Annotated in this window: 210 protein-coding genes and 1 pseudogene (2 of these 211 cut by a window edge); 83 read left to right on the top strand and 128 right to left on the bottom strand. The window is 61.8% G+C overall.

Annotated elements, in window-relative coordinates; translation table 11 throughout:
- Positions 1-932, top strand: the 3' end of a protein-coding gene (gene hutW / locus FBAL_RS19725) for a heme anaerobic degradation radical SAM methyltransferase ChuW/HutW (protein ID WP_013346844.1). It extends 1,114 nt beyond the left edge of the window; the window shows 932 of its 2,046 coding nt (coding positions 1,115-2,046); the start codon falls outside the window, past its left edge; the stop codon is at positions 930-932.
- A 72-nt stretch (positions 933-1,004) separates the two neighbouring features.
- Positions 1,005-1,358: a hypothetical protein gene (locus FBAL_RS17100; protein WP_041251351.1), complete on the top strand. Its 354-nt coding sequence runs from the start codon at positions 1,005-1,007 to the stop codon at positions 1,356-1,358.
- Positions 1,359-1,360: 2 nt separating this feature from the next.
- On the opposite strand, the gene FBAL_RS17105 is transcribed toward FBAL_RS17100, so the two are convergent.
- The 3 genes and pseudogenes from FBAL_RS17105 to FBAL_RS17115 form a co-directional block, all read right to left on the bottom strand.
- On the bottom strand, positions 1,361-1,759 hold the full coding sequence (locus FBAL_RS17105) for a YbaN family protein (protein WP_013346846.1): 399 nt from the start codon (positions 1,757-1,759) through the stop codon (positions 1,361-1,363).
- Positions 1,756-5,469, bottom strand: a pseudogene (locus FBAL_RS17110) (response regulator). Before FBAL_RS17110 ends, FBAL_RS17105 begins: the two are co-directional and overlap by 4 nt.
- A 168-nt stretch (positions 5,470-5,637) precedes the next feature.
- Positions 5,638-7,032 carry a PhoH family protein gene (locus FBAL_RS17115; RefSeq protein WP_013346847.1) on the bottom strand — a complete coding sequence of 465 codons (1,395 nt, stop codon included), beginning with the start codon at positions 7,030-7,032 and terminating at the stop codon, positions 5,638-5,640.
- 237 nt (positions 7,033-7,269) lie between these two features.
- Here FBAL_RS17115 and rapA point away from each other — a divergent pair, with 237 nt between their 5' ends.
- From rapA to FBAL_RS17130, 3 genes are all read left to right on the top strand, one after another.
- Positions 7,270-10,140 (top strand): RNA polymerase-associated protein RapA, encoded by a 2,871-nt coding sequence (gene rapA, locus FBAL_RS17120; protein WP_013346848.1) that lies wholly within the window; start codon positions 7,270-7,272, stop codon positions 10,138-10,140.
- A 92-nt stretch (positions 10,141-10,232) separates the two neighbouring features.
- Positions 10,233-10,847 carry a DUF3530 family protein gene (locus tag FBAL_RS17125; protein WP_013346849.1) on the top strand — a complete coding sequence of 205 codons (615 nt, stop codon included), beginning with the start codon at positions 10,233-10,235 and terminating at the stop codon, positions 10,845-10,847.
- Between the two features lie 234 nt (positions 10,848-11,081).
- Positions 11,082-12,065, top strand: coding sequence for a cytochrome-c peroxidase (locus FBAL_RS17130; protein ID WP_013346850.1), 984 nt, complete (start codon positions 11,082-11,084; stop codon positions 12,063-12,065).
- A gap of 52 nt (positions 12,066-12,117) precedes the next feature.
- Here FBAL_RS17130 and FBAL_RS17135 read toward each other — a convergent pair whose 3' ends face one another.
- Positions 12,118-12,738 (bottom strand): hypothetical protein, encoded by a 621-nt coding sequence (locus FBAL_RS17135; RefSeq protein ID WP_013346851.1) that lies wholly within the window; start codon positions 12,736-12,738, stop codon positions 12,118-12,120.
- A gap of 310 nt (positions 12,739-13,048) precedes the next feature.
- Here FBAL_RS17135 and mgtE point away from each other — a divergent pair, with 310 nt between their 5' ends.
- Positions 13,049-14,398: a magnesium transporter gene (gene mgtE / locus FBAL_RS17140; protein WP_013346852.1), complete on the top strand. Its 1,350-nt coding sequence runs from the start codon at positions 13,049-13,051 to the stop codon at positions 14,396-14,398.
- Positions 14,399-14,453: 55 nt separating this feature from the next.
- Here mgtE and FBAL_RS17145 read toward each other — a convergent pair whose 3' ends face one another.
- The 5 genes from FBAL_RS17145 to FBAL_RS17165 all read right to left on the bottom strand — a co-directional run bounded on the left by FBAL_RS17145 (position 14,454) and on the right by FBAL_RS17165 (position 18,719).
- Positions 14,454-14,843, bottom strand: coding sequence for a glycine zipper family protein (locus FBAL_RS17145; protein ID WP_013346853.1), 390 nt, complete (start codon positions 14,841-14,843; stop codon positions 14,454-14,456).
- Between the two features lie 152 nt (positions 14,844-14,995).
- Positions 14,996-16,954, bottom strand: a complete 1,959-nt coding sequence (locus FBAL_RS17150) for an exoribonuclease II (protein WP_013346854.1) — start codon at positions 16,952-16,954, stop codon at positions 14,996-14,998.
- Between the two features lie 127 nt (positions 16,955-17,081).
- Complete coding sequence (locus FBAL_RS17155; protein ID WP_013346855.1) at positions 17,082-17,297, bottom strand: hypothetical protein; 216 nt, start codon at positions 17,295-17,297, stop codon at positions 17,082-17,084.
- 69 nt (positions 17,298-17,366) lie between these two features.
- The gene (locus FBAL_RS17160) at positions 17,367-18,320 is read right to left on the bottom strand and encodes a D-2-hydroxyacid dehydrogenase (protein WP_013346856.1); all 954 of its coding nucleotides are present in this window, start codon (positions 18,318-18,320) and stop codon (positions 17,367-17,369) included.
- A gap of 12 nt (positions 18,321-18,332) precedes the next feature.
- Positions 18,333-18,719: a hypothetical protein gene (locus FBAL_RS17165; RefSeq protein WP_013346857.1), complete on the bottom strand. Its 387-nt coding sequence runs from the start codon at positions 18,717-18,719 to the stop codon at positions 18,333-18,335.
- 127 nt (positions 18,720-18,846) lie between these two features.
- On the opposite strand from FBAL_RS17165, the gene FBAL_RS17170 reads away from it, so the two are divergent.
- Positions 18,847-19,473 (top strand): class I SAM-dependent methyltransferase, encoded by a 627-nt coding sequence (locus tag FBAL_RS17170; protein ID WP_013346858.1) that lies wholly within the window; start codon positions 18,847-18,849, stop codon positions 19,471-19,473.
- A 9-nt stretch (positions 19,474-19,482) separates the two neighbouring features.
- Here the strand turns inward: FBAL_RS17170 and FBAL_RS17175 are convergent, their stop codons facing one another.
- The 4 genes from FBAL_RS17175 to FBAL_RS17190 are packed head-to-tail and all read right to left on the bottom strand — an operon-like array spanning position 19,483 to position 22,521.
- Complete coding sequence (locus FBAL_RS17175) at positions 19,483-20,121, bottom strand: outer membrane beta-barrel protein (protein WP_013346859.1); 639 nt, start codon at positions 20,119-20,121, stop codon at positions 19,483-19,485.
- A 9-nt stretch (positions 20,122-20,130) separates the two neighbouring features.
- The gene (gene djlA, locus FBAL_RS17180; RefSeq protein WP_013346860.1) at positions 20,131-20,865 is read right to left on the bottom strand and encodes a co-chaperone DjlA; all 735 of its coding nucleotides are present in this window, start codon (positions 20,863-20,865) and stop codon (positions 20,131-20,133) included.
- Positions 20,855-21,523 carry an N-acetylmuramate alpha-1-phosphate uridylyltransferase MurU gene (gene murU, locus FBAL_RS17185; RefSeq protein ID WP_013346861.1) on the bottom strand — a complete coding sequence of 223 codons (669 nt, stop codon included), beginning with the start codon at positions 21,521-21,523 and terminating at the stop codon, positions 20,855-20,857. The genes djlA and murU overlap by 11 nt, the downstream gene beginning before the upstream one ends.
- Positions 21,511-22,521, bottom strand: coding sequence for an aminoglycoside phosphotransferase family protein (locus tag FBAL_RS17190; RefSeq protein WP_013346862.1), 1,011 nt, complete (start codon positions 22,519-22,521; stop codon positions 21,511-21,513). The genes murU and FBAL_RS17190 overlap by 13 nt, the downstream gene beginning before the upstream one ends.
- A 159-nt stretch (positions 22,522-22,680) precedes the next feature.
- Here FBAL_RS17190 and lptD point away from each other — a divergent pair, with 159 nt between their 5' ends.
- The 7 genes from lptD (at position 22,681) to FBAL_RS17225 (ending at position 31,469) form a co-directional block, all read left to right on the top strand.
- Positions 22,681-24,966, top strand: coding sequence for an LPS assembly protein LptD (gene lptD, locus FBAL_RS17195; RefSeq protein ID WP_013346863.1), 2,286 nt, complete (start codon positions 22,681-22,683; stop codon positions 24,964-24,966).
- A gap of 91 nt (positions 24,967-25,057) precedes the next feature.
- Positions 25,058-26,344 (top strand): peptidylprolyl isomerase SurA, encoded by a 1,287-nt coding sequence (gene surA, locus FBAL_RS17200; RefSeq protein ID WP_013346864.1) that lies wholly within the window; start codon positions 25,058-25,060, stop codon positions 26,342-26,344.
- Entirely contained in the window at positions 26,341-27,327 is a 987-nt protein-coding gene (gene pdxA, locus FBAL_RS17205; protein ID WP_013346865.1) for a 4-hydroxythreonine-4-phosphate dehydrogenase PdxA, read from the top strand. The genes surA and pdxA overlap by 4 nt, the downstream gene beginning before the upstream one ends.
- Complete coding sequence (gene rsmA / locus FBAL_RS17210; protein WP_013346866.1) at positions 27,324-28,133, top strand: 16S rRNA (adenine(1518)-N(6)/adenine(1519)-N(6))-dimethyltransferase RsmA; 810 nt, start codon at positions 27,324-27,326, stop codon at positions 28,131-28,133. Before pdxA ends, rsmA begins: the two co-directional genes overlap by 4 nt.
- Positions 28,123-28,497: a Co2+/Mg2+ efflux protein ApaG gene (apaG, locus tag FBAL_RS17215; RefSeq protein ID WP_013346867.1), complete on the top strand. Its 375-nt coding sequence runs from the start codon at positions 28,123-28,125 to the stop codon at positions 28,495-28,497. Before rsmA ends, apaG begins: the two co-directional genes overlap by 11 nt.
- On the top strand, positions 28,498-29,310 hold the full coding sequence (locus FBAL_RS17220; protein ID WP_013346868.1) for a symmetrical bis(5'-nucleosyl)-tetraphosphatase: 813 nt from the start codon (positions 28,498-28,500) through the stop codon (positions 29,308-29,310).
- 128 nt (positions 29,311-29,438) lie between these two features.
- Positions 29,439-31,469: a methyl-accepting chemotaxis protein gene (locus FBAL_RS17225; protein WP_013346869.1), complete on the top strand. Its 2,031-nt coding sequence runs from the start codon at positions 29,439-29,441 to the stop codon at positions 31,467-31,469.
- A gap of 66 nt (positions 31,470-31,535) precedes the next feature.
- Here FBAL_RS17225 and FBAL_RS17230 read toward each other — a convergent pair whose 3' ends face one another.
- The 7 genes from FBAL_RS17230 to rplU all read right to left on the bottom strand — a co-directional run bounded on the left by FBAL_RS17230 (position 31,536) and on the right by rplU (position 35,750).
- Positions 31,536-31,928 (bottom strand): DUF3718 domain-containing protein, encoded by a 393-nt coding sequence (locus tag FBAL_RS17230; protein WP_245544361.1) that lies wholly within the window; start codon positions 31,926-31,928, stop codon positions 31,536-31,538.
- A gap of 88 nt (positions 31,929-32,016) precedes the next feature.
- Positions 32,017-32,508 carry a type 3 dihydrofolate reductase gene (gene folA, locus FBAL_RS17235; RefSeq protein WP_013346871.1) on the bottom strand — a complete coding sequence of 164 codons (492 nt, stop codon included), beginning with the start codon at positions 32,506-32,508 and terminating at the stop codon, positions 32,017-32,019.
- 22 nt (positions 32,509-32,530) lie between these two features.
- Complete coding sequence (locus FBAL_RS17240; RefSeq protein ID WP_013346872.1) at positions 32,531-32,992, bottom strand: threonine/serine exporter family protein; 462 nt, start codon at positions 32,990-32,992, stop codon at positions 32,531-32,533.
- The gene (locus tag FBAL_RS17245) at positions 32,992-33,756 is read right to left on the bottom strand and encodes a threonine/serine exporter family protein (protein WP_013346873.1); all 765 of its coding nucleotides are present in this window, start codon (positions 33,754-33,756) and stop codon (positions 32,992-32,994) included. Before FBAL_RS17245 ends, FBAL_RS17240 begins: the two co-directional genes overlap by 1 nt.
- A gap of 68 nt (positions 33,757-33,824) precedes the next feature.
- Positions 33,825-34,991, bottom strand: coding sequence for an Obg family GTPase CgtA (gene cgtA / locus FBAL_RS17250; RefSeq protein ID WP_013346874.1), 1,167 nt, complete (start codon positions 34,989-34,991; stop codon positions 33,825-33,827).
- A 172-nt stretch (positions 34,992-35,163) separates the two neighbouring features.
- A complete protein-coding gene (gene rpmA / locus FBAL_RS17255) occupies positions 35,164-35,421 on the bottom strand; it encodes a 50S ribosomal protein L27 (RefSeq protein ID WP_013346875.1) in 258 nt (85 codons plus the stop codon).
- A 17-nt stretch (positions 35,422-35,438) separates the two neighbouring features.
- The gene (rplU, locus tag FBAL_RS17260) at positions 35,439-35,750 is read right to left on the bottom strand and encodes a 50S ribosomal protein L21 (protein ID WP_013346876.1); all 312 of its coding nucleotides are present in this window, start codon (positions 35,748-35,750) and stop codon (positions 35,439-35,441) included.
- Between the two features lie 265 nt (positions 35,751-36,015).
- Here rplU and ispB point away from each other — a divergent pair, with 265 nt between their 5' ends.
- On the top strand, positions 36,016-36,984 hold the full coding sequence (gene ispB / locus FBAL_RS17265; RefSeq protein WP_013346877.1) for an octaprenyl diphosphate synthase: 969 nt from the start codon (positions 36,016-36,018) through the stop codon (positions 36,982-36,984).
- Positions 36,985-37,044: 60 nt separating this feature from the next.
- Here the strand turns inward: ispB and mdh are convergent, their stop codons facing one another.
- Complete coding sequence (gene mdh / locus FBAL_RS17270) at positions 37,045-37,983, bottom strand: malate dehydrogenase (protein WP_013346878.1); 939 nt, start codon at positions 37,981-37,983, stop codon at positions 37,045-37,047.
- 248 nt (positions 37,984-38,231) lie between these two features.
- On the opposite strand from mdh, the gene argR reads away from it, so the two are divergent.
- Positions 38,232-38,702 carry a transcriptional regulator ArgR gene (gene argR / locus FBAL_RS17275; RefSeq protein ID WP_013346879.1) on the top strand — a complete coding sequence of 157 codons (471 nt, stop codon included), beginning with the start codon at positions 38,232-38,234 and terminating at the stop codon, positions 38,700-38,702.
- Positions 38,703-38,761: 59 nt separating this feature from the next.
- Here the strand turns inward: argR and FBAL_RS17280 are convergent, their stop codons facing one another.
- From FBAL_RS17280 to nrfA, 8 genes are all read right to left on the bottom strand, one after another.
- On the bottom strand, positions 38,762-39,682 hold the full coding sequence (locus tag FBAL_RS17280; protein WP_013346880.1) for a Dyp-type peroxidase: 921 nt from the start codon (positions 39,680-39,682) through the stop codon (positions 38,762-38,764).
- 128 nt (positions 39,683-39,810) lie between these two features.
- The gene (locus FBAL_RS17285; protein ID WP_425357364.1) at positions 39,811-40,842 is read right to left on the bottom strand and encodes an ABC transporter ATP-binding protein; all 1,032 of its coding nucleotides are present in this window, start codon (positions 40,840-40,842) and stop codon (positions 39,811-39,813) included.
- Complete coding sequence (locus FBAL_RS17290) at positions 40,839-42,470, bottom strand: ABC transporter permease (protein WP_013346882.1); 1,632 nt, start codon at positions 42,468-42,470, stop codon at positions 40,839-40,841. Before FBAL_RS17290 ends, FBAL_RS17285 begins: the two co-directional genes overlap by 4 nt.
- A 3-nt stretch (positions 42,471-42,473) precedes the next feature.
- The gene (locus FBAL_RS17295; RefSeq protein WP_371877176.1) at positions 42,474-43,445 is read right to left on the bottom strand and encodes a Fe(3+) ABC transporter substrate-binding protein; all 972 of its coding nucleotides are present in this window, start codon (positions 43,443-43,445) and stop codon (positions 42,474-42,476) included.
- Between the two features lie 174 nt (positions 43,446-43,619).
- Positions 43,620-44,873, bottom strand: a complete 1,254-nt coding sequence (locus tag FBAL_RS17300) for an ammonium transporter (protein ID WP_013346884.1) — start codon at positions 44,871-44,873, stop codon at positions 43,620-43,622.
- 12 nt (positions 44,874-44,885) lie between these two features.
- Positions 44,886-45,224 carry a P-II family nitrogen regulator gene (locus FBAL_RS17305; RefSeq protein WP_013346885.1) on the bottom strand — a complete coding sequence of 113 codons (339 nt, stop codon included), beginning with the start codon at positions 45,222-45,224 and terminating at the stop codon, positions 44,886-44,888.
- A 664-nt stretch (positions 45,225-45,888) separates the two neighbouring features.
- Positions 45,889-46,137 carry a GlsB/YeaQ/YmgE family stress response membrane protein gene (locus FBAL_RS17310; RefSeq protein ID WP_013346886.1) on the bottom strand — a complete coding sequence of 83 codons (249 nt, stop codon included), beginning with the start codon at positions 46,135-46,137 and terminating at the stop codon, positions 45,889-45,891.
- Between the two features lie 92 nt (positions 46,138-46,229).
- On the bottom strand, positions 46,230-47,615 hold the full coding sequence (gene nrfA, locus FBAL_RS17315; protein WP_013346887.1) for an ammonia-forming cytochrome c nitrite reductase: 1,386 nt from the start codon (positions 47,613-47,615) through the stop codon (positions 46,230-46,232).
- A gap of 284 nt (positions 47,616-47,899) precedes the next feature.
- On the opposite strand from nrfA, the gene FBAL_RS17320 reads away from it, so the two are divergent.
- Complete coding sequence (locus FBAL_RS17320; protein WP_013346888.1) at positions 47,900-49,582, top strand: type IV pili methyl-accepting chemotaxis transducer N-terminal domain-containing protein; 1,683 nt, start codon at positions 47,900-47,902, stop codon at positions 49,580-49,582.
- A complete protein-coding gene (locus FBAL_RS17325; RefSeq protein ID WP_013346889.1) occupies positions 49,575-50,189 on the top strand; it encodes a response regulator in 615 nt (204 codons plus the stop codon). The genes FBAL_RS17320 and FBAL_RS17325 overlap by 8 nt, the downstream gene beginning before the upstream one ends.
- A 6-nt stretch (positions 50,190-50,195) precedes the next feature.
- Here the strand turns inward: FBAL_RS17325 and FBAL_RS17330 are convergent, their stop codons facing one another.
- Positions 50,196-50,561: a YacL family protein gene (locus tag FBAL_RS17330; RefSeq protein WP_013346890.1), complete on the bottom strand. Its 366-nt coding sequence runs from the start codon at positions 50,559-50,561 to the stop codon at positions 50,196-50,198.
- A 172-nt stretch (positions 50,562-50,733) separates the two neighbouring features.
- Here FBAL_RS17330 and acuI point away from each other — a divergent pair, with 172 nt between their 5' ends.
- Genes acuI through lpoB form a run of 5 tightly spaced genes read left to right on the top strand, consistent with a single transcriptional unit; the run spans position 50,734 to position 54,442 of the window.
- Positions 50,734-51,714 carry an acrylyl-CoA reductase (NADPH) gene (acuI, locus tag FBAL_RS17335; RefSeq protein ID WP_013346891.1) on the top strand — a complete coding sequence of 327 codons (981 nt, stop codon included), beginning with the start codon at positions 50,734-50,736 and terminating at the stop codon, positions 51,712-51,714.
- 25 nt (positions 51,715-51,739) lie between these two features.
- Entirely contained in the window at positions 51,740-51,952 is a 213-nt protein-coding gene (locus FBAL_RS17340) for a SlyX family protein (protein ID WP_013346892.1), read from the top strand.
- A 20-nt stretch (positions 51,953-51,972) separates the two neighbouring features.
- A complete protein-coding gene (def, locus tag FBAL_RS17345) occupies positions 51,973-52,491 on the top strand; it encodes a peptide deformylase (RefSeq protein ID WP_041251353.1) in 519 nt (172 codons plus the stop codon).
- On the top strand, positions 52,476-53,819 hold the full coding sequence (locus FBAL_RS17350) for a COG3014 family protein (RefSeq protein WP_013346894.1): 1,344 nt from the start codon (positions 52,476-52,478) through the stop codon (positions 53,817-53,819). Before def ends, FBAL_RS17350 begins: the two co-directional genes overlap by 16 nt.
- A gap of 23 nt (positions 53,820-53,842) precedes the next feature.
- Complete coding sequence (lpoB, locus tag FBAL_RS17355; RefSeq protein ID WP_013346895.1) at positions 53,843-54,442, top strand: penicillin-binding protein activator LpoB; 600 nt, start codon at positions 53,843-53,845, stop codon at positions 54,440-54,442.
- Between the two features lie 45 nt (positions 54,443-54,487).
- Here the strand turns inward: lpoB and FBAL_RS17360 are convergent, their stop codons facing one another.
- Positions 54,488-54,682 (bottom strand): YheV family putative zinc ribbon protein, encoded by a 195-nt coding sequence (locus tag FBAL_RS17360; RefSeq protein WP_041251355.1) that lies wholly within the window; start codon positions 54,680-54,682, stop codon positions 54,488-54,490.
- Positions 54,683-54,751: 69 nt separating this feature from the next.
- Between FBAL_RS17360 and FBAL_RS17365 the strand changes: the two genes are divergently transcribed.
- Together FBAL_RS17365 and FBAL_RS17370 are read left to right on the top strand one after the other, a co-directional pair.
- On the top strand, positions 54,752-56,650 hold the full coding sequence (locus FBAL_RS17365) for an ATP-binding cassette domain-containing protein (RefSeq protein WP_013346897.1): 1,899 nt from the start codon (positions 54,752-54,754) through the stop codon (positions 56,648-56,650).
- Complete coding sequence (locus FBAL_RS17370; RefSeq protein ID WP_013346898.1) at positions 56,650-57,144, top strand: TIGR02444 family protein; 495 nt, start codon at positions 56,650-56,652, stop codon at positions 57,142-57,144. The genes FBAL_RS17365 and FBAL_RS17370 overlap by 1 nt, the downstream gene beginning before the upstream one ends.
- 54 nt (positions 57,145-57,198) lie before the next feature.
- Here FBAL_RS17370 and FBAL_RS17375 read toward each other — a convergent pair whose 3' ends face one another.
- Together FBAL_RS17375 and FBAL_RS17380 are read right to left on the bottom strand one after the other, a co-directional pair.
- Entirely contained in the window at positions 57,199-58,776 is a 1,578-nt protein-coding gene (locus tag FBAL_RS17375) for a GMC family oxidoreductase (protein ID WP_013346899.1), read from the bottom strand.
- Entirely contained in the window at positions 58,773-59,276 is a 504-nt protein-coding gene (locus tag FBAL_RS17380; RefSeq protein ID WP_013346900.1) for a twin-arginine translocation signal domain-containing protein, read from the bottom strand. Before FBAL_RS17380 ends, FBAL_RS17375 begins: the two co-directional genes overlap by 4 nt.
- Positions 59,277-59,380: 104 nt before the next feature.
- Here FBAL_RS17380 and FBAL_RS17385 point away from each other — a divergent pair, with 104 nt between their 5' ends.
- The 5 genes from FBAL_RS17385 to crp all read left to right on the top strand — a co-directional run bounded on the left by FBAL_RS17385 (position 59,381) and on the right by crp (position 63,415).
- Positions 59,381-60,346 carry a hydrolase gene (locus FBAL_RS17385; protein WP_013346901.1) on the top strand — a complete coding sequence of 322 codons (966 nt, stop codon included), beginning with the start codon at positions 59,381-59,383 and terminating at the stop codon, positions 60,344-60,346.
- Positions 60,347-60,397: 51 nt separating this feature from the next.
- Positions 60,398-61,417, top strand: a complete 1,020-nt coding sequence (locus tag FBAL_RS17390) for a DUF3187 family protein (protein WP_013346902.1) — start codon at positions 60,398-60,400, stop codon at positions 61,415-61,417.
- The gene (locus tag FBAL_RS17395; RefSeq protein WP_013346903.1) at positions 61,407-61,673 is read left to right on the top strand and encodes a YheU family protein; all 267 of its coding nucleotides are present in this window, start codon (positions 61,407-61,409) and stop codon (positions 61,671-61,673) included. The genes FBAL_RS17390 and FBAL_RS17395 overlap by 11 nt, the downstream gene beginning before the upstream one ends.
- A gap of 36 nt (positions 61,674-61,709) precedes the next feature.
- A complete protein-coding gene (locus FBAL_RS17400; RefSeq protein WP_013346904.1) occupies positions 61,710-62,633 on the top strand; it encodes a phosphoribulokinase in 924 nt (307 codons plus the stop codon).
- A gap of 146 nt (positions 62,634-62,779) precedes the next feature.
- Positions 62,780-63,415: a cAMP-activated global transcriptional regulator CRP gene (crp, locus tag FBAL_RS17405; RefSeq protein ID WP_013346905.1), complete on the top strand. Its 636-nt coding sequence runs from the start codon at positions 62,780-62,782 to the stop codon at positions 63,413-63,415.
- Between the two features lie 166 nt (positions 63,416-63,581).
- Here the strand turns inward: crp and FBAL_RS17410 are convergent, their stop codons facing one another.
- The 11 genes from FBAL_RS17410 to FBAL_RS19730 all read right to left on the bottom strand — a co-directional run bounded on the left by FBAL_RS17410 (position 63,582) and on the right by FBAL_RS19730 (position 77,708).
- Positions 63,582-64,385, bottom strand: a complete 804-nt coding sequence (locus tag FBAL_RS17410; protein ID WP_013346906.1) for a DUF1338 domain-containing protein — start codon at positions 64,383-64,385, stop codon at positions 63,582-63,584.
- A 23-nt stretch (positions 64,386-64,408) separates the two neighbouring features.
- Entirely contained in the window at positions 64,409-65,869 is a 1,461-nt protein-coding gene (gene astD, locus FBAL_RS17415) for a succinylglutamate-semialdehyde dehydrogenase (RefSeq protein ID WP_013346907.1), read from the bottom strand.
- Positions 65,870-65,882: 13 nt separating this feature from the next.
- On the bottom strand, positions 65,883-66,899 hold the full coding sequence (gene astA, locus FBAL_RS17420; protein ID WP_013346908.1) for an arginine N-succinyltransferase: 1,017 nt from the start codon (positions 66,897-66,899) through the stop codon (positions 65,883-65,885).
- A gap of 47 nt (positions 66,900-66,946) precedes the next feature.
- On the bottom strand, positions 66,947-68,164 hold the full coding sequence (locus tag FBAL_RS17425; RefSeq protein ID WP_013346909.1) for an aspartate aminotransferase family protein: 1,218 nt from the start codon (positions 68,162-68,164) through the stop codon (positions 66,947-66,949).
- 312 nt (positions 68,165-68,476) lie between these two features.
- A complete protein-coding gene (locus FBAL_RS17430) occupies positions 68,477-69,562 on the bottom strand; it encodes a hypothetical protein (protein WP_013346910.1) in 1,086 nt (361 codons plus the stop codon).
- Positions 69,563-69,654: 92 nt separating this feature from the next.
- Entirely contained in the window at positions 69,655-72,096 is a 2,442-nt protein-coding gene (locus FBAL_RS17435; RefSeq protein WP_013346911.1) for a prolyl oligopeptidase family serine peptidase, read from the bottom strand.
- 85 nt (positions 72,097-72,181) lie between these two features.
- A complete protein-coding gene (locus FBAL_RS17440; RefSeq protein ID WP_013346912.1) occupies positions 72,182-72,760 on the bottom strand; it encodes an anthranilate synthase component II in 579 nt (192 codons plus the stop codon).
- A 99-nt stretch (positions 72,761-72,859) separates the two neighbouring features.
- Complete coding sequence (locus tag FBAL_RS17445; protein ID WP_013346913.1) at positions 72,860-73,450, bottom strand: hypothetical protein; 591 nt, start codon at positions 73,448-73,450, stop codon at positions 72,860-72,862.
- A gap of 204 nt (positions 73,451-73,654) precedes the next feature.
- Positions 73,655-76,021, bottom strand: coding sequence for a phosphoketolase family protein (locus tag FBAL_RS17450; protein WP_013346914.1), 2,367 nt, complete (start codon positions 76,019-76,021; stop codon positions 73,655-73,657).
- Between the two features lie 192 nt (positions 76,022-76,213).
- On the bottom strand, positions 76,214-76,639 hold the full coding sequence (gene grcA / locus FBAL_RS17455) for an autonomous glycyl radical cofactor GrcA (RefSeq protein ID WP_013346915.1): 426 nt from the start codon (positions 76,637-76,639) through the stop codon (positions 76,214-76,216).
- A 118-nt stretch (positions 76,640-76,757) separates the two neighbouring features.
- Complete coding sequence (locus tag FBAL_RS19730; protein ID WP_013346916.1) at positions 76,758-77,708, bottom strand: LysR family transcriptional regulator; 951 nt, start codon at positions 77,706-77,708, stop codon at positions 76,758-76,760.
- 393 nt (positions 77,709-78,101) lie between these two features.
- On the opposite strand from FBAL_RS19730, the gene FBAL_RS20760 reads away from it, so the two are divergent.
- The gene (locus tag FBAL_RS20760; RefSeq protein ID WP_013346917.1) at positions 78,102-83,516 is read left to right on the top strand and encodes a S8 family peptidase; all 5,415 of its coding nucleotides are present in this window, start codon (positions 78,102-78,104) and stop codon (positions 83,514-83,516) included.
- Between the two features lie 50 nt (positions 83,517-83,566).
- Here the strand turns inward: FBAL_RS20760 and FBAL_RS17470 are convergent, their stop codons facing one another.
- From FBAL_RS17470 to zapE, 11 genes are all read right to left on the bottom strand, one after another.
- Positions 83,567-84,244: an SDR family NAD(P)-dependent oxidoreductase gene (locus tag FBAL_RS17470; RefSeq protein ID WP_013346918.1), complete on the bottom strand. Its 678-nt coding sequence runs from the start codon at positions 84,242-84,244 to the stop codon at positions 83,567-83,569.
- 24 nt (positions 84,245-84,268) lie between these two features.
- The gene (locus FBAL_RS17475) at positions 84,269-85,225 is read right to left on the bottom strand and encodes a LysR family transcriptional regulator (protein ID WP_013346919.1); all 957 of its coding nucleotides are present in this window, start codon (positions 85,223-85,225) and stop codon (positions 84,269-84,271) included.
- Between the two features lie 222 nt (positions 85,226-85,447).
- A complete protein-coding gene (locus FBAL_RS17480) occupies positions 85,448-90,418 on the bottom strand; it encodes a S8 family serine peptidase (protein WP_013346920.1) in 4,971 nt (1,656 codons plus the stop codon).
- A 490-nt stretch (positions 90,419-90,908) separates the two neighbouring features.
- Positions 90,909-91,337 (bottom strand): ClpXP protease specificity-enhancing factor, encoded by a 429-nt coding sequence (sspB, locus tag FBAL_RS17485; protein ID WP_013346921.1) that lies wholly within the window; start codon positions 91,335-91,337, stop codon positions 90,909-90,911.
- Entirely contained in the window at positions 91,334-91,963 is a 630-nt protein-coding gene (gene sspA / locus FBAL_RS17490; RefSeq protein ID WP_013346922.1) for a stringent starvation protein SspA, read from the bottom strand. The genes sspB and sspA overlap by 4 nt, the downstream gene beginning before the upstream one ends.
- 96 nt (positions 91,964-92,059) lie before the next feature.
- On the bottom strand, positions 92,060-92,755 hold the full coding sequence (locus tag FBAL_RS17495; RefSeq protein ID WP_013346923.1) for a cytochrome c1: 696 nt from the start codon (positions 92,753-92,755) through the stop codon (positions 92,060-92,062).
- Complete coding sequence (locus tag FBAL_RS17500; RefSeq protein WP_013346924.1) at positions 92,755-93,966, bottom strand: cytochrome b; 1,212 nt, start codon at positions 93,964-93,966, stop codon at positions 92,755-92,757. The genes FBAL_RS17495 and FBAL_RS17500 overlap by 1 nt, the downstream gene beginning before the upstream one ends.
- Positions 93,967-93,968: 2 nt before the next feature.
- Complete coding sequence (gene petA, locus FBAL_RS17505; RefSeq protein ID WP_013346925.1) at positions 93,969-94,559, bottom strand: ubiquinol-cytochrome c reductase iron-sulfur subunit; 591 nt, start codon at positions 94,557-94,559, stop codon at positions 93,969-93,971.
- 298 nt (positions 94,560-94,857) lie between these two features.
- On the bottom strand, positions 94,858-95,244 hold the full coding sequence (gene rpsI, locus FBAL_RS17510) for a 30S ribosomal protein S9 (RefSeq protein WP_013346926.1): 387 nt from the start codon (positions 95,242-95,244) through the stop codon (positions 94,858-94,860).
- A 13-nt stretch (positions 95,245-95,257) separates the two neighbouring features.
- Positions 95,258-95,686: a 50S ribosomal protein L13 gene (rplM, locus tag FBAL_RS17515; protein WP_013346927.1), complete on the bottom strand. Its 429-nt coding sequence runs from the start codon at positions 95,684-95,686 to the stop codon at positions 95,258-95,260.
- A 206-nt stretch (positions 95,687-95,892) separates the two neighbouring features.
- Complete coding sequence (zapE, locus tag FBAL_RS17520; protein ID WP_041251358.1) at positions 95,893-97,005, bottom strand: cell division protein ZapE; 1,113 nt, start codon at positions 97,003-97,005, stop codon at positions 95,893-95,895.
- 146 nt (positions 97,006-97,151) lie between these two features.
- Between zapE and FBAL_RS17525 the strand changes: the two genes are divergently transcribed.
- The 4 genes from FBAL_RS17525 (at position 97,152) to FBAL_RS17540 (ending at position 100,887) form a co-directional block, all read left to right on the top strand.
- A complete protein-coding gene (locus FBAL_RS17525; RefSeq protein WP_013346929.1) occupies positions 97,152-97,538 on the top strand; it encodes a Z-ring associated ZapG family protein in 387 nt (128 codons plus the stop codon).
- Between the two features lie 81 nt (positions 97,539-97,619).
- Positions 97,620-98,987: a DegQ family serine endoprotease gene (locus tag FBAL_RS17530; RefSeq protein ID WP_013346930.1), complete on the top strand. Its 1,368-nt coding sequence runs from the start codon at positions 97,620-97,622 to the stop codon at positions 98,985-98,987.
- A gap of 108 nt (positions 98,988-99,095) precedes the next feature.
- Complete coding sequence (degS, locus tag FBAL_RS17535) at positions 99,096-100,178, top strand: outer membrane-stress sensor serine endopeptidase DegS (RefSeq protein ID WP_013346931.1); 1,083 nt, start codon at positions 99,096-99,098, stop codon at positions 100,176-100,178.
- Between the two features lie 61 nt (positions 100,179-100,239).
- Positions 100,240-100,887 (top strand): ParA family protein, encoded by a 648-nt coding sequence (locus FBAL_RS17540; protein ID WP_013346932.1) that lies wholly within the window; start codon positions 100,240-100,242, stop codon positions 100,885-100,887.
- A gap of 63 nt (positions 100,888-100,950) precedes the next feature.
- Here FBAL_RS17540 and murA read toward each other — a convergent pair whose 3' ends face one another.
- Genes murA through FBAL_RS17575 form a run of 7 tightly spaced genes read right to left on the bottom strand, consistent with a single transcriptional unit; the run spans position 100,951 to position 105,531 of the window.
- Positions 100,951-102,219 (bottom strand): UDP-N-acetylglucosamine 1-carboxyvinyltransferase, encoded by a 1,269-nt coding sequence (murA, locus tag FBAL_RS17545; RefSeq protein ID WP_013346933.1) that lies wholly within the window; start codon positions 102,217-102,219, stop codon positions 100,951-100,953.
- A 15-nt stretch (positions 102,220-102,234) separates the two neighbouring features.
- A complete protein-coding gene (locus tag FBAL_RS17550) occupies positions 102,235-102,486 on the bottom strand; it encodes a BolA family protein (RefSeq protein ID WP_013346934.1) in 252 nt (83 codons plus the stop codon).
- Between the two features lie 20 nt (positions 102,487-102,506).
- Positions 102,507-102,806 (bottom strand): STAS domain-containing protein, encoded by a 300-nt coding sequence (locus FBAL_RS17555; RefSeq protein ID WP_013346935.1) that lies wholly within the window; start codon positions 102,804-102,806, stop codon positions 102,507-102,509.
- Positions 102,803-103,441: an MlaC/ttg2D family ABC transporter substrate-binding protein gene (locus FBAL_RS17560; protein WP_013346936.1), complete on the bottom strand. Its 639-nt coding sequence runs from the start codon at positions 103,439-103,441 to the stop codon at positions 102,803-102,805. The genes FBAL_RS17555 and FBAL_RS17560 overlap by 4 nt, the downstream gene beginning before the upstream one ends.
- 10 nt (positions 103,442-103,451) lie before the next feature.
- Positions 103,452-103,919 carry an outer membrane lipid asymmetry maintenance protein MlaD gene (gene mlaD, locus FBAL_RS17565; RefSeq protein WP_013346937.1) on the bottom strand — a complete coding sequence of 156 codons (468 nt, stop codon included), beginning with the start codon at positions 103,917-103,919 and terminating at the stop codon, positions 103,452-103,454.
- Between the two features lie 2 nt (positions 103,920-103,921).
- The gene (gene mlaE / locus FBAL_RS17570) at positions 103,922-104,704 is read right to left on the bottom strand and encodes a lipid asymmetry maintenance ABC transporter permease subunit MlaE (protein WP_013346938.1); all 783 of its coding nucleotides are present in this window, start codon (positions 104,702-104,704) and stop codon (positions 103,922-103,924) included.
- Positions 104,701-105,531: an ATP-binding cassette domain-containing protein gene (locus tag FBAL_RS17575; protein WP_049779582.1), complete on the bottom strand. Its 831-nt coding sequence runs from the start codon at positions 105,529-105,531 to the stop codon at positions 104,701-104,703. Before FBAL_RS17575 ends, mlaE begins: the two co-directional genes overlap by 4 nt.
- A gap of 138 nt (positions 105,532-105,669) precedes the next feature.
- Here FBAL_RS17575 and FBAL_RS17580 point away from each other — a divergent pair, with 138 nt between their 5' ends.
- From FBAL_RS17580 to FBAL_RS17630, 11 genes are all read left to right on the top strand, one after another.
- A complete protein-coding gene (locus FBAL_RS17580) occupies positions 105,670-106,638 on the top strand; it encodes a calcium/sodium antiporter (RefSeq protein WP_013346940.1) in 969 nt (322 codons plus the stop codon).
- Between the two features lie 13 nt (positions 106,639-106,651).
- Positions 106,652-107,626: a KpsF/GutQ family sugar-phosphate isomerase gene (locus tag FBAL_RS17585; protein WP_013346941.1), complete on the top strand. Its 975-nt coding sequence runs from the start codon at positions 106,652-106,654 to the stop codon at positions 107,624-107,626.
- Complete coding sequence (gene kdsC / locus FBAL_RS17590; protein ID WP_013346942.1) at positions 107,626-108,174, top strand: 3-deoxy-manno-octulosonate-8-phosphatase KdsC; 549 nt, start codon at positions 107,626-107,628, stop codon at positions 108,172-108,174. Before FBAL_RS17585 ends, kdsC begins: the two co-directional genes overlap by 1 nt.
- On the top strand, positions 108,171-108,722 hold the full coding sequence (gene lptC / locus FBAL_RS17595; RefSeq protein WP_013346943.1) for an LPS export ABC transporter periplasmic protein LptC: 552 nt from the start codon (positions 108,171-108,173) through the stop codon (positions 108,720-108,722). Before kdsC ends, lptC begins: the two co-directional genes overlap by 4 nt.
- Positions 108,709-109,260 carry a lipopolysaccharide transport periplasmic protein LptA gene (lptA, locus tag FBAL_RS17600; RefSeq protein ID WP_013346944.1) on the top strand — a complete coding sequence of 184 codons (552 nt, stop codon included), beginning with the start codon at positions 108,709-108,711 and terminating at the stop codon, positions 109,258-109,260. The genes lptC and lptA overlap by 14 nt, the downstream gene beginning before the upstream one ends.
- On the top strand, positions 109,257-109,988 hold the full coding sequence (gene lptB, locus FBAL_RS17605) for an LPS export ABC transporter ATP-binding protein (protein WP_013346945.1): 732 nt from the start codon (positions 109,257-109,259) through the stop codon (positions 109,986-109,988). Before lptA ends, lptB begins: the two co-directional genes overlap by 4 nt.
- A gap of 90 nt (positions 109,989-110,078) precedes the next feature.
- The gene (locus tag FBAL_RS17610; protein ID WP_013346946.1) at positions 110,079-111,536 is read left to right on the top strand and encodes an RNA polymerase factor sigma-54; all 1,458 of its coding nucleotides are present in this window, start codon (positions 110,079-110,081) and stop codon (positions 111,534-111,536) included.
- A gap of 26 nt (positions 111,537-111,562) precedes the next feature.
- Positions 111,563-111,850, top strand: coding sequence for a ribosome hibernation promoting factor (gene hpf, locus FBAL_RS17615; protein WP_013346947.1), 288 nt, complete (start codon positions 111,563-111,565; stop codon positions 111,848-111,850).
- Entirely contained in the window at positions 111,850-112,296 is a 447-nt protein-coding gene (ptsN, locus tag FBAL_RS17620; protein ID WP_013346948.1) for a PTS IIA-like nitrogen regulatory protein PtsN, read from the top strand. Before hpf ends, ptsN begins: the two co-directional genes overlap by 1 nt.
- Positions 112,293-113,141, top strand: coding sequence for an RNase adapter RapZ (gene rapZ, locus FBAL_RS17625; RefSeq protein ID WP_013346949.1), 849 nt, complete (start codon positions 112,293-112,295; stop codon positions 113,139-113,141). Before ptsN ends, rapZ begins: the two co-directional genes overlap by 4 nt.
- Positions 113,142-113,144: 3 nt before the next feature.
- Positions 113,145-113,414: an HPr family phosphocarrier protein gene (locus tag FBAL_RS17630; RefSeq protein ID WP_013346950.1), complete on the top strand. Its 270-nt coding sequence runs from the start codon at positions 113,145-113,147 to the stop codon at positions 113,412-113,414.
- Between the two features lie 3 nt (positions 113,415-113,417).
- Here FBAL_RS17630 and FBAL_RS17635 read toward each other — a convergent pair whose 3' ends face one another.
- Complete coding sequence (locus FBAL_RS17635) at positions 113,418-113,888, bottom strand: DUF4174 domain-containing protein (protein WP_013346951.1); 471 nt, start codon at positions 113,886-113,888, stop codon at positions 113,418-113,420.
- Positions 113,889-113,947: 59 nt separating this feature from the next.
- Positions 113,948-114,604 (bottom strand): hypothetical protein, encoded by a 657-nt coding sequence (locus FBAL_RS17640; RefSeq protein WP_013346952.1) that lies wholly within the window; start codon positions 114,602-114,604, stop codon positions 113,948-113,950.
- 82 nt (positions 114,605-114,686) lie between these two features.
- On the opposite strand from FBAL_RS17640, the gene FBAL_RS17645 reads away from it, so the two are divergent.
- Both FBAL_RS17645 and FBAL_RS17650 read left to right on the top strand, forming a co-directional pair.
- Complete coding sequence (locus FBAL_RS17645; protein ID WP_013346953.1) at positions 114,687-114,941, top strand: DUF2845 domain-containing protein; 255 nt, start codon at positions 114,687-114,689, stop codon at positions 114,939-114,941.
- 53 nt (positions 114,942-114,994) lie between these two features.
- The gene (locus tag FBAL_RS17650; protein ID WP_013346954.1) at positions 114,995-116,599 is read left to right on the top strand and encodes a Na/Pi cotransporter family protein; all 1,605 of its coding nucleotides are present in this window, start codon (positions 114,995-114,997) and stop codon (positions 116,597-116,599) included.
- Positions 116,600-116,657: 58 nt separating this feature from the next.
- On the opposite strand, the gene pmbA is transcribed toward FBAL_RS17650, so the two are convergent.
- A complete protein-coding gene (pmbA, locus tag FBAL_RS17655) occupies positions 116,658-117,995 on the bottom strand; it encodes a metalloprotease PmbA (RefSeq protein WP_013346955.1) in 1,338 nt (445 codons plus the stop codon).
- Positions 117,996-118,127: 132 nt separating this feature from the next.
- On the opposite strand from pmbA, the gene yjgA reads away from it, so the two are divergent.
- The gene (yjgA, locus tag FBAL_RS17660; protein WP_013346956.1) at positions 118,128-118,643 is read left to right on the top strand and encodes a ribosome biogenesis factor YjgA; all 516 of its coding nucleotides are present in this window, start codon (positions 118,128-118,130) and stop codon (positions 118,641-118,643) included.
- 36 nt (positions 118,644-118,679) lie between these two features.
- Here the strand turns inward: yjgA and FBAL_RS17665 are convergent, their stop codons facing one another.
- The 32 genes from FBAL_RS17665 to FBAL_RS17820 form a co-directional block, all read right to left on the bottom strand.
- Positions 118,680-119,828: an ABC transporter permease gene (locus tag FBAL_RS17665; protein WP_013346957.1), complete on the bottom strand. Its 1,149-nt coding sequence runs from the start codon at positions 119,826-119,828 to the stop codon at positions 118,680-118,682.
- Positions 119,825-120,895, bottom strand: a complete 1,071-nt coding sequence (locus FBAL_RS17670; protein ID WP_013346958.1) for an ABC transporter permease — start codon at positions 120,893-120,895, stop codon at positions 119,825-119,827. The genes FBAL_RS17665 and FBAL_RS17670 overlap by 4 nt, the downstream gene beginning before the upstream one ends.
- 3 nt (positions 120,896-120,898) lie before the next feature.
- Positions 120,899-121,873 (bottom strand): HlyD family secretion protein, encoded by a 975-nt coding sequence (locus tag FBAL_RS17675; protein ID WP_013346959.1) that lies wholly within the window; start codon positions 121,871-121,873, stop codon positions 120,899-120,901.
- A complete protein-coding gene (locus FBAL_RS17680) occupies positions 121,873-123,195 on the bottom strand; it encodes a TolC family protein (protein WP_013346960.1) in 1,323 nt (440 codons plus the stop codon). Before FBAL_RS17680 ends, FBAL_RS17675 begins: the two co-directional genes overlap by 1 nt.
- Before the next feature lie 148 nt (positions 123,196-123,343).
- On the bottom strand, positions 123,344-124,792 hold the full coding sequence (tldD, locus tag FBAL_RS17685) for a metalloprotease TldD (RefSeq protein ID WP_013346961.1): 1,449 nt from the start codon (positions 124,790-124,792) through the stop codon (positions 123,344-123,346).
- Positions 124,793-124,819: 27 nt separating this feature from the next.
- Complete coding sequence (locus FBAL_RS17690; protein WP_013346962.1) at positions 124,820-125,644, bottom strand: carbon-nitrogen hydrolase family protein; 825 nt, start codon at positions 125,642-125,644, stop codon at positions 124,820-124,822.
- Positions 125,547-129,566 carry a YhdP family protein gene (locus FBAL_RS17695; RefSeq protein WP_013346963.1) on the bottom strand — a complete coding sequence of 1,340 codons (4,020 nt, stop codon included), beginning with the start codon at positions 129,564-129,566 and terminating at the stop codon, positions 125,547-125,549. Before FBAL_RS17695 ends, FBAL_RS17690 begins: the two co-directional genes overlap by 98 nt.
- Positions 129,563-131,050 carry a ribonuclease G gene (rng, locus tag FBAL_RS17700; RefSeq protein WP_013346964.1) on the bottom strand — a complete coding sequence of 496 codons (1,488 nt, stop codon included), beginning with the start codon at positions 131,048-131,050 and terminating at the stop codon, positions 129,563-129,565. The genes FBAL_RS17695 and rng overlap by 4 nt, the downstream gene beginning before the upstream one ends.
- Before the next feature lie 39 nt (positions 131,051-131,089).
- The gene (locus FBAL_RS17705) at positions 131,090-131,647 is read right to left on the bottom strand and encodes a Maf family protein (protein ID WP_013346965.1); all 558 of its coding nucleotides are present in this window, start codon (positions 131,645-131,647) and stop codon (positions 131,090-131,092) included.
- Position 131,648: 1 nt separating this feature from the next.
- Entirely contained in the window at positions 131,649-132,140 is a 492-nt protein-coding gene (mreD, locus tag FBAL_RS17710) for a rod shape-determining protein MreD (protein WP_013346966.1), read from the bottom strand.
- Positions 132,137-132,958 (bottom strand): rod shape-determining protein MreC, encoded by an 822-nt coding sequence (mreC, locus tag FBAL_RS17715; protein ID WP_013346967.1) that lies wholly within the window; start codon positions 132,956-132,958, stop codon positions 132,137-132,139. The genes mreD and mreC overlap by 4 nt, the downstream gene beginning before the upstream one ends.
- A gap of 10 nt (positions 132,959-132,968) precedes the next feature.
- Entirely contained in the window at positions 132,969-134,012 is a 1,044-nt protein-coding gene (locus FBAL_RS17720) for a rod shape-determining protein (protein ID WP_013346968.1), read from the bottom strand.
- Between the two features lie 177 nt (positions 134,013-134,189).
- Positions 134,190-137,717, bottom strand: coding sequence for a DUF6701 domain-containing protein (locus tag FBAL_RS17725; RefSeq protein WP_013346969.1), 3,528 nt, complete (start codon positions 137,715-137,717; stop codon positions 134,190-134,192).
- Complete coding sequence (locus tag FBAL_RS19735) at positions 137,710-138,141, bottom strand: hypothetical protein (protein ID WP_049779586.1); 432 nt, start codon at positions 138,139-138,141, stop codon at positions 137,710-137,712. Before FBAL_RS19735 ends, FBAL_RS17725 begins: the two co-directional genes overlap by 8 nt.
- Positions 138,131-138,907, bottom strand: a complete 777-nt coding sequence (locus tag FBAL_RS19740; RefSeq protein ID WP_013346971.1) for a PilW family protein — start codon at positions 138,905-138,907, stop codon at positions 138,131-138,133. Before FBAL_RS19740 ends, FBAL_RS19735 begins: the two co-directional genes overlap by 11 nt.
- Positions 138,907-139,428, bottom strand: coding sequence for a type IV pilus modification PilV family protein (locus FBAL_RS17740; RefSeq protein WP_013346972.1), 522 nt, complete (start codon positions 139,426-139,428; stop codon positions 138,907-138,909). Before FBAL_RS17740 ends, FBAL_RS19740 begins: the two co-directional genes overlap by 1 nt.
- Positions 139,418-139,855, bottom strand: a complete 438-nt coding sequence (locus tag FBAL_RS20330) for a type II secretion system protein (RefSeq protein ID WP_013346973.1) — start codon at positions 139,853-139,855, stop codon at positions 139,418-139,420. The genes FBAL_RS17740 and FBAL_RS20330 overlap by 11 nt, the downstream gene beginning before the upstream one ends.
- Positions 139,855-140,331, bottom strand: coding sequence for a prepilin-type N-terminal cleavage/methylation domain-containing protein (locus FBAL_RS20765; protein WP_013346974.1), 477 nt, complete (start codon positions 140,329-140,331; stop codon positions 139,855-139,857). Before FBAL_RS20765 ends, FBAL_RS20330 begins: the two co-directional genes overlap by 1 nt.
- A gap of 245 nt (positions 140,332-140,576) precedes the next feature.
- Positions 140,577-141,158 (bottom strand): type II secretion system protein, encoded by a 582-nt coding sequence (locus FBAL_RS17755; RefSeq protein WP_013346975.1) that lies wholly within the window; start codon positions 141,156-141,158, stop codon positions 140,577-140,579.
- A gap of 68 nt (positions 141,159-141,226) precedes the next feature.
- Positions 141,227-141,682, bottom strand: coding sequence for a hypothetical protein (locus tag FBAL_RS17760; RefSeq protein WP_013346976.1), 456 nt, complete (start codon positions 141,680-141,682; stop codon positions 141,227-141,229).
- Entirely contained in the window at positions 141,682-142,899 is a 1,218-nt protein-coding gene (locus FBAL_RS17765; RefSeq protein ID WP_013346977.1) for a type II secretion system F family protein, read from the bottom strand. Before FBAL_RS17765 ends, FBAL_RS17760 begins: the two co-directional genes overlap by 1 nt.
- Position 142,900: 1 nt before the next feature.
- Positions 142,901-144,655 (bottom strand): GspE/PulE family protein, encoded by a 1,755-nt coding sequence (locus FBAL_RS17770; RefSeq protein ID WP_013346978.1) that lies wholly within the window; start codon positions 144,653-144,655, stop codon positions 142,901-142,903.
- The gene (locus FBAL_RS20490; protein ID WP_013346979.1) at positions 144,652-145,737 is read right to left on the bottom strand and encodes a tetratricopeptide repeat protein; all 1,086 of its coding nucleotides are present in this window, start codon (positions 145,735-145,737) and stop codon (positions 144,652-144,654) included. Before FBAL_RS20490 ends, FBAL_RS17770 begins: the two co-directional genes overlap by 4 nt.
- Positions 145,734-146,648 (bottom strand): ExeA family protein, encoded by a 915-nt coding sequence (locus FBAL_RS17780; protein ID WP_013346980.1) that lies wholly within the window; start codon positions 146,646-146,648, stop codon positions 145,734-145,736. Before FBAL_RS17780 ends, FBAL_RS20490 begins: the two co-directional genes overlap by 4 nt.
- Before the next feature lie 3 nt (positions 146,649-146,651).
- Complete coding sequence (gene mshL / locus FBAL_RS17785; protein ID WP_013346981.1) at positions 146,652-148,307, bottom strand: pilus (MSHA type) biogenesis protein MshL; 1,656 nt, start codon at positions 148,305-148,307, stop codon at positions 146,652-146,654.
- Entirely contained in the window at positions 148,298-148,609 is a 312-nt protein-coding gene (locus FBAL_RS17790; protein ID WP_013346982.1) for a hypothetical protein, read from the bottom strand. The genes mshL and FBAL_RS17790 overlap by 10 nt, the downstream gene beginning before the upstream one ends.
- On the bottom strand, positions 148,563-149,231 hold the full coding sequence (gene gspM / locus FBAL_RS17795) for a type II secretion system protein GspM (RefSeq protein ID WP_013346983.1): 669 nt from the start codon (positions 149,229-149,231) through the stop codon (positions 148,563-148,565). The genes FBAL_RS17790 and gspM overlap by 47 nt, the downstream gene beginning before the upstream one ends.
- Positions 149,232-149,233: 2 nt before the next feature.
- Complete coding sequence (locus FBAL_RS17800; RefSeq protein ID WP_013346984.1) at positions 149,234-149,833, bottom strand: PilN domain-containing protein; 600 nt, start codon at positions 149,831-149,833, stop codon at positions 149,234-149,236.
- Positions 149,817-150,575 carry a hypothetical protein gene (locus FBAL_RS17805; protein WP_148226779.1) on the bottom strand — a complete coding sequence of 253 codons (759 nt, stop codon included), beginning with the start codon at positions 150,573-150,575 and terminating at the stop codon, positions 149,817-149,819. Before FBAL_RS17805 ends, FBAL_RS17800 begins: the two co-directional genes overlap by 17 nt.
- 291 nt (positions 150,576-150,866) lie before the next feature.
- Positions 150,867-152,777, bottom strand: a complete 1,911-nt coding sequence (locus FBAL_RS17810) for an EAL domain-containing protein (RefSeq protein WP_013346986.1) — start codon at positions 152,775-152,777, stop codon at positions 150,867-150,869.
- A 250-nt stretch (positions 152,778-153,027) separates the two neighbouring features.
- On the bottom strand, positions 153,028-153,723 hold the full coding sequence (gene ssb / locus FBAL_RS17815) for a single-stranded DNA-binding protein (RefSeq protein WP_013346987.1): 696 nt from the start codon (positions 153,721-153,723) through the stop codon (positions 153,028-153,030).
- 93 nt (positions 153,724-153,816) lie between these two features.
- Entirely contained in the window at positions 153,817-155,175 is a 1,359-nt protein-coding gene (locus tag FBAL_RS17820) for an MFS transporter (RefSeq protein WP_013346988.1), read from the bottom strand.
- Positions 155,176-155,448: 273 nt separating this feature from the next.
- Here FBAL_RS17820 and uvrA point away from each other — a divergent pair, with 273 nt between their 5' ends.
- Positions 155,449-158,271 (top strand): excinuclease ABC subunit UvrA, encoded by a 2,823-nt coding sequence (gene uvrA / locus FBAL_RS17825; RefSeq protein WP_013346989.1) that lies wholly within the window; start codon positions 155,449-155,451, stop codon positions 158,269-158,271.
- 193 nt (positions 158,272-158,464) lie between these two features.
- Here the strand turns inward: uvrA and FBAL_RS20340 are convergent, their stop codons facing one another.
- The 5 genes from FBAL_RS20340 to FBAL_RS17850 all read right to left on the bottom strand — a co-directional run bounded on the left by FBAL_RS20340 (position 158,465) and on the right by FBAL_RS17850 (position 164,746).
- The gene (locus tag FBAL_RS20340) at positions 158,465-159,535 is read right to left on the bottom strand and encodes a hypothetical protein (protein ID WP_013346990.1); all 1,071 of its coding nucleotides are present in this window, start codon (positions 159,533-159,535) and stop codon (positions 158,465-158,467) included.
- 23 nt (positions 159,536-159,558) lie between these two features.
- On the bottom strand, positions 159,559-160,035 hold the full coding sequence (locus FBAL_RS20345) for a hypothetical protein (RefSeq protein WP_148226780.1): 477 nt from the start codon (positions 160,033-160,035) through the stop codon (positions 159,559-159,561).
- Between the two features lie 733 nt (positions 160,036-160,768).
- Complete coding sequence (locus tag FBAL_RS17840) at positions 160,769-161,326, bottom strand: hypothetical protein (RefSeq protein WP_148226781.1); 558 nt, start codon at positions 161,324-161,326, stop codon at positions 160,769-160,771.
- 382 nt (positions 161,327-161,708) lie between these two features.
- Entirely contained in the window at positions 161,709-163,697 is a 1,989-nt protein-coding gene (locus FBAL_RS17845) for a multiheme c-type cytochrome (RefSeq protein ID WP_013346992.1), read from the bottom strand.
- Between the two features lie 440 nt (positions 163,698-164,137).
- On the bottom strand, positions 164,138-164,746 hold the full coding sequence (locus FBAL_RS17850; RefSeq protein WP_013346993.1) for a LysE family translocator: 609 nt from the start codon (positions 164,744-164,746) through the stop codon (positions 164,138-164,140).
- A 115-nt stretch (positions 164,747-164,861) separates the two neighbouring features.
- Between FBAL_RS17850 and FBAL_RS17855 the strand changes: the two genes are divergently transcribed.
- A complete protein-coding gene (locus FBAL_RS17855) occupies positions 164,862-165,848 on the top strand; it encodes a GlxA family transcriptional regulator (RefSeq protein ID WP_013346994.1) in 987 nt (328 codons plus the stop codon).
- A 74-nt stretch (positions 165,849-165,922) separates the two neighbouring features.
- On the opposite strand, the gene FBAL_RS17860 is transcribed toward FBAL_RS17855, so the two are convergent.
- On the bottom strand, positions 165,923-167,047 hold the full coding sequence (locus FBAL_RS17860) for an aminotransferase class V-fold PLP-dependent enzyme (protein WP_013346995.1): 1,125 nt from the start codon (positions 167,045-167,047) through the stop codon (positions 165,923-165,925).
- A gap of 4 nt (positions 167,048-167,051) precedes the next feature.
- A complete protein-coding gene (locus FBAL_RS17865) occupies positions 167,052-168,224 on the bottom strand; it encodes a PrnB family protein (protein ID WP_013346996.1) in 1,173 nt (390 codons plus the stop codon).
- A gap of 246 nt (positions 168,225-168,470) precedes the next feature.
- On the opposite strand from FBAL_RS17865, the gene FBAL_RS17870 reads away from it, so the two are divergent.
- Complete coding sequence (locus tag FBAL_RS17870) at positions 168,471-168,821, top strand: DMT family protein (RefSeq protein WP_013346997.1); 351 nt, start codon at positions 168,471-168,473, stop codon at positions 168,819-168,821.
- A gap of 1 nt (position 168,822) precedes the next feature.
- On the opposite strand, the gene FBAL_RS17875 is transcribed toward FBAL_RS17870, so the two are convergent.
- Entirely contained in the window at positions 168,823-170,088 is a 1,266-nt protein-coding gene (locus tag FBAL_RS17875) for a cation:proton antiporter (RefSeq protein WP_013346998.1), read from the bottom strand.
- A 202-nt stretch (positions 170,089-170,290) separates the two neighbouring features.
- On the opposite strand from FBAL_RS17875, the gene FBAL_RS17880 reads away from it, so the two are divergent.
- Positions 170,291-170,581: a hypothetical protein gene (locus tag FBAL_RS17880; RefSeq protein ID WP_013346999.1), complete on the top strand. Its 291-nt coding sequence runs from the start codon at positions 170,291-170,293 to the stop codon at positions 170,579-170,581.
- A gap of 40 nt (positions 170,582-170,621) precedes the next feature.
- Here the strand turns inward: FBAL_RS17880 and FBAL_RS17885 are convergent, their stop codons facing one another.
- Complete coding sequence (locus FBAL_RS17885; protein WP_013347000.1) at positions 170,622-172,265, bottom strand: phosphoethanolamine transferase; 1,644 nt, start codon at positions 172,263-172,265, stop codon at positions 170,622-170,624.
- A 42-nt stretch (positions 172,266-172,307) separates the two neighbouring features.
- Positions 172,308-172,937: a trimeric intracellular cation channel family protein gene (locus FBAL_RS17890; RefSeq protein WP_013347001.1), complete on the bottom strand. Its 630-nt coding sequence runs from the start codon at positions 172,935-172,937 to the stop codon at positions 172,308-172,310.
- 276 nt (positions 172,938-173,213) lie between these two features.
- On the opposite strand from FBAL_RS17890, the gene FBAL_RS17895 reads away from it, so the two are divergent.
- Positions 173,214-174,635, top strand: coding sequence for a multiheme c-type cytochrome (locus FBAL_RS17895; RefSeq protein WP_245544362.1), 1,422 nt, complete (start codon positions 173,214-173,216; stop codon positions 174,633-174,635).
- A gap of 870 nt (positions 174,636-175,505) precedes the next feature.
- Here the strand turns inward: FBAL_RS17895 and FBAL_RS17900 are convergent.
- Positions 175,506-176,612, bottom strand: coding sequence for an AAA family ATPase (locus tag FBAL_RS17900; protein WP_013347003.1), 1,107 nt, complete (start codon positions 176,610-176,612; stop codon positions 175,506-175,508).
- Between the two features lie 6 nt (positions 176,613-176,618).
- On the bottom strand, positions 176,619-177,788 hold the full coding sequence (locus FBAL_RS17905) for a vWA domain-containing protein (protein ID WP_013347004.1): 1,170 nt from the start codon (positions 177,786-177,788) through the stop codon (positions 176,619-176,621).
- A gap of 151 nt (positions 177,789-177,939) precedes the next feature.
- On the opposite strand from FBAL_RS17905, the gene FBAL_RS17910 reads away from it, so the two are divergent.
- Genes FBAL_RS17910 through FBAL_RS17925 form a run of 4 tightly spaced genes read left to right on the top strand, consistent with a single transcriptional unit; the run spans position 177,940 to position 184,931 of the window.
- Positions 177,940-180,753 carry a leucine rich repeat protein gene (locus FBAL_RS17910; RefSeq protein ID WP_013347005.1) on the top strand — a complete coding sequence of 938 codons (2,814 nt, stop codon included), beginning with the start codon at positions 177,940-177,942 and terminating at the stop codon, positions 180,751-180,753.
- A 17-nt stretch (positions 180,754-180,770) separates the two neighbouring features.
- The gene (locus FBAL_RS17915; RefSeq protein ID WP_013347006.1) at positions 180,771-183,629 is read left to right on the top strand and encodes a BRCT domain-containing protein; all 2,859 of its coding nucleotides are present in this window, start codon (positions 180,771-180,773) and stop codon (positions 183,627-183,629) included.
- Entirely contained in the window at positions 183,622-184,476 is an 855-nt protein-coding gene (locus FBAL_RS17920) for a hypothetical protein (protein WP_013347007.1), read from the top strand. Before FBAL_RS17915 ends, FBAL_RS17920 begins: the two co-directional genes overlap by 8 nt.
- Positions 184,476-184,931 carry a GNAT family N-acetyltransferase gene (locus tag FBAL_RS17925; protein WP_013347008.1) on the top strand — a complete coding sequence of 152 codons (456 nt, stop codon included), beginning with the start codon at positions 184,476-184,478 and terminating at the stop codon, positions 184,929-184,931. The genes FBAL_RS17920 and FBAL_RS17925 overlap by 1 nt, the downstream gene beginning before the upstream one ends.
- A 533-nt stretch (positions 184,932-185,464) precedes the next feature.
- Here FBAL_RS17925 and FBAL_RS17930 read toward each other — a convergent pair.
- The 8 genes from FBAL_RS17930 to metB all read right to left on the bottom strand — a co-directional run bounded on the left by FBAL_RS17930 (position 185,465) and on the right by metB (position 196,263).
- Positions 185,465-186,034, bottom strand: coding sequence for a LemA family protein (locus FBAL_RS17930; RefSeq protein ID WP_013347009.1), 570 nt, complete (start codon positions 186,032-186,034; stop codon positions 185,465-185,467).
- A 26-nt stretch (positions 186,035-186,060) separates the two neighbouring features.
- A complete protein-coding gene (locus FBAL_RS17935; protein WP_013347010.1) occupies positions 186,061-187,320 on the bottom strand; it encodes a DUF3137 domain-containing protein in 1,260 nt (419 codons plus the stop codon).
- A 320-nt stretch (positions 187,321-187,640) separates the two neighbouring features.
- Complete coding sequence (locus FBAL_RS20020) at positions 187,641-189,092, bottom strand: ATP-dependent nuclease (protein WP_013347011.1); 1,452 nt, start codon at positions 189,090-189,092, stop codon at positions 187,641-187,643.
- A gap of 392 nt (positions 189,093-189,484) precedes the next feature.
- Positions 189,485-189,946 carry a DUF2059 domain-containing protein gene (locus tag FBAL_RS17940; protein WP_013347012.1) on the bottom strand — a complete coding sequence of 154 codons (462 nt, stop codon included), beginning with the start codon at positions 189,944-189,946 and terminating at the stop codon, positions 189,485-189,487.
- A 104-nt stretch (positions 189,947-190,050) separates the two neighbouring features.
- Entirely contained in the window at positions 190,051-191,625 is a 1,575-nt protein-coding gene (locus tag FBAL_RS17945) for a methyl-accepting chemotaxis protein (protein WP_013347013.1), read from the bottom strand.
- 185 nt (positions 191,626-191,810) lie between these two features.
- A complete protein-coding gene (gene metF, locus FBAL_RS17950) occupies positions 191,811-192,704 on the bottom strand; it encodes a methylenetetrahydrofolate reductase (RefSeq protein ID WP_013347014.1) in 894 nt (297 codons plus the stop codon).
- Between the two features lie 30 nt (positions 192,705-192,734).
- Positions 192,735-195,095, bottom strand: a complete 2,361-nt coding sequence (gene metL / locus FBAL_RS17955) for a bifunctional aspartate kinase/homoserine dehydrogenase II (RefSeq protein WP_013347015.1) — start codon at positions 195,093-195,095, stop codon at positions 192,735-192,737.
- A 22-nt stretch (positions 195,096-195,117) separates the two neighbouring features.
- Positions 195,118-196,263, bottom strand: coding sequence for a cystathionine gamma-synthase (gene metB / locus FBAL_RS17960; RefSeq protein WP_013347016.1), 1,146 nt, complete (start codon positions 196,261-196,263; stop codon positions 195,118-195,120).
- A gap of 184 nt (positions 196,264-196,447) precedes the next feature.
- On the opposite strand from metB, the gene metJ reads away from it, so the two are divergent.
- Together metJ and FBAL_RS17970 are read left to right on the top strand one after the other, a co-directional pair.
- Positions 196,448-196,768, top strand: coding sequence for a met regulon transcriptional regulator MetJ (gene metJ, locus FBAL_RS17965; protein ID WP_013347017.1), 321 nt, complete (start codon positions 196,448-196,450; stop codon positions 196,766-196,768).
- A gap of 66 nt (positions 196,769-196,834) precedes the next feature.
- A complete protein-coding gene (locus FBAL_RS17970) occupies positions 196,835-197,569 on the top strand; it encodes a sulfite exporter TauE/SafE family protein (RefSeq protein WP_013347018.1) in 735 nt (244 codons plus the stop codon).
- A gap of 833 nt (positions 197,570-198,402) precedes the next feature.
- On the opposite strand, the gene FBAL_RS17975 is transcribed toward FBAL_RS17970, so the two are convergent.
- From FBAL_RS17975 to rpmE, 5 genes are all read right to left on the bottom strand, one after another.
- A complete protein-coding gene (locus tag FBAL_RS17975; protein WP_013347019.1) occupies positions 198,403-198,894 on the bottom strand; it encodes a GNAT family N-acetyltransferase in 492 nt (163 codons plus the stop codon).
- Between the two features lie 15 nt (positions 198,895-198,909).
- Positions 198,910-199,383 (bottom strand): nuclear transport factor 2 family protein, encoded by a 474-nt coding sequence (locus FBAL_RS17980; protein ID WP_013347020.1) that lies wholly within the window; start codon positions 199,381-199,383, stop codon positions 198,910-198,912.
- A 68-nt stretch (positions 199,384-199,451) separates the two neighbouring features.
- The gene (locus tag FBAL_RS17985) at positions 199,452-200,747 is read right to left on the bottom strand and encodes a MipA/OmpV family protein (protein WP_013347021.1); all 1,296 of its coding nucleotides are present in this window, start codon (positions 200,745-200,747) and stop codon (positions 199,452-199,454) included.
- Positions 200,748-200,866: 119 nt separating this feature from the next.
- Entirely contained in the window at positions 200,867-202,117 is a 1,251-nt protein-coding gene (locus FBAL_RS17990) for a malic enzyme-like NAD(P)-binding protein (protein WP_041251369.1), read from the bottom strand.
- Between the two features lie 319 nt (positions 202,118-202,436).
- Positions 202,437-202,652: a 50S ribosomal protein L31 gene (rpmE, locus tag FBAL_RS17995; RefSeq protein ID WP_013347023.1), complete on the bottom strand. Its 216-nt coding sequence runs from the start codon at positions 202,650-202,652 to the stop codon at positions 202,437-202,439.
- Positions 202,653-202,878: 226 nt separating this feature from the next.
- On the opposite strand from rpmE, the gene priA reads away from it, so the two are divergent.
- The 5 genes from priA to FBAL_RS18020 all read left to right on the top strand — a co-directional run bounded on the left by priA (position 202,879) and on the right by FBAL_RS18020 (position 208,406).
- Positions 202,879-205,065, top strand: coding sequence for a primosomal protein N' (gene priA, locus FBAL_RS18000; RefSeq protein WP_013347024.1), 2,187 nt, complete (start codon positions 202,879-202,881; stop codon positions 205,063-205,065).
- A 107-nt stretch (positions 205,066-205,172) separates the two neighbouring features.
- Positions 205,173-206,921 carry an arginine--tRNA ligase gene (gene argS, locus FBAL_RS18005; RefSeq protein ID WP_013347025.1) on the top strand — a complete coding sequence of 583 codons (1,749 nt, stop codon included), beginning with the start codon at positions 205,173-205,175 and terminating at the stop codon, positions 206,919-206,921.
- 4 nt (positions 206,922-206,925) lie between these two features.
- Complete coding sequence (locus FBAL_RS18010) at positions 206,926-207,486, top strand: SPOR domain-containing protein (RefSeq protein ID WP_013347026.1); 561 nt, start codon at positions 206,926-206,928, stop codon at positions 207,484-207,486.
- A 25-nt stretch (positions 207,487-207,511) separates the two neighbouring features.
- Positions 207,512-208,102, top strand: a complete 591-nt coding sequence (locus tag FBAL_RS18015) for a tRNA-uridine aminocarboxypropyltransferase (RefSeq protein WP_013347027.1) — start codon at positions 207,512-207,514, stop codon at positions 208,100-208,102.
- Positions 208,103-208,211: 109 nt separating this feature from the next.
- Positions 208,212-208,406: a hypothetical protein gene (locus FBAL_RS18020; protein ID WP_013347028.1), complete on the top strand. Its 195-nt coding sequence runs from the start codon at positions 208,212-208,214 to the stop codon at positions 208,404-208,406.
- Here FBAL_RS18020 and phbB read toward each other — a convergent pair.
- Complete coding sequence (gene phbB / locus FBAL_RS18025) at positions 208,381-209,121, bottom strand: acetoacetyl-CoA reductase (RefSeq protein WP_013347029.1); 741 nt, start codon at positions 209,119-209,121, stop codon at positions 208,381-208,383. The two genes, FBAL_RS18020 and phbB, sit on opposite strands and share 26 nt — an antisense overlap.
- Before the next feature lie 250 nt (positions 209,122-209,371).
- Between phbB and FBAL_RS18030 the strand changes: the two genes are divergently transcribed.
- The 13 genes from FBAL_RS18030 to FBAL_RS18085 all read left to right on the top strand — a co-directional run bounded on the left by FBAL_RS18030 (position 209,372) and on the right by FBAL_RS18085 (position 220,439).
- On the top strand, positions 209,372-211,390 hold the full coding sequence (locus tag FBAL_RS18030; RefSeq protein ID WP_085949572.1) for a methyl-accepting chemotaxis protein: 2,019 nt from the start codon (positions 209,372-209,374) through the stop codon (positions 211,388-211,390).
- A gap of 76 nt (positions 211,391-211,466) precedes the next feature.
- On the top strand, positions 211,467-211,985 hold the full coding sequence (locus FBAL_RS18035) for a cytochrome b (RefSeq protein WP_041251371.1): 519 nt from the start codon (positions 211,467-211,469) through the stop codon (positions 211,983-211,985).
- Between the two features lie 142 nt (positions 211,986-212,127).
- The gene (hslV, locus tag FBAL_RS18040; RefSeq protein ID WP_013347032.1) at positions 212,128-212,664 is read left to right on the top strand and encodes an ATP-dependent protease subunit HslV; all 537 of its coding nucleotides are present in this window, start codon (positions 212,128-212,130) and stop codon (positions 212,662-212,664) included.
- Positions 212,664-213,992 carry an ATP-dependent protease ATPase subunit HslU gene (gene hslU, locus FBAL_RS18045; RefSeq protein ID WP_013347033.1) on the top strand — a complete coding sequence of 443 codons (1,329 nt, stop codon included), beginning with the start codon at positions 212,664-212,666 and terminating at the stop codon, positions 213,990-213,992. The genes hslV and hslU overlap by 1 nt, the downstream gene beginning before the upstream one ends.
- 9 nt (positions 213,993-214,001) lie before the next feature.
- The gene (locus tag FBAL_RS18050; RefSeq protein WP_013347034.1) at positions 214,002-214,394 is read left to right on the top strand and encodes a gamma-butyrobetaine hydroxylase family protein; all 393 of its coding nucleotides are present in this window, start codon (positions 214,002-214,004) and stop codon (positions 214,392-214,394) included.
- Between the two features lie 103 nt (positions 214,395-214,497).
- The gene (locus FBAL_RS18055) at positions 214,498-215,511 is read left to right on the top strand and encodes an XdhC family protein (protein ID WP_013347035.1); all 1,014 of its coding nucleotides are present in this window, start codon (positions 214,498-214,500) and stop codon (positions 215,509-215,511) included.
- 8 nt (positions 215,512-215,519) lie between these two features.
- On the top strand, positions 215,520-216,137 hold the full coding sequence (locus tag FBAL_RS18060) for a nucleotidyltransferase family protein (protein ID WP_171814284.1): 618 nt from the start codon (positions 215,520-215,522) through the stop codon (positions 216,135-216,137).
- Positions 216,134-216,595 carry a (2Fe-2S)-binding protein gene (locus FBAL_RS18065; protein WP_216086848.1) on the top strand — a complete coding sequence of 154 codons (462 nt, stop codon included), beginning with the start codon at positions 216,134-216,136 and terminating at the stop codon, positions 216,593-216,595. Before FBAL_RS18060 ends, FBAL_RS18065 begins: the two co-directional genes overlap by 4 nt.
- A 10-nt stretch (positions 216,596-216,605) precedes the next feature.
- Positions 216,606-218,762: a xanthine dehydrogenase family protein molybdopterin-binding subunit gene (locus FBAL_RS18070; RefSeq protein ID WP_013347038.1), complete on the top strand. Its 2,157-nt coding sequence runs from the start codon at positions 216,606-216,608 to the stop codon at positions 218,760-218,762.
- A gap of 56 nt (positions 218,763-218,818) precedes the next feature.
- Entirely contained in the window at positions 218,819-218,986 is a 168-nt protein-coding gene (locus FBAL_RS20495; protein ID WP_013347039.1) for a hypothetical protein, read from the top strand.
- Positions 218,983-219,444, top strand: a complete 462-nt coding sequence (locus FBAL_RS18075) for a methyltransferase family protein (protein ID WP_013347040.1) — start codon at positions 218,983-218,985, stop codon at positions 219,442-219,444. The genes FBAL_RS20495 and FBAL_RS18075 overlap by 4 nt, the downstream gene beginning before the upstream one ends.
- Positions 219,445-219,497: 53 nt before the next feature.
- Entirely contained in the window at positions 219,498-220,190 is a 693-nt protein-coding gene (gene aqpZ, locus FBAL_RS18080) for an aquaporin Z (protein ID WP_013347041.1), read from the top strand.
- Between the two features lie 9 nt (positions 220,191-220,199).
- Positions 220,200-220,439 (top strand): DUF2164 domain-containing protein, encoded by a 240-nt coding sequence (locus tag FBAL_RS18085; RefSeq protein WP_013347042.1) that lies wholly within the window; start codon positions 220,200-220,202, stop codon positions 220,437-220,439.
- A 1-nt stretch (position 220,440) separates the two neighbouring features.
- Here the strand turns inward: FBAL_RS18085 and FBAL_RS18090 are convergent, their stop codons facing one another.
- The 3 genes from FBAL_RS18090 to FBAL_RS18100 form a co-directional block, all read right to left on the bottom strand.
- Positions 220,441-221,898: a DUF2867 domain-containing protein gene (locus FBAL_RS18090; RefSeq protein WP_013347043.1), complete on the bottom strand. Its 1,458-nt coding sequence runs from the start codon at positions 221,896-221,898 to the stop codon at positions 220,441-220,443.
- Between the two features lie 99 nt (positions 221,899-221,997).
- The gene (locus FBAL_RS18095; RefSeq protein WP_013347044.1) at positions 221,998-223,059 is read right to left on the bottom strand and encodes an MJ1255/VC2487 family glycosyltransferase; all 1,062 of its coding nucleotides are present in this window, start codon (positions 223,057-223,059) and stop codon (positions 221,998-222,000) included.
- A gap of 31 nt (positions 223,060-223,090) precedes the next feature.
- Entirely contained in the window at positions 223,091-223,609 is a 519-nt protein-coding gene (locus tag FBAL_RS18100) for a phosphatase PAP2 family protein (protein WP_013347045.1), read from the bottom strand.
- Between the two features lie 223 nt (positions 223,610-223,832).
- Between FBAL_RS18100 and rraA the strand changes: the two genes are divergently transcribed.
- Both rraA and FBAL_RS18110 read left to right on the top strand, forming a co-directional pair.
- Positions 223,833-224,318 carry a ribonuclease E activity regulator RraA gene (gene rraA / locus FBAL_RS18105; protein WP_013347046.1) on the top strand — a complete coding sequence of 162 codons (486 nt, stop codon included), beginning with the start codon at positions 223,833-223,835 and terminating at the stop codon, positions 224,316-224,318.
- On the top strand, positions 224,315-225,367 hold the full coding sequence (locus tag FBAL_RS18110) for a formimidoylglutamase (RefSeq protein WP_013347047.1): 1,053 nt from the start codon (positions 224,315-224,317) through the stop codon (positions 225,365-225,367). Before rraA ends, FBAL_RS18110 begins: the two co-directional genes overlap by 4 nt.
- A gap of 2 nt (positions 225,368-225,369) precedes the next feature.
- Here FBAL_RS18110 and FBAL_RS18115 read toward each other — a convergent pair whose 3' ends face one another.
- Positions 225,370-227,289: a bifunctional diguanylate cyclase/phosphodiesterase gene (locus tag FBAL_RS18115; RefSeq protein ID WP_013347048.1), complete on the bottom strand. Its 1,920-nt coding sequence runs from the start codon at positions 227,287-227,289 to the stop codon at positions 225,370-225,372.
- An 8-nt stretch (positions 227,290-227,297) separates the two neighbouring features.
- A complete protein-coding gene (locus FBAL_RS18120; protein ID WP_013347049.1) occupies positions 227,298-227,960 on the bottom strand; it encodes a transglutaminase-like cysteine peptidase in 663 nt (220 codons plus the stop codon).
- A gap of 154 nt (positions 227,961-228,114) precedes the next feature.
- On the opposite strand from FBAL_RS18120, the gene ubiE reads away from it, so the two are divergent.
- The 3 genes in view from ubiE to ubiB are tightly spaced (at most 5 nt apart) and all read left to right on the top strand, a layout consistent with a single transcriptional unit that may run on beyond the window.
- A complete protein-coding gene (ubiE, locus tag FBAL_RS18125) occupies positions 228,115-228,870 on the top strand; it encodes a bifunctional demethylmenaquinone methyltransferase/2-methoxy-6-polyprenyl-1,4-benzoquinol methylase UbiE (RefSeq protein ID WP_013347050.1) in 756 nt (251 codons plus the stop codon).
- A 5-nt stretch (positions 228,871-228,875) separates the two neighbouring features.
- On the top strand, positions 228,876-229,478 hold the full coding sequence (locus FBAL_RS18130) for a ubiquinone biosynthesis accessory factor UbiJ (protein WP_013347051.1): 603 nt from the start codon (positions 228,876-228,878) through the stop codon (positions 229,476-229,478).
- Positions 229,475-230,686, top strand: partial view of a ubiquinone biosynthesis regulatory protein kinase UbiB gene (ubiB, locus tag FBAL_RS18135; RefSeq protein WP_013347052.1) — the 5' portion only. 423 nt of this gene lie beyond the right edge of the window; the window shows 1,212 of its 1,635 coding nt (coding positions 1-1,212); the start codon lies at positions 229,475-229,477; the stop codon falls past the right edge of the window. Before FBAL_RS18130 ends, ubiB begins: the two co-directional genes overlap by 4 nt.

The following is a 230,686-nucleotide window of genomic DNA, read 5'->3' on the forward strand; positions in this document are numbered from 1 at the left end:
GCGCTGGCTTTGACCTGGGCTATCTCGATCTGGATCGCCTCTACCAACGCTCGGACCGGGACCTGGCGGATGACGCCGCGCCCCTGTTCCAGGCCTGGCAAAACCACGGACTGGTGGAACGCGATGGCCGTTACCTGAACCTGACCAAAGCGGGTCAGTTCTGGCACATCAATCTGCAGCAGGGCCTCAATCGATACCTCGACGCCCTCAATGAGCAACAGCAACAGGCGAGACTCAACACCATGTCCGATCTCTACCAACGCATTCATACCCTGAGCCAGGAGCAGCCCATGGCGTCGCTGGCACAGGTGGGTCGCCAACTGGGCCTGAGCGAACTGGCCACGGTACAGGCGTTGCCACAGGACCAGGCCCGACTGGTGGATGGCCGACACTTTGATCGGCTGATGGCCGCCCTGACCGACTTCGGCCCCACCACCACGGTGATCGAGGTGGCGGGCCAGATCCTGGAGTACAAGGGCGGCTTCCCGGAGGGGCGTTACGGCCATGGCTTCTACAACCTGCAGGGCGAACACCTGCGTGGCCATCTGGATCCGAAAGCGGTCAGCCACATCGCCTTTGTCCGCCGCCCCTTTATGCGCCTGGAAACCCGGTCTCTGTGGCTACTCAACGGTGAGGGCCAGTGCAGCTTCAAGATCTATCTGGGCCGGGACGACAAGCGCCAGCTGCTGACTGAGCAGGTGGCGAAGTTTGACGCCCTGGAAGCGGAGCTGTTGGCGCTGGACGCCGAGATGCCGCCGGCGGTTGCGCCCGCGGCGGAAGCCATTGCCATCGAGGTGGTGGAATGCGATGCCGTACCACGGGCCTGCCCCATCAGTGGCATTCAGCTGAAGCCCGGACAACAGCTGAGCCCGGAGCAGGACGCTCAGGTGCGCCAGAGCCGCTGCCCGATGAAACGCCTGCTCGGCCGATAATCCAAACCGAGCCTTGCGATGGTGCCCACTTTACGTCAGCGTAGAGTGGGCACTTTTCATTCGGGGGCACGGATGCACAAACCCATCCTTTTGCTGACACTGCTGCTGGCCGGTTGCGCCAGTGGCTATCGCGGTCATGTGGTTTACGGCACGGAGTCGATGCAGTTTGTCGATTGTCGAACCGGAGAGTGGTATTGGCTGGGACGCCAGGAGGGGGATCCTGAGCAGTGGCAGGCGGTGCATGCCATCGTCAATGACCGCAGTGGTTGCGAACAGAGCTGGAACTGCCCCACCCCCTGGGCGCCGGTGGCGGTGCTGGGCAAACGCTCTGCGCCCGGGGCGTACGGCCCCTTTGGTCAGGAGGGGCGCAAACTGGATATTGTGCAGATTACCCTGCTGACAGCGCCCCCCTGCGCCGAGCCCTGAGGCTACTCGACCTCGCCGGGCAGCAGGCGCTTCATCCGGATCAGGTGAATGCTGACCGCCACACCGATGGCCACCAGCCCCCACTTCACCGCCACCACCGGTGCAATCAGGATGGCGATGCTCATCCCCACCCACATGCTGACCAGTGACGAGATGAGCTGACGCTTGGTCAGCCCTTTGCGCTCGAGGTAGTTACGCAGATAGGGGCCCAACAGCCGGTTGTTGTAGAGCCACACCTGCATCCGCGCCGACGAACGGCTGAAGCAGAAGGTGGCCAGCAGCAGGAAGGGCACGGTTGGGATCAGGGGCATAAACACCCCTATCGTGGCCGCCGCCACTGCCAGGCAACCGAGGCCAATCAACAGGTATTTCAGCGGGCCCCGTACCGGTTTCGGGCTCATCCGGCACGGCTCCCCTGCTCAAGAAAACGTTTCACGGTCTCAAACAACTCAGGCAGTACGATGGGTTTGGTGATGTGGTCGTTCATGCCCGCCGCCAGACTCTTCTCCTTGTCGCCGGCCATAGCGTGCGCCGTCATGGCGATAATGGGCAGATGCGGATGGGTCTGGCGCAGGGTACGGGTGGCCTCAAGGCCATCCATCACCGGCATCTGGATATCCATCAACACCAGGTCGTAGTCCGAGGCCGCCACCAGATCGACCGCCTCCTGGCCGTTACCGGCCACGGTCACCTGATAGCCCGCGCTCTTCAGCAGCTCGGTGGCCACCTGCTGGTTAATCAGGTTGTCCTCCACCAGCAGAATGTGGGCGCCGTCGGAAGTCTCTTCCTCCGGGCTCAGGTCCGCCAGCGGCTGGGCATCCACCTGGCCATTAAAGGCGTCCACCACCTCGTCATACAGCATCGAGGCTTTGAAGGGCTTCTGCAGCACCGCCTGGATACGGCCATCCCGCACCTCGTCCATCAACGGATGGCCACTGTAGGCGGTCATCATGATCACGGTGGGGCGACGCTCCAGGCGGCCACTGGCCACCAGATCATCGATGCCGTCCAGCACTTCGGTGCCGTCCATCCCCGGCATCATCCAGTCCAGCAGCACCAGGTCCGGTTGCTGCCGCACCATCTCGCGCAGCGCCGCCGCGCCGCTCTCGACCGTCTCCACCCGACTGAAGCTGAAATCGCGCAGGTAGGTGGAGTAGATCTGCAGGGCGGTGTGGTTGTCGTCCACCACCAACGCTTTCAGGCCAGCGATGCCATCGGGCAGGCTGCGGCCCTTGCGGTCCGGTTCCGCCACCCGTGGGGCGTCAATGGTAAAGCTGAAGGTGGTGCCGACACCCGGCTGGCTCTCCACTTCGATATCGCCGCCCATCATCGCCACCAGGTGCTTGGAGATGGAGAGGCCAAGGCCGGTTCCGCCGAACTGGCGGGTGGTGGAGCCATCGGCCTGGCTGAAGGCGTCAAACAGGTGATGCTGCTGATGCTCGGAGATGCCGATGCCGGTATCCCGCACCCAGAACTTCAGGGTGATGCGGCCATCGCGCTCCTTGAAGTCCTCGCATCCGAGCTCCACCTCTCCCTGCTCGGTAAACTTGACCGCGTTGGAGAGCAGGTTGACCAGCACCTGACCGAGCCGCAGCGGGTCGCCCATCAGGTGCAGCCCGGCACTGACCGGCGCGTACAGCAGCAGCTCGACGCCCTTCTCCTGGGCCTTGAGGCTGTTGATGGAGATGGCGTGCTCCAGCACCTTGTCGAGGGCAAATTCGGTTTGCTCCAGCTCCAGCTTACCGGCCTCGATCTTGGAGAAGTCGAGGATGTCGTTGATGATCCGCAGCAACGACTCGGCACTGACGCGGGCCTTGTCGAGGTAATCCTTCTGGCGCGGATCCACATCGGTGCGCAGTGCCAGATGCAGCATCCCCAGCACGGCGTTCATCGGCGTGCGGATCTCGTGGCTCATATTGGCCAGGAACTCACTCTTGGTGGTGTTGGCCAGCTCCGCGTCCTGCTTGGCTTCCAGCAGCGCCACTTCATTCTCTTTCTGACGGGTGATGTCCTTGTGGGTGCCGAGCAGACGGGTCGGCTCACCCAGATCATCAAACTCCACCGCCCGGCCCCGGGACAGAATCCAGTGGTACTGGCCGTTCTTGCCCCGCAGACGGAACTCCATGCTGAAGGACTGATCCGGCTTATCCAGATAGTCGTCGATGTAGCGCTCTACCCGCTGACGATCATCCGGGTGCATCAGTTCGTAGTAGGTTTCGATCAGCAGCGGGAACTCATCCGGCTGATAGCCCAACATGGTGTAGTAGGCGGGATTACAGATCAGCTGATTGGAGTCGAGGTACCAGTCCCACAGGCCATCTTCCACCGCGTCCATCGCCAGGTGGTAACGCTCCTCGGAGCGCTTAATCTGCTCCTGCTGCTCCGACTCGCGGGTGATGTCGCGCCAGACCGCGATCATCCCCAACAGTTCGCCACGGCGGGTGTAGAACGGCAGGCGCAGGGCATCCAGCAGCTTGCTCTTGCCCTCGATCATCACCCGCTCCTGGTAGCGCAGTGGCACCCGGTCACGCAGCACCCGAACATCCTCTTCGCGGATGCGGCGGCCACGCTCGGACGGGTCGGTTTCGGTCACCAGGGCGCCGATGATCTCCGATTCGCTTTGTCCCAGAACCCGCTCGGCGGCTTTATTGCAGCCGAGGTAACGGCCCTCAGTGTCCTTAAACACGATGGCCTCGGGAATGGCGTCAATCAGTGAGCGCAGCAGTGAGAAGTCTCGCTCACGGCGCTCATTGGCCAGACGCAGGCGTTCGGTACGCTTGGCCACCAGCTTATCCAGTCGACGATTCTGCTCAGCCAGATGGTGGGTGTACTGCTGGTTCTCTTCAAAGATGCGGGTGATCAGCTCAAACCAGGGCTCCCAGCCAGGGGCGATGCGCTTAGGCAGCGGCCGCGGTTGCTGGGCCGACTGCTCGAGGTGGTTAAGCAGTTTTGCCGCCGGGCTGACGAAGGCGCGACGAGTCAGGTAGTGCACCGCCGTGATCAGGATCGAGAGCGCCAGAATCACCATCAGGAAGGTGATCTCCAGCTTGTCCCAGGCTTCCGCCACCAGTTCATGCTCCGGCTGCAGGTAAAGCAAGCGCCAGGGGGCGTTCTTCAGCACCACCGAGCGCACGTAGTAGCCGTTGATGATCTTGCCGTCGGTGGCGCTCATCAGCTCCTCCTGCGGCAGGCTGTGAAGCTGGGCCGGGATCTTCTGACTGAGCTGGTAGGAGCGCGGGTTGGGGTCCGTGTGCATATCCGGATAGGTCAGCAGGTTGTTCTGCTCATCCAGCAGCAGCACCGTACCGGGCACATCAAAATAGTGATCAATCTGGCGCGACAGCGTGGTCAGCTGCAGGTCGAGCATCACCGCGGCAATAAACTCATTGTCGAGGTAGACCGGGATCCCCATGGTGGTGATCAACTCACCCCGTTGGTTGCGGTTCACGCCGCTCCAGAACACCTTACGCTGCGGGTTGTTCTCCGGCAGCGCCAGCTTAAACAGCGGTGAATTCAGAATGCGGCGATTGAAGTTGTCTTCACTCTCAGGCCAGGGGTACACCGACATCATCCGGTGCTTGGAGATGTAGTAGATCTGCGACGCCTTGGGGGCCATCTGCTGGGCCACCGGGAAGGTCACCGACATCTAGTAAAGCATATCCAGTTCGCGGTAGAAGGCGTCACTGCGCCCGGCCAGGCGGCCAAAGCCACTGATGCGGCCCATCCCCTCAAACGCGGTGTTGGTGTCTTTGTAGGTGGGCTCCAGGGCGAAGAACTGGCCACTGGCATCAAACCGGCCGATGTCCGGGAAGCGGTCGATGCGGGCCAGTTCCCCCATCTTGATGTGGGTCGCGGCGAAGTCACGCAGGGAGCGTAGCGCGTGGATACTGTTGTCCATCAACAGCTCAACCTGCTGGCTGTGCTGGGTGATCTCCTCCATCTTCTGGTCAAGAAGCTGGCTACGCTGACGGCCATACTCAAGCCAGGCCACAAACAGCGCCAGCAACACCACCGCCAGGTAGGTATAAAAGACGGCTTTATTGTAGCGACGCAGAATCGGTGCTTTCACGTGTAGGAGATCCCCGGAACAATCTGTGGTGGAGTCTACCAGAAGCCCCCCGCTGACGGCAGAGGAAGCCTGCAACGGCAGAGGCTTAGGTAACCTGCACAATCCGACCGCAAGCGCTTGGAATTGTTGCCTCGACCCTGAAGTCTTTACCTTTCTTTAACTTGAACGGGACACCCTTCACTCAAAGGGTGTCCCGTTTTGTGGTGGGCGTCAGAGGTTTTCTTCAGCGAAGGAGGCCAGGCGCGAGCGCACCACACCGTTCAGGTAGACGTTGGCGCTGCCTTCGAAATCCTTAAATCGTTCGACGATGTAGGTCAGCCCCGAGGTGACGGCGCTGAGGTAGTTGGAATCGATCTGCGCCAGGTTACCGGAGCAAACCAGTTTGGTGCCCTCCCCCATGCGGGTAATGATGGTTTTGATCTGAGAGGCGGTGAGGTTCTGACACTCATCCAGCAGCACAAAGCTGTTCTGAATCGAACGACCGCGCATAAAGTTGACCGACTTAAACTGGATGTTGGCCTTATCCATGATGTACTGCAGGCTGGAGCTGGGACTCTCATCGTGCTTATGAAGCACCTCCAGCGTGTCCGTCACCGCCGCCAGCCAGGGCATCATCTTCTCCTCCTCCGTGCCCGGGAGGAAGCCAATGGACTCGGCAATTTCCGGCGTATTACGGGTCACCAGTACCCGGTCGTAACGCCGCTGCTCCACCACCTGTTCCAGCGCGGCGGCCAACGCCAGCAGGGTTTTACCGGAGCCGGCCGGGCCAGTCAGGATCACCAGGTCAACGTCAGGGTCCATCAACGCCTGCAGCGCCATGCCCTGATAGACGTTTTTGGGCGAGATGCCCCAGGCGTGGTAGCCCATCAGACGGTCGCGGCCCAGATCCTTGATGGTGACGCTGTGCTCATCCAGCCCCTTGACCTGGCCACAGAACGTTTCACTGTCGTCCACCAGGTACTGGTTCTGGTAGAGGCTGTCGACCCCCAGCGCCTCACGGTCCAGAGTGTGATAAACGAAGCGACCCGCCTGATGGCTGTGGACGTCCCCCACCCGATCCCAGAGTTTGCCGTCAATCTGGGCAAAACCGGTGGCGAGAAAACGGATGTCCTCCACCAGCTGGTCACTGCGGTAGTCCTCCACCTTGCGCAGCCCGGCGCCCTTGGCCTTGAGCCGCATATTGATGTCTTTGGTGACCAACACCACCTCAACATCGGTACGGGTTTGCTGCAGGTAGAGTGCGGAGTTGATGATTTGGTTGTCGTTGTGGTCGCCCGGCAGGGCAATGGGAGTGTCGAACTGGACTTGGTGGTCAGGGAAGATGGCCAGGGTTCCGGCGCTGTCGGGGTGGCTCTCGCGGGGCAGTAAGGGCACCCCGGCCACCAGTTGTTCAGGTGGGGCCCCGCCGACACAGTCTTCCAGGGCTCTGATGGCGATTCGGGCATCGCGAGACACGTCTTTTTTACGGTCTTTGATCTGGTCCAACTCCTCCAACACGGTCATGGGGACCACCACGTCGTGCTCTTTAAATGAATAGATGGCGAGGGGTTCGTGCAGTAACACATTGGTGTCGAGCACAAAGAGCTTCTTCTCCGCCTGGACCATGGCACCTCCGCTATGCTTTACAGGTTTTTCCCGGTACTGAGCGGGGCGCAGGTTATCGCCGTACACACGCCTTACGAGTGCGGCGAACTCCACGCCTCACAAGACCTACCATGACAGATAGGCTGGCCTTTGACCAGCCTTAAAAGGAGCCGGCTTGGCGGGTGATCACTGCCATAAACTCATGTAAGATACGCGCCTTTTTCCGCCCCCTCACCCACATCAGGAGTAGCGCAATTCATGTCCTTTGCTCTGGGTCAACGCTGGATCAGCGACACCGAATCGGATCTGGGCCTGGGTACCATCGTGGCCATCGAAGGCCGCATGGTGACTCTGCTGTTCCCCGCCACCGGCGAGAACCGAATGTTTGCCATTCAGGACGCGCCCCTCACCCGGGTTATTTTTAACCAGGGTGACGAAGTCACCAGCCATGAAGGCTGGGCACTGACCGTCACGGAATTGACCGAGCAGAACGGCCTGGTGACCTACCACGGCACCCGGACCGACACCGACGAACCCGTTACCCTGCGGGAAACCCTGCTGGACCACCAGATCCGCTTTAACAAGCCTCAGGATCGCCTGTTTGCCGGTCAGCTGGACCGCATGGAACACTACGTCACCCGCTTCCTGTGCCAGCATCAGCGCCACGCCATGCAGCAGAATCCGCTGCGCGCCCTGCAGGGCCCCCGTGCCGGCCTGATTGCCCACCAGCTCTACATCGCCAACGAAGTGGGTCGTCGTCACGCCCCGCGGGTTCTGCTGGCGGATGAAGTGGGTTTGGGTAAAACCATTGAGGCGGGCCATATCCTGCATCAGCAACTGCTGTCCGGCCGTGCCGAGCGGGTGCTGATCCTGGTGCCGGAGTCACTGCAACACCAGTGGCTGGTGGAGATGCTGCGCCGCTTCAACCTGCGTTTCGCCCTGTTTGATGAGGAGCGCTGCATCGAAGCACTGGCGGATTGCGACAACCCGTTCGAAACCGAGCAGCTGGTGATCTGCTCCATCGACCTGCTGCGCAAGAAGAAGCGTTTTGAACAAGCGCTGGAAGCGCCGTGGGACCTGTTGGTGGTGGACGAAGCCCATCACCTGGAGTGGAGCGAAGACCAGCCCAGCCGCGCCTATCAGGTAGTGGAAGCGCTGGCCGAGGCGATCGCCGGTGTGCTGCTGCTGACCGCCACCCCGGACCAGCTGGGCCACCAGAGCCACTTTGCCCGACTGCGCCTGCTCGACCCGGACCGCTTCTACGACTACGACGCGTTCCTGAAAGAGGAAACCGAGTACCAGAGCGTGGCCGCTGCCGCGGAAGCGCTGCTGGCCGAGCGCCCGCTGACCGACGAAGAGCGTACCGCCCTGGCCGCCATGCTGCCGGAGCAAGCGCTGCAGACCGACAGCGCCGAAGGCCGCGAAGCCCTGCTGCGCCAGCTGCTTGACCGCCACGGCACCGGCCGGGTGCTGTTCCGTAACACCCGTGGTGGTGTCAGCGGCTTTACCCAACGCCATCTCAATGCCCATCCGGTCGCTCTGCCGAGCCAGTACGCCACCGCCGTCCGCGTCTCCAAGATGCTGGGCAACAACGGCTCCCTCGAGCAGAAAGTGCTGAACAACCTGTACCCGGAGAAGCTCTACCAGGAGTTTGAAGGGGAGGGCAGCAGCGCCAGCTGGTGGACCTTCGACACCCGGGTCAACTGGATGCTGGAGTTCCTTAAAGCCAAACGCTCCAAAAAGGTGCTGGTGATCACCGCCAAAGCTTCCACCGCACTGCAGCTGGAGGAAGCCCTGCGCAGCCGCGAAGGGATCATGGCGGGCGTATTCCACGAAGGGATGTCCATCCTGGAGCGCGATAAGGCCGCGGCGTTCTTCGCCCAGCAGGAGGGCGGTGCCCAGGTGCTGATCTGTTCCGAGATCGGTTCCGAAGGCCGTAACTTCCAGTTTGCCCATCACCTGATCATGTTCGATCTGCCGCAGAACCCGGACCTGCTGGAGCAGCGTATCGGTCGTCTCGACCGCATCGGCCAGACTCAGGATGTGCAGATCCATGTGCCCTACATCGAAGGCAGCGCCCAGCAACAGCTGCTGGATTGGTACCACCAGGGCCTCAACGCCTTTGAGCAGACCTGCCCCGGTGGCCACCTGATCCACGCCGAATTCGGTGAAGACCTGCTGCAGGTGCTGGCGGGTGAAAACGAAGACCTGGCTGACCTCATCACCCGCACCGCTGAGCGCGCTGGCGAGCACAAAGCGGCCATGGAAGCGGGCCGCGATAAGCTGCTGGAGATCCACTCCAACGGTGGTAAGCAGGCTGACGCCCTGGTGGCGGCTCTGGAGAAAGAGGACGACGACACCGACTTTGTCAGCTTTATGCTGAAGCTGTGGGATGTGATCGGCGTACAACAGGATGACCGTGGTGAGAATGCGGTGGTACTGACGCCGACCGAGCACATGCTGTACCCCAGCTACCCGGGTCTGCCGGAAGATGGCCTGTCGGTCACCTTCGACCGTGACACCGCCCTGTCCCGTGACGACTTCCAGTTCATCACCCCGGCCCACCCGCTGGTCAGCTCCGGCATCGATATGGTGACCAGCAGCGAAACCGGCTGTGCCGCGGTCTCCCTGATGAAGAACAAGGCCCTGCCCGCAGGCACCCTGTTCCTGGAGATGATCTACATGGTGGAAGCGGTGGCCCCGGCCGAAGTGCAGCTGGGTCGATTCCTGCCGCCCACCCCGATCCGCCTGCTGCTGGATAAGAGCGGCAAGGATCTGGGCCAGAACGTCGACTTCGAGACCTTCAACCGCCAGCTGATCCCGATCAACCGTCACACCGGCTCCAAGCTGGTGAACGCGTCCCAGTCTGCCCTGCACCCGCTGATCGCCAAGGCGGAACAGCATGTCGCTGGCCAGCTGGCTGAACTGGTGGCTCAGGCGGAAGAGAAGATGACGGCTGAGCTCGGTGGCGAGCTCGCCCGCCTCGAAGCGCTCAAAGCGGTTAACCCCAACATCCGGGGCGCCGAGCTGGACGCCATCCGCGAACAGATGAACATGGTGAAGGCCCACCTCGGCCGGGCCCAGGTTCAACTGGATGCCATCCGCCTGATTGTGGTGACCCCGCAGTAACGGCAAACGACAACGCCCGGCCATTGGCCGGGCGTTGTGTATTTGGCCGGGTTGCGCCACACTGGCGCCATCGTTCACCACCCTGCATCGCCATGTTTCGCTGTCTGTTTCTGCTTCTGCTGATTGCCCTGCCCTGCCACGCCATTGAACGCAAAGCCTTTCCCGCGGAAGCGCCCGGCAGCAAGGGCACGGTGATCGTACTGGCCGACGCCGGAGCCGTGGTCGACAGTGGCCACTGGCAACGCACGCTGCTGCGCACCCTGCCCCGCCATGGCTGGCGCGCGCTGTCTGTGGCTCAGTACGATGGCCTCAGCAGCCTGCCTGAAGCCCTGCAAAGCGAACCCGAGCCCCACTACTGGGTGGTCAGTGGCGCAACCGCCGGTGAGGCCGTTAATGCCATGGCGACGCAGCAACTGCCTCTGCCTGCGGGACTGGTGGTGTTGGGCCCCTTTCGCCAGACTCCAGCCGAGAATGACGCCCTGCCAGCGCAACTGGCTGAATTGGGCATTGCGGTGCTGGATATGAGCGGCCCTGGCGATCATCCACTGGCACAAGCCACCACCGAGGCCCGTCAACAGGCCAACCGACGCACTGCCAACCCCCATTATCGGGCCATGGACTGGGCACTGGACTGGGACCAGAGTGCCGACACCCTGGCTCAGCGCATCCGTGGCTGGCTGAAACAGCAGAAAACCTCGCCACAATGAAACATTTTTTCAAGCCCTCCTCGCGACCTGCGAGCCAGCTCACCCATTGGCCCTTACCCTGCCACAAGTTGCTGTAACCACAAGGAAACCCTTCACACTTTTGGCATCTAAGATGGCGATAGGCGCTATCTTCTCTATCCGTTTTTCCGATGACTTAACCCTACGTACTCTGTGGGCATTCACTGCACAGAGATTGGCCCGCTCCGGGCCACACATTACACAGGGAGAACCATCATGCGCCGCACCATCGTTGCCACCACCCTTCTTGCCGTTACCGGCCTGGCCCATGCCGCTGAACCGATCCAGGTGATCGAGCCGGCCACCATCACCAACCCGGAGATGGTGGAACTGGGTAAGAAGTTGTTCTTCGAGCCGCGCCTGTCCAAGTCCGGTTTTCTCTCCTGTAACAGCTGCCACAACCTGAGCCTGGGTGGCGTGGATATCCTGCCGACCTCCATCGGCCACAACTGGCAGGAAGGTCCCATCAACGCGCCGACCGTACTCAACGCCAAGTACATGCTGGCCCAGTTCTGGGATGGCCGTGCCGCGACCCTGCAGGAGCAGGCAGCCGGCCCCATCGCCAACCCGAAAGAGATGGCGCTGGAACATGAACTGGCGCTGGACGTACTGCGCGCCATCCCGGGCTACCAGGCCGAGTTCTCTGAAGTGTTTGGCGACAAGGGCATCACCCTGGACACCGTCACCGAAGCGATCGCCACCTTTGAAGAGACACTGGTGACCCCCAACAGCCGTTTCGACCAGTACCTCAATGGCGACAAAGAGGCCCTGAGCACCGCTGAGCAGGAGGGCTACGCCCTGTTTAAGAGCAAGGGTTGTGCCGCCTGCCACAACGGTCCGGCCGTGGGCGGCACCATGTACCAGAAGATGGGGCTGATGCAGCCGTTCGTCACCAGCAACCCGGCCCAGGGTCGCGTCGACGTGACCGGCAAGGAGCACGACCGCATGGTGTTCAAGGTGCCGACCCTGCGCAACATCGAGCTGACCTACCCCTACTTCCACGATGGCTCCACCTACGACCTGAAAGAGGCCGTTATCGTGATGCAGCGTGTGCAGCTGGGCCAGGAGCTGACCGACCAGGAAGCGGACCGCATTACCGACTTCCTCAAAACCCTGACCGGCGAGCAGCCGCAGATCACCCTGCCGATTCTGCCGCCGTCCGTAGCCGGCACGCCGAAGCCGCAGCCGTTCGCCAAGTAACGGTGGCCAGATAACAAAACGCCCCGCAATCGCGGGGCGTTTCTGTTGGGGCTCACTCCGGGGTGGGCAGGTAGCGCCTCAGAATGCGCCACTGTTCATGGTTGAGGTCCTGCGGAGAGGCGGCGCCATAGAGCAGCGGGCGCTCACCAGGAATCGGCAACAGCTCCAGATAGAGGGTTTGCGGCTTGCCGGTCACAAAGGGTTCCACCCAATTCAATTCCGCCAGGTAGCCACCCAGCACCGTGGTGATGGTCAGGCTCACCTGCTCGGGGTCACAATCAAACTCGTTGTCGGCGGCCACGGTGTCACACAGGCCCCGATAATAGACCGAGAGCAATTCCTGAATGCTGGCTTTGTTGAGGGCATGGCCCGGCTCCAGCGAAAAGGCGAACAGGTAGCTGAAGAAGTCACTGGCCTGGGGGTCAAACATCCCCGGCGCAAAACGCATCTCTTCCACCCCCTTAAAGGGCAACTCCGGCGCAAACTCCGGCGGCAGCGCTATGCGTTCACCTCGCCAGCCGGCAGGCTTGGTCAGCAAGGTCATGGCCACCGCTTCGGTTACCGGTGGGTCCACCGGGTCCGGACTGGCGGGTTCCTGAGTCACCGTGGGCTCCTCCTGAGCCAGCACACTGACGCTGAACAGTGCGGCCAACAGCCAAACTTTGCCTTTCATAGCGGGGTTCCTTGTTATTGCCACTAGACTGATATGCTTGAGATTTGATGAAAAAGCAACCTTTCACTGCGGTTTACTCATCCGCCCCACTCCTGGGCAGGGAATTGCCGGTTCGGGGTTGCCTACCAGGTCCTAAGCGCCTAAAATCGCGGCGCGAATCCCATTGAGCGAAGCCAATATGGACCCCATTCCCAGTCCCAGGTGGGACATGAAAACGAACCTGAATCAACAACCTGCCTAGGTCTGCGGAGTCCACGCCTGATAGGGATCTCATCCCTGCCACTCCGCCGCCGGGTACCGGAGGTGGAGTATGCAAAAAGACACCCTTTTTGCCACCCTTAGCGAAGCACTCGCTGCTCATGATAAGCGCGCCGTTCGGGCTCAGCTTGAGCAGATGCACGTCGCCGATTTTGCCGCAGCGGTCGGCGATTTTAATGCCGGACTGGCCGCTCAGCTGCTGGACCTGCTGTCCCTGCCGGATCACGCAGAAGTGTTCGGCTACCTTGATCCCCAGCTGCAAGCCGACATCGCCTGCCGTATGCCGCGTAACGAGCTGGCCGCGCTGTTCTCACAGATGGAGTCCGATGAACGGGCTGACCTCTACAACCGCCTGAGCGAAGACCAGCAGCAAACCCTGCTGCCGGGCCTGGCCCAGGCTGAACGCGAAGACGTGCGTCGCCTGGCCTCCTACCCGGAGAAAACCGCCGGGGCGATGATGAGTTCGGACTACGCCACCCTGCGCAGTCACTGGACCGTACGCAAAGCACTGCAGCGCCTGCGTCTGGAAGCGCCAGACAAAGAAACGATCTACCAAACCTACGTGATCGATGGCGACCGCCACCTGGTGGGCACCATCTCTTTGCGTGAGCTGATCCTCTCCAACCCGGAAGCGCTGATCGCCGACATCATGCTGACCGAGGTGGTGGCCGTTCGGGTCGATGAGGACCAGGAAGATGTGTCGGAAAAGATCCGTCACTACGACCTGCTGGCCCTGCCGGTTCTGGACAGCGCCGAGCGTCTGGTGGGCATCGTCACCTACGATGACGCCATGGACGCGGTGGTGGAAGAAGCCACCGAGGACGCCCAGAAGATCGCGTCCGTTGCCGCGCTGGAAGCGCCGATGAACCAGGTCAGTTCCTGGGAGCTGTACCGCAAGCGCGTCGGCTGGCTGGTGCTGCTGGTGTTCGGTGCCCTGCTCTCCGGTGCAGGCATCGCCCACTTTGAAGCGATCATCGAATCCAATGTGGCGCTGGTGTTCTTTATGCCGCTGCTGGTGGGCAGTGGCGGTAACGCCGGCTCCCAGTCCGCTGCACTGATGGTACGCGCCCTGGCGACTGGCGAAGTCGATCTGAAGGACTGGGCCAAGGTACTGGCGCGGGAGGTCTTTGTCGCCGGTGCGCTGGGCCTGACCATGGCCGCGGCGGTATTTGGCCTGGGCATGTTCCGCGGCGGCATGGAGATCGCCATTGTGGTGGCCTCCGCCATGGTCTGCGTGGTGCTGGCCGGCTCCCTGATTGGCCTGAGCCTGCCCTTTATCCTGTCACGGGTGAAGATGGACCCGGCAACGGCCTCCGGCCCGCTGGTGACCACCATCGTCGACGCCACCGGGGTACTCATCTATCTGGGCTTTGCCAGCATGATGCTCGACCTGGCGGTCTGATTGACCTCGCAGCAAAAACGCCGCCCTCTCGGGCGGCGTTTTTCATTGCCGGTGTTCAGGTTTCCAGATCGTAAACGTGGTAGCCCATCTCACTGAGGCAACGCCGAAGCACCTGCCCCTGCACCCGTGTCGCCTCCAGAGCACCGTCGGCAGATCCACCGGCAGCGCCCAGTGAAGCCCCGACCAGCATCCCCACCAAAGCCCCGCTCCAGCCGTTATCCACGGCCCCCGCGATCGCACCCGCTCCGCCCAGGGAGAGACTCCCATTAACGGCTCCCACCTTAGCCGCCTCACCCTTATCCACTTGTTCCGCATAGGTTTCGCAGTAGGCCAGATCGTTCTGGTAGTCGCTGGGATCCACATTGGTCATATCCACCACGGGTGCCTGATTGTACGCACACCCTGTCATCAGTAGCGCAAAAGCGGCTGCCAGTTGCGTCCTCATACGTACTCCCTCCTCGATTGTTCTCTGGGATACCAATCGGTCAATTATTAAGCACGAGAGGTGGCATACCAATGGCTTGGAGCGAGTCGGGGCAACCTAAGCGGGGCACAAAAAAGCCGCCCGATGGGCGGCTTTTTTATTCGGCGTTCACCTTACTGGTCGAAGCGCTTGGCCGGTTTGGCCACCACGTTGCGCTGGTCAACGCGCACTTCAGCAATCAACACCGTCAGGTCGTCGGCAACGCGCAGCACCGGCTCACCGTCGAACTTGGCAATGCCGGTGTCACCGCTGCACTCCAGACGCTTCTTGTCTTCGCACAGGAATGGTGCCGGCACAAAGGCGACCGCACCGATCTCTTTCAGGCGCACACGAACGCCACCGCGGTTAATGTCGATCACCTCGGCGTCATACTCGCGCTCGCCGCCTTCCTGCGCTTTCAGGTAGCGGGCGTACAGCCAGTCACCCACGTCACGCTCACACATGCGGTGCAGCTTACGCTTCTCCGCCAGGTGGGCCAGCAGGTCGTCATCCAGCTCATTCAGTGCGCCGGGCTGACCAATGATCGCCTTCAGCAGACGGTGGTTGATCATGTCGCCGTACTTACGGATTGGTGAGGTCCAGGTGGCGTAGCCGGTCAGGCCCATACCGAAGTGCGGCTTCGGCTCCGCCGCCATCTCGGCGTAAGCCTGCATGCGACGGATGCGGGCATCCAGGTAGCCGGTGGGCTGAGCGTCGAGGTCACGACGCAGCTGGCAATAGCCCTCCAGAGTGGTCACCTTCTCAGCGCAGTGGGTCAGGCCATGCTCAGACAGCAGCTCAATGGCCGCCGGGATCTTCTCCGGATCCAGACCCGCGTGGCTGTTGAAGATGCCTTTGCCCAGTTTGGCACCCAGCAGGGCACCACAGGCGGAGTTGGCCAGGATCATGCACTCTTCCACAATGCGGTTAGCGGTGCGGCGGTACTCGGCGTGAATCGCCAGAACGTTACCGGCATCGTCCACCTCAAAGCGGTAGTCCGGGCGGTCCGGGAACACCAGCGCGTGCTCATGACGCCAGGCGGTGCGGGCGTTGGCCAGGGCGTGCAGGGTGTTGACCTGCTCCGCAATGGCATCACTTTCCGGTTGCCAGGCGCCTTCAACGCCCTCCAGCAGATCGGACACCTTGTCGTAGGCCAGCTTACCCTGTGAGCGGATGGTGGCGAGGAAGAACTCGGCTTCCCCTTGCAGTGCGCCATCGGCCGCGACCTGAATACGGGCCGCCACGGCGGGGCGGTCTTCGCCTTCAACCAGTGAGCACAGCTCATCGGCCAGCTGACGCGGCAGCATCGGCACGTTAAAGCCCGGCAGGTACTGGGTAAAGGAGCGCTTCTTGGCTTCCAGATCCACCTCATCGCCCATCGCCACATAGGCGGTCGGGTCGGCGATGGCCACCGTCAGCTGCCAGCCACCTTCGGCCTTGGCTTCCACGTACAGGGCATCATCCATATCCTTGGTGGACTCTGCATCGATGGTGACGAACGGCAGTTCGGTCAGATCTGTGCGCTCGGCGGCGTCCGCCAGCTGCCACTGGGCCGGATCGGCCGGTTCCACCTTGGCCAGGTCGTGCTTGGCCAGGATCACCCACCACGGCACGTGCGGGTCATCGGTCTTGGCCACCAGTTCGGAGACTTCGGCCAGGAAGGTGTTGTCATCAGGACGCAGCGGGTGACGCTTCAGGTGTGCCACCACGTAATCGCCGTCCTGCAGGCTCTCTTCGTCCACGCTCTTTTTCACGCGGGCACGGATGGCGTCTTTGATCAGCGGATGGTCCGGCACCACATTCACGCGGCCCTTGATCCGTTTCACCCGCGCCACAAAGCGGGTCAGGAACGGTTCCAGCAGGGTTTCCGGCTCGGCGCTGGTTTTCTCCCCTTCGGTACGCAACACGGCGGTGACCTTATCCCCGTGCATCACCTTTTTCATGTACGGAGGCGGCACGAAGTGGCTCTCGCCCTTCTCGGTTTCGATAAAGCCAAAACCCTTTTCGGTCCCTTTTACGGTGCCTTCCACCGTCGGCAGGGATTCCCGGATCTGTGCTTTAAGCTGTTGCAACAAGGGGTTGTCTTGGAACATCCGTCGTCTCTTGAATCGAGGTAAGGGACGCCCCCGCACCAGGGTGGGGACGGCCAGAAAAACGGCAATTGTACGGGATCTGACGGGTGGGGCCAATGGCCTTGAAGCGCGCATGGCGCAAGGGGATTCAGGGGGCTGGCAAGCGCTTGTTTTTCATTGTCAGCAAAATAAGGTAAAGCCACAGCATCGGGGGCACCACGCCGAGAAACACCCCGAGTGAGATTCCGGTTTTGGGGTGTTCAAGCCGGGTTGGACACAGCACCAACAGCATTGGCAGGGTGATGGTCAGCTGCAGCATCAGCAGCAGTACCGGACTGACCAACAAGGCACTTAACGACGCCACACGTACCACTCCCCGGTAAACGTGGGAACCGCCGACTTAAGCGGCCATTCCCGGACCACACCATTGGCATCAGTTAACCTGGTTGGTGGGGCTTCCCGCCTGCCAGGCCCGCAGGTTATCCAGCACAATGGCGAGCAGATTGCTGCGCGCCTCATAGGTGGCCCAGGCGTTGTGCGGGGTAATCACGCAGTTGCGGGCGCCAATCAGCGGGTTATCCGGCTGCGGCGGCTCGCTGCTCAGCACATCCAGCCCGGCCCCGGCAATCACCCCCCGGTTGAGGGCGTCCGCCAGCTCCCTCTCATTGACCAGGCCACCGCGGGCGGTGTTGATCAGCAGGGCGTTGGGTTTCATGGTGGCCAGCAGCTCAGCGTTAATAAAGCCGGTATTGGCCTCGGTTTGCGGACAGTGCAGGCTGACCACATCGGACTCGGCAAACAGGGTGGACTGATCGACCCAGCGGTAGCCGTCCGGCAGGCCTTCGATCGGGGTGCGGGTGTGCACCAGAATGGTCATGTTGAAGCCGCGGGCCATCCGTGCAGCCGCCTGGCCAATGGCACCAAAGCCCATCACCCCGAAGGTTTTTCCGGACAGGGCCATCAGCGGGCGGTTCCAGAAGCAGAACTGCGGTGCCGAGGCCCATTGGCCCTGCTGCACCGCATGATGGTGTTCGGCCACAGCGCTGGCGTGGTGCAGCAGGTGGGCAATCGCCATCTGCGCCACGGATTCCGGGCCATAGGCCGGGGTGTTGGTGACCACGATGCCGCGCTCAGCAGCGGCAGCCAGGTCCACCACATTGACGCCGGTGGCGGTCACGCCGATGTAGCGCAGCGCCGGCAACGCCTCGAGGGTGGCGCGATCCAGCACCACCTTGTTGGTGAGCAGGATGGCAGCCCCGGCGGCCCTCTCCAGCAGTTGCTCCGGTGTGGTCTGGTCGTGGCAGTGCAGTTCACCGAAAGCCGCCAGCGGCGACCAGTCCAGATCCCCGGGATTCAACGTTGCGCCATCGAGTACCACGACCTTCATTACTGCTGCTCCTTAAAACCAGATCCTCAGGCCCAGGGCGTAGTCCACATCCACATCCCCGGCATCACCAAAGGTCACATTGGGCACCACTTCACCGAACAATTCAACCATGTCGGCGCGGGCGCTCAGGCCCACTTTGGTGCGCAGCCCAACCGGGGCATTACTGTCTTCGGACACCTGGCCACCGAGGCCAAAGTAGAGCGCCGGAAACTCCTTGGTGTGGAAACGGCGGTCAACATTCACCACAAAGCGCTCGGTGCCGACGCTCAGGTCCCAACGACCTACGCCGATGGCCACCGCACTTTCGGTACCGACCTGGTAGCCCACCGCCACGCCATGGGCGGCCTGAGCCGACAACGGCAAGCTCAGCAGACCAAGCAACATCAGAATCCGTTTCATTACTCCTCCGAACCGGGCACAGCGGCCCGCTGGCCATAAAAATGCGGCCAAAAAACTGAACTGAATTGAGTTCGGCATTGTAGAGAGGGATACGAAATGTCGTACAGGCCAACGCCGAGGATCTGTGGTGAAGCTCAACATTGTCGAAAAAGTACTGGTTAACAATCCGTTGCGGGCCTTGGCGCAGCGACATTTTGAAGTGCCCCGCCTCAAGGCACTGGGGGGCCCCTGCCCCGGCGCGGTGGCATTGGAGATTGGTGGCGGCCAGGGAGAGGGCGCGCGCCTGATCCAAAGTGAGTTTGGCGCCCAACAGGTGATCAGCCTGGATCTGGATTTCGATATGGTCAGCCGCGCGCGGCAACGCCTTGGCGAACGTGACGACATCCTCTGCCTGCAGGCGGACTGCACCGCCCTGCCGCTGGCGGACGCCAGCGTCGATGCCCTGTTCGATTTTGGGGTGGTGCACCACGTCCCCCACTGGCCCGCTGCCATCGTGGAGCTGAATCGGGTCGCCCGGCCCGGCGCCACGCTCTATGCCATGGAGGTGTATCGCAGCCTGATCTGCCACCCCCTGTGGAAACGGGTACTGGAGCACCCGCAGCACAACCGGTTCGATCAGGACGAGTTTATTGCGGCCTGGCAGGCCCACGGCTGGACCCTGCTGGGCCAGAAGCGACTGGGCAGTGGCCTTGGCTGGCTGGCGATGCAAAAAGAGCGGCACCCGGCCGCTCTTGATAAGGCGCAGTGCGCCTGATTCGATCGTTCAGAAACGCGCCCGCAGGCCGATGTTGAACTGCGACTGGATCATGGTATCGCCCTCCACCCGCAACGCGCAGCTGCCGTTGCACACCAGGGTGCTGGAGCTGTCCACCGCGGTCACCATGGCGCGGTAGTCCGCGGTCACGGCCAGGTGTTCAAACAGCAGGTACTCAGCGCCCAGTCCAAAGCCCATGGAGAAAAAGGTCTCATTGGAGTAGACGGTTTGCGGCTTGACTCGGGTGGCCCCGACGCTGGCGGTGATGTAGGGGCGGAAATCGCCACGGGGGTAATAGAGTGAGCCCCCCACGTGGTAGAACTCGACATCCACATCGATGCCGGAGGTGGGGGCAAAGCTGCCCTCTTTAAAGGCGCTGCCCTGCTTGGAGTAATACAGGTAGATGTTGCCCGGGTCGTGGGTTTCCACCCCCAGCATCAGGCCAACGTGACTGCCTTCGTCAAACTTCAGCTCGCCTACGGTGTCCCGCGAACTGTTGCCATCCTCATCGGTGGTTTTCTCAGTCACATCCAGGGTGCCACCGACGGTGTATCCATACATCGGGGCGATAAAGTAGGTGCGCTCCGCCATGGCCGGGGCCGCAACCAGACTCACCATCAACCCGATCGGGGCCAATAACCTTTTCATGCTCTCTCCTCAGCCTTCTTTTGCCCGACGCAGCACTTCCCACGCCGCTTGAATGTCTCGACTCTTCTGTTGCGCCACTTCCGCCATCTCCGGTGGCAGGCCCTGACTGGCCAGCTTGTCGGGATGGTGTTGCGCCATCAGCTTGCGGTAGGCCCGCTTAATGGTGCGCAGGTCATCTCCCGGTTGCACGCCCAACACACGACAAGCGTCGTCGTTGGAGAAACCTTGCCGCTGCGCTCCGCGCTGGCCTTGCCACATCGCCACCAGCTGCGCCAGCTCCTCAGCGGAGAAGCCCAGTTGGCTGGCGATGCGCGCCAGGATCTGACGCTCCCGGGGATTCAGGTCACCGTCCGCCAGCGCGGCCTGGATCTGGATCTCCAGGAACACCCGGGCCAGATCGCGGCGCCAGCTTAACGCGCCTTTCAGCCGCGCCAGTGCCGCATCCAGCGGGAAATCCGCCGCCTTGCCTTCGCGGTAGGCGGCCTGCGCCGCCTGACGCGCCCGCCCCTGCAACCGCATCCGGTCCATCAACGCGGTGGCCAGGGCGATGTCCGCCTCGGTCACCCGGCCACTGCTCTTGGCAATGTGCCCCATGACGGAAAAGGTAGTATGGAAGAAGGGGTTAGTTCTAGTCTGACGACGATCCCAGAGCACATGGCCAAGATACGCCCCCAGCAGGGCACCAAACAAGCGACCAAACAGAAAGCCGATCAGGGCACCAAACAGTTTGCCTTTAAATGCCACGCAGTCGGGTCTCCAGGCTGGCCAATCGCTCCGGGGTGCCAACATCGCACCACAGGCCGTCATAACGCTCGCCACTGACCCGTCCCTCGGCCATCGCGGCCTTCAGCAGCGGCACCAGTGAGAAGTGGCCGGGGCGGCACAGTGCAAACAGGGCCGGGTGAAACAGGGCCATGCCGGCGTAGGTCAGTTTGTCGGCACCGTCGACCACCACCCGGCCATGCTCCAGCGCAAAATCCCCCGCCGGATTGTGTTCCGGGTTCGGCACCAGATAGAGGTGGGCCAGATCGCCCTCGGCCAGTGTCGGTAGAGGGGGCCAGTCCAGGTCACAGAAGATGTCACCATTCATCAGCAGGAAGGGGGCGTCGCCCAGCAACGGCAGGGCTTTGTGGATGCCGCCGCCGGTTTCCAGCGCGCTATCCCCCTCATCGCTGTAGTGCAGCGCCAGGTTCCAGTCGCTGCCATCGCCCAGAGCGGCGGGGATCTGTGCCCCCAGCCAGGCGTGGTTCACCACCACATCGGCAACACCAGCCCGGGCCAGTCGCTCAAGGTGATACACCAGCAGCGGTTTGCCCGCCACCGGCAGCAACGGCTTGGGGGTGTGGTCGGTGAGTGGACGCATCCGCTCACCACGACCGGCGGCCAGGATCATCGCGCGCATGCGGCCTCCCAGGCGGGTTTTACCCGCGTTGCCAGCCACTGGGCCAGAGCCTGGGTTTCCGGATAGCGGGCACCGATATCGATCAGGTAATCCAGCACCCGCGGCACGTCAGCCAGGTAGCCGGATTTGCCATCGCGCTGGTGCAACCGGGCAAAGATCCCGGCGGCTTTGAGGTGACGCTGCATCCCCATCAGGTCCATCCAGCGCTGAAACTGGCTGAATTCGACCGTGGCGTCGAGCAGACCAGCCTGCTGCAGTGCCTGGAAGTGCTCACGGGCATACGCTTCCACCTCAGCTTCGTCGATGCGCCAGTAGCAGTCCCGCAGCAGCGACACCGGGTCATAGCTGATGGGACCCAGCAACGCACCCTGATAATCGATCAGCGCCAACTCGTCGCCCACCACCATCAGGTTGCGGCTGTGGAAGTCCCGGTGGATCCCCACCTGAGGCTGGGCCAGGGCATTGCCCACCAGCACCTCGCAGGCCTCCTGCCACAGGGTTTGCTCCTGTTCATTCAGGCTCAGGCCGAGGTGGGCCTGCAGCAACCACTCGGGAAAGATCGCCAGCTCCCGCTCCAGCAACGCACGGTCATAAAGGGGTAATGACCCCAGTTCACTGTCACGAATGGTGGCGATGGTGGGGAGGAAGGCCAGGGCCTTGCGATACCAGTACGGGGCATCGTTCCCTTTGAGCGGCCCGGCCAGATGTTGGTCACCCAGATCGGACAGGCACAGAAATCCCTGCTCCAGGTCCTGCGCCAGCACCTGCGGCACCGGTAAGCCAACGTGCTGATAAGCTTGAGTCATGGCCAGAAAAGGGCGGCAATCTTCCAGCGCCGGAGGGGCATCCATCGCAATCTCGTTGCGACCGTCGCGCTGGTAGCGGAAATAGCGGCGAAAACTGGCATCGCCGAAGATCAGGACGGGGTCGGAAGCGGCGCCGGCCCAGACGGTGTCAAGCCAGCGAGCCAGGGCTTGCTGACGGCTATCATTGTGCATCCGTCATCCAATGGTCGAGAGGGTAAATTTGCTTTATCATACCAAGGTTTCGGCCCATGACAGGAACCCCGATGTGGGCTTTCGGTCTGATGAAGGGATGATCAGGCCCGCTCACCGTTTTTGGGCCACACTATCTACATTCACGTTTTTAGGGACACGATGCGCTTTCCCCTTGTCATTGCCTGCTGCTGCCTGCCACTGAACGCCTGGGCCGAATCCCTTTCGGTTTCCCGCTGCGTAGTGCATCCGCCGATGGAACTGCTCCCCACTGAGCCGGAGCAGGCCGAGGCTGGCATCGCCCCCAACCAGTTACCCATTAAAGTCAACGCCGACCGCAGTGAAGCGGTGGCCGGTGACTCTGCGCGCTTTGAAGGCAACGTCAAGCTGCGCCAGGGCATGCGCCAAATCAGCGCACAAAGTGCCGAAGTCAGTCAGCTCGAGGGCAGTTTCAGCGCCCAGGGCGAGCTGGTGTACCAGGATCCTGCGGTGGCCATCAGTGCCGACTCACTGAACGCCGACATGGACGATTACAACGCCGAACTCAACCGCGCCCAGTACTGGCTGCGTGGTCAGCAGGTGCACGGCAAAGCGGAACAGCTCAAGATCGAAGGCGAAAACAACCTTCTGCTGTCCAGCGCCACCTTCACCACCTGCCCCCAGGACGACCCGGATTGGCTGCTGGAAGCCAAAGAGATCAACATCGACGCCAACGAGGAGTGGGGTGAGATCTGGCACGCCAAGGTCAAACTGTTCGATGTGCCGGTGTTCTACGTGCCCTACATGACGGTGCCGGTCTCCAGCAAACGCAAGAGCGGCTTCCTGTTCCCCGAGTTCAGCACCAGCACCAAAAACGGTGTCGATGTGGCGGTACCCTACTACTGGAACATCGCCCCCAATCTGGACGCCACCCTGACCACTCAGTACATGTCCAGCCGTGGCCTGTTCCTGCGCGGTGAAGGGCGCTACCTGCAGCCCTACGGCGCCGGCCAGGTCAACCTTGAGTACATCAGTGGTGACCGCCTGCTGGATGACAGTCCGGACCGTTACCTGATCCACTTCGAACACGCCGGTAAGCTGGAGAACAATTGGCGCCTGTACGGTAACTTCACCACCGTCAGTGACGACAACTACTTCAACGATTTTGATTCCGACGTCAGTGCCTCCACCGACAACCAGATCACCCGTGAAGGGGAAGCGTCCTACTTCACCGACAAGTGGGATTTTGCCGTACGGGTGCAGGACATCGAGGTGCTGGGTGACAGCAGCAAGCCGTTCCAGGTGATGCCTTCACTGTCGTTCGACTACCGCAACCCCAACCTGTGGGGGCCGCTGGACTTCACCTTCGGGACCGAGTTGACCCACTTTGCCCATAAAGAGAGTGATCACCTCACCGCGACCCGCTGGCACATGGAGCCCACCCTGACCCTGCCCTACCAGACTCCGGCGGGCAGTTTGACCACTGAGGTCAAGCTGATGCAGACCTTCTACGAGCAGCGCGACCCCAGCGACCAGCTGGAGGATTTCGTCAGCCGTACCCTGCCCCAGTTCCGTCTGCACGGTCAGGTCAATTTCGAGCGCAACAGCCGCTTCGGCGACGGCAGCTACACCCAGACGCTGGAGCCGCAGTTCCAGTACCTGTACGTGCCCAAGGTGGACCAGTCCGACATCGGCCTGTATGACACCGCGCTGCTGCAGGAAGATTACTACGGCCTGTTCCGTGACCGTCGCTTCTCCGGTCTGGACCGCATCGCCGACGCCAACCAGTTAACCCTGGGGGTGTCGTCACGCTTCTTTGATGGCAACCACGCCGAGCGGGCCCAGGTGTCCGTGGGCCAGATCCTCTACTTCGACGATTCCGAAGTGGGCCTGGGCGATGACCAGAGCCAGATCCGCAGTTCCAATTCGGCGCTGGCGGCGGAGCTGGAACTGCAGGCCTCCCGACGCTGGTTCCTCAGCGGCAGCCTGCAGTTCGACACCCAGTCCGGCGACACCAACAAGAGCGAAGTGCTGGTGGATTACCGGGCCAATGCCGATAAGCTGATCCAGCTGTCGCACCGCTATGTGCCGAACCTGGGCACCGACACCGAAGGTAACCCCATCGACATCAACCAGGCCGGTATCCGTACCACCTGGCCGCTGAGTGACGAGCTCTACTTCGTGGGTAACTACTACTACGACTTGAACTTGAGCCGCTCGGTGGAATCTTATGCAGGACTGCAGTATGAATCCTGCTGCTGGGCCATCCGCCTGGCCTACTACCGCCACCTCAACACCAACTATGAGGATGGCGACTTCAGCACCATCAGCCCGCGCGATGATTTCGACAGCGGCGTCACGCTGAAGTTTGTCCTCAAGGGGCTGGGCTCTTCCGGTCCGCTGGGGGTACAGGACATGCTGGATGAAGGGGTATTCAACTACCGCCGGCCTTACTACCTGCGTAACTGATGCTGGCGACTGTGGTAGAGTGCCACATCCCTGCGGGCGCATTATTTGATTCGCGAACCGAAACGCGAACATCGACAACATGGACTTGAGTATGATTTTACGACAGCTGCTGATGGGCGCGATGGCCGCTCTGATGTTCGGTCAGGCCCTGGCCCAACCCCAGCCTCTGGATGAGGTGGCGGTGCTGGTCAACGATGGCGTGATCCTGAAAAGCGAAATTGACGAGCGCATGACCTCCGTAAAACGGGGTGCCCTGCAGGCTGGCCAGCAGCTGCCCTCCGACGCGGCACTGCGCACCCAGGTGATCGACCGTCTGATTGCAGAAAGCCTGCAACTTCAGATGGCGGAGCGCATGGGCCTGGTGATCAGCGATATCCAGCTCGACCAGACGCTGGAAAACATGGCCCGCGAACAGGGCATGACCCTGCAGGGCCTGCGCCAGGAGATTGAATCCGACGGCACCAACTACGCCGCTTACCGCGAGCAGATCCGTCGTGAGATCACCATCGGCCAGGTGCAGCGCATCCAGGTTCAGCGCCGTGTCCAGATCTCCCCGCAGGAGATCAACACCCTGGTGGAGATGATCAACGAGCAGGGCCTGCAGGACGCTGAGTTCCATGTCGGCCACATCCTGATCGACTTTGGTGGCGATGAAACCGCCGCCCGTGCACGCGCCGACAAAGTCCTGGAGCTGCTGGAAGGCGGCGCCGACTTTGCCCAGACCGCACTGGCTGCCTCCTCTGGCCCGAAAGCGCTGGAAGGCGGCGACTGGGGCTTTATGAACATCAACGAGATGCCGACCCTGTTCGCCGAAGTGGTGAAAGACGCCAAGAAGGGCGACATCATCGGCCCGATTAAGAGTGGCGCCGGCTTCCACATCATCACCATCTATGACACCCGCGGTCAGGAGGTGCAGGAGGTGGCCGAGGTCAACGCGCGTCATATCCTGCTCAAGCCCTCTCCGATCCTGAGTGAAGATATGGCCAAGACCCTGCTGGACGAATTTATGGCCGACGTCAAAGACGGTAAGGCCGACTTTGGCGAACTGGCCCGCGAGCACTCCGACGACCCCGGTTCTGCCGCCCGCGGTGGTGACCTGGGCTGGGCTGATCCGAACATGTACGTACCGGCGTTCCGCGACACTCTGGCCCGCCTCAAGGTGGGTGAGTATTCCGAACCGTTCCGCTCCAGCCACGGCTGGCACGTGGTGCAGCTGCTGGACCGCCGCGTCACCGATGCCACCGACCAGGCCAACAGCGACCGCGCCTACCAGCTGCTGTTCCGCCGTAAGTTCGGCGAGCAGGTGAACGCCTGGCAGGAAGAGATGCGTGCTGCGGCCTACATCGAAGTGTTGGATCGCAGCGGACGTCGCTCATGATCCCGCGTATCGCCATCACCCCTGGTGAACCGGCCGGCATCGGCCCGGATCTGGTGATCACCCTGGCCCAGCAGGACTGGTCGGTGGAACTGGTGGTGTGCGCTGACCCGGAGCTGATGACCCAGCGTGCCAAGATGCTGGGTCTGCCGCTGAGCCTGCGGCCCTACCAGCCCAGCCAGCCCGCCCGGGAACAGCAAGCCGGTACCCTGACCATCGCCCCGGCCAGGATGGCGGTGACCAGCAAGCCCGGCGTGCTGGACGAGAACAACAGCGCCTACGTGGTGGATACCCTGCGCTTTGCCTGCGAACACAACCTCAGTGGCGAGTTCGCGGCGGTGGTGACCGGCCCGGTCCATAAGGGCATCATCAACCAGGCAGGCATCAGCTTTTCCGGCCATACCGAGTTTTTCGCTCAGCAGGCCGGTTGTCAGGATGTGGTGATGATGCTGGCCACCGAGGGGCTGCAGGTCGCTCTGGTCACCACCCACATTCCACTGGCCTACGTGGCCAAAGCGATCACCCCGGCACGGCTGGAGAAGGTGATCCGGATTCTGCATCAGGATCTGCGGGAGAAGTTCGCGCTCGAACAGCCCCGTATCCTGGTGTGCGGCCTCAACCCCCATGCCGGGGAAGGGGGCCACCTTGGCCGGGAAGAGCTCGAAGTGATCGAGCCCACCCTGGCCACCCTGCGCAGCGAAGGGATGTTGCTCACAGGCCCTCTGCCGGCCGATACCCTGTTTCAACCCAAGTACCTGGACCAGGCCGATGTCGTTCTGGCCATGTACCATGACCAGGGATTGCCGGTGCTAAAATACAAGGGATTTGGGCGTGCCCTTAACATCACCCTGGGGCTGCCCTTTATCCGCACCTCCGTCGACCACGGCACTGCACTCGAACTGGCTGGTACCGGCCAGGCCGATTGTGGCAGCTTCCGGGTCGCCCTTAGCAAAGCGATAGAGCTGGCAACACATCAGAATTCATGAGCAACAATGTGCACCTGGGTCACCGAGCCCGTAAACGCTTCGGCCAAAACTTCCTCCACGACATGTCGGTTATCGACCGCATCGTCGCGGCCATTCGTCCCGATAACGACCACATCATGGTCGAGATCGGCCCGGGTCTGGGCGCGCTGACCGAGCCGGTGGCCGATCAGGTTGAGCACCTCAACGTCGTGGAACTCGACCGTGACCTGGCCGAACGCCTGCGTCACCAGCCCCGCTGGGGCCAGAAACTGACCATCCACGAAGGCGATGCGCTCAAGTTCGACTTCAACCAGCTGGCCGAACCGGGCAAGCGGATGAAGGTGTTCGGCAACCTGCCCTACAACATCTCCACCCCGCTGATGTTCCACCTGTTCGAGACCGTGGACAGCGTTGAGTCGATGCACTTTATGCTGCAGAAAGAGGTGGTAGAACGCCTCTGTGCTGGCCCGGGTCACAAGAACTACGGTCGCCTCAGCGTCATGGCGCAGTACTACTGCCAGTGCATTCCGGTGCTGGAAGTGCCGCCCGGCTGCTTTACCCCGCCGCCGAAGGTGGACTCCGCCGTGGTGCGTCTGGTGCCGCACGTTGAAAAGCCCTACCCGGCCACCAACGTCGCGACGCTGGAGAAGGTGGTTGCCACCGCATTCACCATGCGTCGCAAAACCCTGCGCAACAACTTTAAGGGCCAGCTGAACGACGACGATTTCGCCGCACTGGGCATCGACCCGACGCTGCGTCCGGAGCGCATCAGCCTGCCCGAATATGTTGCCATGGCCAACTACATCAGTGAGCGCAATGCCAGCTGATATGCCCCTGGCCATCGAGGTAGTGACCCAGTACATCGAGGAGCAATCCGAGCCCTCGAAGGGTCGCTACCTGTTCCACTACAGTCTGTCGCTGACTAACGTCAGCCACCATACCCTGACCCTGAAACGCCGTAACTGGCAGATCACCGACGGCAACGGTGAACAGATGCAGGTGGAAGGCGCTGGCGTGGTGGGCGAAACCCCCACGCTGGTACCGGGCCAGACCTTTCGCTACACCAGTTCCGTGGTGCTGGCGACCCCCCTTGGCAGCATGACCGGCTACTACACCCTTGAGGGTGACCACGGTGCCCTGAAAGCCGCTATCCCCCGATTCCAACTGTCCGTTCCGGGAGCACTGCACTGAATGGCAAATTACTTTGTCGGCGATATCCAGGGCTGTTATGACGAACTGCGCCGCCTGCTGGATAAGGTCCACTTCGACCCCAGCCAGGACACCCTGTGGGCCTGTGGCGATCTGATCGCCCGTGGTCCGGATTCGCTGTCAGTACTGCGCCTGATGCGGGAGATGGGCCCGGCCGGACAAACCGTGCTGGGTAACCACGACCTGCACCTGTTGGCCGTGGCGGCGGGGATCAAAAAGTACAAGCCCCGTGACCGGGTTGACCCGCTGCTGGCCGCCCCGGACCTGCCGGAACTGGTGGACTGGCTGCGCCAGCAACCCCTGCTCCATGAGTTGCCGCAACAGAAGCTGCTGCTGACCCACGCCGGCCTGCCACCGCACTGGGATCTGGACACCGCCCGGGCCCGCGCCAAAGCGGTATCGAAAACCCTCAAAGGCAAGCGTTACCTCGACTTTATCGGCCAGATGTATGGCGAAAAGCCCGACGATGACCGCGACCTCGACGACGAGGTGCAGCGCCAGACCTACACCGTCAACGCCCTGACCCGGATGCGCTTTCTGCATCTGGACGGTCGTCTCGACTTCGCCAGTAAGCTGGGCCCGGACGACGAGCGCGAGTTGGTGCCCTGGTTCCGCTTCCCCGGCCACACCCTGCTCCAGACCCACCGCCTGGTGTTTGGCCATTGGGCCGCACTGATGGGCCGCACCCAGAACGCGAACGCCATCGCCCTCGATACCGGCTGCTGCTGGGGCAACCATATGACCCTCTGGTGTCTCGAGGACAATCAGCGCCACTACCAGACCGCACTGGACTGATCTCCCACCCATTTGCTCAAGTTTTGTTCACAGGGGCCGATCAATATGATTGGCCCCTGTGCTTTTGGCATCAGACTGATAACATGTGGGCAAAAATGGAACAAAAACAATAATTCAGGGAGAGGGTTATGAAAATTACGGTTGCCATGCGCATCATCGGTGGCTTCACGCTGGTCACCCTGCTGCTGCTTCTGCTTGGCGGCATGTCACTGGTCAGCATCGGCACGGTCAGTACCCAGACTCAAAGCTTCAACACCTTCTCTCTGCCCGCCAAAGATGGCACCGGTGCCCTCGAACGCCTCCTCAACGCCCAGCAACTGGCCGTGGTGAATGCCTACTACAGCACCGACGACGCCACCCTCAGTCAGCATCAGGACACCCTGAATTCACTGCAGCAAGCCTGGACCCAAACCCGCAGCGAACTGACCCGCGTGGTCAGTGGCCGGGACAGCCTCACCAAACCACTGAACACCATTGGCCAGCAGCACGATGACTACTGGCAGCAGGTGGAACAACTGGTGGATGCCCAGGGTCGGGCACTGCTGGAACGCCAACAGCTGGCCCAGCGCCTCACTTCACTGGAAGAGCTGGTGGATGACACCAGTTCCATGCTGCTGGACGTGATGGACCTGGAGTATTCCGACAACGCCGGCGACCAGACCCTCGCCGGCCACGCCAACACCCTCGAAACCAGCCTGGTGGGACTGATCTCCATCGCGCTGGAGTTGCCCAAAGCGGAAAACCTGACTCTAGTGGACACGCTGGAGGGGGAGTTGAGCTACCTGCTCAGCAATCTGGAGTATCTGCAGAGCAACCTGATCTGGACCCGCCCGGATGGCAGCGATCGCATCGATCCCGACCTGGGTGCCGAGATCGATGACAGTCTGACCGCCATTCTGGCGATGTTTGCCGAACAAACCGGTGTCGTGGCAGACCAGCAGTCCATCCTGCGGGCTCAGTCCGAAGCGGATGCCGCCCTGGCCCAGGCCCGCGCCCTGCAAAGCACCCTGCAAACCCAGATTAACCAACTTCACGATCAGGTTGTGGCCATCAGCAATCGCGCAGGCGAGCTGACTCAACAGGCACTGGACAGCAGTGGCAGCCGAACCATGGTGGTGATGGTGCTGTCCATTCTGGTGGCAGCCAGCATCGGCATCGTGACCATTCGCGCCATCACCCGCCCGCTGGGCCAGGTTAACGATGCGCTGGCGGTGCTGGCTCAGGGCGACCTGACCCAGAAGCTCAGCTACCACCGCGACGACGAGTTTGGCCAACTGGTGAATAACACCAACCGACTGGTCGACAGCCTGCGCAGCCTGATCCAGTCCATTATCGACCGGGCCAACCAACTGGCCGCCGCCGCCGAGGAAACCTCTGCGGTCACCGCCCAGACCACCTCCGGCATTCAGGAGCAGAAAAGCCAGGTAGACCAGGTGGCCAGTGCCACCACCGAGTTGTCGGTCTCCGCCACTCAGGTGGCCACCGGGGCCAGTGATGCTCTGGGTGAGATCAAGCTGGCCGACGATGAGGCCAAGCAGGTCAAAGCGATCTCTGACGCCAATGGCGCGGCCATTCAGGCCCTGGCGGATGAAGTGGAACGTGCCGCCGGCGTGATCCATCAGCTGGATGAGAACAGCGCCGCCATTGGTGGCATTCTCGATGTGATTCGGGGCGTCGCGGAACAAACCAATCTGCTGGCACTGAACGCGGCCATTGAAGCCGCCCGGGCCGGCGAGCAGGGTCGTGGTTTTGCCGTGGTGGCGGATGAAGTACGCTCCCTGGCGTCACGCACCCAGCAGTCCACCACCGAGATCCAGCAGATGATCGAAGCGCTTCAGCACGGCGCCAAAGAAGCGGTATCGGTGATGCAGCAAGGACAGACCCAGGCTCAGCAAAGTGTGGCCAAAACCGAGGAAGCCAACCGGATGCTGGATGCCATCGCCACAGCGGTGGACCGGGTCTATGCCGCCGGACACCAGATCGCCCAGGCGGCCCAGGAGCAGGATCAGGTGGCGCAAACCATCTCCAGCCGACTGGAGCAGATCGCTGGGATCGCTGAGGAGACCAGCTCCGGCGCAGTCCAAACCGCCACCTCAAGCCAACAGGTGGCCCAGCTGGCCGAGGAGCTTCAGCTTCAGGTGCGGGAGTTTAAGGTGTAACCCCCTCGCTGAACCCACCATAAAAAAACCGCCCTTCCGGGCGGTTTTTTCAGTTTCGGTACACCGTCAGTTGGCGCGTGAGCTGATCTCAGCGGCAATGGCGCTGTTCGCCAGCCCCTGGGCCTCGGCCCATTGCAGCACGGTCTGGCCATCGGCCTCCGCACTGCTCAGACTTTTGCGCGGCAACTGTTTGACCAGAAACACCCCCACATCCTGGGCGTCGGCCAACATGGCGGTGCGCAACAGGCTGTTGCCGTTGCAGCTGACGCCATCGTAGACCGAACGCAACTTAATGCGGGCGTCTTTCAGCTTCTTGCGCAGACGGTTTTTGTCATCGGCTGCGACGTAGTCGCACATGCTGGCCACCAGTTGTTCAACGTTGGCGTGGCTGGAGGGGCTGTAGGTGAGGCTGCCGGCGACGAGGCCGGCCGCCATCAGGCAAGCGGTAAAGCGCATCATTTCACTCCCTGTAATGGAACTGCAGTTACAGACTTCTAACGAGTCATTAACCGGAGCTTATAACAGGCGGAAAAATAACGGTATATCTTTAACCGACTCGTCGGTCCAGGGTGCGGAAAGTGAGGGTGTAAAGATTTCGTTCATCGGGCTGATAAACGGTTCGCTCAACTTCATCCCACCCCAGCGCCTGATAATCCGGGAAGTGCGTATCGCCCTCCACGTCCAGATCAACGTCGGTAATGTAGAGTCGGTCCGCTCGCGGCAGCATCGCCGCATACAACTCTCCGCCACCGATGATCATCAGCTCCTCAACGGCACCGGCGGCCGCGATGGCTGCCTCAATGCTGGCCACCACGGTAACGCCTTCCCGGGCGTAATCCGCCTGGCGGGTGATCACGATGTTGTGGCGGCCCGGCAGCGGGCGCCCAATGGACTCGAAGGTGCGGCGGCCCATCACCACGGGTTTCCCCAGGGTTACGGCCTTAAAGTGTTTCAGGTCCGCCGGCAGGTGCCAGGGCATCTGGTTGTCCTTGCCGATAACCCGGTTACGGGCCATGCAGGCGATCAGCGCAATGCGCATCAACTCGGCTCCTTGTGTCAGCTCAGATGATTGAGCGGTTACGGTAATACAGCAGTCCCGGCAGGGCCAGACCGACGCTCAGGGCGCCGACGATAAACACGGTTTTGACGCCATTGACCAGCACCTGCTCCATCAGCGGCTCGCTGGCCCCCACGGCACTCATCTCGACCAGCCCAATCACGGTGTTAAAGGCGTAGCTGCCCGGAATCATCGGGATGATGGCGGCCACCCCGTAAAGTTGCATCGGCGCCAGGGTACGGCGCGACCAGTGCACCGTCAGCCACCCCACCGAGGCGGCGGCGACAAAGGTGGCCCACTCGATAGGGGCCCCCAGAGCCATCAGGAGGCCACGGATGGCAAACCCCATGGCACCGGCACACCCACACCGCCACAAGTAGCGTCCGGGCACGTTAAAGGCCATAGCGAAGCCCACCGCAGGTATGGAGGCGACCAAGGCATTGAAGGTCAGACTGATCAGGTCCATTACAGCCACCCCAGTCCGGTCAGTTGCATCGCCAGGGTGATGCCGATGGCGGCGGCAATGGTCATCAGCGTGGCCTGGCCCCAACGTGCCATACCAACGTTGTAGTGGCCCTTCACCATGTCGGCGACGGCATTGATCATGGGGAAGCCCGGCACCAGCATCAGCACGCAGGCGGCGGTGGCGATCTCCGGCGTGTCGGTCCACTCCAACAGGCCGCCAAAGCGGGTCAGCAGCGTGGTAACAAAGGCGGTTACCGCCCAGTTGACCAGCACGTTGTAGTGACGACGGGCCAGCGACTGCCGCACCGCCATGCCGGCGGAGGAGGCCAGCGCCGTCACCAGGCAGCCCGCCAGATCGGCGCCAAAGAAGTGGGCAAATGCGGCGCAGGAGGGGCCGATAATGGCCACCACGGCCCATCGGTTCCAGGTCCAGGGGGTCAGACGGGCCAGACGACGGCCGGCGAGGGTGAGGTCAACGATGCCCTTTTCCGCCTGCACGCAGATCCGCTGCACCTCGCACACCATGTGCATATTGAGGCCATGCTCGCGCAGGCGGCGGGTGGTGGTGACGCAGCGGCCCTGGTACAGGGTGGTCATCACCAGGGCATTGGCCGAGATAGAGAGTTCGACGCTGTCGACACCAAAGGCGCGGCCCATGCGCTGGCCAACGTCCTCGACCAGCTCACTCTCCGCGCCCCAGGCCAGCATCTGCTGGGCAGCGCGCACCGCCACCCGGGTGATCTCGTTTTGGGTTTGAACGTCCATTTCGTGTTGTTGTTCTTATCGTCATCAAAAGGGGACCCTAAGGTCCCCATATGATACGGCAATGCCGTTTATTTCTGATACACGACCTCAACGTCGTAATCGTCGTCGTCCCAGTCGTCCCAGTCGTCGTCATCCTCTTCAACGACGGCATCGCGCATCTGCTGAGCGTGGTAGTGCTCCCACTTAAAGGTCACCTCTTCCTCGGCCTGCTCCTCAACCATATCGTGCGGCAGAGTGTCGAGCAGTTGCATCAGCTGCTTGCACAACACTTCGGTGCCCTGCTTGCTGATGGCGGCGATGGTGTGCACCTCGCCCTCCCACTCCAGCGCTTCGACGATGGCGTTGATGCGGGCCTCGCGCTCCTCCTCGGGCACCAGGTCCAGCTTGTTCAGCACCAGCCAGCGCGGCTTGTCGAACAGCTTCGGAGAGTAGGCTTTCAGCTCGCCCAGGATCGCCTTGGCGCCTTCCGCCGGATCGCTCTCGTCAAACGGTGCCATATCGATGATGTGCAGCAGCACACGGCAACGCTCAAGGTGCTTGAGGAAGCGGATGCCCAGACCGGCACCATCAGAGGCCCCTTCAATCAGGCCCGGGATGTCGGCAATCACAAAGCTCTTGGACGGCTCAGGACGCACCACACCGAGGTTCGGCACCAGAGTGGTAAAGGGGTAGTCCGCCACCTTCGGCTTGGCCGCAGAGACCGAGCGGATAAAGGTGGATTTACCGGCGTTAGGCAGACCCAGCAGGCCCACGTCCGCCAGCAGCATCAGCTCCAGGCGCACTTCGCGGTGCTCACCCTTGGTGCCCAGGGTCTTCTGACGCGGGGCACGGTTTACGGAGCTTTTAAAGCGGGTGTTGCCCAGGCCGTGGAAACCGCCTTTGGCCACCAGCAGTTTCTGGTTGTGCTGGGTCAGGTCACCAATCACCTCACCGGTGTCGGCGTCCACGGCACGGGTGCCCACCGGCACCTTCAGGATGCGGTCGTCACCACGTTTACCGGTACAGTTACCGCCGCGGCCGTTCTCGCCACGCACGGCCCGGTGGCAACGCTCAAAGCGGTAGTCCACCAGGGTGTTGAGGTTTTCGTCGGCCACCAGGAATACGTCGCCGCCATCACCGCCGTCACCGCCGTCCGGTCCCCCTTTCGGGATGTATTTTTCACGACGGAAGCTGACTACGCCGCTGCCGCCGTCGCCCGCTTCCACCCGAATGGTGACTTCATCTACAAACTTCATGATCCAGCCCCTTTCAAACCCAATTCATTGGCCCCTCTTCCAGGCCTGGCGTCGCGCCATTAAGTCGCGGGAACGCAAGCGAACCAATGAATTGGGGATCGGTTAATAAGTATACCCTTAGTACGCAAAAAGCCCCGCCAGGTGCGGGGCTTTTCCATCCGGTCAGTCCGGCTTACTCGGCAACGATGCTCACGAATTTACGGTTTTGCTTGCCTTTCACTTCGAACTTCACCTTGCCGTCGGCGGTGGCGAACAGGGTGTGGTCTTTACCAACACCTACGTTGTCACCGGCGTGGAACTTGGTGCCACGCTGACGAACGATGATGTTACCCGCCAGAACGGATTCACCGCCGAAGCGCTTAACACCCAGGCGTTTGCTTTCAGAATCGCGGCCGTTACGAGTAGAACCGCCAGCTTTCTTGTGTGCCATCTCTCAGAACTCCTCGATTAACCGTTGATACCGGTGATCTTAACTTCGGTGAACCACTGACGGTGGCCCATCTGCTTGCGGTGGTGCTTACGGCGACGGAACTTAACGATCTTCACCTTATCGGCACGACCGTGGTTCACAACCTCAGCTACAACTTTACCGCCTTCTACCAGAGGGGCACCTACTTTGATTTCTTCACCGTTGGCGATCAGCAGAACCTGGTCGAATTCGATGGTCGCGCCGGTTTCTACGTCCAGTTTCTCCAGACGCAGGGTTTGGCCTTCGGCGACACGGTGTTGCTTACCGCCACTTTGGAAAACCGCGTACATAATAACTCCGCTATTTCACACGCTGTCACCACCGCACAAGGGGGGTCAGGGTGCGACTAAAACTGTTTGACAATGGGCGCGCATTCTACGGCATGGACACTAAACAGGCAAGGGGCCATTGAAAAAAGATCGCCAGAAGGATCGAGACCGTCCCAACGAAGAGCCAATGGCACTGTTAACCCGGGGGAATTGCGGTAGAATTGGGCGCCGCCGTACCTCAATAATAGTAGGCTTGTGCCTGCAGAATCCAGACCTTGGGATCAATATGGACTTGAACGCCATCCGCGACCTGGCCGACCACGATATGAAGATGGTCAACCAGATGATCTACGATCAGCTCCACTCCGACGTGGTACTGATCAACCAGCTTTCCTTCTACATCATTAATGGTGGTGGAAAGCGGATGCGACCCTTGCTGGCAGTGCTGGCTGCGCGCGCGGTGGATTATCAGGGCGATGACCACGTCAAACTGGCCGCCATCATTGAGTTCATCCACACCGCAACCCTGCTGCACGACGACGTGGTGGACGAGTCCACCATGCGCCGGGGTCGCGAAACCGCCAACGCCCTGTTCGGCAACCAGGCCAGCGTGCTGGTTGGTGACTTCCTCTACACCCGCTCGTTCCAGATGATGACGGAACTGAAGCGCCCCCGTGTACTGGAAGACCTGGCCGACGCCACCAACGTGCTGGCGGAAGGGGAAGTGCTGCAGTTGATGAACTGCAACGACCCCAACACCACCGAAGAAAGCTACATGCAGGTGATCTACTGCAAGACCGCCCGCCTGTTTGAAGCCGCCACACACCTGGCGGCGGTTATCGCCGACCAGCCCACCGAAGTGTGTGACGCCCTGTCCGACTACGGCCGTTATCTGGGCACCGCCTTCCAGCTGGTGGACGACGTGCTCGACTACACCGCCGACGCCGAAGAGCTGGGCAAGAACCTGGGTGACGACCTGGCCGAGGGCAAACCGACCCTGCCGCTGATCCACGCCATCGCTCACGCTCCGGAAGCCCAGAGCCAGCAGATCCGCAGCGCCATCGAAAACGGCGGCTGTGACGAGGTGGACGAGGTGGTGGCCACCCTGAATCAGGTCGGCTCACTGGAGTACACCATGCAGCGCGCCGTGGAAGAGGCCGACAAGGCCATTGCCGCCCTCGACGTACTGCCGGAGACGCCGTTTAGGGAAGCGCTGGCCTCCCTGGCCCGCATCGCGGTCGAACGCCGTAACTGAGGCTCCGCTTCAGCCACAAAAAAAGCGCCCCTGAGGGCGCTTTTTTTTATCCCGGCCTTATCAGCCGTTAACGAAGGCTTCGCCTTTGCTGATGTCGCCGCTGAGGGTCTCCAGCATGCCATCCAGCGCCTGCTTCTCGAAGTCGCTCAGGGCACCGTAGGAGAGAATGTTCTCAACGCCGTTTACGCCCAGCTCAACCGGCTGCGCGAAGAAGCGGGTATGTTCACCGGCGCCTTCCACGTAGGCACACTCAACCACGCCTTTCTCACCCTGCAGGGCACGCACCACCGACAGACCGAAGCGGCAGGCGGCCTGGGCCATGGAGAGGGTTGCGCTGCCACCACCGGCCTTGGCTTCCACCACTTCGGTACCGGCGTTCTGGATGCGGTGAGTCAGGCTGGCAATCTCTTCGTCGGTGAAGGAGACGCCTTCCACCTGGGACAGCAGCGGCAGGATGGTCACGCCGCTGTGGCCGCCAATCACGTTGATCTTCACCTGCTCCGGGCTCAGGCCCTTGGCTTCGGCGATGAAGGTTTCAGAGCGGATGACATCCAGAGTGGTCACACCGAACAGCTTGTTCTTGTCGTAGACACCGGCGTTCTTCAGCACCTCGGCAGCGATGGCCACGGTGGTGTTTACCGGGTTGGTGATCACACCGATGCAGGCGGTGGGCGCCACTTCGGCAACCTTGCCAACCAGGTTACGGATGATGCCCGCGTTGACGTTAAACAGGTCAGCACGGTCCATGCCCGGCTTACGGGCCACACCGGCGGAGATCAGCACCAGGTCAGCGCCTTCCAGGGCGGGAGTCGGGTCTTCGCCAGCGTAACCTTTGGCGTTGACGGCGGTAGGAATGTGGCTGATGTCGACGGCCACACCAGGAGTGACCGGAGCGATATCATAAAGGGCCAGATCGCTGCCCTTGGGCAGATTCAGCTTCAACAACAGGGCCAGAGCCTGACCAATGCCACCAGCGGCACCCAGTACTGCAACTTTCATCGTATTCTCCATCTTTCCATTGATGTGACGTGGATCATCTTTCCAACTGGCGCCCACAATACCCAAAGCCAATTCTGATGGCAATGCGACCAATGACGGTTGTCTAGCCTGTCATCACTAACGGCTATCAAAGGGGCACAATGAAGGGCAATCGATGCATTTTTATTCCCAAGATGTGAATATCACTTGCTTTTTAAGCAGACCTTATTCAAAGTGGCCCAGTCCAAACGGCAGAATCGATTACCACAATGAGAAACGCCAACGCACAAGAAGAACTGGTACGCGCTTTTAAGTCCTTACTGAAGGAGGAGCGCTTTGGCTCGCAGGGGGAGATTGTTGCCGCCCTGCAGGCAGCCGGGTTCAACAACATCAACCAGTCCAAAGTGTCCCGGATGCTGAGCAAATTCGGCGCTGTACGCACCCGTAATGCCAAGCAGGAGATGGTCTACTGCCTGCCGGCGGAGCTGGGCGTGCCCACCGCCAATGCGCAGCTGCGCAACCTGGTGCTGGATGTCGACAACAATGGCGCCATGATCGTGGTCCGCACCAGCCCCGGTGCCGCCCAGCTGATCGCCCGCCTGCTCGACTCCATGGGCAAAGCGGAAGGGATCCTCGGCACCATCGCCGGTGACGACACCATCTTTATCGCCCCCAGCCAGATCAGTGCCATGGCGGAAACCCAGGACACCGTTAAAGCGCTGTTCAACTACCACGACTGAGGTGGTGGCATAAAAAAACGCCCGGCATTGGCCGGGCGTTTTTGTGTCTGGGGCTGACCTTACAGGCCGGCAGCCTGCTCCATAAAATCGATGGAGGGGGCAAAGTACGCCGCACCACTGACCGCCTGGGTAAACTTGAGCAGGTGGTCGTAATGCTCGCCATCACCGTGAATCATCGACTTCAGCTGCGCGGTGAAGTGCAGCGGGGTCTTGCAGCAGGCGATAAAGAACAGGCCCTGCTCCTGCATGTTGCCGTAAGGCATGCTCTGGCGCAGAAGCTCCATGCTGGTGCCGTCTTCGTACTTCAGGTTAACCCGCTTGATGTGGGCAAAGCCCGGCTTGGCGGCACTGGGGTACTCCACGTTCTCCACCTTGGTGCGGCCAATGGTGTCTTCCTGAGTTTTCAGGGATTGGCGCTCCCACAGCGGCATGTTGTGCACGTAGCGCTGGGTATGGATGTAGCTGCCACCGGCAAACGCGGCGTCTTCCGCACCCACCAGAGCCACCTCACGACGGTGCGCGCCGGTGGGGTTCTCGGTACCATCGACAAAGCCGGTCAGGTCACGGGCGTCCAGGTAACGGAAGCTGCGTACCTCTTCCACCAACTCCGCCAGGCCCGCCAGGCGGCGGCACACTTCAGTGGCGGCAATGTGGTTAACGTCGAGCCGGTCGCTGCGGATATGCACAAACAGGTCAACCGGCTGGCTCGGGGCACTGCGGTCTTCCGCTTCAAAGCTCGGGAAGGGGGCCAGTTCCGCCGGGCGACCCTGCGGATACAGGCTGTCCCAGTAGTTGGCCCCAATGGCGACAAAGCCGTTAAAGGCGCAATCGGCGTTGCGGTCTGCCGAGGTTTGCAGCCAGGCGGCCAAACCCGCGATCACGCGCGGCAATGTGGATTCCGCGCCTTCGCTGGCATTAAACATCAAATAGATGCCGTGCAGGTTGCCCTCTGCACAGATCCCACCCTGTTCCCTGGGCATGCGTCCTTCCTTGTTGGTGATATCAACGGACATGGTCAGTACCGACAGATCTGAGTTTCAATCCCACAGTCTGCGCAGCCCGGCCGGGACTGGCAAGTGGCGTAAAGGAAAAGATTGATTTACCCCAATTAAAACAGCACCAGAGCGTGGGGCAAAGCCGCCACCGCCACGCGCTGTCCCTGTTCCAGACCGATATGGCCGGAGCGCACCGCCAGCTCCACTGGGCCAACGCTGACCTGGTAATCGCAGTAGGTGCCCTTAAAGCGACGAGCGGTGATCACCCCACTGCCATGCGCGTCCGGCTCCAGCGCCAGCTGTTGTGGCCGCAGCAGCAGCTCACCGCGATGGGTGGGCGGGAAGCACAACGGGCTGATGCTGTGGATGGCACCCAGCGGCGTTTCCACTTCGTGTTCGCTGGCCACAATGGCATCCAGATAGTTGCCACCGCCCAGGAAATCCGCCACAAAACGGCTCACCGGACGGTAGTACAGCTCTTCCGCCGGACCGGTCTGCACCACCTTGCCCTCATGCAGCAACGCCAGCCGGTCGGCAAAGGCGAAGGCCTCCTCCTTGGAGTGGGTCACGAAGATGGCACTCACGCCCTGCGAACGCAGAATGGCGCGGATCTCTGCCATCAGCTCACCACGCACCTGGCTGTCGATGTTGGAGAAGGGCTCATCCAACAGCAGCAGCTTCGGTTTGTAGGCCAGCGCGCGGGCGATCGCCACCCGTTGCTGCTGGCCGCCGGAGAGTTCATGAATGTAGCGATCGCCCAGGCCATCGAGCTTAACCAGGCGGATCATCTCTTCCACCCGCGCACGGGCTTCCGCTTTGGGCCAGTGGCGCAGGCCAAAGCCAATATTGCGGGCCACGGTCAGGTGCGGGAACAGGGCGTAATCCTGGAAGATCACGCCGATGCCGCGTTGTTCAGCAGGCACCAGCTGGTCGGCAGAGGAGATCACCTCACCGTCGAGGCTGACCTGGCCGCCGTGCACCGGCATCAGGCCGGCAATGGCGCGCAGCAGCGTGGTTTTGCCACAGCCACTGGGGCCCAGCAGCGCCAGGATTTCGTTTTCAGCCAATGACAGCGCCAGGTCAGACAGGATGCGCTTACCATCGTATTCACACACCAGGGCGTCGATGCGAAGTTTCGACATCAGTGGACATGCTCCAAACTGCGGTTGAGATACAGCACCGGCAGCAGCCCCACCAACACAATCACCAGTGCCGGCAGTGCGCCCAGTTCCAGCGCCTCATCGGAGACGAATTGATACACGTAAGTCGCCAGGGTTTCAAAGCCAATGGGCTTCAGCAGCAGCGCCGCGGGCAGCTCTTTCATCGCCTCGATAAAGACGATCAGGGCCGCCGCCAGCATGCCGCGCCGCACCAAAGGCAGGTGAATATGGCGCAACACCCCGGCAGGGCCGTAGCCCATGGTGGCACCCGCCATATCCAACGACGGACTCACCCGCTTAAAGCTGGACTCAATGCTGCCCAGCGCGACCGCCAGGAAGCGGACGGTGTAGCCAAACACAATGGCCACCATTGAGCCAGAGAGTATGAGGCCGGGTAAGCCCATCCCCATCGCCTCCGCCAGGTCATTGATGGCGAAATCGGCGCGGGTCAGCGGGATCAGGATGCCGATGGCCAGAACCGTGCCCGGCAACGCATAGCCAAAACCGGCGATGCGGCTGGGCCAGCGGTCCCAGCGCCGCGGGCTGACCCGAGCCAGGAACTGCAGCCCCAGCGCGATCACCACCGTCAGCGCCGCCACCAAAGCGGAAACCATCAGGCTGTTGGCGCTGTACTGCCAGAACTGGCTCAGCGAGTCCGGGTCGAAATATTCCACCGCGTAGTCCAGCAGGATCAGCGCCGGCAGGATAAAGGAGAGGAACAGCAGCAAAGTGCAGTAACCGGTAGCCACCACGGCGCGCCAGCCGGTCAGGGTGTAACCATAATCGGCGCTCTTACCCTCCGCTTTCTGGAACTGCTGCTGACGCCGGCGGGCCATGCGCTCACCGAACATCAGCACCGCGATGCCCAACAGCATCAGGGTAGAGAGACGGGCGGCACTGCTCATGCTGCCATGGCCCTGCCAGATGTCGTACACCCCGGTGGTCAACGTGTTGACGGCGAAGTAGCTGACCGTGGCAAAGTCCGCCAGGGTCTCCATCGCGACCAGGGACAGGCCCACCGCAATGGCCGGACGGGCCAGTGGCAGGCTCAGTCGCCAGAAGCTTTGCCAGGGGGTACAACCCAGGGTTCGGCTGGCCTGGATCAGGTTACTGGCCTGCTCCAGAAAGGCGGTACGCGCCAGCATAAACACGTAGGGGAACAGCACCAGGGACAGCATGATGGCGGCGCCACCGAGGGAACGAACCGGCGGGAAGTAGTAATCCATCGGGCCCTGGAATCCGGCCACATCCCGGAGCAGGCGCTGAATCGGTCCGGCATAGTCAAGCAGGTCGGTATAGACGTAGGCCACGATGTAGGCGGGCATTGCCAAGGGCAACAGCATCGCCCACTGGAATACCCGTTGGCCGGGGAACCGGCACATCGCCACCAGCCAGGCAGAAGGGAGCCCCAGCAGCAAGCTGCCGAGACAGACCAGTAAGATCAACGACACCGTGTTGGCCACATAGGCATTCAACACGGTGTTGGTCAGGTGTTGGAACGCATCCTGATCGGGCTGCAGTGACTGCAGCACCAGCGCGAACAGGGGTAACGTCAGGGCGGCTGCCGTCAGGAAGCCGCCCACACTCCAACGTCGCGAAAGCGTCAGAATCATCGTTTAGAGATCGAACTTCACCTCGTCGAGCAGCTTCACTGCTGCCGCGTGATGTTCAGCAAGTTTGGCCACCGGCAGTACGTCCGCTTTGTACTGCCCCCAGGACGCCACCAGCTCAGAGGGGGCGACCTTCGGATTTACCGGGTATTCGTAGTTCAGTTCGGCATACAGGCCCTGGGCCTGTTCGCTGGAGAGGAACTCCAGCAGGCGCTGGGCCCCTTCCGGGTTCTTGGCGTGTTTCGCCATGGCACCGCCGGACACGTTCATGTGCGCACCGCGGTCATTCTGGTTGGGGAAGTTGATCACAACCGCTTCGGCCCAGCCACGCTGGTTGTCGTCTTCCAGCATCTTACCGTAGTAGTAGCTGTTACCGATGGCGTAATCACAGGCGCCTTCAGCCACCGCACGCACCTGCGCACGGTCGTTACCCTGCGGCTTACGGGCCAGGTTGGCCTTCACGCCTTCCAGCCAGGCTTTGGTCTCGGCTTCGCCGTGGTGGGCAATCATGGAAGCCACCAGCGCGATGTTGTAGGCGTTTTTACCAGAGCGCATGCAGATCTTGCCCTTGAACGGGGCGGTCGCCAGGTCTTCATAACGGATGTCGGCAGCCGGGCCAACGCGGTCCTTGGCGCTGTAGATGTTGCGCACGCGCAGGGTCAGGGCAAACCACTGGTTGTTGGGGTCGCGGTACTGGCTCGGCAGGTTCTCGTTCAGCACATCGCTGTTCACCGGCTGAGTCAGGCCCATGTCTACCAAAGTCGCCAGGCGGGAGATGTCGGTGGTCAGTACCACGTCTGCCGGAGAGAGGCGCCCTTCACGCTTGAGGCGCTCTTCGAGGCCGGTTTGGGCAAACACCACCTGGGTCGGAATGCCGGTTTCCTTGGTGAACATGTCGAGCATCGGCTCCACCAGGAACGGCTGGCGATATGAGTAAACAGTAACCGGCTGCGCTGCGGAGGCCAGCGAGCTGACCATCAGTAGCAGGGCGGAAAACGCGTAACGACCCATGTGGTGAACTCCTTTCTTGAATAGGAGTAATTCTCTTTTACGTTAAGATAACCCTTAACCCCATAGGGAGCAATGACCGACATCAAAAAAAGCCCCCTGAGATAGGGGGCTTTGCTGTTTGTTTGTCGATTATGTGAGCGGTCAGCCTGCGGTTTTCACCGAGACAAATTCCGGATAGGCGTCGATACCACAGTCGGACAGATCCATCCCGTCGTACTCCTCCTCTTCGGTGACCCGAATGCCCATGGTGGCTTTGAGCACGCCCCAGGTCACCAGGCTGGCACCAAATACCCAGGCGAAGATCACCGCGGCACCGGCCAGCTGGCCCATCAGGGTGGCGTCCGCGTTGGACACCGGCACCACCAGAAGACCAAACAGGCCGCACACGCCGTGGACAGAGATGGCCCCCACCGGGTCATCAATCTTGACCTTATCCATGCCAACGATGGAGAACACCACCAAACCACCGGATACCGCACCAATCGCAGCCGCCAGTACCAGGGACGGCGACAGCGGGTCTGCGGTGATGGCCACCAGGCCCGCCAGCGCACCGTTGAGGATCATGGTCAGGTCGGCCTTGCCCCAGGTCAGTTTGCACACCAGCAGCGCAGCGATGGCACCAAAGGCGGCAGCGGAGTTGGTGTTGACGAAGATCTTGGCCACCGCACTGGCGTTCTCAGCGTCAGACACCATCAGCTGCGACCCCCCGTTAAAGCCGAACCAACCCAACCACAGGATAAAGGTACCCAGGGTCGCCAGCGGCAGGTTGGAACCCGGGATGGGGTTCACCGAACCATCCGGGTTGTACTTGCCCCGACGGGCACCAAGAAGAAGCACCCCGGCAATTGCCGCAGCGGCGCCAGCCATATGCACGATGCCGGAACCGGCAAAGTCCACAAAACCCAGTTTCTCGGAGACAAAGCCACCCCCCCAGGTCCAATATCCCTCAACTGGATAGATAAAGCCGGTCAACACTACGGCAAAGGCCAGGAATGCCCAAAGCTTCATGCGCTCAGCCACTGCCCCGGAGACAATGGACATCGCGGTTGCCACAAACACCACCTGGAAGAAGAAATCGGACTCCAGAGCGTGGTCAGCGTCTGCCGCCTGGCTGCCAATCAGGCCACCAATGCTGGGCAACCAGCCGCCCTCACCGTTGTCCACGTACATGATGTGGTAACCCACCAGCAGGTACATGGCGCAAGCGATGGCATACAGGCACATGTTCTTGGTCAGGATCTCGGTGGTGTTTTTGGAGCGGACCAGGCCCGCCTCCAGCATGGCGAAACCGGCCGCCATCCACATCACCAAGGCACCAGAAATCAGAAAATAGAAGGTGTCCAGGGCAAAGCGCAGTTCCGCTACCGTGGCACCCAAAGCCGTTACTTGTTCCATACCCTCTCTCCCTTAAATCGCTTCAGCGTCCATTTCGCCGGTGCGGATCCGCACCACACGCTCAAGATCGATAACGAAGATCTTGCCGTCGCCAATCTTGCCGGTGCCCGCCGCCGCGGAGATCACCTCGATGAGTCGCTCCACGTTCTCGGTCGCGGTGGCGATCTCCAGTTTTACCTTGGGCAGAAAATCCACCTGGTATTCAGCACCACGGTACAGCTCGGTGTGGCCCTTCTGACGACCGAATCCCTTCACTTCTGTCACTGTCAGTCCCTCGACCCCCAGCTCGGCAATCGCCTCACGGACGTCGTCGAGCTTAAAAGGCTTGATGATCGCGCTAACCAATTTCATGCCGTTCTCCTAATCCCTGCAGTCGCTGGTGCCAACGCTATTACAACCCTCGTGCCATAATTTTTTATTCATTATTTTCAGCGGCTTATTCAAATGCATGTTAAGGGATGGTGAAAAAACGCACCGTTTTGAACCGGCGTTTCCAGGGGAGGCACCAACTTGGTGCAGCCCCCTGCAGCCCATAAAAAAGTCTTCGCGGACGAGCGGGGAAAGAAGACCGTAGCGACTTCTCCAAGAAAATACCTTTTCATGGCCTCTGCTCGCCTTGAGGGAATGATGCTGTTTCCGAATAAGAATGAGCACCCAGCTATCACGGCGCAGCCGTCCACCAAATGCCGACTCGCGGCGCTGAGCGGGAGCGACTGAGAGTGAAGCCGAGGGCCAGGGATGGCCCGAGTGCCAGTCGAGCAAGGATGCGAGTCTGGCCAGTGCTGAACGGGAAGGAGTGGGAGCGAAGGGCTTTCGCCGCGCCGGAGGCAGGGGTGTCAAGAGCGGGGCGCGCAGCCGGGCAACGCCCTTCTGGTGCCCGCCGGGGCACCCCGGCAATGGCTCGGTAGGTGGCAACGGGCTCGGAGCCAAGGTTCCCACGGAAGTATGCGATGAATCATAAAAACGCCCACCCGGTGAACCGGATGGGCGTTGATTTAGCCTTCGTCAGGCGAGGTCAGCTGCTGACTTTGTTATAGACAAACAGCACCACCAGCGCCCCGAGAACCGCCAGCGCCAATGAGCCGACATCAAAGCCGGAGACTCCGCCCCAGCCCAGCATCTGGCCGATGTAGCCGCCGACAAAGGCCCCGGCGATACCGAGCAGGATGGTCATGATCCAGCCACCGCCGTCTTTACCCGGCATGATCCATTTCGCCAGTGCACCGACGATCAAACCGAGAATAATCCAGCTGATGAAACCCATATTCAGCTCCTAGGTAGTTAACAGACACCAGATAACCCTAGACCAGGCATAAAAAAACGCCCCCTTAGAGGAGGCGTTTTTGTCCGGTCGCGTTACTGAGCGTCAGAGCCGTACTTGGCCTGGTACTCTTTATCCCACTCGGGGACAACCGTCTCGAGGAACTCGTCCTTGGCTTTCTGCATGGCCGGCTCATCCAGGCCGACAGCCACCTGGGCCGCCGCCTTGGTGGAGATGTCCGGCAAGGCAATCGGCTCCAACTGGCCGTGCTTGGCCAATACCCGGGCCAGAGAAACACGGGCGTCGCTGCTGCGCTCCAGTGAAGACGCCAGCAGACGCAGGGCCTCTTCCGGGTTATGGGCGTGGATGCCGTGGGAAGCGATGGACATATCCCAACGCCACTGAGCGTGGCGGATGGCGGTGAGCGCCTCCTTCATCTCGGCTTCGGTGGCACCGGCATCCCAGGCTGCCTTCGCTTCAAAGTGGGCATGCACCAACTGCTTCTCAGCCTTCAGCTTGGCCTCTGTCACCATCTCTTTGTAGTGCTTGGTGACCGCTTCCAGCTCCTCTTTGGACTGCTCATGGCAACGGGCACAGGTGAACTCGAACTGGTCAAACGGGTTGCCAACGTTATGGTCGGTGTACTTCCGGCCCTCAGCGTTGGTCACGCGCGGCATATGGCAATCGGTGCAGGACACGTCGTTGCGGCCGTGGGTGCCGGTTTTCCAGGTTTCGAAACCGGGGTGCTGTGCTTTCAGCATCGGCGCCTTGGACAATCCGTGGGTCCAGTCGGAGAACTGGATCGCGTCGTAGTACTTCTCCATCTCGTCGGCGCTCAGGCCGTTATCCCAGGGGAATTTGACGAACTTCTTGTCCGGCGTGAAGTAGTACTCTACGTGGCACTGGCCACACACCATGGACTGACGGTCAGACTTGCTGGCCTTATCCCAGGGCATGCCAATGGTCTCCATCGCGCGGTCTGCAAAGGGCACCGAAACGCGCAGGCGGGCATTGTTGTCGTGGCAGTTGCCGCAACCGATCTCATGGGTGATCTCGTTACCGCCCCGGGCCCACTTGCCCTTGAAGTAGGCGTCCTCGCCATTGGCCTCGATGTAACGGGGCACGTCCGGCGACTTACAGGACCAGCATGCCATCGGCATCGGGCCATCGTCCGGCCCTTTCGGCGCGCCGGTACGCAGGGTCGCGCGCAGATCGGTAATGGTGTAATGGTGACCCCGGGCCTTGTTGTAGTCCTTGGCAAAACCATAACCGGCCCACAGCACCACCAACATTGGGTCCTCTGCCAGCGCGTCCACCACCTCGCTGCTGTCCTTGGTTTGCTGCCAGGTCTCGTACTGATGCTTAAATTTGGCAAACTGACTGCTGTCTGCCTCAGTGATCTTTCCCGCGCCAGCAGCGGCTGTACTCACGGCCATCAACGCCGCCACGCTGAAAACACGCCATCGCAATGTGCTCACCATTGCTTTTCTCCTTGTATTTGTGAACTCGCCAGTGAAAACCATTCACCAAACCTAGACTAGCGTGGATTGATAAGCACCCCAAGTCACCAAAAGTCCAATGTCGGCCCGAGTTGATTGTGATCAAGGTGTTAACGCCATCGTCCTGCCAACCACCATTCCCTCGTCGCTTCCCGGGCAGATGTGATCAGCTTGTCACTCCAACTGGCTCACACTCTTGGCCACCGTGGCTTTGCCTTCCTGACAACTCTGGGCACAATGTCGCCATCCCCCTGCCTGGAGCGGTTATGGCCCGAACCACCCGACTTACCACCAGCGTCATCCATACCATGTTGCTGGTGACGCTGCTGTTCTGCCTGCAAGGCGGCATCAGCCTGATCACCGCGCTCTACAGCACCGGTGACGCTCAGGCCATCAATGACTCCGGCTCACTGCGGATGCGCTCCTACCAGCTGCTGTTTCTGGCCAATTCCGAGGGACGCCATCTGGAACAGAAACTGGAGGAGTTTGAAACCATCCTCTACTCCCCCGCTCTGGCCCGCTCTGAAGCCTGGTATATGCCCGCCGCCAGTGGCCACACCTACCGCCTGGTGAAGGAGCGCTGGACCCTGATGAAGGAGTACGCCCAGGAGGGCAACTCGCGCCGCTATGTCCGAGAAGTGAAACGCTTTGTCGACGAGATTGATGCCTTTGTGGATTCACTGGAGAAGTTCAGCGCGTTAAAACTGCGGGTGCTGATGATCTCGCAGATCCTCACCCTGGCCCTGATGGGGGCCCTGACGGTGTACGCCCTGTTTTTTGTCCGGCGTCAATTCGCCCAGCCATTGGAGCGGCTGGAGCGGGGTGCAGAAGCGATTGCCGCGCGCAATTTTGCCTTTACCCCCCAGCCCAGCCGTTACCGCGAGCTCAATACCCTGGGCCAGACCCTGGCCAGCACCGCCCGGGATCTCGACACCCTCTATCAGCAACTGGAGAGCAAGGTGGTCAGCCAGGATCTGGCGTTGCGCCAGGCCCACGAACGACTGACCTTCCTCTACGATGCCGCCCAGACCCTAAGCAGCACCGGCCTGGAGAGCAGCGTGCTGACCCGCCTGATGACCGCGCTGCAGCAACACCTGGACGCCGATGGCGTGTGTCTGCAGCTGGACGGTGAACGGCCACTCTGTCTCGGCTGTAACGAGGGCGAACCGGCCCGGGCCTCCCTGAATGAAGGCGGTGACGCACTGGGCGAGATCCGGCTCTACCCAGCGGACCGCGCAGACCGGGACCTGCTTAAGAACTTTGCCCTGCTGTTGGGCCGCGCGGTACAACAGCACCGCGACCTGCTGATGCAGGAGCGGCTCGGCCTGATGGAGGAGCGGGCGGTGATTGCCCGGGAGCTGCACGATTCGCTCGGCCAATTGCTGGCGTATATGAAGATCCAGCTGACCCTGCTGAACCGGGCCACTCAGGCAGGCAGCCCCGAAGGCATCGAAGAGGCCCGGCAAGCCCTGAAAGTCTCGGTCGACAACGCCTACCGCCAGCTGCGTGAGCTGCTGGCCACCTTCCGCCTTAAGGTGGAAGCCCCGGACCTGCCCAGCGCTCTGGAGTGCATCCTCAATGAACTGGAGGAGCGCAGCGATGCGACGCTGACCCTGGATTACCGGCTGCCCCCCATGACCCTGTCTGCCACCCAGCAGGTGCACCTGTTGCAGCTGATGCGGGAAGCGGTGGTGAACGCCATCAAGCACGCCGGGGCCGGTCACATTCAGTTGCGCTGTATGGCCGAAGACGACAAATTAGTGATGAGCGTCGAAGACGACGGCATCGGCATGACCACACCGGACAACCCGGAAAATCATTTTGGCCTGAACATCATGCAGGAGCGCGCCCGCCAGATGGGCGGCACCCTGCGCATCGACCAGTCCCCCCTGGGCGGTGTCCGGGTTCAGGTCGCAGTCACCATTCCTTCGGAGGATTCTCATGGCTGAACCCTGGCAACTGCTGCTGGTGGACGATCACCCCATGCTGCGACGTGGCTTATGCCAGCTGCTGGCGGGGGATCCCCGTTTTCTCTCACCCTGGGAGGCCGCCAATGGCCCCGAGGCTCTGGCATTACTGGCCCGTCAGCAGCCCGATCTGGTCCTGTTGGATCTCAATATGCGACCGCTCAGCGGTCTTGATACCCTGCGGGCGATCCGTCGGGACTTTCCCCGCCTGAAGGTGGTGATGTTCACGGTGTCGGACCACCCCCGCGACGTGCAGGCGGTGCTGGATGCGGGCGCCAACGGCTATCTGGTCAAAGACAGCGAGCCGGAGGAGCTGGTGGAAGGTCTGGCCGAAGTGATGGCTGGCCAGGCAGTGCTGACGCCCCGACTGGAGGGCGCATTGGCTGAAGCGGAGGAGAACTGGGCAGCGCAACTGACGCCCCGGGAGCGCCAGATTGCTGAATTGATTGCCGAGGGCAAAAGCAACAAGGCCATTGGCGAGGCCCTGTTTATCAGCGAGGGCACCGCCAAAGTGCATGTCAAAAACCTGATGCGCAAAACCGACTGCCACTCGCGGGTCGAACTGGCGCTCAAGGTGCGGGAAGGGTAACCGGACTCAGCGTCCGGCCAGGAAAGACTGCCAGCTGTCCAGCAGCAGCTCGAAATCCTCCAGCCCGCACAGCGCTTCGCTTTCGGCATCGTAGAAGTCCAGGTCCGGCTCCAGCTCGATGCCGTTGGCCTGGCCCAAGGCGTGGTCCCGCACCCGCACCCAATCCTCCGTGATGTGCAACGCCTGCTCGGCGCCGTTGAGTATCCATTCACGGCGCTGGCCATGGCGGATCTCAGCCAGCGCATTGCGGATCCGCATCAGCGCTTCCGCCTCCTGGCACTCTTCGGTCAGGTAGCGCCCCAGCGCCTCATGACCCATCGACATCAACACCAGGGGCTGGCCCCCCAGCTCACGGCGAAACTCGTACTCCATACATCCTCGAGGTGATCTCCGCCCCATGGCGGCAATTCCAAAATGCGGCGCTGGCGACAAATCCGCATATGCATCTAAGGTCGCCTTGTGCAAGCCAAAGCGCCGCTATACAACTAGGATCCATTGTAACCCAGCGCCTTTGCTGGCGCCCCACCTAAACCGGGAGCCTCCCATGTTCAAAGCTCTGCAACTGCATCAGGATGAGTCAGGTAAAACCCTGGCCCAGATCGTTGAACTCGATAACCACCACCTGCCGGAAGGCAACGTCACCGTCGACGTGGAGTACAGCTCGCTGAACTACAAAGATGGCCTGGCCATCACCGGTACCGGCAAGATCATCCGCGATTTCCCGATGGTGCCGGGCATCGACTTCGTTGGCACCGTGTCTGACTCCGAAGACGACCGCTACCAGGTGGGCGATAAGGTGATCCTGACCGGCTGGGGCGTGGGCGAGCGCCACTGGGGTGGCATGAGTCAACGTGCCCGCGTTAAGGGCGACTGGCTGGTGCCGCTGCCGGCGGAGCTAAGCCCGGAACAAGCGATGGCTATCGGCACCGCAGGTCTGACCGCCATGCTGTGTGTGCAAGCCCTGGAACAGGCTGGCGTGAAGCCGGAACAGGGCCCGGTACTGGTGACCGGCGCCAGCGGTGGCGTAGGCTCCGTTGCCGTTACCCTGCTGGCCAAAGCCGGTTTTGAAGTGCACGCCGTGACCGGCCGTGCCGACAACGCCGACTGGCTGAAATCCCTCGGCGCCCACACCATTGTGGCCCGCAGCGAACTGGAAGGTCAGTCCCGCCCGCTCGACAAAGCGATCTGGGCCGGTGCCGTCGACACCGTTGGTGGTGATATCCTCGCCAAAGTACTGAGTCAGATGGCCTATGACGGTGCAGTTGCCGCCTGTGGCCTGGCCGCCAGCTTCCAGCTGCCGACAACAGTGATGCCTTTTATCCTGCGTGGGGTAAAATTGCTCGGCGTCGATTCCGTGATGTGCCCCTATGAGCGTCGCCTGGCCGCCTGGCAGCGCCTCTGCAACGACCTGGGTCACGAGCACTACGACGCCTTCAGCACCGTGGCTCAGCTCGAGCAGGTGCCGGAACTGGCCCAACAGATCATCAAAGGGCAGGTTCGCGGCCGGGTGCTGATCCAACCCTAACTGCCGTATTGGAGAAGCGCTCGGAATGACCGACACCCACACCAGGATCATGGAACTGGAAACCAAGATCGCCTATCAAGACAGTACCATCGAACAACTGAACGAAACGGTGGTCGAATTGAGCGCGAAGGTTCACAAGCAGGCGGAACAGATCCGCCTGCTGGCCGAACGCCTCAAGTCGCTGCCCAACAGTTCGGTGGCGGATCTCAGTGAGGAAACCCCACCGCCCCACTACTGATAGGAGTTCTGATGACGCCAATGGCCATAGCCCAGCTGGGTGAGCCGATTCTGCGCCAGCGCGCCCGCCCGGTCAGTGATGCGACCGCGGCGGAGATTCAGACTCTGTGGCAGCGTATGCTGGTCACCATGGAAGCCGCCGGGGGCGTTGGCATTGCCGCGCCCCAGGTGTTTGAACCGCTGCGTCTGATGATCATCGCGTCCCGTCCCAACGCCCGCTATCCCGATGCGCCGCAGATGGACCCGGTGGTGCTGATCAACCCGGAAATCCTCAACACCAGCGGTGAGCTGGTCAGCTTCGTGGAAGGCTGCCTGTCGGTCCCCGGCATCCGCGGCACCGTACGCCGCCCCGATAACGTCGAGGTGCGCTACCTCGATACCCAGGGCCAACCGCAGCAACTCAGCCTCAGCGGGTTTCCCGCCCGCATCTTCCTGCATGAATTCGACCACCTCGAGGGCCGCACCTTCCTCGACCAGGTGGACAGCCCCGCCGACCTTATCGCCCAATCCGTCTGGGAGCAGCAATGCCAAAGCGCTTAATGGTGATGGCTCTGGTGATGGTGCTGGCCGGCTGTGCCGGCAGCAGTCTGTTCCAGCCCTACCCCGCCCGTATGGCGCCGGTTAAACAAGCTCTGGAACAGGGCAACAGCCAGGCTGCACTCAAGCAACTGGAGCCGGGCCTGTCCGGCAGTGATGCCCTGCTCTATGCCCAGGAGGCAGGCCGGGTGGCAGCGTTGGGCGGCGACTATGCCGCCAGCCAGAACTACTACCGCGAAGCGATGGCGGAGTACAGCCGCTACGACTGGAAAGCGCTGGTCTCCCTCAGTGACATCACTGCGCAGGTTGGTGGTTCTACCGTCTCCGACAATCTGATCCCCTATCACGGCCAGGCCTACGAACGGGTACTGGTGCACCAGCAGCAGTCGCTCAACTACCTGTGGCAGGGCGACCTTGAGGGTGCCATGGTGGAGGTAAGACGGGCCGATCAGGCCCAGACGGAGTCCCTCAGGGCCTATCAGGATGCCCTCAAATCCACCCGTGCTCTGGAGAACGCTGCGGTGGATGCGGAACTCAATGAGCTGGACCGTCAGGCGGGCAAGGCCCCCAACTCCTTTATCAACGCCTACGTGCTGCTCAGCAACGCCGCCATCTATGAGGCCAACGGCCAGCCCAATGACGCCCTGATCGACATCCGCAAAGCGTTGCAGGTCTATCCGAACAACCGGATGCTGCAGCGCGAGCTGGTGCGCCTCTCCTGCCAGCTCAGCATCGACTGTGACGCGCTGTCCCGCCGCTACGGCGACCCGGTGATGCCCAAACCGGACCAGGGCCGACTGGTGGTGCTGTATGAAACCGGGTTCCTGCCCGCCCGCAGCAGTGTCTTTATCCCCTTTACCTGGGATGGCCTGTACCAGCAGGTGTCCCTGCCCACCTACCGCGCCGGTGGCCCGGAACCCGCTCCGCTGACCCTCACCGTTGGCACCGAACACCTGACCACCGAAGCGGTGGCGGACCTGGACGCCATGGCGGCTCGCGCCCTGCGTGAACAGTACCCCTTTATCCTGCTGCGTCAGGGCATTAGACTGACCGCCAAGCACAACGCCAATCGCTGGGCCGAGCGCAAAGGCGGCGATCTGGGCGCCATCACCATGGAGGTGTTCAACGCCCTGACCGAGCAGGCGGATAAGCGCAGCTGGCTGACCCTGCCCCGCCAGGCCCAGGCCTGGGCCGGTTTTCTCGACGCCGGGGAATACCCGGTCAATGTCGGCAGCGAGCGCACCACCCTTACCCTGAGCCCGGGCCGCACCACCGTGCTCTGGGTCGCCCGCCAGGGCGGCCTGACCCGAATTCAGTCCATACTCATCTAAGAAAACGCCTAAGGAACCGAACCATGACGATCACCAGCCCGAAAATTCTCCTGTCGCTGATGCTGGCCCTGGTACTGGCCGGCTGTCAGTCCAAGGTGGAGTATCGTGATGCCACCGAAGTGGAAACTGTCGACATCAGCTTTGGCAGCTCCGATCTGCAGGCCGTGGCCAGCAAGATGGTGGACTCCATGCTGACCACCCCGTCGGTGGTGCGCCTGACCGCCAACGACCGCCCCATCCTGTTTGTTGACCGCGTTACCAACAAAACCTCCGAGCACATCGACACCGAGTCCATCACCGACACCATCAGCACCCGCCTGCTGCGCAGCGGTGAGTTCCGCTTTATCGACATGACCCGGGTGGATGCGGTGCGCAAACAGCTGGATTACCAGAACAACTCCGGCATGGTGGACCCGGCCAAAGCGATCCAGTTCGGCCGCCAGGTGGGCGCCCAATACATGCTGTATGGCAACCTCTCCAGCATCGTCAAACGTGATGGTTCCACCCAGGACGTCTACTACAAGATGACCATGCGCCTGATGGACCTGGAAACCGGCCTGATCGAATGGGCCGACGAGAAGGAGCTGCGCAAGCAGCAGTCACGCTCCTTCCTGGGGCTGTAAAACCAGAACGGGGGCCGATGGCCCCCGCTCTTTCTCTGTGCGCCGTTACTCCGGCTTAAACACGCCGATCACCTCGCCGCCGGCTTTCTGCTCCGCCGCATCCGGCGCCTGGTGTTTGCGGTAACCACAGGCCACACACTCCATCACCTCAACACCGGACTCGGCGTACAACATCACGCTGTCCTGTTCCTGACATTCGGGACACTGTGCCCCAGCGATAAACCGCTTCTTGGTCGCCATCTGTTTCCTTTCCTGCTGGGCAGCGAAATACGCTATCATCCCGCCACTTTTCCACGTTCTGAGCACCCTATGATAACCCTGGACAAGGTACAACTCATCCGCGGTGGCAAACGTCTGCTCGACGACGCCAGCCTGACCATCTATCCCGGCCACAAACTGGCTCTGGTGGGGGCCAACGGTGTGGGCAAGTCGAGCCTGCTCGGACTGCTGATGAACGAGTACGGGGTCGACGCTGGTGAATGCCATGTGCCCGGCCACTGGCGCCAGGCCAGCGTGGCCCAGGACACCCCGGCGCTGGACTGCTCCGCGCTGGATTACGTGCTCGACGGCGACAGTCGCTACCGCGCCCTGGAGCAGGAGCTGGCGGATGCCCAGCACAGCGGCGACGGCACCCGCATCGGCCATGCCCACGACGCCTTCGAGGCGTACCACGGTTACCAGGTGCCCGCCCGCGCCGCCGAGCTGCTGGACGGCCTGGGTTTCTCCCAGACCGCGCAGGGCCAGAGCGTCAAATCCTTCTCTGGTGGCTGGCGCATGCGCCTCAACCTGGCCCGCGCCCTGCTGATCCCCTCTGACCTGCTGCTGCTGGACGAACCCACCAACCACCTGGATCTGGATACCCTGATCTGGCTGGAAGGCTGGCTCAAGCGCTACGACGGCACCCTGATCCTGATCAGTCACGACCGCGACTTCCTCGATGCGGTGGTGGGTGAAGTGGTGCACGTTGAGCACCTCAAACTCAACCACTATCAGGGCAACTACAGTCAGTTTGAGCGCCAGCGCGCCGCCCGCCTGGCCCAGCAACAGGCCAGCTTCGAGAAGCAGGAGCGCCAGCGCGCCCACATGCAGTCCTTTGTTGACCGCTTCCGGGCCAAAGCCAGCAAAGCGCGACAGGCCCAGAGTCGCCTGAAAGCGTTGGAAAAGCTGATGGTGGAAGCACCCGCCCACAGCGACTCTGGCTTCCAGATGGCGTTCCGTGAGCCGTTGTCCCTGCCCTCCCCGCTGCTGCGGATGGATGAGGTGCAGGGGGGCTACGGTGAGGTCACCATCCTGCGCCATATCCGCCTGAATCTGGTGCCGGGCAGCCGCATCGGCCTGCTGGGGCGAAATGGGGCCGGTAAGTCTACCCTTATCAAGATGTTGAGCGGCGACCTGAAGCCTCAGGCGGGCGAATTGCTGCTCAGTCAGGGGGTTAAGATTGGCTACTTTGCCCAGCATCAGCTGGAGTCTCTGGACCCGCGCCACTCGCCGCTGGATCACCTGGTCCAGATCGCACCGGAAGCCAAGGAACAGGAGCTGCGTAACTTCCTCGGCGGTTATGGCTTCGGTGGCGACAAAGCGCTGAGCCCGGTGGCCCCGTTCTCCGGTGGTGAGAAGGCTCGCCTGGTGCTGGCCCTGCTGGTGTGGCAACGCCCCAACCTGTTGCTGTTGGACGAACCCACCAACCACCTTGACCTGGAGATGCGCCATGCCCTGACCGTGGCCCTGCAGGGCTTCGAGGGGGCGATGGTGATCGTGTCGCACGACCGTCACCTGCTGCGCGCCACCTGCAGCGATTTCTATCTGGTGGATGGCGGCCAGGTGGCGCCCTTTGATGGCGACCTGGAGGACTACCACCGCTGGCTGCTCAAGGGCGATGAACAGAACGCGCCTGCCGAAACCGCCAAACCGGTGGACGACAAAAAAGCGCGCAAACGGGCGGAAGCAGCCCTGCGCCAAGTGCTGTCGCCGTTAAAGAAACAGCAGGAAAAGGTCGATCGACAGATGGCACAGGACCAGCAACGCTGGGATGAACTGGAGCAGCTGCTGTCTGACAGCGCCCTGTATCAGGACGACAAAAAGGCCGAGCTGACTGCGCTGCTGAAAGAGCGTGGTGACTTACAGAACCGGCTGGAAGAGCTGGAGATGGAGTGGCTGGAACTCCAGGAACAGATCGAGCAAATGACGCAATCCCATCAGGAGGGGTAATGCAGATCACCGCCGAGCAGTATTGGCAATTCAGCGAACGGGTCTGGCAGCAACATGGGGCCCGGCAAACCGCACTTGAGCTGCAGGACCAGCATGGACTGGAACCGAACCTGCTGCTGTTGGCCCTGCTGCTGGAGCAGCACGGCCAGTTTCTTGAAGAGGGCCAGTTCCGCCTGCTGCGGGACGCTCAGGCCCAGTGGTGCGAGAAGATGCTGGCCCCCTATCGCCAGTTGCGCCGCCTGGCCCGCAACAACCTGCCCACCGAAAGCTACCAGCAGATGCTGGAGGTGGAGCTGGTGATGGAGAAACGCAGCCAGCAGCTGATGCTCAAGGCACTGAATCACCTGCGGGTGCAAAGCAGCGGCGACAACCTCACCGCCTGCCTGCGGGCTCAGGACATTGATCCCCTGGCCCTGCCCGGACCGATGCTGGAACAGCTGACCCACCTGTTCCGCTCCAGCGAGCCGGACCTGCCGGACACGCTGGCAGGCTGACCCCCAAAACCGAAAAGGGAGCGCATTGGCGCTCCCTTTTTTGATCCTGTATGCCTACCCCTTAAGCTGCTCTGCCAAACGAGTGGCGTTGCGGCCGACGATGCCATACAGGGTCAGCTGCGGGTTGGCGCCCAGGCTGGTGGGCAGCATCGAGCCGTCCATCACCGACAGGTTCGTCAGGTGATGGTGCTGGCCATAACTGTTGACGATGCCCTGGGTCGGGTCATCACTCATGGCACTGCCGCCCATGATGTGGGCCGAGGCGACGGTGGTCTTCAGCGGCGCCATGCGCAGGTCACGGATCCCTTGCTTGGCCTGGGCCCAGCTGGACCACCAGGGCAGTTCATCATCCACCGTCAGCACCCGCCTGGCCCCGGCAGCAAACTGCGCTTCAGCCATCGCCAGGTGGGCACGACGGGCCGCGTCCCAGAAGGCGTCATTCAGCGGGTAATCCAGCACCGGATCACCGTGGTCATCCAGCGTCATCACCCCGCCCGGGCTCGCCTCGGAAAAGCCATCACGCACCAGGGCGATGGTGCCCTGGACATGGTCGAAGCGGGTCATCAGCTGGGCGTGAGCCGGGCCAAATCCGGGCACCTTGGTGGCGGTCAGCACCGGGTGCAGCGGCGCCACTTCCAGCTTGAATCCCAGGCCCTGCTCCGGCCAGACGAACTGATCGGAATAGACACTTTGCGGGGCACCGGCGTGGGCACTGACCGGCTGTTCAAAGTCCGCCACCGACAGCAGCGAGGGGTGCAGAAAGGTGCGCTTGCCAACCAGACCCTGCGGGTCCGGCAACGCCGAACGCAGCATCAGGGCCGGGCTGTGCAGGGCGCCGCCGCACAACAGGTAATGGCGGGCCCGCACGGTCACCGTGATATCCCGGCGCTGGTGCTGGGGGTCACGGGTGCGGCAGACCAGCGCAGTGATGGCGTCGCCCTGTTGTTGCAGCTGCCAGGCTTCGGTGCGGCTCAGCAGGGTCGCGCCGCCATCCAGTGCCGCAGGAATGGTGCTGACCAGCATCGACTGTTTGGCATTGATGGGACAGCCCATGCCGCAGTATCCGAGGTTGGCGCAGCCTTTCACATTGCGCCGAATCACCGTGTACTCCCAACCCAGCGCACGGCAGCCTTGCGCCAGCACGTCGTTATTGCGGTTGGGCGGCACCGGCCAGGGGTGGATATTGAGTCGCTGTTCGGCCCGCTCAAACCAGGGGTCAAGCTCAGCGCGGCTCAGGCCCTTAACCGCGTGGTGGTTCGCCCAGTGCGCCAGGGTGTTTTCCGGGGTGCGGATCGAGGTGGTCCAGTTCACGGTGGTGGAACCGCCCACACTGCGCCCCTGCAGCATGCCGATGGCGCCGTCACGGGTCTTCATTGCGGCGGACTGTTGATAGAGATCCGGGTAGGCCACCCGCTCCTCCATCACGAAGTGGGAGGAGGAGCGCAGCGGTCCGGCCTCCAGCATCACCACCTTAAGGCCAGCCTGGGTCAGGATCTCAGCCGCCGTGCCGCCTCCCGCCCCGGTGCCGACGATCACCACGTCCGCTTCCAGCGTCAGTGGCGCGTCCAGTGCTGCGCCGTCGATGTGGTGCCAGCCCCGCGCCAGCCCCTGTTTAATGGGATCGGTAATCATGCACTCACCTTTGGCCACTGCGGCTTTTGATAGGCCAGTGACGGCCAGTGGGCGGGGTCGGCGTACCAGGCCGCCTGGATCAGCTCTTTCAGGCCCTGATAGGCGATCACCAGGGTGTCAAGAAAGTGCTGGCGCCACTGCTCCAGCATCGCGGCCAGTTGCTCCGGCTGTCGGGCCAGCAGGGGGGTCAGGCTGCCGGTCAGCGCCAGCGCACCCAGTCGGTTCTCCAGCAGGTCAAACAGCTGGTTCAGTTGGGCCTGGCTGCCCTCGGGCAGGGTGGCAATGGTGTGGGCCACATTGGCCACAATGGTATCGGCCTGCGCGTCCAGTTGCGCCGTGGGGGCCGCGCCCTCCAACACCGGCACCACCAAAGCCCGCAACACACGGGCCTGGGGGTCGGTCAGCCCCGGCATCGGCTTTTCCACCGGCCAAAGCACCACCCCGGTAGCCACCGCGGCGGTACCGACCAAGCCGGCCAGCAAAAATTGGCGTCGATCCATGCTTCCTCCCTGGAACGCGTTACAGCCTCCCCTGATGGGATGACTCTGATCGGTGCTCAAGCTAGAGTATCAAAACCCTAACGCATTTAAACACTCGTTTAACGATGAACAGCGCCGACCAGTATCAACCCAGCCGGTGGTGGCGTAACCGGCACCTGCAAACCATCTGGCCCCTGTTGACCAAACCCCGTCGCCGGCCGCCACTGACCCGCCAGCGCATTGAGCTGGACGATGGCGACTTTATCGATCTGGACTGGCTGTGGCGACCCAAGCCGGAGCAGCCGATTCTGCTGATCCTGCACGGTCTGGAGGGCAGCGCCGATTCCCACTACATCCGACGCCTGCTGCTTGACTGCCACACGGAGGGGCGTGCCGCGGTGGTGATGCACCAGCGCTCCTGTTCCGGTGAGCCCAACCGTTTGCCGCGCAGCTACCACAGCGGTGAAACCCAGGACCTGGGCACAGTACTGGCCACCCTGAGCCAGGCACACCCGGGCCATGAGATCCACGCGGTGGGCTATTCACTGGGCGGCAACGTCCTGACTAAGTACCTCGGAGAGCAGGGCCGTGACAGCCTGATCCACCGGGCTGCGGTGGTCTCCGCCCCCCTCGACCTGGCCCGCTGCGCCGAAGCGATGAGTCAGGGCTTTGCCCGGGTCTACCAGAATCACCTGGTGTCGCGCCTGAAGCAGAAAACCGCCGCTAAGCTGGCTGGCCCCGGCCTGGGCGATCTCCCTCTGGCGGCCGGGGAGCTGGAGAAGCTCAACACCTTCTACCACTTCGATGACGCCGTCACCGCGCCACTTCACGGCTTTGCCGGCGCGGAGGACTACTACCAGCGCGCCAGCGGCAAAGGGTTCCTGGCCAACATCACGGTACCGACCCTGCTGCTGCACGCGCTGGATGACCCCTTTATGACCCACGACGTGGTGCCTCCGGTCGAGCAGATCAGCCCCAGCGTGCAGCTGGAGCTGTGCGACTATGGCGGCCATGTCGGCTTTATCGAGGGCGGCTGGCCCTGGGCGCCCCGGTTCTATCTGGAGCGTCGCTTGCTGCACCATTTCCGCTAACCCCCTAAAAAACCGCCTACACTTTTTCCTGATCACCGGTCAGGAGCCCCTATGGCAGAGCAGGCAGTGCGGTGGAGCAGGATACGAGGGATTGTGGCCGTGGCGCTGTGCGCCCCTTTACTTACCCTCCCCCTGTTTTGCCGGGCTGCGGAGACGGATCCGCTGTGGGCGCGCTCCCAGGCTCCGGTAAAAAGCCTGATGCTCAGCCCCATCGCCCGCCCCACCGAGTTTCATCCCGGCGAATGGCAGTTGGCGTTGTCGGTCAACCCGGCCAGCATCTTTGCCACCGATAAAGACCCCAATAACCCCGAGCTGCCCTACCAGTTTGAGCTGGACTACTACACCGTGGAGTACCGGGTGGACCTGCGCTACAACCCCAGTGAGCGCTGGCAGATCAGTGGATCCTACGCCCACCGCACCACCGACGACGCTCACCTCGACCAGCTCACTCTCAGTTTTCACAAGCTGTTCGGGCTGGACCAAAACGGCCGAACCAAAGTGCCCAAACACCGCTACCTGATCGACCTGATCGAGTCAGGTCAGCGACTGGAGGATTTCGGCGGAGAGACCTTTGCCCACCAGTTTGAACTGGCCGCCAGCTTTCTGGCCTACCGTTATTTTCGCCACCAGCTGGCGGTCACCCTTTCCGCCCAGTACAACGACCAACGCTACCTGCAGCGTCGGGGCAGCGAATGGGATGGCGGCCTGCAGCTGGATTACAGCTACGAGTGGCGGGACCACCGGCTCAATGCCCTGATGGCCTACACCCATACCGGCGCGGATCAACTGCTGGGTTCCGCCACCCGCAAAGACCTCGGCCACTTTGGACTGGGCTATCGCTACCGGATCACCCCACGCCATTTCCTGTTTACCGAGTACCTGATCTCCCAGGGTGCGCTGCGTGACCTTGGCGCTTTCAACGACCCCGTGCATGAGGCCAACCTGGGTTACCGCTATCAACGGGGCGAGCTGGGGCTGGATTTTGTTATGATGCAGAACGCGCTGAACGCGGATAACAGCGCCGACATCGCCTTCAACTTCCGACTGAGCTACCGATTCGATGCTGATTGACTACGCCACCCTGAAAAGCACCCTTGATCCCGACACCCTGAACAACCTGTGCCGGGAGTTCCTGATCCGCCAGATTGGCGACGAAGGCTTTGACCATACCGACAGCGCCGGGCTGGCCGATGGCATCACCAAAGTGCAGCTGGCTTTGGCCCGTGGCGAGCTGGTGGTGGAGTACTCCGAAGCCGAAGAGAGCGTGGCGATCCGGCGTCGGGAGGAGCTGGTGTCACTTGACCAAAACGGGAGTTGCCCCGTATAACTCCTTCAACTTGGACATTTATCGGGCACAGGGATCATGTCGGCCAAACACCCCATTATCGCGGTCACCGGCTCTTCCGGCGCCGGTACCACCACCACCACCACCGCGTTTAAGCACATCTTCCGTCAGCTGGAGATCGACGCCGCCTTCGCCGAGGGGGACAGCTTTCACCGCTACACCCGGGCGGAGATGGAGGTGGCCATCCGCAAGGGCCGGGAAGAGGGCCGCACCATCAGCTACTTCGGCCCCGAAGCCAATGACTTCGGCGCACTGGAGCAGTTCTTCAGCCGCTACGGCCAGAGCGGTGAGGGCGAGATCCGCCACTACCTGCACACCTTCGATGAAGCGGTGCCGTTCAACCAGATGCCCGGCACCTTCACCCCCTTCCAACCGCTGCCGGAGGGCAGTGACCTGCTCTATTACGAAGGGCTGCATGGCGGGGTGGTCACCGATGAGGTGAACGTGGCCCAGCATGTCGACCTGCTGATCGGCATGGTGCCCATCGTCAACCTGGAGTGGATTCAGAAGATCATCCGCGACACCGGCGAACGCGGCCACAGCCGTGAAAAGGTGATGGACTCCATCGTCCGCTCAATGGATGACTACATCGCCCACATGACGCCGCAGTTCTCACGGACTCACATCAATTTCCAGCGGGTACCGACGGTGGACACCTCCAACCCCTTTTCCGCCAAGGACATCCCCAGCCTCGATGAGAGCTTTGTGGTGATCCGCTTCCGCGGCATTCAGGACGTTGATTTTCCCTATTATCTGCGGATGATCTCCGGTAGCTTTATGTCCCGCATCGATACCCTGGTGGTACCCGGTGGCAAAATGACCCTGGCGATGGAATTGATCCTCACTCCGCTCATCCGCAACCTGAAATCGAAGCGTCAGGAGGCGCTGCTGGCGGACCAGGCCAGCGCCAGCGTAGGCGCGGCAAAGTCGGCTGAGTCATAATTTTTTTTGCGGAAATGAGACGAAGTCGCCTTAGGATGGTGAAACTTCGATCTGGCTCATGGCCACTTACCCTTTACCCGTTTAACATTTGCTCTTAGAATTTCGAGTAATATCCAGTTTCTTATCCTACTGAAGGGAAAAAGACTATGGTGCTTATTGGCAAGCCCAAACCCGATCCGACCCTGGAGTGGTTCCTGTCCCACTGCCACATTCACAAGTACCCGGCAAAGAGTACCCTGATCCACGCCGGCGAAGAGGCTGATACCCTGTACTACATCGTTAAGGGTTCCGTGGCAGTTCTGATTAAGGACGAAGAGGGCAAGGAGATGATCCTGTCCTACCTGAACCAGGGCGACTTTATCGGTGAGCTGGGCCTGTTCGAAGAGCAGCCCGAGCGCACTGCCTGGGTACGCGCCAAGGCGCCGTGCGAGATCGCTGAGATCTCCTACAAAAAGTTCCGTCAGCTGATCCAGGTCAACCCGGACATCCTGATGAAGCTGTCTGCCCAGATGGCCAATCGTCTGCAGACCACTTCTCAAAAAGTGGGTGATCTGGCGTTCCTCGACGTGGCAGGTCGCATTGCCCAGACTCTGCTGAACCTGGCCAAGCAGCCTGATGCGATGACCCACCCGGACGGTATGCAGATCAAGATCACCCGTCAGGAGATCGGTCAGATCGTTGGTTGCTCCCGCGAAACCGTGGGCCGCATCCTGAAGATGCTGGAAGAGCAGAACCTGATCCAGGCCCATGGCAAAACCATCGTGGTCTACGGCACTCGCTAAGCGAAAGCCGAATCAAAAAAGGCACCCGAATGGGTGCCTTTTTGTTTCCATGGTCTGTTTGGCTTAGGTTCAGGCGAAACGCCCTAGACTGGCTTCAGACCTCTGGTTCAGATCATGAATCTGATACTGCTTAGCCGCCCTCCCCGGGCGGCATTTTTTTGCCTGCTCAGCGGGCGTCGGTGGACTCGAAGATCTTATCCGCCGATGCGGCCACAAAGCCGGTGTACAGCTCACCATCCGGCTTGGGATAGCGCAGGGCAAACTCGTAGAAGCAGCTGGGGATCACCACTTCAGCATCCGAGAACGACACCGCCACCTTGTCCGCCAGGGTTGAGGACTGCTCCAGCAGCACCTCGGGAGAACCTTTGATCTCGCCGCCACTGACATTCAGCGCAAAGCCCGCGTCTTTCAGCGCCTGGTTCACCGACGCCAGGGTCGGGTAATCAGCCAGCTCGTTGACGTTGACGGTGAAGTGGTTGGCCCGATAGCCAAATGCCGCCAGCCAGGCCGCGTACTCGCTCTCCGCCAGCAACGCCCGGTACTGGGCCTCGCTGACCCGCCACTGGGCACCAGAGTAGAGGAAATCCGGTTGTTCAGCGGCGCCGGCAGACAGCTGTGCCACCATCGCTTCAACCGTGGCCTTCAGCTCAGCGCTGCACTCCTCCAGCAGCAGCTCGGAGATGAACACCTTGGGGGCGGTCGGGTCCGGATGCTCGAAGTGTCGTGCGGCCAGCTTCTTCTGCTCAAAGCGGTATTCGCCCTTGGGCTCATACCCCAGTGCCAGGAAGTGTGCCGCCAGCTTCTCCAGCCCCACCTCGGGCAGGTTGAAGGTGCGGAACGCCACATGGTCATTGATGATGGCAGCGCCCCCACCCAGCAACCGGTGGATGGCGGTGGCGGACGGACACTGCTGCTGATAGTCCCGCCAGAGGGCGTCAAACAGCGACGTTACCGTGTGTGCCTTGCTCATATCCCTATCTCTCCTTGATTCGCTTACAGCTCCAGCCCCGGGGCCAGGCTCGCAGGCATGGTGACCACGTCGGACTCGACCGAGGCCACCGGGTAGGCGCAATAGTCCGCCGCGTAGTACGCGCTGGCACGGTGGTTACCACTGGCACCGATGCCACCAAACGGGGCAGACCCCGCGGCACCGGTGATCTGGCGGTTCCAGTTCACGATGCCGGCCCGGCTGCGAGGCAGGAAGTAATCCCAGTCCGCACGGCTGTCCGACAGCAGACCGGCAGAGAGGCCGTAGCGGGTCTGGTTGGCCAGGGCGATGGCCTCATCAAAGCCGTCGTAACGCACCACCTGCAGCAGCGGGCCGAAGTATTCTTCATCCGGCAGCTCAGCAATGGCAGTGACATCGAGGATACCGGGGCTGACCAGGCCGGTACCGGCTTTCAGGTGGGTCATCGGCAGCAGCGCTTCGGCCCCCAGGCCAATCAGGTTCTCCTGTGCGGCCAGCATGCCTTTGGCTGCGGCTTCAGAGATCATGCTGCCCATAAAGGGGGCGGGGTCAGCGGTTTGCTCGCCCACCCGGATCCGGGCGGTGGCTTCGAGCAAACTGGCCAGAATGCGATCGCCCTGCTCAGTACGCGGCAGGTAGAGGCGACGGGCACAGGTGCAACGCTGGCCGCTGGAGATAAAGGCCGACTGGATGATGTCATGCACCGCCGCGCGTTCGTCCGCCACGTCACGTACGATCAGCGGGTTGTTGCCGCCCATCTCCAGCGCCAGGATCTTACCGGGCTGACCGGCAAACTGCTGATGCAGCAGGTGGCCGGTGCGGGAGCTGCCGGTAAAGAACAGGCCATCAATGTCGCCATGACCCGCCAGGGCTTTACCGGTTTCCAGCTCACCCTGAACCAGGTTGATCACGCCATCAGGCAAGCCCGCGGCCTGCCACAGCTTGAGCACCACTTCCGACACCTTGGGGGTCAGCTCTGACGGCTTCAGTACCACGGTGTTACCGGCGATCAGAGCCGGTACGATGTGGCCATTGGGCAGGTGGCCCGGGAAGTTGTAGGGGCCAAACACCGCCACCACACCGTGCGGCTTATGACGCAGCACGGCCCGACCGGCCGGTGCGTCGTTCTCGCTGACTCCGGTACGCTCGTTGTAGGCCTTCAGGGACAAGCCAATCTTGCCGATCATGGCCGCGGCTTCGGTGCGGGTTTCCCACAGCGGCTTGCCGGTCTCCTCGGCAATCACGCTGGCGATCATCTCTTTGTTCTCTTCCAGCTGCGCCTTGAACGCTTCAATCACGCCCACCCGCTTACCCAGGCCGCCGAGGAACCACGGCAACTGGGCCGCACGGGCCGCCTGAATCGCTTGTTCGACCTGCTCGGCACTGGCACCACGGCCCTGCCAGATAACCTCGTTGGCGGCGGGATTCAGGGAACGGAACTCCGGCCCCTGGCCTTCACACCATTGGCCATTGATAAAATGGGTCATATCGCTTTCCTTGTTACAACGGCAGGGTCCAGACGGAAGCCCCGGCCTCAACCATCAGCGCTTTGGCCGCGGCGGCGGTCATACGGATCTCGCCACGGTCTTCATCCACCTGCACCAGGGTGCGCAGGGCCCGGTAGTCCGGCATGCGTCCATTGCAGATGATGTACTCATCGCCCTCAATGATCTCCTCCACCACCACGCTCAGCTGTTGGCTGGCCTGGACGGAGCGGATCTGGTCACGGGCGCACTCTACGGTGGGGCCCGCATCAAAGATGTCGACGTAGCCCCGGCAGCGGAACCCTTCGGCTTCCAGCAACGCCAGAGCCGGGCGGGTGTTGTTATGCACCTGGCCGACAACCGCCTGGGCCTCAGGGCTCAGCAGATTGACGTAGATGGGGTTACGCGGCATCAACTCAGCCACAAACACCTTGTCGCCGATGCCGGTCAGATAGTCGGCGGTGGGGAAGTCGATGCCGAAGAAGTGCTCCTCCAGCCATTGCCAGAACGGCGAGTTACCCTGCTCATCAGAGACACCGCGCATCTCGGCGATCACGGTATCGCCAAAGCGGCCAGGGAACGCCGCCAGCATCAGGAACCGGCTGCGTGACAGCACCCGGCCAATGTTGTCACGGCGCCATTCATTGCGCAGGAACAGGGTGCAGAGTTCCGATGCACCGGTGTAATCGTTACACAGGGTCAGGGTCTGCACTTCGCGGCGGATGCCGAGCTTGTCAGAGACGTGGACGTCGGTGCCCAGGCGGTAGTGGTAGAACGCGTCCTGGCTGCCTACGGCAGCTTCCAGAGCGCAGGTGCCCACCACCTCACCGGAGCGCACATCCTCCAGCACCATCAGGTAGCCCTCGTCACCGGGCTGCTCAACACTCTTGTGGAAACTGGCGATGGAGCGGGCGATCTTGTTCTTCAGCAGGGTTTCGTCCACCGGCAGGGAGGTAAAGCCGTGGCCCGACTCCTTGGCGATGGTCAGCAGTGCCAGATAGTCGCTTTCGCGGATCGGCCTGATCAGCAACATAGGGTTCTCCTTGTCAGAGTAAGCCCGGCTCACGCCGGGCCCAGCCATCAGCCGTTAACGACTTTGGCAACCGCACGCTCAAAGCGTGCCAGACCTTCCGCCAGATCCGCTTCCGGGATCACCAGTGACGGAGTAAAGCGCACCACGTTGGCACCTGCCACCAGGCACATCAGCCCTTCGTCAACGCTGGCCACCAGGAAGTCTCGGGCCTTGCCCTTGTATTGCTCGTTGAGTACCGCGCCCATCAGCAGGCCCTTGCCGCGCACTTCGCTGAACACGTCGAACTTGGCGTTGATCGCTTCCAGGCCAGCGCGCAGCTGCGCTTCACGCTGCGCTACGCCGTTCAGTACGGCGTCGGTGTTGACCACATCCAGCACCGCATTGGCAACGGCACAGGCCAGCGGGTTGCCACCGTAAGTGGAGCCGTGGGTGCCCACCTTCAGGCTGGCTGCCACTTTCGCGGTGGTCAGCATGGCGGCAATGGGGAAACCGCCGCCCAGTGCTTTGGCAGTGGTGAGAATGTCGGGGGCGATGCCGTAGTGCTCGTAGGCGTACAGCTTGCCGGTACGGCCAACACCGGTTTGCACCTCATCGAAGATCAGCAGGGCGTTGTGCTGGTCACACAGCTCACGCACCTGGCGCAGGAACTCAGCGTCGGCCGGCACGATGCCGCCCTCACCCTGGATCGGCTCCAGCATCACCGCACAGGTGCGGTCGGAGATCAGCGCTTTAAAGCCTTCGATGTCGTTGTAGGCAAGGTGGTCGATGCCACCGGGCTTAGGACCGAAACCGTCGGAGTAGGCCGGCTGGCCACCGACGCTGACGGTGAAGAAGGTGCGACCGTGGAAACCCTGAGTGAAGGCGATGATCTGGTCTTTCTCTTCGCCGTGGTGCTCCAGGGCGTAACGACGGGCCAGTTTCAGGGCCGCTTCGTTGGCTTCAGCGCCAGAGTTGGCAAAGTAGACCCGCTCGGCAAAGGTGCTGTCCACCAGCGTCTTGGCCAGCTGCAGCGCCGGCTCATTGGTCATCACGTTGGACAGGTGCCAAAGCTTGTTGCCCTGTTCGTTCAGCGCCTTAACCAGCGCCGGATGGCAATGGCCCAGGCAGTTCACCGCGATGCCACCGGCAAAGTCGATGAATTCGCGACCGGACTGATCCCAGACGCGGCTGCCTTCACCCCGTACCGGGATGATCGCTGCCGGGTTGTAATTGGGTACCATCACGTCGTCAAACAGGGCGCGATTCAGGGTGTCTGATCCACTCATTGCTTCTTCCTCAGTTACCGGTCGCTTTAGCATTGCCGGCTTGTTATTAGCATTCCTATAACGCCGAACAGTATAAAAACGTACAACCCGAGTCAAAAAATGACTGACAGGCGTATTTTTCGACGTTTTGCACTTCTATTCAGGACTTTAAGCCTGTCAACGTCACAGGACAATAAGGTAGCAGAGGAAATAAACAGCGGATTTACTGGGCAAAATTATGACCGCGATCGCGTTCGAACAGATTTCGAACTCAAAGCGGTATACAAAAACAGACTGGCTTATGCTGATTTGGTGCGCTTCTATGCAGCGAAATTATTCGCTTCGCCACTGGCTATGACGTGATAACTGGTGCTGAGACAGCCATTGATTGAGCTCTTCCGGCGACGCCAGCCGACGCGTCAGCAGGGCGTGATGGATGGCAATGGCTTCGGCCTGGACCACCGCTTTCGACAGCGGGTCGTTGGGCGACTCGTTCAGGCGACACAGGGCATGATAGAGCGCCAGATCGTTCAGCTGCCAATGTTCCAGCAGTCGCTGGCTCCAGTCGTTGCGCAGCTTCATCAACTGCAGCAGCGGCTTACCCGGCAGTTGCAGAGGCAACAGCGCCTGGTGAACCACTTTGGCGCCATCCGCACGCGCCTGACTCAGCCAGTGATTCTTCATCGCGGTAAATTCACGGGCCCCAATCTGCAGCAGCAAGGCCGCATTGAGGCATTGCATCAGGGCCAGGATACGGGCCTTATTGGGAGACAGCTTCTGGCGCCGGGCCAGCGCCGCCGCCGCATCACTTTGCTGGCGCGCAAAGCGCCATAGCTTGCGTTGGCGCAGTCCCAGCCCCTCTTTCCGGGCCAGGCCCCAGTGCTGGAAGATGAGCCAGGGCAGGATCCGCTGCAACGGCTCCATCCCCAGGTAGTGGAACACCAGCCGATAGTCGTTGAACTCCACGTCGCGGCGCTGCTCCCGTCGCTTGGGGTTGTTCATAAAACGCAGCAACGCGTCACCCAGCCAGCTCAGGTTGGCCATATGGCCGAGGATGCGTTCCCGGTCGGGATTGTCCGACATCAGCAGGTCCAGCAACTCAAAATGCTCGGGGCGGATCGGGGTGTCCTGCTGCAGCTGCTCCGGAGCCGCCAGCACGTGGGTCAGGTGATGGCTGAAGTGGTTAAGAAACTGATTCTGAGCCAGCAGGCGCTCTTCATACTCGGCCCGCTGAGCCTGCCAGCGCGCCAACAGGGCGTCCTGCTCCACCGCCAGTTTGTGGCGCCATAACGTTTCGTCCACCTGCTCATGGGGGGCGTTCAGATTGGGCACGGCACGCTCCAGCATCAGATACTGGAAAAACCGGCCCTTAATGTCCGGTTTCTGCTGGGATTGGCTCGGCTCAGCCACGTTATCCATATTCAATCCGAAAATAGCCCTAACTCATTGCATTGTAAGCATAGTATCTGCAGGCAGAGAAAAAACAGGAGGCCTTTCGACCTCCTGTTATGTCACTTGAGTGTGTCCTCAAACAATCGGTGGATACGGCGATATTCATCCAACCAGCTGGAGGGCTCACGGAAGCCGTGGGGTTCAACCGGGTAGATGGCGGTTTCGAACATCGGCTTCTCCAGTTCAATCAGGCGCTGCACCAGGCGGACGCTGTCCTGGAAGAACACGTTATCGTCCAGCACCCCGGACATGATCAGCAGCGGTTTCTCCAGCCCTTCGGCGTGCTCAATCGGCGAGCTGCGCTGATAGGCGATGGGGTCCACCTGCGGGGTGTTGAGGATGTTGGAGGTGTAGGGGTGGTTGTAGTGGGCCCAGTCGGTTACCGGACGCAGCGCCGCACCGGACTGGAACAGCTCCGGCTGGGTAAACAGCGCCATAAAGGTCATAAAGCCGCCGTAGCTGCCACCGTAGGTGCCCACCCGATTACGGTCAACCGAGACGTTTTCGGCCATCCAGGCCACACCATCGGCCAGATCCTGCACCTCCGGGGTGCCCATCTGGCGGTAGATGGCGGTACGCCAGTCACGGCCGTAGCCCTTGGACCCCCGGTAATCCATGTCCATCACCACGTAGCCCTGCTGGGCCAACAGGTTGTGGAACATAAACTCACGGAAGTAGCCGGACCAGCCGTAGTGGGCGTTCTGCAGGTAGCCCGCACCGTGGTTGAAGATCACCGCCGGGTAGCGCTGGGCCGGGTCAAAGTCCTTGGGCAGGTAAACGCGGGCGTAGACCGGGTCGGACTGGTGGCTGGAGGGCACAGCCACCACCTGAGGCGCCTGCCAGTCGTAGGCCAGGAACGCCTCTTTGGTGGTTTGGGTCAGTTGACGGGCCTCGCCGCCGATGGCCTGAACGTACAGTTCCACCGGACGGGTGCGGCTGGAGTATTCCAGCAGCAGCTGTTGCTCATCCGGGCTCAGCTGGTATTCCAGCATCCCTTTCAGGTCCGTGAGCTGCTCCACCTGACCACTGGCCAGGGCCACGCGGAACACTTCGTACTGACCCGGGTGGTGGGGATTGGCTTTGTAGTAGAGGTGCTGGCCGTCGTTGGACAGGGTCAGGCTGCTGACCACCTGGCGGCCGCTCACCAGGGCATCGGCTTTGCCGCCCAGGGGCTTGAGGTAGAGGTTGGAGTAACCGCTCTGCTCAGACAGGAAGTAAAGCTTATCGCCCGCCCAGCCAAACTCGTTGTGGGTGTAGTTAACCCAGGCATCGTCATGCAGGCGGTGCTCGGTACGCAGCTTACCTTTGGCCAGATCAACCGACGCGATCCAGCGATCCTTGTTGTCCGCCGCTTCCAGCATCACCACCAGCTTGTCTTCGCCGGGGTGCCAGGCCATGGCGCTCTGGTTCCAGCCCCAATCCTCCATCAGACGGATGGTGCGCAGGGCGTTTTCGCTGTCATAGCGTTCGCCACGGGCCTCGGCATTTTCCCGCTTAACCGCCGCCAGCACGTCCTCGTCGTAGCCTTCCAGCCCTTCCCAGGTCACGTTGACCTGCTGCTGGGTCCGGGTATCCAGCACCACCAGGCGGTGGGGCTTCACTTCGGCTTCCGCCACCCGGGCACGGGCCGGCACCGCATCCACGTAGCCGCGCTTGTCCAGGTAGTTGGGCATGATGTCGTGGTCGCTGCGCCAGCTGGCTTTGCTGTCGGTGACCGCCACCATCAGGTAACGGCCTGAGGGGGACACGGACAGCTCAACCAGCCGCTCATCGCCGCCCAGATAGAAGGGCTTGGGCGCCAGCGTGGCATCACTGGCCTGACGTTCGTTTTGCTGGGCGTGCTTCTGTTCGGCGTCACGATACTGCTGAGCCACGTAGTCGATCAGGCGAGCCTGCTGCTCAGCCAGAAAACCCTCTGCGGTTTCCGGCTCCGGCGCCGCTTCAAATTTCAGCTCCGCCAGCAGGGTGCGGGCTCCGGTGGCCGGGTCGATCAGTTCGATCCGCTCACCGGCCCAGGCCGCAATGCGACCGTCTTTCAGAAAACGGAAATCCTGCCAGCCTTTGCTGTCCCGGGTCAGCTGACGCACGGTGCCGGTGGCCAGGTCACGGACAAACAGGTTGCCCTCGTACAGCCAGGCTTTCCGGTTGCCGCTGGCATCGGTTTGGCCCGGCTGGGATACCGCGCCCCACTGGCCCAGCGCCAGCTTTTGCGGGGCGCCATCCAGCGCATGCTGGTAGCGATCGCGCAGCTTACTGCCGTCCTGCTTACGCTGATAAAACACGCTTTGGCTGTCGTCGTTCCAGTAGGCGCCCATGGGGGCGTTACCGATCCAGTCCGGATCGGCCATCACCTGCTTCAGGGTGAGGGGCTGGCCCGGCAGTACCGGCGCCGCCAGGGAAAGTTGCGGGGAGGCTTGAGTGTCGGCCAGGGGGGCCTCAGGGTTCGAGGCACAGGCGCTCAGCAGGGAAACCAGGCTGCACGCGACCATCCATCTTTTCATTGTTATCGTCCTTGCTCGTGGCAGAGCGTGCGTTATACCACGTTGGCAAAGAGTCACACAAAGGCGTGCAACATTTGCTTACTTTTCAGCAACCAGAGAGGAAGTTATCGAGCAACTGCAGGCCCTGCTCGGTGAGGATCGATTCCGGATGAAACTGCACCCCCTGCACCGGCAGTTCACGGTGGCGCAGCCCCATGATCTCAATGGCACCGGAGGGGGCCTGGCACCATGCGGTCACCTCCAGGCAGTCCGGCACCGAGTCCGGGTCCACCACCAGCGAGTGGTAACGGGTGACCGTCAGCGGCTGCGGCAAACCATGAAAGACGCCCTGGTTGCGGTGTTCGATGGCGCTGGTTTTTCCGTGCATCACCCGTTCCGCCCGCACCACGTCGGCGCCAAAGTGTTGCGCCAGGGTCTGGTGGCCCAGGCAGACACCGAGGATCGGCACTTCACCGGCAAAACGGGCCACCGCCGCCAGGCTGATGCCCGCTTCGTCCGGGCTTTTGGGGCCGGGTGAGATCACCAGGTGGTCCGGCTGCAGCGCGGCGATGCCATCGAGGTCGATCTCATCATGACGACGCACCACCACCTCCTGCCCCAGTTGCTGAAAATACTGCACCAGGTTGAAGGTAAAGGAGTCGTAGTTGTCGATCATCAACAGCATGAGGGGATCCGCGCCAGTTTCGAGGCTGCGGATAATAGCAGGGCGGGACCAACATGGGGAACCGGTGGCCCCGCCCGGTTACGGGCGGGGGTGTAAAACTTACTGGTAGCCCCAGGGCACCGGCGGCAGGTCAACCGGTTGGGTCAGGTCGAAGTCCACTTTGAAGTCACGACCTTCCCGGGTCAGCTGGTAGGTGAACACCTCGGGATAGATGTACATGTGCCAGGTGTTGCCGTTGGACTGGGGGAAGCCAAGGCGGGTAAACAGGTCTTTGGAGTAGTCGTCAGCCGGGAACGACTGCGCGTTGGCCCAGCCTCGATGCTGGGTATGCCCGCCGTACATGGTGGACTCATCGTTGCTGCCATCTTTATGGCGATGGTCATGCTTAAGCAGGATGCCGGCCCCGGTTTTGGTCAGGATCCAGGTTCGGGAGTGGTTGTCCCCGACATGGAAGGGGATTTTGATCTGGTCATCCGTGCACTCGCGCACGTGCATCACCAGGCGCTGGTCACTAAAGCCGTCACCGGCGCGCCCGCCGGAGACCACGGTGCCCTGGTAAGCCTTGCCACAGTGGGCACGGATAAGGTCGAAAAACGCGTCCTGTTCAGGCACGGAGGTGGTAAAGGCACCCAGGCTGCTGGTGCTCAGCAGCAACCCCAGGGCGCCGCTGATGGCGGTGAAGATTTTCATTGTTATTCTCCTGTTGGCCCCCGGACTATAAAGAGCCATCCCGGCCCCTGGCAAACCGCCAGTCCGGCAGGAGATCGGGAAGATATCGATAACCGCAGGGGGATCCACCCAGCCGGATCCCAGCCAGGTGAGTATCCTCTTTGGTCATGGGGTTATACCGATGATCCTCCCGGATCCATCATGCCGCCAGTGCCACTGCCAGCCTTAGCGGGACCACACCCAGTCGGTGATCTCCTGAGGGTCCACCCCATGCGCCTTGATGTAACTGCGGTGGTCCACCAGGCGCTGCAGCATATCGGTGGTGATCTCAATGTGCTGGGCATCGGTGATCACCCCCTGCTGGAACGCCTTGTAGGCCATATCAACCACCAGGTGGTAACGGCTGGTGCCGTTACGAACGCCCATATCAAACGGCGTGGTGGTGGAGCCCTCCTCGACATACCCTTTGACCCGGCAACGCTTGATGCCCGGGTAGTTGAACAGCAGCTTATGGATGGTGTTGGGATAGCCGTGGTAGTTGATCACCACCCCTTTGTCTGACGTGAAGAACTGGTCGAGCAGCTTGGGCTTACGGCCATACTTGAGGCTGCCGATGCCGTCGGAGGTCAACTCTGAGATGTTGACGAAACGGATCCTCAGCTCCGGCAACAGTTGGCGGATGATCACCAGCGCCGCCATGCACTCCTGGGTCACGTAGTCACCGCAGGAGGCCAGCACCACGTCCGGCTCTTCATCCGAGGCAAAGTCCCAGATCATGATGCCCTCTTCACTCTGGCGCCGCGCCTCCTCGAGGGTCAGCCACTGGGGCAGGGTTTTCTTGCCCGCCACAATCACATTGAGCTTGTCCCGGTCATCAAACGCCTTCTCCGTGTAGCACAGGGTGCTGTTGCCGTCTGCCGGCAGATAGGCGGAGATGATGGTGGGGTGCTTCTCCAGCATCGCCCCCAGCAGAGAGGGGTTCTGGTGGGAGTACCCGTTGTGGTCCTGCCGCTCCAGCAGTGAGGAGAGCACCACATTGCAGGCTGGAACCGGCTTACGGAACGGCACCCCCTGGCTGGCGTAGACGTATTTGCAGTATTGGTCGCACATGGAGGAGACCACCTGGGCGAAGGCTTCGTAGGTGGGGAACATGCCGTGGCGTCCCGTCACCGTGTAGCCATGAAGCATGCCAAACAGCAGGTTTTCGGAGAGCAGCTCCATCACCCGGCCATCCCGGGCCATGTCCTGATCCCAGGGTTCTATCGGCCACTGCCAGGCCCGATCCGTCTCCTCAAAGACCGCCTGCAGTTGGTTTGAGTAGGTTTCGTCCGGGCTGAAAATCCGCAGATTGCGCTGCTTTGAGTTCAACCGGAACGCGTCCCGCATCCACTCGCCCATCTTGTTCATGGAGACCCCACGCTGACCTCGTGGCGTCTCCGGACCATAACTGAGCTGACGCAGGTCCGGCTTATTCAGTGGCCGGACAATCTCGCCGCCATAGGAGAGGATCTGGCGACCAATCCGCAGATGCTCGGGAGGGATTAAAGAGCGGATCTCTTTATCAAACTTCACCTCCCCTTCATTGGTGATCTTGTAGAGGTCATCAAACTGGTAACTCTCCAACCACTGGTTCAGCAGGGACAGGTGCTGCGGGTTGCTGGCCGCCTGGTTGATGATCACCTGGTGAGAGTCGCAGTTGCCCTCCAGTTTCTTGCCATCCGCCTCTTTGATCCCGGTCCAGCCTTTGGCGGTTCGCATGGCGATAAGAGGCCAGCGGGGCTTGCTGACATCCTCGCCGCTGCGGGCCCGGGTCTGGATCTCATCGATCGCTTCCATCGCCCGGTCCATGGCGTCCGCCATCTGGGCGTAGACGTCCTCCTTACGCTGATCGTCAACGATCAGCACTTCGTAGCCCAGCCCGGTAAACTCCATCCGGATCTCGTCATCATCCATCCGGCCCAGTCGGGTGGGCCCGGAGATCTTGTAGCCGTTGATGTGCAGAATCGGCAGCACCGCGCCACAGGTTGCCGGGTTGACCAGACGATTGGCATACCAGGAGGCCGCCAGGGGTCCGGTTTCCGACTCCCCGTCACCGACCAGCACCACGTTGATCAGGTCCGGATTATCCAGCGCGGCCCCCCACCCCACCGCCAGGGAGTAGCCCAGCTCACCCCCTTCCAGGATCTGCCCGGGGGCCTCCGGGTTAGCGTGGGAGGGGTAGCCGTAAGCGGCGGAGAACTTCTCACAGATGTTGCGCATCCCCGCCTCGGAATAGGGGATGGTATTGGGATAGAAGTGGGACAGAGAGCCCTCAATAAACAGATTGGCCTGCACAGCGGGGAAGCCGTGACCCGGCCCCACCAGATAGAGGAAGGGGCGCTGATGCTGACAAATAAGTCGGTTGATATGGGCGTAGACAAAGGCGATGCCGGGACAGGTTCCCCAATGCCCCAGCAGCCGGGGCTTGATGTCATCGTGCTGCAGCGGGCGCTTCAACAACACATTCTGCTTCAGGTAAATCTGTGCAACGGAGAGAAAATTGCTGGCGCGCACCATCTTTTTCAGAGCGCTTAACTCTTTCTTGCTGGCCATGTCTGCCTCGCTTTCACGATCGGAAGTGGGAGAGAACTTAGGCCGTTAAGGGTAGTTGGCTGGTCGCTGATTTGCGTGGAGGGACGGGGGGGAATCGCCAGATTCGATGGCGGGGCAGCTGTCCGCGGAGAGTGACGCCCCGACAGGCATAAAAAAAGGGAGCCGATGGCTCCCTTTTTTGCGCCCTGACGCTTACAGGCTCTGGGTGAAGGTACGAGTGATAACGTCCTTCTGCTGCTCCAGAGTCAGAGAGTTAAAGCGCACGGCGTAACCGGATACACGGATGGTCAGCTGGGCGTTTTCGGACAGCACGTTGTAGTCGTCGTTGGACGCCTCACCGGCTTCGATACGCTCACGAGCCTGCATCACTTTTTCCAGAGTCTCACGCTTCAGAACGTTCACGTTCAGGTGCTGACCACCTTCACGCACCGGCGGAGCCTGTACGTTCAGTTCACGGGACTCGTACTCGCCCAGTTCGGCCAGGGCAACCACCTGATCGGCCTCGTACTGAGACGCCGCTGCCAGGCAACGAGCCTGTTCGCTGGCGTCGTCGATCAGCCAGATGCTGTTGACCAGGTTGGGGTTCGCGGATTGGGTGATTTGAATGCCTTTAACCATGGGGTACCTCTGGGCAAGCCAAATTGTGTGATAACTGTCACACACCCTACCTGAATCCGGCCCATTTTTCTCGCGATCAATTCCCCCGCAAGCATGAGCAACCCTAATCCGAATGGGGTTATAAAATGCTGCTGGCAGAGTCCACAATACGCTGTGCTTCGGCCACAATGGCATTCACCAGTTTTTCCGACGCCGGCGGCTGGGTTCGGCCCTTCAGCGAAACAATACCAAAGGTGGCCTGAATCTCATCCAGATCCCCCACCCGAAGGACACCCAGTTTCTGATCCACCAACTCCTGGTGGACACTGGCCAAGGGCGTCAGTGCCACCAGATGGCTGTCAAACAGCGCCGGTTTCACGGACAGGAACTGGTCAAAGCGAACAATGCGTCGTCCGGCCACCATCGGCCCAAGGGTTAACCCCGGAATGTGGCGTTCCAGAAATGCATCGGGCAAGTTCCGCGGCAATGCCAGCGGGTATTGCAGCAGGTCGCTCAGTTGCAGGTCACGGCGGGCCAGCAACGGGTGTTGAGGGTTGCAGCACATCAACGCTGGCTGGGGCGCCAGAGGCACCACTTCCAGTGCCTCATGGTGGTCGAGCCCAGTGGCGGCCACCTCATCGATAAAGTAGTTGAGTTCACCCGCCTCCAGCCAGGCCAGAGAGCGACGCCAGTTGTCCACCCGCAGCTCCAGATTCAGGGTGGGGTGCTCACGGGTGAGCTCACCCACCACCGGGCCGATCAGAGTCTGAGCCGGAATGGGACTGGCCCCAAGGGCGATCTCACTCCAGTCACCGCTTTGCATCAGCTCCAGCTCCATATTGAGCTGCCTGACGTCCCGCAGGATCCGTTCACCGTGTCGCAATACCGACTCGCCATAAGGGGTTAACGCCACCCCACCCCGCTGACGGTCCAGCAGGCGAGCCTCCAGCAGCTCTTCCATCCGTTGAATGCTGCGGCTCAGACTCGGTTGACTCAAATGCAGCGCTTCCGCTGCGGCGCTAAAACTGCCTTTTCGGCACAGCATCAGGAAATGACGCAGGTGCCGGATCTCCATGGTATTCGTGCGCATCGTCGTCCTCTACTTCCCACTTCCCCATCGCACCAGGCGATAGCCGGGACATGCTCAGTTCTTGTTATCTATGCCCTCTATACATTTCCGTGAGGCATTTTGTGTCTTCTGCATCGAATGGTAACAGAGCCATATGCACCAGTAACCTTTTTTTAACCTACCAAAAAACCCAGTTTGCTCGGGATTACCGTGGTAAGTGGCCCGCAATCAAAGTATGCACAATACGCATAATTGTTACACGAATTTTGCATTGGATTGATAATTGTTAATTCCGCAACATCAGATGCAGAGCAGTAAAACTGCCGGCTCTGGAGTCCCGTTGTTGCCACTTGGCAGGGAGAGCAATAACGACATGACCAGGGAACGCCCCACTCGGGGCAAGAGGGTTTAACCATGCAACTGAAGAAAGCGACTCTGATGACGCTGGCGGCGATCTACGCCGGTGGCGTCGGCACCATTGCCGCCGCCCCTTCGGGCCATCAGAACCAGTACAACGGCAGCGACCTGCGCGCCGTCAATCTCGCCGAAGCGATGATTGAACAAACCGAACAGGTACGCCGCCATGACGGGATGGAAGAAGCGATGCGCCCCGGCGCCATCGGTCTCAACGTCCACCGTGCCATCGCCCCGATTGGCGCCAAGGTTCCGTTCGAGTGGGAGCAGGACCTTGATGCTGGCGATCACACCTACATCATTCAAATGACCGACGCCCCGGTGGCACTCTATCAGGGCGAGCGGGCCGGCTTTGAAGCCACCTCTCCCCGTGTCAATCAGCCGGCCATGCGCAGCAGCCAGCGTTACGGCGCATTGAACGTCAACACCACCGCCGTGAAGAGCTACCGCAGCTTCCTGACCGAGCAGCAGGATCTCACCGCCAACCGCATCCAGTCTGTGGCCCCGGGCGCGCAGATTGAGCGACGCTTTAGCATCGCCCTGAACGGCATGACCATGCGCCTGAGCCAGGCCCAGGCCGCCGAAGTGGCGAAGATGCCCGGCGTAAAAGCCGTGACCCGCGCCAAGGAGTACCAGCTGTTCACCGATGTTGGCCCCGAGCACATCGGTGCCGACAAGCTGTGGCAGGGCCAGGGTGTGCCGAACAACCTGAACATCAAGGGTGAAGGCATCATCGCCGGTATCATCGACACCGGCATCAACAGCGACCACCCCTCTTTCGCCGACATCGCCGGTGACGGCTATGACCACACCAACCCGTTTGGTGAAGGCAACTACGTGGGTGATTGTGCCGAAGACGCTTACGCCCACATGTGTAACGACAAGCTGATCGGTATCCGCTCCTACGACATCATCACCGACACCTTCAAAGACCCGATCTTCCAGCCGGAGCTGGGCCCCTGGGATTACGCCGACTACAAGCGTCCGCCCAACGGTGAAGACTACAACGGCCACGGTTCGCACACCGCCGGCACCGTTGCCGGTAACCTGCTGTATGACGTGCCCTTTAAGCTGGGTGGCACCGAAGAGGTCCACGATGGTTTCGATACCCCGCTGATCTTCCCCGAGGTCTCCGGTGTGGCCCCCCGTGCCAATATCATCGCCTACCAGGTGTGTTACCCCGGTGGCGGTTCCTATGGTGAGTCCTACGGTGGTTGTCCCGGCGACGCCCTGGTGGCCGCCATTGAAGACGCCATCCTCGACGGCGTGGATGTCATCAACTTCTCCATTGGTGGCCTGGAAAGCCTGCCTTGGTATGACGCCATCGAGATGGCCTTCCTGGCCGCCCGTGAAGCGGGCATCTCCGTGGCCGCGTCTGCCGGTAACTTCGGTTCCTACGGGCCGAGCCTGATCGACCACGTATCGCCCTGGCTGACCTCCGTGGCCGCCAGCACCCACGGCCGTGAGATCACCGCAGAAGCCGGTTCTCTGGGCAGCTTTGTCGGCGCGGATGCACCGGCTGAAATCGTGGGTCAGGGCATCACCGGTAACTTTACCGGCACTCTGGTGGACGCCGCTGACTTTGGCGACGGACTCTGTCTGGAGCCCTTCCCGGCCGGCACCTTTGAAGCCGACCAGATCGTTCTGTGTAAGCGCGGCGACATCGCCCGTGTGGCCAAAGGCGTTAACGTTGCCGAGGGGGGCGCAGGCGGTGTGATCCTGTACAACGCCCTCTCCTGGGACGATGGCACCGGCAGCAACAGTCTGAACCTGAACCCCTTCCCGATCCCGGGCCTGCACGTGGATTACGCGGCCGGCCAGGCACTGGTGAACTGGGTTGCTGCCACGGATGCCCCGCAGGCCACCATCACCGAGTCGGTGCTGATCACCGCTGAGCGTGAAGCTGACGTACTGGCGGGCTTCTCCTCCCGTGGCCCGTCCATCTCCAACCCGAACGTGATGGTACCGAACGTCTCCGCCCCGGGTGTGGACGTCTTTGCCGCCTACGCGGACGAGATGCCCTTCAGCAAGTACCCGTCTCCGACCGACTACGCCGCCATCAGCGGTACCTCCATGTCCGGCCCCCACGTTGCCGGTGCCCTGGCTCTGCTGACCCAGGCTCACCCCAACTGGACCCCGGCCATGATTCAGTCCGCGCTGATGACCACCGCGCTGCCGGGTAAGTCATACGACTACAGCTACCCGCCGAAACTGGTGGATGCGAGCTTCTACGAGATGGGCAGCGGCGTGATCAACGTGGCCCGTGCCGTTAAGGCTGGCCTGGTGATGGACGAGAACGGTGACAACTACCGTGCCGCCAACCCGGAGCTGGGTGGCGACGTGACCGCGCTGAACGTGCCCTATCTGGTCAACAACGACTGTCAGGGTACCTGCACCTGGATGCGGACCTTTACCGCCACCACCGATGGCACCTGGACCGTCACCGCCGAAGAGCTTGAGGCCGATGGCGCCCCCTTCCTGGAACTGTCCGCCACCCCGAGTGAGTTCACCCTGAAAGCGGGCGAAAGCCAGAGCATCATGGTGACCGCCAACATCCTTGATGTGGAAACCGTTAACGTCACCTCCGCCAGCAACGAGGTGTTCGGTAAAGTGCACCTGACCCCGGCCGACGACAGCCTGCCGGATCAGTACCTGCCGATGATGGCGCGCTTTGGTAACGACAGCCTGCCGCAGATCGTACAGGGCAACATTCACCGTGATGCCGGCACCATGCTGACGCCGCCGCTGATGACCCGTGAAATCACCGAGCTGGGTGTGAGCGTCAGTGGCCTGGTGGCCGGTGAGATGATGTCGTTCCAGCTGCCCAAGGCGATGGACTACAACTTCCGCGACCCGGACTCCCTGGCTGCCGCCGATGGCATCGCCATCCACTTCTTCGATGTGCCGGAAGGCACCCGCCGCCTGGTGTGGGAAGTGGCCGAAGAAGACCGCCTGGTGAAGTCTCAGATCGACATCGGTATGGATCTGAACGACAACGGCAAAGTGGAGTGGTACGACGAAGCGATCTGTTACTCCTTCACTGACCTGAACGACTACTGCACCATCAACGACCCGACTCCGGGCCGCTACTGGGTGATGGTAGGTAACTACAAGGACGCCTACGACGGCAGTGCAGAGGTTGCCGACAACATCACCATGAGCCTGGCCATGGTTGGCTCGGACGACGATCAGAACCTGATGGTGTCCGGCCCGTCCAGCACCGACGGTCTGAGCCCCTACCAGCTGCAGATGGACTGGAACCTCGACAGCGTTGAGGAAGGCCAGCGTTTCTATGGCCTGATTGAGGTGGGCAACACCCCCGAGAACATCGGCAACATCGGTAAGATGGGCATCAACCTGACCTACGCCGGCGATGATGTGATGGTTTCCTCCAACAAGCCGCAAGCCGGTGAAGGCGATATCGTGACCTTCGAGGTCGAGGTTCTGCCGAATCTGCTGGGCCTGGAGCGTGACGTCACCCTTGATGTGGAACTGAGCAGTGGCCTGCAGCTGCTGGAAGGCTCCCTGAGCGCCATCAGCAGCAATCAGGATCTGGCCAGCCAGCTGGTGATTGAAGGCAACAAGATCGGCCTGAACACCACCCAGATGGCCAGCAACGCCGTTGACCGCCAGTACCTGTTCACCACCAGCGTGGACGACGCGACCTGTCGCATTCCGATCGGCTCTGACCCGTACTACCTGGACCTGTATGACGAAGCCTACATTGAGCCGGATCCGGCCATCCAGGGTGCCGCCAACCAGACCGTGATGGCCTCTCTGTCCATGTTCGGCCTGAAGGAGATCCCGCTGTACGGTAACGCCGAGCACATGGAGCGCGACATCATCCAGTTCTCGCCGGGTGGCTTTATCCAGGTCGACTCCCTGCCGCTGTTCTGGGGTGCGCACTATCCGATGGACGCGGACTTCTTCCCGGACACCGTGATTGGTCCGCTGTGGCGTGGTGACGGTAACACCCTGTACGAGTTCAACATGGAGACTGAGTCCTACGATGGTGTGTCCATTGCGACCACCACCGACGGCCGCTACCTGGTTGTGGAGTGGGATAACATGCGTCAGGGCTTTGCCTGGGGCATCAACTTCGACCCGGATCCGGATGCGCGTTACAGCTTCGAGCTGATCGCCTCCACCGAGTTGGACTTCACCCCGGGTGAGCACGAGTTCATCTACGCCTACGACAAGATCACCGGCGCCAAGTCCAACCTGGGCTCCATCGGTCTGCACGGCTACTACGGCCCCCGTGGCACCTTTGGCCCGGCCTACGGCTACCTGGGTGACAGCTACGCCTTTAACGACGTGGATGAGATGGTCGAAGAGGGCATGGTGCTGTGTGCCAACTACCAGGGCCCGGAGCAGTCCGCCATCACCCTGAGCTTCGCCGCTCGTGTCAGCGCCGCTGCCACCGGTCAGGCCCAGTCCGTGACCGTGACCAGCGCCTACACCGGCAGCGACGCTCTGGTGTCCACCACCGTAGTCGACGTACCGGGCAACCTGAGCATTGGCGCCCTGTCCGACATGACCGTTGAAGAGAATGGCAGCATCAGCTTCGACGTCATGGTTCAGGACCGCGAAAACACCGCCAACGGCATCAGCATCAGTGCTGACCACGTTGACGCCACTGTAGAAGGCCATCGGGTTACCCTGACGCCGGAAGCGATGTGGCACGGTGACACCATGGTGACCGTGACCGCCTACGACCTGGCTCACCCCAACGATGCCGCCAGCACCGAGTTTATGCTGACGGTGCTGTCCGATGGCGAAGCTGAGGCTGTGCTGAAGAGCGTTAACGCCTCCGCGACCGTAAGCGGTAACACCATCATGCTGAGCGCAGACCCGGTAATCGAAGGCACTCAGGGGATGGACAGCCTGACCGAAGCCTGGACCCAGCTGTCCGGTCCGGAAGTCACTCCCGCAGCTTCCATCATGGACGCCGAGGTGGGTGAGTACCGCTTCGAAGTGACTTACAACCTGAACGGCAAGTCCATCAGTGCCGAAGTCACCGCCACCGTCAGCGATGCCGTAGCAACTCTGGTAAGCATCAACGCCTCAGCCAGTGTCGATGGCGATACCATCACTCTGTCTGCAGAGCCGATGATTGATGGCACCCTTGGCCTGGATACCCTGGCTGAAAGCTGGACTCAGGTGTCCGGTCCGGAAGTCACTCCGGCCGCCACCATCAGCGGAGCCCCGGTTGGTGACTACGTATTCGCGGTGACCTACACCCTCAACGAGGAGAGCATGAGTGCTGAAGTATCGGTCTCCGTAGATCCTGCGCCGGCACCGGTTCCGCTTCCGACTCCTGAGCCGGAAGAGGAAGAGAGCTCCAGCAGCGGCTCACTGGGCACCCTGGCCCTGATGATGCTGGCTCTGCTGGGCTGGCGCCGCCGCACCGCCTAACGACTCTCAGCCAGTCCAAGCCGCCCTTCGGGGCGGCTTTTTTGTGCCGGTCAGAAGCGGCCGATGCTCATCTCGATGACGTAGCAACTGGACTTGGCCGACAGGGCGTCAACGATGTATGCCGCCGCCTCTTCCGGGGCCATAAAACCGCTGCTGTCCACGTGGTCAGAGCCGGCCCAGAAAGCGCTGCGGATGCCACTGGGATAGAGGTTGACCAGGCGAAGGGGCTGCCCTTTCAGCTCCGCCCTCATCGACTCCAGAAACCCGCGCATCCCCCACTTCGTGGCGCAATACACCGCTTCATGAGCCTTGCCCGTCTGGGCTGCCGACGACAACACATTGGCCAGCACCGCTTCCCGATCCCCCCAGCGACGCACCACTTCCTGCGCCACCCAAATGGTGCTGTACAGATTGCTGTTCAGCATCGCTTCTACCGCTTCGCGACTGAGGCCGGACAGGGCACCAAACTGCCCCACCCCGGCACAATGCACCACCCACTGTGGCGCCCCGCCCCACGCTTCGGCGTAATCAAACGCCTGATGCACGGCCTGAGGGTCCGACAGCTCAACGCTGATCGGCAACACCCGATCCCCCAGGGACTCCGCCAGCGCAGCCAACTTTTCGGGGGTGCGTCCCATCATGGCGACCCGGTGGCCGTCCGCCACCAGTTTCAGGGTTAAGGCGCGCCCCAGCCCTGAGCCCGCACCGGTTACGATCTGCATGGACATCCTGCTCTCCTCTCTCCTGCTCTGTTAACAAGGATAGAGTTCCGGCTCCTCCCGCACGACCACTTTTGCCTGCTGCTCAATCGCGGCCAGCAGTTGTTGTGCGGCTGGCGGCGCGGTGCGGCCTTTCAGCGAGAGGATGCCGTAGTGGGCCTGGATCGGCTCCATATCCACCACCCGCAACAGCGCAAGCTGCCCCGCCACCAACTCGCGGTGAACACTCAGCTGCGGGGTTAGCGCCAGCACCTGTCCGCCCTGGATCGCCGGTTTCACCGCCAGGAAGTGATCAAACCGGATAAACCGCCGACCCGCCACCATCGGGCCCTCCGTCAACATCGGGAAGTGTCGTTGCCAGAAGGGACGAGGCAGATTGCGAGGCAGGGCCAGGGGATACTGCAACAGGTCCGCCAGGGTGACCTCCTGCCGGGCCATCAACGGGTGCTTCGGGCTGCAGCAGAACACCACAGGCTGAGGCGGTAAGGGTTGCACGGCCAGTCCTTCCCGGTGAGCCAACCCCGTCGCCTCAATCTCCTCCACCAGGTAGTGCAGTTCGCCGGACTCGAGCAGCCGAAGCAAACGCTCCCACCCCTCCACTCTCAACTCCAGATTCAGAGTGGGGAAGCGCTCTGTCATCGAACCCAACACCGGGCCGATCAAGGTCTCTGCCGGTATCGGGCCCGCTCCGATGGTGAGCTCAACCCAATCCTTTTGGTGAATAAACTCCAGCTCCTGACTCATTTGCCGCACGTCGCGAACAATGCGCTCGCCGTGGCGCAGTACGGCTTCGCCATAGGGCGTCAGCACCACTCCGCTGCGACGACGGTCCAGCAGCTTGACCTCCAGCAACTCTTCCATGCGCTGAATGCTGCGGGTGAGTGTGGGCTGGCTGATTCTGAGCAGCTCCGCCGCGGCTCTGAAACTGCCCTTGCGACAAAGCATCTGAAAATGACGCAGATGACGGATCTCAATCATGTTGGTGCGCATCGTTACCCCTCTGTTCCGTTCACCTGAAGTCGGGCCCCCTTCCGCTGGTCACCACAAAATGAGGCATCGGGCCTTCTGAACGCTCGATGCACTTCCGATTGATGCGCCAAAAAGGAGAGTAAGAACAGTTAATTGATTCTTAAGTTGACAGCTTTCACTGGGTGGGGCGAAGCATCAGGGCCCTGAAACCAGGGCCCTGTTTTCTCGCAGACTGGCGATGGCTCAGTGACGTCGGCGTCCGGCCAGAAGACCAAGCAACAGCAGACTAAACCAGCCGAAGCTGCCGCTGTCCGACTTGGGTGCTTCGGGCTCCGGTTCCGGTGCCGGATCCACGCCATCAGACAGCACCGTCAGGGTGAAGCTGACGCTGTGCTGGTCATTGGGGTTAACCTGGTCACTGACGGTGACGGTGACTTCGGTTTCGCCATACCAATCCGGCGCCGGGACCAGGTCGAAGGTGTCGCCGGAGCGATGCCCATGCACCACGGCAGTGATGTGCTCCCCGGTGACGCTGATGGTGTTCGGAGACACACCGCCGTCGCTGTCGCTGTAGTGCACCGGGATCCCTTCTACCACGCCATTTTCTTCAACCTCCTGGTCGGAGATCGCCTTAACCAGAATGTTGGCGGCCACCGCGATGGTCGTCGACTCGGTCAGCAGGCCGACGCCCCCCACCTCGGCCTCAACATCAACGCGCTGCTCACTGCCGTAGGCCGCGTCGGTCACCTCAACCTGGAACGCCAACTGCACCTGACTGGTGGCGTCATTGACGATGTCATAGCAGACCACCAGACCGTCACTCAGAGCGGCTTTCAGATTGTCCTCCGCGAACGCCACGCCACTGTGGCCATAGAGAGGGTTGTAGCCAGCTCTCGGGCCCCAGTAACCGCGCAGACCAATCACGCCGTTGCCATCCTGACTGCCGAAGTCGAGGTTGTCGTAGGCCATGATCACCTCGAACTGACCCTCGTCGTGGCTGCTGTGTTCACGCATAAACATCTGGAAGTCGTAGCGGTCATCGCGGGGCGTCACCACCTCATTCCAGTCCATGTCCCAGGACTTGTCGTGGGTCTGTGCGCCCTTCCAGCTCAGCAGGGTGTAGTGGTCGTAGTAGGCGATGTAAACGCCGCTGGAGAGCGCGGGATCCCAGTGCGGGGCATACATCGACAGCGTCCACTCCTGCTCCCAGGTGAGGGGATCCAGCCGGGCGTTATGCCAGGGGGCCAGAACGAAATCGGGCGGAGTGCCGTAATCCTCCCCGGGCATCGGCATCTGCACCTGGTGCAGCCCGATGTCCCAGGGGTTGTACTGCAGGTAGTCCGCCTGAACCCAGCCGCGCGAACTCAACACCACCTTGTCGGTTCGGAAGTAGTCGCCGTTATCGAAAGGCTGGAAGTCATTGGCAAAGGTCGGGATCTCCACATCATGAACCCAACTGCCCCAGCCCCACTCATTCTCCTCGTAGAAAGTGCCCCAGCTTGGCGCAAAGCCAAATCGGGTCAGGTCCACGAACTTGCCATCCAGCGGCTCACCATCGGGATAGTCGATGGCCCACGGCGTCCGGCACTGCGGATTATCCAGGTTGGTGCTGACCTGGTAGTGCGCCTGCGTTGCGGAAGTGTCCGCCTGAACGTCCTGCCACTGGAGGCCGGTCTCGGTGGTGACCAAACCTTCGAGGTCCGGCAGGGAGCCGGGAATCAGCGCCAGCCCATCCGGCAGGGTGACCGCCAGATCCACCATCCGATCCTGGCCGGTCCGGTTGGCCTGAGTGAGCACCGACAGCTCAACGATCTCTCCGACCCGAGCCGCGCTCTGGGACGCGTCGGCGGTCAGCAGCGGCTCTCCTCCGTGCAGGTTCACCGGCATCATGATGACCGACCCCGGCTCAGCCCCCTCAACCTGCACCGCGACGGCGCTGTAGAGGGTCTGGCCCGGCTCCGGTGCCTGGTGCCACTCAATGGTGATGTCGGAGTGTTTGGGGTTGGCGGCGTTGCTGTCAAAGCGGGTGGTCAGTGTCTGGCCCGGCGTTTTGCCCAGCGTCACAATGCCAAACTCGTAAGTATCCACGTTCTCCCATGGGTACAGTATGTAGTTCGCCAGCAGCACCTTGTAGGTACCGGGTTCGGGGTGCTCAATGCTGCAGTACTCCCCCTTGGAGGTTTGCGGCAGCTGAGAAGCGCAGATGGCTTCGGACAGGTGCAGGCGACCATCGCCGTCGTAATCGCGCAGTACCCAGAGGTCGACATCGGCGTAATGGTTGAGCGGGTCATCGATACTGGAACTCAGGCGGCCGAACACCTCTGCCCGCAGCAGCGCCGTATCCTCGGCAACGGTGACATCAAACACCCGAACGTTATCCAGTTCGGTGTTCCAGAACCCCTCGCTGTCCACCATGGCAACGCCGGACTGCAAGCGCGGCAGCGCCACCTGATGCACCTCGGCGGGTACCGGCTCATACGCCTCAGCGGTCAGTGCACCGGCTGGCACGCCAAGGGACACATCCGGCACCACCTGCTGCCCCTGATCGGAGTGCGTCAGCACCTCAATGCTGTTTGGCAGCGCTTTGCCCGCATAACTGGCCAGATAGGGCCAATAAGCACCGGGGCTACGGCCATCAGTGCTGTTGAACTGAATCTCCCCGAAGGCGTGGTGATAGGCCCCGTCATACCAGGCCAGATCGATGTCGGAAAAGGCGACGGAGACCGTCAGGTCGACCGACTCTCCCGCTTTCAGGGTGAACTGGTTTGGCGTGATGGTGACCTTGGCGGTGGGGTCCAGCGCGTAATCCCAGAACAGCGGGTGCTCTTCCCCTGCCACCGACTCCACGGCCCAACTGCCATCCCGGGTCGCCCGAACGGTTCGGGTCCAGGAGCACACCCGGCCACAGTCGTTGTTGATCATCTGCGGCAGGTTCAGGTCACGAACACGGCCGCCGTTGTGGGGGTTGGCCCGGCGGAAGTTGTCCGCTGATTCATCCATCACCAGCCCGGCGTTAACCGCCCGCTCCACGTTTGCCAAACCATGGCCAGCGCGGAATATGCCCGCCACCTTGATGGGGTAGGGATAGATCGGATAGGGCGTCTTGATCGCCTGGCTGTCCGCCGTCATCTGCAGTGCCGATTGAACCTCAGCAGCAGTCCACTGCGGATTGGCCTGACGGATCAGGGTCATCATCCCGGCAACGTGTGGGCTCGCCATGGAGGTTCCGCTGATGGCATTGAACGCCCGGGTGTCACCATAGGGGTCAAAGGGGTTGGTTTCGGTCCAGGCCGCAAAGATGTCGACACCCGGTGCCGCGATACCCGGAGAGAACAGCTCCTCAACGGTACTGGAGGGCCCGCGGGAGGAGAAGGAAGCCAGCCAGTCTGCGTCCTCCGGATTCACCACCCGGTCTACCTGGGACGCACTGATGGTGCCGGTCAAGCCGGTACCGGATTGCAGCCAGGGCAGCAGGCCGGGGGTATTCCAGTCGCCATAGTACTGCTCAGCGGTCAGGTGGATACCGGGGATCACATAGGTGTCATCCGCCACCTCGTCCCCTTCGTCCCAGGTGTTGTAGAGGACAAACCCGCCCGCGCCGCCGTCACGAACATTCACCGCCTTCTCGATGCGGGCGATGTCGCCCCGCTCACAAACGACGATGTGGTTTTCCAGAAAAGTGCCGGGGGCAAAAGGGCTGTTACAACGGGCGTCGCCAAAATCGGCGGCCAGCACAAATTCGCCGGTAAAGGCGGGCGAAATCCCGGCGCCCTCAATGGTGCCGGGATTGAGGCTCTCATCCCCACCGCTCAATCCCTCGAGCGCTTTGCCACTGATGGCGATGCTGCGGGCATGTGTGGTGGCGGCCACGTTCAACACCCAGGGGGAGGTATGGTCAACGGTATAGATCGAGTCAGTGCCTCGCGATGCCCCTGCGTTACCGGCCGACAGCGCCACGGCAACCCCCGCCTCACGGGCAGAGAGGAACGCCATCTCAAAGGCGTCATCCCAGGGGAAGCTCTCACTGCCACCGATGGACATGTTGATCACGTCCACGCCATCCTTGATCGCCTGCTCAATGGCGAACAGCATCGCCTCCCCCGGACAGCCACCGACCGGGTGGCACACCTGATAGGAGATCAGGTTCGCGTGGGGCGCCACCCCTGAGATGCGCGGCATCGCCACCCCCATTGGGATGCCAGCACCGCCGCCAAACTCCGGCGCCACCACATCAACGTCATAGAGCACGTTACCAGCAACCGTACTCGCCACATGACTGCCATGCCCGTTGTAGTCCTCGCCGACCGGCTCGGCCCCCGATGCCGCACCGTACTCACCCGTAATTGAGTCGTGGGTATACAGGCCAATCAATTTATCGTTACAGCGGTCGGCATACTCGGCCAGGGCGCAGTCGCCCAGGTAGTTGCCTGTGCCACGGGGGTTGGTGTGGACATAGCCATCGCCCCCCACTGCCGCAAAGGAGGGATGACGGGTATTGATGCCGGTGTCGATAATGCCCACCACCATACCGGCGCCGGTGTAACGCCCACCGTCATGGCTGGTGGTGCCCTCCCAGATGCCCGGAGCGCCTACGTGCTCCGGCCCAATGTCGGTGTGCAGCTCATAGTTTCGAGAGCGCTGAACGAACGCCACTTCGGGCATCTGAGCCAGCCGCATCGCTTCCTGCTGGGTCATCTCGATAGAGAGGGCGTTAATGGCGGTAGTAAACTGGCGCCGTACCTGCCCCTGAACCTGCTGAATCAGCTCCTGCTGGGCACTTAAAAGATGATTGGTGTAGGCGCTGATCGCCGCGCCGGAGGTTCCGGCTGTCCCCGTCCCAAAGAGCTTCTGCCCCTGCTGCTGACGCTGCAGTGCTGGCCTGGTGGCAGCCAGGCCGGGTAAGCGGCCGTCATAAGTGGCGACGGGAGCATCCTGAAGCTGCACGATATAGACGGCCGTACCATCAAATCGCTCCTCCGGCGCAAACTTTTCCTTCGCGGATTTTGGCACCATCGGGATGTTGGCCAGACCATCCCGTCGTAAGGGGCTCAGCTGTTGTTCTGCTTTCTGTGCCTGAGCCTGCTGTTGATGTTGATAGAGCGCCATCGCATCGATGGTTGTTGGAACCTGCTCATCGGTTCCCTGCGCTCCGGCCAGTGTGCCCGCACTGTACAGTGCGCTGGCAACCATCATGGCTACGGATTTTATATTCACAACTCTTCTCCCTGTTATTATCGCGCCGCGGAAATGTTGCTTACTCCGGCACACTTATATTTCACAAGGATTAATTTTTATTCAAACACATTGTTTTCATCACTTTGATAGCCAACAGTAATATCAACAGCCCGATTAAAATCCTTTTGCCGAATGCAATCTGCATCACCGTGACACGAATTAGCCAGAACGCATCGTCGCCATGCGGCCCCCGCAAGGCAGCCCATATAGGGCGTGTGTAAGAGAGTGAGAGAAAATGGGGAAAAGATGAAGATAAAGTGAAGAGGGAAGACTTTTAATGCAGATGGCTCATCTTTTCGATAGCGATAAAACAATAAGAGTATTAAAGGTTGGAAGTAAATATTGGTTGGTTGATATTAGACTTCATTAACAACCTAATGCATTCACCCGCGGATTATATTTCTGACCTTGTATATCGCGGGCACAAAAAAAGCGACCCCATGGGGTCGCTTAATCAATTGGTGGTGACTCACTTAATCACTTTCAGGGTCGGACGTCCCTTGGGACGCTCAGCCACCGGCTCGTCAGCCACCGGAATATCGGCTTCATTCGGCACGCCTTCGGCCTGCTCGTACGCAGCTTCCGGCTGGAAGACGGTACCTGCGCCGTTTTCACGGGCGTAGATGGCCGCCACCGCATACATCGGCACGCGCAGGGCATGAGGCTGGCCGCCAAAGCGAGCGTTGAAGGTCACTTCCTCGTTGCCCATCTGCAGATTGCCCACCGCATGGGGGGCGATATTGAGGACGATCTGGCCATCCTCAACAAACTGCCGGGGTACCTGGACACCGGGCATCTCTGCCTCCACCACCAGATGGGGAGTCAGGTCGTTGTCCAGCAACCATTCGTAGAAGGCCCGCAGCAGGTACGGCCGGCTGGGGCTCAACACTTTGCTCATACGCCGATGCGCATCTCGCGCTCAGCTTCGGTCAGAGAAGCCTTGAAAGACTCACGCTCGAACAGACGGGTCATGTAACCCTTCACTTCGGCGCTGCCACGACCGGTCAGTTCGATACCCAGGGACGGCAGACGCCAGAACAGCGGCGCCAGGTAGCAATCCACCAGGGTGAACTCTTCGCTCATAAAGTACGGCGCTTCAGCAAATACCGGGCCCAGGGCCAGGATGCTTTCAGCCAGCTCTTTACGGGCTGCGGTGACACCGTCGTTGTTCTGAATGCGTTCGGCCAGGGTGTACCAGTCGTGCTGGATGCGATGCATCATCAGACGGCTTTGGCCACGGGAAACCGGATAAACGGGCATCAGCGGCGGGTGAGGGAAACGCTCATCAAGGTACTCCATAATGATGCGTGCGTTGTAAAGCACCAGTTCCCGATCCACCAGAGTGGGTACGCTGTTGTACGGGTTCAGCTCAGCCAGATCCTGCGGCAGTTGGTCCGGATCCACTTGGATCACTTCAACCCCTACACCCTTCTCGGCCAGAACGATACGAACCTGGTGGCTGTAGAGATCGCTGGCACCGGAATACAGGGCCATGACAGAGCGTTTGTTGGCAGCGACAGCCATTGATACCCTCCGAAAAAGTTCAGATAGCAGAAACAGCAACGGGGGGCACAGGGCCCCCAGTTGCGCAAAGGACAGATTGTAACCTTTTATCGGCGATTAGTGTACATCCCGCCAGTACTCCCGCTTAAGCAGGTAGGCCAGCACGAAGAACACTGCCAGGAATCCCAGCACCCATTTACCCATCCGCTCACGTTCAAGACGAACCGGTTCGGCGGAGTAAGTCAGGAAGTTGGTGATATCCAGCACCAGTTGGTCATACTCTTCCGCGTTCATGGTACCGCCGGAAGCGACCACAGTGCCGTCTTCCTGCAGAACCGGTTTACCCTGGTAGGTTTCCAGAACGTGGGGCATACCCACGGACGGGAACACCAGGTTATTCACGCCGAACGGACGGTCCGGATCAACGTAGAACGCTTTCAGGTAGGAGTAGACCCAGTCGGAACCGCGCACGCGGGCCACCATGGTCAGGTCCGGCGGCGCCGCACCAAACCACTTCTCAGCATCCGCCTGCGGGATGGCGCTGACCATCAGGTCACCGATCTTGGCGTCGGTGTAGATCAGTTCGCGCATCTGCTCCTTGGTGAAGCCGATGTCATCGGCAACACGCTCGTAGCGCTGATACTGGGTGCTGTGACAGCCGGAGCAGTTCTCCATAAAGGCCACGGCACCGCGCTGCAGGGAAGCCTGGTCAGCCAGATCGATGTTGGCCGGAACCACGTGCTCGTTGTTACCGCCAGCGGCGTAGCTCAGTGCCGGCAGGGCGGCAATGATTGCGATGATGAACTTCTTCATTAGCCTGTCACCCTTTCCGGAACCGGTTTGCATTTCTCGTTCTTGCTGTAGAGGAACAGCAGGGCAAAGAAGCCGAAGTAACCTACCGAGAAGATCCGCGCCAGCAGTGTGTACAGCGGGGTCGCCGGCAGGGCACCGAGGATACCCAGGGCAATAAAGCAGACCACGAACTGGGCAATGTTCAGCTTGTGGATGCCACTGCGGTAGCGGATCGACTTCACCTTACAACGGTCCAGCCAGGGCAGAACGAACAGCACAGCGATGGCGGCGCCCATGGCAACCACACCCAGCAGCTTGTCCGGAACCGCACGCAGAATGGCGTAGAACGGGGTGAAGTACCATACCGGAGCGATGTGCTCAGGGGTCTTCAGCGGGTTAGCGGCTTCGAAGTTCGGCGGCTCAAGGAAGTAACCACCGCCTTCCGGCATAAAGAAGATCACGTAGCAGAACAGGATCAGGAAGCCAGCCACGCCTACGATGTCCTTAACGGTGTAGTAGGGGTGGAACGGAATCGCATCCAGCGGCCAGCCATCCGGGCCTTTGTTCTTCTTCACTTCGATGCCGTCCGGGTTGTTGGAACCCACTTCGTGCAGGGCGATGATGTGCAGGAACACCAGCACCACCAGCACCAGCGGCAACGCGATAACGTGCAGGGCGAAGAAGCGGTTCAGGGTTGCACCGGACACCACGTAGTCACCACGGATCCACAGGGTCAGGTCGTCACCAATCACCGGAATGGCACCAAACAGCGAGATGATCACCTGGGCGCCCCAGTAGGACATCTGGCCCCACGGCAGCAGGTAGCCCATAAAGGCTTCGGCCATCAGCACCAGGAAGATCAGCATACCGAAGATCCACAGCAGCTCACGGGGCTTCTGGTAGGAGCCGTAGATCAGGCCGCGGAACATGTGCAGGTAGATCACCACGAAGAACGCGGAGGCACCGGTGGAGTGCATGTAACGCAGCAACCAACCGTACTCCACATCACGCATGATGTATTCGATGGAGGCAAAGGCCCCTTCCGCGCTGGGTACGTAGTTCATGGTCAGCCAGATACCGGTCAGGATCTGGTTCACCAGTACCAGCATGGCCAGGGAGCCAAAGAAGTACCAGAAGTTGAAGTTTTTCGGTGCCGGATACTGACCCACATGCTTGTTGTAGGTCGCCGTCATCGGGATCCGGGCGTCAATCCAATCGACAAGCTTTTTCATGATTAAGCCGCTCCCTCGTCAACGCCGATCAGCACGGTGGCATCGTCCACATAGGTATGCGGCGGAATCACCAGGTTCAGCGGGGCCGGAACACCGGCGAATACCCGGCCAGCCATATCGAACTTGGAGCCGTGGCAGGGGCAGAAGAAACCGGACTCGACCCCTTCCACCTGCTGTTCAAACGACTTAGGCAGGTAAGTCGGGGAACAACCGAGGTGGGTACAGAGGCCAACGGCGATGAAGTACTCGTCCTTGATGGAACGGTACGGATTTTTGGCGTACTCCGGCTGCTGAGGCTCGTCAGAGGCGGGATCCCGCAACTGATCGGCCAGCGTGTCCAGGTTGGCCAGAACTTTATCGGTGCGACGTACAATCCAAACCGGCTTGCCGCGCCACTCGACGCGCAACATTTGGCCTGGTTCCAGTTTGCTGATGTTTACTTCTACTGGTGCGCCAGCGGCTTTTGCCTTAGCGCTCGGGTTCCAAGACTTAATGAAGGGAACCGCAACAGCAGCAGCGCCAGCTCCGCCAACCACAGCCGTGGCAACGGTCAGGAATCTGCGACGTCCAGTATCGACAGGCGCATTGCTCATCCACTTATCTCCCGTAGGGGTTCTGCTTTTTAGATTAATTTGGTGGCTTTTTAACCAAAACCGCCATTTTGCGCAGCATAGCGGTTTGGAAGCGGGGCCATTATATAGAAAAACCAGACACAGGTCATACTTTCGCAATGAGATTGAACCAAATCACGGCAGCATGGGGAGTGAGGGAGACTCAGGAGGGGGAAATGAAGAAATTTATCGAACGGTAAGGCTCAGAAAAGCCACAGAACATAAAGAAAAACCCGACCTTTCGGCCGGGTTTTCCGTATCGAACCAAAGTTCCAGCGAATTAACGCTTGGAGAACTGAGGACGACGACGTGCTTTGCGCAGACCAACTTTCTTACGCTCAACCTCACGGGCATCACGAGTAACAAAGCCAGCTTCACGCAGAGTCGGACGCAGGGACTCATCGTACTGCATCAGAGCACGGGTGATACCGTGACGGATGGCACCGGACTGACCGGTGATACCACCGCCAGTTACGGTTACGTAGATGTCCAGCTTGTCCAGCATCTCAACCAGCTCCAGCGGCTGACGAACTACCATACGGGCAGTTTCGCGGCCGAAGAATTGCTCCAGAGAACGCTTGTTTACAGTGATGTTGCCGCTACCCTGCTTGATGAAAACACGAGCAGTAGAGGTTTTGCGGCGGCCGGTACCGTAGTATTGAGTCATTGCCTATATCCCCTTAGATATCCAGAACCTGAGGCTGCTGTGCAGCGTGCTTGTGCTCGGCACCAGCGTACACTTTCAGCTTACGGAACATGGCGCGACCCAGAGGACCTTTCGGCAGCATGCCCTTAACCGCTTTCTCGATGATCATCTCAGGCTTACGAGCCTGCAGATCGGAGAAGTTGATTTCTTTGATACCACCCGGGTAACCGGAGTGACGGTAGTACATCTTGGCAGCAGCCTTGTTACCGGTCACGGTTACTTTCTCGGCGTTGATGATCACGATGTAGTCACCGGTATCAACGTGAGGAGTGTACTCAGGCTTGTGCTTGCCGCGCAGACGGCGAGCTACTTCGGTAGCCAGGCGACCCAGGGTCTTGCCCTCGGCATCGATGATAAACCAGTCGCGTTGTACGGACTCTGGCTTAGCAGTAAAAGTTTTCATGAGACTAAAAACCCAAATTAGCTGTTACAAAAGCGCCCTGTCGGGGCCGACAGTGCGACCTCTCCTGGCCTCCCACCCGTCCCTTCGAACGCGTCAAGACCTTGGTTTTGGTGACCAAACGATCACCTGTAACGTGGGCAGGGCGCGAATTATAGAGCAGGGCGATGCAAAAATCACCTGATTTTTTGCTCGCTTTCCGTCGATATTCAGGGCAGGTGTGGCCGGGCCAGGTAGTCGTGGCTCTGCATTTCGGTTAACCGGCTCAGGCAGCGTTTGAACTCAAAGCTGACCAAACCATCGGTATACAGATCGGACATTGCCACGTCAGCGGAGAGGATGAGCTTCACTCCCCGCTCATAAAACTCGTCAACCATGGCAATGAAGCGGCGGGCCACATCATCACCAGTGGATTGCGCCCCCATCTGGGTGACCCCGCTGAGGAGGACGGTATGGTACAGGCGTGCCAGCTCCATGTAATCGCTTTGACTGCGCGGTCCGTCACATAACGCCAGAAAATCCAGCAGAACCACCCCATCGGCATGGCGTTGCACCGCAATCGGGCGCCCCAGAATCTCGATATCGCCCCCCACCTGGCCCGGTTCCGGCGCCAACTGGCCAAAATAGCGCTCGAGATTCTGCTGAGCCTGCTGGTCCAGCGGATGATGGTAGATTTCGGCTTGCTGTAGGGTACGAAGACGGTAATCGATGCCGCTGTCCACATTCACCACATCACAGTGGGCATTGATAAGGGCAATGGCCGGCAGGAAACGGGCGCGCTGCAAACCATTGCGGTACAGCTCGTCCGGCGGGATGTTGGAGGTGGCCACCAACACCACGCCACGGGCAAACAGCAGCTCAAACAGGCCACCCAGCAGCATGGCGTCGGTGATGTCGGAGACAAAAAACTCGTCGAAGCAGATCACCTCGGCTTCGTCGGCCAGGGTATCGGCAACCTTTTCCAGCGGGTTTACCTGCCCTTTAAGCTGGTTCAGCTCGGCGTGAACCCGGTGCATAAAGCGGTGGAAGTGGATGCGCATCTTGCGCTTCAGTGGCAGGCACTCAAAGAAGGTATCCACCAGGTAGGTTTTACCCCGGCCCACTCCACCCCAGAAATAGAGACCCTGAACCGGACTGGGGGCCACGGATTTGCCCAGCAACGCCTGCAGCTTCTGGCCCAGGCTCGGGCGCTGTTGCTGACGCGCCATTAAGTCGTCAAAAAGGCGCTGCAGGTGGGTTACCGCTTGCTCCTGTGCCGCGTCATACTGGAAGTCATCACGGCTCAAATCGGCGCGGTAACGCGCCATCGGGGTCGCACTCATACCATCCATGAATTTTAATGCTTAGACCTGTTTGCACGGCGGCGCAGTGTATCATGTCACCAGGGGTCGAGGTATATTGACGCCATACTCAGCAGGCGCACCCGCGCGCGCAAGCGGTAATAAAGATGAGGTAAGAAGGAGTGGCTATGAACTGGGCATTTGGCATTTTGCTGTTTTTCGCAGGGATGGGCTTAGGCTACCTGCTGCATTGGCGCATGAAGGGCAAAGGCGATGATAACCAGCACCTGCGTCGCGAACTGGAACAAGCCCGTTTCGATCTGGACCAGCAACGCCAGGAAGTGGCCGACTACTTTGAACAGTCCCGCGAGATGATGGTGCAACTGGGCCAGAGCCTGGATAAAGCCAACCGTTTCTGGAACGACTCCGCTCAGGGGATGCTTGGCGATGGCCAGGTGATGCCGCTGAGCCTGAACCAGCCGCAGCTGGAAGGCCTGGAAGAGATCCCGCCGAAGGACTACGTTCAGGGCTCCCACGGCATCATCGGTGCCAAGGATCGCATCGCCAACGGCTGATCGTGCAGGGAACTTTCCGCCCCTGCTCAGGGTCGCAAAGGTTACTGTTATTCGACATTGATGTCAGGAGATTGATTCAGCATGAAAAAAACCATGACCCTGGTGTCTGCTGCGCTGCTGAGCGTGGGCATGACCGCCGTCTCGCTTCCCGCTCAGGCCGCGTGGCCTAACGCCGTTAATGGCCAGGAGATGCCCAGCCTGGCGCCGATGATTGAGACGGTTTCCCCGGCCGTGGTCTCGGTTTCTGTGGAGGGCACTCAGGTTGCCCGCCAGGCCATTCCCGAGCCGTTCCGCCACTTCTTCGGCCGTGAACGTGAACAGGCCCGCCCCTTCCGCGGCCTGGGCTCCGGCGTCATCATCGATGCCGATAAGGGCTACGTCATCACCAACCACCACGTTATCGACAACGCCGACAAGATCCTGGTGAACCTCAGTGACGGTCGTGAATTTGAGGCCAAGCTGATTGGTTCCGATCCGGCCACCGACGTGGCGGTACTGGAGATCGAACCGGACGAGCTGACCGCCGTGAAACTGGCCGATTCCGACACCCTGCGGGTCGGCGATTTCACCGTGGCCATCGGCAACCCCTTTGGCCTGGGCCAAACCGTCACTTCCGGTATCGTCAGTGCGCTGGGCCGTTCCGGCCTGGGCAATGGTGAAAACCTGGAAAACTTTATCCAGACCGACGCGGCCATCAACAGCGGCAACTCCGGCGGTGCCCTGGTGAACCTCAAAGGTGAGCTGATCGGCATCAACACCGCCATCATCGCCCCCAGCGGCGGTAACGTTGGCATCGGTTTCGCCATTCCGGTCAACATGGTGCAGAGCCTGACCGCCCAGATCATCGAGTTTGGTGAAGTGCGTCGCGGCATCCTCGGCATCCTCGGCGGTGAACTGACCAGCGAAACCGCCAAGCTGTTCGGCATGGAAACCACCCACGGCGCCTACGTCAGCCAGGTGTTCCCGGACTCTGCAGCGGATGCTGCGGGCCTCAAAGCCGGCGACATCATCGTCAGCGTCGATGGTAAGAAGATCAAAACCTTCCAGGAGCTGCGCGCCAAGGTCGCCACCAAAGGCGCCGGCGCCACCGTGAAACTGGGCGTGATCCGCGATGGCGATGAGAAAACCTTCAAGGTGACCCTCAACGAAGCCCCGGGCGAAAACGTCCAGGCCAGCGTGATTCACCCGGCTCTGGAAGGCGCCAAGCTGTCCAGCTACGACGAAGATGGCGTGCGTGGCGTGGTGATCAGCGAAGTGGCTGAACGCTCACCGGCAGCGGCCCAGGGCTTGGCCGAAGGCGATGTTATCGTTCAGGTGAACCTGCTCAACCGTGGCCGCACCAACGTGCGCGATCTGGGCCAACTGCGTGAACTGTTCGAGGACTACCAGGGCGTGTTTGCTGCCACCATCCTCCGCGATGGGGTCGCCCGCCAGGTCATTCTGCGCTAACCGTCCACACCGCCACCCAGCGGGCGCGTCATTGACGCGCCCGCTTTTGCTTGTCCCTCCGCCAGCCTCACGGTAGCCTTTTAGGCTCGTACCACCGGAACCTTTCCCATGACATTCACTGCGTTATTGCGATATCTGCTTAAACCCGTGCTGGCTGGCCTGGCCCTGGCAGCCATCATCGTGCTGCTGACCCCCGGCCTGCGCGAGCAGTTACCGCGCCTGGGTGGCCCCGCCAGCCAGGTGGAGCGTACAACCTTTGCCCATGCGGTAAGAGCTGCGGCTCCAGCAGTAGTGAATGTTTACTCACAGCGCCAGACCCGCGACGGCGCCGGCGCCGAGCTGACCCCCCAGGGCCTTGGCAGCGGCATCATTATGCGCAGTGACGGGGTGGTGCTGACCAACTACCACGTGGTCAGTTCCGCCGACCAGATCTATGTGGCGCTGCAGGATGGCCGCTGGGCCAATGCCGAGATGATCGGCTCCGACCCCTGGACCGACCTGGCGGTATTGCAGATCGGCCTCGACAACCTGCCCACCATCCCACTCGACGCCAACCGCAAGGCGCAGGTGGGTGATATGGTGCTGGCCATCGGCAACCCCTATAACCTGGGCCAGACCATCACCCAGGGCATCATCAGTGCCACCGGCCGTAACGGCCTCTCCTCCAGCTATCAGGACTTTATCCAGACCGATGCGGCCATCAACCAGGGCAACTCCGGTGGCGCCCTGGTCGATGCGGATGGCGTACTGGTTGGGGTCAACACCGCCAACTACCAGTGGCTGGGCGATGCGGGCGTGGGCCTGAACTTCGCCATCCCCATTGAGCTGGCGTACAAAATCATGAATAAGCTGATCAAGGATGGCCGGGTGATCCGCGGTCACCTGGGTCTGACCGGGCAAGCAGTGGACCAGACCACCGCCCGACTGCTGCGCCTGCCGCAGCCGATTGGCGTGCTCACCACGGAAGTGGACCCCCACGGCCCCGCCGCCCGGGCGGGCCTGCGCCCCAACGATGTGCTGGTGGCCTTTAACGGGGAAACCATCACCGGCGCCGACATGCTGATGGACAGCATCGCCGAAACCCCGCCGGGCACCGAGGTTAACCTCACTCTGGTGCGTCGCGGCAGTTACTACAGCGTGCCGGTCACCATCGGCGAGAAACCCTCCGCCCCCACCCCACAGCGGCGCTGATTACAGAACCGCCGGCGCCAGGTCGCCCTGCTCCTTCAGGAACCCCTGAAGGAGCCCGGCCATGCTTGCCCACGTTATTGCCACTGAATCGAGCCCAAAGGCGCTGCCGCTGGTCAGCCTCAGCGCGTTTACCGGCCCCCGTCTGTTGGTGCTTAACAACAAGGGCGGCGTCGGCAAATCCACCATCACCACCCACCTGCTGAGACAGTTGGCCAAAGCCGGGCATCAACCCGCTCTGGTGGATTTTGACCCTCAGGGCTCCAGCCTCGACTGGGCCGAAGAGCAGGGCGAATTCTGGGCCGTGAACGATGACCCCCGGCGTGAGCGGCTGGAGTCAATGCGACTGCGCATTCCCGCACTCAGCAGCCACGTAGTGATGGACTCTCCGGCCAACCTCGACCCGCTGCTGCTCAATCGCCTGTTGGACTATGCCGACGCCATTCTGATGCCGACTCAGGTCAGTCCGATGGACGTCCGCGCGCTCGGGCGTTTCCTGCCCAACCTGCTGCTGCACCCGCGCTACCGGGCCCGGCGCCCCAAACTTGGAATCATCGCCAACCGGGTCGGCGGCAACGCCGACACCGACCTGCTGGAGCGTTTCCTTGCCCCGCTCAGCCTGCCGCTGCTGGCCCGCTTGCCTGAGCGCTGCGACACCAGCGGCCCGGATACACCGCTCTGGTCCGCCATCGAGCCCTGGCTGGCCCGCTGAACATCAACCTAAGACATAAAAAAACGCCCCCGATTGGGGGCGTTTTTTGTCGGCTTTGAACGCTCAGCGCTCGGCCTTGATGCGCACCACATCGGCGCCCAGCGCCGCCAGTTTGTGCTCAATGTGCTCGTAGCCACGGTCCAGGTGGTAGATGCGGTCCACCACGGTGGTGCCTTCCGCCACCAGACCCGCAATCACCAGGCAGGCGGACGCGCGCAGGTCGGTCGCCATCACTTGGGCGCCCTGCAGACCGTCTTTACCGGTGATGATGCAGGTGTTGCCTTCCAGCTCCATCTGCGCGCCCATACGTTGCAACTCCGGCACGTGCATAAAGCGGTTTTCAAAGATGGTTTCGGTCACGTGACCGGTGCCATCCGCCAGCGCGTTCAGGGTGCAGAACTGGGCCTGCATGTCGGTGGGAAACGCCGGGTGCGGCGCGGTCTTGATGGAGACCGGCTTGGCTCGGCGGCCTTCCATATCGAGGCTGATCCAGTCGTCACCGCGCTCAATCACAGCGCCCGCTTCTTCCAGCTTCAGCAGCACCGGCTCCATGGTTTCCGGGGCCGCTTTACGGCAGATCACTTTGCCGCGGGTCGCCGCCGCCGCCACCAGATAGGTGCCAGCTTCGATGCGATCCGGCATCACGTCGTAGTGGATGCCGGACAGGCGCTCCACCCCTTCGATGCGCACGGTGTCGGTACCGGCACCGGTGATCTTGGCGCCCATGGCGTTCAGGCAGTTGGCCAGGTCGACCACTTCCGGTTCCCGCGCGGCGTTCTCGATCACGGTGATGCCGTCAGCCAGGGCTGCGGCCATCATCAGGTTCTCGGTGCCGGTCACGGACACCACATCCATCAGGATGGTGGCGCCTTTGAGACGGCCGTCGACCCGGGCTTTAACGTACCCCTCTTCCACCACCACTTCAGCGCCCATCGCTTGCAGGCCCTGAATGTGCAGGTTCACCGGACGCGCACCAATGGCGCAGCCGCCAGGCAGTGACACATCGGCTTCACCGTACTTAGCCACCAGCGGACCCAGCGCCATAATGGAGGCGCGCATGGTTTTCACCAGGTCGTAGGGGGCAACATAGTTGTCGATGGTGGCCGGATTGATGGTCAGAGCCGAATCGTTCAGGTCGCTTACGGTGGCGCCGAGCTGGCGCAGCAGGGCGATGGTGGTGTTGACGTCACGCAGCGCCGGAACGTTGCCGATGCGCATCTCGTCTTCAGCCAGAATGGCGGCCATCAGGATCGGCAGTGCCGCGTTTTTGGCACCGGAGATGGTGATCTCTCCGGCCAGTGGGCCGGCGGCCCGAACTTGTAATTTATCCACTAATGCTCCGCGGGCTCAGCCGTTGAAAATTTTCTCGCGCTGCCACTCCGCTGGCGTAAAGGCCTTGATGGTCAAGGCGTGCAGGGTTCCGTCCGTCACTTTATCCATCAGCGGGGCGTAAACGGACTGCTGGCGACGCACCTTGGTCAGGCCATCGAAACAGTCACCCACCGCCAAAATGGTGTAATGGCTGCCATCTGCGGTGACCCGCACTTCGGCCAGTGTCATCGCCGCCTGCAGGCGGGCTTCGATCTCTTTCGGTTCCACGCTTGACTCCTCGCTATGGCCTAGGCGCCGCTCAGGCGGCCCTCGACCAGTTCCAAATCATACAATTGCATCAGCTGGCGCAGGTCATCAGGACAATCCTGCCAACTGAGCGCCTGGCCCTGTTGTTGGGCCGCCGCTTCCAGCTCAAGCAGCAGTGCCAAACCGGCACTGTCGATGCTATTCAGCCCGGCCAGTTCAAGCCGCACCAGCGGCGCCACCAGCCACTCCGGCGACAGCGGCCAGAGACCGGGCACACTGGCCTGGTTCAGGTCACCACTGACCACCAGGGCCTGCTCCTCCCGGCGAAAGGTGGCGCTCACGACGCCGCCTCTTTGTCATCCACCAGGTGGGCGTTGTTCTTCTCTGCCAGCATATCGATCACCGCATCGATGCCGTTGCGACGGATCAAACCGCCAATCTCCTGCTCCTTGGAGGCCAGCAGGCTGACGCCCTCGGCCACCAGGTCAAACGCTTTCCACTCCCCCGTCTTCTTGTTGCGACGGGCTTTGAACTGGACTGAAATCGGCGGCCGGTTGCCGTCAATAACGGTCATGCCGACGGTCACGATATTGCGACCCTCAAACGGCTTGGCCGGATCAAACTCGACGGTCTGGTCCCGATATTCGGTGAACGCCTGGGCAAAGGTGGCGATCATATACCGACGGAACTCCTCCGTGAACCTCTCCCGTTGCTCCGGGGTGGTTTTCTTTAGCGTCGGGCCCATCACCTTGTACGCCGCGTACTTGTAATCGACGTAGGGCATCATCTCCTCTTCGACGATCACTTTGAGATGATCCAGGTCGGCGGCAATCAACGCCTGATCGGCGGCGAAGCGGTCAAATGAGCGCTGCGCCACGACCTGCACCACCTGGTACGGATCCTGACCAATGCTGTCGTCCGCCATCACCGGCAACGCCAGTACCATCAGAAGTCCGCATAACCACTGCTTCAACATGCTGTTCTCCTTACTTATCGTCGCCCACGCTGTAGAGGAACTGGCCAATCAGGTCCTCCAACACCATGGCGCTGCGGGTATCTTCAATCAGATCCCCATCCCCCAACAGGCTGATGTCCTCATCCATAAAGCCTGGCGACAAACCAATGTACTGTTCACCCAGCAACCCTGAGGTGAGGATAGACAGGCTGCTGGTTTCCGGAAACTGATCGTAGCGGGCGTCCATCGCCAGGCTGACCACCGGGGTCAGCAGCTCCGGATCCAGCGCAATGCCGGACACCCGGCCCACCACCACACCGCCCACTTTCACCGGTGAACGTACCTTCAGACCGCCGATATTGTCGAAATGCGCAGTCAGGGTATAGGTGGCGCCGTTACCGCGGGGGTCGATGTCGGCCACTTTAAAAATCAGTACCAGGAAGGCGGCCAAACCCGCCAACAGAAAGGCGCCAACCGCCAGTTCAATCTTTCTCGTCATGGTCATTTCCCAAACATTACGGCAGTCAGGACAAAGTCCAGGGCCAGAACGGCCAGGGACGCGTGCACCACAGTTTCCGTGGTGGCGCGGCTGATACCCTCTGCCGTGGGTACCGCATCGTAACCTTTAAACAGGGCAATCCAGGTCACCACAAAGGCGAACACCACGGATTTGATCAAGCAGTTAAGGATGTCCTTCTGCCACTCCACACTGGCGGTAAGAATGGACCAGAAGGCGCCGGGATCGATCCCCTTCCACTCCACACCAACCAGATGGCCGCCCCAGATACCGATGGTGGTAAACATTAACGCCAACAACGGCATTGAGATCACTCCGGCCCAAAAACGCGGTGCGATCACCCGTTGCAGCGGGTCAACCGCCATCATCTCCATACTGGCCAGCTGCTCGGTGGCCTTCATCAGGCCAATCTCCGCGGTCAGCGCCGATCCGGCCCGGCCAGCAAACAGCAGCGCCGTAACCACCGGGCCCAGCTCCCGCAGCAGCGACAGCGCCACCATGGGGCCCAGACTCTCCTCTGTGCCAAAGTCCACCAGGATGATGTAGCCCTGCAGCCCCAGCACCATGCCGATAAACAGGCCGGAGACCAGGATGATCACCATCGACAGCACGCCCACCTGATACAGCTGCTTGATCAGCAACGGCAACATCTTGCCCGGCTGGGGCCGACGCACCAGGGCGCCCACCAGCATCAGGCCTGCCCGGCCCAGCCCGGCAACCCACTTTAATGCTCCGCTGCCGAGGCGGCGAATTCGTTCCAGCATCATCGCGTCAGTAGCTCCTCAAGGTAGGCCTCGGCCGGGTGGTGGAAACGCACCGGGCCATCCGGCGCGCCATCCAGAAACTGGCGCAGTTGCGGGGTATCCAGCTGACGGATCGTCTCCGGCGTGCCCGCACCAATCACCTGACCATCGGCGATCACGTAAACCTGGTCGGCGATGCTCATCACCTCATCAACGTCGTGGGACACCACAACGGAGGTCAGGTTAAGGGCGCTGCCCAGCTCCCGGATCAGCTTGACCAGCACCCCCATGGAGATGGGGTCCTGACCGGCAAAAGGCTCGTCATACAGGATCAGCTCCGGCTCCAGCGCAATGGCACGGGCCAGGGCGGCCCGACGCTGCATGCCACCGGACAGCTCCGACGGCATCAGGGACGCGGCCCCGCGCAACCCCACCGCTTCCAGCTTCATCAATACCATGCGCCGGATCAGCGGCTCCGCCAGCTTGGTGTGCTCGCGCAGGGGGAAAGCCACATTGTCGAACACCGACATATCGGTAAACAGGGCACCGGACTGGAACAGCATGCTGATGCGGCGGCGGGCCTGGTACAGCCCCTTGCGCGACAAAGCGTGCAGGTTCTGGCCATCAAACATGACCTGGCCGCGCTCCGGCGTCAGCTGGGCGCCGATCAGTTTCAGAAGGGTGGTTTTGCCGATGCCGCTGGGGCCCATAATGGCGGTGACTTTGCCTTTGGGGATGGTCAGCGACAGGTCGCGAAAGATGGCTCGCTGGCCCCGGTAGAAGGTCAGGCCTTCCACGCTGACCAGAGCCTGATCGTGTTGCGATGGAATCTCCATAATGACTTCGGGCATCACGCCCGTGGCACTCCAGTAGCTCGCCAGACAAGGGGTTCATTCTACGGCGGGAACAACCGCTTAACAATCTGCTGCTCTTTTCTTTTCCGGCGCTTCGGGGGACAATGCGCGGATTATTTTTCACCCCTGATCACCATGCTACTGAACCTGTTGATGCTACTGGGCGGCTTGCTGCTGCTGGTGTGGAGCGCAGATCGCTTCGTTTACGGTGCCGCGGCACTGGCCCGCAACCTGGGCCTCCCTCCGCTGATCATCGGCCTGACCATCGTCTCCATGGGCTCATCTGCCCCGGAAGCCATGGTCGCTACCACCGCAGCGCTGGGCGGCTACCTGGATACCGCTGTCGGTAACGTGGTGGGCTCCAACATCACCAACATCACCCTGATCCTGGGTGCCACGGCGCTGCTGCGTCCGATGGTGGTGGGCAGCTCTACCCTGATGAAAGAGATGCCGCTGATGTTGGCCGGTACCGTGCTGGCCGGTTACCTGATGCATGACCTGATGCTCGACTTCAGCGACGGCGTGATCCTGATGGGTGCCTTCATCCTGGTGATCAGCGGCCTGACCTGGTCCGCCTGGCGCAACCGCGACAACGTGACCGACCCGATGGTGGCGGAATCCGAAGCGGAAGTGCCGGACGACGTGCCGATGGGCAAAGCGGTGCTGTGGCTGCTGGTCGGCATGGCGCTGCTGCCGGTGGCATCGAACCTGATGGTGGATGGCGCGGTCTATATCGCCAAGTGGTTCGGGCTTTCCGACCTGGTCATCGGCCTGACCATCATCGCCGTTGGCACCAGTCTGCCCGAGCTGGCCGCCTGCATCGCCGGCGTGCTCAAGAACGAGGATGACCTCGCCATCGGCAACGTGGTGGGCTCTAACCTCTTCAATATTCTCGCGGTGCTGGCCCTGCCGGCACTGATTGCCGGCGGCCCGATCAACGAGCTGGCTGCAGGCCGTGACTTCTACGTGATGCTGGGTACCAGCCTGGCACCGCTGCTGCTACTCTGGCTCAAACGCAGCCGCACGATCGGCCGGATCGAGGGTGGCTTATTGCTTATCTGTTTTATCGCTTATCAGGTCATCCTGTTTACCCAAGCAGGCTGATACGGGAGTAAAGATGCCGAACGCTTCGCAGTTTCGCCAATGGGGCCGCCGCGTTATCGAGGTTGAAAAGGCCGCCATCGACGGACTGAACCGCTTTATCGACGATGCCTTTGTCGCCGCCTGCCACACCATCCTGGCCTGTCAGGGCAAAGTGGTGGTGATGGGCATGGGCAAATCCGGCCATATCGGCAACAAGATTGCCGCCACCCTGGCCAGTACCGGCACCCCCGCGTTCTTTATGCACCCGGGTGAAGCCAGCCATGGTGACCTGGGCATGCTGTCCCGGGAGGATGTGGTGATCGCCATCTCCAACTCCGGAGAAGCGGGTGAAATCATGACCCTGATGCCGGTGATCCGGCGCCTGGGTGTGCCGGTGATCGCCATGACCGGCAAACCGGAATCCAGCCTGGCCAAAGTGGCGCAGCACCACCTTTGCATTGCCGTGGACGAGGAAGCCTGCCCGCTGGGCCTGGCCCCCACCTCCTCCACCACCGCCACTCTGGTGATGGGCGATGCCCTGGCAGTAGTACTGCTGCAGGCCAAGGGCTTTACTGCCGATGACTTTGCCCTGTCCCACCCGGGCGGTGCGCTGGGCCGCAAACTGCTGCTGCGGGTCACCGACCTGATGCACGCCGGTGAACTCCTGCCGCTGGTGACCGAGCAGGTCACCGTGTCTGAGGCACTGCTGGAGATCTCCGCCAAAGGCCTGGGCATGACCGCGGTGGTCGACGACCAGGGCCGCATGAGCGGCCTGTTCACGGACGGCGACCTGCGCAGAGTGCTGGACGCCCGCGTGGACATTCACGCCACCCCCATCGGCAGTGTGATGACCCGCAACCCGGTGACCATCTCCGGCCCGATGCTGGCCGCCGAAGCGCTTAAACTGATGGAAGAGCGCAAGATCAACGGCTTGGTGGTGGTGGATGAGGAGGGCCGTCCGCAGGGGGCCCTCAACACCATGGACATGCTCAAAGCGGGAGTACTGTGATGATTGATACTCTGTATGGCCCGGTTGACGAGCAGGTGATCGAGCGCGCCACCAAGGTGCGGCTGCTGATCTGCGACGTCGATGGCGTGTTCTCTGATGGCCGCATCTACCTGGGTAACGACGGCGAAGAGCTTAAGGCATTCCACACCCGCGACGGTTTTGGCGTGAAAGCGGTGCAGCATGCTGGCATCGAGGTCGCGGTGATCACCGGACGCCAGTCCGCCATCGTCCAACGCCGCATGAGCGCACTGGGGGTGGCCCACATTCACCAGGGCTGCGATGACAAAGTGGCGGTTTACGACCAGCTGCGCGCCCAGTTGGGGCTGGAGCACGAACAGTGTGCCTACATCGGCGATGACCTGGTCGATCTGGCCGTGATGAAGCAGGTGGGTCTGGCAGTGGCGGTGGAAGACGCCCACCCGGCGCTGCTGCCCCACGCCCATTTCCGCACCCGCATCCGCGGCGGCTTTGGTGCCGTGCGTGAGCTTTGCGACCTGCTGCTGCAGGCGCAGGGCAAACTGGCCCAGGCCAAAGGGATGTCGGTATGAAGCGCGAACTGCTGGCCGGTCTGCTGCTGCTTTCAGCGGCCGGGGCGCTGTATTGGCGCAACCTGCAGATTGAGGACCAGACGCCGCAACAACTGGCGGAGTCAGAACCGGACTTTGTCGCCCGGGCACTGCGTACCCGCAGCTACGACGAAAACGGTCGCCTGGCGGCGCAGATTGCCGCCGACAGCATGCGTCACTTCCAGGAGGAGGGGCGCACTGAGTTCACCGAGCCGGTGTACCTGATCTACCCGCAGGACAGCGAAGCGGTGTGGAAAGTGCAGGCTCACCAGGGCCACCTCAATGGCACCCGCCACGTGGCACTGGAAAACGATGTTATCATTACCGCCATTGAGCCCAATGAACCGCTGCGCACCATCCGTACTGAATCGCTGCAGCTGGATCTGGAAACCATGGTGCTGACCACCGAAGATCCGATCCGCGCTCTGGGCGAGTCCTTTGAAGTGCGTGGCACCGGCCTGTGGGCCGACCTCAATCTGAACCAATTTAAACTTAACAGTAAGGTAAGCGCCTCTTATGAAGTGCCGTAAATTCCTGGCCCTGCTGATGACCGGCGCCCTCCTGAGCGCACCGGCACTGGCCCTGGACGACGATTATCGCCAGCCGATCAAGGTGACTTCCGATAACTCCAGCGCCGATATCCAGAGCTACACCCTGATCTACTCCGGCAACGTACGCATCGTACAGGGCTCGATGGAGATCAAGGCGGACGAACTGAAGGTGATCTCCAGTGCCGAAAAGGGCAATGAAGTGATGATCGCCACCGGCAAACCGGCGACCTACACCCAGATGATGGAGAATGGTCTGCCGGCCGAAGCGCAGGCCAAAGAGATCCGTTACGAAGTGCGGACCCGTCAACTGACCCTCAGCGGTGACGCTCAGCTGAGCCAGGCTGGCAGCCTGATGCGCGGCAACACCATCAGCTACAACGTTGAGAAACAACAGCTGATCGCCGAAGGCAAAGAGGATGAGCAGATCACCACCATCTTCCTGCCGGCCGACCTGGACACTGAAAACCAGTCCGAGACCGAGCCTAAGCCTGAGCCCGAGGCGGAGCCGAAGCCATGACCGACTCCATTCTCAAGGCCGATCAGCTGGCCAAGAGCTACAACGGTCGCCAGGTGGTGAAAAGCGTCGGTCTTGAGGTGCGTACCGGCCAGATCGTTGGTTTGCTTGGCCCCAACGGCGCCGGCAAAACCACCACCTTCTACATGGTGGTAGGCCTGGTGCAGAACGATAAGGGCCAAATCACCATCGACGATCGGGACATCACCGCCCTGCCGATGCACAGCCGCGCCCGTCAGGGCATCGGCTACCTGCCGCAGGAATCCTCCATCTTCCGCAAGCTGTCGGTTTACGACAACCTGATGGCGGTGCTGCAGATCCGCAAGGAGCTGACCAAAGCCCAGCGCGAAGAGAAGCTGGAACAGCTGCTCGAGGAGTTCAATATCACCCACATCCGCGACAGCCTCGGCATGAGCCTGTCTGGCGGCGAGCGACGTCGGGTTGAGATCGCCCGCGCACTGGCGGCGGATCCCAAGTTCATCTTGTTGGATGAACCTTTTGCCGGGGTGGATCCCATCTCAGTGATCGACATCAAGAAGATCATCCAACAACTGAAGGATCGGGGCCTCGGTGTCTTGATTACCGACCATAACGTGCGGGAAACTCTCGATGTTTGTGAGTACGCTTACATTGTCAGTCACGGCGAAATGATCGCCCGTGGCGCCCCGCAAGAAGTGCTTGAGAACAAGCTGGTTCGCTCCGTGTACTTGGGCGATCAGTTCAGGTTATAGTGGCATCCCTGCCCCTGGCGGGGGCTTTCCCGGCCGGGGGTTTTCGACGACACCAGGGAAGCATCGCGTGATAAGGATCGACGCTCGTTGATGAAAACTTCGCTCCAGCTAAAACTCGGCCAGCAGCTGACCATGACGCCGCAGTTGCAGCAAGCCATCCGCCTGCTGCAGCTTTCGACGCTGGATCTTCAACAGGAGATCCAGGAGGCGCTGGAATCCAATCCGCTGTTGGAATCGGCGGAAGAGCTGGACCGCGAGCTCGACGGCGACAGCAATGACAGCCTCGACGATATTCCCGCCCCCAGCACCAACAGCGATGAGCTGGAAACCTCCGAAGCCCTCAATCAAACCGAGATGCCTGACGACCTGCCGGTCGACAGCACCTGGGACGACGTCTACAGCGCCGCCCCGGCCGCCAGTGCCGGCATCAGCCGCGACGACGACAACCTGTACCAGGGCGAAACCAGCGATGACCTCCACAGCCACCTGATGTGGCAGATGGAGCTCACACCGATGAGTGACACCGACCGGGCCATCGCCACCACCATCATCGATGGGGTGGACGAGTACGGTTACCTGACCGTCACTCTGGAGGAGATCCTCGAAGCCCAGGGTGACCCGGAGCTTGAGCTGGATGAAGTGGTCGCGGTACTCAAGCGGGTACAGCAGTTTGACCCCATTGGCTCCGCCTCCCGTGACCTGGCCGAATGCCTGCTGATACAACTGGCCCAGTTCACGCCGGACACCCCCTGGCTGGCTGAAGCCCGCCTGCTGTTGATCGACCATATGGATCTGCTTGCCAACCGGGACTTTCGCACCCTGATCCGGCGCACTAAACTCAAAGAAGATGAGTTAAGGGCAGCCATGCAACTGATCCAGTCGCTGAATCCACGTCCCGGCAGCAGCATCATTTCGTCGGAAGATCAGTATGTGATCCCCGACGTCTCGGTGAGCAAAAAGCAGGGCCGTTGGGTGGTCGAGCTCAACCCCGATGCCACCCCAAAAATCCGCATCAACGAACAGTACGCGGCACTCTCCCGTGGCGCCCGCAATGCCAGCGACAGCCAATTTGTGCGCGGCCACTTGCAAGAAGCCAAGTGGTTTATCAAGAGCCTGGAGAGCCGCAACGACACCCTGCTTAAGGTGGCCAACTGCATTGTGCAGTTCCAGCAGGGGTTCCTGGAGTATGGCGACGAAGCGATGAAGCCGATGGTGCTGAACGACGTCGCCGAAGCGGTGGATATGCATGAATCCACCATCTCCCGGGTCACCACCCAGAAGTTCATCCATACCCCGCGCGGTATCTTTGAGCTTAAGTATTTCTTCTCCAGCCACGTCAGCACCGACAGTGGCGGAGAGTGCTCCTCCACCGCAATCCGTGCTTTGATCAAGAAGCTGGTGGCGGCGGAGAACCCGAAAAAACCGCTCAGTGACAGCAAGATGGCACAGCTTCTCGCGGAGCAGGGAATTCAGGTAGCGCGCCGCACCGTGGCCAAGTACCGGGAAGCCCTCTCCATCCCCCCGTCGAACCAGCGTAAAAGCTTGTAACGACGCGATACCAAGGAGGTCACCTTATGCAGATCAACCTTACCGGGCATCACATCGAGATCACCGACTCACTGCGGGACTATGTCCACAGCAAGTTTGTGAAACTGGAACGCCACTTTGACCACATCAACAATGTGCACGTGGTATTGAACGTCCAGAAGCTGCAACAGATCGCCGAAGCCAAACTGCACGTAAACGGGGGAGAGGTGTACGCCACCCATGAGCATGAAAACATGTATGCGGCTATCGATGGGCTGATCGACAAACTCGATCGGCAGGTAATCAAACATAAAGAGAAACTGTCCCGGCACTGATGGAGATCACCGAGCTGTTATCCCCGGAGCGGACGCTGTGCGCCGCTCCGGGGCTAAGCAAGAAACGGGCATTGGAACTGATCAGCGAGATCGCCTCGCAGCAGTGTCCTGACCTGCCCAAACACGAACTGTGCGAAAGCCTGCTGGCCCGGGAAAAGATGGGCAGCACCGGCATCGGCAACGGCATCGCCCTTCCTCACGGTCGGCTGAGCAAACTCACTCAGCCCATCGCCGTGTTGGTGAAGAGCGACGAGCCCATTCCCTTCGACGCCATCGACGGTAAGCCCGTGGACCTGCTGTTCGCCCTGTTCGTGCCCGAATCCGAACACCAGCTGCACCTGGCCACTCTGGCCGAAGTCGCACGCAAGCTCAGCCAGAAGGAGGTCTGCCGGGCATTGCGTAAAGCCACCGACAACCACACCCTGTTTGAGGCCATCACCCAGTGAAACTGATCATCCTTTCCGGCCGTTCCGGCGCAGGCAAATCCGTCGCCCTTCGGGTAATGGAAGACCTGGGCTACTACTGTGTCGACAACCTGCCTTTGGAGTTGATGCCTGCGCTGCTGAAAAGCCAGAAAGGGCTCAACGAGAAGGTGGCGGTCAGCCTGGATATCCGCAACCTGCCACTGGAAACCCTCGATGTGGCGCGCCTGAAGCAGCGTCTGGATGACAGCATTGAGGTCACCATCTTCTACCTCGATGCCTCCGACGACAACCTGCTGCGCCGCTACAGCGAAACCCGGCGCATGCACCCGCTGTCGCGGGATGGCAGTACCCTGGCGGAAGCGATCGCCCTTGAGCGCCAACTGCTGGAACCTCTGGCGGACGAGTGCGACCACCATATCCGTACCGACGACCTGTCCGTGCACCAGTTGGCCGACACCCTGCGTGAGCGCCTGCTGGGCAAACCGGAAGGGGAGATGATGCTGGTGTTTGAATCCTTTGGCTTCAAGCACGGCATGCCGAAGCAGGCCGACTACCTGTTTGATGTGCGCTTCCTGCCCAACCCACACTGGGACCCGGCTCTGCGCCCCCTCACCGGCAAAGATGAGCCGGTCCGGGACTACTTCCGCCATCAGGACAGCGTCACCCGTTTTATCGACCACACCGAACGCTTCCTGCTGAACTGGATGCCGATGCTGGAACGCAATAACCGCGCCTACCTGACCGTGGCCATTGGCTGCACTGGCGGCCAGCATCGCAGCGTCTACATCGCCGAGGCGCTGGGCCAGCGCTTTGCCGCTTACCGTCCGCAGGTTCAGGTGCATCACCGCGAGCTGAAAGAGGAGTAAGCGGTGCTGGAGCGTCGGGTTACCATCATCAATAAGCTGGGTCTGCACGCCCGCGCTGCCACGCGACTGGCGCAACTGGCGCAGACCTTTGATGCCAAGCTCACGCTCACCCAGGGCGAACAGCAGGCCACAGCCGACAGTGTGCTTGGCCTGCTGCTGCTGCAGAGTTGCCAGGGCAAAGAGGTGCTGATCCAGGCCGAAGGCCCCCAGGCAGAGCCCGCGCTGGACGCGGTCTGCCAATTGATTGCCGCCCGTTTCGACGAAGCGGAGTAACCCCTACATCCGCCCCATGCCACGCTCATGCATCCGCATCGGCATGGCGTCGATCAACTCAAACAGCTCCGCTTCGTCCACCGGCCGGTCCTGGTGCATTTTGACCTCGCCATCCTTGCCGATCAGCACCAGAGTGAAGCGGTCATTGGGCGCGATAAAATCTTCCCGCCACTGCTGCGCGTCCGAGTGGGGCAGGTCCCGCCCCTCCATCGACACCGACTCTCCCACCACTTCAAACACCAGCAGATCCCGCTCACGCAGACCGGCCAGCATGCCGTCCAGGTGTGCCTGCTGATCCTGCCAATGGGGGTGCTGATCGGTCGGAGTAAACACCACCAGAGCGCGATGGTGCCAGCGCAGGGAGTTGAGCGGATCACCCTGCACGGTAACGGGCATGACGGTCGGGTGCAGGGAAAGCATCAGAATGGCGAGGCCGATCCCCCGCCCAATCAACGACAACAGAAAGGTGAACATGGCGCCTCCTCCACCGACGTTACGGCGGTGATACCATTCGAAACGCAGCCACGGGTGGATCAGATCGATCGTTCTGGCTGGCCGAACCGGGCAATCCACAGCATCAGAAACAGCTGGCCGTTGAGTAACAGGAACAACCACCACTCAAAGGCGTCCTCCCATCGCTCATAGGCTTCGCTCCACAAACCGTCCCACACCAACGTCAACAGCGCGATGGCCAGGATCAGGGTGGCCAGGCCCAGCACCCGGTTTCCGGCCCAGCGCCAGGGTTCAGCCCGGTACAGGGCGGCCCCTATCGCCACCTGAACCAGATAGGTGAACAGGATAAATCCGGCAATGCCCACCCGCCGAATCACCGGGAAATGGCCAGTGGCGTGGCCCAAAGTCAGGGTATAGACCGCCAGCGCCAGGGACGCCAGCATCGCCAGTGGCAACACCAGTGGCCCGGGCGACAGCCCGCGCTGCTGCAGCCACCGCGCAGCCTGCCACCAGAACACGGCCAGCAGCAGGCAGGCGGGCAGCATCAGCCCCTTAAACCACCAGTAAGCGCTGCCGTGGCGCCCGGTGCGACTGATGCTGACGCAATCCGCCCAGTAGGGATTACAAGCCGGGATCCAGGCCTCCCACAGGCTCAGGCCGTAGCTGAGGTGGGTGGTCAGCAGCGGCAGCAGTGCCGCCAGCAATCCCAGTCGCCAGTGTTGTCGTTCGCTCATCATCGCTAGGGATAGTCCAGCAGGGGCGTAGACTCAATACCACCCCGGACTTCCGCCCCATAACGCCATGTCCAAGAGCCTCCTGATGTTGCTGCTGACGCTGCTCACCTTCCCCGCCGCCAGCTATCAGAAAACCCTGCCATCGGTTCGCTGTGGCACCCACCTGATCCGGATTGGCGACAGCCTAAGCGCCCTCAAGCGCGTCTGCGGTAAACCCCTCGCCATCGACAGCGCTGGCCAGCAGGGCAAGGACTACAGCTACCAGTTTGGCCGCTCCGGTGCCATCACCCTGATCCGGGTCAAACAACATCGCGTTACCCGCATTGTGATGGTCAGGTAACTCCTTTTCAGCGACTAGGCTTTAGCTAATCCCCTCAAAGCAAACGGCTTGTTATGGCGCACAACCCTCTGGCCGCCGTGCTGGAAGCCATGGGCGGGCTTGGCCTGTTCCTGTTGGGCATGCTGGTGATGACCGAGGCGCTCAAGCGCCTGGGTGGTGCTGCCATGCGACGCGCCCTGATGCACTACACCCGAACCCCGGCCAGCGGTGCCCTGGCCGGCTGCCTCAGTACCGCACTGCTGCAGTCGTCCAGCGCGACGACGGTGGCGGCGGTGGGGTTTGTCGGTGCCGGCCTGCTGAGCTTCCCCCATGCCCTTGGCATCGTCTTTGGCGCCAATCTGGGCACCACCGTCACCGGCTGGCTGGTGGCCCTGGTGGGGTTTCGGTTTAAGCTGACTCTGGCGCTGATGCCGCTGTGTCTGGTGGGGGTGGCCCTGAGACTCTTTGCCCCGCCCCGTTGGGGCCAGGCCGGGCTGGCACTGGCGGGCTTTTCCCTGATCTTTGTCGGCCTGGGTACCCTGCAGCAGGGGATGAGCCACTGGGACCCGGGCACCGCCCTGGTCAGTCTGGGGGAGAGCCGACTGGCACTGGTGCTGTTCGGCATCCTGTTTACCCTGATCACCCAATCCTCCAGTGCCGGTGTGGCCACCACCCTGGTGGCCCTGCATTCGGGATTGATCGCACTGGACCAGGGACTGGCACTGGTGGTGGGCATGGACATCGGAACCACCGCCACCGCAGCGCTCGCCACCATCGGCGGTTCCGCCGCGGTTCGGCGCACCGGCTTTTCCCACGTCATCTTTAACCTGTTTACCGGGATTGGCGCGCTGCTGCTGATCAGCCCCTATCTGCAACTCTGTCAGCGGCTCAGCCTGCTGGGGGGCGACCCGGAGCTGCTGCTGGTGGCGTTTCACAGCTTGTTCAACCTGATGGGTGTCCTGCTGGTGTTGCCGCTGACTCCGGCCTTCTCGAGACTGATGATGCGACTGGTGCCGGACCCGTCCGACGCCAGCGCGATGGTGTTGGAGCCTGCCTGGCTGGAGGATGCCCCCCGGGCACTCGGGGCCGTATTCAAAGCCAGCCAGCGTCAGCTTGCCGGTTTGTCTCGCCACCTCTCCGCCCTGCTCGGCGGTAAGGGGCAACGGCAAAACCTGCAGACCTTGAAGCTGCAGATGTTGCAGAGCCGGGACTATCTCGACCATCTGCATCTGCCCCCCAGCGCCAACAAAACCTGGACCGTGCTGCTGGCGTTGATTGCGGTGCAGGACCACCTATACCGTTTGCTGGAGCGCTGCGAAGAGGAGGAGGAGCGGGCCCTGACGGCGCGCAGCAGCATCAGTCTGAAGCGGGAAGCGAAGCAACTGCTGGAACAGGTGGAGCACCTGCTGCCCGCCCTGTCCGACGCCCATACAGGCCGCTCACTGGCCCCCCTGGCTGCGGCGATGCAGAGCCTGGCGAATCATCTGCAACAGAGCGCTTCGGCGGCGCGGCTGGAGGTGATGGGCCGGATTGGTCAGGGGGAGCTGGATCTGCCCAGCGGCACCCAACGACTGGAAGCGATACGCTGGCTGGAGCGGGTCAGTGCCCACCTGGCCAAAGTGCTGCACCTGCTGGAGCAGGCTCAGCAGCATCTGGGCGAAGCCGCCCGCCCGGTCTGAACCGGAAAACAAAACGCCGCCCTTCGGGGACGGCGTTTTCCGTTCGCTGAGGCGGCGCTCAGTTGCCGGCAATCTTCATGGTATCCAGCAAGATTGGGCCGGTCTGCAGGCTGTGTCGCGGGTCAACATCGGAGCCGATGGCCACCATGGAGCGGTACATCTGCTTCAGGTTACCGGCGATGGTGATCTCATGAACCGGGTACTGGATCTCGCCACTCTCAACCCAGAAACCGGCCGCGCCGCGGGAGTAATCGCCGGTCACGCCGTTGACGCCCTGGCCCATCAGCTCAGTGACGTACAGGCCAGTGCCCATCTGCTTAAGCATCGCCGCCAGATCACCGCCGTTGCGCTTCACCTGCCAGTTGTAGATGCCACCGGCGTGGCCGGTGTTGGTCATCCCCAGTCGGCGGGCCGAATAGGCGGTCAGCAGGTAGGACTTCAGCACACCATCGCGCACGATATCCCGGGCCTGGGTCGCCACCCCTTCCCCGTCGAACGGGGCCGAGGCCAACGCCATCGCCAGATGCGGGTTCTCCTCGATGCTGAACCACTCCGGGAACAGCTGAGTGTCGAGGCTGTCTTTGAGGAAGCTGGCATCACGGTAGAGGCTGGCGCCGGAGATGGCGCCCACCAGATGGCCCAGCAGGCCGGTGGCCTGGTCGGCACTGAACAGCACCGGCACCTGGCAGGTGCCGATCTTGCGGGCACTCAGACGAGCCGCGGTATCCAGGCCAGCCTGACGACCCACCTGCTCCGGCGATGCCAGGTCCTGGAAACGACGGGCCACGGTATAGTCGTAATCCCGCTCCATGCCCTGCTCATCCTGGCCAATCACCACGCAGGAGAGGCTGTGGCGTGAGCTGGCGTAGCTGCCGATAAAGCCGTGGCTGTTGCCGTACACCTTGATCCCTTCGTGGCTGTTAAAGCTGGCGCCATCGGAGGTGACGATACGAGGATCGGCGGCCATCGCGGCGGCTTCGCAGCGGCTGGCCAGCTCGGCGCCCTGCTCCGGGGTGAATGACTCAGGGTGGTAGAGATCAAGTTCAGGCAGCGAAGTGGGCATCCGGTCGGCGTCCGCCAGGCCGTTAAAGCGGTCGGCGGTGGTTTGAGCGGCGATGGTGGCGGCGGCTTTTACCGCGGCGCGGATGGCCTCCTCAGACAGGTCCGAGGTTGAGGCATTGCCCTTGGCACCCTCACGGTAGACGGAGATCCCCAGCGCCCCATCCTTGTTGAACTCCACGGTCTCCACTTCACCACCGCGGGTGGAAACGGACAGGCCCTGCTGCTTGTGGATGGCCACTTCGGCTCCATCCAGGCCAAGGGCCTTGGCGGCATCCAGGGCACAGGCAACCGCCTGTTCCAACACCTTTTGCTGTTGCGCTAACGGCTCACTCATCGGTCAAACTGCTCTCGGTTCATCGAAGCAAACAGGATAACAGAGCCCGCCCGTCGCGTCCTGCTGTGCATTAGCGCGATCTGTGGGCCCACCATCTGGTAAAATAGGCGTTTTTAGCCTCCGGAGTGAACCATGGTGGAGTACGAGGATTATTTCGAGGACGATTTCGTCAGCAAAAGCCAACTGAAGCGGGAGGCGGAAGCGCTGCAACAGCTGGGTGAAGATCTGCTCTCCCTCACTAAGGCCGAGCTGGCCAAGGTTCCGCTGGATGAAGATCTGGAAGCGGCGTTTGCCCTTGCCCACAAAATCAAAGGCAAGCACGAAGCCTACCGTCGTCAGGTGCAGTACATCGGTAAGATGATGCGCAGCCGCGACCCGGAACCGCTGCAGGAAGCTCTGGATAAGATCCGCAACAAGCACAACCAGGCCACCGCCGAGTTCCATAAGCTGGAACTGCTGCGCGATCGCCTGCTCAGCGGCGGTAACGATGCCCTTCAGGATGCCCTGAATGAGCACCCTGCCCTGGCCGAAGAGATGCAGCGTCTGCGTCAGCTGATCCGTCAGGCGGCCAAAGAACTGAAAGAGAATAAGCCCCCGAAATCCAGCCGGGAGCTGTTCAAGCTGCTGCGTAGCACGCTGCACGACTAAAAAAAGGCGGTCACTGACCGCCTTTTTTTGTGCCGGTTATCCGCCCACCGACTGGCGCATCAGACGCCGCTTCAGTCCCACCCAGGCCAGCACTCCATAGGCCAGTGCCTGACCCCAGAGGGTCCAGAGTTGCGGCATCAGCTCCGCCGGACTGGCGCCCAGCTGATTGAGCCGGATCATCGCCTGCATCATCGGCTCCGCCGGCACCAGCCCCCACAGCGCCACCAACCACAGCGGCAACGCCTCCACCGGCCAGACAAAGCCGGCGATAAACAGCAGCGGCATCGAACTCAGCACCAAAATCTGGCTGAGCAGGTCACGCCGGTCCACCAGAGACGCCAGGAAGATCCCCAGCGAGGCGGTGGCCAGCAGGAAGGGCAGCAACAGGCCCCACAACGCCACCAGGTTGCCCAGTAACGCCACATCGTAAAACGCCAGCGCCGGTCCCAGGTACCAGCAGGCCGCCAGCGCAAAGGCGGGCACCAGCAGGGCCACGTCAGAACTCCACAGCCCCGTGGCGGTCGCCGAACGCCAACGTCCGGGCCGGTTCCAGCGGCCGGTGCCAATCAGCGCGGCACAGATCAACATCAGCTGGTGCAGGATCAGCACAAACAGCCCCGGCAGTACATAGTTGAGGTAACCCAGCCCCGGGTTACTCGACGGCACCACGTTCAGGTCAACGCCGCCGAGGCGGCTGGTCTGCAGCGCATAGCCGTCACCGGCCAGCACCTGTCGCGCCACCCGCACCTGTGCCCCCAGCACCGTGGCAGCGGCCGTCACCGACTCGGCAATGGTGCCGTAGGGCAGGAAGTAGTTGGCGTTGGCCGCCACCACCAGCTCGCCGGACTGACTGCGGCGCAGGTCCCGCTCGAACCCCTGTGGGATCCACACCATCCCCGCCGCATCGCCGCTGAGCACCAGAGTGCGAGCCTGATCCAGCGAGGTCACCCGGGCGGTGATGGCCACCCCGGGGGTCGCGCCCAGCGCCCTAAGCAGGCGTCGGCTGGCCATCGAGTTGTCCTGATCCCACACCACCACCGGCTGTTCCGTTGTGACCTCATGCAGGTAGGGCGCCGGGTACAGCACCAGATAGACGCCGAGACCGGCGAAAAAGGTCAGCAGCAGGGCTTTATCCCGCCACACCTGGGCCAGTTCCTCCCGCCATAACGACCACCAATGGCTCATGGCAAACGCCTCCATAACCACCAGACGATAGGCAGCGGCAGCAGCAGCGGCCACAGTTCCAGCCAGGGCGCGGTGCCCAGCCCCCGGTAGCTTTGCAACAACGGCAGGTAGTGGCTGGAGGGGATAAGGTCCGCCCACCACTGGGCCAGCGTTGGCATGCTGCCGGTGGGCATGGTCAGCCCCATGTAGGTGAAGGCCGGGGTCAGCAGAGCCGCGCCGCTGGAAACCAGCTGCGCCGACTCACGGCCGGTCTTCACCAGCACCAGAGCCAGCGCCGTCAGCGGCACCATCAGCGGCAACAGGGCCAGCCACAGGGGCCACAATGGCGCATTGTGCGCCACCATCAGCAGGTCACGCATCCAGTAGATGCCCAATCCGGCCCAGCCCCACTGCAGCGCCAGCACGGCCCACAGCCAACGTCCGGGGGTCTGCCCGGCCGGGGGCTGAAAGTAAAGATTCAGCACAGAGAACAGCACCAGGATCTGCCAGATCGCGAGACACAGTCCGGGCAGCAGGAAGGCGGCGTAATCCATGCCCCGGTTGTTCAGGGCGGTCAGCTGGATCGACACCGGCGCCAGCTGTGCGGACAGCGCGGCGGCGGGCAGCCCTTTGGCCAACACCGCCAAGGCGCCCTGGCGCTGCAGGGCATCAGCCAGCGCTAACTGAATCGGGGCCTTCAGACGCTTGCCCATCAGCAGGTACTGGCCGTTGTAACGGACATCGAGGGTGGGAGTCAGGCCATGGCGCAGGTCCGCGCTGAAGTTCGCCGGCACCCGCACCTGGGCGTACACCTCACCACGTCGCAGGGCGTTAGCCGACGACACCGCATTGCCATGTTCCACCAGGCGGATGGCGGGCGTCGCTTCCAGCGCCCGGCTCAGTTCCCGCGACAGGGCACTGTGGTCCTCATCCAGCCAGGATACCGGCAGCTCCACCGGCGACCGGGCCGAGAAGATGGCGTACAGCAGCAGCCCCATCAACCAGGGCGCCACCAACAGCAGGAACGCCTGCCAGGGATCGCTTTTGGCCCACTGCCAGAGCCGGGACAGAGGCGCTTGCGCCGTCACGGCTTAAGGCTCCAGCAGTACGGTCATGCCAGCCCGCAGGCCAGCGATGGGCTGCAGCGGACGCAGCTCCACCTCAAAGGTGCGCATATCGAAGTCCGCGCCGCTCTCCGTGGCCCGCCAGGTGGCGAACTCACCCTGCACCGCACGATAGGCCACCTCAAACGGGAAACTGGCATCCAGCGCCGGGATCCGCAGGGTCACTTTGGCCCCGTTGGGGAAGTCGGACAGGCGGTCTTCCCGCACCTGGAACAGCGCCCAGGCATCGCCCATGTCCACCAGCGTCACCACCGGGAAGCCCTGGGGCGCCAACTCGCCCTCCTGCAGCAGCACCTGAGCAATCTCACCGGCTCGGGGCGCCCGCATCTGGCTGTCCGCCAGCACCGCCTGCACCTCGGCGAGCTGGCCCCGGGCGGCTTCCGCCTGACCCTGAGCCGCTTCGCGGGTCTCCTTACGGGCCCCCTCTTCCGCCATCTGGTACAACGCTTCGGCTGCGCTGGCCTGGTACTGAGCCGCCTGCCACTGGGCGTAGGCTTCGTCCCGCTTCTGACGTGCCACCACGCCATCGTCAAACAGGGCCTGCACCCGCTGGTAGGTGGCCTTGTACAGGTTGGCGGCAGCCAGGGCGCGCTGCCAGTCATCACGGGCGGCCTGGATCTGCTGACGACGGGCGCCGGCATCGGCTTCCGCCTCCATCGCCTCAGCGGCCTTCACCCCGGCCTTGGCCTGCTGCAGTCGCGCTTCCAGTTCCGGGCTGGACAGGGTGTAGAGCAGGTCGCCCGCCACCACCTTGTCGCCCCGGCGCACATTCAGCTCAGCAACACGGCCCGGCACCTTGGAGGAGACATGGTACTGGCGCGCTTCGATTTCGCCCTGCAACCGATAGGGCTTGGGCTGGTAGGCCTGGTACATGGCCCAGCCGCTCAGCACGGCCAACAGGGCGACGGCGCCGCCCACCAACAGAGTCTGGTTCTTGCTCATCAGGGCCCCATCCACTCAATCATTTGATCCATACTGCCGCCCAAAGTGGTGATCTGCGCCAGCGCCATCAGGTACTGGTAACGGGCACGGGCTTTGCCCAGCTGCACCTCCATCAGGCGCTGGTCAGCGTCGACCTGCTCCAGTGAGGTGCCCAATCCCTGGCGAAACGCCAGTTCACGCAGGCGGCGGTTCTCCCGGGCCAGCTGCTCAGCGCTGTCCAGGGCATTCAATTCGTAGCGGGCCTGCTCCAGGTTGGCGTACTGGGACGACAACAGCAGTTTCAGGTCCTGCTCGGTTTGCGCCTTGCGGTGGCGCGCTTCCATCTCGGCGCTTTTGGCGGCTTTAACCCGGTCACTGCGACCGTCGTTACTGAACAGCGGCACCTTAACCCGGATCCCCACCAGCCACTCCGGCTCCAGCTCCGACAACACGCTGTTGTCCTCGGCCAGGGTGTAGCTGCCAAACAGCCCCACTTCCGGCTTGTAGCGGCCCCGCTCTGCACTGATGCTGCCCTGAGCCTGGCGGGTTTTGGCGTCGAACAGCGCCAGCGCCGGATGGCCGCTGAGCATCTGCCGCTCCATTGGCCCCCGGGCCGGTGCCTGCTCCGGCAGGCTGTCGTGGGTCAACGGTTCCACGTTCTGCTGCTGCAACAGGCTGTCGAGCGCTTGCTGGGCCAGGTCACGCTGACGCACAGCCTGAGCCAGAGCGATGCGGGCTTGATCCAGCGCGACGGCGGCGTTCATCCGCTCAACGGCGGCGATCTGACCCTGCTGCTCGAGCTTTTTGGCGTTCCCCAGATGCTTCTCCAGTGCCGCCACCTGGCTCTGCCGCAGTGCCGCATTCTGGCTGGCCAGTTGCAGGCCGAAGTAGCGGTCCACCAGCACGGTAAATCGCTCCCGACGCTTGATCTCCTGCTCCTGCATGCGCGCATCCAACTCCGCCTGCTTGACCGCCTGAGCGGCCTGAATGCGGCCACCGGCATAGATCGGCCAACTGCCCACCAGCGAGGCGCGGTAGATCTCACGCTCGGTCAGCGGCAGCACCGGCAGCGGAAACGGCAAGCCCGGCAGGGAGGGGTTGAGGTCCAGTTCGATGGGGTCGTCCAGGTAGGCGTAGGTCCCGGACAGGGAGAGTTGCGGCAGACCCAGATCACCGGCGACATCGCGCTCGGCCTGGGCCCGGTCGGTGGCCAGTTGCTCGGCCTTCAGCAGGTCACTGGCGGATTGCAGCCGGGTCCAGGCCTCCGCCAGCGTCAGGGGGGCAGCGCTGACCGGCCCGGCCATTACGGCCAGCAGCAACGCCAGAGTTAGAGGGTGTCTCACGAGTCCCGCTCCCGATCAAAATTAGAGTAATTACTCTAGGGCATTATCCGGATCCAAACGATCCCTTGCAATGACCAAGGGTACACCCTTTTGAAAAAGCATAAAAAAAAGCGGGCCCTGCAGGCCCGCTTTTGCGATGTTCGTGGCGTTACTGGGTGCCGCCTACGGTCAGGCGGTCCAGCTTCAGGGTCGGCTGGCCCACGCCCACCGGGACGCTCTGTCCCTCTTTACCGCAGATGCCGACACCGTTGTCCAGGGCCAGGTCATTGCCCACCATGGAGATGGTCTTCATCGCTTCCGGGCCATTGCCGATCAGGGTGGCGCCCTTGACCGGGCGGGTCAGCTTGCCGTTCTCAATCAGGTAGGCCTCAGAAGCCGAGAACACAAACTTGCCGCTGGTGATGTCAACCTGACCGCCACCGAAGTTGGGGGCGTAGATCCCTTTCTTCACGGAACCGATGATCGCTTCCGGGTCATGCTCGCCAGCCAGCATGTAGGTGTTGGTCATGCGCGGCATCGGCAGGTGGGCGTAGGATTCGCGACGACCGTTACCGGTCGGTGCCACGCCCATCAGGCGGGCGTTGTGCTTATCCTGCATATAGCCCTTGAGGATGCCGTTCTCGATCAGCACGTTGTACTGGCCCGGGGTGCCTTCGTCATCAATGGAGAGGCTGCCACGACGGCCGGACAGGGTGCCATCGTCCACCACGGTGCAGTGCTCGGAAGCCACCTGTTCACCGATGCGACCGGAGAACAGACTGGAGCCCTTACGGTTGAAGTCCCCCTCCAGGCCATGACCCACCGCTTCATGCAGCAGTACGCCTGGCCAGCCGGGACCGAGCACCACCGGCATCTCACCGGCCGGGGCTTCGCCCGCTTCAAGGTTCACGCTGCCCTGGCGCACCGCTTCACGGCACAAGGCAAACGCGCGCATCTCACCGTTGCTGTCCAGCTCCAGCAGGCTGTCGTAACCGTAGCGCCCACCCATGCCGGCGGAGCCGCGCTCACGGCGGTCGCCTTCGGCCATGATCACCGAGCAGTTGAGTCGGATCAGCGGGCGCACATCCGCGGCCAGGGTGCCGTCAGACGCGGCCACCAGAACCTCTTCGTACACGCCACTGAGGGAGGCGATCACCTGGGTCACCCGGGGGTCGAGGCCACGGGTGTACTGATCCATCTCCTGCAGCAGCTTGAGCTTGGCGTCGGAGCCGAGGCTTGCCAGCGGGTCCAGCGCCGCATAGCGCGCTTCCGCCTGACGACGGGCCAGCGCGTTAACCTTGCCATTGCCCCCGGCCACTGCGATGCCGCGGGCCGCGTGGGCGGACTGGGTCAGCGCCAGCGCGCTGATCTCATCGGCGTAAGCAAAACCGGTTTTCTCGCCGCTGATGGCTCGCACACCTAGCCCCTTCTCGATATTGAAGGAGCCCTCTTTGACGATGCCATCTTCCAGCACCCAGGATTCATGACGACTGGCCTGAAGGTAGATGTCGGCGTAATCCAGGCTGTGATGATGCAGCTGTCCCAGGGCCTGATGCAGTGCGCCCTCGTCCAGTTCGGCAGGGCTTAACAGCGAGGTGGCAACGGTTTCAAAACTCACTCGTGATACTCCATCTTTGCGCCGGGCCTAGGGCAGCCGACGATGTTTCAGGGCGGGCAGCCGTTGGCGGATCTGCGCCATTTCGGCCGGGTCGATGCGGGCACTGACCAGCCCCTCGCCCTGAGCTAACTGGGCCACCACCCGGCCCCAGGGGTCCACCACCATGGAGTGGCCCCAGGTACGCCGACCGTTGGCATGTTGCCCCTGCTGGCCAGCCGCCAGCAGGTAGCACTGATTCTCGATCGCCCGGGCTCGCAACAACACCTCCCAGTGGGCTTCGCCAGTGGGTTCGGTAAAGGCGGCTGGCAGGGCGACCAACTCGGCGCCGGCATCGGCCAGCGCGCGGAACAGTTCGGGAAAGCGGACATCGTAGCACACCGCAATGCCGAGCCGTCCCAGCGGCGTATCCACCACGGTGATGCCCGCCCCCGGGTGGGTGTGGGTGCTTTCGCGGTAACGCCCGGTGTCATCTTCAACGTCGACATCAAACAGGTGGATCTTGTCGTAACGTCCGAGGCGTTGACCGTCCGGTCCGTACACCAGCGACGCGGCATAGGCCCGGCCATCCTCAGCCTGAATGGGCAGGGTGCCCGCCACCAGGTAGAGGCCATGTTGCTGTGCCAGGGCCGCCAGCTCACGCTGCATCGGCGCATCAGCGTCAGGCACAAGCTTGAGATCGGGTTCCGCCAGGCTGGCCCAGCCCCCTTCACTGCCAAAGCAGAGGGCACACTCCGGCAGCACCAGCAGGCTGGGCTCAGACCGGGTTGGGAGCTGGCTCAGCCAATGGCGCAGCCGGGTCAGGTTCTGACTCGGTTGGGGCTGACTGGTCATCTGCAGCAGGTGGCACCACATCCGGTGTTTCTCCTTGTCCTTGAGTGGGGGACGCTTCGGGCTTATCCAGCGCCTCGAGGATGCGGGCCTTCAGGGCCTCCACCTCGGCGTCATTGGGCGGCGCAGAAGCGGGCGCTTCCGGCAGGGCAATCTCCCGCTTGGTGCGATCCACTTCATTAAGAATAGGGTCATCCAGCGTGCCGGTCAGGTGGTACCGCACCTGGGTGATCACCTCCAGCACCGGCTCCAGCATCTTGCTGACGGCAAAGGCGCCCAGACCGATGGTCCAGGCTCCGGTGCTCATAAACACCACCGCCGGAACCGATGAGGTCAGGGCGGGTGAGAAGGCGATCAGGTAGTCCAGCTCACGGCTGGTCAGGTCAGTCCAGCCATTCACCCGTACCGTGCCCGCCACCGAATCCATCACGCTGTCGTTGGTACGCACGACACCGTCTTCAACCTGCACGGTGCCACCAAATCGGTTGAAGTGCAGGCCACTGCCAAACACGTCGGAGAAATCCAGCGACAGCTTACGCAGCAGAGACTCCATGCTGAAGATGGAGAGCAGGCGTGCGCCCCGGTCCGACATCTCAGACAGGTGGCCCTTGCCGAGCCGGTAATCGACGTTGCCGTCCAGCTCCGCCAGCTCCATCTGCCACGGCGCCCCGGGCCAGCCCAGGCCAAAGGTCATGGTCAGGTCAGCGTCCTGCACACTCTGGTTCAGGCCGAGGCGTTGCGCCAGGTCTCCCACATCCGGGCTGCGCAACTGCCCCTCAAAGGTGGATTGGCTGAGGCTGTTCCAGGGTTGCCACTGGCCGGTCATGGTCAGGCGGTGGCCGCCCTGGAACAGGTTGAACTGTTCAATCCGGTAGCCGTCCCCCTCGGGCTTCGCCTGCAACTCCGCCTGACCCAGTTGCAGCTCTCCCACACTCAGGGCGTTGACGCTGAGATCCAGTCGGGGCATGTCGTGGATCCAGGCTTTAGGCGCCGCCGGCATCGCCTTCTGCGGGTCCCGCTCCGGCAGTTCCAGTGCCAGTCGGTCCGCCACCAGGCGGATGCCCTCCTGGCGCAGGTCGTGACCGAAGGTGGCGGTGCCCAGCAGGTTGTCACTGTCGATCTGGAACACCCAGCCCTCGCTGGTGGGGCCGCCACTCACCAGCCCTTTACCCAACGCCATCTGATAGAGGCTCAACGCCTGGGCGCGCAGTTCAACCTGCTGCAACCCCGGAAACCAGCGACTGCCGCTGGGGTTGGGATTCTTGTAGGTGGCAAAGCTGCTGATCAGCGGCTCCCACGGCTCGATGGCCAGCTCGTCGCTGAGCCACTCAAGGTAGCCGCCGGGCAACACCGGACGGGCCGCCGGGGTGCCCAGCGCGATCTGGTAGGACTGGAAACCGGTGCCCACGCCAAAGTTCAGCTCACCACGGAACTGCGCGCTCTGGCCCAATGAGGCCAGCACTTCGGCGCCCTCGCTGTCGCCGGTCACCGCCAGTTTCAGGTTCTGCTGGGTTTCCACCTCTTTACCGAGCGGGGCCGGTAACTCGATGGCCAACCCCACCAGGTTGGAGCGCAGCTCTGCCTGGTACTCCACCCCGGATTCGCCAACCCGCAGGGCGATCTCCCCGCCCAGCGGCGCCCCGCCAATCAGGAATGGGTCCAGCGGGCTTTGCAGTCGCTCCGGCACCCTGGCCATCTGCCAGCGGCTGGCCAGATCGATGTCGACGGCGTAGGCCCCCTCCACCGGCGTACCGACGATGGACAGCTCAGAGGGTTGGTTGTAGATGCGTGCCTGCAGGCCATGCACCTCGATGTTGCTGTTGTTGAAACGCAGCTCACCGCGGGTCTGCTCCAGATCCAGCGCCAGCGGCACCACCGCCACATCGGTGTTCCAGAACGCCACCCGGCCACGCACCTGCTGCGGCTCATCTTTCACCTTGCTGCCCAGCGGGAAGCGCATATCCAGCGCCACCGGCAGGCGCTCGTTGATGCGGATGGTCTTCAGGGTGCCGCCGACGCTGTCCGCCAGGAAGCTGTCCTTCATCACCTCAATGGCGTCATCGCCATTGGCCAGCACGCTGCCCTCAATCTCCAGCACCGCGCGGCTGCTCAGGCTGGGGATGCCGACGTAGGCGCCCTCCACCGAAACCGGCCCCAGCATCCCTTTGCGAACCCAGAGATCCATGCTGGCGTTTTCAAAGCGGGCACTGAGCAATCCATCGGTCACCGCGGGCCAGTCCTTCAGGAAGTCGAACTGCAGGTCCTGCATGTCGAACTGGGCCAGGAACACGCCGTCGTTGTCCGCATAGGGGAACGCCTTCAGGTCGCCATGCCAGAGCAGCTGGGCGTTGTCACTGTGGCCCTGCTCCAGTGCCGCGGCCAGGTAATCCGACAGCCCTTCGCCCATGGCACGGCGGGGGAAGTAACGCCCCGCCTCGCCAGCGCGCTTCAGCTCAATATCGCTGTACAGCTGCAGTCGGGCCGGGCGATCTCCCCCCAGGCCAACGGCAGCGCGAAGCGTCAGCGCCAGATCCGGGTTTTCCAGCGCCAGTTGCGGCAGGCGCAGCTGGCCCCCCTGTTCGGTGTTGTGCCACTCACTGCGCAGTACCAGGCGATCCAGCCTGATGGGTTCAGGCAGTTGATCGGGCCAGGTCAGGGTGACGCTCTGCTCCGGCAGCACCAGTTCACCCCAATGATCAAACCAGCGGGCGGTGCCACTGACGCTGTCCAGCCCCGGCAGCGCGCCGCTGCTGTGCCAGTGCAGCTGTTCAAACGGCACTTCCGCATGCCAGTGCTCATCATCCCGCTGCACGCGGATGGGGCCAAACTGACCACGGGGATCCAGCGCCAGCAGCTCGCTCAGGCGTTGATGACCGATGCCGGGGATCAAGCCAAACAGCGGCTCCAGTCCCCGGGCTGGCAGGGTATCCAGCCACAGCGCCATATCCCGGTTGCGGTGACGCAGATGCAGATTGAGCGCGGGCCAGGCCTCGCCATTACTGGAGAAGGCCAGGTCCTGGCCCACCAGCTCACCGGCCACCCAGCCCTGGCCAGGGTTGGGGTGCCACTGCAGCAAACCGCTTTGCAGGGTCAGGGATTGCGGGCCATCGTGCTCCCAGCTCAGGCCGGTTTCACCAAACTGCACCGTGGCGCTGCGCAGCCCCTCCTCATCGAGGCTGGCCCAGGCTTCCATATTGAGGACGCCACTGTAGTTCAGGTCGTTGTCGGTCAGCTGACGCGCCAGCCAGTCGCCGATGTCCAGCTGCGCCGCTTTGACGTAAGCGCGGCCAAACAGGCGGCCGTCGAAGTGGCGGTTCAGTTCCAGCGCCAGGGTCAGGGTTTCGTCCTGATGGCGGGCAGCATCCAGATACAGCTGCCCCTCGCCCAGGTGGCGTCCATCGAGGTTTTTCCAGTTGAGGCTGGCCAGATAGATGGGGGAGAGGGCCGTGTCCCCCACCAGTACCCGGGCGGTGAGGTCACGAATCGAGAGGCGGCCCAGCTGGTTCAGCAGCTGCTCACGCAGCGGCGCCCAGTTGTTGCTGGCGCTCGCCTGATCCCGGGGTTGGATATTGATGCCCAGCTCAACGCCATCGATGGTGATGCGCTCGAGATAGGGACGCAGGTTGAGCAGGCTGGGCCAGAAGTCCAGCTGCAGCTGGGCGGTCTGGATGGTGAGGGATACCGGCTGGTCCGGCTGGGGGGCTACGCGCAGGCCGTGGATGGTGAGCATCGGCCCCTGGGGCTCCCAGCCCGCGCCGAGTTGTTCAATCTCCAGCTGGATGCCATAGCGCTGTTCAACGGTGTCGATCAGGTCCTGCCGGACGCTGTCCAGCTCCGGCAACAGGGTACGCACCAGGCTTACCAGAAGCGCCAGCGTAACCAACACGGCCGCGAGGCCATACCAACACCATTTGCCCAGTCCCTGGCCCAGCCGGATCAGGGTCACATCATCACCACGTCGAACTTATCCTGGGCGTACAGCGGCTCCGGCTTGATGCGCACCCGTTTGCCCAGGTACACCTCCAGCTCAGCCAGGCTGTGGGCCTCATCGCCCTCAAGGATCTCCTGCACCGCGGGCGAGACGTAAGCGACGAATTCGTCGGCGTCGTAGGCCCGGTCAACCCGAATGATCTCGCGGTACAGCTCGTAGCACACGGTTTCCACGGTTTTCAGCTGGCCGGTGCCGCGGCAGACCGGACACTCGCCACAGAGCACGTGCTCCAGACTCTCACGGGTGCGCTTGCGGGTCATCTCCACCAGGCCCAGCTGCGACAGTCCGCTGATGCTGGTTTTCACCCGGTCCTGAGCCAGCGACAGCTCCAGGTTGTGCAGCACCCGGTTTTTGTGTTCCTCCGACACCATATCGATAAAGTCGATGATGATGATGCCGCCGAGGTTACGCAGGCGCAGCTGTCGGGCGATGGCCTGGGTCGCTTCCAGGTTGGTGTTGAAGATGGTCTCTTCCAGATTGCGGTGACCGACAAACGCACCGGTGTTGATGTCGATGGTGGTCATCGCTTCGGTCTGGTCGATGATCAGGTAGCCGCCGGACTTCAGCTCTACCTTGCGTTGCAGCGCCCGCTGGATCTCGTTCTCCACATCGAACAGGTCGAAGATCGGCGCTTTACCGCGGTAGTGCTCCACCGCCGCGCTGGTCTCCGGCATAAATTCGGCCACGAACTCTTTGAGGGCTTCGTAGGTCAAGTGGGAATCCACCTGCACCCGGTCAAGGGTACGGGTGGCCAGGTCACGGACGATGCGCAGCGGCAGCGACGGCTCTTCATAGAGCAGCGATACGGACTTGCCGGGACGCTTGCGACGCTCAATCACCTTGCGCCAGACCCGGCGCAGAAACGCCGCGTCCTGAGCCAGTTCAATCTCCGACACCCCTTCCGAGGCGGTGCGGATGATGAAGCCGCCATCCTTATCGACAAACTGGCCGACGATGGATTTCAGGCGCTCGCGCTCCTGGGGATCTTCCACCCGCTGGGACACGCCAACATGGGCGGAGCCCGGCATAAACACCAGGTAGCGGGACGGCAGGGTGATGTCGGTGGTCAGGCGGGCGCCCTTGGTGCCCAGCGGGTCTTTGACCACCTGCACCATGATGTCCTGGCCCTGACGGACCAGCGAGACAATGTCCTCGGCGCGGAAAGCACGGGCATCCTCTTCATCAACGCACTCGGTATGCGGCACGATATCGGAGGCGTGCAGAAACGCAGCCCGCTCCTGACCGATATCGACAAACGCGGCCTGCATCCCCGGGAGTACCCGGGTGACCTTGCCGCGATAGATGTTACCGACGATGCCCCGACGGCTCCGCCGCTCCAGGTGCACTTCCTGCAACATGCCATGCTCCACCAGAGCCACTCGGCTCTCAGTGGGGGTAACGTTGATCAGCAGCTCCGCTGCCGCGCCTTGTAATGGCACCTTGCCTCCCAATCTACATTCTTGCCCAAATCCCCACGGTTACAGGGATTGAATCAGTTCCCGGGTTTCCACCAGAGGCAACCCCACCACGGCGGAATAACTGCCGTGGATGGCCCGGACAAAGTTGCCTCCCAGCCCCTGGATGCCGTAGCTGCCGGCTTTATCCGCCGGCTCGCCACTGTCCCAGTAGGCGGCAATCTGTGCTTCAGTGAGCTCGCAAAACTCCACTTGCGTGGTGATCACCTGGCTGCGGGTTCCCTCCGGCAGCGCCAGGGCAATCGCCGTCATCACCTGGTGACGACGTCCGGACAGGCTGGCCAGGGTGGCCAAGGCGTCCGCACGGTCCCGGGGTTTCCCCAGAATACGACCGTCGAGCACCACAATGGTATCAGAGCCAAGAACCGGGCGCGGGGCTTTCGCCAGGGCCAGCCCGGCTTCGGCCTTTTCCCGCGCCAGGCGCTCTACCAGCTTCTCCGGCGCCTCGTCCGGCAACGGGGTTTCATCGATGTCCGGCGTCAGGATCTCGAAATCAAACCCCAGTTGGCTCAGCAGTTGCTGACGGCGGGGCGAAGAGGAAGCCAGGTAGAGTGCGGTCATGTTATCGGATCTTGAATTGCCGACGGATGCGGCGCAGCAACCAGAACACCCAGGGCCACAGCAATGGGGTAATCAGTACCGGCTGCAGATACACCCAGTCGATGGTGATGGCCGGGTTGCTCAGGTACTCGGCCCAGTACACCAGCAGATGCAGCAGCAGTGACAACGAGGCCACCACCAGCAGCTGCTGGAACAGCGCAAAATGACGCAGCTTCTGATACTGCATCGCCACCAGGTAGGCGGTGATGGAGAGGGCCAGGCCACGCACCCCAAGGGTGCCACCCACCAGCACATCCAGCACCACGCCAACAAAACAGGCGGACAGGATATTAAAACGATGCGGCAACGCCAGCACCCAGTAGCTGACCGTCAGCAGCACCCAGTCGGGGCGTGCTGCGGCGACCGCCGGAGGCAGGGGCATCACCTGAAGTAACAGGGCCGCGAGGATGGTCAGCCAGATGATGGCCCGACCGGACGCGCGTTCGTGACTCATTCTGGCGCCTCCTCAGTCCACAACAGCAACAGATAACGCAGCCGATCCAGATCGGCGTTGGGCTCAGCCCGGACGATGGCAAAGGTCTGCCCTTCGGTGCGCTCCACTTCGGTCACCCGGGCCACCGGATACCCCTCAGGGAAACGGCCACCCAAACCGGAGCTGTTGAGCCAGTCACCCACCTGAATGTCGGTGTTCATCGCCACGTGGGACAGTTCCAGCAGGTCAGTCCGGCCGGAGCCATGCGCCACGGCACGGACGTCGTTACGCGCCACCCGCACCGGAATGGCGTGGGTCAGATCAGAGATCAGCAGCACCCGCGAGGTGGTTTGCCCCACTTCGACCACCTGCCCCACCACGCCCTTGCCGTCCAGCACCGGCTGGCCAACATAGACACCCTGACGGCTGCCCTTGTCAATCAACACCAAGTGCTTAAACGGGTCCTGGTCGACGCTCATCACCTCCGCCACCATACGACGGGAGTCGTGCCGGGTCGGCGAGTCGAGCAGCGTGCGCAGGCGTTGGTTCTCCTGCTCCAGGTGTTCGAGGCGTTGCAGACGCTCACTGATCAGCAACTGCTGCTGGTGCAGGGCGTCGTTCTCGCTCAGCAGTTGCTGGCGAGTCGCGAGGTTGCGAGACAGGTTATCGAGCAATACCGATGGCATCGCTGCCAGGTACTGGATGGGACTGACCAGGGTGGTCAACGCCGCACGGGCGGGCGCCAGCTTATCGTTCAGTAAGACCAGGGCCAAGCAAAACAGTACCGCCAATAGAAGGCGGTACTGCAGGGATAGGCCTCGGAGAAAAAAAGGCTTCATGGACGATCCGTTACTCGTCCGAGAACAGATCACCGCCGTGCATGTCGATCATCTCCAGCGCTTTACCACCGCCGCGGGCCACACAGGTCAGCGGGTCATCGGCCACCACAACCGGGATACCGGTCTCTTCTTGCAGCAGGCGGTCCAGATCTTTCACCAGCGCGCCACCACCGGTCAGCACCATGCCGCGCTCGGAGATGTCGGACGCCAGTTCCGGCGGAGACTGTTCCAGCGCCGTCATCACCGCGCTGACGATGCCGGACAGCGGCTCTTGCAGCGCTTCCAGGATCTCGTTGGAGTTCAGGGTGAAGCTGCGCGGAACCCCTTCAGCCAGGTTGCGGCCGCGAACTTCCAGCTCACGCACTTCGTCGCCCGGGTAAGCGGAGCCGATTTCGTGCTTGATGCGCTCAGCAGTGGCTTCACCAATGAGTGAGCCGTAGTTGCGGCGCACGTAATTGATGATCGCTTCGTCAAACTTGTCGCCACCAACACGAACGGAGGAGGAGTAGACCACACCGTTCAGGGAGATGATGGCCACCTCGGTGGTACCACCACCGATATCGACCACCATGGAACCGGTGGCTTCAGAAACCGGCAGGCCGGCACCGATGGCAGCGGCCATCGGCTCATCGATCAGGTAAACCTCACGGGCACCAGCGCCCATGGCAGATTCACGGATGGCGCGGCGCTCAACCTGGGTAGAACCGCAGGGAACGCAAACCAGCACGCGCGGGCTGGGGCGGAACACGCCATTGTTGTGCACTTGCTTGATAAAGTGCTGAAGCATCTTCTCGGTTACGTAGAAGTCGGCAATCACACCGTCCTTCATCGGACGAATGGCGGTGATATTGCCCGGGGTCCGTCCCAACATCTGCTTCGCTTCGTGACCGACTGCTGCCACGCTTTTCGGGCCAGAGGCACGCTCTTGGCGAATGGCGACCACCGAGGGTTCATTCAGTACGATGCCCTGATCTTTCACATAAATCAGGGTGTTGGCGGTACCCAGGTCGATGGAGAGGTCGTTGGAAAACAGACCACGAACTTTTTTAAACATGTGCCAGACCCGTATTAAATTCTGAGGGAGATGCGGAAAATCAGCTAACTTTACCAACGCCCTGCCCTATCCACAAGCCGCATCTGCTCTGGCTTGCGGGGCTGATCGAGTCAACCCGTGCAGGCGTGTCTGGGATCATTCTTCCAGCCCGGATCGGGCTGCAGGCCCGCCCCAAAACTAGTCGCTCAGCCTTTCCCGCCGAAAAATAACCTTGTCATGTCCACGATAGCGACCAAATGTCACCCGAGCTTTCGGATTGCATAATCGGTCAGTGCTGCCATCCGCTGCAACGCACTGACGGGCAACGTCATCCTGAGCCGCTGCACGGCCCCAATACCACTGCAGGTAGTGGGGATAGGCCAGCTGATATTCCACTAATGTGTCCAGCACCCGCCCCGCCGGCGCGATGGTAACGCGCCCCCGGCCCGCAGACAGGGTGCCACCACCACTGACGCTCAGGGCACCGTCGGCCGCACTGAGGCTGCTGGCCCGGTAGGGAGTGCAGCTGTCCAGGCCGTTACGGACGAACTGGCTGCCGTCGTAGTACTCCGCCCGCACCGGCAGGGTCAGCGCCTGGCTTTCAGTACCGTACACGTTATCCAGCACCAACCGGCCGTAGCGCGCCTCCAGACCACCGATGTTTTCAATCACCAGCGCATCGCAGCGGCTGCCGTCGCCGTAACAGATGCCGTCCTGATCGGTCAGGGCTGAGGCGTCGATGGTCATGTCCACTTCGGCGTCGAATGGGGCCACCAGAGCCGGGCTGCGACGATAGGCGATCTGGGTCCCCTCCAGCCACAGCTCCCGGTCTTTGCTGGTGTCCCCCACGTTGTCCTCACGCAGGGTGCCCGCCAGCGCCTCATCGATGGCGGGACGGCCGCTGGCATCGGCATAGCTGCGCGGGGTCAGAGCGGTGGACAGACGCCAGAACGCGCTGTTGTAGTTCTGGGTCACCTGACCATTGGCGTTCACCCCCTTGACGGTCAGTCGCGGTGCCGTGGCAAAGCCCAGCGGCTGAGCCAGATACCCCATGCCGTTGCAGCCCGCCAGGCTGGGCACATTGGGCACCACCGCCAGATAAGCGGGGGTAAAGCGGCCTAGGGTGTCCGCCGAATACGCGGCTATGGTGCGGCCCATATAGTCAATCTGGCGCTGGCCCCCGGCGTTGGCCGCCAGCTGCCAGCGATAGTTGCCCACCTCACTGACCTGAGTCGTGGCCAGCGGCACTTTGTTCAGTTGCACCGGCACCGACACCGAACCGCTGGTGCTGGGTTGACCACCGGAAGGCGCCACCAGTTGTGGCTCTATCGGTACGCCGCTGTGGACAAAGTTCTGCACCACCGGGTTGTCACTGAAGTCGGTATCGCCATCACGCTGCCAACACACCGGCGTTACGCTGACATTGAAGTCCGTGCCCGCCGCCACAAAGGCGCTGCAACTGGCGTCGCCGCTGGCACACAGCGCGTTGCTATCAGGGCTGGACAGGTGCAGCCCGGCTGGCGCCACCACAAAGTCACTGCTGCCCGCCAGTTCAATGTCTTCACCGGACTGATCCTGCTGATACCGGGCCGCCAGTGACAACTGCCCCACATCACTGTAGTTGGCCGCCAGGGTGGCTTCGCCATTGCGGTTAAAGGTCAGGGTGCGGCTCTGGCTGGTATTAAACGGCAGGACCTGACCGCCGAGCCGGAACACCGGGTTGCCCACCGGCGCTGCCGGGCTCAGGGCCGACAGAGTGAAGTCCACCGATTGCGGGCCGGTCATGGCCGGCACGCACTGGCGCGGGTCGCTGTCGCTGGCCCGTACCGCTTTCACCACCAGGGTTTCATCCCGACACCCCAGCGGCGCGCCCGGCTCCAGCAGCAGCGCGCTGCGCTGGTAGTTGATGATGCACTGGTTGCTGCCCACTTCGGTGCCCCCCACCAGGCAGCTGGCCGGTCCGGCCACGCCACCGGTCAGGGATACGTTGACGGCGCCCGGTTGCCCCTGCCACAGCACCGCCGTGGCCTGGCCGGTAACCGTCAGGCTGTTGCCCCCCTCCCAGCCCGTAGCGGGACTCAGGATAACGTTCACCGGCTGGGTGGCCAGTGCGTTGCAGTCGGCGTCGTTGCACACCTTGATGGTGACCGGCTCGCCCTGACAGGTGACGGCATCGCCATCATGTTCAATGCGGTAGTACAGCTGACTCTGTGCGGCGGCCTCGATGGCCAGATAGCCGACGCTTTCGGCGTAGTGGGAGCGCTCCAGATCCAGCGCCTGGTCTTCATCGTTCACCACGCTGAACTGAGTGCTGGTCAACTGACAGCGGCGGGCCCAGCCACCGTCACCCCCATTGCGGGTGTTGCGGTTGCTCCAGAACAGCGGCGGCCGGGCAAAGGGCGCCGGGAAGTCGTTGAGGTGGTTGCACTGGGTTTGCAGGTCGCGGGTGCGCGAGCCACGGTCGTGGGTCAGCCCGGTTCCTGCCGCCACCTGGCGGGTCACGCCGTCCGGCAGGGTGATCTGTCCACCGCCCCAGGCCGCCAGATAGCCAATGGTTTGCTTGCGAGTCAGCTGGGCACTGGTCTCGCTGTGCTCAATGGTGAGCTGGGCCGAACCGGAAGACACACTGCGGGCAGTGACGGTTTGAAACAGGCCCGGCTCCAGACTTTGCATCTGGGTCAGCAGCGCCGGCGTACCACGCTCGCCCGCGGTGAAATTCACGGTCTCCCAGCCACTGCTGATGCCCAGGCTGCTGTCTCCGGCCCGCTTGCCCTGGTAGCGCCCGCTGCTGATACGGCCCACCTCCAGCACCAGTTGGTCATTGCCAGGGCCGCTGTAGCGATGGATCCCTTCTGAGGCCAGCAAATAATCCACGCTGCCCAGCGCACCGGGCACAATGGCGCCACTGCGCCGGGGCGGATCCATCTGGGCGATATTCACACCAACATACTGGCCATTGCTGTCCTGCACATAATCCACCACCCGGACCGTCGTGGCCCCCTGGTTATTGGTATTGGTCGGACTGATGGCCGGGGTCAGAAACAGCACCGGCGGAGTAACCCGCGCCTCGAAACTGACGCTGCCATTGCCGTTGCTGTCCAGCTGAGCGGTACCAAAGGCCAGCAGCGGTGGCGCATTCTCACAGATGCCCGACAGGTCGCCCTTATCCAGAGCGTCCAGGTCGACCATCACGTTACTGTTGCCCTCAGCCTTGTAGTCATCCCCGGCGGCAATCAGCCCCTCGAACTGGACCTGGCCGGTCAGGCTGACGTCGTCATCGGCGTAGAGGATCCCCTTGATTTTGGCCTGAGTGAACACCGCATCACCGTAAACGATGATCACCAGATCTTCCGGTGCACCATTCCAGTTCAGGCTGCCGTGATCAATCTCCAACGAGTTGACGAACAGCCGGGTGCTGACCCCATCCGGCGAGTCCGGGATGGTCAGCTGCGCTTCGCTGTTACCGGAGCCAACGATACTGAGGGTGTCGAAGTAGTAGTCCCGGGTCGGGCTGAGCCGATAGGGCGAGTTACACAGCCCCTGGCCGTTGCACTTGGATTCCACATACAGGGAACCATCCGCCTCCGTATTGGGCGGCAGCACAATGTTGTCCTCATGGTCCCCCGACGGCGGTTTGGTGAAGATCAGATCGCACTGCGCCAATGCCATGGCCAGCGGGGTCCACAGTGTCAGCAACAGGGCCAGTAATGGGCGCCAACTAGTCATACGCCAAAGCCTCTACAGTGCGACTGACTCGCAGGGTATCCGCCCCGCACTCGGCGCTGGCGCTCAATTCAAAACCATGCTGCGCCTCGTCACTAGCAAAAGCCGCACGGTAGTCGCAGGTCACGGTGACCCGGCAACGGTCGAAGGCCGCGCTGTCGGCCAGGCCGTTTCCGGGGCTCAGAGTGGTGTTGGCCGCCGCACACGCGGCGCTGGCCGCAGTGGTGCTCCGGTTAAGAGTTTGCGCCAGCGCCCAGTCGATGCCGCTTTGCGCCGCCGCCCAGCTGCGGGTGCCGGTCACTTCCAGGCCAACGTTGTCGCTCTCCTGAGCCAGGCTGCGCAACAGCGCGGTGCCCAGCAGCAGCATCACGGTCAGGACGAACACCGCCATCACCAGCGCCGAACCGCCCTGATGTTTAAGGCACATTTTCAAGCTGCACCTCCTGAACAAAGCGTTGGTTCTGGTCACCGGCGTTCACCCACCACTGCAACCGCACCAGGTTGTTGCGGCTGAGGCTGGGGGGCACTTCGATAAAGGGACAATCGGGATCGTTGAGGTCGGACCGATCGCAGCCGGTAGTGGCGTTAGTGATCCCCTCGCCCATCAGCACACCATTGCGGCGCAGATCGCCGTTGCCATCCAGCCGCCACTGCACCTCATCGCCCACCAGGTAGTAGCGCTGGGCGGCGGAGAAGGGGCCCGTGGTGAGCGCCGAATCCAGGGTCAATCGCACCCGTTCGCAATCGCTGCCCTGACAGGTCTGGCTGGTGATCTCACGCAGCACCGGCTGGTAGTTGTCCATCAGTGCCAGAGTCTGCCCTTCACAGGGGGCACAACTGCTGGCGGTACAGCAGGCAGGCGCATAGGCCAGGATGGCGTTTCCGGCACCGGGAACCGGCGCGGCCAAGTAGCGTTCCGCGGTCAGGATGGGACGGAAGGTCAGGCTGTTTTGCGTCACCACCACCGAACCGGGCAGTGCATCCCGCACTTCGCGGCTGAGGCGCTGGGCAGCGTAGCGCACATTGCCCAGCTCCTGTTGCCAGGCTTGGCTGTCGACGTAGATCCGGGTGCCAAAGGTGAGAAAGCCGGTCACGCCCAGGGCCAGGATCCCCATCACCAGCATGGTGACCACCAGTTCAATCAGGGTCAGGCCGGTCTGGCGCGGGGCGGCGCAACGTCGGGCGGCGGGCATCAGTAGTTCCCCCGAACCTGGGCAAACTCCAGCCGCTCACCGGCCGGGGAGTTGACGCTCACCTCCACCAGCTTGGCGCCACCGGGCCAGTTTGCCCCCAGCGCGGTGTCCGCCTGGCAGCGCACGGCGATCGACACGGTAAAGCCGTTGTAGAGGTCGCCACCGAGCAGGGCATCGGCCCGGCCGCTGAAGCCATCGAAGCGATCCAGCAGCTCCCAGCTGCCGGGGTCATTGGGGTTGGCAGCGGCCGCCGCGCACACCGCGGCATTGTCGGCGCAGCAGGTCAGGGTGGCGACCGGGCCTCCCCCTACCGGCGTCTGGGTGTCGAGGCGACGACCCGCCAGCTCCGCCAGCACCGCCTGGCCCAGCTGCGCCGCTTTGGCGCGCTGCAGGCCCATGGCGGAACGCTCCGCCAGCGGGAATAGCAGGGTGGCCATCAACACCAGGGCGATGGCCAGCACCACCATGCCGACCACCATCTCGATCAGGGTGAATCCGGCGGTGGGACGCTTACAGGCCATGAACATAGCCCTCGGATTCGATCCGCACGGTTTGCGGACTCTCTCCCACCACGGCGATATCACAGCCGCCGGCGCAGGCACCGGAGGGCCGGCCCAGGCCATCCATGGTGACGTTAAAGGTGGTGCTGCCGGCCAGGGAGAGGGAGGCCCGTTGCAGGGCATAAGGATCCTCACCGGCACAGGGGCCAGTGAGGGAAAATTGGGTCGGGGTCACCGACAAGGTGCAGCTCTGTCCCGCCAACGCCCCCTGTTGCAGACGCCGAAGCTCCGCCACCAGGGCATCCCGGGCGGCAAAGGTGGCAAACTGCGAGGGCCCCAAAAGGCGGGACAGGGCAAACACGCTGAGAATGGTCACCAACACGATGATGGTGACCAGTTCAACCAGAGTGAAGCCCGCCCTGTTGCGCGGGCTGCACGGGTGGCTCATCAGCACTTAGTTTTGATGAGCTCGTAGGTCGGAGTGTCGCCAGCGGCAGCCGGGGCGGTGTACTGAACCGCACACTCGTTGTTGCTGGTGTTGTGGTCGTAGATCAGGAACTCACCAGTGCCCTGGCCAGCCTCGACCTGCCAGGTGGTGTTGGCTTCGGAAGAGATGGTGGCGTCTTCCAGAATGGCCACGATACCGGCGGTGTCTTTGACGTAACCGTTGTAGGTGTTGGTTTCGTCAGTGCCGTCACCGTTCAGATCGATGGTGGCATCGCCCACTTCTTTGCCCTGGATAGCGGCCTTGGAGTAGACCAGAGCGTTACCGCCCTTCAGCGCGCCTTCCACACCGCTCAGGGTGGCCACACGGGCGTCCTTCTGCAGGTTGATGAATTTCGGTGCGGCGGTCACGGCCAGGATGCCGAGGATGATGATCACCACCACCAGTTCGATCAGGGTAAAACCTTGTTGACGTTTCATAGTTGCTCCCAAAGAGACTCTGTTAAGGATCTGATTATCATTTTTCGCCCTCCGGCTTAATGCCGGGTGGCGGGGTTTCCATTACCGACGGCAGCGTGCGCTGGCACGGTCTGCCGTTGTCCTTGTCTGCCACCCTGCGTCACTGGTGAGTGAACACAGGGAGACAGCACTCAGCGGTACGCCCTGGGGGTCGGGGCGAACCGCCGGATTCGTTACTGCGTGATACGACGTCGTAACGCGCTCCCTCAGTTATTGAAGGAGACCACCTGACCGGAAGCCGGGTTGTAGGTAAAGCCTTTACCCACGGTCACGGCGTCGTCACCGGGCACACCGGTGCTGTCGTTCAGGTCCAGCGTTCTGGCCAGGTGGTAGACACACAGGTCAACGTTATCGACGGTGTTGCCATTGGGGTCCACCACGCTGCCACCCTGGCCGCCATCAACGGACACCGCGTAGCGGGCCTGGCGGGCGTCTTCATTGGACAGCACGTTGGCCGGCGGGCTTTGCAGGATGTCGTTAAACACGGTCTGGCAGGCTGCCGCGGTCATGCCCTCCGGGGCGTTGCCACCGCTGGGGTAACCAAACTGGTTGACGTCCACACTGAGGCCATCCACCACAACACTGCCACTGGGACGACCTTCCACTTCCCACTGGGCACGCACAATGCCCACCGCGGAAGCGACGCCACCGGCGACCCCTTCGCTGGAGGCTTTCTCCGCCTCATCCGTCACATTGAGGTAGCGTGGCAGCGCAACCGCCGCCAGGATCCCGAGGATCACCACCACAATCACCATTTCAACAAAGGTAAAACCCCGTTGTTTGTTCATCTGCCCCTCCTTAGATAAGGCCCATGCCAGTCGTCGTTGTCGTATCCGCCTTTCCAAGACGGGGTCTTTCAGTCGTTGCCGGTCAGAATGACGCTGCCGGTGCGACCAAAATAGGTCATGACCGTGCGATCGCCGAGGCGATAGCGACAGCCATCGGGGGCGGAGTCCGGCCGCTCAATGCCGGTTACCAGCCCTTCTGCGGGCTGACCCATCAGGGCCTGCCACAGGTATTCACAATCCGGTGTCGGCTGCGGCCAGCCGGTCACCGGGTCGATGGTCAGCACCACCTGTCGGCCATCGGGACTCTTCCAGTCCATCCGGTCCGCGTGGGGTGACTGCAACCACTGGCCACGCACCCAGTTGAGGGATTGCAGCCAACGGCTCTGGACCACGTTGCCCGGCACTTCAGGCCCGCGTTCCAACAAGCTCAATGCGGCGGCCATCACCAGCGCCACCACCAACAGCACCAGGCCCAGATGCCAGGCCCGAAACAGCTCGCCGCTGGCCCGTTCCTGTCGGTTCATCAGCGGCCCTGCACGGCGTTGAACATGTCCCACATCGGCAGATACACGCCCAAAGCCAGCACCAGCACCATACCGGCCACCAGCACCAGCAACACCGGTTCAATCTTGGCGGTCAGCCCCTTCAGTTCGTAATCCACTTCGCGCTCATAGAACGCCGCCACATCGTCCAGCAGTTCGTCGATGCGGCCGGTCTCCTCGCCCACCGCCATCATCTGCAGCACCAGCGGGGTAAAGAGTTCCGCCCCCACTGCTGTGCGACTGATGGTGTCACCGGCCTCAATGCCGCGACGCATGCCGATGATCCGGTCATGCATAAAGCGGTTGTCCACCGCGTCCGCCACCAGCGACAGGGATTGGTTCACCGGCACACCGCCGCGCAGCATCATCGACAGACTGCGGGCAAAGCGGCCCAGGCTGGCGCGGCTGACAATGGAGCCCACAATCGGCAGGCGCAGCTTCCAGCTGTCCCAGCGCAGTCGCCCGGCGTCGGAACTCAGCCAGACCCGCAACCCGATGATGCTGGCCAGCAGGCCGAGCAGAATCGCCGGCCACCAGGTCACGAAAAAGTCCGAGGTGGCGATCAGGATGCGGGTCGGCAGCGGCAACTCGGCACCGAACTTGGCAAACATCTGGGCGAACTTGGGGATCACCAGGATGTTCAGCACCGCCACCGCGATGGCAATAAAGCCCAGCACCAGCAGCGGATAACGCATCGCGGACTGGATCCGGCGACGGGTGTCCTGCTCCTGCTCAAGGTGGTCGGACAGTCGCTCAAACGCCTGGTCCAATCGGCCGGTGTTTTCCCCCACGTGCACCATCGCCACGTACAGGGCATTGAACACCCGCGGGTGCTGGTTCAGCGCCGCCGACAGGGGGCGCCCCGCCGTCAGCTGCTCAACAATGTCTTTCAGGGCCGCCGCCATCAGGGGGTGGCGCTGGGATTCCACCAGCCCGGCCAGAGCCTGCAGCAGCGGAATGCCGGAACGGGTCAGTGACAGCATCTGGCGGGTAAACATCAGCAGCTCTGCCAGCGGCACCGGGCGCTGGAACAACCCGCGCCAATCGAAATCACTTTGCGGTTTTACCCCCTCCAGACTGAGGGGGATGATGGCGCGCCGCATCAACTGGTCGGCGGCGGCGCTCTCATTGGCCGCCTCCAGCACGCCGTTCACCAGCGCGCCGGTTTCATCCCGGCCACGATAGCGGTAGTGAGCCATCTCAGCGCACCTCGCCGTCGGTTACGCGTTGCGCCAGCGCACCGCCCAGATCACTGGCGTCTTCCACCAGTCGCATCGCCTCCTCCAGGGTGGTGATGCCCTGGCGGGCGTAATCCAGCGCCGCCAGCGCCAGCGGCCGGAACTGGCCACTCTGGCGCACCGCCTGAGCAAAGGCGTCCGGGTTGGCCCGGCGCAGTGCCTCCACCATCGGTTCGTCCAGCTCCAGCATCTCGTAGACCCCGATGCGGCCGCGGTAGCCGCTCTGATTGCAGTGCTGACAGCCACGGCCACGCTTGAAGCTTTCGCTCAGCAACGCCTCGCCACCGACATGGCTCAACCAGGCCTTCTCCCCCGGGCTCAGCTCGTGAGGCTGGGCACAGTGGGGGCAAACGCGACGCACCAGGCGCTGGGCAATGATGGCCCGCAGCGCACTGGCGACCAGATAGGGCGCCGCGCCCATGTCGATCAGGCGCAGGGTGGAGCTGATGGCGTCGTTGGTGTGCAGGGTCGACAGCACCAGGTGACCGGTCAGGGCGCCACGCAGGCCAATCTCAACGGTTTCCTGGTCACGCATCTCCCCCACCATGATGATGTCCGGGTCCTGACGCAGCGTGGTACGCAGCACCGAGGAGAAGTCGAGGCCGATTTTGTGGTTCACCTGAACCTGGCTGATCCGCGGCAGGCGGTATTCCACCGGGTCTTCCACCGTGATGATCTTGCTTTCCGCCTGGTTCAGCTCGTTGAGCATGGCGTAGAGGCTGGTGGTTTTACCTGAACCGGTGGGGCCGGTCACCAGGATCATCCCGTGGGGACGCTTAATCTGGTTGCGCACCCGGCTGATCAGATCAGCCGGCATGCCGGTCTCTTCCAGTCGCAGCAAACCGGCGGACTGGTCAAGCAGACGCATCACCACCGACTCACCAAACTGCACCGGCATGGTGGAGAGGCGCACGTCGATCTCGTGGTTCTTCACCGACATATGGAAGCGGCCATCCTGGGGCAGGCGCTTCTCGGAGATGTCGAGGCCCGCCATCAGCTTAATGCGCAGCACCAGCGCATTGGCCACCCGGTATTCGGACAGGGTGGTTTCCATCAGCTGGCCATCCACCCGGTACCGGATGCGCAGCAGCTTCTCGTCCGGTTCGATGTGGATGTCCGAGGCCCGCACCTGCACCGCATCCTCGAAGATGGATTGCAGCAGGCGCACCACGGTGGTGTCGTTATCGGCGTCCTCGGCCACCAGCGCATCCAGGCTGAAGTCGCTCTGGGCGCTGTACTCCTCATGCAACTCACCGGCGATGGAGGCGATCTTGTCGGTGTGGCGATACAGGTTGTCGAAGGCGTCCAGCAGCTGCCCTTCGGTGGCCACCGCCAGATTGACGTGACGGGGCGCCAGCAGGGTTTCCAGGGTATCGATGGCGGCCAGGTCCGCCGGGTCACTCATCGCTACCGTCAGTTCGTTGTCGTCACCGGCCACCACCAGCGCGCGGTAGCGGCGGGCGTGCACCTCCGGCAGCAGCTGCACCAGCTCCGGTTTTATGCGGTGCGCGCTCAGGTCGAGAAACTCGATGTTCATCTGCTGGGCCAGAAAGCTCAGCAGCTGCTCTTCGCTGATCAGGTGCAGGTCGATCAGGGTACGGCCCAGTTTGCGGCCGCTCTGCTTCTGCGCCGCCAGCGCTTCCATCAGCTGGGCTTCGGAGATGATCCCTTCACTGACCAGCAGATCGCCCAAGCGTTGTTTCAATTTGGCTTTCATCGGTTCTCCAGCACGGTCAGACGATCACGAACAAATTCACGGGCCTGTTGACTCAGATCGGTACTGGCCAAGGCTTTGCGGTAGGCGGTTTCCGCCCCGTTCAGGTCACGCCCGGCGTCCCGGGCGTAGCCCAGACCAAACCACCAGGTGCCCCGCATCGGCTCTGCATTGAGCAGCGCCAGGTAATCTTCACTGGCCAGCTCCAGCCAGCCCAGTTGTTGCGCCACCACCGCACGGCGGGCGCGCCAGTCCGGCTCCGGCACCAGCCGTTGTGACCAGCTCAGCCACTGTTCGGCCAGGGTATTGTCACCGGCCGCCAGCGCCAGTTCCGCTGCCAGTACCGGGTACGCCGCCTGTTGCGGATAGTCCCGCGCGGCACTGAGCAGAAGGTCATCCCCTTCGCCACGCTGCGACAGGCGCTCAATCAGTGCCAGCCGCGCCGGATGCAGGTGCGGGTCCAGCGCCAACGCCTGCTCCAGCATGGGCTCCGGGTTGTCGGCTTGCTGCGCCTGCTGCCACAGCTGCCGGGCCTGCTCCGCCGGACTCAGCAGCGATTGCTGAATCGCCAGCTGCGGCTCGGCCGGTTCCGGCTTCGCTTCCGACTTAGCTTCCGGTTTTGGCTCTGGCTCAGGCTTGGCTTCCGGCTTGTGCTCGGGCGCTGGCATCAGCTGAGCCACCGGCTCGGCCATCGGCTCGGTCGGGGGTGCCGGCTGAGGCGGGGTAACCGGCTCAACCGCAACCGTCGGCGCCGCAGGGGAAGCCTCGGAGCTGGCGTCATCGGCCAACACCGTTTCGGTCACTTCGGCCACGCTCTCCACCGCCGCCTGATGCACCTCAGCCACCGGTTCAACGGCCACGTCATGGGCCTCAACCACCGGCTCCACCGGCGCATTGGCCAGCAGCCGGGCAACGGTGGGCCACCAGGCCCAGGCCACCGCAATCAGCAGCACCACCAGCAACAACGCCACCCGCGGCAGCGGACGACGACCGGACTGGCTGGCCGGCACATTCACCGCCTTGGGCAGGGCACCTCGGCCGCCGCGCAGCTCCAGCGCTTTCAGGGTGTCGTTGATCACGCTCATGCCAGCGCCTCCGGCCACAGCCGCAGCGCCAGTCCTGTGCCCAGCAGCACCACCGCCAGCACCACCAGCGCCCACAGGCGGTAGCGCTGCCATTGGCTCTGCCAGGGCTGGGCCGCCTCGGTGTCCGCCACGGCGGCACTCAAAATGGTGTTGTCGATGCGGAACTCACCCCGGCCAAAGCTGAGCATCAGCACCTTATGGCCCAGTACGTTCAGCAGGCGCGGCACGCCACCACTGGCGCGCCACAGCCCCTCCACCTGGCCCGGGCTGAACAGGTTGTCGCCCTGATACCCGGCCATCTTCAGGCGGTGCGACAGATACGCCCCACACTCCTCCCGGGTCAGCCCGCGCAGGGCGTAGGAGAAGGTGATGCGCTGGCGCAACTGGCGCAGCTGCGGCTGAGCCAGCCGCACATCCAGCTCCGGCTGACCAAACATCACCATCTGCAGCAGCTTGAAGCGCTCGGTCTCCAGGTTGGTGAACAGTCGCAGGGCTTCCAGCGTCTCGTCCGGCAGCGCCTGCGCTTCATCCAGCAGCAGCACCACTTGCTGCCCGGCCATCGCCAGTTCCAGCAGACGTTCGCTGATGGCGCTGGTCAGTTGCTGCTGATCACCGCCGCTGGCGATGCCCAACTCCTGCGCCACCGCCCGACGCATCTCGTCAGGACTGAGGTAGGGGTTGGGCAGGTAGGCCACCCGGTAACGTTCACCCAGCTCGCGCAGCAGTTTGCGACACAGCAGGGTTTTGCCCATGCCCACTTCCCCGGTGACCTTGATAAAGCCCTCACCGGCGGCCAGCGCGGTGTGCAACACCTGCAATGCCTCCTGGTGCGGCGCCAACTCGCAATAAAACTGCGTGTTGGGGGTCAGGGTGAAGGGCAGCTCACGCAGCCCGAAGTGGTACAGGTACATGGATCAGTTCTGGCTCGGATACCAATCGTCGAGGGTTTGCTGTGAACGCTGCAGCTGCTTCTGCCAGGTGCCAGGCTCGACGATGGTCGGGCGCAGCAGGATCACCAGCTCGGTTTTCACGTTGCGTTGGCTGCGGTTGGTGAACAGTTCACCCAGGAAGGGGATCTGGCCCAACAGCGGCACCTTGGATTCCACCTGCTCCTGCAGGGTCTTCATCAGGCCGCCAATCACCACCACGTCGCCGCTGTGGGCGCGGATCATGGTGTCGGACTCACGGATCTGGCTTTGCGCCAAAGGCAGCTCCAGGGTGGTGTCCAGCGCGGTGATGGTTTTGGTCTGCTCGGTGATGTCGGTGACGGACGGATGCACGTGCAGCAGCACCTCACCGGATTGGCCAATCTGCGGCGTCACATCCAGCGCGATGCCGGAGAAGAACGGGGTCAGCTCCACATCCGGCGTGGTGATGGGGGTGTCCGAGGCCACGGTGGTGGCGCTGATGTCGGTCACGAAGTACTCGTCGGTCCCCACTTTGATCACCGCTTTCTGGTTGTTGATGGCAGTCACCCGCGGGCTGGACAAGGTGTCCACATCGCCCTGGGTATCCAGCAGGGTCACCACGGCACTGAAGTCAGTGCCGGTGAAACTGATGCCGGTGATGCCGCCAATAACGTCGGTGACCGCATTGCTGAACTGGCCTTCACTGGTGCCAAAGCTGATGTCGGTGCTGCCGATGCTGCCGGTCACTTCGCTCCAGTTGATGCCCTGCTGGTAACCGTCGCTCAGCACCACTTCAAGGATGCGCGCTTCCAGTACCACCTGACGCTCCAGGTTCTGCTGGGCCTGGCCCAGGAAGCTTTCCACTTCACGCAGCTCATGGGGGTAGGCTTTCACCGACACCAGACCCGCCTGGGGCAGGGTCAGCACCTGGCGGCCATCGCCACTGCCAATCATCTTCTCCAGGGTTTGCTCCAGCTGGCTCCAGAAATCCGTTTCGGTGCGGGTTTCGATAAAGGTGCCGTTGGTGGAGTTACTCTGGCGATTGCTGTTGTTGCTGCCACGGTTGTTGTTACTGCCGCGGTTACTGAAATTACTGTTGCTGTCGTTGCTGCTGTTGTTGTTCTCGTCGGTCAGGCGACCGGCGTTGACCGAAGTCAGGCTCAGGCCATTACGCTGCATCAGCAGGTAGTTCACCGGGAAGGTCTGGCTGCGCATCCCCGCCGGATAGATCTGCAGTACCCGGCCCTGACGACGGATGTCGTAGCCGTACAGGTCCTGCACCGTGTCCAGCACTTCGTCCAGGGTGACCCGGCGCAGGTTCAGCGAAATGGTGCCACTCACCGCCGGGTGAATCGCCACGCTGTAAGGGCTGTCATCCACCAGGCTGGCAAAGAACAGCTTGGCGTCGACGCCACGGGCGGCCACGTCGATGCGCGGCGCCTGGGGCTGACTCGGCACCCGGGCACTGCCCCCCTCGAGCTCCTGCTGCAGCAATGGCGACAACGCCGGCGGCGGGGCCACGGGCTTGGTCGCTTCCACCGCTTCGTTGAGGGCGGATTTGCTGTCGACCGGGTCCGGCCGCTGTTCGGGTAAGTTTTGGCAACCCGCGATTGCGCTGGCACACAACGCCAGTGCGATTGTCCTGTGCATGGTCAGTCCCATCGGGTCTCCTGAGTCCTTTCGCTGAATTTGGGGAACAGGCTGAGGAACTGGCCATTGCTCAGCTCCACGCCGTCACGCCGGATCTGCGTGATCCGGCTGGCGCCAAATTGGTCGCCCTCTCGATAAATCTGTCCACCGATCACGGCCTGGCGCTTGTTGCCCTCCACCAGGATGCTTTGCAGCTCGCCGGACGGACGTGACTGAGCCGCCGGGCCGCTCAGCCAGGTCGGCGGTTGGGTGGGATCCTGCGCCGCGTCAGCGGGGAAGATCAGCAGCAACAGTGCCGGTATGAATGCCCACACGGATCGGCTCCTCCTCGGTGCCCAGGGTGTCCAGTTGCAGCTGCAGCCGGGCCTTGGGATAACGCGTCACCTGGTAATCCAGGAAACGCCAGTAAAAACGTTGTTCCAGCTGCTCCATCCGCTCCAGTGCGTCCTTGAGCTTGAAGTAGCTGCCCTCCAGCACCAGCTTGACGCCATGACGGTAGAGGCCGCCCTCGTCCACCAGTGCCACCGGCGGCTGGATACTCATCTCAATCAGGGTGACCCCTTCCGTCCGTGCCAGCAGCTGCGCCAGTACGGCAGACATCTGCTCCGGGAGGATCAGGTCAACCAGCTCGTCGTTCAGCGCCTCCTGATGGCGAGCCAGTTCCCGCTTCAGGGAGGCCAGCTCGGTTTCCAGTTCGGCGTTGGGGTCCTGCTTCAGCTGCTGGCGCAGCAGCTCGGTTTCCCGGGCTATGGTTTGGGTTTGGCTCTGCAGGCTTTGAAGCTGGCTGGTGTTGGCGGCATTGCGGGCCATCAACGGCTCCAACCACAGCGCCCACAGCAGCATGGCCAGCCCCACTAAAGTGGTGGCGGCAATCAGGGCTCGTTCGCGTTGGGACAGCGCCGCAAAGCGCTCAGCCCACTGGGAATATGGCGTCATGGTTATTGCCCCTCCGGCTCAGCCAGGCCGTGACCGGCGGTAAAGTGCACCGGCTTGCCCGCTTCGCCCTGGATGCTGAGCTGGCTGACCGCGCGGCCCTGCAACGAGGGTTGCTGACCCAGCTTATCGAGCCAGGCCGGCACCGCGGCAGCACGACGGGCCTGACCGCTGAGCAGCACCTGGTTCTGGGCCAGCTGGAAGCGCTGCAACCACACCTGGTTGTCGGCGCTGGTGGCCAGATCGGCCATCAGGTTGGAGAAGCCCGGCTGGGTCAACAGGGCATCCCGGTCCAGCACCTGGGCCAGTCGGCTGAAGCTGTCCAGCCGCTTGCGGGCCATCTCCACTTCCGCCACCAGTTCAGCGCGGGGCTGACGGGCCTGCAGTTGGGCAGTGACCCGACTCAGTTCGGCGCTCTGCGCGTTCTGCTCGGCACGGGCGGCGCTCAGCTGGGCATTCAGCTCGCTGGCGTGGTACTGCAACACGGCGCCGGTCAAGACCAGCAGCACCAGCAACGACGCGCTGGCGATCAGCAGCCGCGACAGCGTCAGCCGGGCACGTTCCGGCAGCAGCGACGCGGCGTAGAGGTTAACTCGACGTTTCATCAATGCGCTCCAGGGCAGCTCCGTGGGCCAGCCAGTGATCGACCGGATGCTCTTGGGTGGTCAGGGCCCGGATCGGCACCTCCAGCTGCGGCGTCAGCAACCGCTGAATCACCGTCTGTTGCGGCAACGGCAACAGCAGGCTGATGCCCGCAATGGCGGGCTGGTGCAACTGTCGGTCGAGGTAGTCGATGGAGCGTTGCAGCTCCAGATACAGGGCATCCACCAGCCCCTGTTCCAGCTCGGCATTACTGAGCTGGTCAAGCTGGTTAAAACCGCGGATCTGGCGGTACATCAGCAGCTGGCCTTCAGCACCGATCAGCAGCTTGAGCGGCTGGCCGGGGCGGTGCCACAGCAGCATCTGCGGTCGGGCATGCACCGGCAGCAGGTTGACCAAGGCCAGCTCCTCGATGGTGATGGCCCCGGGTTGGAAGCCCGCATCATCCTGAGCGGCAGCCAGGCGTGCCAGCTTGGTCTTGTCGGCCACCACCACCTGCAGCTTGTCGCTGCCGGAGGGCTGTACCGCCAGTTGGAAGTAATCGAGATGGATACGGTCGATGGGCAGGTTGACCAGGTCTTTCACCGCAAACGGCAACGCCGCGGCCAGTTCACTGTCATCGACTTTGGGGCGATCCACCGCGTGGATCTGATAGAGCGGGTCAGTCAGCACCCATTGCAGGCGTGCCGGAGCATGTTGCTTAGCCAAAGCGGCCCAGGATGACCGTTGCCAACCGTCGAGTTGCACCAGTTCACCATGACTGCTTAGCAGCGAAACGCCGCCATCATGCACGACTCCGCCAAGCAGCGGAGCGGAGGCAGACCTCCCTGTAAACCATTTGAGCACTGAGGCCCCCTATCTGATGTCGAAGCCAAGTCATCCGGTCCTGGCTGACTACCCCAAAAAATAATGCTGAAACTTTTTATCTTTTATAACAGGCGCTTACCATTCTCCTCAAGCGGATAGGCGTCTGGCAAGCGGATATTATGCCGTCAAGACTTTGACGGCGCCATTATTGCGACATAAATCCCTTCAGCCTCAGGTCTCTTCAGTACCTTGATGGGGCCTGGCCTCACCAAAATAGTTACCCTGACCACCGTTCACACCTAATCCCTTCAGAGCGATCCACTCCGATTCCTCTTCCACGCCTTCCGCCAGCACCTGCACTTTGGAGAGGTTGGCAGCCTGGATCAGGCTGGTGATGAACAACTGGTTTTCCGGCCGCAGCGGCAGCTGCCGAACCAGGCTGGGGTGCAGTTTGATCCAGTCAATGCCGAAGCGGTCGATGTAGTCGGTGCGTTCAACGGTGTGGCCCACCCCATCCACGGACAGCTGAACGCCGATCCGCTTGAGCTCCTGCAGCACCGGAGCCAGGGCGTTGGCGTGTTGCACCAGCTCCCGCTCATTGAGTTCCAGGATCAGCTGGCCACGACGGCCCTGGTAGTTGGCCAGCAGCATCGAGACCGACTTGCCAAAGCGCGGGTGCATCAGGGACTCGGCGGCGATGTTGACGCTGAACGGTACCGGACTGTCGCTGTTGCGCATCTGCTGCAGGCCCAGCTCCATCAGCACCCGCTCAATCCGCGGCGTCAGCCCGCAGCGGCGGGCCATGGGTCGATACAGCGCTGCGCGCACCAACTGCCCCTGAGCGTCGCGCATGCGGCTGAACATCTCGTAGCACAGCAGTTCACCGTCCCGCCCTTTCACCGGCTGGAAAAAAGTCGCCAGCGCCCGACGGGATAACGCGTTTTCAATCAGGCTGCGCCACCGCACTGTGCCCTGCGCCAGCTCTCGGTCCACTGCGCCCTTGTCGTACATAAACCAGTTGCTGTGGCCCTGAAGCTGCGCCGCCCGCAGCGCCATTTCAGCCTCTTCCATCACCTGGTCCGGACGGTCACCCTGGTTGTAATACGCCAGCCCCAGGTGCACCAGCTGTTCATCGTCTGCGCCTTTGGGCAGGTCGAGACGGGTGGTAATGCGTTGCAGGCGGGCCGCCAGGGCTTCCGCCTCTTTGAGTGGCAGCATCGGTATCAGCAGCGCCAGCTCCAACCAGTGGCGGCGGGCAAACACACCATCGCTGTGCTCCGCCAGCAGCGGCTCACAAAGATCGACAAACTGGCGCAATATCGGCAAACGGGAGTTGACTGGCAACCCATCCAGACCGGAGAACTGGATCAGGCAGACCATCCCCTGCCCCTCCATCATGTCACCGTGGGTCTGGGCCTGCAGTCGGCTATCAAAGAACATGGCGTTGCCCAAGCCCAGCTCGCTGTCGAGGAAGGTGTTGGCGCGGATGCGGCGATCCAGCTCCAGCTTGGCTTCGCGCTCTCGCTTCCACATGCGGTGTAGCTTGATCATGGCGCGCCCGACCGACAGGGGGCGCTCGCCTTTCAGGGGCAGGCCCGCGGCGTCCACCTCACCACGATTAATTCGACGGGCCCGGAAGGCCAGAACCTCTACCCCCGCCATCTCCTTGTTCAGCCACAGCGTCCCCGCCACCACCACCACCAGGGAGGCGATGATACCGAGGGCGATCAGCACCCACTCTTCGAAGCCAAAGCCGGGCAGCAGCTTGGGGCGATACAGGGTGATCTGCATAATGTTGTTGCTGCGCAGAGTGCGCTGGTAGGTCACCACGGGGCGCTTTTCGACGCCGTTCTTCGGTTGCCACTGATAGATGGGTTCACCGCCCCGCAGCAGCACAAAGTCGTGGGCCCGGTAGCTTTTCAGCATATCCGGCAGCCACACCACCATCTGCTCCAGCGGCACGCCGCGCTCATATTGAATGTCCACCACCCGGGCCAGGGCACTGACAGCAAGGTCCTGACTCCGGTTGGCGTGAGAGAAACTGGCGGTCCAGGCACTGAGCAGGAGCGCCAGCGTGACCATGGTAAGAGAGGCGATCCAGAAACTGATCAGCCGTTGGGTCTGCTCGTGTCGTTTTTTCATCCGTGACTCTGTATCTCAACGGCATCGTTCGGTGATGCCGACTCCGTGCATGACGGTGCGGGGCCTTATCCAAACGCCGGACTATTGGCGTGCAGAACTGAGCTAACCGGTATCATCGCACCTTATCGCGCCAGACTGAACTGCCCAGGCGCGTCCAATACGTGAGTGAGCCCATCAAATGTCCGGGGGGCACAAAAAAGCCCCGGATAACCGGGGCTTTTTCATAGGATGTTGGATACGCGAAATCCGCTTAGAACGGGATATCGTCGTCCCAGCCTTCATCCAGATCCGGAGTGAAGTTCTGGTTGCCGCCCTGGCTTTGAGCCGGTGCAGACTGCTGAGCCGGACGGGACTGACCGCCACTCTGCTGGCCGCCGCTGAAGTTGCCGCCACTCTGCTGGCCACCGCTGAAGTTGCCACCGCTCTGCTGGCCACCGCTGAAGTTGCCGCCGCTCTGCTGGCCGCCGCTGAAGTTGCCGCCGCTCTGCTGGCCGCCACCGAAGTTGCCGCCGCTCTGCTGACCGCCACCGAAGTTGCCGCCGCTCTGCTGGCCGCCACCGAAGTTACCGCCGCCCTGCTGGCCGCCACCGAAGTTGCCGCCACCCTGGCCACCGCGGGAATCCAGCATCTGCATCTGGTCTGCCACGATCTCGGTGGTGTAGCGGTCCTGACCGTTCTGGTCTTGCCACTTACGGGTTTGCAGTTTGCCTTCGATGTAAACCTTGGCGCCCTTCTTCAGGTACTCACCGGCGATTTCGCCCAGACGGCGGAACAACACCACCCGGTGCCACTCGGTACGCTCCTGGCGTTGACCCTGCTGGTCTTTCCAGCTTTCAGAGGTCGCTACGGTGATGTTCGCCACCGCGTTACCATTGGGCATATAACGCACTTCGGGATCTTGCCCGAGATTACCTACCAAAATGACTTTGTTGATGCCACCGGCCATCGTTCTCTCCAACGCTTAATTTGATCCGCACAGCCTACCACAGGGGCGTGCCTTTCTTCACCTGTCGTCGCTACCGAGTAGCGCGAAAAAAGCTTAACTTTGCAACAGTGCCCGAGCCTGCTGAATGTCGAACAGATCGTCCACTTTCAGGTAGGCGGCCTGTTGTTCCGGGATAACAATGACTTCTTTGATTCCCGGCAGTGCCATCAGCGCGGTCGCCAGCTCACCGGCGTGGGCACGGTCGCGCACCGGGGCTTCCAGCGTCAGGCTCTTGGCCATCTCCGGCTCCGGCATCGACCACATGTAGGCCAGCCACAACACGATAAGCGCCGCACAGAAAGCGAACACGCCCTGCGCGCCAAACACCTGGTAGAAGCCACCGCCCATGCCGCCGCCCAGGAAGGCGCCAGAGAACTGCGCGGTGGAGTAGATGCCCATGGCGGAGCCTTTATCACCGGCCGGGCTGAGGCGGGAGATCAGGCTCGGCAGCGCCGCTTCCAGGTAGTTCAGGCCGATAAAGAACAGCACAGTGCCCACCGCCAGCGCCCATACGGAGTGGACGCCAAAACCCAGCACCAGCATGGCCAGCAGCTGCAGTGTCATGGCAAACAGGAAGGGCTTACGGCTGGTCTTCTTTTTCACGCCGTAGAGGATGATGGGCACCATCAACGCCAGCGCCAGCACCATCGCAGGCAGGTACAGGGTCCAGTGGTCGGCCTTATCCATGCCTGCATCCACCAACGCCAGCGGCAGCGCCACAAACAGTGCGGTGATCAGCAGGTGCAGCACCATGATGGAGATGTCCAGGCGGCGCAGTTGCGGGTCTTTAATCAGGCTCAGCAGGCGCTTGGGCACCGCCACCAGATCCCCCGCAGGGGCTTTCTGTACCGAGTTGGGCACCATCAGGTGCACCACCACCAGCGCGGCAATCGCCAGCACCGCGGTGAGGGCAAACAGGCCATGCAGGCCGGTGCTGCGGGCCAGCACCGGGCCCGCCACCAGCGCCACCGCGAACGACAGACCGATGAAAGACCCAATTACCGCCATCACCTTGGGCCGCTGCTCATCCCGGGTCAGGTCGGAGGCCAGCGCCAGTACCGCAGAGGCGACGGCTCCCATCCCCTGCAGGGCACGACCCAGCGCGACCATGTAGATGGAGTCGGCCACCGCCGCCACCACCGAACCGATGGCAAACAGGATAAGGCCGATGGTGATAACGGTTTTGCGACCAAAGCGGTCTGACGCCATACCGGCGGGAATTTGGAGGATGGCCTGGGTTAAGCCGTAAGCGCCGATGGCAATACCGACCCACATCGGGGAGAAGCCTTCCAGCCCCTGCCCATAGGTGGCCAGCACCGGCATGATCAGAAACAGGCCGAACATCCGCAGGCCGTAGACGCTGGCCAAAGAGAAGGCGGCGCGTTTTTCGATGGCGTTGAGGCCCTGACTCACTGGGCGGTTCCTCATTTGGTGTTGCGGGAAATGGGCGACAGTGTACCAGAGGTTAATCCTCTGTTGAGGCCGATGCCCGAGTAAAAGGTCGAAACAGGCTAGCGCCCGAACTCAGCTGTGACAATCGGCCAGCCATCATGGTGCCGGGCGAGGGTCTAAACTGGGAGCCAGATACCACTTTTCCTCCTGGCCACCGTTCCGGCCAAACACCTGTTTTTTTATCCAGTCTGGAGTAAGATGGTTGTTTCGACTTTCTGCTAAGCGCCGAGCCTGATGGACAAAATAGACGTACGGGGTGCCCGCACCCACAACCTGAAGAACATCAATCTCACCATCCCCCGGGATAAGCTTATCGTGATCACCGGTCTGTCCGGTTCAGGTAAGTCCTCACTGGCGTTCGACACCCTCTATGCCGAGGGCCAGCGACGCTATGTGGAGTCGCTGTCGGCCTATGCCCGCCAGTTCCTGTCGCTGATGGAGAAGCCCGATGTGGACCACATCGAGGGCCTGTCTCCGGCCATCTCCATCGAGCAGAAATCGACGTCGCACAACCCCCGTTCCACCGTCGGCACCATCACCGAGATCTACGACTACCTGCGTCTGCTGTACGCCCGTATCGGTGAGCCGCGCTGCCCGGAACATCAGGTGCCGCTGACCGCCCAAACCGTCTCCCAGATGGTGGATAAGGTGCTGACGCTGGAGGAGGGCTCCAAGCAAATGCTGCTGGCCCCGGTAATCCAGGGCCGTAAAGGCGAGCACGCCAAGCTGCTGGAGTCTCTTGCGGCTCAGGGCTTTATCCGCGCCCGCATCGACGGCGAGGTGTGTGACCTCTCCGATCCGCCGGCGCTGGACCTGCACGTCAAGCACACCATTGAAGTGGTGGTTGACCGCTTCAAGGTGCGGGACGATCTCAAGCAGCGCCTGGCCGAGTCCTTTGAAACCGCGCTGGAGCTGTCCGGCGGCATCGCCACCGTGGCGCCGATGGAGGGCGACGGCGAGCCGCTGATCTTCTCCGCCAACTTCGCCTGTCCCCACTGTGGCTACTCCATGAGCGAGCTGGAGCCGCGCATCTTCTCCTTCAACAACCCCGCCGGCGCCTGTCCCACCTGTGACGGCCTCGGGGTTCAGCAGTTTTTCGATGAGGAGCGGGTGGTCACTAACCCGGACCTGTCACTGGCCGGTGGCTGCATCCGTGGCTGGGACCGTCGCAACTTCTACTACTACCAGATGCTGCGCTCCCTGGCCGAGCACTACGAGTTCGACATCGAAACGCCGTGGAACGACCTGCCCAAGAAGGTGAAGAAGCTGGTGCTGGAGGGCTCCGGCCGGGAAAGCATCAACTTTAAGTACGTCAATGACCGCGGCGATACCGTGGTGCGTCGTCATCCGTTTGAGGGGATCCTCAACAACCTGCAGCGCCGCTACAAAGAGACCGAATCCAACTCGGTGCGGGAGGAGCTGGCCAAGTACATCTCCACCACCCACTGCCGCAGTTGCGGCGGTTCGCGCCTGCGGGAAGAGGCCCGTCACGTCTATGTGGCGGACACCCCCCTGCCGACCCTGACCAACTGGTCCATCGGCGAAGCGCTGGAGTGGTTTGCCGGGCTGGAGTTCGAGGGCCAGAAAGCCAAGATCGCCGAGAAGGTGCTGAAGGAGATCCACGACCGCCTTGGCTTCCTCGTCAACGTCGGCCTGAACTACCTGACCCTGTCCCGCTCCGCCGAAACCCTGTCCGGGGGCGAGGCCCAGCGGATCCGGCTGGCCAGCCAGATTGGCGCCGGCCTGGTGGGCGTGATGTACGTGTTGGATGAGCCCTCCATCGGCCTGCACCAGCGCGACAACGAACGGCTGCTGGCCACCCTGACCCACCTGCGTGACCTCGGTAATACCGTATTGGTGGTGGAGCACGACGAAGACGCCATCCGCGCCGCTGACCACATCATCGATATCGGCCCCGGCGCCGGTGTCCACGGTGGCCAGGTGGTGGCCGACGGCACCCTGGATGACATCCTCAGTAGTGAGGATTCACTGACCGGACACTACCTGTCAGGCAAGAAACAGATTGCCGTACCCGCTAAGCGCACCCCGTACGATCCCAAGCAGGAGATCAAACTGTTCGGGGCCAGCGGCAACAACCTCAAAGAGGTCGACCTGACCATTCCAGTGGGCCTGATGACCTGCATCACCGGGGTGTCCGGGTCCGGCAAATCCACCCTGATCAACGACACCTTCTACAAGATCGCCCACCGCGAACTGAACGGTGCCACCGTGGACGAACCGGCCCCCTACAAAGAGGTGGTGGGGATGGACCTGTGTGACAAGGTGGTGGACATCGACCAAAGCCCGATTGGCCGCACCCCGCGTTCCAACCCGGCCACCTACACCGGCATCTTCACCCCGATCCGTGAGCTGTTCTCCGGCACCCAGGAGTCCCGTGCCCGGGGCTACAAGCCGGGCCGCTTCTCCTTTAACGTCAAGGGCGGCCGCTGCGAGGCCTGTCAGGGCGACGGGGTGATTAAGGTGGAGATGCACTTCCTGCCGGACGTGTACGTACCCTGCGACCAGTGCAAAGGCAAACGCTACAACCGCGAGACTCTGGAAGTGCACTACAAGGGCAAGAGCATCCACGAAGTGCTGGAGATGACCGTCGAGGAAGCCCGCGGCTTCTTCGATGCGGTACCGGCCATCGCCCGCAAGCTGCAAACCCTGATGGACGTAGGCCTCTCCTACATTCGCCTGGGCCAGAGCGCCACCACCCTCTCCGGCGGTGAAGCGCAGCGGGTGAAACTGGCCAAGGAGCTGTCCAAGCGCGACACCGGCAAAACCCTCTATATCCTCGATGAGCCCACCACCGGCCTGCACTTCCAGGATATCCAGATGCTGCTGGACGTGCTGCACCGCCTGCGTGACCACGGCAACACCGTGGTGGTGATTGAGCACAACCTGGATGTGATCAAAACCGCCGACTGGATTGTCGACCTGGGCCCGGAGGGCGGTTCCGGCGGCGGCACCATCCTGGTCACTGGCACCCCGGAACAGGTGGCGGAGTGCGCGGAGTCCCACACCGCCCGGTTCCTGAAGCCGATGTTGAAGTAACGCTTCACAGGAAAAACAAAACGGCACCAATGGGTGCCGTTCTTAAACATATGTATGCGCTTGAAAACAACCGTTCATCAAGAGTTGCTTTTCCTGATAATCAACCCACAAGTTTGATAGTTAAAAACTGAACAAAATTAAGCATAAACGCCTTAACAATCAGGATTCAGGAGCTAACATAGATATCATACCACTACGGTATCATCCCACCATCAGGGGGACTAATAATGTCCACAGGAGTGCATCTCATACATGATGAAATGTAAAACGATCCATCTTCTACAAGGCTACTATCCCCGCCATCTGAAACAGACAAACTCCAAGCTAATCGTCGACGCTCACTCCCATATTCAAAATATTTATAAACAGAAGCCTCATTATATCTGACTCCGTCAATAACCCATTCGTTCCCAATTATCATATTTCCATCTGGATCGTATGACTTTTCAGATGAAAATTTATACAAAACTCCACCATTGGAAGAATAGACTCGTTTCACTTCTGGCCTCGCTATTGGTCTACTATTTCGAACAACTTTTACAATTGCTGAGTCACAGCTATCTAATCCTCTGCCGTGAGACTTTATATATGGCAAGGGAGTTGTGCCCCGAAAGTAACCGCTACCAAAATCTCCAGATATACGTACACCTATACCTATTGAAGAGTACTTTGTAATAACTACGCTGGAAAGAATGTACTCCCCCAAGTGATCATATGTATATTTAACTGTATTTACATTTTCTTCTTTAGGATAAGAACGACCACCATCACCAAATGACCAATAGTATCTAGATGGCGAAATCCACCTGCTAATACTTGATCTCCGATCTGCACTGAATGTATGAGGAACGCCTTGTTGAACTATATACTCCTTCCTATAAATTTCTTCTCCTCTAAATCTCTTCCAGTATTCGCGATTCGAAGTATCACCATCAATTTTTAGCCTCCTGAATCTAGACGAGTTAAGACATGAATTTGCCAACCCATTATCAAAAACATACTCATCCATATTTGGAACGAATACAGAAATATTCTCAAATGGGTCACCAAAAACCACATTATCCTCATCCTCATCGTACTTTACTGAAGTTTTATGTTGTTCATCTATACACCAAGGAGTAGTCATGCCAATCATTGTTAGCGTAAAATCTATTATCTGTCTTGATATACTTCTACTACCAAATTCCGGAGGGTCAGAACAATCTATGGTAGAAAACGATGGCGCACTAAAAAAAAGCATAAATAAAAATATTAAAATCTTCATAAACTTTCTCCAAATCATATCCCCTAGAAGCGCAACCCTAATGACAGGAATGGATAGGAATCTTGACTGGTAATCGTATAGCTAGGGCCCACTTCAATCGAATAGTTTTCCGAAGAAACTATAGAAAGCTGGTAGGATACACTTATCCCATATATCTTTTCGCTTTCCCATTTGGCTAAAAATTGATTGTATGTACTAGTAACATCGGATACCCCTGAATAAATATTGATTGAACTAACCCCACCGATCGGGAACTCAATACCAATACCTGAAGCCATATTTAATTCATCCCCATCAGAAACTATTGCACCTAGAGAAATGAAAATATCAAAATACTCATTGCCATATGGAAAAAACACCTTACTTCCAATTCCACCATACTCGACGCCAAAGCCTATCTCGAAATATCTATAGTGTCTTTCATTTGCAGATGCTAAAAAAGAAGAGAAAAAAAAGATAAGAAAAAATAATGTTTTCAAACCAAAAAAACGAGTAGACATAGTTGTAACTCAAATGAGATTAAAGGGCGAAACCAAATGGTAGAACTGCTCTTAAAATTTGCATAAACCAGTTCAAAATAAAAATACAAATGGGCGAATCGAGGAAATTTTCACATCAAATAATGCGCCGCAAAATATATAAATCACCAATAAATTCTTGATCATAAAGAATTCCACTTACATTTTATTATTTGCCGGGCGCCACAACAGCAAAAGGCATACCAAGTGAGTAGATAGAAACAGCGATAAAATTGCCATGACATGACGTGATAGATTCGCGTCATCGAATAGCTTTACCCAAATCTACCAACTTGCTGATTTAAATATCGAAAAGTGTGGAAAACAAAAACTGATGCATGAAACAAAGCTCATTTTTATCAATAGGTTATAGTCTTGAGGCTTCCCAGAAAAGAAACTAACGGAGAGCTAGCAGCACCATCCTCGTTACCGGCACCCCGGAACAGGTGGCGGAGTGCGCGGAGTCCCACACCGCCCGGTTCCTGAAGCCGATGCTGAAGTGATGGATTAAATCAGTTGGACAATAAAAAACGGCACCGGGAGGTGCCGTTTTTTATTCAATTAATATCTTAACTTCATGGACCACAAAGAAACTCCTCATCTTCACTGTCGTCCAGATGGCAGTAATAGCCACAAGCCAATCTCAGCAATCATCCCTTTTGTCATATTTATTTTCGACACTCACCGATTGACGACGGGAGCAGGGAAGCAGGGGTTACTTAATTTCAGCACTTCTTTCATCATTAAAAGCATAGGACTGTCCCAGCTTTTGATGAGACCACCCCTTGGTAGCCGCCAACGCGACAATGTATTCCAGCAAAATCGGATCGAACTTATCCCGGTCATACCGATTCTCCCGATAGCGGTTCAACCGCATGCCAGTTGAGCGCTTTGGATCATGGAAGTATGAAACAGATAAATAGTGAGACCGCCCCTTTGTTCCAGAGGGGCTACTACTGTAAAGTCGATAATCTGTCGCATAGTCAAGGACAAACTCGGCCACCACCTTTGCCTTGGCGTGGATTCCAGTCACTTTTTCCACTTCTCGCGCCCGGCGTTTAAAGGCCCTAGAAAATGGCTCAAAACGATCACGGGTCATATGCTTTTCCTGTGCCGGATCAGCATAAATCCTAATCCAGCCATTTTCTTCAATATGAATCAATATTCTTGAGCCATCGTAAGAAAGATACTCAATCGTTGATTTTATCTCTGATTCTGAGGAAACAGCCGAAAATGTTGAGAGCAGCAATGCCGCGACAAGCCAATGTCTCATAATACTCACCTTTATTTGCTGTTGATGGAGTGACTCACAAATCCATTTGGGCTTTGACCTCATCACAGTCGGAATCAAGTACATCTCCCACGCTCACACACCTGAAAACTGATCCAACTTTTTCTGAGGAGAGTGGGGATTAAAAATGATTAATCCTATGGTGCGGAATTATCCCATCACTATTTGGCGGATAAGCACTGACTCTCAACCGGGGCAGCCTGCCGGTTAGATGCCGACTTTTCGTCCCAAAAGAGCGCCGCGGGTAAGACAAATTGGGGGCCTACCCAAGCGGGCCTCCTCAAAGAGCCAGGATAAAAAGAGGCCCCACACGGGGGCCTCTGGCTTGCAGGGCAGAGGGCAACAACCCTCTGGTCTGGCGGGGTTACCGCTCAAACACGTGGAACTTCTCGATGCCGAAAGATTTCCCTTCTGCGTGACAGGTCGCGCACGACTCTGCAGTCGGTGTGGTGAACCACATCGGGTCTGCCACCACGTTGATCTCACCGCCATTCTGGGTCATGTGGTTCATGGCCGAGTCACTGGTGTGACAGGCGTAGCAGTTGGCGGTCACCGGCGAGCTCATCACCTTGCTGTCGCCACCTTCGTTGTAGGCGCGAGACAGCATGTAGCGGTTCGGGATGGCGTACAGGTCAATACCGTCGGCGTGGCAGGTCACACAGTTCTCAGCATTCAGCTTGCTGGCCGAGTTGGGCGTGCCGTCTTCGGACAGCTTGGTGTTGCCTTCACCCCAGTGCATGGAGTGCACCATCGGGCCAAAGCCCGGGCCGGAGAACTTGGAGGCACGGTTCTGGCCGTTGTTGTGGCAGGCCAGGCAGTCCACACCACCGTTCTGGTAGCCGCCGTTCTTGTGATAGTTGGTTTCGCTGTTGTGGCAGGAAACGCAGCTGTCATTGGTCACCGCCAGGCGACGCTCAAACCCACTCTCTTTGGTAAAGCTGGGCGCTGCCACACCGTCGAAGTAGTCGGTAGAGACCACGTCAGAGTAGTTGGTGAAGGAGACACCATCTTTGCCATCGTCATCCACCCAACCGGTTTGGGCAAAGGTCAGACGGGAGCTGGCAACCAGGTTGGCCACGCTGTACTGGGTGCCATAGCTGCCATCGGCGGCCGCCAGAGACGGGTAGCAGATGGCGCGGGTGCCATCGTCACGGGCCACGTACTGCTGAGCATTGAACGGGCTGGGACGACCAATCAGGCTGTCGGTTTCGCTGTCATAGGCGTGGATGTAGGCGCTGGCGTACACCAGGGTGTGATCGGCATACAGGGCACCGATGTCCAGCTGGGTTTCCGTTTCGCCTTCCACTTTAAACAGCTTCAGGTCAGTACAGATGGCGCCGGTGCCACCACCTTCCCAGGCCACCGCGGCATCCCAGTAAGGGGCAGACAGGGTGGTCTTGTGGGTGGTGCGCAGCGTGTCGATCTCCGCCAGTGCGATCTTCTGACCGTGAATGGCGCGAATGTCGAAGTTCGGATCGGCGTTCGGGCTGATCGGGCCAACCGCCGCCCCCGGATTGTGGCAATCCACACAGCCGGGGCCAGCGATGCTTGTGTTGATCGGGGTGGTCTCGTGACAAGTCGCGCAGTTCAGCACCGAGAAGTCACGCTCAAAGCCGTTTTCCGGGTGATTGACGTGGGCGATCTTGGACAGCGTGTTGGTGGCGTAACCGCCATTCTCATCGGCCCGGGACACGGAGTTGTGGCAGATCAGGCAGCCGCCCACCAGGTCACCCTCGCCTTCCATATCGATGGCACTGTAGCTGGGGTGCTTCAGGCTGCTGGTGGCGTAATCCACGTGGCAGGCATTACAGGCGGCGGTGGTGCTGGAGTGGGTGTTCTCCGGCTTGTTCACCACCATCGGCTTGGAGCGCATGATCGGGCCATCAGAGGCACCAACACGCAACCACAGCAACCCCTCTTCACCTGGGGTCACGTTGGCCATCGGCAGAGTAAAGGTATACTGGCCGGGCTCGCCCATCTCCAGAACGGCGCCCTCAGTGGACAGGTTGCCATAGCCCCCCAGCGTGCCTTCGCCACTGCGGCTCAGCACGTAACCGCGCTCAGTCCAGGAAGCGAACTTCCCTTCCACTGCATCCAGGCCCACCACCAGGGTACCGTCCTGGTCAGTCACCTCAATTTCATAAACCACCTGACCCTCTTCCACGGCAAAGTTAAGCACTTTCACGTTGGTCATTTCGGTCATCTCGACCGTCGGTGGCGGGGTGCCGGGACCCGGTTCGCCCGGAGTACCGGGTTCACCCGGTGCGCCGTCTTTACCATCATCAGCACAACCGGCCAACGCCATGGCCGCTGCCACTAATACAGCAAGGTGCGGTTTCCTGAACTGTTTCATCATCTCTCCATATTTCTTATGCGATGCATGGTGCATCTGGGCGATAACTTATCGATGCCTTGAAATAGGAGCGGTGAGTCAGTTCACTTTTATTCGCTCAATCCACACAAAACGACATTCAGCTTTACGGCGCAACTTCGAATGCCATTCCTCACTCCAGATGGCAAAAAATCAGTGTGATTGGCCAAAATGGACAAAGTGTCATGGACATAATGTGACCACGAAAATCCGCAAATTCTGTTTTTGAAATTTGGGCTTATCCCCGGCGAAACGCTGAAATCAATCTATTTCCATATTTTTGAATACTACGACCAATAAAGTATTGCGGTTGTGGGACGATGACGATGAATATCATTAGAAATTCCTGCCACTTCAATTTGGCCTGATTTATTGCGTTTATTCAGCCCAGAAAAAAGGGCCTTTCGGCCCTTTCAACGTTGCTAACTCAGCGGTATTCCCACCGCAATCAACACAAACACGGCGGCACAGCCTCGGTTAAAGCGGCGACCCCAGCCTGCCAGCAGGGGACGCAGTTGGTGCGCCAGTCGCGCCAGACCATACTCCACCACAAACTCCACGGCACAGAAGGTCAGGGTCATCACCACCAGCTGGGACAGCAGCGGTGCATTTGGGTTGATAAAGGGTGGAATAAAGGCGCCAAAGAACAGCAGTACTTTGGGGTTGGCCAGAGCCGTCAGCGCACCGGTGCGAAACAGCGCCAGTGGCCGGGTACTGTCCACTTCATTGGCCCGATACCAATCCGGGGCCGGGGCGCGCCACAGCTGCCAGCCCAGCCATGCCAGGTAGAAGGCTCCGACAAACTTCAGCCCCATCAGCAAGCGGGGCTCCGCCTGCAGCAAGCTGCCCAGGCCCAGTACCGACACCGCCACAATCAGGGCGAAACCACTGATCCCACCCAGAACCGTGGCCACGGCAGTGCGGTGGCCATACATAGCACCATGACTGAGAGCCAACAGGCCATTGGGGCCGGGGGCCAACGCCAGTCCGGTTACCGCCATCAGAAACAACCACCAGGTAGGCCAATCCATCTTTGTCGCTCCGCTTGGAAAAAACGGCAATGTACGCGGTTCACCCCGCCAGGCCACGGCCAAATATAGTCGTTTTACAGTACAATCTGGCCATCACCTTCCACCGACCTCAATCATGTCCCATCCTGACCAACCCGACTGCCGTTTTCTGCTGCTGCCCCTGCCGGAACACGCCCTGCTGGCGTTTGGTGGCTTCGTCGACAAACTGCGTTTCTCCGCCGACGAGGAGGACCTCAGTCAGCAGCGTTACTGCCAGTGGACGGTCACCGGCTTAAACCCGGGAACGGTCCGTGCCAGCAGCGGTGTCGAGGTGGCCATTGATGCGCCGGTGACCGACCTGGACCTGGCCGATTACGACTATCTGGTGATCTTCGGCTGTCGCCAACCCAGCATGGCCCAGGCGCTGGCAGCGGAGTACCGCCCCCTGCTGCAACGGGCCAGCCGCAGCGGCGTCAGCCTGGTGGCGGTGGACAACGCCAGCTTTCTACTGGCCGAGGCGGGATTACTGAGCGACCACAGCGTCGCCCTGCACTGGCGCCACCAGCAGGAGTTTCGTGCCGCCTTCCCGGACATCCCCATCCATGCCGACGTGCTCTATCACCTTGATGGCAACCGCATCAGTTGTGCCGGCGGCAGCGCCACCATCGATCTGGCCACCGCATTGCTGGAGCGTCACTGCGGCCCCACCCGGGCGCTGAAGGGGTTGGCAGACATGCTGGTGGATGAAAGCCGGGCCGCCAGCCATGCCCTGCGTTCGCTGGTGGACAGCGGTGGAAAATCCCGGCCGGTTCAGCGGGCGGTGGCCCTGATGCGACAACATCTGGCCGGATTGCCCGAGGGGGTGGAACAACTGGCCTCTCAGGTGGGGCTAAGCCGACGCCAGCTGGATCGCGCCTTTACCGAGGAGCACGGCATGACCTGCCACCAGTACTGGCTGGAGCTGCGTCTGCGCCATGTCCACTGGCGCCTCCACAACTCTTCCCAGCGCCTGAGCCAGATTGCCGATGAAGTGGGGTTTACCGACGTCAGCCACCTTTGCCGCGCCGTTAAACGGCGCTATGGCGCCACGCCACAAGCATTGAGAAAGCAACAGCTGGGATAACCAATTCCCTCGTCGCGCCCGCCGATCAAAAAAGGGTTGAGCCAACCGGCTCAACCCTTTTTGTTTTTGGCGCCTTACAGCCCCTGCACCACTTCGATAACACGCCGGATGTCGTCGTCGCTGTTGTACAGGTGCGGCGATACCCGAACCCCCTGGGCGCGTTCGTCCACGGCGATGCCCACGGCATTGAGAGCGGGGGCCAAGCGGGCCTGCTGGCTGCCCAGATTCAGAATCACGGTGCCGCTGCGCCGGGCGGGTTCAAGGGGTGACACCACCCGCTCACCCAGTGCTTCGATCAGCTGCTGCTGAAGGCGCAGGTTGTGCTCACGAATGGTGCCGATGCCATGGCCCACCAGCTGCGCAATGCTGTGCCCGGCGATGGCATAGGGCGCCACCGAAGGGGTGCCGCCCCAGAACCTCTCTGTGCCGGGATGATACTGGAAGTCGTGGATGTCCATGGCAAAGGGGTTGGCGTGGGAGAACCAGCCGACATCTTTGGGCTGACACTGAGACAGTCGTTCCGGGTCGATATAGAGGTAACCGGCACCGGGGCCACCGCACAGCCACTTCACCGTGGAGCCCAGCACAAAGTCCGGCGCCAGCCGGGCCAGATCGAGGGGCAGCACCCCGGCGGACTGGGCCACATCCAGCAGCGTCATCACCCCACGGGATTTGGCCAGGGCCACCACCTCGGCGAGCGGCGCCTGCACCCCGGTGTTGGAGTAGGCGTGGCTGAGAAACACCATGGCGGTGTCCGACGTCATATGATCGGCCCAGACATTCGCGTCCGAAACGTCCAGCCCGGCCGGAATAAACTGAATCTGCTCGCGGCCACGAGGCAGCGCCTGGGCCAGCACATAACCGATGGTGGGAAAGTCCAGTTCACTCATAAGTACCCGGCCTGAAGTGAACTGGGGCAGTGCCATCACCAGCTTGGTCAGGCCGCTGGAGAGGTTGCTCTGGGGGCAGAAGCGCGCGCCCGGCACATTGAACAACTGCCCGAGTGCAGCACGGAACTGCTCGATGCAGCCCAGCCACTGCGGCCAGATCCCCTCCGCCTCATCCTGCCAGGGGGCAAAATAGCTGCGCTGGAACGCGGCTTCGGCGCTTTTCAGCGGGCGCCCCACCGAATGGTTCAGCAGGTAAGTGCTTGCTCCCAGGTGGAAGTCGGCGGCGCTCAGTCGGGTGGCGTCGGTCATGGCGTTACCCCAGGCTGGCACGCAGATGCGCCAGTTCGTTGTAGCGGGTGAGGATGTCCTCTCGCGGTGCCCCGGCGCGGCGGTCACGCAGGTCGGTCAGTGCCTTGAGCAGCCCCTGCAGCGCCGGGCCACTGGCGGTCAGCTGGCCCATATGTTTCTGATCCATCTGTTCTGACGGGCGCACAATGTAAGTGTGTACTAACTGATTGTGGTGCTGAGTGGCAATCTCGCCGTGCAGTTCACACAGGCGCAGGAAGGCGCTGAGGTTCTCCTGATACCAGCTGCTGCCGTGATGTTCAGGCGCAACGGCCAGGAACTCGTCCATCAGGCTCTGGCGGCGCATGCAGTCACGCAGAATGGCCTGGTCTTCCGGCATCATATAGAGGAATTTCTCCACCAGCATGCGGCCATAGGAGGGCTCATTGGCCTGGCACAGGCCCAGCAGCATATCGATGACGTTGATGCCGGCAAAGTCACCGGCGTTGGCGCCGCGATACACCTGGCCACCCACGTGGTGGGGCTTGTAGTAGGGGCGCACGCAGTAGAAGAAGCGCTCCGGATCGAGGGTATTGAACAGCACCCGGTTGGACTCCTTCACCTCCTCCAGTGCGTCGGCACAGGCGTGGAACAGATCCCGCGCGATGGGATGGGAGACGCCCAGCGGCAGCACCCGCATCAGCGCGTCGGCGGCGCGTTTAAAGGCGAGGATGCCCTTGCTGTTGTAGTCCACAAACACCCGCTCGTCGGTCAGGTCGGTAAAGCGCTTGTACTGACCGTCCACGGCGCGGTTGTGGGTACAGAGGTGAGCGGTCGCAAACCGGGGCACCACACCAATGGAGGCGGCGATGTGCATCGCCAGCGCCGAAGCCTCCTGTTGCGGTGAGCTGCTGTCCCGGTCCGGGTCGGACAGGCCGTGGCGGCGGCAGGCCGCCATATAGAGGCCCACATTGCCGAGCAGATCAAAGGCGCGGTCAAAGCCTTCGTCGGTATTGCCCTGCGCCAGCAGGGTCTGGATGTGTTCGCGCCCCTGCGCTTCCAGCTGCTGCTTAGCGTGTTCGCCAATCCCGGCCACATTGGCCTTGTCGTCCTGCTCGAAGTAGAGCGCTTCCAGCTCATTATTCAGGGTGACAAAGTCGGAGCGGATCCAACCATCAAACGCCGCGACCTTACTGTTCATCGTCATGCTGCTCCCGGGTTTCCATACCGTATTGGTTCGAGAGTAACAGGTTGCGGCAGGTCGCCAAGACGCTTACCCCAATGCGTTTGCCGCATGCGGCAAGGGATGTGAACGGCGCTGTGGCGTCAAGTTGCCAGCCCCGGCTTGACCCGCCCGACAGAACCGCGCAGGGAGGCTGGTGTCCGGCGGCGTTGGCGCTATCATCCCGGCGCCGCGCGTCGCGGTGTGTTCACTTGCCGGAGCCCCATGAACCCCATCCCGATCACCATCGGCCTGCTGATCTGCAGCAACATCTTTATGACCTTCGCCTGGTACGCCCACCTGAAGGAGCTGAACAATAAGCCCTGGATCATCGCCGCGCTGATCAGTTGGGGCATCGCCCTGTTCGAGTACCTGTTGCAGGTGCCCGCCAACCGCATCGGCTATACCGCTTTGAACGTAGGGCAACTGAAGATCCTGCAGGAGGTGATCACCCTGATGGTGTTTGTGCCCTTCTCGGTGTACTACCTGCGCGAGCCGTTAAAGCTGGATTACCTGTGGTCCGGGCTTTGCCTGGTGGGCGCCGTCTATTTCGCGTTCCGTAGCAAACTGGCCTGATTCAGTCGATGTAGTCGGAGCGGTGTCCATTGCCCGGGGGGGAGCCATTCGCTGGTGGAGGCCCATAGATGTGCCTGAGCATCCAGGGCGTTAGCAGCGTGGTGACGACCGCCATGATCACCACCGCGGAGAACATGTGGGCCACCACCGGATGGTCGCCGTTATTGAACAGTCCGGCCTTCAGGGCGATGTCGGCGATCACCAGCTCCACCGCACCACGGGCACTCATGCCCACCCCAACCGCAGCGGATTCCTGCCAGGACAACCCCATCGCTTTGGCCGCCAGACCAGAGCCCAGGAATTTCCCGGCAAACGCCGTCACCAGCAGCACCAGCACAAACAGCGGCACTTCAGTAAAGGCGCTGAACTCCAGGTGCAGTCCCACTGAGGCAAAGAAGATGGGGGCAAGGAAGCCAAAGGTCATGGCCGAGGTTTTGGCGCGCACCGCCCGGTAGGCCCTTTCATCAATGGTGTTGCGGCCAAAGAACAGACCCGCCATAAAGGCGCCGACGATAAAGTGCAGCTCCAGCAGCTCCGCCAATACGGAGAACGCCAACGCCCCCACCAGCAGGGCACTGAACTCAAACTCCTTCTGCTTAATCAGACCGATAAAGCGGCCCCCGAGGGGGTAGAGAAAGACGCCGATAATGATGGTGATCAGGAAGAACAGCGCCACTTTGAGCAGCAACATCGCCACCATGCTGCCGTCGGTGGGTTCACCGCCAATCAACGCGGTCAGCCAGGCCAGCAGAATCAGGCTGAGGACATCATCAAACACCGCCGCCGAGATGATGGTTTGGCCAGAGGGGGAATCCAGCTGGCCCAGATCCATCAGGATCCGCACCGTCGCAGGCACCGCCGTAATCGCCAGCGCGGTACCCAGGAATATCGACTGCGCGAGCAGATTGGGGCCCTCCGGCAAGAACAGGAAGCCCAGCCCGATCCCCAGCCCCATCGGCACAAACATCCCAAACAGCGCCACCGCCAGCGCCCCTTTCGAGTACTCAATCAGGCGGCTTGGCTGCAGCTCCACCCCGGCGAACAGCATGATAAAGAACATGCCCAGATCGGTGATGGTTTCAAATACCGGACTGGTTTTCAGCCCCGAGATCTGCGGAATTGCATCCTGATACTGGGCGGCAAAAGTGCCCAGTGCGATCCCCGCCACCAGCTCCCCCATCAATCCGGGCTGGCCCAGTCGCTCCGCCACCTCGCCAAAGGCGCGGGTGGTGATCAGCAGGATCAAAAGGATAAAAAACAGGTCCATGGCGGGCCCCAATAGCAGGGATCTGGCCAAAGCATAGTCGACGAAGATGGTTCAGTAAGCCGCTAAATTTCGCTTTGGAACCTTGTGGTTGCACCATCGGTCTGAGCATTAACAAAGGATCACACTCTGATCAGCGCCAATTAAGCCATGTTGTGGCAAACTGGCGATAAATCGACCTGACCCAATTCAATCGGAGGGCGTAGTGAACAGCCGATTTTTGCACTCCTGGCACCAGCTCAGTTCCCTGGCCCGCGGCCAAAACCCCAGCTTGGGGCGCTCCCTGCTGGGCGGCGTCATGCTGGCTCTGGCAGTGCTGCTTATTCTGCCCATCGCGTTTTTGCTGCTGTTGCTGCAGTTCGGCCTGATGCTGATTGGCGCCGTGGTGATGCTGGTGCGGGGACAGAAGCCCAAACCGGTGGTGTTCTACCAGAACGGCTACCGCCGCGAGAAAGTGATCAACCCGGAAGTCGGTTCACAAGACCCCTCCCGCTAAACCAAACGGCACCCGAAGGTGCCGTTTTTTGTGTTCGCCCTCAGCCGCGACAGCGATGCAGGGTATCCATATCAGGCAGGTACACGCCGGTGCCCACCTTCATCAACCCCAGCACCGTGTGGAAGAAGTGGTCCTGCGACCAGCCCCCCTGCTCCGCCTGCGCCTGCACGCAGCTCAGCGCCAACCCTTCATCCTCCCGGAAGGCCGGGCTCATCCACAGCATCATCGGTACCCGGGTCTGGGTTTGGGGCGCCAGCGCATAGGGCATGCCGTGCAGGTAGAGGCCATCCTCACCCAATGACTCACCGTGGTCAGACACATAGAGCATGGCGCTGTCGTATTCCGCTTCATGGGCCCGCAACAGCGACACCACCTGATCCAGCATCCAGTCGGTGTAGCGCAGGGTGTTGTCGTACACGTTCACCAACTGCTCACGGCTGCAGTTCTCGATGTCGGCCCGATTGCAGGCCGGTTCAAAGTGGGAGAAGTCCGGCGGGTAGCGCTTAAAGTAGGTGGGACCGTGGCTGCCCATCAGGTGCAGTACCACCACCCGGTCCCCCTTCAGGGCACCGATCTTCTCCGCCAGTCCGTCCAGCAACACCGCGTCATAGCAGGACTCCCCGTCACACAGGTTCGGGTCGCTGTCAGCAGCAATCGACTCGTAGGCGATGTGGTTCGCCACCTTCTGGCTGCCACCGTCGTTGTCGCGCCACAGGATGTCGATGCCGGCGTGGTGGAGAATGTCCATCAGGTTGTCCTGGTTCAGCGCTTTGGCCCGGTCGTAATGACCGCGGTCAAAGTCGGAGAACATGCAGGGCACCGAGATGGCGGTGGCCGTCCCGCAGGTGGCCACATCGGGGAAGTACACCAGCTCCGGCATCTTGCTGGTATAGGGGTTGGTTTCCCGCTCATACCCATTGAGCTGCTGGTTGGCGGCACGGGCGGTTTCACCAATCACCAACACCAACAGCCGCGGCTTACCGTCAACCGGCTCCGCAGTGACATGAGCATCCTCCCCCAAAGGCTGGTAGGGCTGCGGGGTCGACAGGTAGTTGTGCTTCACGTACTTGCCGATGCTGTACACGAAGTGGGTGGGGATGATCATCTTGCGCAGGTAGCTGTTGTTGCGCCCCACCGAGGCGTAATCCACGTAGTAGAGCGCCGCAATCAGGCCAATCACCAGCACCGAGGCCAGCATCGGCACCAGCTTATTCAGCAGGACAAAGCGCGGCAGTGAACCGCCATAGCCAATCCGGGTGCGCCACAACAGCAACGCCGGCAGCACCCCGAATCCCACGATCCACAACACCAGTGACCCACTGAAATAGGAGCCCAGCTCATGGCTGTTGGTTTCCATGCCGCTGGCAATCACCTCCTGATCGGGAAGGATGCCGTACTGCACCATGGCGTAGCTGACCACACTGGACACCACCAGCAACGGCACAAACAGGGGCTTGGTCAGCCCGGGCCAGGACAGGCAGTGGAAGATCAGGTTAAAGGCGGCGATGAAGAAGAACGGCAGGGAGATGACAAAGCCCACTGACACCGTCGGAAGGGCATCAAGGATGGCCCACAGCTTCAGGGCCAGGGCCAGGTTCAGCGCCAAAGTGAAATAGAGCGCCAGGGCAAGAATCACCTGCCAGAGGGGGCGCCCCCCGGTGGTCGCTGCGTTCGTGTCGGTCATACTCTGCCTCGTTCGCATACTGGGGGGCTGGCCGGGGTCCGCTTAGTGGGCGGGCTCCTGATAGTTGAAGGTGGGCATGGTCCAGTGCCGACGAATTGCCAGCATCCGGAACAGGAAGCCCAGGCTCAGACACACCACCAGCGACAGTCCGGTGTCCACATGGAAGTGATCCAGCACCACGTACAGCCCTGCGGTCAGCAGGGAGATAATGGCATAAAGCTCTTTGCGGAACACCAGCGGGATCTCCTGACAGAAGATGTCGCGGATGATGCCGCCAAACACCCCGGTGACCACGCCCATAACGATAGCCACCAGCGGGTCCAGCCCCAAAGCCAGGGTTTTCTGGGCACCAATCACCGAGAACACCGCCAGCCCCAGCGCATCGATGGCCAGGAACAGGCGCGACAGGTAGCGCATCACCGGGGCGATGGCCACGGTCAACAGGGCCGCGGCGGCAATGGCGACCAGATACTCGACGTTGGCCACCCACACCAGCGGGTAGTTGCCGATCAGCATGTCACGCACGGTGCCGCCACCAATGGCGGTGGCACACCCCACCATCACCACACCAAACAGATCCATCTGGCGACGGCCTGCGGCAAGGGCACCGGTCATGGCTTCCGCCACGATACCCACCGCCCACAACATGGTAATGATTTGAGCTTCGTTCACTGCACGCCACTCCAAGGGGAAAAAATGAAGGGCGCCACTGTGCCTAATAAAGCGCCAATGCAACAGCGATGCTTGCGCAACTGATGATGAATTTCGCTAATGCCATCAGAAGCTCAAATGATTCAGACTGTGCGTCCGCTATCAGCCAAAAATGCCAATAGAAAGTAAAATGCGAGGTCCGGTAAGCAATTAAAAATGAAGGGCTTTATTTAAAAGGCATGCCGGTTTGAGCCCTGACTCACGAATCTGCGCCAAAACGCGCCAAAAACCCTGAGAATGATGATGAAACGCCCAACCTTGCTGACCCTGCTGCTGTGTGCCGCGCTGCCCGCTGCTGCCAGCACCACCCAACCCTTTGCCCCCTCCTACCTGACCGTCAAAGACGGCGCCGAAGCGGAGCTGAAGCACTTCAGCTCACCGGAAGGGTGCAAACGCTGCCACCCGCGCCAGTACGCCGGCTGGCAGGGCTCCATGCACTCCATCGCCTTTATCGACCCGGTCTACCAGGCGGAAGCCGCACTGGGCACCAAAGAGACCGACGGCGCCACCCACAACCTGTGTAAAGGCTGCCACACCGCCATCGGCACCGTCAGCGAGAACATCAGCTACGACGCCAGCACCGGCAAGTTCGGCGGCTTCACCACCCAGGGCGTGGCAGAACGCGGCGTCAGCTGCGACACCTGTCACAGCGTCAGCGCCACCAACATCGCCCACACCGAGATGGGTGAGCACGGTAACGCGTCACTGGAACTGGCCACCGACCGCATCAAGCGCGGCCCGTTCGACGACGCCAAAGCACGCGGCCACAAGACCGAGTACTCCGAGTTGCACACCCGCTCCGAGTTCTGCGCCAACTGCCACAACGTGTTTAACCCGGTGCACGGCAACTTCCCGCTGGAACACACCTACGAGGAGTGGAAGAACTCTGACTACGCCAAGGCGGAGATCCAGTGCCAGGACTGCCACATGGTGCCGGTGGAAGTCGCCGTCCGCGTAGCCGATGAGATGAAGCCGGTGAAGGCGCTGGAACAGCACCGCCTGAGCGGCCAGGCCGCCCGCGGTGGCCCGGTGCGTTCGGTGGTGCATGACCACGGCTTTGTCGGCGGCAACGCCGTACTGGCCCCGCTGCTGGGTGTTGAAGGCGGCGAAGCCCACGCGCAGGAGGCCACCAAGCGCCTGCAAACCGTGGCGGAACTGGAAACCGCACTGTTGGAAGCCGACGGCAAAGCCCAGCTGAGCGTCACCGTTCACAACCGCCGCGCCGGTCACGACCTGCCCACCAGCCTGAGCTTTATCCGCCAGGTGTGGCTGGAAGTGGTGATCGAAGACGCTCAGGGCAACACCCTGCTGCGCTCCGGCACCCTCAACGCCGACAACAGCCTGCCGGCGGACACCGTGGTGTTCCAGGACACCGCCGTGGACGCCGACGGCAAGCCGGAACACAAGCCGTGGAAGATCGCGCGCTTCTCGGTGGAGAACAGCATCCCGGCCAAGGGCAGCAAAACCGTTGAGTATGGCTTCGCCCTGCCGGCGGAAGGTCACTACACCGTGACCACCACCCTGCACTACCGCTCCTTCGACCAGAGCGTGGCCGACTACCTGCTGACCGACAGCGTAACCGTGCCGTCCGTCACCATGAACCGTCTGACCCAGCGCTTTGAAGGCACCCGCCTGATCAGCAGCGATAACAGCCTGTAATCGCCGTTCGCGCACAAAAAAGCCACCGCAATGCGGTGGCTTTTTTATTGGCCCGGGGGTGAGAAACCCACCCGCTATCCACTCCGGCGCCGCCGTGGGTTGGAAACCCACGCGACGACGCCAAAGCCCAAAGCGCCGCCACGGGGCTCAAACCGGCAAACGCTGCTTTGCGTGGCGTGGGCTTATCGCCCACGGATATCGGGCACTCTCCACATCGGAGCTATCCACTCCGGTGCAGCCGTGGGTTGGAAACCCACGCTACGAAGCCAAAGCCCAAATCGCCGCCACGGGGTTCAAACCGAAAAACGCTGCTCTGCGTAGCGTGGGCTTATAGCCCACGGATATCGGTCGCTCTCCAGATCGGAGCTATCCACTCCGGCGCAGCCGTGGGTTGGAAACCCACGCTACGAAGCCAAAGCCCAAAGCGCCGCCACGGGGCTCAAACCGGAAACCGCTGCTTTGCGTGGCGTGGGCTTATCGCCCACGGATATCGGGCACTCTCCACATCGGAGCTATCCACTCCGGTGCAGCCGTGGGTTGGAAACCCACGCTACGAAGCCAAAGCCCAAATCGCCGCCACGGGGCTCAAACCGGAAACCGCTGCTTTGCGTGGCGTGGGCTTATCGCCCACGGATATCGGGCACTCTCCACATCGGAGCTATCCACTCCGGTGCAGCCGTGGGTTGGAAACCCACGCTACGAAGCCAAAGCCCAAATCGCCGCCACGGGGTTCAAACCGAAAAACGCTGCTCTACGTAGCGTGGGCTTATAGCCCACGGATATCGGTCGCTCTCCAGATCGGAGCTATCCACTCCGGTGCAGCCGTGGGTTGGAAACCCACGCTACGACGCAAAAGATACCAGGCCCAACTTACGCGGCGTTGGTCAGAAACAGCTTGGCCAGCTCCGCGTCCGCCAGCACCCCCTTCAGGGCCGGGTTGTCGCCGTTCATCATGTCCTGCATCAGCCCCAGGCGCAGGTCGTTGGGCAGCAGCGGCATCTTCAGAAACGCCTGCAGGTTGCCCATCTGCGCCGCATTCGGTTTCACCTTGTTGACCTTGAGGTAGTGGTACAGGCGGGTGCACAGGGTGGCCAGGATATCGATGCGCGGCATCTTGCCGCCCGCGGTACGCTCAATCTGCGGCAGGATGGTCTTGGCGAAGTCTTTAGCGTCAACGATGGCCTGGGGCGCCACCAGCTGGCTCAGGTTCTGCTCCACAAAGGCGACAAAGGCCGCGCAGGTGGTGTCATCCAGACAGGAGCGGGCCAGGATGTTCACCAGCGGCAGCTCGGCGCGCAGGTCTTTAATGCCCGCAATGCTCTGGAAGAACTGCACCAGCGAACGGGGGGTGGTGCGTTCGCCGTCCACCAGCTCCGGGTAGGTCAGCACAAAGTCGATGCCTCGGGGATCCACACCGGCCTGCTCTGCCCACAGGGCCCAGGCTTTGGCGTCGAACTCCATGGTGATGTGCATCATCCGGGTCAGCATGGCGTCGTCCATCGGCGTCACCGAGTAGTCGCCGCCGTCCGGGTTGGCGGTCAGCACGATCTGCCAGCCCTCCGGCAGCGCCCAACTGATCAACTCGTGGTTCTGCAGCAGCTGCATGATGCCCCGCAGGATCCGCTCATCGGCGCGGTTGACGTCGTCGATCAGCAGGATCCCCGGGCCCGGCTCAGTGGGCACCCAGTGGGGCGCGGCAAAGCGGGTGACGGTGTCGCCATTGGCGTCGGTTTCCACCCGGGGCATCCCCAGCAGATCCCCCATCTCCTCAAACTGCGCCGGGGCAATGGCCCGCCACTGCATGCCACGTTCAACGGCGATCTGTTCCACCATCTGCGTTTTACCAATGCCGTGACGGCCCCAGATGCAGATCGGGGTTGCACGCTGGCCCGGTGCCGGGATCAGGTGCTCGACAAAGCGGCGGACTTCCGGGGCCTGACAGGTCAGGCCGTAGTAGGTGTACTGGTGTTGGCTCATGGTGACTCAATCCGTAGTGAGGGCGGCCATGGGGATCACCCGGCCGCAACTGCGCAAATGGGCAAAATCGTCCTTGGATCCGCGGCCCTGAATCAGCCACAGGAGCGAAGCACGCGGGGGCACCGTCGGCGCGGGGGCTTCGCCGTCGGTGAAGTAGATGATGCCGTCGAAACGGTGTTTGTTGGCGTAGGCCAGCGGGGCGTTGAAATCGGTGCCGCCCCGGCCACTGACCGACGTCGGCGCGATGCCGCGATAGACGTAATCCCGGTGGATATCCACATCGCACTCCACCACGGTGATCTCCGCGCCTGCACGCCAGATGTGGTGCAGTTCATCGAAGAACGCCCGCAGCTGCGGGTCGTTGACGCTGGCTGAAGTGTCCACCGCCACCAGCAGGCGCTGGTGCGGAATGATGCGGGTGCCGGGGGTGGTGCCATAGCGCTTTGAGGGGCGGCGCAGGGTGTTCTTTACCGAGGTACGGCGACTGCTGTTGGCGAACAGACGCAGGGCACGGCGCCAGTCGAGGGTGGAACGACGTCGCTCTAAAAGCTGCTGAACCCGGGCCAGAATGGCCAGCGGGATCAGGCCCCGTCCCCGCTGGTGGCTGTCCAGCTCCATCCGGTTGGCGGCCTGCTCCAGCTTATTGTCCAGAGTTTGCCGGGCCAATGACCCCTCAGCCTCCGACTGCTGACCAAACTCCCCCCAGCTGTCATGGCCAGGGGGGCCCACCCCTTCGCCGGCACCGGGGCCCTGGCCCCCGGAAGGCGGCAGCGCCTGATAGTAGTAGGCCAGCTCTTTGTGGGGGTCGAGCGGGTCCAGCCCTTCGGTTTCACGCCAGAGGTTGAGCCGCTCCAGAGTCAGCGCATCAGTGGCCAGTTGGTCGGCGCTGAGGTACTGGTTCGCCACCAGATCCGCAGCGCGGTCAAACCGCCCCTTATCGGCATAGCGGGCCCGCATAAAGGGGTGGCCAAACACCAGATGCAGCGCTTCGTGCTTGAGGGCCCCCAGCTGCTGAGTCGGCGACAACCCCGCCCACAACGCCGGCCGACAGCGCAGCTCCACGTCACTGCTGCCACGCGGCGCCGACTCAAGCGGGGCGCCGTTTGGGTCGTCCTGGGGGAGGATCACTTTGTGAAAACTGGCCAGGTAATGGCCATAGAAAGGTTCCTGCAACATCAGTTTGACTGATGTTCGTGACAGCATCGGCTCGATAACGGTTCCAACTCGATTAACCATATGATTCGAATGGGATTATCCATACAATGCCTGCCTCGTCAACGCGTTGGTGGACGGGCCGCCAGCCAGGCAGTATTGAAGGAGTATGGCCATGCGCACGCTGAAGATATACGACGATCTCGAGTCCTATCTGAAGACAATCCACCCCGATGTTACCGAGCTCATCTACGACTGCGATGACCCCATCCCGAGCTGGCAAGCGCTGGCCACCGCCTTCCCCAACGCCACCCAAATCCGCTTCAGCGACATGGGCCACATCGGCATCACACGGCTGATCAACCACGACTTCTTCGACGCCTTCCCCCGCCTTCACGGCCTGTTTATCGGCAACAACCGCCGTAGCCCCATCACCACCGACCTGAGCGACGTCAACCCGGCCCACCTCACCGAACTGCGCCAACTGGAACTGGGCCGCTGCCGCACCGGCGACTTCGACCTGTTCGGCAACCTGCCCAAACTGGAGAGCCTGACGGTACTGGCCGACGACAAGCAGGTGCACCTGCACACCGGCCCCGACTGTGTACTCACCAAGGTCTGCATGGCCTTTGGCCCGCGGGTTCGCGCCATCGACATCGACCTGGCCTCCAGCCCGGTGGTGGAGCTGGCCCTCGGTCACAACAACCGCCACTACCCGACGGAAGCCAAAAAGGTCGTCATTGATCGCCTGGCCCTGCCCAACCACCTCCATACGCTGCTGCTGAACCTCAATACCCAAACCCCGCTGCCGGCGCGCCTGCTGGGTGACAATCAGAAGCTGGACAAGCTGGAGATGCGCCTGGCCGTTCCCGGTTTTTCCGCCGATACCCTGAGCGACCTCAGCGAGGTGGGCAAAATCCATTTCCTGATGGAGGGAAAAACCGCGCCCCTGTCTGCAGGCTTCTTTGCCGGCCTGCGCCAGGTGGATGAGCTGGAGATCCGCTTTGAGGACACCCCCATTGAGGGCCCTCTGCTGCCCGCCAACATGAGCCTCAGGCAGCTGACCTATTTCAATGCCTCTGGCCACCTGAGCGACACCGATGCCCTCGTCCTGCCGGACCTGGACGTGGCCTGCATGTTCGGTCTGAAAGCGGATCAGCTGGGCTGGCTGGCGCACAGCCCGATGCTGCAGCGACTGAGCCTGTACCTGGATAAACACCCCCTGACCGACCTGCCGTCACTGCCCAACCTGAAGCACCTGGTGCTGCGGGGGACAGAGATGGCCCAGCTGCCCGCCACCGTGCGCAGCAACTCCAACCTGGAGACGCTGGCGCTGCTGTGGTTCCGCATCAGTGAGTTGGGGGATCTCTCCGCAATGACCGGCCTCAAAGAGCTGTGGCTGTCGCCGGTGCAGGATAAACAGTCCAACCTGCCACCGCTGGATGGCCTGACCCATCTGCCGCAGCTGGAGGAACTGCGCCTCGACATCGAGCTGAAGCGCTTTGACCCCGACTGGCTGAAGCTGGCCCCGGGCGCCCGTTTGATGGTGCGCGCTGAGCGCTTCGAAGCCCTGTTCGATATCCTGCGCGCCAGCCACCTCGACAACGCCACGGTGCACCAGTACCTGGACCAGCTGATTGCGGTGCAGAAACCCGCCCAGCTGCCCGCCATGCCCGCCGATTTCCACCTGGTGATGATGGAGGCCAAGCACAACCGCTTTAAGGCTCAGCACAAAACCTGGCTGCGCAGCGTTGCACAAGACAGCGAGCAACAGCGTCCCTTTGGTGCCGACAGCGTGCTGTTTGTCTGTGGCCGCAGCGCCTTTAAGGCCAGTGAGCTGAAAGCCCAGGCCGAGACCATCGGTTTCACCCTGAGCAAAACCCTCAACGACAGTGTCACCCACGTGCTGGTGGGCACCGCCCCCAAAGCGGTGGCGAAGCTCGACCCGGAGCGCCACGCCCTGATTGACGACACCACCCTGCAGCAGTGCTTCACCGCCGAAGCGCCCAAGTTCCTGCAGCAGGAGACCAGCAACGTTATGGCGGATTCGGTGATGGCGATGCTGAACTCACCAGACGAAGCCAGCCACAAGGTGGCGGCCCAGATGCTGGAGCAGGGTGGCGTCACCGAGCCGATGCTGATGCCGCTGTTCCTGATCCTCAAAACCACCGCCGACAACGAGCTGCGCAAGCAGATCAAGAACCTGCTGGCCGGTCACGGCGACGATGCCTTCCAGCTGGCGGTGAACGACCGCATCCTGTTCCACACCTGCCGCGGCCCCGACCGCCTCGGCCGCGAGCAGAGCCAGGGCAGCATGGTGAAGAAGCTGAAGGGCCAGCGCCGCAAGTGGGGCGATGCCCTCTGCAACGACTTTGCCAAAGCCTACTACGACCGCTTCGGTGAGGGCCTGATGTACCTGATGATGCAGCGTGACACCTGCCCCCATCGCGAAGCGATCCTCGACACCCTGGTTGAGGGTGAGTGCCTGAACTGGCACCGTGGCGCCGGGTTTGGCCCGGTGCTGGAGCGCGCCGATGAGAAGCTCCGCACCGACCTGCACTGGCACCCGCAGTACTGCTTTAACCGCAACGCCGACCTGGGCAGTGCCGTCACCTACATCCCCGAAGGGATGGCGCAGCGCCACGACATTCGCGAGCTGAACCTGAGTGTCTGCCTGCTCGACAGCCTGCCCAAAGGCAGCGCGCAGTTCACCGGCCTGCGTCGTCTCAACCTGAGCTTCAATGCGTTTGAGAAACTGCCCGCGTCACTGGCCAACTTTGCCGAGCTGGAGGAGCTGGACCTCTCCTACAACCACTTCAGCGCCTTCCCCGCCGTGCTGCTGAAGCTGAAAAACCTGAAGCGCCTCGACCTGCGCCGCGCCACCCGGGTGGACTACACCGAAGGGTACAACCGCCACTACCGCAAACTGGCGGTACCGCAGGCGTTCCGCGATGCCCTGCCCCACTGTGAAATCCTTGAAGACGCCTGAGCAACGGAATCCCCGCCATGAGTTATGAAAGTCTGTGCCACTACGACCTGCCCCTGGATGGTGAAGTGATTGAGGACGCCGACATCCTCACTTACAAACTGAAGGACAATCACCCGGAATGGGCGGCACTGGGCCACCGTTACCCCAACCTGACCCACTACTGCCTGTCCGACCGTGAAGACAGTGCCTGCCGGCCGCCGGAGCCGGAGATGTACAAGCACTTCCCCAAGCTGACCCACCTGTCGCTGGGGCAATTGCCGCTGACCAGCGATGACATCGACCCGGCCAGCATGGCGAAGATCACGTCCATCGACGGCGTCGTAGTGCGGGATGCGGACACCTTTGCCAAACTGACCGCCCTGCCCGCCCTGACCGAACTGAAGCTGCGCTTCCACGGCCACGAAGCCGACCTGTGCGCCGCCGAAGGCAGCCAGCTGAAAAGCCTCTCCATCGAGATCAGCGCCGCAGAGCGACTCAGCATCGACCTGACCCACGCCCGCCAGCTCCAGAAATGCCACCTCAGCGACTTCAACTACTTCGGCCGCCGCGAAGGCGTCGACATGGCGCTGGGTCCGGTGCAGATGCCCCGCAGCATCAAAGAGTTTGACCTCACTACCGAGGGCAAAGTGGCGCTGTCCGGCCCCTTGCTTCAGGCGGGCACCAAAGCCGGGCAGATCCGCATGCAAAGCCGACAACTGACGCTGGCTCCCGGCGCTCTGGGCGAGGCCGCCCATATCGATCTGCTGCACCTCAACAGCCGAGACGGCAGCCCGATTCCGGACGACCTGTTGGACGGCATTGAGGCGATGGACTCCCTGTGGCTGTGGCTGCACGGCACCCGCGCCAACCTCACGGCGCTGATTGGCAACCGGCCGCAACTCCGGTCCCTCCACATGTACGAATGCAGTCTGGCGGAGTTCGTCGGGCCGGTCAGCCTGCCCGCGATGACCCGCGCTGAGTTTGATGGCACGCCCCTGTCCCAGCTCGGCTGGCTGACCGATTGCCCGAAGCTGTCCAAGCTGGTGCTGAACCGACCCGGCCCGCTGGGTGACGGCGCCCTGCTGGGCCGCATTACGACCCAGGAACTGGTGCTGAGTGACATCAAAGAGGCGGCACTGCCGCTGCCCCTGCGCCAGAACACCGACCTGGAGACGCTGCAGATCCGCCTGCCCGAGATGCCCACCCTGGGTGACCTCAGTGCCATGACCGGATTGCGCCACCTGCGCATTGGCGGCAATGACCACAACGGCCGCAACTACGTGGTGCCCAACCTCGACGACGTCCTCACCCTCCCCAATCTGGAATCCGTCAGGCTCGACCTGCCGCAGGATCAGGAAGAGGCCACCGGCGCCGAAGCACTGGCCTGCCTGCCCCATCACGTCTTCTGTATGGTTGACCTGTTCAATCGCGGCAGCCGGGGGGAGCAGCTCTCCAAGCAGCTGAGCATCATCAAGAACGCCGAGCTCACCGAAGAGCAGAAACGCCGCTACTGGCGGGTGCTGCTGGACACCCCGAAGATCAAAGACCTGCCCACCGACGACGGCGTGCTCGACGCCCCGTTCCATATGGCGATGCTGGAGGGCAAGCACACCCCGCTGAAGTCCCTGGCCCACAACTGGCTGCAACGCACCAGCCAGGCCAGCATAAAAGCGCGTCCTCTGGACGAAACCGCGGTGCTGTTCATCTGCGGCAAGAGTGGCTTTAAGGCCGCCGAGCTGAAAGAGAAAGCGGCGGAGCTGGGCTTTACCCTCAGCAAAACCCTGAACGATAACGTCAGCCACGTGGTGCTGGGGGGCAACCCGAAAAACACCAGCGCCATCGACCCCAACCAGCACCTGATCATCGACGACAGCGCCCTGAAGCAGTGGTTTGATGCCGCCCAACCCCGGTTCCTGCAGCAATCCGGCAGTGAAGGGATGGTGGAAACCGTGCTGGAGATGCTGGCCTCGCCGGACCACAACAGCCACAAGGTGGCCGTCTCCATGCTGGAGCAGGGCGGCGTTACCGAGCCGATGCTGATGCCGCTGTTCCTGGCCCTGAAAACCACCAGCGACAAAGCGATGCGCAAAACCATCCAGGGCCTGCTGGCCGGGCTGGGCAGCGCCGACTTCCAGCTGGCGGTGAATGACCGGGTCTACTTCGAGGACGACCTGCGCGGCGTTGACTGGGAGGGCCACCCCACCGGCGAAGGCCCGATGATGAAGAAGCTGAAAACCCTGCCCAAACGCTGGGATCGAGCGCTGGTGATCGACTTCGCCAAAGCCTACTTCGATCGCTACGGCGAGGGCCTGCTGTGGGTGCTGACCCAGAAAGAGGAGTGCCCCCAGCGTCGCGCCATCATCGACGGCCTGGTGGAGGGGGAAACCCTCAACTGGCACAAAGGCTGCGGCATGGCGCGGGTGCTGGAAGGCGCCGACGAGGAGCGCCTGGAGAACTGCCACCGCTCTCCGGACATCTACATGCAGCACTGCTTCGACCTCGGCAGCCCCAAAACCCGGTTGCCGGAAGCCCTGCCCCGGGACACCCGCATCACCGAACTGGCGATGCACAACTGCTATCTGGACAGCCTGCCGGCCAACATTGAGCACTACACCGACGTCACCCGGCTGAACCTGCGGTTCAACCACATCGAGACGCTGTCGCCCAAGCTGGCCAAACTCACCGAGCTGGAGGAGCTGGACCTCTCCTACAACCACTTCTATGAGTTCCCCAAGGTGCTGATGAAGCTGAAAAAGCTCAAGCGTCTCGACCTGCGCCGTGCCTCGCCGCCGCAATACCGCGGTGGCTACGACACCGACGAGGGTTATGAGCCCCTGCGCGCCCCCGAGGCCTTCCGCAAGGCGTTCCCACAGTGCGAGATCCTGGAAGATGAGTAACCCTGGCCACACCCTGAGCCGCGCCCTGAAAGGGGCGCTGCTGGTCAGCGTCCTGACCGGCCTCTCCGGCTGCAGCCTGCTGCCGCCCCGTCATGCCGACGAGGTGGTGGGGCTGCTGCGCCAGCTCGACCTTTGCCAGTACAGCGAGCCGGAGCGGGACGCCATGTTTGCCGCCGCCAAGGCAGGCAACAAGCTGCCGTTCCCGCTGGTGTACTGTGAAGGCGAGCGCAGCCCGGCGTTTCAGGCCCGCTGGCTGGCTGAGCGCGCCACGACTGAGCACCGGGTGCTGGGCGCCCACTTCGAACCTGATGGTTACGGCGCGGCGCTGGTGCAGGTTACCCTGCCGGGCTGGGGGGCGCTGTGTCAGCAGGTGGGGGTGGAGGACAACATCGCCTGCTCCCATCTGGTGCTCGGCGTCAACGCGCCCCATATGGATCCGGTGTCGCCGTCGGAACGCCTGCGTTTGCTGAGCCAGCAGGACCAGCTGGCCAAAATCGATGAGGTACCGCGGATGCAGGACACCTTCCTGATGCCGGTAAAACGCGCCGCCGATGGCCGCCTCATCCCCAACTGGGTGACCGACGCCGGTGCCACCCGGGCCAACCGGGGTCTGGCCGATCAGCTTGGGGTGCCCATCGACATCAAAGAGGCGCGTCCCTACTCCCAACATCTGGAATTGTTGACTCAGGACGATCTGGCGCCACAATTCCGGGGGGTGTTCTACTTCACCACCCCGGAACACATAGACTACGCCGCCCGGCCTGCACCGCCGTACTCGATACCGTTGCGCCGGGGCGTGCCCACCCGCGGATTCCGCGTCACGCTTTATCGGGCTTTGCCGAACTGATGAAACAACCCACCACTGAACACGCCGGCCTGCGCCGTGCCACCAAGTCCGACCTGCCCGCCCTGCTGGCACTGGAACAGGCCTGCTTTGGCCACCACAGCTACCCGGACTTCTTCTTCCGTCAGGCCCTCGACTGCTGGGGTGACCAGCTGTGGCTGGCCGAGCAGAATGGCGAGGTGCTGGGCTACCTGCTGATGGCACCCGGCCAGCAACAGGAGGGGTGGATTCTGGCGCTGGCCGTGGCCGAAGCCGCCCGGGGCCGTGGTCTGGCCCGGTCCCTGCTGAATCAGGCACTGAGCGAGGCCAAACGCTACGCCTGCCTCAAGCTCACCGTGGATCCCGCCAACACTGCGGCGCTGGCGCTGTACCAGAGCCTCGGCTTTGATACCGTGGATCAGGAACCGGACTATTTTGGCCCCGGTCAGGCCCGTCTGGTGCTGGCCTGGACGCCCTGAAGGGCGACTTCGGGACACAAAAAAGCGGGCCACTCGGCCCGTTTTTTTGACGGTGTTTGCGCGCTCCACACCCCAACCCAAGCGGCGCAGCGCGGCCCGTAGCGTGGGCTTATAGCCCACGGAACTCACTCACCTCAACGCACCGAAACCGTGGGCTCAAAGCCCACGCTACGAAGCCCCCGAACCCCACCCCAAGCGGCAAAACATGCCCTAAAGCGTGGCCTGTAGCGTGGGCTTACAGCCCACGGGCCTCATTCAATCAAGCGCACCTAAACCGTGGGTTCAAAACCCACGCTACGAAGCCCCCGAACCCCAATCCGAGCGGTGCAGCGCGCCCTGTAGCTTGGCCTGTAGCGTGGGCTTACAGCCCACGGGCCTCATTCAATCAAGCGCACCAAAACCGTGGGTTCAAAACCCACACTACGACGCCCCCGAACCCCACCCCGAGTGGTAAAACGGCCATGCCGTAACGCCCACACAAAACAAAAAAGCGGGCCGAATGGCCCGCTTTTTCCTGGTCGGCAATGCCCCGATTACAGGTTCGGCTTGTACTCGAAACCGGACTGGGCCTGGCTGTCGGTAAAGGAGGCGATGCGGGTTTTGCGGCACAGCATCGCGTTCACCAGCGAGCCGGGGAACATCTGGATGGCGTTATTAAACTCTTCCACGTTGTGGTTGAAGATGCGGATGGCGGCGCCCACCTGCTCCTGCTGCTCGCTGATCTCCGCCATCACCTTCAGGTAGGTGTCGGAGGCTTTGAGGTCCGGGTAGGCTTCCACCGCCACTTTCAGGCCGTTCATCAGGGCCTGGGTGGACTGCTCCGCCTTGGCCAGCTTGCCCGCGTCGACGCCGTTATCCAGCTCCGCGATGGCACTGCGCAGGGCGGTCACCTCTTGCAGCACGGACGCTTCGTGCAGCTTGTAGTCCTCAACCATCTTCTCCACATGGGGGATGATCTGGTTCTTCTGGCGCTCCTGGGTCAGCACCGAGGCCCAGGCGCGGTCTACCGCGTTGTGCTTACCGATGATGCCGTTGTAGATCACGATGATAAGAATGATCGCCAGCACCAGCGGGATCACAACAAAAAGCAGGGTCTCGTTCATTACGATTGGTCCTTGTGGTTATCGGGTCAGGCGCTGGCCCGGAAATTGTTATCGCTCAGTCGCATCAGGTTATGCAGCGTCTCCAGCAGGGCCTGCAACTTACCCAGCTCGGCGTGGCCGGCAATCTCTTCGGCAAACTCGATGGGGTTGTCCAGGTCGTACCGGCACTCCACCGACAGCAGGTCTTTGTCATCAAAGGCCACCACCATCTTGCGGGAACCGTTGATCTCCAGCACCGGACGCTTCACGTTCTCACCCAGCGCGTTCAGGCTCTCCACAACCGCCGGAGAGAGCAGGCGGGCCGCCACCATCGGGTCTTCCACTTTCACTTTAAAGCGGCGGTTAAAGGCGTTGGAGGCGGTGCGGTAATCCTCGCCCTTGAAGCGCAGGCGGTTGTCACCGGCCAGGCTCAGGGAGCGGGCAAAAGGGAACGCCAGCAACAGGCCATGACGGTAGTGGCTGATGCGACGGGTGCGGGTTTTGGTGTTGCCGTTGGAATCGGTGTAGGTTTCGGTGCGACGCTCAACGTAGTGGTAGTGGTACAGCTCGTAATCGAACTGGTGCACGTCGCCCTCGTGACGCCCCTTGTACAGCGCCTGCAACTCTTTGAGGTCATTGCCCCGGTTGAACTCGCGGAACTCCCGCAGCAGCTGGTCCATCCGGCCTTTGCTGTCGGCCACCTCCAGCCCGTTGTTGAGCAGGGCGTCCTTGAGGATGATGGTGTCAGACAACGGCTTGCGCCAGTTCTGGCGCTTGTGGAGCCACAGCCAGAGACTGACGGCGAGACCGAAGGCCACCACCATCACCAGCGGGTCCGGCACCACATTCAGGTAATGCACCATCGGCGCCACCACGCTGAACAGGGCGTTCCAGAACAGCTGGTGCCAGATCGGCAGCAGGGCGGGCAGCGCGCAGAGCAGGGTGATCACCCCGATGCGGATTTTGGGTTTGGCCAGCATCTTGGGCAGGGGCAGCCAGCGTTTCTGACGCTCCAGACGGCGGGCCAGGAAAAAGCCCAGCAGCGGCAGAATCCAGTAGCTCATGTTGCCGGCGACCAGGTCAAACACCCCCATATAGCCGTACAGCACGTTCGCCACCATCACAAAGACCGTCACCGCCATCAGCACGCCGAGCAGGCACCACCAGGGGCCATCACGGTAATCCAGCGGCCCCGGATGGTCTGCCACCGAGCGCACCACCTTCACCAGCGTCTCCTGGCTGTCCGCCGACTCTACGTCGGCCTTCAGCTGGGCGATGTTCTCTTTAACCTGCTTGTTGTGCCCCATGGCCGCATCCTTGTCACACTCGATCGTGCCCACTGTAGGCGGACAGCAAAGCGGAAAAGTTTACTAAATCCCCGTAAAAACAACAGGATCACCCTCATCATTTTCGAATTGGGTTTAGGGGAGATTGAGGAGATATGGGCTGGGGTGGTGAGTGGGGTTCTGGGGAACTCGGAGCAATGGAGGCTTAGCCATAAGTTCCGCTAAGCCTCCAGTTGGAAGGGCTGATTTCGCCCCATTGCAGTCATTGAGCGGTTCACCGGTAATGCTCGGGTTTGGGACTGCATTGCGCTGAGCGGAGTGCAGTCCCTTGCAACCGCTTGTTAGGCAACGTCCATTCTTGCATCTAAATGGTCAGAGATTGATTCAATAATATCTTGGGCTATGTTCTCTTCTGCACAATTTTGTATCCACGCTCGGCTCATAGCTCTCCACAGTTCATCGCCTCCCAATACCATGCGGTCAGCTACGGATTTAATCCACTCATGGTGATCCGGAAGCGTTAATGCGTTCACCGCAGCACTAACAAAGTCTGAATGGGAGCGGTTGATCAAAGGGGCTATATCGAGCCATCCTTTATCCCTAAGATCTTCAAATACCATGCGTTCCGGGGCATCCACGCCTGGTAGAATCAGACATCCTGGAGCAGGGTCTTGATCGCCGTCAAGGATCACCACGGTTGGTCTTGAAAATCTATTACCTACAACCATTTGCCCTAGAGACTTTCCAACCGAGGCCGCTCCAAATGCAGAAATAGAGCACCTAGCAAGGCTTTCTAGTGATTTATTGGCCAATATTTCTTCCAACAGAATTTTTGCAGTGTCATCTTCAACATATACATCGACCTCTGGATGAACTTCTTCATCCATTTTTGATAGTGCGAACTCTGGACTAACACCTGGCACTACGGATTTATCAGCCCCATTCTTGAACACGTAAACTCTAGCTGAGGCAGGTAGTTCCTCTAGGATATAGGGTGAATGTGTTGTAAGTATAAATTGAACAAGCTTATCTCTTGATATTTCAGCCAAGTCTCTGATTAGTCTTCTTTGCGCTCTTGGGTGAAGAGATGTTTCAATCTCATCTATAAGAACAATGCTGTATCTAGGGATATCAATAGCAATTAAATCAGCAATTGTTGCCTCACCAGCTCCCTGGTGAAAACCAGAATATTCAGTGCCTTCGTGAGAAACAACAGGAACATTCCTATTTGCATCTAAATTTGTAGTTGCTTGCCTCGCTGATGAATATGGTTTACCAATAATGTTAGAGAATCGCTGTAAGGCTCCACCCTCAAAATCTCTCGAATCAGCCTCATTCAATGCTGGCTTAGCCAACCTTCCGTAACCCGTTCTAGCTGAAATGGGTTGAATTCGCCTTAAATCTAAATATTTTACAGGCCGTTGCCTTCTTGTGTCATTGCCACGCCATCTTCTTGTCGGCTTTCTAATTGACACCTCGGTTGAATTTTGACCTTCCTTTATTGAAGCCTTAATAACCACCCCTTCTAGTGAGTCCCATGCCGTGTCAGGGAAGAAGTCTGAAGCATAATGCTTTTCGTCAGAAGTTGAGTCATAAATACTAGCTGCTGCCTGAATGATCGTACTTTTACCAGCACCATTCTCCCCACAAATAGCAACAATCGGAAAACTCAAGTCGACCCTTTGTCCGGACCAACCTCTTAATCCATCTAGTTCAATCCATTCTAAGTGCTTGGGAAAGTCACCTCTTTGCCACTTACCTGCCAATCGCCTTACTTCCCTACTTAATGCCATAATTTTTCCTTGTGATTTTGACTCTTACTCTTCTTTACGTGGCTAGCTTTGCTGCCTAACAGTGTATTATTCCGACCATGCAAGGTGCCTGACCTTGTAAGGTCGCGATTACTCTCTAACTCGAAATAAGCCATCTCGCCCTAATTTCCAAACGAATCAAACTCATGTCAACGGGATACATGTGTCGAGAATGGAGAAGTGCGCCATCTGCGCGAATGGCCGCTTTTGGCGCCTTACCAGCCAACTTATTCTCTTTCGGAAAACTCTCTCACCTCATAATAAATTGGCCCGTCGACCAACATCAGATATTTGCCATTCAATAATGCTGACCATCAGTACCCATACAAAAACCGCCCAGAATCCCGGGCGGTTAAATCAAATATCAGTAAGCACTACTGCCCCGCTTGCTGCTCAGCTTTAATCGCCTGCAGTTCGGCTTCCAGTTTGGGCAGGGCGGCTTGCAGGCGCTGCATGGTGAGGGCGTTGCTGCGCTGCATCAGTTCCGGCATCAGGTCGAGGGATTTCTGGCCGACGGGGCTGCGATAGAAGTGGGCCAGTTCGCGCAGTTCGCCGGTGGTAAAGGCTTCGGCATAGAGAGTGATCAGGTCCGCTTCCAACTGGTGATAACCCAGATGCTCCGCAAAGAATTGGCTGATCACCTCGGCGTGAGCGCCTGCATCGGGATCCGCCATCAGAATGTTGGCTTTGATCTGTTCCGTCACTATGTCCAGCATCTGCTCGGCACGGGAGGCTTCCAGCAGGTCGCGGGCGGCGGCCACCGCATCTTCATCCAGTGCGTAGGCCGGCATGGCCAGGGCGGCGCCCAGCAGGGCACCCAACAAAATCCGTTTCATCCTTCTCTCCTTGGACGTCGCAACGTTCGACAGGTCATTAAAACTGCAGATTACCCGCTAGCCTATCCGCATACGCCGCGTCGGTCTGTAAGCCATTGTCCCTATCAGATGGCCCGCATCACACTCTGTTGCCAGAATTGAGTGGCCAGTTGCGCCTGCTTGGTGGCGAGGCGGGACATCTCGTGCCCGCCCTGCGCCGCATCGGCGGCCTGCTTAAGGCTGCACTGGGCCAGTTCGGAGATGGTCTGAATGGCGCTGCTGATGTCTTCGGTGACCACCCGCTGCTGGCTCATGGCCGCGGCGATGGCGTCACTCATGCGGTTGATTTCGACGACGTCGGTGCGCAGGGCTTCGAAGGCCTGGTCCGCTTCCCGGGTCAGCAGCACGGTTTCCTGTGCTGCTGCCTGACCCTGGCGCATCGCTTCGCTGGCGCTGTGGCTGGAGCTCTGGAACTGGGCGACGATGGCTTCAATCTGGCTGGTGGATTCGGCGGTGCGCTTGGAGAGGTTGCGCACTTCGTCCGCCACCACGGCAAAGCCGCGGCCGGACTCGCCGGCGCGGGCTGCTTCGATGGCGGCGTTCAGCGCCAGCAGGTTGGTCTGGTCGGCGATTTCGCGGATCACGTCCAGCACCTTGGCGATGGCCAGGCTGTCCCGCTCAATGGTGGCCACTTCGGTGGCGATGCGCGCCACCTCCCCGCTCAGGGATTCGATGGAGCCGGTGACCCGGCCCAGCACCTGACTGCCCTCGTTGGCCACGCCCTGGCTGCGGGCCAGCGCTTCGGCCACCCGCTCGGCGTTGTCGGCCACCTCGCCAAAGCTGGCGCTCATCTCCTCCACGGCCGCTGCGGCGGCGGTGGTTTGCTGATGCTGGCGCTCGGCGCGGTCCTGGGTTTGCAGCACGGTTTCATTGAGGCGGCGGCCCTTCTCGCACAGGGCTGAGGCGCTGTCGGCCATCCGCCCCACCACGCCACCGGTTTCGGTGGAGAGGAAGTGCATCGCCAGCTCAATCTGACCCAGCTCGTCGTTGCGGCCGGTAAACACGCCCTGCGCCAGCGGGTCTTCGATGATGGCGCGGGACTGTTCGGCCAGCGCTTTGAGGGGGTTGAGCCAGAAGTGGGTCAGGCTGATGGCCAGCACCATGCCGATCAGGGTACCGAACAGCGGGTGCCATGCGGCCATGGCGCCGGTGGCGGCAGTGACGACCGCCATGATCATCATCAGCCGACCCCGGTAACCCAGTCGGGCCGGTTTCAGGCAGGCGGGACGCTTGCCTTCGTTGATCTGCTGGTACAGCGCTTCGGCGTGTTCAATCTGGCTGTCGGTGGGGCGACGACGGACGGACTGGTACTCGTGGACCTCGCCATCCTCCACCACCGGAGAGATGTAGGCGTTTACCCAGTAGTGGTCACCGGAGGCGGTGCGGTTCTTGACCAGGCCAAACCAGGATTTGCCGGACTTGATGCGCTGCCACATGCTGGCAAAGGCGGCGGGGGGCATATCCGGATGGCGCACCACGTTATGGGGCTGGCCGCGCAGGCCCTTGGCTTCAAACTCGGCAATGTCGGAGAAATCCGGATTGGCGTACTTGATGTTGCCCTTGAGGTCGGTGGTGGAGAGAAGAATCGCATCACCAGGATAACGTTTCTCCTGGCCGGTGATGGGTTGGTTGTTACGCATAGCCCGTCGGTTCCGTCGCATGGGGTAGTGGGTCGACATGGTGCCAAATTGAGCGATGCAGGACGTTGGCCTGGATCACACCAAACCGGGGCAAATAATGAAATATTGATGTAAATCAGGGTGATTTGACGGTTTCGTCGCAATTCTCTGATGAGCAAACGGGGGCTTTCGCCCCCGTTTCAGGTTCAGCCTTCCAGCCCCGGCCGCACCCCGAGGGCGTGGCAGATGGCGTAGGAGAGCTCCGCCCGGTTGAGGGTGTAGAAATGGAACTCCTCCACCCCCTCCTTGGCCAGCACCTTGGCCATCTCAATGGCGACGTTGGCCCCCACCAGTTTGCGGGTGGCGGGGTCGTCATCCAGCCCGTCGAACATATGGTGCAGCCAGTTGGGCACGCGGATCTTGGCGAAATCGGCAAACTTCAGCAGCTGCTGGTAGTTGGTGACCGGCAGGATGCCGGGGACGATTTCGGCGTCGATGCCCGCCGCCGCGCAGCGATCACGGAAGCGCAGGTAGGCTTCTATGTCGAAGAAGAACTGGGTGATGGCGCGGGTGGCACCGGCGTCCACTTTGCGCTTGAGGTTGATGAGGTCGGCCTGCGCTGACAGCGCTTCGGGGTGGCACTCCGGGTAGGCCGCCACGGAGATCTCAAAGTCGCCCACGTCGCGCAGCAGGGAGACCAGATCGGACGCATAGCGGTTGGGGTTGGGCTGGCCCTGGGGCACGTCGCCACGCAACGCCACAATATGGCGCACGCCCTGATCCCAGTACTGTTGCGCCAGGGTGCGCAGCTCTTCGTCGCTGGCGTCCACCAGAGTCAGGTGGGGCGCGGCCTGAAGCTGCGTCTCGTTGTGGATGCGCTCAATCACCTTGTGGGTGCGGTCACGCACGCCGGAGTTGGCGCCGTAGGTCACCGACACAAAGCGCGGCTTAAGCGGCGCCAGTCGCTCGATGGAGTGCCACAGGGTGGTTTCCATCTCGGCGCTGGAGGGCGGGAAAAACTCGAATGAAACCTGAATGTCCCGCAGCGAGCTCAATCGCTCGTTCAGCGCTTCCACCTGTTGGGCGTGATGAAATCCCATATCCCCGACTCCCTATCAATCCGTGGTCAATTAATGCAGTAAGCGGCGGCAGATTGCCACCAGATCCGATTGCACGGCGGCGGCGGTCACCGCCCGGCCCGCGCCCGGGCCCTGGATCACCAGGCCATCGGGGTAGTAGTCGCTGCGCAGCAGAAACTGGTTATCACCGGCCGGCAGGCTGGCGAAGGGGTGTTCCGGGGTGACGGCATCCAGCCCCACCCGGGCCACCAGACGGTCGCTCTCCAGCGCCAGCGCGGCGGTATAGCGCAGCACCTTGCCCGCTTTGGCCGCCTCGGCCACCGCATCGGCCAGCGGGGTGTCCAGCTCGTCGATGCGGGCCAGAAACTGATCCAGCGGCAGGTCTTTGAGGGCGTTGGGCACCAGCGATTCCAGCGCCACCTGCTCCAGCTCCAGCGCCACTCCCAGCTCCCGCGCCAGGATAAGCAGCTTGCGCTGCATGTCGACGCCGGAGAGGTCGTCCCGCGGGTCCGGCTCGGTCAGCCCTTCCGCTTTGGCTTCCAGCACCAGTTCGGAGAACGGGCGCTGGCCGTCGTAGTGGTGGAACAGCCAGCTCAGGGTGCCGGAGAACACGCCGTCGATGCGTTGCAGGCGGTCGCCGCTGCGGCGCAGGTCGTCGAGGGCGTAGAAGATCGGCAGGCCCGCGCCCACGGTGGCGTTGTAGCGCCAGTACAGGTGACGCTCAGCCAGGTGTTGCTTGAGCTGCTGGTAGAACGCCAGCGGGCCACTGCCCGCCTGCTTGTTGGCGCTGACCAGGTGGATGCCCGCTTCCAGCAGACGCGGGTAAGCGAGGCTGAGCTGGGCGCTGGCGGTGATGTCCAGCAGCACCAGTTCGTCGTAGGGCAGTGCCGCCAGCTGGCGCACCACGTCATCGAGCTGGTAGTCGCTGGCGTCGGCGTCAAAGTGCTCACGCCACTGGGCGGGGACGATGCCGCGCTCACACAGCAGGGCCTGGTTCTGGCCGAGGATGGCCACCAGGGTCAGCTCCGCTTCCAAATCCTGACGGATGCGGGCCTGATAGCCGGCGAATTGGTCCAGCCAGGCGCTGCCGATGTTGCCTTTGCCAGCGACGATCAGGCCGATGCGTTTGCGGGCACCGGCACAGCGGCGGTGCACCCGGGCAGTGAGGTCGGCGACCTGTTCGGCCGGCACCAGGGTTACCAGCGCCAGCGCGTCCGCTTTCAGCGGCCAGGCCTGACGCCCCAGCAGGCGGGAGAAGGCCCCGCGCAGGCGGGTGGCGCCGTCGCTCACCAGGCCCACCAGGCCGTGGCTGTGGTCACGCCGCACCGGGCTGGCGAGGCGATCCGCCAGCAGCGCTTCGGCGGCATCGGCCTGCTCTTCCAGCACCGCCACGGCGGCGCGTTCCGGGTAGCTGACCAGCGGTGCCAGCCCCTGTTGTTCCAGTTCGGCAAAGGCCTCGCCCAGTGCATCCGGCGCGGCCCCTTCGCAGTGCAGCAACGCCACCCGGCTGAGGCTGGTGACCACCGGCTCGGCGTCCGCCTCACCGGCCAGAATGCGGGTGTAGGGGCGCTCCGGGGTGTAGCTGGAGCGCACGTTCAGGTCCAGCGCGTGCTGCTTCAGCGGCTGCAGGGTGCGCGGGTGCAGTACCGGCGAACCCAGTCGGGCCAGTCGGTCGGCTTCGTCCAGGCTCAGCTGGGTTTGCAGGCGGGCGTCGTCCAGCAGGTTGGGGTCGGCGTTGAACACCCCCTCCACGTCGGTCCAGATGGTGACGCCCTGCACCCCGGCCAGGCTGCCAATCAGGGTGGCGCTGTAGTCGGAGCCGTTGCGCCCCAGCAGCACGGTATCGCCCTGCTCATCGGCAGCGATGTAGCCGGTGATCACCAGCCGGGTGTGGGGCTGGGCCACCAGACGCTGCTCCAGCAGGTCACGGCTGTATTGCTCAATCGGTTGCGGGGTCAGGCCCGGTGCCACGGTGAGGAAATCACGGGCATCAAGGCTGGCTGCCGCCACGCCCAGTTGGCGCAGGGCCGCCGCCAGCAGGCGGGCAGACCAACACTCCCCCAGCGACTGAATCACGTTGCGCTGTTGTTGGGGTTCCTTGAGCCAGCCCGCCAGACGCACAAAGTCGGCATTGAGCTGGGCTTGCTGGGACTGGGCTTCGTCGCCGATCAGCAGCTGGCTGATCAGCTGACGCTGAAAATCCTGCAGCGCAGTCAGCGCTGCGGCGGTGTCCTCGCCCCGGCTCGCCTGTTCAATCAGGGCGATCAGGGCGTTGGTGGTTTTGCCTGCGGCGGACACCACCACCAGGTCGTCGGCCTGGCCCTGGGTCAGCAGGATATGAACCACCCGGCGGTAACAATCCGCATCCGCCAGGGAGGAACCGCCAAATTTATGCAGGTGACTGCGCGCCATGGTACTGCTCTCCTCTGTCCGTTCAGCCCAGGGCCTGGGTCAGGTCTGCGACCAGATCACGGGGGTCTTCGATGCCCACGGAGAGGCGGATCAGGGTGTCGGAGATGCCGGCCACGCGGCGGGCTTCCGGGTCCATCGCGGCGTGGGTCATGGTGGCCGGGTGGGCCACCAGGCTCTCAACGCCGCCGAGGCTTTCGGCCAGGGAGAACAGGGTCAGGCGTGACAGGAAGGCGCGCACTTCCGCTTCGCCGCCCTTCAGCTCAAAGCTGAGCATGGCGCCAAAGCCCGCCTGCTGGCGCTTGGCCAGTTCATGCTGGGGGTGGCTGGTCAGGCCCGGGTAGTGCACTTTGGCCACCGCCGGGTGGTCCGCCAGCAGCGCCACCACGGCTTCGGCATTGGCCTGGTGCTGCTGGATACGCAGCGGCAGGGTGCGCAGGCCGCGCAGGGTCAGCCAAGCGTCAAACGGCGCGCCGGTGATGCCAAGGCAGTTGCCCCACCAGGCCAGCTGCTCCGCCAGCTCCGGGGTTTTGGCGATCACCGCACCGGCCACCACGTCAGAGTGGCCGTTGATGTATTTGGTGGTGGAGTGGATCACGATGTCGGCGCCGAGGCTCAGCGGCTGCTGCAGCACCGGCGACAGGAAGGTGTTGTCGGCCACCACCAGCGCGCCAGCGGCTTTGGCCTGTTCGGCGATGCCCGCTACGTCGACCACGCGCAGCAGCGGGTTGGACGGGGTTTCCAGCCACACCATTTTCGGGTTCTGAGCCAGCGCTTCGGCCAGAGCGGCGTCGTCGCCCTGATCCACCACCGCCAGCTTAAACGCGCCCTTGTTGGCCTGAGAGGTGAACAGGCGGTAGCTGCCGCCGTAGCAGTCGTGCGGCACCACCAGCAGGTCTTCCGGGCCCAGCAGTGAGGTCGCCAGCGTTACCGCGGCCATGCCGGTGGCCGTCACCACCGCACCGGCGCCGCCTTCCAGCTTGGCGAGGGCGTCGGCCAGGGCGGAGCGGGTGGGGTTGCCACTGCGGGCGTAATCGTATTGGCGCGGCTGGCCGAAGTCTTCGAAGGTGTAGTTGGTGGAGAGGTAGATCGGAGGCACCACAGCGCCATGTTGCGTGTCGGTATCAATGCCTTCCCGGGCGGCGATAGTGGCAAATTGGTGCTGGCTCATTGGTGCATCCTCCAGTCTGACGCAAAGCAATTTTAGGGGGTGAGCGTATTAAGCTAACCATCATACGCCCGGGCGTCAAGACGTTTGGACGTCTAAACGTATATGGGTCGAGATGGCAACAATTTGACTCTACAGATGGTGTGGTTAAAATTTGCAACCGTAATCACGACTTAAAGGTGCATCGATGAGTGTCGAGTGGAATGGGGACTACATCAGCCCCTATGCGGAGCATGGTAAGAAAAACGAGCAGGTCAAAAAGATCACCGTTTCCATCCCGCTGAAAGTGCTCAAAATTCTGACTGACGAACGTACCCGTCGTCAGATCGGCAACCTGCGCCACGCCACCAACAGCGAGCTGCTGTGTGAAGCGTTTCTGCACGCCTACACCGGCCAGCCGCTGCCGCAGGACGACGACCTGCGCAAGGACAAGCCTGACGGCGTCCCGGCGGAAGCCCGTCGCATGATGGAAGCGCTGGGCATCGACTGGGAAAACCTGGACGATTAATCCTGAAGAAGCCTGCGCATCGCAGGCTTTTTTCTTGTTCTAACCAAAAGACTGTCGAGGCCGCTGTTGGATCTCAGCCTGCTTTGGGTTTTGGCTGTGGTGACCGTGGGTGCTGCCGTTCAGGGCGCCATCGGATTTGGCCTGGCCGTGGTGGTCACCCCCATCCTGTACATGATTGACCCCGCCTGGGTGCCTGCGCCCATTATCCTGATGGGAATGGCCCTCTCCATTCTCACCATGTGGCGCATCCGCGCCCCGCTGGACATTGGGGTGCTGGCTCCGGCCCTGCTGGGCCGCATTCCCGGTGGCATCATCGGCACCTACCTGCTGGTGGTGGCCTCGGCTGAGTGGCTGGGGCTGGGCATCGGCCTGATTGTGCTGGTGGCCGTCGCCCTGACCGTGCGCAAATACTCGGTGGCGTTTACCAAAGCCAACCTGTTCTGGGCGGGCACCCTGTCCGGGGTGTTCTCCTCCATCTCCGCCATTGGCGGGCCGCCGATGGCGCTGCTGCTCAACCACCATCGAAGTGCCGCGCAGATGCGCCAGACCCTCTCCAGTTTCTTCCTGTTTGGCTGCATCATCGCCCTGACCCTGCTGGCGCTGGCCGGTGAGTTGGGGTGGGATGACCTTTTGCGGGGATTCTGGCTGCTGCCTGCCACCGCGCTGGGCTTTGCCATCGGCGACAAGCTGGCCAACCGGGTGGAGCCGGAGCGGCTGAAAGCGGCGACGCTGGTGATCTGCGCTCTGGCTGGTACTTTGCTGGTGCTGCGCTCCGCCATCGCCCTGTGGCCCGAGGTTTGAGGCTTGAGGTTTGAGCCCCGAATAACGCCGTTTCCGAGGCCATAACGGTGGCCCTATCAGGTTGGGTGCTGTGGGCCACAGGCCCACGCTACGGTGACCTTCCGAGGCCCTATCCAATTGGGTTCCGTGGGCCACAGGCCCACGCTACGGTGACCTTCCGGGGCCCTATCCAATTAGGTTCCGTGGGCCACAGGCCCACGCTACGGTGACCTTCCGGGGCCCTGTCCAATTAGGTGCCGTGGGCCACAGGCCCACGCTACGGTGGCCTTCCGGGGCCCTATCCAATTGGGTGCCGTGGGCCACAGGCCCACGCTACGGTGACCTTCCGGGGCCCTATCCAATTGGGTGCCGTGGACCACAGGCCCACGCTACGGTGAGCTTCGGGGCCCTATCCGGTTGGGTTCCGTGGGCCACAGGCCCACGCTACGGTGACCTTCCGGGGCCCTATCCAATTGGGTTCCGTGGGCCACAGGCCCACGCTACGGTGACCTTCCGGGGCCCTGTCCAATTAGGTGCCGTGGGCCACAGGCCCACGCTACGGTGACCTTCCGGGGCCCTGTCCAATTGGGTTCCGTGGGCCACAGGCCCACGCTACGGTGACCTTCCGAGGCCCTATCCAATTGGGTTCCGTGGGCCACAGGCCCACGCTACGGTGACCTTCCGGGGCCCTGTCCAATTAGGTGCCGTGGGCCACAGGCCCACGCTACGGTGGCCTTCCGGGGCCCTATCCAATTGGGTGCCGTGGGCCACAGGCCCACGCTACGGTGGCCTTCGACGGGCCGATTCGCTTTGGTAGCGTGGGCTTTCAGCCCACGGTTGCTCGGAGTAACCGGTTATTCCGGTGCGGACAGGGTGAAGTGGCGCTCGCCGCGCACGTCGATGGCGCCGGGTTGCCAGCCCTGGGCCTGATAAAACCCTTCGGCGCGGGTGTTGGTGTCGGTGGAGAGGGTGATCACCCGGGCGCCGTTGGCAAACAGCCAGTCCACGGCCCGGTCCAGTAACGCTTTGCCCAATCCTTTCCCCTCAAATCGGGGGTCGATAAACAGCGCCCAGATTGACGCGTCCTGCCCGTCGGCCACGGCAAATCCCGCGGCTTCCCCATCGCACAACGCCAGCCAGCCGCGACCTCGCCCGGTCAGGTAGTCGTGGTAGATGGCCGGAGTCAGCCGCTCCGGATCCGACAACACATTCTCCACCACGGAGAGGCGGATTTGGCTCAGTTGCAGGATGTCCGCCTCGGTGGCGGGGCGGATCTGGATTGTCGGGTCCAGCCGTTTTTGCAGATGATCGTTGAAGCGTCCTGCGCCCATCAATGCCGATGACATTGGGGTGTCTCCTTATTATTGGTCGACCGCGTCATTGCGGTTGTCGCCGCCGAGATAGCGTTGTCGGGGCGTGTAGTTGATCCAGTCCGTCTGGCGCTGGATAGCCCCACTGTCGTTAAACTCCAGCCAGATGGTAAAGCGCCAGGGGCCGAGGGCATCGCCATCAAACTCGAACGGGCGGAAGTAGCCGTTCACCACCACCACTGAGCCCTCGCCGACGGTCTCGGTCAGGGTCAGGGCGGGGCCACCGTCCAGCACCCGAAACTCGCCCCGGGACCAGTCCAACGTGCGCCGAATCGCCTCACGGCCCTCGGCGATATGGCCATACACCATATCCTCCAGCACCGCGTCTTCGGCGTAGAACGCCATCAGCGCCTCGAAATCCTTACGCTCAGCATACACGGCAAAGAAGTCGTCGGCCTGTTCCATCGGTGTGGGCGTCACCGGCACCATGGTCAGCATCACCAGGCTCAACAGCATGGCGTTCATTGGCGACCTCCGGTTGAGGTCGGGGAACCATCAGCCATGAGACACTCCTTTGTTCATCATGATGGCGATCAGAAGTGCCACTGCAGGTACACCGTGTTGTAGTTGCTGCCACCCTTGATGCGGCCAAACTGGGAGGCGGTTTCAAAGATGGAGCTGCGGTGGTGGAGGCTGTAGCCCAGCCACAGTGGGTCGAGTTCACGGATGCCGAACAGGTCACCCAGGTTGGCGCCAAACGACAGGTCGAGGTAGTTCATCAGGTTGGAGGGGCGGTAGCCCTTACGGTCCATCTCGATCTGCTCGATGTAGGTGATCTCATCGACGTAGGAGAGACCTTCTGCCACCCCGATGCGCCAGCGGATGGGCCAGTCGAAGTTGTAATAGGCTTTGACCGCCAGCACCCCTTCGTAGGTGGGGTCCTGTACCTCGGAGCTGTGGTGGTAGATCAGCCCCGGGGTGAAGTAGATGTCGATGGGCAGGCCAAACAGTTCGTTGGTCAGGGGCAGGCCCCAGAACACCGAGGTGAGCTGGTTGCCGTAGGGGTCTTTGACCCGGTCACCCGCCAGGATCTCACCGATATTGGACTCGGTGGCCCAACCGGTGGCCAGCCGCACATAGTGCCCCTCAAGTGCGTCTGACTCCCACAGCTTGCCGCGCTCGGAGGGCTCCGGGAAGAAGCCAAAACCGATAAAGGTTTCCAGGTTATAGCGGGAGTCGAGGGTGGGCAGGTCCGCCAGCTCGCCCCCCAGGATGGAGGCGTTGGCGCTGCCCATCAGGTAGAGGTTGCTCCAGACGTGGTAGCGCAACTCAAACCCGACGGTGGCCCCCAGATCGGCCCCGGCGTCCACTTGATCCAGGCCGTAGTAGTAGCTGTTGAACTGCTCTGAGCGCCAGTCGATCTGCAGGGTGGGACGCACCTCCAGCGCGCCCTCCTGATGGAAGAAGCCGTAGCGGAAGTGGCCATAGCTGCGGCCACTGCCGTCGCTCAGTACCTCGGCATCCAGGTAGGCGTTGTCCCAGGGGATGTAGCGGTAGCGCAGGCCGGTATCGAAGCTGTCCTCGCGCACCTCGTTCTGATACTCCTCGGGGATATCGAAGAAGCGGTAACGGGAGAACAGGGTGGCCTGGTGCTTCTCGTCGTTCCAGAGATGGAAGCCCGCCTCCAGGCCGTGCAGGTAGAAACGCTCGGTGTGGAAGTACATCAGCGGGGTGATGTCCATCACCTGATCGACGTCGGTGTCGTAGGGGATGTCGGCGTAGCGGGCGCCAATGGCGATGCCCCAGGCGGATTGCGGCTCACTGCCGGGTACGGCAAAAGCCGGCAGGCTGACGGTGGCAAGCAATGCGGTGGCGGCAATTCGGCTCATCGACGTATCTTCCTCTTTAGTTATCTGTATTCAAAACGTAAAAAGCCCGCTTAAGCAAGCGGGCTTTTTAGAATTCTGCCAAACCGAAGCGCGGCAGGCAGCGAAAATCGAGGCCGGGATCAGGCTTCGTTCATGTAGCCTTCAGGCAGCGCTTCGATGCCAGCCACGCCGGACTCGATGGCGGCCTGCGCCACGGCCTTGGCCACACGCGGCAGCAGGCGCGGGTCCATCGGCTTGGGCAGCACGTAGTCAGCACCAAAGCTCATGGCATCGGCCTGGTAGGCTTTCAGCACCAGCTCCGGCACCGGCTCTTTGGCCAGTTCACGGATGGCGTGGACCGCAGCCACTTTCATCTCGTCGTTGATGGCGCTGGCGCGCACGTCGAGCGCACCACGGAACAGGAACGGGAAGCACAGGACGTTGTTGACCTGGTTCGGGTAGTCACTGCGGCCGGTGCCCATGATGATGTCCTGGCGAGCGGCAAAGGCCACTTCCGGGCGGATCTCCGGGTCCGGGTTGGAGCAGGCGAAGATCACCGGCTTGTCGGCCATCAGCTTCACGTCTTCGGCAGACAGCACGTCCGGGCCGGATACGCCCACGAACACGTCCGCTTCGGCAATCACGTCCTGCAGGGTGCGCTTGTCGGTGTTGTTGGCGAACAGCTGCTTGTATTCGTTGAGGTCGTCGCGACGGGTGTGGATCACGCCCTGGCGGTCGAGCATGTAGATCTTCTCGCGCATGGCGCCGCACTTGATCAGCAGCTCCATACAGGCGATGGCGGCGGCGCCGGCGCCCATGCAGACGATGGTGCTTTCAGCCAGGTCTTTGCCCTGGATCTCAAGCGCGTTCAGCAGGCCCGCTGCGGTCACGATGGCAGTGCCGTGCTGATCATCGTGGAATACCGGAACCTGGCAGCGCTCAATCAGCTGCTTCTCAATCTCGAAGCACTCCGGCGCTTTGATGTCTTCCAGGTTGATGCCACCAAAGGTGTCGGCGATGTTGGCCACGGTATCGATAAACTCTTCGACGGTGCGGTGCTTCACCTCGATGTCGATGGAGTCGATATTGGCAAATCGCTTAAACAGCAGGGCTTTCCCCTCCATCACCGGCTTGGAGGCCAGCGGACCCAGGTTACCCAGACCCAGAATGGCGGTGCCGTTACTGATCACCGCCACCAGGTTGCCCTTGTTGGTGTAGCGGTAAGCGTCAGCAGGGTTGGCCGCGATTTCGCGCACCGGCTCAGCCACACCGGGGCTGTAGGCCAGGGCCAGGTCCTGTTGGGTTTCCGCCGGTTTGGTCAGCGCAACGCTGATTTTTCCCGGCACGGGGTAGGCATGATACTCGAGGGCTTTTTCGCGCAGATCCGACATGATGTTGTTATTTCCCGAATTCGGCTTGTCGTAGGTTTGGGGGGGAAGTCGGCGCAAACATACTCCACTGAGAGGTAATTGCAAGGCCGAGCGAGGGGTTTTTGGCCGCACGCCGCCTGCTCATACCAGTGGCTTATCCAAGCAAAATTAAACGCTTTCAAAAACAATGCATTAAGGGTGCATAACCGGGCATTAGGCGAAAGCCGTATACCCATTTATCGGGGAGGCTGGCAGGGCGAAAAGAGAGGGTTAAGTTGCTGAATAAATAGACAAAAAGAAAGGGCGTCCAACTGGACGCCCTTGCTTCGAATCGTTTCGATTACTTCTTGGAGCCGATGGCACCGAAACGGTTCTTGAATTTCTCAACGCGACCGCCGGTATCCATCACCTTCTGCTTGCCGGTGTAGAACGGGTGGCACTCGGAGCATACGTCCAGGTGCAGGTCTTTAGCCACGGTGGAGCGGGTCTTGATCACGTTACCGCAAGAGCAGTTGGCGGTGATCTCTACGTAGTTCGGGTGGATACCTTGTTTCATGGGAAACCTCAAATTAGGCCGTGTCGCTATCCGATTCTATGCCGGACACCACACGTTAGGTTGGTGATACTTTCAGGGCGCGAGATGATACAGCAGTGCCGCAATGCCCACAAGCATTCTGTACAATTTCTACGCCGAAAGGATCGCCGATCGCGCGTTTTTTTCCGCCCTTGGTTCGGCTCTGGTAGGGTATAGCCCTCTGTCCGCTCAAAGTAAACCGACCATCGTGTACATTCAGGTTGCCCTGCCGGTGCCGCTGCCGCGCCTGTTCAGCTATCTTCCCCTGCCGGATCAACCGCTGCCGGAGCCCGGCACCCGTGTGCGCGTGCCCTTTGGGCGCCAGTCCCAGGTAGGCATCGTGGTCAGCCACGGCCCGGAACCGGAGCTGGACCCCGCCAAGATCAAAACGATCGAAGCCAGCCTCGATGACCACACCCTGTTCTCCCCGGCGCTGTGGAAACTGGCCCAGACCGCCAGCCGCTACTACTTCACCCCGCTGGGGCTGGTGTTGCCACAGATGATCCCGGTGCGCCTGCGCAAGGGCGAATCCGCCGAGCCAGCCGCCGTGACCCTGTGGCAACTGACCGACAGTGGCCGCGAGGTGGCGCTGGACAGCCTCAAGCGGGCGGCTCAGCAACAGCGCATCATCGCCTACCTGCAGGCCGGAAAACGGCTGGAGGATGGCAAGGTTACCGAGTTGGAGTTCAGCCGGCAGGCCCTCAAAGCCCTGACCGAAAAGGGCCTGCTGGCTCCTCACACCGAACAGCCTGAGCCCGCCCAAAGCTGGGATCGAAACTGGACCGGCGGCGAGGAGCCCCCGCGCCTGAACCCGGAGCAGGCCATTGCGGTCAGCGCCATCAACCAGCACGAGGGCTTCGGCTGCTTCCTGCTGGATGGGGTCACCGGCTCGGGTAAAACCGAGGTCTACCTGTCGGTGATGAAGGAGGTATTACGTCGGGGCCAGAGTGTGCTGGTGCTGGTGCCGGAGATCGGTCTGACGCCGCAAACCATCGCCCGCTTCCGTCGCCGCTTTCCGCTGCCGATGGAGGTGCTGCACTCGGCGGTGAACGACACCGAGCGTCTGGCCAGCTGGCAGCGGGCCCGGGCCGGGGGGGCCGCCATTGTGCTGGGCACCCGGTCGGCGCTGTTTACCCCCCTGCCGGAGCTGGGCCTGATTGTGATCGACGAGGAGCACGACGCCAGCTTCAAACAGCAGGAGGGGTTCCGCTACCACGGCCGTGACCTCGCGGTGATGCGGGCGCAGCTGGAGAACGTGCCCATTGTGCTGGGCAGCGCCACCCCGGCACTGGAAACCCTCAACAACGTGCAGCAGGGCCGCTACCGCCACCTGACCCTGACCCGCCGGGCCGGGGCCGCTCAGCCGGTGCGCCAGATCCTGCAGGACATCCGCCACCTGCCGCTGGATGCCGGTCTGTCGCCGCCGCTGATCCAGCGCATCCGCCAGCACCTGGATGAAGGCAATCAGGTGATGCTGTTCCTCAACCGTCGCGGCTTTGCCCCGGCGCTGCTGTGCCACGAGTGCGGCCACCTGCACGAGTGCAACCGCTGCGACGCCTTCTATACCGTGCACCAGGCCAGCAATATGGTGCAGTGCCACCACTGCGGCAGCCAGAAGCGGCTGCCACGGCAGTGCCCGGATTGCGGCTCCACCCAGCTGTTTACCCGCGGGGTCGGCACCGAACAGCTGGAACAGGCACTGGAACGGTTGTTCCCCGACGCCCCGGCGGTGCGCATCGACCGCGACTCCACCAGCCGTAAAGGCAGTCTGGAGGCGATGCTGGAGCGGATCCGCAGCGGCGAGGTGAAGATCCTGGTGGGCACCCAGATGCTGGCCAAGGGCCACCACTTCCCCGACGTCACCCTGGTGGGGCTGCTGGACGTGGACTCCGCCCTGTTCTCTGCCGATTTCCGCGCTGCTGAACGTCTGGCCCAGCTCTACACTCAGGTGGCCGGACGCTCAGGCCGCGCCAGTAAGAAGGGCGAGGTGGTGCTGCAGACCCACCAGCCGGAACACCCGCTGCTGCACCAGTTGCTGGGGGCCGGTTACGCCGCCTTTGCCAAAGACGCGCTGACCGAACGCCAGCAGGCCCTGCTGCCCCCCTACTGGCAGTTGGCGGTGATCCGCGCCGAAGCCAATCAGGCCCATGAGGCTCAGGGGTTCCTGCAACAGGCCAAGAGCCTGCTGCCGGCCGGTCAGGTGCAGATGATTGGGCCGATGGCGGCGCCTTTGGAGCGCAAAGCGGGCAAGTACCGGTTCCAGGCATTGCTGCTGGCGCCGGACCGCCGCAGCCTGCAACACAGCCTTGAACCCTGGCTGGTGGCGGTGGCGAATCTGGAGAGTGGCAAACGTTGTCGCTGGCATCTGGAGCGCGACCCCCAGGATCTGCTCTGATCTCAACCCCCTGCGATATAGTTTTTATCCAGTTCCAGCGTTAAAATAGCCGGTTCGAATGCCCGCCTTATCATGGCGGGAACCCCCAGAATTCTTTTGGTGTCGCGATGAAAGACCATATCCAGCAGTTACTTGAACAAACCGTCGACCGTCTTAAAGCCCAGGCCATCATCCCGGCCGATGCCGCACCGCGACTCCAGGTAGACCGCACCAAAGACAAAAGCCACGGCGATCTGGCCACCAACCTGGCGATGATGCTGGCCAAACCGGCCGGTAAAAACCCCCGTGAACTGGCGGGCCTGATCATCGACAACCTGCCGGAATCCACCCTGGTGGCCAAAACCGAGATCGCCGGTCCCGGCTTTATCAACTTCTTCCTGGATGCGGGCTGGCTGGGCAAGCAGATTGAAACCATCGCCAGCGATGACCGCGCCAACGTGGCCCCCATCGCTGCGCCGCAAACCATCGTGACCGACTACTCCGCGCCCAACGTGGCCAAAGAGATGGCGGTGCACCACATCCGCTCCACCGTGATCGGTGACGCGGTGACCCGCACCCTCGAATTCCTCGGCCACAACGTGGTTCGTGCTAACCACATCGGCGACTGGGGTACCCAGTTCGGCATGCTGATCGCCTATCTCGAGAAGATGGAGAACGAAAGCGCCGCCGATATGGACCTGTCCGATCTGGAAGCCTTCTACCGCGAAGCCAAGAAGTGCTACGACGAAGACGGCGAGTTCGCTGAGCGTGCCCGTAACTACGTGGTGAAACTGCAGGGCGGTGACGAGTACTGCAACGCCATGTGGCGCAAGCTGGTGGACATCACCATGGCGCAGAACCAGGCCATCTACGACCGCCTGGGCGTATCCCTGAGCAACGACGACATCATGGGCGAGAGCCTCTACAACCCGATGTTGCCGGAGATCGTGGCAGACCTGACCAAGCAGGGTCTGGCGGTGGAAGACCAGGGCGCCAAAGTGGTGTTCCTGGACGAGTTCAAAGGCAAAGATGGCAACCCGATGGGTGTGATCATCCAGAAGCGTGACGGTGGCTTCCTCTACACCACCACCGACATCGCGGCCGCCAAGTACCGTGTCGACACCTTCGCTGCCGACCGCATCCTGTACTTTATCGACTCCCGTCAGGCCCAGCACCTGCAGCAAGCCTGGCTGATCGCCCGTAAAGCCGGTTACCTGCCAGACACCACCACCACCGAGCACTGTGCCTTCGGCATGATGCTGGGCAAAGACGGCAAGCCGTTCAAAACCCGCTCCGGTGGCACCGTGAAGCTGGCTGACCTGCTGGAAGAAGCCCATCAGCGCGCCACCAAGCTGATTGGCGAGAAGAACCCGGACCTGCAGGGTGACGCGCTGGACACCATCGCCGCCACCGTGGCCATGGCGTCCGTGAAGTACTCTGACCTGTCCAAGAACCGTACCACCGACTACGTGTTCGACTGGGACAACATGCTGACCTTCGAAGGCAACACCGCGCCCTACATGCTGTACGCCTTCAGCCGCATCCAGTCCATCTTCCGCAAGGCGGGTGTGAACGCGGCCGAGCTGAACGGCACCGTGGTGCTGGCGCACGACAAAGAGGAAGCGTTGGCCCAGAAGCTGGTGCAGTTCAACGATGCCGTTCAGGGCGTCGCCAACAAAGGCATGCCGCACCTGATGTGCACCTACCTGTACGAGCTGGCCGGTGCCTTTATGAGCTTCTACGAAGCCTGCCCGATCAACAAAGATGACGTGGCTGAAGACGCCAAGGCCAGCCGTCTGCGCCTGTGTGCCGCGACCGCCAACACCCTGAAAGTGGGCCTCGGCCTGCTGGGCATCAACACCCTGGATCGCATGTAAGTTTATGGCAAAGGATTATGCCGGACGCGGGCGCCCTGCCCGCAAACCTGCCCGGGGCCGCAGTAAGGCCCCGGCGAAAAAGCCCTTCCCCTGGCCGATGGCGCTGGTGGTGGTGGCCCTGCTCTGCTTCTTTGGCTATCTGTTGCTGACCATCCAGGGTGCCAGCGACCGCGAAGAGGGCACCACCCCGGATGCGGCGGTGGAGCAACCTGCGCCGAAGCCGAAGAAGGAGCAAGCCCCGCTGCCGGAGAAGCCGCAGGAGGATTGGCAGTACATCGACGTGCTGCCCAACTCCGAGGTGGAGGTCGAGGTGCCTGAGCAGGAGACCGGCGGCCCATACCAGATGCAGTGCGGCTCCTTCCGCAGTGAGGATCAGGCCAACGCCATGCGCGCCACCATCGCGTTCCAGGGACTGGAGTCCCAGGTGCGTCGTTCGGAAGGCCGCAATGGGGTCTGGTTCCGGGTGGTACTGGGGCCTTATGAGCGCAAGCGCCTGGCGGAGAAAGATCGCCATACGCTGCAGCGTTCCGGCATCAACACCTGCCAGATCTGGCTGTGGAACTGAGGGGGCTTCGGCCCCCTTTTTTACCATGAGTCGCGCCACCTGCCCCCGCTGCCAACGCCCTCAGCGCACCTGCCTGTGTCACGCCATTAAAGCCACTGACCATCGCCTGCCGGTGCACATCCTGATGCACCCCTCCGAGCTGAAGTGCGCCAAGGGCACCGCTGGCCTCACCGCCGCCGTGCTCAACCACTGCCAGCTCTGGTGCGGTGAATCTGAAGCGGACTTCGCGCCGCTGCGGGCCGCGTTGGGCCAGCGCCCCAGTTTCCTGCTCTACCCGGCGGAAGACGCCCAACCGGTGGAGAGCGTCAGCCTGCCCGCCGATGCGCAGCTGCTGCTGATCGACGGCACCTGGCGCAAAACCCACAAGATGCTGCAGCTCAACCCCTGGTTGGCCGCGCTGCCCACCCTCACCTTCCGCGACGCCCCCAGCGGCGACTACCGCATCCGCAAAGCCCACCGGGCCGACAGCCTGTCTACGCTGGAAGCCACCGCCTACGCCCTGCAGTGTCTGGAAGGGCTCGACCCAGCCCCGCTGCTGACCGCGTTCGACGCCCTGAAACAGAGCCAACTGGCCCATATGCCGGAATCGGTTCGCCAGCGTTACCAGCGGGACTGAACCCCGCTTATCTCCCCCGTTACGACTCAGAAAAGATTTTATCCTTGCGTGCTTGCGCACAAATGATAACAATTCTCATTGTGTTTTGTTCGCGTAAGAGGAGGGTGATATGCAGGTTCAGGTTGGCATCGATATTGAGAAGTTGGCGGCACTGGTGCGCAGTGGTGCAGTGTGTATCGCCGATCTTCAGGCGCTGGACGCGGACACAAAAGCCGCCCTGTGGCGGCTTTGTCTGCACTGTGTCGAGTGCGACCGGGAGTTAACCCAGTCAGTGGTGGTCACGCCATATACTGACCGCCGTTGATGGCGAGGTTCGAGCCGGTAATAAAGCCGGACTGCTTGTCCGCCAGGAACGACACGGCGCGGGCGATCTCCTCCGGCTGGCCGAAGCGCTGAACCGGGATCTGACGGCGGATCTTGTCGCGGATGGCCTCATCAATCGCTTTGATCATGTCGGTTTCGATGTACCCCGGTGACACGGTATTTACCGTAATCCCCTTGGCCGCCACCTCCTGCGCCAGAGACTTGGTAAAGCCGTACATCCCCGCCTTGGCAGCGGCGTAGTTGCACTGACCAAACTGGCCCTTCTGACCGTTGATGGAGGAGATGCTGATGATGCGGCCATACTCACGCTCCAGCATCTTCGGCAACACCGCGCGACACAGGTTAAAGACGCTGTCCAGGTTGGTGTCCAGCACCGAGCGCCACTGCTCCGGCTCCATCTTCTTCAGGGTGCCGTCCTTGGTGATCCCCGCGTTGTTCACCAGCACGCCGATCGGCCCGATGGTCTCCTCAATATCCAGCACGATTCGCTGACACTCACCAAAATCCGCCACATCAAAGGGCAGGATGGTCACATTGGGGTGGCTCTGGGCCAGCTCACCCGCCAGCCGCTCCGCATTGCTGCTGTTGGGGCGACAACCCGCGACAACGTGGTAGCCTTCCTCAGCCAGAGCCTTGGTCAGGTACAGACCAATACCGCCTACTCCACCGGTGATCAACGCAACTGTTTTCTCCATGTCACTCATCCTCGTAGTCATTGGGCACCATTGATACTGGTCGAGGTTCGTGACAATTGCGTAACACCAATGGTCAAACCACCGGACCAACTGTGGGCCCCGTAGATGATGAAATAATCACCATCAATAACTCTGAATTTTGGGGCTTGAAAAGGGGATTCTGCGGTTTGTCCGTGACTTTCCTGCCGATACATATTTTTGTCATCTCGATGCCGTATCCAGAGCGTTGGTTTCCCTATCGGTTGCAGTCATGCAGTGGTTTTTGTCCGAAATTCGGCGACTTACTCTGGTTCAACGGGTCGTCATCTCGATGGTTTTGCAGTGGGTTATCGCCCTGGGCCTGGTGGCCAGCGCCCTCTGGGGCTTGTGGCAACTTAATCAGGCCATCAACCGCCTCAGCAACGAAGCGCTGCCCGTGGCCACCCTTGCCGCCGCGGTCGATAAGGGCGTGCTGCAGATGGACCAAACCCTGCGACAGGGGATCAGTGCGCCCGACACCGAAACTTTCGAACACAGCCGCACCGCCTTCGATGAGGCGTCCCGGCACACCGAGGCCATGCTGTCAGAGCTGACCCGTCAGGTGGATGACGGGCTGCGGCAGGATGCCGAGCGGTTGGGCGAATCGGTTCAGTTACTGACAGCCCGGATGCGGCCCCTGCTCGACAAAGCCGCCCGCCACCTTGAGGTGGAAGCCGCCCTGACAAGGGGCCGGGGCTACCTGCTTTACGCCATCGGGTCCGCCCGGGACGAGATGAGCCGCCTGGTGCCGTTACTATTTGCCGGCAATGAAGGGGCCCGCATGGCCTACGAGAGCTTTATCTCCGACGCCGGTGCGCTGATGACGGTGCAGATGAATCTGATGAGTGCCGGCAAGGTGGCCGACGCCAGGCGCCAGCTCAACGACGCCAAAGGGCTGATCTCCCGGATGCGTTTCCAGTACACCGCCCTGCTGCGGGAAAACCCGGAACTGGAGACCTACCCCTCGGTACAGATGGCGCTGGAAGCGTTAGAGCAGGGCATGGAGACCGGTGGCATGTTCCCGCTGCAGCTGGAGCGGGTGCAGCTGGAGGTGGACAGCCGCCAGGGTCAGCTGGAACTGGCTCCGGCTTTGGCGGGAATTGGCCAGCAACTGGGTCAGCTGATCACCCACACACAGGTTCAGGTGGCCGACAGTGAGCAGCAAACCCAGGCCGTGATCAACCAGAGCCAGCAGTGGCTGGTGGCCCTGACCGTGCTGGGCGTCCTGCTGATGGTGGCCCTGACCCTGCTGCTGGTGAGCCAGTTGCGCCACGCCCTGAAAGCGTTGAAAGGGGTGATTCAGGGGATGGCTGAGGGCGACTTCACCCAGCGCTGTCACCTGACCCAACCCGCCGAATTTGCCCAGCTGGGCCAGTGGCTCAATCGGGCCAACGAACAGAACCGCGAGGTGCTCGGTCAGCTGCACCAGCGCGGCGAGGAGCTGCACCAGGCCGCCCGGATCAGCGCCGGCATCAGCCACCGCCAGCAGGAGGAGCTGGGTCAACAATCGGAGCAGATCAACCGCATCGCGGCTGCCGTTGCCCAGATGGACGCCAGCATGCAGTCCATCGCCGGGGAGAGCCGCGACAGCGAAACACAGAGCCGCCGCTCCGCCACCCTGGCCCGGGACGGCCGGCAAGCCCTGGTGCGCACCAGTGAGCACCTGGACAACCTGGCCAGCCACCTGCAGGCCAACGATCAGCGGATGGACGAGCTGGATACTCAGGTGGACCAGATCGGCGCCGTGGCAGAGGTGATCCACCACATCGCCGAGCGCACCAACCTGTTGGCCCTTAACGCCGCCATCGAGGCAGTCCGGGCCGGGGAGCAGGGCCGGGGTTTTGCCGTGGTGGCCGACGAGGTGCGCAAACTGGCGGCCCAGACCCGGGAGCAGACCGACTCCATCGAATCGATGATCCAAACCCTGCACCTTGCCGCCCGCAACGCTCGTGACGCCGCTCTGGCCAGCCGCGAGGAGATGGACCGCACCCACGCCCTGCGCCAGCAACTGGATGAGGCGATGGCGCAGATCCAGCAGGCGGTGGTCACCGTTGAGCAGCGTGCAGTGGCGATCTCCCAGGCCACCTCAGAGCAGACCCAGGCCTGCCACCATGCCAGCGAAACCCTCTCCGACCTGGCCCGGCAAAGTGGCCATCGCCAAAACCAGATCAACGAGCTGTCGGTGCAGTCGGAACAGGTGGCTGGCATCGCCAATGAGCAACGGGAAAAGCTGAGCCGCTTTACGGTCTGATCCGGATCAAGCTGCCGGGTCGGTGAACGTGGTATCTAAGGCGCGAGTTTGAGAGTTCGTAAAAGGAGTGATTCTCATGAAGTACTCGCTTCCCCTGCGCGCCATCCACTGGCTGATGGCGCTGATGATGGTCGGCCTTATCACGGTGGGCTGGTATATGGCTGGCCTCGACCGCTCCCCCTTTAAGTTCGAGCTGTATGGCTGGCACAAATCCTTCGGCTTCCTGGCCCTGTTGCTGCTGGTGGCCCGCCTGTTGATCCGCCGTCGCAGCCCCATCCCCAGCTCCAAAGGGATCCTGGCGGGCTGGGAGATTGGCCTGTCCCATGCCACCCACTGGAGCCTCTACCTGCTGATGCTGCTGGTGCCGCTGTCCGGCTACATCATGTCCAGCATCGGCCGCGAACTGACGGTGTTTGGCCTGACCCTGCCGAACCTGGTGCCCCAAAGCGACGCGCTGCAGCAAACCGCCCATAGCCTGCATGGCCCGATGGCCTACCTGATGCTGGCGCTGATGCTGCTGCACCTGGCTGGCGCGCTGAAACATCGCCTGTTCGATGACCGTCCGCAGGCGGATGTGCTGCCAAGAATGCTCTGATCCCAGCCAAATCCCTGTCAGGGGGGTTGAACCACCCCCCGTCCATCCCCACATCTAGACTAACTGGCAGAGGGCGCCCCGCGCCCAACGCACCATTTCCAGACGGCGGCCCTTGTGGCCGCCATCAAGATAAGGGGTTTTCATGACCACGATCGTGTCCGTCCGTCGCGGCGACAAAGTGGTGATTGCCGGAGACGGCCAAGTCTCCCTGGGCAACACCGTGATGAAAGGCAACGCCCGCAAAGTGCGCCACCTGCACGGCGGCAAAGTGCTGGCCGGTTTCGCTGGTGCCACCGCGGATGCCTTTACCCTGTTTGAACTGCTGGAGTCCAAGCTGACCGCGCACCAGGGCCACCTGACCCGGGCCGCCGTTGAGCTGGCCAAAGCGTGGCGCACCGAGCGTTCCCTGCAGAAGCTGGAAGCGATGCTGATCGTCGCCGATGCGGAAACCAGCCTGCTGATCTCCGGTAACGGCGACGTGGTGGAACCGGAACACGACATCATCGCCATCGGCTCCGGCGGCAACTACGCTCAGGCGGCCGGCCTGGCCCTGCTGCAAAACACCGACCTCGGTGCCCGCGACATCTGCGAAAAGGCCCTGACCATCGCCGGTGAGATCTGCGTGTTCACCAACCTGACCCAAACCATCGAAGAACTTGACGCCAAGGGGGCGAACTGATGTCTGAAATGACCCCGAGAGAGATCGTCTCCGAACTGGATAACCACATCATCGGCCAGTCCGGCGCCAAGAAAGCCGTCGCCATCGCCCTGCGTAACCGCTGGCGCCGCATGCAGCTCGAGCCGGAGCTGCGCCAGGAAGTAACCCCGAAAAACATCCTGATGATCGGCCCCACCGGTGTGGGTAAAACCGAGATCGCCCGTCGCCTGGCCAAGCTGGCCAACGCGCCCTTCATCAAGGTGGAAGCCACCAAGTTCACCGAGGTGGGCTACGTGGGCAAAGAGGTTGAGCAGATCATCCGTGACCTGACCGACTCCGCCATCAAGATGACCCGCGAACAGGAGATGGCCCGGAACAAATTCCGCGCCGAGGAAGCCGCCGAGGAGCGGGTACTCGACGCGCTGCTGCCCAACCCCAAAGACCAGTGGGGCAACGAGCAGAAAGCCGACAACACCGCCACCCGCCAGGTGTTCCGCAAGAAACTGCGTGAAGGCCAGCTCGACGACAAAGAGATTGAGGTGGACGTGTCCCAGGCCCAGATGGGCGTGGAGATCATGGCCCCTCCGGGCATGGAGGAGATGACCAACCAGCTCCAGTCCATGTTCCAGAACCTGGGTGGCCAGCAGAAAGACCGCCGCAAGATGAAGGTAAAAGACGCCTTCAAACTGCTGGTGGAAGAGGAAGCGGCCAAGCTGGTGAAGCCGGAAGAGCTGAAAGAGAAAGCGATCGAAGCGGTTGAGCAGCACGGCATCGTGTTCCTCGACGAGATCGACAAGATCTGTAAGCGTGGCGAAGTGTCCGGCCCGGATGTCTCCCGCGAAGGCGTTCAGCGTGACCTGCTGCCGCTGGTGGAAGGCTGCACCGTTAACACCAAGCACGGCATGGTGAAGACCGACCACATCCTGTTTATCGCCTCCGGTGCGTTCCAGCTGTCCAAGCCGTCTGACCTGATCCCGGAACTGCAGGGCCGTCTGCCGATCCGCGTTGAGCTGGACTCCCTCACCGCCGAAGACTTCGTGCGCATCCTGACCGAACCGCACGCCAGCCTGACCGAGCAGTACAAAGCGCTGATGGGCACCGAAGGGGTGGACGTCAGCTTTACTGAAGACGGCATCCAGCGCATCGCCGAAGCGGCCTGGCAGGTCAACGAGCGCACCGAGAACATCGGCGCCCGTCGTCTGCACACCGTGATGGAGCGCCTGATGGAGGAGATCTCCTTCGACGCGTCCGACAAGAGCGGCCAGTCCCTGACCGTGGACGCCGCCTACGTGAACGCCCACCTGGATACCCTGGTGGAAGACGAAGATCTGGCCCGCTTTATCCTGTAAGGACTGCCCATGACCCCGAAAGTGACCGGACTGAAACTCAAACAGGGCTCGAAAGTGCTCGAGGTGCAGTTCGACAACGGTGACCACTTTGTTCTGGCCTGTGAGCTTTTGCGGGTCTGCTCGCCCTCCGCGGAGGTGCATGGCCACGGCAATCCGGTGCTGGTGACCAACAAGAAAGAGGTCAACATCACCCGGATTGAACCGGTGGGCAACTACGCGGTGAAGCTGGTGTTCGACGATGGCCACGACAGTGGCCTCTACTCCTGGAAAGTGCTGCACGATCTGGGCCGCAACCAGGACCAGCACTGGGCGGATTACCTGGCCCGTCTCAAGGCCGCCAAAGGCAGCCGGGAAGCGCTTATCCCCCTCAACGTGCAGTTCTTCGACCCGGACAAAAAATAGAAAAAAGCCACCGAAAGGTGGCTTTTTTGTGGCCGCAAACTGACCCGACCGGTCACGCCGTCCTTGTCTACACTACGTAGAGTTTTGCGACAGGGACGCCCTCATGCCTCACCATCCATTCCATCTTCTGCAGCAGTGGTTCCCCCATCGGGACGCCCGCCAATGGGTACTCGGCAACGTCTGTCATACCGCCGGTTCCGCCTACCGCAAAGCGGGCGCGCTGATGCTGTTCTCCGACCTTGGCGAGCAGCTTGGTCTGCTCAGCGGCGGCTGTCTGGAGAGCGACCTGCAGCGCCAGGCGATGGCGGTGATGCAAAGTGGCCGGGGCCGCCAGCAGACCTACGACAGCGACGACGAAGACAGCGTGGTGTACCAACTGGGGATTGGCTGCGGCGGCACGGTGCAGGTGATGCTGCAGCCCCTCAGTGCCGACAACGATTACCTGCAACTCGGCGCGCTTTATCAGGCCCTGCAGCAACGGCAGTCGGTGGTGCACGGCCTGACCCTGCCGGATAACACCGAACCGGATGCCGCACTCTGGCCCGCCCCGGACAGCCCGGGCAACGCGGGCTTTGGCGTCAGCCAGCGGGGCTTTATCGAGGAGCGGGGCAACCGCTCCTGGCTGCTGACGCCACACCGCGCCCCGCCCCTGCTGGCGATACTGGGGGCGGGCGTTGATGCCCAGCCTCTGGCCGAGTTGGCCATCAAACTGGGCTGGCAGGTGGTGCTCAATGATCCCCGCACCTCCCACGGTCGCCCGGGCCATTTTCCGGCACAGTGCCAGCTCACCAAGGCGATGCCCGAAGCGCTGCCGCAACAGCCCTGGTTCCGCCAGATCGATGCCGCCATCGTGATGCACCATCAACAGGGACTGGACGCCGATGCCCTCGCGGCGTTGGCGCAACAGCCGCCACGCTACTGCGCCCTGCTCGGCCCACGCCACCGGCGCCAACAGGTGCTCAGTGACGCCGGGCTGGCCACCTTTCCCGGGCTGGCGGGGCCTGCCGGACTGGCACTGGGCGGGGAACTGCCCGAAGGGATCGCACTCTCTATTCTGGCCGAATGTCATGCCGCACTGCACGGCGCCGATGGCCACTCACTCAGCGGGGTACTGTAATGGCGCCAGTGACGGCACTTCTGATGGCGGCCGGACAATCCAGCCGCTTTGGCAGCAACAAACTGCTGGCCACCCTCGATGGCCAGCCCCTGATCCAACGCAGTCTCTCTGCCCTGAAGTCGGTGTTGGGCAGGCAGGTGCTGGTGGTGTTAGGCCACGACGCCGACAAATTGATCCCCCTGCTGGGCGACACCCCCTATCTGGTGGCACCGGACCATGAACAGGGACTGGGCCACTCCATCGCTGCCGGCGTCTCTGCCGTGGCCGGCGACACCCAGGCCATCATGGTGGCGCTGGCCGACCAGGCCGCCGTCAACGAACACGACTACTGCGCGCTGGTGGACCGCTACCTCACCGACGGTCAACCGGTCTGCGCACGCTACGACGGCCACCTCGGCGTTCCGGCCATCTTCCCCCGCTGCCTCTACTCCCGGCTGATGATGACCAACGGCGACCGGGGCGCCCGGATGTGGCTCTCAGCCCTGCCCCGGCTGCACAAACTGGATATGCCCAATGCGGCCCTCGATATCGACACCCCGGCGGACCTGCGCCGCCTGGCCCAACCCTCCCCGGAGCCACACACGCTGCTGGCCCGGGTCCGGCAACGGAGCAAGCTATGGAGATGACCCTCACCATTAACGGCCAATCCCACAAAATTGACGTGGCCGACGACACCCCTTTGCTTTGGGTCCTGCGGGACACCATCGGCCTGACCGGCACCAAGTACGGCTGCGGTATCGCCCAGTGCGGCGCCTGCACCGTGTTGGTGGATGGCCGGCCCGCCCGCTCCTGCACCCTGCGGGCACGCAATGCCCAGGGCAAAGCGATCACCACCATTGAAGGCAACCAGGGCCGGGTCGGCGAAACCGTCATTGCGGTGTGGAATGAACTCAACGTGCACCAGTGTGGCTACTGCCAAAGTGGCCAGGTGATGGCCGCTACCGGGTTGTTGAGCAGCAACCCCAAGCCCGATGACGCCGCCATCGACCAAGCCATGTCCGGCTGCATCTGCCGCTGCGGCACCTACGTGCGGGTGCGTAAAGCGATTAAGCAGGCCGCCGAGCAACTGCAATCGGACAGCTGAGGAGGCCAGCATGATTGTGAAACGCCAAGGGTTAAGCCGTCGCCGCTTCCTGCAAGTGGTGGCCGGCACCGGTGGGGCACTGGTTCTGGGGGTGCATCTGCCCCGTCCGGCCCACGCCGAAAGCGAGCGCCCAGATGCCAACCGCCCCAACACCGATCCCAATGTGTTTATCACCCTGACACCCGACAACCGCGTGGAGGTGATGATTAAGCATCTGGAGATGGGTCAGGGCGCCTTTACCGGGCTGGCGATGCTGGTTGGGGAGGAGCTGGATGCGGCCTGGGACCAACTGGTGGCCAAACCCGCCCCCGGTGATCCCACCAAGTTCAACCACACCCAGTGGGGACCGATGCAGGGCACCGGTGGCAGTACCGGCCTGTCCAGTTCCTACCTGCAGATGCGTCAGGTCGGGGCGGCCATGCGCCAGATGCTGCTGGCCGCCGCCGCCAAGCGCTGGGGGGTCAAAGCCGACACCCTGCGTACCGAGCAGGGCCAGGTGATCAACGGCAATGAGCGACTCAGTTACGGCGAACTGGCCGAGGCGGCCCGGGCCGAACCGGTGCCCAACCCCGACGGGTTAACCCTGAAAAATCCGGACCAGTTCATCTACATCGGCAAACCGATGCCGCGACTGGATAAGGGCAAAACCGACGGCAGCGCCATCTACACCCAGGACATCAACCTGCCCGGCATGCTGACCGCCGTGGTGATCCACCCGCCCCGCTTCGGCGCCAAGGTGACCGGCTTTAACGCCAATGGCGCCGACAAGGCCGATGGCGTCGAAGGCATCGTCACCTTCTCCAACGGTGTCGCGGTGGTGGCCAAAGATTTCTGGACTGCCCAGAGCGCCGCCAAACAGGTCAAAGTGAGCTGGGACGAATCCAACGCGGAACGACTCAGCACCAGCGCCATGTGGGAAACCCTTAAGGGGCTGACCAACCAGCCGGGCCTGATCGCCGAACAGAAGGGGGACGCCAGCAAGGCGTTTGCCGAGGCGGCCCACACCGTCGAGATGGACTTCGCCACCCCGTTCCTGCCCCACGCCACCATGGAGCCAATGAACTGCGTGGCCCGGGTGGACAAGGACGGTTGCGAGCTGTGGAGCGGCTTCCAGATGCCCACCGGAGATCAGATGGGCGCCGCCCGGATCCTCGGCATCAAGCCGGAGCAGGTCAAAGCCAACGTACTGATTGCCGGCAGCAGCTTTGGTCGGCGCGCCAATCCGGCCTGGGACTACGGACTGGAGTGCGTCGACATCGCCCGCCAGTTCCCGGGCAAACCGGTCAAGGTGGTGTGGACCCGCGAAGTGGACACCCGCGCAGGCTGGTATCGCCCCGCCTACTACCAGCGGGTCAAAGCCGCCGTGGACGGCGAAGGCAAGCTGCTGGCCTGGCAGCAACATATCGCCGGCAAATCCGTGGTATCAGGCACCCCGTTTGAGTCCGCCCTGGTGCACAACGGCATTGACCACACCAGCATCGAAGGCGCCACCGACCTGCCCTACGCCTTCCCCAATACCGACTTCCGGGTGCACAACCACAACCACGGTGTGCCGGTGCAGTGGTGGCGCGCCGTGGGCCATAACCACACCGCCCTGGCCAAGGAGGTCACCATGGACGCGCTGGCCCGCAAGGCGGGGCAGGACCCGGTGCAGTTCCGCCTGCAACAGGGCACCAATCCCCGCTACAACGCGGTGCTGAAAACCGCGGCAGAGAAAGCGGGTTGGGGCAAAGAGATGGGCGCCAACCGGGGCATGGGCGTGGCGGTGCAGTTCCTGTTCGAAAGCTATGTGGCGCTGGTGGCCGAAGTCACCATGGAGGGGGACGAGGTCAAGGTCGACAAGATCACCTGCGTGGTGGATTGCGGCCTGGCGGTGGACCCGGACATCGTGGCAGCCCAGATGGAAGGGGGGATCGGCTTCGGCCTCGGCCAGGTGTTGTTCTCCACCCTGAGCATCGAGGACGGCAAGGTAAAACAGTCCAACTTCCAGAACCACAAAGTGGCGCGGATGCGCGATATGCCTGAGGTTGAGGTGCATATCATGCCATCGGCAGAACCGCCCACCGGGGTAGGGGAACCGGCCACAGCCGTGGTGGCCCCGGCGGTGGTGAATGCGGTGGCGGCGGCGACCGGAAAATACCGCACCCATCTACCCCTGATGGGGTAGCCAAAGCGCGGCTCAGGCGATAAGTTCATAGCAATCAGAAACGAATGGAGTCGTTCATGGTTTTATCGGACCTTATCACCTGGGCCCTGCTGGGCGGCATCGCGCTGATGCTGCTGTTGGAAGTGAGTGGCCTGCACAGCCTTCGTCGTCGCGAGCCGCAACTGAATCAGCGGCTGGCCTCGCTGGAACAGCGGGTGGCGGAGCTGGAGCGCAAACAACGATGAGGCAACTCGAGTTAAAGATCCCACCGGTGGCGCTGTTGCTGCTGGTGGGATTGATTATGTGGGCCCTGGCAGACCTGACCCCGAACCTGCCCATCACTCCCGCCATGCGCCTGAGCGCCCTGGTGGTGGCCCTGTTGATCGGCCCCGCCATCGCCATCAGTGGAGCCCTGGCGTTTCGCCGTGCGGACACCACCGTCAATCCCACCCGGCCTGAAACCAGCAGCCAGCTGGTGGTACGGGGCATCTACAAGCGCAGCCGCAACCCGATGTACCTGGGGATGCTGGTGCTGCTGATCGGCTGGGGCACCTACCTGGCCTCCCCCGCCGCTCTGGCGATGGTGCCGCTGTTTATGCTGTATCTGAACCGGTTCCAGATTGGCCCGGAGGAGCGCGCCCTGCGCCATCGCTTTGGCCATGATTTTGAACGCTATTGCCAGCGGGTGCGGCGCTGGATCTGATTTTTCGATAATAGACCATACTTGGAGTCCCAATCCCCGGACAGGAGGCCGCCATGCGTGCCCAGGTAGCGGAATTCTTTGGTACTTTCTGGTTGGTGCTGGGTGGCTGCGGCAGTGCCGTACTGGCCGCCGCTTTCCCCGACGTCGGCATTGGCCTGCTTGGCGTCGCCCTCGCTTTTGGCCTGACGGTGCTGACCATGGCGTTTGCCATCGGCCACATCTCCGGCTGTCACCTCAACCCCGCCGTCACCATCGGTTTGTGGGCCGGTGGCCGCTTCGGCGCGGGCCAGATCCTTTCCTACATCCTGGCTCAGGTATTGGGCGGATTGGCGGCGGGGGGTGTGCTCTACCTGATCGCCAGTGGCCAAGCGGGCTTTGACCTTGCCGGCGGCTTCGCCTCTAACGGTTACGGCGAACACTCCCCCGGCGGCTACAGCCTGACGGCCGCCCTGATCTGCGAAGTGGTGATGACCGCCATGTTCCTGCTGGTGATCCTCGGGGCCACCGACAGCCGCGCCCCGGCGGGCTTTGCCCCCATCGCCATCGGCCTCTGCCTGACCCTGATCCACCTGATCTCCATTCCCGTCACCAACACCTCGGTCAACCCGGCGCGCAGTACCGGGGTAGCGCTGTATGTGGGTGACTGGGCCACCAGCCAGCTTTGGTTGTTCTGGGTGGCGCCCATTATTGGTGCCTTGATTGGGGCCGCCATCTACCGCTACCTTGGCGCTTCCTCAGCGCAATAAGGCGGCGTCATGATCACATTGGAACCGGCCCAGCGTCAGGCGATGCTGGGCCGCTTAAGCGATTACTTCGAACAGGAGCTGGACCGGGATCTCGGCCAGTTTGAGGCGGAGTTTCTGCTCGATTTTCTGCTCAAAACCCTTGGCCCGACCATCTACAACCAGGGCCTGCAGGATGCTCAGGCCCTGTTGCAACCCCGCATGGAGCTGGTGCTGGAATCCCTCTACGAACTGGAGCAGCGCGAGGCCTGACTCAGACCTGCACCAGCGAGCTGCTGCCGCCGGGGCGCCGTGACAAGGTGCCGATATTGGCCACCATGCGGCGGAACAGGATGACGTGGGCGGGCAGCATGGCCCACCAATACATCAGGCCCCAGACGCCGGACGGATACCACCAGCAGGTGAGGGACAGATAAGTGCCCTGCCCGTGGGGGCGCAGCTCAAAGGTGAGGCCCCCCATGCCCGGCGCCTTCATGCCAAACAGCAGGGTGAGGTGGCGCAGCGGTGTCAGCTCCGCCACGCTCCAGGAATCGACCCGATCGCCCTGACGCAGACGGTCCGGATCACGCCGGTAGTAGTCCATACCATTGCCGCCAATCAGGGCATCAAAGGCTTCGCGAATGCGCCACAGGGGGTCGAACGCAAAGTAGCGCGGCCGCCCGCCGATCCGGCACACCTCCTGCCAGACCCGCTCCACCGGCGCGTCGATCACCGCGCTGGCACCATCGGATTTTGGGTAGTAGGCGAACCGGGGCTGCCAGCGGCGGCGCATCACACTGGCCCGGGCCGGATGCTGCTCGGCCACCTGCTCCCGCTCCTCAGACAGTGCCAGTCGCACCGCCTCATCGAATCCCAGCAGGGTTTGCGGCAGCTTCTGCCGAATTACCCGGTCGTCGGCGGGCAGATCCTGCTTCAGTCCGCCAATCAACGCTTTGGCGATGCCGGTGGGCACCGCAGTGATAAAACGCAGCCAGCGGGCCGACAACCCCGGCGTCAGCAGGGGCACCGGCAGGATGTAGAGCCGACGGCCGACGATCTCGGCAAACCGGCGCATCTGCGCCTCGTAGCTCATCATCTCCGGCCCGGCCACGTCGTAGGTGGCGTCGCCCCGATCATCGAGGGTCAGCAGGCCGCTGAGATAGTGCAGCAGGTTGGGCAGGGCGATGGGGGCCATGGCGGAACGCACCCACTTGGGCGTGACCATGACCGGCAGGTTATAGACCAGATCGCGCATCACTTCGAAAGCGGCGGAGCCGGGCCCAATGACTATCGGGGCGCGGATCTCAGTCACGGGCACGGAACCCCGCCGCAAACCTTCCCCGGTGGCGCTGCGGCTGCGAAGGTGCAGCGAATCGGCCCCTTTGGGGTGCAGCGCGCCGAGATAAACCAGTCGTTTTACGCCCGCCTGTTCGGCGGCCTGAGCCAGATTGATGGCGCCGCGATGCTCCCGCTCGGCAAAGCCCTCGCCTTCGGTCATACCGTGCACCAGGTAATACACCACGTCGATGTCCGCCAGCGCCTCGGGCAGGGTGTCGGGCTTGAGCACGTCCACTTTGACGCACTCCACGCCCGGCCAATCCCGCTGCGCCAGCTGCTGCGGATGACGCCCGCCAGCACGGACCCAATAACCCTGCTTCAGCAGGTGTGGAATAAGGTGCCCGCCGATAAACCCGCTGGCGCCCAATACCAATAGCCGTTGGTGTTGCTGCATCACTCGCCCCTCCTCAGCCACTGAACTGGGTACGCTGCCTCAACCGGGGAAGATCAAAAACGGCGCCCCGAGGCGCCGTCTGTTGTGGTTCGCTGCGATTCAGTAGGCGTAAGCCCACTTATGCTGCCACGCCTCCGGCAGCTTGGCCTGGGCCCAGGCCTGTTTGCACAAGCCGCTGACGTCATCCCAGCGCCGGGCCAGCAACCACTGCACCAGCGCATCCCCCATCTGCGGGTAGACGATGGGTTCCATCTCCGGGCTGTGCAGCCACTGGGCCACCCGCTCAGGGCAGAGGGTTTTCATCGACTCCGCCGCCCCCAGCAGCTCCAGGGCCAACGCATTGGAGAGCTGTTCAAACTGGCCCTGTAGCGGTTTAAGCAGCAGCTTTTTGCCCAGCACCAGCGCTTCCGACACCAGCTCAAACCCGGCGGAGCAGATCACCCCACAACAGGAGGCCAGGTCATACTGAAAGCCCTCCCGACAGAACCCGTTCCACTGCACATGGGCGGGTAGGTCCGTCGGTGCGGCACTGCCGTGATAGACCACAAAATGGTTGTCGGTCAGCGGCGCCAGCAGGGCGACGATGTCGTCAGCGTCTTCAAACGGCAGGTACACCAACACCTTGCCGGTTTCCGTTGCCGCCGGTGCAATCTCCTCGATAAAGGGGGGCAGCAGGTCACAGCCGAAGTGGTGCCAATGGCAACCCAGGGCGATGCTGGTGGGGGCGAAATATTTCATGATCAGCCGGTTGTGCCAGCGGTCGCCGGTGATCGGCACATTGTGGTTAAACGCATTCTGGTGGCTGATGCCGATGCAGGGTTTGCCCTGTTGTTTGGCGGCCCAGGCCGACACCGGTTCAAAGTCGTTCAGCACCAGATCGTAACCGGACAGGTCGAGGCTTCGGATGTCGTTCCACAACGCCATCAGGTTATTGTCCCTCGCCGTCCGCAGCAGGCTGATCTGCCCTTTGTGGGTGCTGAAACTGAGCCCCTGTTTGCATTGGAAATCGCCAAAGTCCTCCATATCAAAGAACGTGTCCCGGGGACGGCCGGAGAACAGATAATCCACTTCCACTCCGGCGCGGGCAAAGGCCGGGGCGATCACCCGGGCCCGGGTCAGATGGCCATTACCGGTGCCCTGCACCCCATAAAGAATCCGCATCGACGCTTCCTTATCGCTGATTAACTTCAGTTTAGTGAATCCAGTACAGCCCCATGTGGCCCGCCCATAGCCCCAGGCTGGCCCCCGCCACGATGTCACCGGGGTAGTGCACCCCCAGCAGCACCCGGGACACTCCCACCAGCGTGGCCCAGCCATAGGCCAGCGGCATCAGGGGCGGCCAGTACCAGGCCAGCAGGGTGGCAAACAGAAACGCCGCCGCGGTATGGCCGGAGGGCAGGCTGAACTTGTCGTGGGGGTCCACCACCGCCACCACCCCGCCCATGTTGTGGCAGGGTCGGGCCCGCTTCAGGGTGTTTTTCAGCAGCCAGTAGGTGGGCAGCTCCAGCGCATAGGCGGCCAGCCCCGCCAGCAGAAACTGCTGGCCCCGGGCGCCCCCCAGTTCCGCCAGCAGCAGGGCAAACAATAGGTAACCCGCGCCGTCGCCGCTTAACGACACCCAACGAGCAGTGGGTCGCCACAGAGTGGGGGCGGGCAGACGTTGCAGTCGCGTCATCAGCTCCCGGTCCCAATGATCCATCCGTTGCCACATAAGCCAGTCCTCTCCTGCCTTTGCCCCACAAGCTAGGCGGCGGCCATGACACTCCCTTGACAGCAGAGGGTCGGGAGCATGACAAAGTGACGACGTTGCTGTGACAGCCTCCCCGGAGTGCACAAAAACCGGGCGATATGGCGCTGCACCATTGCAAAGCCCCGGTTTTTCATTACTTTGAAGGCAAAGCCCCCTTTTCCAGCGTGAAGCGCGAGGAGTCAGCATGCATTACAACACCTCTGAACTGTGTGATCTTTTCGGAGACCAGGTCGACGTGGTGGAGCCCATGTTCAGCAACTTTGGGGGGCGTCCCTCCTTTGGGGGGGAACTGCGTACGGTGAAGTGCTTCGAGGACTGCAGCGCCATTCTGGAGGCGCTGGAGCAGGATGGCACCGGTAAAGTGCTGCTGGTGGATGGCGGCGGTTCCCTGCGTCGCGCCCTGATCGACGCCGACATCGCCAGCCTGGCGGTGAACAACCGCTGGGAAGGCCTGGTGGTATACGGCTCCGTCCGTGACGTCGACGCACTGGAGGAACTGGACCTGGGCATCATGGCACTGGCCTCCATTCCGGTGGGTGCCGGCGAGAATGGCGAGGGCAGCCTCGACCTGCCGGTGAACTTCGGCGGCGTCACCTTCCTGCCGGAAGACCACCTCTACGCCGACAGCACCGGCATCATCCTGTCTCAGGACCCACTGGACATCGAATGAACCTGAACCTTGCCACGGCCGCGACCCTGGCCGACTACACCACCGCGCGGCCGGGCGAGCAACGCCTTGGCGAACATCTGCTGTTGCCCCAGGGCGACAGCCTTGCCGGGATCCTGTCCCAGGCCCGTACTGACGGCGCACGCTACGTCCTGTTGGGGGTGCCCGAGGACATCGGCCCCCGCGCCAACTGCGGCCGCGGCGGCAGCGATGCGGGCTGGGACGCCTTTTTGGCCCAGTTCCTCAATCTGCAGTCCAACGATTACATCGAGGGCAGTGACATCCTGCTGCTGGGTGCCCTGATGGTGGCCGACCTGCAGGACAGTGCTCAGGATCTCGACCCGCAACACCCGGCCGAGCTTGAGCAGCTGCGGGCCCTGACCGCCGAACTGGACAGCCGGCTGACGCCGGTGATCCGCGCCATCGTCTCGGCGGGCCTGGAACCCATCGTGATCGGCGGGGGCCACAACAATGCCTTTCCGCTGCTGTGCGGGGCCAGCCTGGCGCTGGATAAACCGCTGGCGGCGGTCAATCTCGACCCCCATGCCGACTTCCGCGCGGCGGAGGGGCGCCACAGCGGCAATGGCTTTGCCTACGCCTGGCGTCATGGCGCACTGAACTGGTACCGGGTGATTGGCCTGCATGAGCAGAAGAACAACGCCGCGGCGCTGAGCCAGATGCGCCAGCTCGGCATCCATCACATCAGCTTTCAGCAGATCTGGACCCGGCGACACATCGCGTTGAGCCAGGTGCTGGATGAAACCCTGGCGGAGCTGGAGATCCAGTCCCGCCCTCTCGGCATTGAGCTGGATATGGACGCCATCGAGTCGATGCCCTCCTCCGCGGAGTGCCGGGTCGGGGTGCCGATGAACGACGCCTGCCATGTCATCTACCGACTGGCCCAGTACCGGGACAGCCGCTACCTGCACCTGTGCGAAGGGGCACCGCGTTGCCATCCGTCCGGTGAGATCGCCGGACGGCGCAGTGTTGGCCAGGCCCTGTCAGAGCTGGTGCTGAGCTACCTGGCCGGTCGCGCCAACCCACTGCCCTGACGTTATACCGGGGCCGGACCATCCTCCGGCCCAAGGGGACGGGGGGCGAGCACCGCAAACCCCTGCACCCCATCCACCCCAAGTTGCCACAGTTGCCGGGCCAGCCCGGCGTCCTCCACCTGTTCCGCCACCACCAGAATGCCGCGGGCATGGGCCGCCGCCACCATCATCTCCACCAGCGCCGTGCCGTCGTGTTGGGTATCCCGGGTGTAGGCCGCATCCAGCTTGATGCCGGTCAGCCCCGGTTGCATCAACAGCGGTAAGCCTGCCGGGGTGGTGTGGTCCAGCCACACCGGCACCGACATCGCCGCCATCGCTTCGATAAAGCGGCTGGTCAGCTCCGGCTCGACCAGATAGGCGCGCTCGGGCAGCTCCAGCGCCAGTTGGCCATGATGGTTCAGCAGACGGCGGCGCAGGGCGGGCAGGAACAGCGGATCCAACACCGACTCCACGGTCAGGTTCACCGACAGGGGACGTTGCTCCGGCAGGCGGGCCAGCAGGGTATCGAGCACCAGCAGATCCAGCGTCTGATGACGCTGCTGGCGCGCCACCATCACCATTACCGGGCCCGGCGACAACCAGCGCTCACCATCGTGAAAGCGGGCCAGTACCTCTTCAAACAGCGCCTGACCATCCCGGTCATGGATGGGCTGGGCCAACAACCTCGGGGCCTGACTGAGCAACCGGGACAGCTGCTGCTCCTGCTGTTGCAGGCTGTAGCCGCCGCCCGCGCCCGCTTCACCCAACAGATAGAGGCTGTCGTCGTTGTGCCCCAACGCCTCGGACAGCAACCCCTCCAGTTCCGCCTCCACCTCAACGGGGTTGGCATTGAGCGCGTAGGTATTCGCCACCAGCAGCACCCGCTGGCCCCCCCACTGGCGCAGCGCCACCAGCACCCGCTGGCGCAACTCGCTCTCCCATTGCGCCAGATCACTGGGACCGCTGCCGGGCAGCAGCAGCAGGAAGTCGGCAAACCCGGTGCGATAGGCCCGGGCGCTGGGCAGTTTCAGTACCCACTCATTGAGGATGTCCGCCAGCTGTTGCATCAGGGTCTGCTCACCATCCACCCCGCGGGCCAGTTCGACCTTATCCAGCCCCACCAGGTGCAGCCGGGCGACCATGCCGCCGGCCATCTCCCGGTCCTTGGTCAGCTGCCCCAGCCGGTTGCGGGCCCGGCTGAGGTTGCCCAGCCCGGTGTCGGCATCCAGTTGGGTCTGCTGGCGCAGGCGTTCGATCCGCTGGCACTGCTCCTTAAACAGCGCTTCCGAGGTGGAGACCATCTGGTTCATCGCCAGCACCAGCGAGCGCAGTTCGCGGATCCGGGGCAGCTCCGGCTGACGCAGGTAGCGACGCTTGCGGATGCCATCGGCCTGCCGACGGGCCGCCTGCAACGGCTCCAGCACCCGCCGCAGCAACAACGCTCCGAGGGCGATGGCGATGGCCGCCAGCACCAGTGCCACCCACAGCAGGTGTTTGGTCAGTTGCCACAGGTGGTCCTGCGCCCGGGCCGGGCTGGCCTGAACCTGCAGGGTCGCCACCGTCACCCAACCGCCGCTGACCTCAGTGGTCATCACCGGCGCTTGCAGCGGAAACATCCGGCGGAACCAGCTGGGGGTGTCCTCACCGTAAAACACGCTCTGGCGCGCGATACGGCGGTCGCCCTCGGTCTCTTCCACCACCAGCAGGCTGTACTCACCGCTGTCATTGATGGCGTCCACCATGGAGCCAGCCAACACCCAGTCCTCCGCTTGTAGCACCGGCGCCAGCGACAGCCCCAGCGAGGTGGCCGTGTCCGCACCGTGTACCGCCAACTGTTGGCTGAGGTAGTCCTGAGTGGTGCGCAGGTAGAGCCAGAGGCTGCTTGCCGTCAGGCTGCCCACCAGTACCACCAGGGCGATCAAAAGCAGTCGAAACAACGTCATCAGTCCTCCTACTCTCCCTCGATGGTGATCCGATCCACCAGTTCCTGCCAGAGCTCAACGCCACTGTCGCCGCTTTTCAGGCGCACCCCCTGGTCAAACGCCCTCGCCCGCCACAGCCCTTCACCGTTGAAGCTGTAGACCGGCACCAGGTCGGGCCGCTCACTGCCCGGCAGAATGTCGGGATTGAGGTTATCCAGCACCAGCGGCATGCCATTGGGGCTGGGCAGATAGGTCAACACCATATGGGCCTGATTCAGGGTGACCGCCTTGGCGTAGGTCAGCCGCAGCTTGTCGGCTGGCACCCCAAGCACCCGCAGGGTGAAATACTTGGCGATGGCGAAGTCCTCGCAATCCCCCCCGCCACTGGCAACGAACTCCAGCGGCGTGGCCCAGTAATCGGGCTGGCCCCAATGGGTTTGATCGTCGACAAAGGTCAGCCCGTTGAAATAGTCGTTCACCCGTTGCAACTGCTCCGGCACCGGCCGGGCGGCGGCCACTTCCCGGTCCAGAAACTGGCCGAGGGCCTCGGCCCGGTCCCGCCCCTCGGCGCCAAAGCGCTGCCCCAGCGCATCCAGGCGCTGAGGCGAAAAGTAGCGGCGCCAGGGCTCGGAGGGGGAATCCGCGCGCAATGGCAGGCTCAACAGGAAGACCAGGACAATTGTCAGACGCACCGGGGATCACAGGGTTGATTGGCTTGTCGTTTTGGCAGGATCACAGTTCATGAATTAGACAGCATCCTGCGACGCAAGCACCGTTTCTGTTAATTGGTTTAAAGTGTAGACTGTGGCCCCAAACCCAAGATGGCTGCACAGGATTGACAACAGCATGGCCGACGGCGCTGACAACAAAACTCATTTTGGCTACAAGCAGGTAGAGAAAGACCGCAAAGCAGAGATGGTGGCGGACGTGTTCCACTCCGTGGCGTCCAAGTACGACCTGATGAACGACCTGATGTCCTTCGGCGTTCACCGCTACTGGAAGCGTTTTACCATCGAATGTGCAGCGGCCCGCCCTGGCATGAAAGTGCTGGATCTGGCTGGCGGCACCGGTGACCTGACCGCCAAGTTCTCCCACCTGGTGGGCGAAACCGGCGAAGTGGTTCTGGCCGACATCAACGACTCCATGCTGAAAGTGGGCCGTGCCAAGCTGCACGACATGGGCGTGGTCGGCAACGTCAGCTACGTTCAGGCCAACGCCGAAGCGCTGCCGTTCCCGGACAACCACTTTGACATCATCACCATCGCTTTCGGTCTGCGTAACGTGACCGAAAAAGAGAAGGCGCTGAAGTCGATGCAACGCATCCTCAAGCCCGGCGGCAAGCTGCTGGTGCTGGAGTTCTCCAAGCCGCAGAACGCACTGATGCAGAAGGCCTACGACTTCTACAGCTTCCAGGTGATTCCGCGCATGGGTTCCATGGTGGCCGGTGACGCTGAGTCCTACCGCTACCTGTCCGAATCCATCCGTGTCCACCCGGACCAGGAAACCCTCAAGCAGATGATGCTGGATGCCGGTTTCGACCAGGCCGACTACGTCAATATGACCAACGGCGTGGTGGCGCTGCACCGCGGCTATAAGTTCTAAAGCCGATGCGGATCGCCACCCTCGTGGCCGGGGTAATGGAAACCACCCTGGCCCAACTGTTGCGTTTCCACCCCGATCCGAACCCCCTGGCCCGATGGCAGGGTCAGGTGGTCCGGTTACAGCTCAGTGAGCTGCCCTTCCCGCTTTTCCTGATCCTGCGTGACCCTATCCAGGTCTACAGCGAATACGACGGCGACACTCAAGCCCAGCTCAGCCTCAGTCTGCTGACCCTGCGCCAGGTGTCCCAGGGCGCCTCGCTGTCCACTCTGGTGAAAGAGGGGGCGCTGGAGATCGAAGGTGACATGCAGCTGGTGGGCAAGCTGGCCAACCTGCTGGGCGCCATCGAGCCGGACCTGGCCGAGCCGCTGAGCCGCTACCTGGGCGATGCCATGGCCTACCGTGTCGATCAGACCGGCCGGGCACTGCTCAACCGTGCCGAGCAGGATCTGAACCGCCTGCACCAGCACACCGGTGAAGTGCTGCGGGAGGAGTTGCGGCTGGCCCCGGGACAGAGCGAAGTGGCCCACTTTGTTGAGCAGGTGGATGCCCTGGCTCAACAGGTTGAGCAACTGGCCCGTCGCCTGACGGAACTGGAGCGGCGTTCATGACCCTGGCGTCGCTGCGTCGCAGCTGGCAGATTGCCCGCACCCTGCACCGATACCGCCTGCTTGATCTGTTGCCCGAATCGCGCCGCCCCGCCCTGCTGGTGTGGCTCGACCGGCTGTTGTTCTGGCTGCCCCGCACCGCCCAGCATGAAGCCCCGGCGGTACGACTGAAGCTGGCCCTGCAGGCGCTGGGCCCGGTTTACATCAAGTTCGGCCAGATGCTTTCCACCCGGCGCGACCTGCTGCCGGATGAACTGGCCGATGCGCTGGCCCTGCTGCAGGACCAGGTCCCTCCCTTCTCCCCCGACCAGGCCACTGCGCGCATTGAAGCGGCGCTGGGCCAACCCATCGACGCCCTGTTCGACGACTTTAACCCCACTCCACTGGCCTCCGCTTCGGTGGCGCAGGTCCACACCGCCCGGCTCAAGTCCAACGGTGATGAGGTGGTGATTAAGGTGGTGCGTCCCGGCATTGAGTCGGTGATCCGCGCCGACCTGGCCCTGATGGCTCAGGTCGCCCGCCTGCTGGCGGCCAGCCCTACCGGCCAGCGCCTGCACCCGGTGGAGGTGGTCGAAGATTACCGCCGCACCATCCTGGCGGAGCTGGACCTGACCCGCGAAGCGGACAACGCTCAGCGCCTGCGCGCCAACTTTGAAGGGTCTGACGCACTGTACATCCCCAGGGTGTATGAGCAGTTCAGCCACCCCAACCTGATGGTGATGGAGCGCATCTACGGCATTCCGGTCACCGACATTGCGGCCCTGCATGCCCAGGGTACCGACATGAAGAAGCTGGCTGAACGTGGGGTGGAGGTGTTCTTCACCCAGGTGTTCCGGGACAACTTCTTCCACGCCGACATGCACCCGGGCAACATCTTTGTCTCCCGCGAACATCCGGACGACCCGATGTACATCGGCATCGACTGCGGCATCGTCGGCCACCTGTCCGAACAGGACAAGCGCGATATGGCGGAGATCTTCCTGGCCTTCTTTAACCAGGATTACCGCCGTCTGGCGCAACTGTTCCTGCAAACCGGCTGGGTGGACGCCAAGGCGGATCCAGTGGCCTTTGAGCACGCCCTTAAGCAGGTGTTCGCACCGCTGGAGAACAAGCCGCTGTCGGAGATCAGCTTCGGCCAGCTGCTGGTTGACCTGTTCCGCACCGCCCACGAGTTCGGCATGGTAGTCAAACCTCAGCTGGTGCTGCTGGAG

The organism is Ferrimonas balearica DSM 9799, from assembly GCF_000148645.1.
Lineage (GTDB): Bacteria > Pseudomonadota > Gammaproteobacteria > Enterobacterales > Shewanellaceae > Ferrimonas > Ferrimonas balearica.

Coding starts and splice junctions, on each gene's coding strand:
- FBAL_RS17340 (WP_013346892.1), top strand. CDS start 51,740: ATGACCGACACCCACACCAGGATCATGGAACTGGAAACCAAGATCGCC.
- FBAL_RS19735 (WP_049779586.1), bottom strand. CDS start 138,141: ATGTGCCTTAAACATCAGGGCGGTTCGGCGCTGGTGATGGCGGTGTTC.
- FBAL_RS19740 (WP_013346971.1), bottom strand. CDS start 138,907: ATGCCCGCCGCCCGACGTTGCGCCGCCCCGCGCCAGACCGGCCTGACC.
- FBAL_RS17940 (WP_013347012.1), bottom strand. CDS start 189,946: ATGAAACGGATTTTGTTGGGTGCCCTGCTGGGCGCCGCCCTGGCCATG.
- grcA (WP_013346915.1), bottom strand. CDS start 76,639: ATGGTTAAAGGCATTCAAATCACCCAATCCGCGAACCCCAACCTGGTC.
- FBAL_RS20345 (WP_148226780.1), bottom strand. CDS start 160,035: ATGTCTACTCGTTTTTTTGGTTTGAAAACATTATTTTTTCTTATCTTT.
- FBAL_RS17500 (WP_013346924.1), bottom strand. CDS start 93,966: ATGAAAAAGCTTGTCGATTGGATTGACGCCCGGATCCCGATGACGGCG.
- lptC (WP_013346943.1), top strand. CDS start 108,171: ATGAAGCGCGAACTGCTGGCCGGTCTGCTGCTGCTTTCAGCGGCCGGG.
- rpmA (WP_013346875.1), bottom strand. CDS start 35,421: ATGGCACACAAGAAAGCTGGCGGTTCTACTCGTAACGGCCGCGATTCT.
- FBAL_RS17330 (WP_013346890.1), bottom strand. CDS start 50,561: ATGGAGTACGAGTTTCGCCGTGAGCTGGGGGGCCAGCCCCTGGTGTTG.
- FBAL_RS17105 (WP_013346846.1), bottom strand. CDS start 1,759: ATGAGCCCGAAACCGGTACGGGGCCCGCTGAAATACCTGTTGATTGGC.
- FBAL_RS17230 (WP_245544361.1), bottom strand. CDS start 31,928: ATGATGCGCTTTACCGCTTGCCTGATGGCGGCCGGCCTCGTCGCCGGC.
- rpsI (WP_013346926.1), bottom strand. CDS start 95,244: ATGACTCAATACTACGGTACCGGCCGCCGCAAAACCTCTACTGCTCGT.
- lptD (WP_013346863.1), top strand. CDS start 22,681: ATGCGCTTTCCCCTTGTCATTGCCTGCTGCTGCCTGCCACTGAACGCC.
- FBAL_RS17720 (WP_013346968.1), bottom strand. CDS start 134,012: ATGTTTAAAAAAGTTCGTGGTCTGTTTTCCAACGACCTCTCCATCGAC.
- FBAL_RS17370 (WP_013346898.1), top strand. CDS start 56,650: ATGCAGATCACCGCCGAGCAGTATTGGCAATTCAGCGAACGGGTCTGG.
- FBAL_RS17780 (WP_013346980.1), bottom strand. CDS start 146,648: ATGTACCTGTACCACTTCGGGCTGCGTGAGCTGCCCTTCACCCTGACC.
- yjgA (WP_013346956.1), top strand. CDS start 118,128: ATGGTGGAGTACGAGGATTATTTCGAGGACGATTTCGTCAGCAAAAGC.
- FBAL_RS17855 (WP_013346994.1), top strand. CDS start 164,862: ATGTCCCATCCTGACCAACCCGACTGCCGTTTTCTGCTGCTGCCCCTG.
- FBAL_RS18110 (WP_013347047.1), top strand. CDS start 224,315: ATGAACCTGAACCTTGCCACGGCCGCGACCCTGGCCGACTACACCACC.
- rraA (WP_013347046.1), top strand. CDS start 223,833: ATGCATTACAACACCTCTGAACTGTGTGATCTTTTCGGAGACCAGGTC.
- metB (WP_013347016.1), bottom strand. CDS start 196,263: ATGAGCCAGCACCAATTTGCCACTATCGCCGCCCGGGAAGGCATTGAT.
- metJ (WP_013347017.1), top strand. CDS start 196,448: ATGAGTGTCGAGTGGAATGGGGACTACATCAGCCCCTATGCGGAGCAT.
- FBAL_RS19730 (WP_013346916.1), bottom strand. CDS start 77,708: ATGCGCACGAATACCATGGAGATCCGGCACCTGCGTCATTTCCTGATG.
- FBAL_RS17160 (WP_013346856.1), bottom strand. CDS start 18,320: ATGAAGGTCGTGGTACTCGATGGCGCAACGTTGAATCCCGGGGATCTG.
- mshL (WP_013346981.1), bottom strand. CDS start 148,307: ATGGGACTGACCATGCACAGGACAATCGCACTGGCGTTGTGTGCCAGC.
- FBAL_RS17135 (WP_013346851.1), bottom strand. CDS start 12,738: ATGAAAGGCAAAGTTTGGCTGTTGGCCGCACTGTTCAGCGTCAGTGTG.
- FBAL_RS17860 (WP_013346995.1), bottom strand. CDS start 167,047: ATGACCGACGCCACCCGACTGAGCGCCGCCGACTTCCACCTGGGAGCA.
- FBAL_RS18115 (WP_013347048.1), bottom strand. CDS start 227,289: ATGACGTTGTTTCGACTGCTTTTGATCGCCCTGGTGGTACTGGTGGGC.
- hslV (WP_013347032.1), top strand. CDS start 212,128: ATGACCACGATCGTGTCCGTCCGTCGCGGCGACAAAGTGGTGATTGCC.
- FBAL_RS17450 (WP_013346914.1), bottom strand. CDS start 76,021: ATGGCCAGCAAGAAAGAGTTAAGCGCTCTGAAAAAGATGGTGCGCGCC.
- FBAL_RS17910 (WP_013347005.1), top strand. CDS start 177,940: ATGCGCACGCTGAAGATATACGACGATCTCGAGTCCTATCTGAAGACA.
- FBAL_RS17470 (WP_013346918.1), bottom strand. CDS start 84,244: ATGTCCATGCAGATCGTAACCGGTGCGGGCTCAGGGCTGGGGCGCGCC.
- FBAL_RS17975 (WP_013347019.1), bottom strand. CDS start 198,894: ATGTCATCGGCATTGATGGGCGCAGGACGCTTCAACGATCATCTGCAA.
- FBAL_RS17560 (WP_013346936.1), bottom strand. CDS start 103,441: ATGTTGAAGCAGTGGTTATGCGGACTTCTGATGGTACTGGCGTTGCCG.
- FBAL_RS18095 (WP_013347044.1), bottom strand. CDS start 223,059: ATGCGGATTCTTTATGGGGTGCAGGGCACCGGTAATGGCCATCTGACC.
- FBAL_RS20340 (WP_013346990.1), bottom strand. CDS start 159,535: ATGAAGATTTTAATATTTTTATTTATGCTTTTTTTTAGTGCGCCATCG.
- lptB (WP_013346945.1), top strand. CDS start 109,257: ATGACCGACTCCATTCTCAAGGCCGATCAGCTGGCCAAGAGCTACAAC.
- FBAL_RS17245 (WP_013346873.1), bottom strand. CDS start 33,756: ATGGACGTTCAAACCCAAAACGAGATCACCCGGGTGGCGGTGCGCGCT.
- argS (WP_013347025.1), top strand. CDS start 205,173: ATGAAAGACCATATCCAGCAGTTACTTGAACAAACCGTCGACCGTCTT.
- pmbA (WP_013346955.1), bottom strand. CDS start 117,995: ATGAGTGAGCCGTTAGCGCAACAGCAAAAGGTGTTGGAACAGGCGGTT.
- FBAL_RS17280 (WP_013346880.1), bottom strand. CDS start 39,682: ATGCCCAGGGAACAGGGTGGGATCTGTGCAGAGGGCAACCTGCACGGC.
- FBAL_RS17145 (WP_013346853.1), bottom strand. CDS start 14,843: ATGAGGACGCAACTGGCAGCCGCTTTTGCGCTACTGATGACAGGGTGT.
- FBAL_RS17865 (WP_013346996.1), bottom strand. CDS start 168,224: ATGAACAGTAAGGTCGCGGCGTTTGATGGTTGGATCCGCTCCGACTTT.
- FBAL_RS17870 (WP_013346997.1), top strand. CDS start 168,471: ATGAACCCCATCCCGATCACCATCGGCCTGCTGATCTGCAGCAACATC.
- FBAL_RS17130 (WP_013346850.1), top strand. CDS start 11,082: ATGCGCCGCACCATCGTTGCCACCACCCTTCTTGCCGTTACCGGCCTG.
- FBAL_RS17175 (WP_013346859.1), bottom strand. CDS start 20,121: ATGAAAAGGTTATTGGCCCCGATCGGGTTGATGGTGAGTCTGGTTGCG.
- metF (WP_013347014.1), bottom strand. CDS start 192,704: ATGGGATTTCATCACGCCCAACAGGTGGAAGCGCTGAACGAGCGATTG.
- FBAL_RS17320 (WP_013346888.1), top strand. CDS start 47,900: ATGGCCCGAACCACCCGACTTACCACCAGCGTCATCCATACCATGTTG.
- FBAL_RS20765 (WP_013346974.1), bottom strand. CDS start 140,331: ATGAAACGTCAACAAGGTTTTACCCTGATCGAACTGGTGGTGGTGATC.
- FBAL_RS17935 (WP_013347010.1), bottom strand. CDS start 187,320: ATGGGGCACAACAAGCAGGTTAAAGAGAACATCGCCCAGCTGAAGGCC.
- mlaE (WP_013346938.1), bottom strand. CDS start 104,704: ATGATGCTGGAACGAATTCGCCGCCTCGGCAGCGGAGCATTAAAGTGG.
- FBAL_RS18030 (WP_085949572.1), top strand. CDS start 209,372: ATGCAGTGGTTTTTGTCCGAAATTCGGCGACTTACTCTGGTTCAACGG.
- FBAL_RS17375 (WP_013346899.1), bottom strand. CDS start 58,776: ATGATTACCGATCCCATTAAACAGGGGCTGGCGCGGGGCTGGCACCAC.
- FBAL_RS17165 (WP_013346857.1), bottom strand. CDS start 18,719: ATGAAACGGATTCTGATGTTGCTTGGTCTGCTGAGCTTGCCGTTGTCG.
- FBAL_RS18035 (WP_041251371.1), top strand. CDS start 211,467: ATGAAGTACTCGCTTCCCCTGCGCGCCATCCACTGGCTGATGGCGCTG.
- FBAL_RS17350 (WP_013346894.1), top strand. CDS start 52,476: ATGCCAAAGCGCTTAATGGTGATGGCTCTGGTGATGGTGCTGGCCGGC.
- FBAL_RS17580 (WP_013346940.1), top strand. CDS start 105,670: ATGCTACTGAACCTGTTGATGCTACTGGGCGGCTTGCTGCTGCTGGTG.
- FBAL_RS17445 (WP_013346913.1), bottom strand. CDS start 73,450: ATGAAAATCTTCACCGCCATCAGCGGCGCCCTGGGGTTGCTGCTGAGC.
- FBAL_RS17930 (WP_013347009.1), bottom strand. CDS start 186,034: ATGAACGAGACCCTGCTTTTTGTTGTGATCCCGCTGGTGCTGGCGATC.
- FBAL_RS17190 (WP_013346862.1), bottom strand. CDS start 22,521: ATGCACAATGATAGCCGTCAGCAAGCCCTGGCTCGCTGGCTTGACACC.
- FBAL_RS17985 (WP_013347021.1), bottom strand. CDS start 200,747: ATGAGCCGAATTGCCGCCACCGCATTGCTTGCCACCGTCAGCCTGCCG.
- FBAL_RS17575 (WP_049779582.1), bottom strand. CDS start 105,531: ATGCCCGAAGTCATTATGGAGATTCCATCGCAACACGATCAGGCTCTG.
- FBAL_RS18055 (WP_013347035.1), top strand. CDS start 214,498: ATGCCTCACCATCCATTCCATCTTCTGCAGCAGTGGTTCCCCCATCGG.
- FBAL_RS17675 (WP_013346959.1), bottom strand. CDS start 121,873: ATGAGCAAGAACCAGACTCTGTTGGTGGGCGGCGCCGTCGCCCTGTTG.
- FBAL_RS17360 (WP_041251355.1), bottom strand. CDS start 54,682: ATGGCGACCAAGAAGCGGTTTATCGCTGGGGCACAGTGTCCCGAATGT.
- FBAL_RS17380 (WP_013346900.1), bottom strand. CDS start 59,276: ATGGATCGACGCCAATTTTTGCTGGCCGGCTTGGTCGGTACCGCCGCG.
- FBAL_RS20330 (WP_013346973.1), bottom strand. CDS start 139,855: ATGAGCCACCCGTGCAGCCCGCGCAACAGGGCGGGCTTCACTCTGGTT.
- FBAL_RS18010 (WP_013347026.1), top strand. CDS start 206,926: ATGGCAAAGGATTATGCCGGACGCGGGCGCCCTGCCCGCAAACCTGCC.
- FBAL_RS17980 (WP_013347020.1), bottom strand. CDS start 199,383: ATGAACGCCATGCTGTTGAGCCTGGTGATGCTGACCATGGTGCCGGTG.
- FBAL_RS17760 (WP_013346976.1), bottom strand. CDS start 141,682: ATGAACCGACAGGAACGGGCCAGCGGCGAGCTGTTTCGGGCCTGGCAT.
- FBAL_RS18100 (WP_013347045.1), bottom strand. CDS start 223,609: ATGTGGCAACGGATGGATCATTGGGACCGGGAGCTGATGACGCGACTG.
- murU (WP_013346861.1), bottom strand. CDS start 21,523: ATGCGCGCGATGATCCTGGCCGCCGGTCGTGGTGAGCGGATGCGTCCA.
- FBAL_RS17395 (WP_013346903.1), top strand. CDS start 61,407: ATGCTGATTGACTACGCCACCCTGAAAAGCACCCTTGATCCCGACACC.
- sspA (WP_013346922.1), bottom strand. CDS start 91,963: ATGGCTGTCGCTGCCAACAAACGCTCTGTCATGGCCCTGTATTCCGGT.
- FBAL_RS17920 (WP_013347007.1), top strand. CDS start 183,622: ATGAGTAACCCTGGCCACACCCTGAGCCGCGCCCTGAAAGGGGCGCTG.
- pdxA (WP_013346865.1), top strand. CDS start 26,341: ATGATCCCGCGTATCGCCATCACCCCTGGTGAACCGGCCGGCATCGGC.
- acuI (WP_013346891.1), top strand. CDS start 50,734: ATGTTCAAAGCTCTGCAACTGCATCAGGATGAGTCAGGTAAAACCCTG.
- astA (WP_013346908.1), bottom strand. CDS start 66,899: ATGTTGCTGATCAGGCCGATCCGCGAAAGCGACTATCTGGCACTGCTG.
- FBAL_RS17475 (WP_013346919.1), bottom strand. CDS start 85,225: ATGCGCACCAACATGATTGAGATCCGTCATCTGCGTCATTTTCAGATG.
- FBAL_RS17665 (WP_013346957.1), bottom strand. CDS start 119,828: ATGAGCCATTGGTGGTCGTTATGGCGGGAGGAACTGGCCCAGGTGTGG.
- ispB (WP_013346877.1), top strand. CDS start 36,016: ATGGACTTGAACGCCATCCGCGACCTGGCCGACCACGATATGAAGATG.
- FBAL_RS17905 (WP_013347004.1), bottom strand. CDS start 177,788: ATGTTGCAGGAACCTTTCTATGGCCATTACCTGGCCAGTTTTCACAAA.
- lpoB (WP_013346895.1), top strand. CDS start 53,843: ATGACGATCACCAGCCCGAAAATTCTCCTGTCGCTGATGCTGGCCCTG.
- FBAL_RS17390 (WP_013346902.1), top strand. CDS start 60,398: ATGGCAGAGCAGGCAGTGCGGTGGAGCAGGATACGAGGGATTGTGGCC.
- sspB (WP_013346921.1), bottom strand. CDS start 91,337: ATGAGCAAAGTGTTGAGCCCCAGCCGGCCGTACCTGCTGCGGGCCTTC.
- FBAL_RS17765 (WP_013346977.1), bottom strand. CDS start 142,899: ATGGCTCACTACCGCTATCGTGGCCGGGATGAAACCGGCGCGCTGGTG.
- FBAL_RS17325 (WP_013346889.1), top strand. CDS start 49,575: ATGGCTGAACCCTGGCAACTGCTGCTGGTGGACGATCACCCCATGCTG.
- FBAL_RS17425 (WP_013346909.1), bottom strand. CDS start 68,164: ATGAGTGGATCAGACACCCTGAATCGCGCCCTGTTTGACGACGTGATG.
- rsmA (WP_013346866.1), top strand. CDS start 27,324: ATGAGCAACAATGTGCACCTGGGTCACCGAGCCCGTAAACGCTTCGGC.
- ubiE (WP_013347050.1), top strand. CDS start 228,115: ATGGCCGACGGCGCTGACAACAAAACTCATTTTGGCTACAAGCAGGTA.
- FBAL_RS17705 (WP_013346965.1), bottom strand. CDS start 131,647: ATGACCGCACTCTACCTGGCTTCCTCTTCGCCCCGCCGTCAGCAACTG.
- mreD (WP_013346966.1), bottom strand. CDS start 132,140: ATGAGTCACGAACGCGCGTCCGGTCGGGCCATCATCTGGCTGACCATC.
- FBAL_RS17650 (WP_013346954.1), top strand. CDS start 114,995: ATGGCGCACAACCCTCTGGCCGCCGTGCTGGAAGCCATGGGCGGGCTT.
- folA (WP_013346871.1), bottom strand. CDS start 32,508: ATGCGCATTGCGCTGATCGCCTGCATGGCCCGTAACCGGGTTATCGGC.
- FBAL_RS17755 (WP_013346975.1), bottom strand. CDS start 141,158: ATGAACAAACAACGGGGTTTTACCTTTGTTGAAATGGTGATTGTGGTG.
- FBAL_RS17385 (WP_013346901.1), top strand. CDS start 59,381: ATGAACAGCGCCGACCAGTATCAACCCAGCCGGTGGTGGCGTAACCGG.
- FBAL_RS17100 (WP_041251351.1), top strand. CDS start 1,005: ATGCACAAACCCATCCTTTTGCTGACACTGCTGCTGGCCGGTTGCGCC.
- FBAL_RS17925 (WP_013347008.1), top strand. CDS start 184,476: ATGAAACAACCCACCACTGAACACGCCGGCCTGCGCCGTGCCACCAAG.
- uvrA (WP_013346989.1), top strand. CDS start 155,449: ATGGACAAAATAGACGTACGGGGTGCCCGCACCCACAACCTGAAGAAC.
- FBAL_RS17220 (WP_013346868.1), top strand. CDS start 28,498: ATGGCAAATTACTTTGTCGGCGATATCCAGGGCTGTTATGACGAACTG.
- FBAL_RS17540 (WP_013346932.1), top strand. CDS start 100,240: ATGCTTGCCCACGTTATTGCCACTGAATCGAGCCCAAAGGCGCTGCCG.
- FBAL_RS17530 (WP_013346930.1), top strand. CDS start 97,620: ATGAAAAAAACCATGACCCTGGTGTCTGCTGCGCTGCTGAGCGTGGGC.
- FBAL_RS17840 (WP_148226781.1), bottom strand. CDS start 161,326: ATGAGACATTGGCTTGTCGCGGCATTGCTGCTCTCAACATTTTCGGCT.
- degS (WP_013346931.1), top strand. CDS start 99,096: ATGACATTCACTGCGTTATTGCGATATCTGCTTAAACCCGTGCTGGCT.
- phbB (WP_013347029.1), bottom strand. CDS start 209,121: ATGGAGAAAACAGTTGCGTTGATCACCGGTGGAGTAGGCGGTATTGGT.
- ssb (WP_013346987.1), bottom strand. CDS start 153,723: ATGGCCGGTGGCATCAACAAAGTCATTTTGGTAGGTAATCTCGGGCAA.
- FBAL_RS17410 (WP_013346906.1), bottom strand. CDS start 64,385: ATGAGCAAGGCACACACGGTAACGTCGCTGTTTGACGCCCTCTGGCGG.
- lptA (WP_013346944.1), top strand. CDS start 108,709: ATGAAGTGCCGTAAATTCCTGGCCCTGCTGATGACCGGCGCCCTCCTG.
- zapE (WP_041251358.1), bottom strand. CDS start 97,005: ATGAGTGCGACCCCGATGGCGCGTTACCGCGCCGATTTGAGCCGTGAT.
- mgtE (WP_013346852.1), top strand. CDS start 13,049: ATGCAAAAAGACACCCTTTTTGCCACCCTTAGCGAAGCACTCGCTGCT.
- nrfA (WP_013346887.1), bottom strand. CDS start 47,615: ATGGTGAGCACATTGCGATGGCGTGTTTTCAGCGTGGCGGCGTTGATG.
- FBAL_RS17290 (WP_013346882.1), bottom strand. CDS start 42,470: ATGATTCTGACGCTTTCGCGACGTTGGAGTGTGGGCGGCTTCCTGACG.
- FBAL_RS17305 (WP_013346885.1), bottom strand. CDS start 45,224: ATGAAATTGGTTAGCGCGATCATCAAGCCTTTTAAGCTCGACGACGTC.
- kdsC (WP_013346942.1), top strand. CDS start 107,626: ATGATTGATACTCTGTATGGCCCGGTTGACGAGCAGGTGATCGAGCGC.
- FBAL_RS17495 (WP_013346923.1), bottom strand. CDS start 92,755: ATGAAGAAGTTCATCATCGCAATCATTGCCGCCCTGCCGGCACTGAGC.
- FBAL_RS17640 (WP_013346952.1), bottom strand. CDS start 114,604: ATGATGAGCGAACGACAACACTGGCGACTGGGATTGCTGGCGGCACTG.
- FBAL_RS17875 (WP_013346998.1), bottom strand. CDS start 170,088: ATGGACCTGTTTTTTATCCTTTTGATCCTGCTGATCACCACCCGCGCC.
- FBAL_RS20760 (WP_013346917.1), top strand. CDS start 78,102: ATGCAACTGAAGAAAGCGACTCTGATGACGCTGGCGGCGATCTACGCC.
- FBAL_RS17150 (WP_013346854.1), bottom strand. CDS start 16,954: ATGTTCCAAGACAACCCCTTGTTGCAACAGCTTAAAGCACAGATCCGG.
- FBAL_RS17895 (WP_245544362.1), top strand. CDS start 173,214: ATGATGATGAAACGCCCAACCTTGCTGACCCTGCTGCTGTGTGCCGCG.
- FBAL_RS17610 (WP_013346946.1), top strand. CDS start 110,079: ATGAAAACTTCGCTCCAGCTAAAACTCGGCCAGCAGCTGACCATGACG.
- FBAL_RS17525 (WP_013346929.1), top strand. CDS start 97,152: ATGAACTGGGCATTTGGCATTTTGCTGTTTTTCGCAGGGATGGGCTTA.
- FBAL_RS17740 (WP_013346972.1), bottom strand. CDS start 139,428: ATGGCCTGTAAGCGTCCCACCGCCGGATTCACCCTGATCGAGATGGTG.
- rapA (WP_013346848.1), top strand. CDS start 7,270: ATGTCCTTTGCTCTGGGTCAACGCTGGATCAGCGACACCGAATCGGAT.
- FBAL_RS17845 (WP_013346992.1), bottom strand. CDS start 163,697: ATGAAACAGTTCAGGAAACCGCACCTTGCTGTATTAGTGGCAGCGGCC.
- rplM (WP_013346927.1), bottom strand. CDS start 95,686: ATGAAAACTTTTACTGCTAAGCCAGAGTCCGTACAACGCGACTGGTTT.
- FBAL_RS17115 (WP_013346847.1), bottom strand. CDS start 7,032: ATGGTCCAGGCGGAGAAGAAGCTCTTTGTGCTCGACACCAATGTGTTA.
- FBAL_RS18075 (WP_013347040.1), top strand. CDS start 218,983: ATGAGGCAACTCGAGTTAAAGATCCCACCGGTGGCGCTGTTGCTGCTG.
- def (WP_041251353.1), top strand. CDS start 51,973: ATGGCCATAGCCCAGCTGGGTGAGCCGATTCTGCGCCAGCGCGCCCGC.
- FBAL_RS17225 (WP_013346869.1), top strand. CDS start 29,439: ATGAAAATTACGGTTGCCATGCGCATCATCGGTGGCTTCACGCTGGTC.
- aqpZ (WP_013347041.1), top strand. CDS start 219,498: ATGCGTGCCCAGGTAGCGGAATTCTTTGGTACTTTCTGGTTGGTGCTG.
- FBAL_RS17850 (WP_013346993.1), bottom strand. CDS start 164,746: ATGGATTGGCCTACCTGGTGGTTGTTTCTGATGGCGGTAACCGGACTG.
- petA (WP_013346925.1), bottom strand. CDS start 94,559: ATGAGCAATGCGCCTGTCGATACTGGACGTCGCAGATTCCTGACCGTT.
- gspM (WP_013346983.1), bottom strand. CDS start 149,231: ATGACGCCATATTCCCAGTGGGCTGAGCGCTTTGCGGCGCTGTCCCAA.
- astD (WP_013346907.1), bottom strand. CDS start 65,869: ATGACCCATTTTATCAATGGCCAATGGTGTGAAGGCCAGGGGCCGGAG.
- mreC (WP_013346967.1), bottom strand. CDS start 132,958: ATGAAGCCTTTTTTTCTCCGAGGCCTATCCCTGCAGTACCGCCTTCTA.
- FBAL_RS20020 (WP_013347011.1), bottom strand. CDS start 189,092: ATGGCATTAAGTAGGGAAGTAAGGCGATTGGCAGGTAAGTGGCAAAGA.
- FBAL_RS17125 (WP_013346849.1), top strand. CDS start 10,233: ATGTTTCGCTGTCTGTTTCTGCTTCTGCTGATTGCCCTGCCCTGCCAC.
- argR (WP_013346879.1), top strand. CDS start 38,232: ATGAGAAACGCCAACGCACAAGAAGAACTGGTACGCGCTTTTAAGTCC.
- FBAL_RS18065 (WP_216086848.1), top strand. CDS start 216,134: ATGACCCTCACCATTAACGGCCAATCCCACAAAATTGACGTGGCCGAC.
- FBAL_RS18085 (WP_013347042.1), top strand. CDS start 220,200: ATGATCACATTGGAACCGGCCCAGCGTCAGGCGATGCTGGGCCGCTTA.
- FBAL_RS17435 (WP_013346911.1), bottom strand. CDS start 72,096: ATGAAAAGATGGATGGTCGCGTGCAGCCTGGTTTCCCTGCTGAGCGCC.
- surA (WP_013346864.1), top strand. CDS start 25,058: ATGATTTTACGACAGCTGCTGATGGGCGCGATGGCCGCTCTGATGTTC.
- FBAL_RS17770 (WP_013346978.1), bottom strand. CDS start 144,655: ATGAAAGCCAAATTGAAACAACGCTTGGGCGATCTGCTGGTCAGTGAA.
- apaG (WP_013346867.1), top strand. CDS start 28,123: ATGCCAGCTGATATGCCCCTGGCCATCGAGGTAGTGACCCAGTACATC.
- FBAL_RS17945 (WP_013347013.1), bottom strand. CDS start 191,625: ATGCGTAACAACCAACCCATCACCGGCCAGGAGAAACGTTATCCTGGT.
- FBAL_RS18050 (WP_013347034.1), top strand. CDS start 214,002: ATGACCCCGAAAGTGACCGGACTGAAACTCAAACAGGGCTCGAAAGTG.
- rplU (WP_013346876.1), bottom strand. CDS start 35,750: ATGTACGCGGTTTTCCAAAGTGGCGGTAAGCAACACCGTGTCGCCGAA.
- rpmE (WP_013347023.1), bottom strand. CDS start 202,652: ATGAAACAAGGTATCCACCCGAACTACGTAGAGATCACCGCCAACTGC.
- mdh (WP_013346878.1), bottom strand. CDS start 37,983: ATGAAAGTTGCAGTACTGGGTGCCGCTGGTGGCATTGGTCAGGCTCTG.
- FBAL_RS17240 (WP_013346872.1), bottom strand. CDS start 32,992: ATGGACCTGATCAGTCTGACCTTCAATGCCTTGGTCGCCTCCATACCT.
- FBAL_RS20495 (WP_013347039.1), top strand. CDS start 218,819: ATGGTTTTATCGGACCTTATCACCTGGGCCCTGCTGGGCGGCATCGCG.
- hslU (WP_013347033.1), top strand. CDS start 212,664: ATGTCTGAAATGACCCCGAGAGAGATCGTCTCCGAACTGGATAACCAC.
- FBAL_RS17300 (WP_013346884.1), bottom strand. CDS start 44,873: ATGGAACAAGTAACGGCTTTGGGTGCCACGGTAGCGGAACTGCGCTTT.
- FBAL_RS17900 (WP_013347003.1), bottom strand. CDS start 176,612: ATGAGCCAACACCAGTACACCTACTACGGCCTGACCTGTCAGGCCCCG.
- FBAL_RS17585 (WP_013346941.1), top strand. CDS start 106,652: ATGCCGAACGCTTCGCAGTTTCGCCAATGGGGCCGCCGCGTTATCGAG.
- ptsN (WP_013346948.1), top strand. CDS start 111,850: ATGGAGATCACCGAGCTGTTATCCCCGGAGCGGACGCTGTGCGCCGCT.
- FBAL_RS18130 (WP_013347051.1), top strand. CDS start 228,876: ATGCGGATCGCCACCCTCGTGGCCGGGGTAATGGAAACCACCCTGGCC.
- FBAL_RS17800 (WP_013346984.1), bottom strand. CDS start 149,833: ATGAAACGTCGAGTTAACCTCTACGCCGCGTCGCTGCTGCCGGAACGT.
- FBAL_RS17365 (WP_013346897.1), top strand. CDS start 54,752: ATGATAACCCTGGACAAGGTACAACTCATCCGCGGTGGCAAACGTCTG.
- FBAL_RS17430 (WP_013346910.1), bottom strand. CDS start 69,562: ATGGATAACGTGGCTGAGCCGAGCCAATCCCAGCAGAAACCGGACATT.
- FBAL_RS17295 (WP_371877176.1), bottom strand. CDS start 43,445: ATGGTCAGCTCGCTGGCCTCCGCAGCGCAGCCGGTTACTGTTTACTCA.
- FBAL_RS18090 (WP_013347043.1), bottom strand. CDS start 221,898: ATGCAGCAACACCAACGGCTATTGGTATTGGGCGCCAGCGGGTTTATC.
- FBAL_RS18015 (WP_013347027.1), top strand. CDS start 207,512: ATGAGTCGCGCCACCTGCCCCCGCTGCCAACGCCCTCAGCGCACCTGC.
- FBAL_RS17810 (WP_013346986.1), bottom strand. CDS start 152,777: ATGAAAAAACGACACGAGCAGACCCAACGGCTGATCAGTTTCTGGATC.
- FBAL_RS17645 (WP_013346953.1), top strand. CDS start 114,687: ATGTTGCTGCTGACGCTGCTCACCTTCCCCGCCGCCAGCTATCAGAAA.
- FBAL_RS20490 (WP_013346979.1), bottom strand. CDS start 145,737: ATGAGCGTGATCAACGACACCCTGAAAGCGCTGGAGCTGCGCGGCGGC.
- FBAL_RS17725 (WP_013346969.1), bottom strand. CDS start 137,717: ATGACTAGTTGGCGCCCATTACTGGCCCTGTTGCTGACACTGTGGACC.
- cgtA (WP_013346874.1), bottom strand. CDS start 34,991: ATGAAGTTTGTAGATGAAGTCACCATTCGGGTGGAAGCGGGCGACGGC.
- FBAL_RS17690 (WP_013346962.1), bottom strand. CDS start 125,644: ATGTGGTGCCACCTGCTGCAGATGACCAGTCAGCCCCAACCGAGTCAG.
- FBAL_RS17440 (WP_013346912.1), bottom strand. CDS start 72,760: ATGCTGTTGATGATCGACAACTACGACTCCTTTACCTTCAACCTGGTG.
- FBAL_RS18020 (WP_013347028.1), top strand. CDS start 208,212: ATGCAGGTTCAGGTTGGCATCGATATTGAGAAGTTGGCGGCACTGGTG.
- crp (WP_013346905.1), top strand. CDS start 62,780: ATGGTGCTTATTGGCAAGCCCAAACCCGATCCGACCCTGGAGTGGTTC.
- FBAL_RS18070 (WP_013347038.1), top strand. CDS start 216,606: ATGATTGTGAAACGCCAAGGGTTAAGCCGTCGCCGCTTCCTGCAAGTG.
- FBAL_RS17400 (WP_013346904.1), top strand. CDS start 61,710: ATGTCGGCCAAACACCCCATTATCGCGGTCACCGGCTCTTCCGGCGCC.
- metL (WP_013347015.1), bottom strand. CDS start 195,095: ATGGCGCGCAGTCACCTGCATAAATTTGGCGGTTCCTCCCTGGCGGAT.
- hpf (WP_013346947.1), top strand. CDS start 111,563: ATGCAGATCAACCTTACCGGGCATCACATCGAGATCACCGACTCACTG.
- FBAL_RS17990 (WP_041251369.1), bottom strand. CDS start 202,117: ATGTCGGATCTGCGCGAAAAAGCCCTCGAGTATCATGCCTACCCCGTG.
- FBAL_RS17310 (WP_013346886.1), bottom strand. CDS start 46,137: ATGGGTTTCATCAGCTGGATTATTCTCGGTTTGATCGTCGGTGCACTG.
- FBAL_RS17915 (WP_013347006.1), top strand. CDS start 180,771: ATGAGTTATGAAAGTCTGTGCCACTACGACCTGCCCCTGGATGGTGAA.
- FBAL_RS17635 (WP_013346951.1), bottom strand. CDS start 113,888: ATGTTCACCTTTCTGTTGTCGTTGATTGGGCGGGGGATCGGCCTCGCC.
- mlaD (WP_013346937.1), bottom strand. CDS start 103,919: ATGACGAGAAAGATTGAACTGGCGGTTGGCGCCTTTCTGTTGGCGGGT.
- FBAL_RS17885 (WP_013347000.1), bottom strand. CDS start 172,265: ATGACCGACACGAACGCAGCGACCACCGGGGGGCGCCCCCTCTGGCAG.